This is a genomic window from Haloarcula taiwanensis (assembly GCA_002844335.1).
Taxonomy (GTDB): domain Archaea; phylum Halobacteriota; class Halobacteria; order Halobacteriales; family Haloarculaceae; genus Haloarcula; species Haloarcula taiwanensis.
In genome coordinates this window covers 1-230,686 of the sequence record CP019155.1, presented here as the reverse complement: position 1 = coordinate 230,686, position 230,686 = coordinate 1, and the positions used below count along the sequence as shown (strand labels likewise).

Below are 230,686 nucleotides of genomic sequence, written 5' to 3'. Positions count from 1 at the left end.
ACGCAGTGTATTCCGGGTACGCAGTGAATACTAGATACTCGGTGCCCTGCCGCAAGTACTCGATGAGGGTGTGCAGATTGTCGTCATCGAGACCACCCAGCCCGTCAACGAGCATGAGCGGGACAGTGTCGCTAACGTCGAACGACTGGCGGCCGGCCAGCGCTGCTACAAAGCCGATCAGTTCGAGTTCCCCCTCGCTGAGGGCATCTAAGCTCGCTTCCTGGCCGTCGCGAGCGACCACGATATCGAAGTCAGCGGTGAGGCGAGCCGTTTCGAACCCCGTCCCAAATCGGGAGAGGATGTCCTGCATCGCGGTGTCGAACGCTTCCCGTGACTCACGCTTGATTCGGTCTTTCCGGTTTCGAAGTTCCGCGAGGTCGTCCCGGAGCGATTCAAGCTCAGTCTCGAGCGTGTCGACGCGGGCCGCTCTCGTTTCGAGCTGCGCCAGTTCGTCGGCAGTGTCTTCGAGCTCAGCCTCTCGGTACTTGATCTCACTTTCGACATCCGAAAGCTCCGCCACAGCCGCATCAACGTGGTCGGAAAGCCGCTCTACGTCCTCTTGAGCCTGTTCAAGCCTGTTTCTGGCTGTATCGAGGCTCTGTTTCCGGTCGGCCAGCGTCGTTTTCAACTCAGCGATATCTTCTTCTAAATCGGCCTTTCGCCGGCGAGCCTGACTAATTTCCTCGCGCTGTGTTTCCAGTTCCTCGACAGTATCTCGGTAGGTCTCCTTCTGTGCGCGAAGCGCTGTGAGTTCGCTTCCGATTGTGTCCAGTTGGTCAGACAAATCTGCTCGTGTGGTCTCACTGCCGCAGGTCCAACAGGCGACGGTGTCCCCGGCGATATCCCGCTCCACCTCGGCCAGCAAGTCGAGCCGGTCTTCGCTGAGTACCATCTCGGTGGCCGAGTACACAGACTGGAGCACCTCAGCGTCGCGCTCCACCTCCGAGAGCCGTTCCCGCGCCTCCGAGAGCCTGTCTTCAATATCATCGTACTCCGGGATTTCGAGGGCGTCGAGGGCGTCTTTGCGGTCAGAGAGACGCTGTTCCGTCCGCTCGATACTTTGCTCCAGTCGTTCGACGCGGTTCTTGGCCTGATTCTGTTCAGTCCGTGCTTGACTGAGCTGTCGGCGCACGGACTCAGAGCTGTCGTCGCTTCCCGCCTCGTCGTCGATTGTCTCGCGTCTGGCCCGCAGGTCTTCGATTTCGTCTTCCAGTCGTGTCACTTTCTCCTGAACGCTTGGAATCCGCTTTTTCGCTTCGCGAGCCTGCGTGAGTTCCGTTTCAATCTGTTCGCGCTCCCGCTGTAACGTCTCGATCTGTGAGTCGATATTCTGGAAGTCGAGCGGCTGCAACAGCACGTCCTCCAAGTTCTCTCCTGCTCGGACGGCACGGCGGACCTCGTTTCGTTCGTCCAGGCACGCAAACAGTTCAGCGCGGATCACGTCGTACTCGTCACTGAGATACGGTTCACCCCGTCGGACCACGGTACCGTTCTCACGGCTGAGCGTCACATCGTAGGCACCGGTTGGCGTTTCGAGATGCACCGCACCGTCATCCGCCCCTTCAGTCAGTTCAGTAGAAGTGCCAAGGGCCGTCTTGATAGATTCGATGAAGCTCGATTTCCCCTGCCAGTTTGAGCCACGGACAACATTCAGTCCCGGTTCTATCGTCGCCGATCCGTCGAGTATCCCCGCGATTCGTTCGATTTCGATGGTCCAGCTCATGAGTTGTGTGCTGACAGGTTCGCGCTCCGGTGTTGCTTGCAGACGTACCCACGCTCAAGTGCGACAGCAAACGGAACACGGGTCGGACAATCCGGGCATCCGAGTTGTATCTGAGCCTCTATCTCCGCGGTGTCACCGCCGTCGATATCGCCCTTCTTCGCGAGCGAAGACAATGCTGTTTCGGCCTTCTGTTCGGCGACAGTTTTGGCCGTTGCCACACTTTCGCGCTCCCAGTTCTTTGTTGCCTCCCGGGGCTCTTTTTCCCCGTCGAGGCACTCGTTGAGATGCGTCCGCATCGTCCCCCACGAAACCATGTCATTGCGGATCGATGCACCCGGAATGCCAGTCGCCTGGAGTCGCTCTATCAGTTCGTCTCGTTGCAGATCGTCTTTGCCCCGTAATGTCTCGTAGTCACTGTCTATGCGGGTATCGAGGGCGTCACGCCCGTGTTCAGTGTAGACTTGTTTAAGAAGTCGTTTGTTGAACCACGCTGTCAACGACCGATACCCCATTTCGGTTCGGTCATCAGCACCAGTCCAGCGTGCGAGCAGCCCATCGTCGAGGGAGTCATAGACGGGGTCTGCCGACGCCAACGCGTACTTGTCGATGACCGCGTCTACTTTGCAACCGGAGTCAGCAGCCATTGTCCAGTTGTTCCGGCCTGCTCAGTAATAGTTTTTGACGGCGCGTGGCCACAGTCTGCTGTGCGTCGACGCTCCATATAAATAGATACACCCTTAGTGTGTGATTTTGACACTGAGCTACAAAAATAAAGACGGAGTTTGTCTGCCAGCCACCATCGATGTAATATATGTGTTATGTATTCGGTAATGAATTTTACCTGATGTGTTAGCGGCACTAGTACACGTCCGCAATACGCGACACCGTATTCGTTTTTCAGTCACCTTCCGCAGAAAGGCTGTATTGAAGACAGACCACCACTCACCGGAAATGGATAATGAAAGGGTACTTTGAGTCTTCCAAGATTTCCAGACAGAGACCGGTCTGAGAGGAGAGGTCAACTAGAGCCACTGGTGCGAAAGTTGTCGTATCCATACACATTCTAAACGATAAGAACTGTTCACTTGCTTGTCAGGAGCCGACTTTTCCAAGAGAGACAGCTGCTAGCAGACGTAGAATCATGGCGGCGTTGTAACCAAGTCAAACGTTTATACCCTCTGTCTCGTAATTGATGTAGTATGCGGAAGTTGGCCGGTGAAACCGGGCCGGCATCAGCGGACAGTGGGACGGTCGCTTCGAGAATCAAGGTACTGTTAGTCGATGACTACGGGGAGTTCCGGCGGACGACAGCGGAGCTGCTGGAACACGAAAACGACCGTATCGATGTCATCGAGGCCGCAAGTGTCGAGGATGCACTCAGCTACTTCGATTCCGAGTCGATCGACTGCATCGTCAGTGACTACGAGATGCCCGAGACTGACGGGATTGAGTTCGTAGAGACGGTGCGACAGTCTAACGGAGACCTCCCGTTTATTCTGTTGACAGGCCAAGGGAGCGAGAAACTCGCCAGCGAAGCGGTTTCCGCTGGCGTCACTGATTACTTCGTCAAAGGTGGCGGTCCGGAGCAATACGCAGTGCTCACGAACAGAATCGAGAACGCGGTCGAGTCATACCGGTTCCGCCGAGAAACTGCGCGGCTATCACGGATTAACTCACTGTTCCGGGAGATTAATCGGCAGGTACTACGGGCCTCTACAGCAGAGGAAATCAAAGAAGCCGTCTGTGAGATTCTTACCAGTTCGGACGCCTACCAGTTCGCCTGGATTGGCGAGAAGGACGAATCGGGTGATATCGTCCCCACTGCGGGCGGTGGGGACGCCTTCGAATACGTCGAAGCAATGCTCTCTAAATACGGCCGCTCGGCGTTCGACGACGGGCCGTTCGGCCACGCTATCGAAACCGGCGAACATCAGGTGATGTCCGACATCCGGGTCGAATCGTCGGGCCAGCCCTGGCGCGAGCTCGCATCGGAGTACGGTTTCCGATCGATGATCGTCCTCCCGATCCAGTACACGGGATCAGTGCCGAGTGTCATTTCGATATACGCGGACACACCATACGCTTTTGACGAGGCGGAGCAGACTGTGCTGTCAGAGCTTGCGGAAATCGTCGCTGACGGGCTCCATTCAACAGCCACGCGTGCCGAGCTCGAAATGCGCGAAGAGGTCCTGCGGACGATTACCGAAGTGTTCACCACGCGAGAAGGGGCGCTACGAGAACAGATAGCTGAACTCATGCAAGTGGGCCGCAGCGTACTGGGAACCGAGTATGCGACGCTGTCGCAGATCAATGGGATGGAATACGGTTTCGAAGTACTTCAGACACCTGACGAAACGATCTTTTCGGGAGGGACCATTCCGTTGTCAGAAACGCCCTGTGCGAAGGTTATTACGAGAGAAGAGACGGTCGTGATGACAGATGTCAATGCCGAATGTGGCGGCAGTGGTCGAGACCACATATGGGACGGCGAAGTCAATCGGTACCTCGGGACGCCACTCACTGTTGGCGAGAGTATCTACGGGACGCTCTGTTTCTACGGATCTGGGGGCAGCGGAACTGGGTTCTCAGACTGGGACGTGACACTCGTAGACCTGCTGAGCAAGTGGGTCGGAAACGAACTACAGACACAGCGGGCGGAGATGGGCTTTACGCAGTTGTACGAAACGGCAACGGACCTCTTGGGTGTGACATCGGAAGAGGAAGCCGCGAAGATCGTCGTCTCCCGGGCGCGCGATATCATCGGGCTCCCCGAGGTTGTGCTGTATACGTTCGACAGCGATACGAACGCTTTCCGCCCGCTTGCGGCCACGGATACCGAAGGGCACAGAGCGATTCCGGCGGACGACGATAGCCCTGTGAGTTCGGCCTTTTTCGCCGAAGAAACGATAGTACGTGACGAGGAGTCGACCGGTGATGCGAATGAACAGGCCATAGCTGACGGGAAAGCCGTGTTCGTCCCGCTGGGGGACCACGGCGTCATTCGGGCAGGTGACACCACCGGCGGCGTGTTCGATACCCAGACGCACCGGATTACAGAGCTCCTCGGGGCGACGATTCGAACGGCGTTCGATAGGCTAACCTACGAGACGGAACTCGAGGACAGGCAGCGCGATCTTGAGCAACAGACGGTTCAGCTTGAGCAGATGAATCGGTTGACGGAGCTAAGCCAGAAAATTCACGAGCGAGTGCTCAGGGCAGACAGTCGCTCCGAAATAGAGCAAGCGGTGTGTGATCAGTTGGTCGCGTCAGACATCTGTTCGTTTGCCTGGATCGGCGAATACGAATCCGATAACGATCGAGTCACACCACGGACGTGGGCAGGAACCGACCGTGGTTTTTTGCAAGAATCCCGCACGCCCTCGAATGAGACGCCGCCTCCACCAGCAGTCCAGACAGCCCGGACTAACGAACAGACGCTGAACAACAACATCGCGGACGGCCTCAGGGGCAAAGGGTGGCAACGACGGCTACTGGAACGAGGGTTCCAGTCAGTCGTCAGTATTCCACTTAGCTATCAGCAACTCTCCTACGGCATCCTGACCGTATACGCGAAAACGCCGGACACTTTCGATCTGCCGACACAGTCGGTACTCGAAGAGGTGAGTGAGACCGTCGGATACGCCATTAATAGTATTGAAACGAAGCAAGGGCTCGTCGCAGATCGGGCCGTCGAACTCCAGTTGGAAGCAACGGAGTCCGACGATATCATTCATCGGATCGCGGGCATCGCCGATGCAGAGGTCACATTCGAGGGTATCGTTCCACAGGGAGAGACCAGCTGTATCGTGTTTTTCAGCACTGACGCTTCCCCCGATGACTTACAAGCGTGTTTGGACACCCTCCCCCGACTTGAGCGATTAGAGTGTTTGACTGATACAGAAGACACGAGGTTGTTCGAGGCGGCAGTATCGGGAACACAGCTTGCACTGACAGTCGCCGAGCAGGGAGGGGCCCCGCAGTTACTCCGGTCCGACGGTGAGACGCTAGAGATACAGCTTGAGGTCCCACAGACTGTCGATATTCGCCAGCTCATAGCCGAATTACGGCGTTCGTGTCCAGATATCGAGCTCGTGAGCCGTCACAAGCGGGAACGTGGTGTCCAGACCCGCGAGTCATTCCACTCGGAGCTGACGGCACAGCTAACCACCCGACAGTTCGAGGTCCTGCTTGCAGCCTACTATAGCGGGTTCTATCAATCTCCCCGAGACAAGACCGGACAGGAGATCGCCGATACACTCGATATATCACAACCAACGTTTAGCCATCATCTTCGGGTCGCTGTCCGGAAACTACTCGAACAATTGTTTAGCGAGGGTGGAACGACCCAGCATCTAGATAGTTAGCGTCTGTAATTTCAGTTTGCTAGTCTGATAGAGTATATCCTGATACGGTAGCACGTCCATACAAGGAATAATGAGTCTGGAGTGGAACGAGACAGAAACTGTCTTCTGGGCAAACCAGTACGAATCACCGAGTGAAGCGATTGTGACCGCGATAGCAGCCAAAGAATCCGTCACAGAAACGAGCCTCCCGCCGTTATATAATCAGATCGACCCGGATGCCCTCGACGCGCTCGTCACAGGGCGGTCCAACGACGATATACAGATCAGTTTCACATACAGTGGGTACACCGTTCGGATCCGAGACAGCGAGACAATCGAGATCACGCCCACGTAGCTGGCTGGCAACTTCCTACTGTTCCTTCAGCGAGTACATAACCAGTGTCGTATATCCCCGATATATTATTAATAGGATACTACGTAATTTCTGTCTGCTCTCGGTAGAATCTGATAGTACAGTTCTAATACTTATATATGTATTAATAGAAGCAGATCCAGGGTCTGGTAGTGTGAATCAGAGGGGTGTCTCAACCGAGCACAAACTTACCGTACGGCGCTTTCGCCTTCATACTTACATGTTATCTATACTCAATTTTTGTGATTGCGGCGTGTAGTATAGCGAATACGTCCACATCACAGGTACAGAGATTATATGCTGACTGTGGCCAGTCAGTGACGGACAGAATTCTAGTACGTCATACAAGTAGCTATTTCTTACTGAGGAATTAGAGGGTAACGGGGGTGTAACAAAACGGTACCCCGGGTTTCGTGTATATATGTCGCTCTCGCGGCCTGAACATAAACCAATGCAGCAAGAGAGGTCATGAGTGCACCGATGGCAGAAGAAGAACAAGAGCTCTCGCGCGACCAAATGTTCGATATCCTCAGCAGTTCTAGGCGTCGATACACACTTTATTATCTGCGCCAACAGATGGAACCAGTACAGCTGACCGATTTAGCTGAGGAATTGGCCGCGTGGGAAAACGATACAACCGTTGAAGAACTCTCCTCGCAGGCCCGAAAGCGGGTGTACGTTTCGCTGTATCAGACCCATGCTCCGAAGCTGCAAGAGGCAGGGCTAATAACTTATGACGCCGATACGGGTGAGATAGCTCTTCGAGAGGATGCGCCGGAAGTTGAACCGTTCATCAGCAATGGCGATGACGAGTCAAAGTGGTATCAGTACTATGGCGCTGTAGCTTTCTTGAATGCCGTTTTGGTTATAGCAGCGATCGTCGGTGTGCCTCTGCTCAGTGCCGTTAATCCGTTAGTCATCGGACTAGTCGTCATCAGTTCATTTCTCGTGCTTTCTATTGCTCACGCGGTCTCCATGCGCCGAAGAAAAAAGGATAAAACCTTCGACATCGGTGAGCCGTGAACGGAACTGTAGGCTGATCAAAAAGACACCCCCCAAGGGTGTGTTATTCTTCGTCGTCGGCCGCACTGTCCGGCAGTAACTGATCAGGCGACCGTTTGTACATCGGAGTGCTCGCGAATTCCGAGATCCGTTCCATTTCGCTGTCGGAGATATGTTCCGGCATACACCGCTACCTGTAACTGTTACAGTTTAGTAATTGAGTTCATATTTGAGGTAGTCAGCTTCTTCTAGACGGTTGTCAGTTGTCGATGTCCAGAGCATATTTGCATCGGGCTTTCGGGATTTCGTTATAAGTGTCTGAATTTTGTGATACTGTGAGCGCTTGTCCAGACGTTGGCTGGGGGAGTGGTCATACATATATTAGTAAGGCTATAATATCTGTTCGTCAGTTACGATTTCGGGTGTCAGCCGCGCCTGGTCTGGTAGATATCAGTGACTTTCTCATGACTTGATTTTAATTTGAAGAGGACGGTAGTGACTCAACAATTCTTCGTGGGGTCGGCGAAGCCATAGCAAAGTGTCTGACGCCAGTAGGCATAGCTAAGGAGCTAAGACCGGAGTGAGCCGGAAAGGCGGTGTGAACGAAGCCGCTCCAGCTCACTGTCAAAGTGGAGAGAGCGATCCGAGTCGACAGCGACTATACAGGGCACGAGCGTCCCTGAGGGGGGTGGTAAGGATTGGGCCGGTGTTGTGGATGTCGGGTAGCTGCCCTCTCCGTTAGACTCTTACACGCAAGGATGTATTGTTATAGTTGTGTTATTCTGGCATAGCTGAGCTTACCACCACGACGTACTAGAGCGACAGTAGCTGCTCAGATTGATTAAGTGCCAAAGCCAACGAAGGCACCCACTGACAGTATTTGAGAGGACGTTGTTGGTTTGGAGATTCAGGCGTAACGATTACAGTTAAAATAGCCCGCATGAGATTGTCAATTAGGACCCGTAGATACAGAACTATTGGTATGGATGTACAGAGAAGTTTGAGTGATCCTGTGGCTAAGTTCAGTATCCACATACGTCACAGAACAGTGTCATCCACAGTCCAAACCTAGCGAATAGCGAAGTAATTTGATCTTACTTCCTGGGATTATGAGTTTTGTTGAGTGCGAAGTCGCAGGATAGGCTGGTAAGTAACTGGGTTGTAATTTACATAAGAATGCCGTGTATAGAGACGCAATCTTTAATATAGTAATTACACCTTTCCGAGATATGCTCGATGTCAGCGCGGTAGAGAGAGAGTATAAATATCGTCTTAATATGAGATCAGGACTACTGGACCGGAGTCAGGATTCGCGGTTGACACACAAGTGTTTGAGTTTGTCAATATCAGGACATTTGAATGGAGTAGCGACTGAATGATGACCTCAGAGGAGTGGGAGGACGTAGCAACAGACCCGGACTGGGAATCGGACCTAGGTTACGAGATGGAAGAACTCACTGTTGTCAAATCTTCCACAGATTCACAGTTGATATTTTTGCCAGAGCACGAGTCACAACTTGGTGAAGAAGAGTTCATTGTTATTCATTCGGACTCACTTCGAGATCTACGCCGATAGCTGAACGGCGCTGGTGACCGAAAGGATGTGCGGTTTGCTTACATGTGATAAGCTCTGATTAGTAGCAGCATTACAATGTGGCACCTGGGAAAGCGTGTGAGTGATGAAAGCAGTAGTCCTCGCAGCTGGGAGGGGAACACGACTCCAGCCACTGACTGATAACCTTCCAAAAGCGTTAGTCAAGGTAAACGGAGAGCCGCTTTTGACACACTGTCTTGACGAACTCGTTTCACTTGATGCGGACGAGTTTGTTATCGTCGTCGGATATCGCCAAGAGCAGATTATCGACTACTACGGGAACTCGTACGATGGTGTCCCGATAACGTATGTTCATCAGGAGGAGCCTGCTGGGCTAGCACACGCTTTATTACAGGCCGAACAGGAAATTGAGAAGGATTTTATGCTGATGCTGGGAGACAATGTGTTTCGAGGAAACCTCGACACAGTCGTGCAACGACAACGAGAGCAACGCGTCGACTGCGCATTTCTGGTAGAAGAGGTCCCGGAGGGCGAGGCATCTCGGTATGGCGTTTGCGTGACGAATAAATACGGTGAGATAACCGATGTGGTAGAAAAGCCGGACGACCCTCCATCTAATCTGGTCATGACCGGCTTTTACACGTTTTCTCCAGCAATATTCAAAGCATGTCGCCTGGTTCAGCCCTCTGATCGGGGCGAGTACGAACTCAGCGATGCCATTGATTTACTGATGGACAGCGGAAGAACCATCGACGCCGTTCGTCTTAACGGATGGCGTATCGACGTTGGATATCCTGAAGACAGAGATGCTGCAGAACAGCGTCTTTCAAAGGAAGCAGCCGCGCCGCCCACTAGCGGCGGGAATATCCAACAATAGTCCGCCTCTAAAGCGCTCCCAAATCACCGTTGTGTTGGTCCCGGTGAGCCGATGGCGAATTATATGTGATTCGACTCATTGTTTTCGGGCGCCAAATTCAATGATCCAATTTCTGTGGCTTCTCAGTAGTGCCCAAGCTAGAACATCGTACACCACAGCTATTCATACGGGAACTGCTACTGGAAGCACCGTTCAGATTATCGGCCAACAGCACGCGCTAGCAGTAGTATAACAAAACAGGAGGGGTATATTAGCGTAGCTATGTGCGCTAGCTGGGTCCGACAGTTTGTGGGTGTGTTCGTCGTCTGGCTATCGACGACGCTGGGAGGTATGATGTTTATTGGTCGGTGGAACCCGTTATTGTATTACTTGCTCAGCTATGCGGGGTTTCTCTTTGCAGTTGAGCTCAGTAAACCAGACGGCCCTAGGCCGAAGAATCACAGGCGACTGCGCTGGGTTTCCATGAGTGGGTTTGTGGTGTTTGTTTACGGGGTTGTATCGTGGGTACAGGCAGTTATTGCAACCATGCCGGCGTAGGCCAAACTCACGAATGTTGTGCCTAATAGTGACAGGTAGGCTATACTAATATATTGAAGGCGATATCAACTTCATAGAAGGATTACATGGTATCGGTCAGCGTTGTCATCGCGACACTGAAGCCGCGGGATGAGATTGAAGCAATTCAGTGCCTCGAGCAACAGGCATTCGACGACTTCGAGGTTATCGTCTGCGATGAGAGCCCAGTAACCAGAGCACGGAATGAAGGGATCAGACGTGCCTCAAGCGACAAAATCGTGTTTCTCGATGATGATTCACGAGTTCGACCGGGATATCTTCGAAAAGCCAACGAAGTCCTCGAAACAGAGGCGGCCTACGCCGGTCGAACCGTTCACCCAGCAGATGACGTATTTGCCCGACATTTCACCGGTCATTACGATTGGGGAGACGATGCGTGCTACGTCAGACACTTCTGGGGGTGTAACATGGGCGTTCACAGGGACGTATTCAGGACCGTCGGTGGATGGGACGAGCAGATGGGGTGGGGTCACGAAGAAAAAGAACTTGCCAGGCGAGTCAGCAGCAAGTTTGATATTCTCTACGATCCCGAACTCATTGTCGATCATCCGTACGCGTCTTCTATTACCGAATACTGGCGGAAGCAGTATAAACTCGAAACGAAGAGTCCATACTACTGGTCAAAGTGTAACATCTCGCGAGCTGATCAACTAAAGAACATTTCCTGTGAAGCATTTGACCCACTGAATTACATCAGAATAACGCCAACAGCTACCGTGGTAGAGGCGGGGAGTACCGTTGCGAAGACAGCCGGGCGTCTTCGAGGGTTCCTTAGTCACCCCCAGCAAGAAGCGGATAGGGGCGAGGTACCAGAGATTGATCGGCCTTCCCAGTCCGCAGACCCGTCAGAATAATCTTAGACTGATTCCGTCAGTGCTGGATTGGGGCAACCTGACAGCTACTGCAGCGATTCTATCCGTGGACAAAGTCGGAGGAGATTCTGTGTTAGTCACTCGCCGAAGCCATGTTCACCATATCCATCCTCACCGTATCCACGATAGAATAGCTCTCGCTTCACAAGCACTGCAGCGATAAACGAGAGACCAGTCGCGACGAGGGCAAGAACGGTCCGCCGGGTGGCCTGCTCCGACTCCATGGTCTTGGTCTCATCATCTGAAGGCATCAGTACCGTGGAATAGTCCTTCTTGCTCCTGTAGCTACGCTATGTCGGCGGCTATTTTGATCCATCGCTATCAGGAATCCAATGACGGGGCGCGTTTTAGTAAACAGGCCATACTGTCAGTCATGCTGTAGCATATCCTGCTGTTGATCGCCATGTGGTTTGGACATGGGCCTAGCTACCACGTATATAGAGGGCACAGAAAGTAAACGCCGACTTGTGGCTGTCGTCGTATGTGTACTCGAGAAGGGAGAATCAAGTCACGACCGAACATCTACGTAGTTGCTGATATGAGTGTTCTGATTGGGAGTCCGACAAGTCCGAGTTAGTAGTCATATAACCACACCGTGCGTGTTCCAAAACCCCATGAGATGGGTGCGTACTGATACAGAGTTTCAGATATGGACCCAGTCGTATTAAGAGAGCGGCCGGTTGTTGCAGACTGCCAGAGTTAGCAGTACGAGGTTACTACTATTGGGGCTACTGTCCCACTCTCAACCGATGACGTACACTGTCGCAGTCATTGGGACTGGCGCAGATCCGGACGACCCGGATACCGACGGGTTCGCAATGGCATACAGACATGCAGGCGCGTACAGGCGGCTAGGTTCGTGTGAAATTACCGCATGTGCCGACGTCGTCCCGGAAAATGCCAAGAACTTCGGTGAACGATGGAATCTCCCAGACGGAAACATCTACACAGATACTGAAAAGATGCTCGCTGCTGTCGAACCCGACATCGTCAGTGTCTGTGTTCCGCCCCATATCCATGCACCTGTCGTGATGACGTGTGCTGATAGCGGGGTAATGGACGCGATCCACTGCGAAAAGCCGATGGCAACGAGATGGGAGGACTGTCAGACAATGGTGTCGGCCTGTAAGCGGGCCGGCATCCAACTCACGTTCAATCATCAACGGCGATTCGGGAAGCCCTTCCGGAAGGCCAAGTCGCTGCTTGAAAACGGAAAGATAGGCTCATTAGAGCGAATTGAACTTGGTGGAAAAAATCTGTTCGACTACGGGTCACACCTGTTTGACCTCTGTGGGTATTTCACTGATCAAGCAATGTCGAAGTGGGTGATGGCTGGGATCGAATACAGCGAGGAAAACGTACAGTTCGGGGCCCACAACGAGAATCAGGCCATCGCGCAATGGCGGTATACAAACGGTGTCAACGGGCTTGCATCGACAGGGGACGGTGGCATTGTCGACTGTCATATGCGACTGCTTGGTACAGACGGAGTAATAGAAATCGGCGGCGAGGTTCCCCTACGGCTCCGGACCGGGAAAAGCTGGGCAACAATCGACACTGATGGAGAGGATGTGCATGGGCCCAACGAAACAATATTCGACGCTGCAAAACAGAAGCTCAGCGCTCGAATACCGGGAGTCACTGTAGAGAACACAAGACCCGAAACCTATATCGACCGTGCCATTGCGGACACCGTCGACGCACTTGCCACAGGCCGTGAACCCGAGCTTTCAGCAGACAATGCACTGCAGGCAACAGAGCTGATATTCGGGTGCTGGGAATCCGCTCGCCGGTGTGGGCGAGTCGATTTCCCGCTGGAAATCGACGATAACCCGCTGGAGTCGATGGTTGAAAGTGGACAAGTCCTCACCGCTGACAATCAGTAAACCCCAGTACACTCGACCAGTTGCAACCAAGAGGGGGTCGTCAGGAGACGCCCTGATAGTTCAGCGGTGTCGCAGTTATCCCGTTCATAACAAACAGAGGGTATCCAAAGTGTGTAGCAACGGAGAGTCTATGCAGGCACAGCAATATAGAGTATTACGTCGGCAGAACACATTTCAGTTTAGCAGAGTGGCTCGACACAGACGTGACGAGGAGTTTGGACGACGATGCTAGATAAACTAAAACGGCTGATAAAGCGACTGCTCCCTGCCAGTGACGATGTCATGGAACAGGCTGTCAAAAGTGGCGTTTGGGTCGGCGTCATGAACGTCACTGAACGGGGGTTAGAGTTGCTGTTGCTAGTCATCGTCGCTTCACTGTTGTCCCCACGTGCATTCGGGTTGATGGGAATCGCGCTGTTGACGCTATCCTCACTCAAGAAATTCTCGGAGTTGGGCATCAAGTCTGCTCTGATACAGGCCGAGGAGGACAATGTCGACGACGAACTCAACACGGCTTGGACAATTGAGACAGCGAGAGGGACGGTAATTGGCGTAATCCTGTTCCTTGGGGCACCGTTTATAGCTTCGTTATTTAACCAACCTGCGGCGACCGACCTATTTCGGGTCATCGCCCTTTCGCCGTTTATTGTTGGGTTACAAAACCCTGCTGTCGTCTATTTTCAGAAGAGTCTAGATTTCCACAAAGAGTTCGTCTACAGAGTCAGCGGTGCGGTGGCATACTTCGTCGTCACCGTGGGTATAGCTCTGTATGATCCAACCGTCTATGCACTGGCAATCGGATTCATCGCCGGCGATGCCGCCCGGTTTCTCGTCTCGTATATCGCAGACGGATACCGGCCATGGCCGTCGTTTGACCTCGGTGTTGCGAAAAAGCGGTACAGTTTCGGGAAGTGGGTTACAGCCAACTCGATCCTCTATTTCCTGTACAGTAGAGGGGATGATGCATTTGTCGGCTGGGCGCTCATGGCGAGTGCACTAGGGTTTTATCAGCTTGCCTACCGGCTCTCGAACGCACCGGCGACCGAAATCACACAGACAATTTCCAGTGTGACGTTTTCGGCATATTCGAAGGTCCAGAACGATGTCGATAAGCTCCGATCCGGATATCTCCAGACGCTCAGGATGACCACTCTGGCCTCGTTCCCAGCAGCTATGGGTATCGCGGCGGTCGCACCCGCATTCGTCGAAGCATTCTTCACTCCAGAGTGGCGGCCGATGGTCCCCGTAATGCAGTTGCTAGCTATCTATGGGCTACTGCGTTCGATGGGTGCGACGATGGGGCCAGTCTGGAAAGCGGTCGGACGGCCAGACTATATTGCTAAACTCTCCGCTGTACGTGTGACTCTCATTGCGATATTCATCTATCCAGCCACGATGATGTACGGAATCGAGGGGACCGCGGCCCTCATTACGGGCATCTACATCTTCCCGATGATGCCGATAGACACCTATCTTATTTCCCGGACAATTGAGGCGTCTCCGGTTCGAGTGCTCAGGGAGGTCTCGTATCCACTGGCAGCAAGTCTCGGGATGGCAGCTGCGGTGACCTACGTCTATCAGACAGTGACTCTCAACGCGCCGGTATTGGAGTTTATTCTGATGGTTCTGGTCGGTATCGGAGTCTATGTGGCCCTGGCTCTGGCTCTCATGTTTAGTTTCAATTGGGAAGTCAAGCAGAACCTCGAATCCATATTCGATACGTTGGCGTGATCAAAATGAAACAGGTAATCCAGATCAATTGGCTCGGCGAACGGAAAGGTAAAGCGCGATGAAGCGTCGAACAGTACTTGCTGGTGTCCTCCCGTTCTTACAGGGTGGGCGCTGGTTAGATCAGCTGTTGCTCGTTAATCAAGGTGAGATCGTTCAAAAGCGGTTCGTCGGCATTGCAGAGGGGGAGACGACTGAAATCGCCTCCATTGACAATGACGAGACAACCGTTTCGTCAAAGCACGAGGGCCAACTTGGGCAATCACCCGGGGAGATCTCGACAGCGGTCGCAACTTCGCTGCGGGAAACATACGACTCTGTACAATTCCAAGTCACAGTCGACCACGCTGACGGTACTATCAACATGTTCAGCCGGACCGGATCGGTAGAGTACCGGGCGTCAAGAACGCTGTACAACGGAGTTACAGTGGGCGACCACATTTCGTTTCAAACATCTCTCCTGAACAGAGACACCATCATCTCGTTGTCGTGTCTGGCAAAGGAAGAAGAGTCGCTACAGCGTCGGTGCCGGGTTGACATCGAAGACCCGACCGGGTAATCACAGGAGCGTTCGGCGTCACCCCCGGGTCGTGGACACTGCACAGCGAGGACGAGTCGGGGGCGGCCTATCGCATTCGGATTGGGAGCGGGCCCGGGATTACAGTAGCAAAGTGGGCCGGTTTTAGACGGTATAACAATACGTCCGACAGCGGTCCCACCAGTCAGGGATGTACACGCTGGAGTCTTTGAAACATGGCCTCGATGAACCACACAAGATTTTCCAGGAGGTCAACCGCCTCTACTATCGCCGACTCCGGACGTGGCCGTACAACCGCGACGGCATCGACGTCTTTGCTAGGGACTGGGACCACCTCCTCATTCTGGATGCGTGTCGCTACGACATGTTCAAGCAGCAGAGCTCGCTTCCCGGGACACTGGAGTCAGTAGAATCGAGGGCCTCCGACACAAAGGAATTCCTCAAAGCGAACTTTCACGGGCGCAAGTTCCTCGATACGGTGTACGTAACGGGAAGCCCGATGTTGCACAGGCATCGAGACAGGGTAGAGACGCGGTTTCACGACATCGTCGACGTGTGGAGGGAGGACGGCTGGGACGAGGAGTACCGGACGGTCCTCCCAGAAACGATGACCGAAGCCGCGATACAGGCGAAAGAGCGGTACCCCAACAAGCGACTGCTGGTCCACTACCTCCAGCCACACTACCCGTTCCTCGGGCCGACTGGACAGGAAAATTTCGACCTAGACAGGCTTAATTTCGAGTGGCACAAGCTCCTCAGCGGGGAAATAGACGTCTCCGACGAGGTCGTCGAGCGTGCGTTCAGGGAGAACCTCGACGTGGTGTTGCCCGAGGTCGAGCGGCTCTTCGACGAGTTTTCGGGGAAGACGGTCGTCACCGCGGACCACGGGCAGGTCATCGGTGAGCGGAGTTTTCCGGTGCCGATAAGGGAGTATGGACACCCGGGTGGGGTGTACGCCGACGGGCTGGTCACGGTCCCGTGGCTGACATACGAGCGCGGCGATCGCCCAGAAATCACTTCTGAGAATCTCGCCGGTTCCGACACGTCCGAACAGGACGAAGAGACCGCCCGCGAGCGACTCGGGCATCTCGGCTACGTGAACTGACTCGAGACCCAGGTCGCGTCGTCGCCGGACCGGAACCACGCGACTGAGGCCCGGTAAGCGAGTCGGGAACTGAGGTCGCCAGCGTTACACTCTGCCGCATCTTGCTGTTAATACCTTCTTACTTCTGGTCCTGCTCGGCAATATCGGCTGGCGTTCGATAGTTTTACTGTCATTTTCGTTTGTAATTTTCTTTTAATAATGATATGCAAGATAGATTGCATGGGTGGCAAGTACTTCAAAAGCCACCTAACCCGCAACAACGAATAAAATAGTAAATAGGGATTACCGGAGTGTGACCAACGAAGAACAGAATCGCTCGCACGACAGTGAGGAGGTGTCGCGGGAGGACAGGATTCCGACAGACGCGACCGTCGTAGACCGCCGCACGTGCCTGAAATTAGCAGGTGTTGCCACCGCGGCCCTGGCGGGATGTACCGGTAAAGGTGGTCCTACCACGGGCAGTTCGGCGGCACAGTTCGGCTACGGCGGCGAGCCCGCAGTGACGTCCCAGCTCGCCGCGGTCGACGTTTCGGAGGTGGCCGGGGACGCCAGCGTGGCGAAGTCGGTCAGCAGCCTCGACGTGGGTTCTCGGCTCTCGACGACGCTGTCTCCGGGCTCGTCCGATCTCTTCGCGTTTCGGCCCGACACCGAGGACGTGACTGTCACGTTCACGCCCGGCCCCGACACGGGGCCCGCGGCCCTCGGGGTGTTCAACCCCGACGGTGAACTGGTGTCACAGGCGTACGCGAGTTCGGCGGCCCCGGTGTATCTCCCGGAATCACTCTCTACCAGCGCGACACATTATCTGCAAGTCATGGACGTCGGTCGGGGCGGTGGCGATTACTCGCTGGCCCTCTCGACCGGCACCACGACGCAGTCCCAGTCCCCGTACGAGGGGACGGTCCGGTCGATTCCGGGCCGTATCCAGGCCCAGAACTTCGACATCGGCGGCGAAGGCGAGGCGTATCACGACACGTCCGCCGGGAACATCTACGGGTCCGCCAGCCGGGACACCGACGTGGACATCCGACCGACCGGGGACGAGTCCGGGACGTACAACGTCGGCTACTTCCAGGCCGGGGAGTGGCTCGAATACACGACCGACGTCTCGCCGGGGACGTACGACATCAGCCTGCGAGTGGCGTCGGCGCTCTCGGACGGCCAACTCGAACTGTCCCTCGGCGACCGGACCCTCGCGACCGTCACCGTGCCCAACACGGGCGACTGGACCTCGTGGGAGACCGTCACGGTCGAGGACGTCGAGATAACGGCCGAACAGCAATCGACGCTGCGGGTCGAGGCGCTGGATTCCGGCGTGGAGTTCAACTGGGTCGAATTCGAGAAAGTCGACGTACAAGACCCGTACAACGGGACGGCCGCGACGATTCCCGGCCGTATCCAGGCCCAGAACTACGACACTGGTGGGGAGGGCGTCGCCTACTCCGATACGACGGCCGGCAACGAGTACGACACCGGGTACCGCGACACCGACGTCGACATCCGGGAGACCCAGGACAGCACCGGGGAGTACAACGTCGGCTACTTCGAGGACGGCGAGTGGCTCGAATACTCCGCCGACGTCTCGCCGGGCCAGTACGACATCAGGGTCCGCGTGGCGACGACCCGGGACGACAGACAGCTCCGGTTCACGCTCGGCGAGCGGACGCTCGGTACAGTCGACGTCCCCAACACGGGCGACTGGACGGCGTGGACGACCGCGACCCTGGAGGACGTGACCATCGACGCCGACGGACAGCAGGTCCTCCGGGTCGAGGCCGTCGGCTCCGGCATCGACTTCAACTGGGCCGAGTTCGTCGTCGCCGGCAACCAGCCGTACGACGGCGTCCCGGTTCTGCCGGGCCGAGTGCAGGCCCAGAACTACGACCTCGGCGGCGAGGGCGTGGCGTACCACGACACCACCGCCGGGAGCGAGTACGACCTCGACTACCGCGACTCCGACGTGGACATCCGGCAGACACAGGACGTCTCCGGCGAGTACAACGTCGGCTACTTCGAGGACGGCGAGTGGCTCGAATACACCGTGGAGGTGCCGGCCGGAACCTACGACGTCGACGTCCGCGTGGCGACGACCCGCGACGACAGGCAACTGCGGGTGTCGCTCGACGGCGAACGGGTTGGCACGGTGGCCGTCCCGAACACGGGCGACTGGACCGCCTGGGAGACGGCGACGCTGCCGGACGTGACGGTCGATTCCGGTGGCGAACACGTCATCCAGGTCAAGGCGGTCGGGTCCGGTATCGACTTCAACTGGTTCGAGTTCCGGGAGGCGACCGAAACGGAGACCGAGACCGCGACGCCGACGGAGACCGAGACGGCCACACCGACTGAAACGGCCACGCCGACAGAGACGGAAACGGCGACGCCGACACCGACGGAGACCGAGACCGCGACCGACGACTTCGGCAGCGAAGGCTACGGGATGGGTGGGTACGGGGGTACCCAATAAGACAATGGCAGAACGATACAACACGCCCGCGGAGGGCACGCTAGATTGGCACGTACCGCTCAACGAGAACTTCAAGAAGCTCGACAACCACGTCGAACTCCGGGACGCCGAATCCAACATGGACCAGTATTCGCCCAGCGCCGGTGCGAAGTTCCTGGCGACGGATACGGGGACAGTGTATCTCGGAGACGGCGACACGTGGAACCCCATCGGGGACATCACACCCTCGTCTACGGGGTCGAAGACCGCCGACGACGGGACGATAATTGCCCCGCCCGGCGACCTCCAGTCCGCAATCGACGACGCGTCGAACGGCGCCGAATGGGGCAAGCGGCCGACCCAGACCGTCCGGTTGGTCTCGGGCGAGAACTACACCGTGTCGGACACGATTAAGCTCCGGCGCGGCGTCCGACTGGAGTGCAACGGCGCCAGAATCGTCCCCTCCGGCGACTTCGACGTCATCGAGATGTACCGGGAGAGCCAGCTCATAGAGCCACATATCGACTCCCGGAACCAGGGCTGGAGTTCGACCCAAATCGTCGTCGGTGCCGACGACGCTGCGAAACTCGAAGCCGCGAACCGGGCCTGGGTCCGGGATGCCTACCTCATGGGCGACAAGGGAGAAGGAACGGGTCTCCAGTTCCGCGGCGGAAGCGGTGGCCCCTGCTCGATGCAGTGGGCGACCGGGACTATCAACGGGTTCAAGCGTGCGATAGACCTGTACGCGGCGGGTGGCGACACCAGTGGTCAGGGCGACTGGTCGAACGGCAACCACTTCGAGGGGCTCATCCGGAACTACGAAATCGGGGTCTCGATGCGGTCGGAAGGTGCAGCCGTCACAGGCAACTCCTTCCGCCTGCAGGCCCAGCCGAACCCGCGAGTCAGTAAATGGCTCTGGTACATGGAAGACGACCCCCGCTCCAGCTCTCAGCGCGGCGACTCCTCCTACGTGAAGAAGGGCAACGCCATGCTGGTGAAGTCCTGGGACAACATCAATTACGAAAAGAACCCGTACTACGACAGCAGTGACCGCAAGCCCCCGGTGTGGTACATCGGGAAGGGCAAGCAGTACGCGAACTCGCTGTACGACTTCGGTGGCCTGATGGGCAACCAGTACATCGTCAACAACGCCGACACCCCCGACAGAAACGGTATTCTCACCGGTCACGGCGGGCACGTAACGGGGACGACGGAGTGGAGCCAGCCGCCGAACTACCAGCGCAACGACAGCCGGAACTGGCACCACGAGTCACGGAACGCGTAACGCGTAACTCGTAATTCGTACCGACCGCTGTCCAGAAGCCCCCGGTTTCAGCTGTTCTCGGACTCCGGGTGCCATCTGCGACTATCGTTTCGGTCGTATGCGGGGTTGAACCGGAGCTGTGTCGTTCCAGTGACCTCGCCGCCGTGTGCGGTGAAGATTCCGTTTCGGTCGGGATTGTCGGAGTTGTTCACGATGAACTCGTTGCCTAGCAGGCCGCTGAAATCGTAGATGGAGTTCCCGTAGCGGGTCCCTCGACCGAGATACCATATCGGCGCCCGTCGGTCCGAATCAGAGCTATAGGGGTTATTCGCGTTGTAGTTGTTCACGTCCCACGGGTACACGAAGAGGGTGTTGCCCTTCATCAGGTAGTTCTCGCTGTCTCGGTCGCTTCGGGGGTCGTCAGCCATCCACAGGAGCCATTCGCTCCGCTTGCTGTTTGCCTGTACTTGCGCCCTGACCGTGTTCCCGCTGACCGCCGCACCGTCCGACCGCATGCTAATCGCGACACGGTAGTTCCGAATAGTGCCCTCGAAATGGTTGCCGTTCGACCAGTCGCCCTGACCGCTGGTGTCGCCGCCCGCCGCGTAGAACTCCAGTGCGGTGTCGAATCCGTTGAGTATCCCGCTGGCTGCCTGCATCGAACACGGTCCGTCCTGTCCGCGAAACTGCAAGCCGGTGCCCCGTCCCGGCTCACCGAGCAGATAGGCGTCCTGTACCCAGGCTCGGTTCGACGGTTCTAGCTTGTCGGACTCCCTGGTTCCGACAAGGACTTGAATCGACTGCCAGTCCATGTTCCGCGTGTCGATGTGGGGACGGACTAGCTGTGTCTCACGGTGGAGTTCGAAAACGTTGAAATCGCCGGAGGGGACGATTCTGGCGCCGTTGCAATCCAGCCGGACACCGGATTTGAGGGTGATTGTATCGGATATTTCGTACGTTCGCCCGGAAACGAGACTGATAGTCTGTGTGGGTTGCTGACCGAAGTTGGAGTTCGTCGCGGTCGCATCGATTGCCGCCTGAAGCTCGCCCGGCGGAGCAATCACCGTTCCGTCGGCCGTCCGAGTGAAACCGTTCCGAACGACGTTGACCGATGCGCGTCGCTGCCACTCGTTCCCGTCGCCGATGTACACCTGTCCGGTGTCTGTCGCGAGGTACTTCGCACCGGTCTTCGGCGTGTACTGACTGCGGTTCTCCTCTGTGTCCCGGATTTCGACGTCGCCGTCTATCCGCGAAAAGTTCTCGTTGAGCAGTACGTCCCAATCCTGTGCACCCCGGGGCGGTCGGTTGTACGCGTGGTTCGCTGTGTTATCGGCCACAATATCTGCGTGCAGGACTCCCCGGGTGAAAATTATAATACGGCTACCGAAACGCTGTCCCCGCTATAGATATCCCATCTCTTCGAGATGCTCCGCAGTGGCTGCATCTATGTCGTGTTCGCTGCCGGCTGTCTCGCCCTCGAGAATCGAGTCGATTTTCGACCGGGCCTCGGACGTGTCGAATCCGGGGAGCCCGTACGACGCGTGTCCGGGCGTGAACATCTTGTACGATTCGAAGACACGATTGCCGTGTCGGACCTGTTTCCCGAACGGCTTCTGTAGCAACAGGACGAGGTAGATGAGCGAGGCAGTGACCTGTGACCCCTCCACGAATACGTGACCACCGTTCGCATCCCAGAGACTCTGGATGGTCCGCTCAAATCCGCCGGTCAGCTGGAGCAGCCGTTCGAGCGGGTCGGCAAGGGTCCCGTACCGGATGTGCCGGAGGTGATTGTATCCAGTTTCGCGGTCAGCGCCATCGATAACCCCGTCCGTCTGTCCGATGTCGACGGGGCATGCCATCGCGTCGGCGACGGTCGGCACCAAGTCGACGTGGTGGAAGAGCCCATCGGCCCGTCCGGGTTCGAGGTCGGGATGGATGAACGTCGTCGGGACGTAGACGACTTCGGGCGTGGCAGCGTGTGTGTGGCCGAAGAACCCGTACTCGCCGAGGAGTTCACCGTGATCGCTCGTGTAGACCACTAACGTGTCGTCGGCGAGCCCGCGCTCTTTCAGGACACCGAGGACACGCTGGAATTCCTCGAACGAGCGTTCCACGCCCTGCTCGTAATCGATTCGTGCCTGTTCGGGTTGATTCGAAATCCTGTCGAAGTATTCGGCGGCAGTCTCGTCCGCGTACTCGTACTGGTCCCACTCGAACCCGTTGTACGGCGCATGTCCGCCGGGACGGCGGACGACGTGGACGAACGGCGGCTTCGCTTCCTCGATAGTCGTCCGCGCCGGAGAGCCGAAGATATCTGCGATGCCGTCGTTCATCCCTCCCTCGGACCCCATCGACGTCTCGTGTGTCTCGATGTCGAAGACGGACCGTACGTCAGGGGGTACTGTGTGTTTGAAACTGTGGATTCCGCTCCGCGGCGGTAACAATCCGGTCAGTAGGCTCCCGAACGACGTCGGGGTATGAGTCGACGCTGCGATGGTCTTGTGCGTCGGCCCGAAATCAGACAGCGTGTCCGCAATCGAATCGTATCTAACAGCGTCGTCGACGTAAATGAGGACGTTTTCGACATCCAAGTCCATTCTATCTGTCCCCAAGACTATCGGGAGCAAAGTAAGAGAGGTGTTAATCAACTGTACGGACGGCGCGCGCGAGGGTTCGAGTTCAAGCCACGATTGCAACTGTAGCGAGCCGACCGGCAGTATTACTAGTCAGTTCCTACTTGTGGATGGTATCCGTCCTGACCCGGTGGAGCAGACTGGCTAGCGTGTGTGCCGCCCTGTAGGTGTACTTCCCGCCGTATGCGACGAGAGCGTACACGAGCCGCGATCTATCAAGTGGATGGTATCGGAGCGCTTTGAGGAGGTATTTTTTTGCATCAGCGTAGTAGCCGTTTTTCAGCGCCTCCTGCCCGAGTGATTCGGTCGTCGCGGCCATGAACGCCCGCTCACATCGCCACCCGTACTCCGCGGCGAGGTCCCTATGTTTTTCAATGAACAGCGGGTACGAGATGTCGCGTTTCTCCTCGAAGTTGTCGCTGATGCTGTCTTCTCCGGTCTTGCGGCGCCGAGTGGTGAGCGCCTCGGGGACGGTTTTGAACTCGCAGTGACGGGACAGGCGCAGCAGCCAGTCGCGGTCCTGCCAGCTCGGGAAGTCTGTATCGGGGAGCCCGGCGGCCCGAGCGACGTCCCGACGTACCATTAGGGTGGTAAATTCACCGAGGGAGCGACCGCGGAGCATCGCTTCGGTGACGTCCCCTTCCAGCGAGAAGACGACCGTACGCACGTAATCGTCGTACACGTACTCGGACCCCGTGTAGACGACACCGACCTCCGGGCCGGCCTCGCGGAACGCCGCCACTTGCTTTTCGATTTTTGACGGGGCCCAGTCGTCATCGTCGTCGAGGAAAGCGATGTACTCGCCCGTCGATTCGCGTATCCCCGTGTTTCGGGCCTCGTTTGCGCCCCTGTTTTCCTCGTGTCTGATTATCTCGACGGTCAGTTCGTCGAACGAGAGGGAACTGAGCGTGTCCGCCGCCGGCGTCGGTGAGTGGTCGTCGACGACGACGAGTTCGATGTGGCTGTACGTCTGCTCCTGAACGCTCTGGACGGCGTTCCGGAGGTTTTCCGGACGGTCGTACGTCGGGAGGACGACACTGACGAGTGGGTCGTTCATACCTGTTGGATGTGTTCTGATGTATCGGGAGAGTCGGTCGAGTGTGTCGTCCGGTGCCACGTCGTGGTCCGGCGTAGCTGTGGTTCTCGTAGCATCTGGACGGCGCAGTGGGCGAGTGTCACTGGAGGTACCCCAGGTCTTCGAGGCGCTCCTTTTTGTTCGCGCTGATGGTGGTTTCGTCCGACGTGCCGCGAGCGAGGCGACCGAGTTCGTCTCGGAGGTCTGTCCCGAGGCGCTCACAGATGTCCGGGTGCATCGACGCGATGTCAATCCGTTCGGTAGGGTCCTCATCGCGGTCGTACAGTTCGGTGTCGCCCGGTGCCTCGATGAATTTCCAGTCAGTGGTTTTAATCGCTCGAAGCGGGCGGTCGAACCGCGTCGCGGTCTCATCGAACGACTCCACGGCCTCCCGGAGCGCATCCATCGACGGCTGCGGGACGAGATACTCGGCGATTGCGCTGTCCCGTACGGGGACGGTTCCGTCTCGGGGAACCAAACTGTGCGTCGAAACGTCCGTATCGGCCGGCGGCTCAGCGCCCGCGAGGTCTGTAACGGTTGGATACAGGTCCCGGAGTTCGACGGGTCCCGAAACTTCTTTATCGTTGAATAGTTCCGGGTATCGGATGATGAGCGGGACGTGAATCAGCGTCTCGTAGAGGCAGTACTGGTGGTCCATCAGCCCGTGTTCGCCGATGTTCTCCCCGTGGTCCCCGACCAGAATGATGGCGGTCTCGTCGAGAATACCCTGTTCGGCGAGTGTATCGTACAGCCGTCCGAGTTGCGTGTCAAGATACGCCAGTTCTGCCTCGTACAGGCTTTTGAATAGTTCTATATCCGCGTCAGTTAGCTCCCGGTCGCCGGCGACGTACTGCCAGGGGTCCTGGTCGAGGTTCGAGACGCGTGACGGGTCGGCACCGTCAGGCAGGTACTCGTCGAGAAAGGGTTCGGGCGGCTCGTAAGGAAGGTGGGGTTCGACGTAGTTCAGGAAGTAGAAGAACGGGTCGTCCGCCGTGCCGTTCTGCTCCAGCCATTTGACCGTCCGTGAGGTAGTGTGGCGTGCCCCATCGTCGTGGCGCTCCGCGAGGAACTTCGCGTAGCCGGTAGTAAGCGCGCCTTTGAGGAGGTCGACCGGGCCTTGCCCCCGAAACACGTCCAGAATGGTGTCGCCGGTCGCCGTCGTGTTCCGGTTGCTGATAACGCTCGAAAGCTCGGGGGCGTCCCAGAACAGGTCCCACTTCATCGAGAACTCGTCGAAGCCGGCATCGAAGCCGAACTCCGGACTTATCCAGACGTTGCCCGAGATGCCCGCCGTTCGGTAGCCTGCGTCGGAGAGTCGGGACGCGAGCGGCGCGGAGTCCGGGTCGAAGATGTGGTTCCCGGCGTGGACGCCGTGTGATGACGCGTACTTTCCAGTGAACATCCCGGCATGGGAAGGGAGCGTCCACGGTGCAGTGGCCGTCGCGTCAGTGAACGTCGTTCCGTCATTCGCAATACGCGACAGCGTCGGCATCAGTCCGGATTCGAGACCCGGAAGCACCGTGCGCGCACGTGCTGTATCGAGAACTATCAACAGCACGTTCGGCCGTTGCTTCGGTGACATTGGCACCCAGTTTTTCACCGACGGGTATAGTTATACGAGGTAAAACCGACCAATCTCCTGCTACTTCGCGTACAGTGTTTCAGCGACCGATAGAGTCTGCCGGCCACCGGCGGGAGAATCGCTGGACTTCACAGACGTGCGATGCACAGTCGGTGTACGTAGTCATTAACAATCAGCCAACGCCGAATCTAACGCAGTAATGAGCGCGTCAACTGCTCCGCCTAATATCATCTGGATTACTCTCGACAGTATTCGCTACGACCGCACCACGTTGGACGGGCACACGCGAGCGACGACGCCGAACATGGAACGTATCGCCAATCAGCCGGACGGAGTCAGTTTCAGTAGTTGCATTGCCGCCGCGAACTGGTCGCTGCCGTCGGCAGCATCGATACTCACCGGAACCTTTCCCGAACACCACCGGACGGGCTACGGTACGAACAAGCTTCCAGAGGGCGTCAGCACCGTCGCCGAGCGACTTCGGGAGGTCGGGTATCAGACGGTCGGTGTCTCTGCGAACCATTACTTCAGCGAATCGACCGGCCTTTCCCGTGGGTTCGAGACGTTCAAACACATCAATCCGAGCGACCTGTTCAGAGAGGTCAGCCCGCTTACGCTGCTCCGGTTCCTCGGCAACGTGCGGTCCCATTCGGGCGGTCTCAGTACGGAGAAGACGAAACACCGACCCGACTTCTTCGTCAACGAAGTCGTAAAGAAGCAGGTCTCGTCCCGAGCCGGGACGGATGACCCGTTCTTCATATCCGCACACTACCACGGCGCACACCTCCCGTACTATCCGCCGCCGGCGTGGCAGGACCAGTTCGCGTCGGACCTCATCGAATCGCCACGAGCAGCGAGCGAGCGGGCCTTCGAACACACCGCCGACCTGCACCGAGGAATCGCCAACGTCAGCGAGTTCGGCGACGCGGACTGGAGCGCTTTGAACGTGATGTACGACACGCTCGTCGCGTACTCTGATTCGCTGATTGGAGAGCTCTTCGACCATCTGAAGGCGCTTGACTTCGAAAACACCGTGTTCGTCGTGACCGCCGACCACGGTGACCTCCTCGGGGAGTGTGGCCTGCTCGGTCACAAATTCGTCCTTCACGACGGGTTGGTTCACGTCCCGGCCGTCGTACACGGGCTCGATTCAGTGGCCGGTAAACAGGACGAACTCGTCCAGCATGTCGACATCGTCCGGACGCTCGTCGAGTGTGCTGGCGGCGATACGACCGGTTTCGACGGCATCGACCTCCGGAACGAGCGACGGACAGCCGCACTCAGCCAGCGTGCCGCCGACATCCAGGGCCCACTCTCGGCGATACAGGAGCACGACCCGTCGTTCGATACCGAGTACTTCCACGACGCGGCGCTCAGTTCGCTCCGGACCCACGAGTTCAAATATCAGCAGAGTTCGGAAGGTGACGTGCTGTTCGAACTCCCCGATGAACAGTCAGACGTCTCTATGTCGTACCCCGACCGCAGGGACGAACTCAAGGCGGACCTCCAGCGGCGACTGAGCGAAATCGACAGTCAGAAAGTCGACGGGGAAGCGGCCGAGTTCAGCGACGACATCAGAGACCAACTGTCCGACCTGGGATACTTAGTCGAGTAAGACCGCTCCGAGAGCAGCGTGCCGAGCCGGATTATTCGGCGGTCCCCTCATCTACTTGTGGCGATACTCTCCAAGCTGTGTACCCGCCGTTCACGTATATTTTGTTCGCCGTCGAGTCCCGTTCTAACTCATTCAGATGGGACTCGCCATACCGGAAGAGGAACTCCTGCTGTTCCGGGGTGTAGTGGGAAGCAGTGTGTCGTTTGCGGTCGTACGTCTTCGTCACGAGATACGCACTGCCGTACGTATCCGCCGCCCTCACATCCGGTCCGGTGTATCCCAACGCATCCGGAACGTCGTTTTCCGTAGTGATGCCTCTCGGCCACAGGCGGTCGTGATTGCTCGACAGCACGAACTCCTTCATTTTGTGTGACGTATCCATCGAGTATACGGGCTCTCCGAGGTCGTAGTTCGTCGACAGATACTGCGTCCCGTCGTACTCAGCGTGGGTGAGATGCCGGTTCGGCTCGTATGCCGCCTGGGCACCTAATCCAGCCGCAAGAAGCACGACGAGTGCGGACAAGACTATCAGAGATGACCGCTGTCGCTCGAAGAGATGGAGAATGAACATCCCGATAGCCACTGCGGCAAAGAGGATGGCGTAGCGTGACAGACGGATGTGGCCCTTGACGACGAGGTCACGGAGCAAGAAGAGCACTGCCAGCGTTACACCGGCCATGAAATGGGTCGCGCCGAGGCCCCAGTCGTAGCGGTTGTTTCTGCGGAGGAAGGCCACGAGAACGAGTAGGAGAAAGAGGCCCGCGATCAGGAAGTAGAGGAACACGCTGCCGTAGAGGTCGACGAACTTCCAAGCTAACTGCACCGGAGTGAACGAAACCGACGTGGCTTTCGCCAGTTCCTGGGCCGCCGGGCTCGGACCTTTGTCCGGTCCGAACATGTTGTACATGGACACCTTCGTTTGTCGGAAGCCCTGTAACCAGATGAACTGAAGCGGCAGGAAGAGGGCACCCAGACGGAGACTGAGCGTCTCGATTGAGCTATCGAAGAGGCCTCGGTACAGAATTGAATACGCCGCCGTCACCGTAATCATCCCAATCATGAACAGCGTCGTCATCGGGTGCATGTAGATGACCGCGAGACCCAGCGTAACGAGAAGTATGAGGTACGTCTTCTCGTTCGTCTGGCGGTACCGTTCGAGTACGAACAAAACGACCGGGAGTAGCATGAAGGACAAGATGGCAGGATGTGCCGAGAGGTGGAACGTGGTGTACAGGAGCGGCGCACCGACTGCTAGTCCGACTGCGATGCTCTCCCGCCGCTGACTGAACAGACGGATGACAGCCCCGATAGCCACGATATGTAGTAGAGTAAACGCGAAATTGATGCCGTACTGGGTGCTCGTCAGCGGAAGGCCCAGCATGTTTAGTTCCGCCATCAGAACGTGTTCGCCGGGATACCAGATGCCGGGGAGGCTCCCGGTTTCGACGATACCCTGGACGTCCCCGAGATGCCGAAGTTTGTCAGCCTCACCGCGTCCATAGAGCTTGTACCCTCGGGCAACTGGCAGGAACGTGTATATGAGGTAATTCGCCAGCAAGAGGGCCAGTCCGTGTCGCCAGAACGTGGTGCCAGTCGTAGCGGCGACAAACAGCAGTACGATGCTGCCGGCTAGTATCGCATAGAAGAGGAGCCAGTACGCCGACGGGAGCGACTCGACAATTGACGTTTCGTATCCCGTCGCCAGTTGGGTGCGAAGAAACAGCGCACCCTCTGCGAGGAGGAGGCCCGAGAGAACGACGGCGAGAGTCGCTTGCAGATGGCTATCGGTAAACCCGACCCAGTTGTCGAGACGGCGTTCGAGATTATTTACGATACTCATCGCTGGTGGAGAGAGATGAAGTCACTACCAGTGACACGGTTCACGTCCGCTTGTTCGGGTTTGTAACAATAAGTAAACGCAGCATAACGGGCCGTCGGCGCGGGTCGGCCAGGGTCGGCAGTACCGCGGACGACAGTGTCGTGCATATCGGTGTCAGGCATCGTTTTCGTATTCTCCGGCGTTGTTCTCCCGTCCCTGTCGGCCGTCGAGAGAGCGATACAGCCGAGTGTAGCGGGAGACCATCTGTTCGACGGTGAACACGTTTCGGACACGGTCGCACCCCTGCTCCCCGTAGCGCTCCCGGGTCGCGTGGTCCGCGAGCTCTCGCATCGCCGCTGCCATCTGTGTTGGCTCATCAGGAGGAACCAACCGTCCGGTCTCACCGTCGAGGACGACTTCCCTCACGCCGTCGATGTCCGTGGCGACCACTGGGCACTCCGCGGTCATGGCTTCGAGGATAGTCACCGGCAGTCCCTCGAAGGCCGATGCAGAGACAAAGGCATCGGCAGCCGCGTAATACCCGTGAATCTCCGGGACGCGTCCGGTGACCGTCACAGCCTCGGACAAGCCCGCGCTCTGGACCTTCTCTCGGAGCGATGCTTCGAGCGACCCCCACCCGACGATGAGAAGGTGTGCCGACGGCACGCTGTCGATGACCTCCCCCATCGCCTCGATGAGCGTCGGCTGTCGCTTCTGGGGCTCGTATCGGGCCACGTTGAGATAGAGCGGGTCAGAGTCCGAAAGGCCCCACTCTTGGCGGACGGCACGTCCGTCAGCGGCGTCCACGGAGCCAGCGAAGGCATCCACGTCAATCCCGTTGGGAATCGTGCTCCACTGGCCACCAGCATCGTGGTGAAAGACTTCGCTCTCACCGGTGAAGGCCGTCTGAACGCCCTCCGAGACGGCAACGGTCCGTGAGTCGAGCGGTCGGGTGAGACGTTCCGCCACCCGCTCGATGGGATGGTAGTTCGCCGGGACGTTGTGCTGTGTGCTCACGATGTGGTCGACGTCGGCCACGGAGCCGACGAGTCGTCCGAGCGATTGTGAGTACGGCAAGTGGCAGTGGAGGATATCGAACGATGTCCGGCGGAAGAACCGGAGCATACGCGGGAGCGAGCGTGGGTCGAACTGCGGGAACTCCCCGACCGCTCCGAAGTCGACCACGCGCGCGCCTGCGTCTTCGAAGTCCGTCCGGAGCGTGTCGTCACCGCCGAAGAAACAGACCGTGAAATCGAACGGTTGGTCTCGCGCTTGCTCGACGAGGTTCAGGACGATAGTCGGTGCGCCGTCAGGCGCGAGTTTGTTGATGAGAAAGCAGACGCGAACAGTCTCGTCCGGGGATTGGTGGGAGGCGTCGTCGTAGCTGTCGGTGCCCGCGGTGGGAGCTTCGTGTGTCGTGTCCGAGCGGCTCATTGCTCGTGCTCCGTGTTCGAGCCGGCGGGTATCACCTGCTCTTCGGCCTGGTCGCTGTCGACCTGCTGTTGGGAGGGCGTCGACGTGGAAATAGTACCGAGGGCCTGTGTCGTCTGCTCGACCGTTTCGGACCAGTCGTATTCTCGCATCACAATCTCCCTGCCGGCCTGGCCGAGCTTTCGTAGCGCATCTCTATCGTCGAGCATCGAAGACATGGCCTCGGCTAGTGCCGTCGTGTCCCCAACCGGTACCGTCTGGCCAGCCTGCTCGATTACCTGTTCCGTCTGTTCCAGTCGGGTGCTGAGAACGGGCGTGGCACACGCCATAGATTCCATGACGCTTCGCGGGAATCCTTCTGTTCTACTGGCAAGTACAAACAGATCCGCGGCGCGGTAGACCGCCGGCATCTCCTGATACGGAACCCGCTCCAGAAACCGTATCGACTCGCGCATATTCTCTCGCTCGACAATCTGTTCTAGCTTGTCCCGAAGCGGTCCGTCACCGCACAAAAACAGTTTGGCCTCGGGGATGTTGTCTTGGACTATCTGAAACGCTTTCAGAACGTCCCGAGGCCGTTTCCCTTCGACCAGACGACCGACGAAAACGACTGCCGGACCAGTCGCATCGGTTATCCGGTCGTACGTTTTGCCGACTGGCGTGAATCGGTCGACGTCAATCCCGTTGTGGATGACGCGGATATCGGACGAGACGCCGAGGTCCCGGAGGCGCTCGCGTTCGAGTGCAGTGTAAGAGAAGAGTACGTCCGCCGCGTTGTATGTGAACCGTCCGACAGTGTTGAGGTGGAACCGCGAAAACCATTCGGGGACTCGTTGCGACATGAGTCCGTGACACGTGACGGCGAGCGGGATGTCGGTCACCCGGCTGTAAGCCGCCGTGAGGTTGCTCGAAGAAAACAGGTGTGAGTGAGCGTGTACCACGTCGTACTCCCGAGCGTTGCGGAGGTACTTCACCGTCCCGGCGAACAGCGCGTTACCGAACAGTTCGATACGCGGCGACAGACGGACGAGGGTGTACCCGGCTCTCTGTTCGGTCTGTGGCAGAGACTGGTCGTTCGAGACGGTCAGGACCGTCACATCGTGGCCCATCTCGGCCTGGTCGCGGCTTAGAGCGTGTATGTGATAAGGTGCTCCCCCAACTTTGTCCGGAAAGATATCTTGGGCGACACGTAGGATGCGCATTCTGTGCAGGACGCTTGCTGTCCGATACTTATTGTTAAGCCTGTGCTTTCCAGGGTATCACAGTCCTAACCGCGTAACTGCTCCGGAGCGGAATTCGCGCGTTGACGAGTTTGTCGCCAAATTCCGTCGTAGTCTCCCGACCAGTTTGCGGACCATCCCACAGCGTGCGGTACGGCAAAGATACGAGAGATGCCTCGGGGTAGGAAGATAGTAAAAAAGCCTACTGACCGAGACGATGTCGATATGACAGGGCAGAGGCCGCTGGCGTTCTACGTTCCGTCCCTGACGGTTGGGGGGGCTGAACGGGTGACGGTGACAATCGCAAACGGGTTGGCCGAGCAAGGGTACGACGTCGATCTCCTCGTCTCGTTTTGTGAAGGCGAGTTCAAGAAAGAAGTGCGAAGCGACGTTCGCCTCATCGACCTAGAGACTCCGTCTATCCCGGGAATCGGTATCGGTGCCGCTGTCCCGGCACTCCGCAGGTATCTCAGGACCGAATCGCCGAGCATGATTTTCTCGCAGATGACATACGCCAACGATGTCTGTCTCGTCGCACACGGATTGGCCGGCTCCGATGCGGTCGCGGTTCCGACGGTCCACAATACCCTCGGCGTGCAGGACTCGCCGAAAGAGAAGTTCGTCGAGTGGCTCGCGGGCCGACTTGCCGACCGAGCGGACCAGTTCGTCGCCGTTTCCGAAGGTGCCGCCGAAAGCATCGTCGAACACGTGGGGGTCAGTCGTGAGGACGTGACCGTACTGCACAACCCGATTCCCGTCGAGGAGGTCCGCATGCGGTCCCGGGACCCGGCCGACCACGAATGGGTCGGCGTTCCGGAGTACGAGGTCGTACTCGGCGTCGGCCGCCTCGAGCCACAGAAGAACTTCGGCTCATTCCTCAAAGCGTTCAAACGGGTACACAAAGCGCGCCCACAAACGCGAGCAATCATCGTCGGTCGAGGGTCTGAGCGTGGCGAACTCGGGCAGTTGGCCCGGGATCTCGGAATCAGCGAGAAAGTCTCGTTTCCGGGCTACGTCGACAACCCCTACGGCTACATGGCCGGTGCATCCGTGCTAGCAATGTCGTCGGTACACGAGGGGCTCCCGACAGTGCTCATCGAAGCGCTAGCGTGTGGCTGCCCGGTCGTCTCGACTGACTGTCCTAGCGGTCCCTACGAAATTTTAGAAGGTGGCGAAATCGGACCACTAGTCCCGGTCGGGGACGATAGCGCCCTCGCAGATGGGATACGTACCACTCTGGCCGACCCACCGGACAAAGAGAGATTAGTCGAGCGGGCGCGCGATTTCGCCCCCGAAGCCGTGCTTCGGGATTACGAGGCGTTCATTCGAGCGCACCTGCCTACCGCAGCCCCGGCTCACAGAACGGCCTGACTCAAGCGGTATAGCGCCTCACCAGAGCTTCGTTACGACACGTCGAGCCAGACGTGGAGTTCCCGGTAGCTGTTCTGGGCCGTGGGCTGTTCGGGGACAGGCCCGTCGTAAAGCAGATACGTCAGTCGTAACCGCTCACCGCTCAGCAGGGGTTCGACCGTGTGTTCCTGCCGCCACGTCTCTTCGGCAGCGACTTCGTTTCTGAACGAATCCAGTTGCGCACGCTGGATTGCCTCTCCGTCCTCGTTCGTAGCGACGAGCGTAATCACGACGGTGTACTGTTTGGGTTGCATCTCACGGTTCGTGACCGTGAAATACAGTGTCTCCTGGTCGCCAACCGACATCTCGGACGGATAGTTGTCAGCGACGAGCGTCCCGTTGTCCGCCTCGGTGAGGAGCCCGAACTCCGTGTACCGCTCACCGCGGGGCGGGTCCAGTGCGACAGCACCGACGCTGAGTACCGCGACGAGCACAGCGACGGCAACAACGACTGAGCTGAGCTGTATCGAGTCGCCGATATTCGGGGTCTTGGCCCGGTACGAGGAGCCACCAAACGTAGTAGGGGAGGTCTCGTTGAGAGTCGATAGTCGGCGATACATCCCGATACTGGCCGCCAAAAGCGCTATCGACGACAGGGCGACCATCACTGGGGCCGCGGCGATATCCCAGACCGTGTACTCGAGATTCACCCCGACGATAATCGCGAGGGCGATGCTGGTAGCGATTCCCAACAGAAGCGCCTCGGAGCCGAACAACTGCTCGCCGTCGAGTGACGAGCGCCGGTGTGGGAACATCGCCACCACCACCGAGTACCCCGGTGCGAAGAACAGAAACGGTATCGTCACCACGGTTCGGAGCAGTGACTCTGACAGGAAAGTTGCCGCGAGCGCCAGCACGGTAAGCAGAATGACGGCCACCAGATCAGCCACTCGCAACAGAGATGCGGACCATCTACTCATGCGATACGGTCACCACTGGTCCGATATAAGTAGGAACTACATAATCGGACGACGTATCATCTGAAGAACTTCTTACCGATTCGCCAGAAGAATCCTCGCAGGAGCAGCATAGACAGCTTCGGAACGAACGAACTGTATCTGATCCCACTTGATTCGTCGCCGTAAAACGCCTCCATCGGTACGTCCCGTACAGTCAGTCCATTGGCGTCTAACTGAATGAGCATATCGTTCAGGAACCCGTAGTCGTCAAACAAATCGTTCAGCGAGAGTTGTTCGAGCGCCGTTGCGGAAATCGCAGTGTATCCGTTCTGTGGGTCGCGCATCTTCCAGTGTCCGCTCGCGACCTTTGTCAATATCGTGAGGAGTGCGTTTCCGAAAAACCGCCAGTTGGACATCTGGGCACAGTGGCGTCGTGATATCAAGCGGTTGCCCTTCGCATAATCCGCTTCTCCTTTAACGACTGGGTCGAGAATCTCATCAAGGATGTTCGGATCCATTTGACCGTCGCCATCGAGGACTGCAATCGCATCCATGCCGCTCATAAGCGCGAGCTCGTAGCCAGTTTGTATAGCGGCTCCGCGACCGCCGTTTGTCTGATGACGGACCGGGACGATCCGCTTGTCGAGAAACGTCTGGCTTTCAGATATCGTTGTTCCTGCCCCGTCGGCAACAACTATTTGTTCGGCAGAATCACCGGTCACACCTGCCTGTGTCACTTCGGTATCCACGTATTCCTTGATCTCGGTCCACGTGCCATCTGTCGAGCAGTCGTCGATAACGAACACTTGGTCAACGTACTCCGGAAGTGAGTCGATGACATCACTAATAAATCCCTCCTCATTGTATGCGGGAACAACAACACCGATTGTCGAACCGTTATACACGCCATGTCCCCCCCGAGTATGAGCCGTGTCGCTTCGCTTCTGTCAGTTGCACAGCACAGTCGCATTGCTGGAGGGACTCCGCTACGGTTGACACAGAGTTATCGACAGGTGAACTACTCATCTGGGGTCGGCGTGCATGCCAGACCCACGCGCCAACAGCAACCTCTGGTTCAGTGGTAATCATGGTAGGTCGTAGGGCCGGTCACCGGCCACCAATGGGGCCCTCTCTGACGCCATGTTGGAGAAATCGATCTATTGTTATTCCTTACTTTCCAGGGTTAGCAGTCATATACAGTGACGCATCAAATCGATAAATATCTCATTAGGTCAATCCAAAAAGTGCCTGTGTACGTCGATTACTCGGTAACAGCGAGAGGGAGTTATTCGAATTGATCCTGATACGTCGTTCTGATGTCCGCCTGGCGACTAGCGGTCAGGTTCTCGTACGACGCTCCGTAGGTGTCGTTTGCCAGTTCGTCCCACGACTCGATTCGGTCACCGGAATCAGTCTGGAACTGTGAATCGAAGTCCGCTTCGACCTTCTGTTGTGTTTCAATATCCAATCCAGTGAAATTAAACTTATCGCCAGCTTTCACATCAGCTCCATACTCTTGCCGGGCGATCTCCTCACGCGTCCGCACCTCTGCAGCCGCAAGACCGTCCGCGAACGGCTGCCGTTCATGAATCTCTTCGATCTGGCGCTTCGTTTCGCCGCTAACCTCGTTATAGTAGAGTCCGTACTTATCCTGGGTTATTTCGTCAAGCGAGGCGCGATCGCCCTCAGAGACACTGGTACTGCTGCCGGAACTGCTGGACCCGCTACCGTCCTTTGCCCACGACGGTTTGACCGACATGGCAGTTGACGCACGCGCGTCCTCTGAGTAGATACCATAAACGTACGTCTGCAGACTTAATGGTTCTACTGGATAATCTGTCGAGTCAGTTACTGTGTATTCAATCTCGAAGCGAACACGGGTCGACTCACCAGGTGCAAGCGTAACGTTTCTATTGACTCCATAGGTCTCTGGTCGGTCGTCGTCATCGCTGTCGATGCGATGCTGGATCGATTGGGTCGCAGTTACGTTGCCAGTGTTCGTTACGCTCGCGGAGAACACAGCCGTATCACCGACGTACAGGACGTTCGGTCCGTCCAGATCCGACACCTCGAAATGGCTGTCCTCCACCGTCATCGAAACGGTCTCCTTGTCAGCAGCAGTCCCGAGCGAATGGTTGTGTATCCCGCGGCTCAAATTCGCCGTGTGCACCCCAATAGACACCGACGCCGACTCATTAGCAGCGAGTGAAACGGAGCGTGAGTAGGTGGTGTTCGTGGAATCACTGCGGAGCGTGACGTTGTCGGTACCACCCACATCGCCGACGTTCTCGACGACTACAGAGACATTGGCAGTTTCACCTTTCGTTACGTTAGCCGGTGCGGTCATGTTCTGTAGCCGGAACGTCGCCGGTTGCTGGACACTGAGGGTCCCGGTCGTTGTTGCGTTCTCCGTGGCGATCTTGTATTGATACTCATCTGGGGCCAAATCAGCAGTGTTGACCGTGGCAGTGCTCACCTGACTCTGGCCGCCCGCAAGCGAGTATACGCTCTCGTTCAAGATTTCGGTATCGGAGTATTGGCCGTTTCGGTCAGTATCGACAGCGAATCGGACGGTCTGGACGCCGCGATATGCACCGACATTGGTCAGGTTTGCCCGGATAGAGGCGTTCGTGCCGCGGACGATAGTAGCGTTTGCAGTGGTGTCGGCGAGTACAAATGTGGGGGGAGTGAGTACAACCACATTTCCAGTTGTCTCCGGGGACGACGAGTCACCGACAGCAACGGCGTACGTGTACTCTCCGGAACTGAGTTGCTCAGGCTCGACAGCCAGGGTCACTTCTGTCGGTTCAGCTGCCGAAAGCTCGACTTGTTTTGTTGTTACTGTTTCGGGAGACTGTTGCTCCCCGTCGCCGCTCAGCCGTAGCGCTACCTGTTTCGTTGTCGTTTCCGACCCTGCGTTCGTAATTCGAAGGCGTACACGCAACGGCTCGTCCGGCCGAATCTCGGCTGAAGACTGCACAGCGGTGATCTCCAGTTCGTCCTCGCCGGCAGTGGTCTCCGGATCTGCGGGCATATCAGCGAAGCCACCGATTCCGAGCCCTAACGTAGCACCTCCAAGGACCACCAGTCCAGCAACGCATCCAATCAGTAATTTTCCATAGCCTATTGACAACATGCGTACACAGGTATGTTACAAATCATTATTGTTACGGCTGTTATACCCGCTGGTAGACACTCTTTGTATTCAACATCGAAGAGCGGATTCCCGCAGTATAGACCTCAGAACAGGTAGCGTTCGTTTACCACCAGACACGTCCGTCAAAGTGACAGCGTCCAGCATAGTCGTAGTGAGTTGATACCGATCGTTGCTGTCTCAATTAAACGACTGCCGCATCTGGCTCCGCGGAAAACACACCACTCGTGATACAATCCCAGATCTATTGTAACAAAGTATCACATACGCAAGAGCGTTATATTTGTTGTACATTCCTTCGATGGAAGAGAAGCACGGAGAAAGTTCTAAGCTGATGCGCTCGCACATCCTTGCTGACGCAAGTCCAAGACGTGACGGTTATGCCATGTTCTTCCGTTCGATTGTTTCCCAAATATCGACACCTTTCTCCGTGATATCGTACACGCGCCCTTTTTTTCTATCTTCCGAGACTAGTAAATCAACAAGTTCCGACTCACGGAGCTCTTGTAACGCACGTGAGACATGTGCAATACTCATGTCTCGATCGTCCGCGATCAACGACGGTGTCGCGGGGCCTTCTGACAATCGACGGAGAGTCTCGACTCGATACCGTGAACTGATCACGTAGCTCACTTCATCCCACTGATCAAAGTCTGCCATCGTATCTATTCGTATGCACGAGTGTCCCAGCTACCGTCTTTGGATACAGACTCGTGTACAGGGATATTCCATGTGCCTGTGGTTAATTGTTTCGCTCGTGTCGCTTGGTGTCGCTTCGTAACCATACACCATTCCGGTTGATTACCCTGCATACTGAGTATATGGTGAGTAATACCGTTCTTCAATCTAATTTGCGGATGGTGCGTTTCAACCACTCATTCGACCGTCGGAAGGTTCCTGATCAAATATGGTTACTTCAAAACCGGTAAGGTTGCAATTCCTGAGGACTTTCCCTAGAAGGAGTTCGCCAGAGGCTTCGTATATCGAGGAGGATTTCAGCGATATACCTCGCCGCTCAATTGGGGGTCATAAGATTCCGTTACTTGTACAGCCCACAGGAACACTAGATATACGCTACGATTTATCTCAGACAATGTGAGGAAGAGAATTGCGGATAACCGCGATGTTATCGCGTTTCAGCGATTGTTACGGTCGTCCTGTTTATTCATCACGTCTCACCGCCCACCGAAGCTCTAGCTTACCGAGGATCGTCAAAAATTGACTCAGAGAGCACCGTTACCCCTAGGATACCAATGCAACTACTGACTACCCTTATCGGTAACCAGCAAAAAATTATCTAATATATTACATAACAAAGTATTAAGTGGCAAGGTGATGTTGATTTGAAATGCTGGCTGACAGCGTAACGATCCGTCGATACAGCCGGGGGGCTGTGTGAGCGCGATTCCAGACGGGTGGACGATGTCGCAGCACACAGGAAGTGGGTAAATATGGGAGTCAAAGACACCGCACAAACGGAAGCAGAACCGGAGAGTAAACTAAGCGACGAGTCCGTCCCAGCGCCGAAGGGGAAGGAAAGCAGTGCCGACCAAGCGGCGACGCAGGAGCAGGACGATCCCGATATATCTCTGGATGTCATCTTTGAAATACTGAAAAACAGTCGGCGCAGAGAGGTCCTCCACTTTCTTCGGGAACGAGACGAACAGGTCTCTCTTGGGGAGCTTGCAGAACACGTCGCGGCTATCGAGAACGAGACCACGACTGATGCGTTGACGTCAAGTGAGCGCAAGCGCGTGTATGTCGGTCTTTACCAGTGCCATCTCCCAAAAATGGACGATATCGGCGTCGTTGATTTTAACCAAGACCGTGGGCATATCACCCTTACGCAAAAGGCCGACGACTTCGAAACGTACCTCGACCGCTCTGAGGATGGCGAGAGCGATCGACAGTGGCATCAGTATTACGCAGCCGTTTCGATGCTGGGCGCAATGGTCCTGGCTGCCTCTGTCGCCTTCTCACTCCCCGGGAACATGGTATTGGGACTGTTCTCCATAGTCGTAGGTGTTGCAGGCGCGTGTTCCGTGTATCACTGGTCCGTAGAGCGGGAAATGCCGGAAAGCGAGTAGCCGGATCAGAAGCGTTTGGTTCCGCGGCGAATTTTTACGCAGTACGCGTGGTGAGTCGGCTATGCAGAACGGTACACCTCATCGCCGGCAACATACGTTCGTACTATGGATGGTTCCGGGTTAGGATCAACAATAATAATATCTGCTCTTGCCCCACACTCCAGCCGCCCACGGTCGTATAACCCGGCAGCAGCAGCTGGTGCAGTAGAAACACGTAACATCCGGTCTATCAGAGAGTCATTGTTTTCAATGAAAACAGAGCTAAGCAATGATTGCGGCCGAAAGTCGCTGCAAAGGATGTCTACGACGCCGTCTTTGATCGCCTGAGACGCGTCGGGTCCGTCCCACAGACTCCCACCGCGAACCACATTCGGCGCGCCCATCGCCACGGTCAGGTTTAGCTTGGTCGCACGCTGTGCAACACGGTGAGAGAGCGGATACTCGCTGATGTCCACCCCGATGGCAGCAGCGTTATTTACACTCGCAACAGTTTCATCGTCGTGTGAGGCAACCGGTATATTTCTACTGCTCGCTAAATCTGTGATCTCTCGTGCGCGCGCCACTATTTCTGTGTCTGAAACATTGCTGCGGCGTGTCTCGAGGGTCTGAATGCCTGCCTCAAATTCCTTATCGGGGCAGTCATAGCGTTGTGCGATTGTATTTTCGCCAGCGAACTGACCCTGTCCGGGGATGTGTGAGACAAGAGAGACGAGGTCCCCCCCTGATCGGATTCCCTGCGAGACAGCGTCGACTGCCGCTTCATTTGTTAGCTCACACCGCATATGTAGCCTGTTGTCGACACGAGCACCGGTTTTGCGGTCAAAATCCCGTATCTGTTCGGCGAGGCGACGGGCTAATTCGATACTCCGGTTATCATCTGGAACATCTTCGAACGAGATAGCATGATATTTTGTCGTAATACCTGCACTAGCGTTGGCAATATCACAGCGATCCAGAGCGATAGTCGTGTCGACACGCTCCCCGGCTCTCGGAAAGAGATGCCGTTCAATGTCATCACCGTGAAGGTCAATCAGTCCAGGCAGGACATAGTTACCCGTCGCATCAATATCGGGGGTGTCGTGAGGTTCTGCGTCCACTGAGACAATTTTACCGTCAGAAAACGTCACCGTCCCGTTCTCTATTTTCGCCGTAGGCGTAACAACAGTTCCTCCTGATATCAATGTCTGATTTGCATTATTACTCATGTTCTATGACTCCCTGTATGATAATCAATGTGGTAACACTTCACTGTCTAAAAGCATGAATATATGCTCACTACGGCTACGCTCTGGCCAGATATAGAGTCTATATTTATATAGAATAGGTCGCTGTAGCTGTAGTTTTACCAGATGGGATACTCGGAGACAAGCCAGTCAGTTGCACTCTTGAATCGTAAAAACGAGGCAGACCACTCCAGCAATCGATCATGACTTGAGTTGAGACCCCGCCCGCAAGATTCGAGACCAAATGGTATTCTGGACAGTTGCCCACATGTCAAGAGTTTATAGTTTGCAAGTCAGATTTATATAATATCATAATAGAGTTCACAAAATGCACGTAATTCTGTCGAATTCATATCCATTAGGTTACACCTACTCGCATAATACCGTATTAACTGGCCGGAAAAGAGCATTTGACCGGTGATTTCTCACTATTTTTCCGATGATAGGAGAGAGTATAATAACACCTATGTAAAGAACAAGGTCGGTTGTACCAATATCGCGGTTCCACAATGACCGATTCCGGCGATCCACCCACTCGCCACGATATCAGACGCTATCAAGCAACGTCGTCGAGGACTCATCGAAGTTATTGTGAGGTCCCCTGTGTTGCTACCACTGACATGGCGGTTGCATGTTCAGAACCCGAAGGTTTTAGCGAACAGCGTTTGGAATAAGTTCCTATGAAAGACTGGATTGATACATACAACGAGCGTGACTGGCAAACCACCACAGATGGGACCATTCGGTATGCACTACTCGGCCTCGGCTGGTGGACAATCGACTTGGCGCTCCCCGCGATTCAGGACTCTGAGTTAGGTGAGGCCACAACATTCGTCAGTAGCTCGGCGGAAAAAGCTGAACGGCTCGCCGATGAGAACGGCGTCAACCACGGGATTAGTTACGAAGAGTTCCACAACGGGGCAGCTGCCAACGCATTTGATGCGGTCTACATTGGAACACCGAACGCCCTACATCTGGAATACGCCGAGACAGCCGCAGAGTTAGACAAAGCGATCCTGTGTGAGAAACCAATGGAAGCGACGGTCGGACGGGCAGAGGAAATGGTCGAGGTCTGTGAAGACGCCGCTGTGCCGCTGATGATTGCCTATCGGATGCAGACTGACCCCGCTGTCAGGCGCGCAAAGGAGCTCATCGAAGACGGATTTATCGGGGAACCAGTATCCGTATACGGAAACAACAGCCAGCCACTGCTTGAGATGAATCCGGACAAAGACCAGTGGCGTCTCGATCCGGATCTGTCAGGATATGGCACCTCAGTGATGGACTTGGGGATTTACTCGATTAACACGACTCGGTTCTTGCTTGACCGGGAACCACTGGCGGTGCAATCGCAGATGGATTCGTATGAGGAGGCGTTTGAAGACGTGCCCGATGAACGCTCTGGGGCCTTGCTTGCGCTGGAGGACGGTGTCAAGATGGTCACGACCGACAGCCAGAACGCCCACAGTGATACACAGCTGAAAATAACTGGCACCGACGGACAAATCGACATCCGTCCAGCGTTCCACGGGAAGGCAAAACTCCATCTGTCTCGAAACGAGACCACAATAACTGTCGAACACGAGAGTTTTGACGCGGAGGACGAAATGCGTGAAGAGTTCGATTACTTCGCTGACCGCGTTCTGACCGAAGCCGACATTGGTCCGGACGGCCGCCATGGTCTCCAAGATATGCGAGTCATCCGGGCAATTCACGAAGCTGCAGAGAGCGGTGACGTTGTCGAGTTGTAACTAAGTCGTTCGAGTTTTCTACTCCTACCGCTTGTTCATTGGCTCGTGACCCGTTCCCGTGTCAATAACGGCTCGTCTAATTCCAGTCCGGAGTAGATATAGCGCTATCGCAGTATGGTATTTCGAATAAACTTCCGGCTGAGAGGTTTTATACTACCCACTGATCCGGAATTGAATATCAATTTTTGGAGACCCAGTCAACTGAAAGCTGTAGCGAAGGTTGACAAGATATCGGACTCCCCGTCGGGTAAAAAGCTATCACCTAGTGATGGGATAATAATATAATAACATCTGTACAGGCGTTATATTTCGCCAGCGACCCGACACGCTATCGGCGGATAGTGGTCTGGGGAAGTTTTGCTCTTGGTGATAGCCTACTGAATGGACAGGGCAGCTTCTATACAGATTTAAAATTGGTTATATTTTCAGCTGCAGATATCTCGTTTGAATCTGATAATATATGGAAGTATAAGCACGATATTTCATCATTGAAACCGAATCTACAGATTAAACTGGGCCGATTTACCCCACATTCTCCAGATACATATATGAACAACGTGTTTGTAATTTTAACACAGGGAATATTGACTTATACTCATTGCAGTGATGGCACGATCAGTCGCTTGCACTGCAAGCAAGTCAGAAGCCATTCTTGGTTAGGCCATTACCTTTCGTGAACTAACTGGCACTGACAGTCCGAACTGACTGTCCGGGAGTCATTGGGAACTTCTCTGGTGGGACCGTTCAGTGACTAACTGCGTTATTGAGAGGAGTTGCTCAGAGGACTGCTGTGACAAGCACTAATCAAGAGTTGCAATCGGATCTGCTATTACATCTCCGCCATAGACAGCTATGTAATGCGAAAGTCATATAGGGAGTATTAGGCCAACCTAAATCATGGGCGAAACAGGAGATACTGGGAGCTTCACCCGGCGCCACTACCTCTCCGGCAGTGGGTTGCTCCTCGGCACTTCGATCGTTGCTGGCTGTTCCGGCAACGGTGCTGAATCAGCGAGGACAGCTACATCAAGCAATACCGGCACGGACGGAGCAGCGCCATCAGATAGCGGCTCATACACTGCGTCGGTTTCCCCTGTCGGAGAAGTCGAGTTCGACTCCGTTCCGGAGAATGTCTTCACGATGTACAATCAGTACGCAGACATGCTAGTGGCACTTGATTGCGATGACGCGATCAATTCGATGTTCGTTCCAGATATGGCCGGTCCATCGATGAACCACTACTACGAGCGACTTTCGGGTGTCTCTTTTGACTGGGAAGACCTTCCAGATCCTTACGATAATTTCAGTAAGGAGTTTTTTTACAGCCTCGATAGCGACATTCACTTCCTTGACCCCGCATGGGCGATTACCCAGGAGAACTGGGATATGGGCGATATCGAAGAGGTTATCCACAACATCGGACCCCTTTTCGGAAATTTCTATAGCGGAACACACGGTGATCCGCAGGAACCATACAGTGAGGACTACCAGTATTACACGCTGTGGGAGATCTTCGGTCGTGTCGCCACCGTGTTTCGAGAGCGAGAGCGTTACGAACAGCTCAGATCCGTTCACGAAGGACTCATACAAACCATCCAGACGAACCTTCCACCGCAGGAAGAACGGCCGACAGCAGTTCGGGTTACACTTGGCGACGGCCAGTTTTGGACGTATCACCTCAACCATCCGGGATTCTGGCTCGCCGACACGCGTCCGCTCGCAGCCAACGACGCTTTCGAGGATGAGACGTGGGACGGTCTCTGGGGTTCGGTTGGCTACGAAACGATGCTGGAGGCAGACCCTGACGTAATCCTCCATCTCTGGGGAATGACACCGCGCTACGACATGGACGACGTCCGGAGGAGACTTGCCACACACAGCGTTGGCAAAGAGCTCACGGCAGTCAAAGACAACCGCGTGTACGCGCACGGGATGAGATACCAGGGTCCGATCATGAATCTCTTCCAGATCGAAATGACTGCCAAACAACTGTATCCGGATGTCTTTGGCGAGTGGCCTACCTACGAAAATGAGGACCACTATCCGGAGATTCCACCGGATGAACAGCTTTTCAGCCGCGACCGCGTTGCTATGATCATTACAGACGAATAATGAAGTCGAGGCGCCTCTGAAAGCTATGGCGCATTCCAATCGTATCGCATGACGAGGTCGTCCTCGTCGATTTCGCTGGCGAGTTTGTCCACGAGCTCGTCCTGTTCGAGATCGCCGAACTGCTCCAGTTCGTAGGGCTTGACCGTCACTGGCGAGGACTCACCCTCGGCGATGCGCTCCTGTAGCTTGGCGACGCCGTAGATGAGTGCCTCGGGGCGTGGTGGGCAGCCCGGGACATGGATATCGACCGGAATGACTTGCTCTGCACCCTTGATCACGTTGTATCCCTCCTGGAACGGGCCACCGGATATGGTACACGACCCCATCGAGACGACGAACTTCGGTTCGGGCATCTGGTCATAGACGCGCTTCATCCGCGGTGCGAACTTCGAAACGATGGTCCCCGGGACGATAATCAGGTCTGCCTGTCTCGGCGATGCCCGGGGGACTCCAGCAGCAAATCGGTCGAGGTCGTGTTTTGTAGCGAGAGTGCCCATCATTTCGATGGTGCAACAGGCAATTCCGAACTGCAGCACAAACATCGAAGAGCCTCGAACCCAGTTCATGAACGCGTCGAATTTCGTGAGAATGAACGGAGACGAGCCAAGGACCTCCCGAAGTGTAGAATTAAATCGGTTCTTCGTGGTTCTGCCGCGGGATATTCGCTGGTCAGACTGTGCGTCGTCCATATTTCGCCGATCACTGCTCATGAACAGAGAGAAATAGCCACTGAGAATGAATACGCAAACTGTCGTATGCACTAGTGTGTTTATACGGGAGCCGTCTCAGAACTCGCCTATGAGATATCTCCGCTTGGAGATCAAGTATGCATCGGAGTATCAGCGTCCGATGCACCGTTTCATGACTGAAAGCGAGGCAATCAAGCGCGAATGGCTCGTTACATGGAAAGTGGGCGTCGAGGACAAGATCGCCTATACATTGTTCTATGTCGTTGGGGACCAGGAGGCCTACGAATCGGCGCTTTCTACGGTTGAAACCATGGAAAGCTACGATATTACACCCGTTCGGGACGAGGCGTTCTACGCGTTCGTCCGTGGCAGAGAGACTGACCAATCACGGCAGTTCTACACGGCGTTCGAGCAACCGACGCTAATGGTCGTTCCACCGGTTGCCTACCGACCGAACGGGACTGTGTTGTTTGATGTCGTTGGGGAACCTGCTGTTCTCGAAGACGTCCGGAGCGAACTCCCCAACGGAATTACCGTAAATGTCCGAAAAGTCGGTGAATACGATGCCAGTCCCGGAACATTCGAAACCGACCTTACTGCACGCCAGCGCGAGGCTCTCGCTACAGCACGGGAAGCCGGTTACTACGATGTCCCACGAAATGGGAGCGTTGAGGACGTCGCCGAGGAGCTCGGTTGTGCGCCCAGTACCGCGTCGAACCATCTCAGGAAAGCGGAGGCACAGCTTGTCGAACGTGTGTTCCGATGACGACTGTAACAGAGACAGGAAGATATCGGTACTCCAACTTGTAACTGAATTGTTCGACTGTGGAGGCAGCAGAATCCATCAGTTGGGTATCGTGATGACGGGCAAACAGTCTATTACCGAACGGTAAAGCAAGGTAGTATTCAGTGACGATTTGGGTCCAGTAGTGGGCAGGGTGGATGTTCGAGAGCGCTGCACCGGCCACTACGAGTTGCCAAGCAAACAGCAGGACACAGAGTACACCACAGTGTCTGCAGTAATGCTGTGTTAGAAGTTCTATACCACCACATTACTGCGGACATTGTGGTGTAATTCCGGTGTAGCCACACCACGATGTCCGCTGTTCTGGCGGCCGGACGGGAGAACAGCGGACACAATGGTGTGTCCCAGAACTACGTTACCGCTATGAGGTGTGCAGAGAGGGGCTAACAAGTATGAATTCGACAAATGGCCGGAGCGAAGACTCCCACCCCACTTTGTCCGCTGTTCTTCGAAAAGAACGGGGAGGGGGAAGCAGAGACGGCAATTTTTGAGTTGGAATGTAGTTTGTCTAGTCTAGACAGCCTACCACATAACACTGTAGTGGTTTGTAATACGACTGTAAAATTGCAGTACGGTCTAGCTCTACGCAAGAGGATATAAACTTTTCCTCTAGTTATGGTCAGGTTCTACCCCCTCTCCCCTTCTCTCCTAGTTACTGCGGACATAGTGGGGTGGGAGGGTACCCCGGATTACTTATAAAGAAAAGAACAGCGGACACTCCGGACACTCCGGACAGGGGTGGTTTTATATGACTTCCTTACAATACATCAAGCAACGACTATGGGGATGTTCGAACGCGACACCGAAATTTACCTAGATCGGGATGCCCTTCGAGAGGACTATCAGCCTGAGAACCTTGTTGGGCGTGACACTGAACTAAACCGGTATCGAGCGGCTCTCCAGCCCGTAATCAACGGTGAACAGCCAAACAACATCTTTTTGTACGGTAAAACGGGGGTTGGAAAGACCGCTGGCACGCGGTATCTAATCGACCATCTCGAAGAGGACGCGGCGAAATACGAGGATATCGACCTCACGGTGAAGATGCTAAACTGTGATGGCCTTTCCAGCAGCTATCAGATCGCTACCCGACTCGTCAACGAATTCAGGGACGAAACGAGTCAGATCAGTACGACTGGATATCCTCGTGCGACGGTGTATGATATGCTGTGGACCGAACTCGACTCCTGTGGCGGTACTATCTACATCGTTCTCGACGAAGTCGATCACATTGAAGATGATAGTATTCTCTATCAACTCCCGCGTGCGCGAGCGAATGATAATCTAAGCTCTGCGAAGATCGGTATCATCGGTATCTCGAACGACTTTTCTTTTCGCGATGATCTCTCCCCAAAAGTCAAGAGTTCGCTCTGTGAAGAGGAGATCCAGTTTCCCGCATACGACGCAAAGGAGTTGATCCAGATCCTGCGACAACGCGCTGACGTAGCGTTTCACGATGGCGTTCTCGAAGATGGTGTCATCGAACTGTGTGCTGCATACGGCGCGAAAGATGCGGGTGACGCGCGACAGTCACTCGACTTGTTGATGAAAACGGGTGATCTGGCCCGCGACAAAGCCACCGACACGATCTCGGAAGACCTTGTTCGAGAGGCACGCGACGTTCTGGAACGCGGTCGGATCCAGGAAGGGATCTCGGGACTGACCCAACACGGTCATCTGGTCGTGTACGCAATGGTTACGCTCGACCAGGAGGGGAAGACGCCGGCCCGGACACGGGACATCAGACCTCGATACACGAACTTCGCCGAAAAGGCGGGAATCGACCCACTCGTTCCACGCCGAATGCGTGACCATCTCGGTGAACTGTCGATGTTAGGCATTATCTCAGCAATCGAGCGAAACGAGGGACGACGTGGGGGAACGTATCGCGAGTACTCTCTCGAGATGGACCCGGAAATGATCCTCGCAGCACTTGAGAAGACCGTCGACGACGTTGGAATTCACAAATCCGTCACTAACCTCGTCGACAGTGAAGCGACGCTCTCGGATTTCCAGTCCACTTAGGAACGGCGGACATTGTGGTGTCGAACCCAATCGATACGGGGCCATTTTCAGGATATAGAACAGCGGACAGAGTGGTGTTGTCACCGACGACCGGGAGTTTCTATACTTTAACATATAAGTCGTAGAACTCCGGACACGGTGGTGTCTATTAGGGACACCACTGCTTTTGCTGCGATAACTCCTCATGTGTAGCCTATCGGTACTACATTTGAGAATTACACGTGAGTAATATGTATAACCAAACTATCTTTCACTATGGACTGGCCGAACGTTGTTTTCGCGTCAAATGATTGTTTATTTGAAGGAACTAGAGATAATTTCGTCTATCTCTTGGCTCGTCACTCACACCTGCCAGGGGCTTTTGACACACCCCAACTCATACGTCTTGTCAGGTCCTCCGATTCCTCCTAATGTGACAGCCTCCGCGTCGTGAACGACGCGGCTTCCCTGCATGGGAATACCAGCTAATCGCTGGTAGTGGGTTCCGACCCGAACTCACCGAGCGTCATCTACTCTGATTGGCTCTGTTCGGTGTGGATCGTGGTGCTGTCACAGCCACTCCCGTCCTGTGGCGAGTCATTGTTTGCCGGTTTCAGTAGCACACTCTCTCCCCACGGGTCTGCCCGTTGTGCGATATTGATAGCGCCGTTTATATCGCCTTCAAACGTTGTGACGCGACGGTTGATGCGAAGTGGTATCCAGAAATTCGGCCCGTGTCCGGGTTGGGGTACTTCCCCCACGTAGCTGTGGTTCCGGTCCGCCGAATAGTCGAACCGGGCGGCACGGTTGACCATCCGTGTCGGGTGGTCGTCGTCCAGCTCCGAAGCGTTGTACGTGTCCCGCAGTTTCGGCACGTAGCTCTTGAGCGCGTCTTTGACCTGATACGGCAGGTCGTAGGACGTCACAATGTCGTTGACTGCCGACTTCGTATCAGCGCCAGCGCCGAACGCCTCGTGTAGCCCCTTGTGATACAGGTCGTGGATTTGTTGTAGCTTTCGCTCTTTGTGGGCTGTCGGTGGTGCGAGTGATGCTTCGAGCGTCTTAGTCGGCATCAGCTGCCTCTAATCCCTTTTCGATTAGCTCGCGGTATGCTCGTGGGTGACGGACACCGTTCTCACGGACATACTCTTTGACCCGTTCGTGGAGGTTGCCGTCCCGCTCCATGTCTACATCTGTTCGCACAGAGCTGTGTAAGTGACTGTGTAACTAAACGCTGACATCTGGTATTCAGTCAGGCGACAGTCCCGGCGGTTGTCGCCCGGAGCTTACGCGATTCCCACCCGCCCTGTTCGCTCCTCGGTTCCGACCAATCGGAACACTCGTCACTCACGGGAAGGGCGGGATTCTCTCGCTGTATCAAGATGTTGTTTCCTACCGAGTGGCCGTCCGACGTTTGGTCCGCAGTTCTGGTGTCGATCAACCGGTTTAAATATCTATCGAGGTACACAAGCGACAATCTACTGAGCCGGACGGACCCGTATCATTGCGATTAGTCCTGCTTTCCGCTGCTGTTGTCAGCGGCTGACAGCTGTATCAGTCCGTCAGCGCGAACTGTCACCAGAACACCCTGATATTGAAAACTGATGGTCTGCGTTGCTGGCCCGGTCGACCGGTTCGGTGGTGAACCAAATAGTAGTGTCTCAATGGCTCCGATATCGATGTAGTCGTGCAACGGCGACTCATGATACGTGTCTATTTCTCGCCCCGTCAGATCAGCGATAGCCTGAACAATGACCCAAGCAAGCTCCTGCTCGCTGGTTGGGTCGTACCGAACCTCAGTTAGAGTGCCCCCTGGTGGTTCAAATAGGCCCGTATCCCTCCCAGCCTCGTCGGTTTGGCTCTCGTCAGTCATTTATCTAGTAAACAACTGGAACGTACATATAATACGTGTATGAATATTCGGGCATAGCGAGCAGTTTATTGCTCCACTATTTCCTGACAGAATAGTCAGACTGTTTGACTATTCTATATAGCTATACTCAATTCTGCCGTCTGAGTCTACACACAACACGTGAATCTACTGGCGAATATATCGAAATACTTGATAACAATAGTCATGCACTGTCGGGTAGAATCAGACTGTTAAGGTGTCCGTCTCCATGCACCAACTATCCAGACGCCAGTTACTCGGAGGCGTGTGCTCGGGAGTAATTGCACTTGCCGGTTGTAGCGGCGACCAGAACAGCGGCTCAGACGCGACAGAGAGTGGCGGTGGTGCCGAATCAACGCCAGAACCCGCTGCGACAACCGCTACGGATAAATCGACCGTCAGCGGAACCGACGACAGACCGACACAATTCGGTCAGATCGCACGGTTCCCGGAATCGTATGCGATGACAGCCACGATGCAGTCTGCGGGACGGACTGTTGAGATGACTGGTCGGTTCTATCAGGGGGATATGTACTGGTCGTTCGACCAGCAAGGTCAACAGATGGAGCTGTATCACATTGGAAACAGCACGTATACCGTTGCTGGCGGGCAGTGTTTCCGAGGAACGATGCAACAGGGGATGGACCGTGACGAGGTTGATCCAAGCCGGTTCTCCAACCGGCCAGAGGAAAATCCAGACGTCACGCCGGCCGGCCGTGACACCATCGATGGTGAAGCGGTGTTGGTGTACGAAATCTCTCAGAGTCGCTCCCGACGGCCGGTTACATACTATATCCTCGCGGACTCCGGATATCCACGCCGTATTGAAGCTGGGTCAATGCAGTGGGACTTCCACTCCTGGGGGTCAGTCGAACCGATCCAGAAACCCGAAGGAAACTGCCAGTCGATGCCCGGTGGCGGCACGATGGCTGACGGTGGCAGTTAATCGTTCAGTTAGACGTGACTTGATGGAGCTATTCGGAGAGCAAATGCTCTTAACAAACTCTTTAGGATTCTTACTGGGAGTCGGCCCCGACTGTCGACCTGTGCCAGTGTACAGGAACTTCCTTTGATAATATACGAAGGTCGGCAACGGAAAGCGACGCGACTGAGTATCACCGTCTGTCCGCTCGATGTGCTACAGTCAGTAGCCGAGGTGATCCCGGATGAGGACCACGGTCGTACGGCCCTCTTCGAGTTCTTGACGGAGGATGAGTTGCTTGGCGATTGCGGAGTCGACGCCGTACGCCTCCTTCGCACGCTCGTTTTCAAGTGGGTACGCGACGCTCTCCAGTCGGTCGAGCGCGTCTTCGAGCGTCGGCACGATTTTGTTCACGCCACTGACGATGACGACGTTACTGGCCGCGAACGGATACGCTCCGATGCGGCTCCCCGAACGGTCCGCCGCGACGAGTTCGCCGGTCTTGGAAATACCGTTGATGCCACCGAGGAAGTAATCGGCCGTCTGTGACTCTCGGCGGGCAGCCTGGCGCTTCGCGTCGTCATCGATACTCCAGATCTGGTCCGGCAGACTTTCCCACTCGTGGTCCCCCTCGGTCAGGTAGTCGACAAAGCCAATCTCTTCGAGCGTCGTTGAGTGGCCGTTCATTACAGACGCCTCTGCCGGGATGAGCGACTGCAGTTCCGTGAGCGCCTCGTCGGCTGAGTCAACAACGATGACATCGAACCCGTTTGCCTCTAGGTTCTCGACAGTCTCTTCGATGGTCTCTTCGGAGGCCAGCTCGTCCAGCGATTCGTCGATGTCCGCATCGTCCGCGTAATCAGATTTCTGTTGAGACATATTGTGTTATGTGAGTGTAGCAGCATCAACATGGAAGTGTAGCTACCACAAAAGTGCTCGCGGACACCGGTGTCAGGTAGTTACATTGGTGATACTCCATTCTCAGGTATGATGTACTGCGTCGATAGACTCTCCGTGAACACCACTGTCTAAGGTGCAGATTTTCAATCCCAGCGTGATCAGACGCGCCTCTGTCCGAAAACAGCAGGAGGTCTCTGATTGCCCACTCCGATATCAACTGCTGAAAACCGGGGGGTAGCATATATTGCCCCGCATTCCTCATGTTGTGCTATCAATGCAAATGGCTCGTAAGGAACCTACAGACACTTTCGGGACACCATCGAAGATGGTACTGTTCTGCCCGGACTGTGACTTTGAGAGCGGGATGGTCGGGGGAGACTGGAACGTTTCGAGCACCGGATATACGACTACTTATCACTGCCCGCAATGTCGGCACTCGTTCAGCGTTGGCAACCGCCGGTGACACACAGGCAGAGTCTGTCGGACGCAGAGAGATAGTGGTCATGCAACACCGAAAACCGGGTAGCTCCGACAATCGAGTACGGCGGAAACCCGTGGTTTAGTCGTCGCTCGGCACAGCTGAAGGGGAATTCTGATTCTCGGCCTGCCAGCTAAAGAAACTCGCCAGCGCCGGTCCCGTGATGTTGTGCCAGACGCTGAACAGCGCGGGGATGAGCGCGGCTGCAGGCTCGAACAGGGTCGTCGCCAGCGCAACCGCCAGTCCGCTGTTCTGTAGGCCCACCTCAAACGCACAGGTCCGAACCCGGTCTTTTGACATCCCAGTTGCCCGACCGACACCGTATCCCGAGCCAAGCCCGATAGCGTTGTGAGCAACGACTGCCACCAGCACGAGCAGACCAGCCGTGAGAATGTTGTCCACGTTCGCCCCGACGACGCCGGCGACAATCGCGACGATGGCAGCGACACTGATAACGGGGAACACGTCGGTCCCGATTTCAGCGGCTTTCGGCGAATAGCGGTCCAGCAGATATCGGAGCGTGAACCCGAGCAGCACTGGAATAATGACGATCTGGATGATACTCTGGAACATCTCTGCAAAGGTAACGCTGATCTGCTCACCGAGAGTGAACACTACCCAGGCCGGCATCACGATCGGTGCTGCAATAGTCGTGAGGGTCGTGATGGCGACAGACAGGGCCACGTCGCCTCGACCGAGATACGTCATCACGTTCGATGCGGTCCCACCGGGGGCGGCACCAACTAGAATGAGACCGATACCGACAGCATCTGGAAGATTGAGCAGAACGTAGAGCCCGTACGCAGCGGCAGGCATCACCAACCACTGCGTGACCGCGCCGATGCCAATGTCCACCGGGTCCTCGATCAACCGCCGAAAGTCTGCCGGCTGAAGCGTCAACCCCATTCCAAGCATGATTAGCCCGAGCAGCGGGGTCACGTAATTCAAAACTGGGACGAACGGATCTGGCCTGATGAGAGCAAAGCCTGCCAGAATAATAACCCAGACGACAAAGTATTTGCTCGCAGCACGACTCACCGCTCGAAGCGTCGATATCGAAGTCACATATCTGGATGATGAACAACGTAAAAAAAGTTTACTCCGGATCGTCGTAACGCCGACTTACGAACTCGCGGCTGGAGGCGAGTACTGCTCCGTCGGCATCCCGGCTGATGGCTAATTTCAAAACTAATCCGGATATTTGATACAACGCTTGAGAGTGAAACCACTCCTGTGGCTGAACTGCTAAACTCTGATTCTCTTTTTAGAGATACTCTAATTCACCCACCTCTGGCTGTCTAAAGACTTCTACTAGCTGAATAGACTGGAAGGCACCGAACCAATCAGCAACGTACAGCTGATGTGATATACTGCTAACAGATACGATATAATCGACTGGTTCGGCCATGCTCTACACTGTTACTTATCACCGATTGATGAGTCACTGCTGTCCAAGCGTAACCAACTAGAAACTACAATTAGTAGTATATACCAACCAGGCTGGGGCATGACCAATCAACCCTCGCTACTGCTACACTGGGAGCGGCACCAGTACAGTGCCACAGTTACAGCGGAGGTGAGCCGCCGGTGAGCACCCTTGCACGCAATATCAGCTCCTGGCTCCTCATCGCCACTGTGGTTGCCACCAGCGGGATAGTCGGAACAACAGTTGCACTCCAGGATTCTGCACAGGACGTACAGTCAACGAACGAAGCCCTTCGCGCTGAAAACGAGGAACTGCGCGAACAGTTGAACGAGACCCGTGAAGACCGACAGGCCGCGCAAGCCCGTGCTGAAGAACTCAACAATCAGTTAGAAACACGCAACCAGGACGTAGAAAGACTCGTTTCGGAACTAGAGAGGAAAGAAAAAATACTCAATGCCAGCCAGGCCCGGCTTGCGGAGTCCCGAGAAAGTCAAACGGGTATGTCGCGATCTGAAATGGAAAAACGGCTTGATTACCTCTGTGCCCAACCAGAGAACAGGGAGAGATTCGGCTGTCAAGAGTTCGGTCACGATGAGTGACAACTACGGGCCGGCTTCAAAACTGGTGAGCGTTGTTCCACGCTGTTGCGGAACGTGCTGGCTATCAAACTCTCGCGCCAGCAGCACGTTATCGACGTCGACGCGTCTTTCAGCTGAATCAAGCACATCTTCGACGATTTCCAGTCGTGCCTCGCCTTTCCGTACCGGGCGGGCATCGAGGCCGAGTGGAACAGCGTTACCGACCAGTTGGACTGTCGGCCACTGGCACGCGTACTCGTCTGTCTTCTCTTTCGTCCCGATTATCTCATCCTCGTGGCTGGTGTGGTCACTGGTGAAGGGGTCCGTTTGCGAGGCATTGCGGCAGTTGGTAATCGAAGCAGGTTCGAACGGTGTCGACGTTCGGGGCGGCTGGCCGGCCGAGAGAAGCGATGCCGAGCCTGCGTGGGAACTCGAGAGTACGGAGATTTCAAGACAATCTATTGTAACGACAGAAAACTCGGAGTGCCCCGCATCAGCGCTCCGCAACGCAGGTGCGGCGAACCGCGAAGGCGATTCAGGAGGAAGCGGCGACCAAGGCCGTCGATGTGCTTGCGCCGAACGCGAGTCAGTACGGTGAACGAACGCTCGGTGCCGTGTTTCGGGATGTTGATGGGATTCCGTCAGAGGTGCTTCGAGAGCTGGCGCTCACTAGGGTGGCGTTACAGCCGACGCTGTCGCAAGCTGACTATCAGCATGTTGCGGCGACGGGTAGAGCGCTACCAAACAATCGCTGGCCAGGCCTCACGACTGTTGGGTCGCCAACGACCGATTGGTTTCTGGCCATCGTTTGTTGCCCAAGTAGTTCCTGAAACCACCGCTCAGTAGGCGTGCAAAGGGACACTGCTCTGGAGAAGGGCGAGTAACAGGGACTCAGCGCGGGTAGTGGTAACTCACTACAAGAACGAGCCCAAACACGAGGTGCGTGAGCAGGCCCATCGCTCCGAGGTTCGGCAGCGGCGGAGGGCTGGGGAAGCCGACGGCCGACAGCCACAACGGCATAACGACGCCGGCGGCGACGATCCAGAGGACCGCGGCGCACCCGAGACCAAAACCGACAACGCCGCCGACCGACTCCCCGACGGCTGCCAGTCGCGGCTGCGGTAGCGCCGCCGCGAAGACGACGCCGAACACTGCGCTGATCCTCGCCGGTTCACGTCCGGAGATCGCCTCCAACAGCTCCGGATTTTTGGCCTGAGGAGACGACTGCATTCTGCGCACGAGCCAGCGTTCAGCACTGGCTGGCCCCCGTCGAGGCCTGCACCTTTTCGTGCGGCCTTGATTCGGTTATGAGTGTGCGAGGTGCTTGCTAACACACCCTGACTGCTCTCACTATCTTTTTTAGCCCGACCAGGTAATTACTGCTGGGACTCACCGCCGTCTACCGGTATCGCCTGTCCGGTAATGAACGACGCCTCGTCCGAGCAGAGCCAGAGGATAGCGTTTGCCACTTCTTCTGGCTGTGCAGGTCGCTGCATCGGTACTTTCGATATGATCTGGTCCTGCTCTGATTCAGACAGTGACCGTAAGGCCGGCGTGTCGACGATTGTTGGGCAGACTGCGTTCACACGAACGTCCTGATCTGCAAATTCAAGTGCAGCCGATTTCGTCAACCCCACGATACCGTGCTTACTTGCACCGTACGGTGTTCGGCCAGGGCTGCCACGTATTCCGGCCAGTGAGGCGACATTGACTATTGCACCGCCACCAGAGTCCTGCAGCGCTGGAATCTGGTGTTTCATCCCTCCCCAGACTCCCTTCTGATTGACTGTATTGATGCGATCCCATTCATCCTCCTCAATGTCAGTTATGGGGGCAGGCTCGTTCCCCGTCGCTGCGTTGTTTACGACGTAATCGAGCTGTCCGTACCGGTCGATAGTTACCTCAACTGTCGACTGAATTGACTCTAAGCGGCCAACATTTGTTTCGAGAAAGGTTGCGGTCCCGCCCCGGTCCTCGATCTGTGTGACTGTTTCAGAACCCCCGTTCGTATCGATGTCAGCGACAACGACAGACGCCCCCTCTTCAGCGAAACGCGTTGCCGTTTCTCGACCGATACCGGATGCAGCGCCGGTAACAAGTGCGACAGCCTCTTCCATCTCGTACATACTTTTATATATTGAATATTTTGTCAAAAAGGTTCTGATCGATCCCAGCAACAGACAATCTGGGCGCTTAGAGCGAACGCAGCGACTCTAACGGAAATACAGATACTGCACGCCGGTATCGCAACCGAACTCAGTTGCTGGCGGTATCTCAAAAACTGATGTACCTATTCCGGCGAAGAACAACGTATCCAGAGTTAGTTCGAATCCGTCGTGATTCGCTCAATCTGCGTATTAATTGCAGTCCGCAATTCAGCGATGGATTGCTCGGGCTTGTATACGGTGAGACGGCGGGTACGAGTGCCTGTCAAGATGGACAAGAACAGCTCTGCTTCAACAGCTGGATCAATGTCGGTAAACTTGCCAGAGTCGACGCCACGCTGAAAAATCGACTCAAGCGTGTCCTTGATCTCTCTATCGACCTGTAGATACTGCTCACGTGCCGCTTCGTTGTGTGGTCCGTTTACGCGAAGTTCAAACATGGCTAGTTGGACTTGATACACGTCTTCATCCAGTGTTGGCGGGAGAAGCGTCTCGACAAGTGTTTCAAGCTCTTTTTGTGCTGACCCTTCGCCATCCGGTAGTTGCTCAAGAAAGTCATGGAGGACGTACTCAAGGAAGTCAACCAGTAGATCATCACGACCGTCGTAGTGATAGTAGAGCAGTGTCCGACTCCGTTCAAACTCGTCGGCGATATCCTGAATAGTGAGGTTGTCGTACCCGTGCTCACTCAGCGCTTGATACGTCGCCTGCATGATTGCTGTCTTGGTCGACCCGAGTTCATCAGGACCAGTGTACTGAGTCACTACCCGAGTAATACTCTCACTATGAAGTGGTCTTTTCGGAGTCTCGGTCAATCACACTGAGTTAGAGAAGTGCTTGGTTTGAGAGTGTGTGCAGCCTGCTGAATTGATTGCAACGAATGCAGAAACACTGTATTCGTCGCAGGCACAAGGCGGAACAACAGTACTGGAGTGAGTATGCCACAGCGGGATATCTCGAAGACGCGATAGGATTTGACCTACCCGCCGAACGGACGGCACTTCCCGACGTGCGGTCTGGTGCTGGTGGCTTCGACGAAGCTCGGCAGAATCCAGACTAACTGACACCAAGTTCACGATGTTTCTCCCTCTACTACTCACATGCTCACTGATACATCCGGAATCCACCACATCATAGGCATCGTTCGTGACGCCCAGAAGAACGTTAACTTCTACAGCGACGTGCTCGGTCTCCGACTCGTCAAGTAAACGGTGAACTTCAACGACAAGTTCACACGCCATCTCTTCCACGGTGACGAAACTGGCTCACCGGGCACTGCTCTTACCTTCTTTCCGTATCCCACCGAAGACGATGGTCGTCCCGGCAAGCCACAAATCAGCACCGCTGCGCTGACCATCCCGTCGAACTCGGTGTCCTACTGGCAGGACAGACTAGCCGAACATGATGTCATCGTCGAGGGACCACTCGATCGGTTCGATGAGACAGTCCTTCGGTTTTCCGACCCGGACGGCACGCAACTCGAACTCGTCACTGGCGAGTCGGCTGTAGAACCGTGGGCGAAGGGTCCGGTTCCAAATCAGCACGCGATTCGTGGCATCCACGGCGTAACGCTACTATCGACGAGCATCTTTGTCACTGCGAGTGTACTGGAGACACTGGGATTCGAACTTCGCGATCAGGCGGGCGACCGAGTTCGATATCAGACACAGGGAGAGCGTGCGTCCGTCGTCGGTCTCCTCGACCGGGACGCCGAGTCTGGGCGAGAGGGTGCTGGATCTATTCATCACGTTGCTGTGCGGATCGCTGAAAAAGCCCAACTCTACGAGTGGCACGTCGCTCCTCGAACGTGAGCCGATGGTAGAACTCGTCAACGAGTGGCAACTGTGGTAGCGCCCCAATATGTTCCATCGAGACGTTACACCCAGCCATCCGGCAATCGTTCTCCATGGCGCTGGACTAACTCGAGGAACGGTTCGATCTCAGCGAACCGAGGCCCTTGACTAATCTCATAGGTCTGCTCATCCAACACGATGTAGCCAGCGTCGGCCAATTTTGGGAGGTGGAGATGGATATATTCGGCGTGGATCGGCGTCCCAGTGTTTGACTCATCGGTTCGGACTTCTGTGAAGTGGACTGTCTCCGTCGGTTCCGTGGCAGCTAAGCCTGTCAAGACCCGCCGACGAGGTTTCGCTTTGAGACACTCACAGAGTGTGTCCCAGGGATTGTGTCCAGTCATAGCCACGCCTCCTCCAGCGTCGCGGCCACGATTATAGTGACAACCTGTCTTGCGAGAACCGTGGCTGACAGCCACGAGAAGCCAGCTAGTGCGGACAGATGATGCTGCATCTTAACTGCCGCTGTCGCCAGTGGGCTGGCGGGGATGACCGCAACGAACGCCCCGAGTCCGTATTTCTCATCAATCTGCCCGCGCTGCCGGTTCTGGTTAGTATACGATACCCTCTCCATCGGTGTACAGCGGTCCGCACTATTTTCGGTCGCTTCCATCGACACCTTTGCCGACGATGGTAGGGGACAAAAACCGGGACGACCGTTTTAGATCTTCTACCGGGGGTTTATGGCTATCAAGAGGCCCCTGTATCAGCGTCAACCCATACTTCTTGCCTTTATTACCCAGGTTGTCTAACCAAACCGTATGGCTCGAGTCCCGTCGGCGTTCGCTGATGAATTCGACGCCAAAGGAGACCGGTTTTTCGCGATTGCCGAGCTGTTGTACGCCAACCCCGACCGGCAATACACCCAGCAGGAACTCGCCGAGCGATTCGACTGCTCAACGACGACGATCAGTAATCACACCGGCGAGATGAGTGAGTGGCTCGACCGTCGCGACAGCCAGACCACCTACGCCTGGGACGTCGACGTCCACGATCCAGGCCACACGGAGACCACTATGGCTGTCCAACGGTTCTATGCCGACCTCTGGAATCTCCTGAAAAAACACTCTCGGACTGGCCCGGGGGCGTTCGCCCTTTTTGGGTTCATAATGCTTCTCACCGGGAGCGTCGTGTTCTCGTTCTACGTGGGGTTCACGTTCAATCTTTTTGCCGAGTCAGCACTCCCGGTCAGTGTCTATCTGGGTATTGCCATTGGGTGTGTACTCACTGGCATCATTGTGACACTCTGCTCACCGTATATGGCCTGGGTGAGCGGATTCCTGTGGCCACGGCTGCCTGAGGGCCCGTTTGGCAAGGACAAATGACGATGGTCATTACGGACTGTCAAAACCCAGTCACTCTGTTTGATTAGTCCTGGCCGGGCTCGTCGGTATCAGACTCTCATACGAATGGAAAAGCAGTATATAAGACTTCAGTGACATCCTCTATTACGTCGTCGAGTTCAGAGAGAGTATCCAAGACTGACAACGATATACTCAACCTGTTTCTTTCCCGTCGTATATAATCGGTTCAACGCAGACTACCCTTTAGGACGGTGTGAGAAGATCATCCATCTTTGCGAGATTCCATAGCGACCAGTGCTCGTCGAGTTGATCTTCGAGTCCTTCAACGAACCCACTCTTTGAGAACAGTGCGAAGCACTCTTCCCGATCATCTGGCCCCCATCTAACTGTCCCTGCTTTTGCCTGCAGGTCATTGACGAGCTCCGTCCCGACTGGCTCCGATGCCCACTTGCACTCGGCGAACAGGATTCGGTTATCGTTCGGTGCGAGCCCCACAATATCGACCTCGTCTTCCCCGTACCACCACCGCCCGACCTCCGAGTACGGTTCGAACTCACCGCGTCGAATCCCCTCCCACACGGCTTCCTGACATATGTCCTCGAATGCGGTGGCGACGTGCATTGGAAGATCAGGGGCGATCGTACCGTCGTAGACGATATCCGGTGCTTCTTCGATACTGGAGCGGTTCGGCTCAACGTACCGGAACCAGAACCGAAGGAACTCGTCAGCGACGCGGTACCGCGACCGCTTCGACTTCTTTCCGGATGCTGTCACAGGGATTTCCCGATCGATCAGTCGGAGTTGCCACAACGTCTGTAGATACTTCGATAACGGACCGGCATCGATTCCCGTCGCTCCTGAGATCTCGTTCGGCGTCGTGTGCCCTAGCGCCACCGCTTCGAGAATACTCATGTACCGCGCGGGATTCCGGAGCTCCGTCCGAAGCAAAAACTCCGGCTCGTTGTACAGTACTGCTGACGGCGATAGCACCTGTGACCGGACGTTCTCCGCGAGCGATCGTCCGTAATCGAACAGCGTGAGATACATCGGCGTCCCACCGGTAATCGCGTACGATCGAATCGCGTCCGCGATCTCGTAGTCGATGACCTCACGAGCCTGCTGAAATGAGAACGGTTGCACGTCGAGTTGTCCCGTACGACGACCATACAATGGGCTCTCGTGGCCGAGTACCTCAGATTCCATCGTACTCACACTAGACCCACAGAGAATCAGCATCGAATCGGTCTCTTGGAGTTGTTCGTCGACAAATCCCTGTACGTAGGATGGGACTGAGTCGTTCTCCGAGACAAGATACGGGAACTCGTCGATCACAACCACTACCTCCTCAGAACGGAGTTTCTCCCCGAGGTAGTCGAAGGCCTCGTCCCACCCGTCGATCCGTGGAGTACGATCGTCGAAGAACGCTGCAACTTGGTCGATGAACTTCTCGCGCTGCCGATGCTCGGCTTCCTGCGCCGCGAGAAAGTAAATATGCGGCCGATCAGTACAGAACTCCTTCAGCAACTCCGTCTTGCCGACACGCCGACGCCCGTAGACGACGAATACGTCCGAGCCAGGCGACTCAAACGCAGTTGAAAGCGCATCAATCTCTTCTCTCCGGTCATAAAAAGTCATACTTTGAATAATGATTACTACGATAATGACTTATGCATTTTGGCGTGATCCTCCAACGCGTTGTGCAGTGCTTCAAGACCCTGCTCAAGCTCTTGGGCAACGTCGGATTGGTCCACTTCTTCCTTCGCAAGTGAAATCTGTTTCAGTGCTTCTTGTAGCTTGTTTTTCACTTCCATCAGTGAACCGCTCACTCTCTTACCATGAGTAGTACGGGGTGAATTCACACGGGTTCTGGTCAATCGATTATTCCAGAGTAGCTGACGTAGTAAAACGCTTGTCAGTATTTTTCACGACGGCAGCAAGCACGGCCTGGCCCATGTTGGGGGACGCACTCAGTCTAGTGATCGGAGGAGGAGTTTGAGTGCCTGGTGAGGGTGCCCCGAGTCATGTAGTTTCTCAACCTCCTCAGCGATTTCGGGTGGTATTTCGTCTGTGGAGATGAACTCTTCAACAAGTTTGGCAATCTCTTGTTCATCTGAAGTCCATCCAGATCGGGCTTCTTCATCATCTGAATACTGGTCGTCCCCTCCCATGCTACTGATTCACATGAAACTGTCACCCAGATCTTCATAAATCTATGCCATAATATGAGTGGTTGTATCACATGTGTAGGCCCAGTGGAGAAGAGAGTACCTGCTACGTTCAAATAGCAAAATAGCGTATAACATGTTTTTAATATACATCTAGCAAATAACCAACAAATATATGAGATTACAATAAAACACAGGAATGTGCCCTCAGAAAACGTCGAAACTGAAACCGACAACCCCGTAGAAAAGCACATTCGGCACGCTCACCAGCAGACGGATGATGACGAAGTGCGCTATCACCTCCGTGAAGCCCTGCAGCTCGTCTACGCCAACGAAGAATAGATCCGAGACAGCTCACTCGTAGGAACTACCCCGTGCAACAATCTCAGCGAAGGCGACGTTTTCTCTAACATCAGTAATCTCTACAGTAACACGCTCCCCAATCTCGGTGTCGGGCACAATCACTACGAACCCTCGCTCAACACGCGCGAGTCCGTCGCCCTGGTCGCCGAGATCTTCGATGTCGACGGTGCGTTGTTCACCTTCCACGACCGGCGGGGTCTGTGGCCTGCGGTCTCTCTGTAGCTCTGTCTCACTCTGTGTGGGTTCACTATCTGTCGGAGGCGAAAGCAGTGCAACGCGGTACATTGCACCGGCCTGCAGAGACCCAGTCTGTAGTTCCTGTTTGGGCACTTCAATCACATAGGAGTCGTTGCGTTCTTCGACAGTACCAGCAAACAAACAGCGTAGTTGAGGCGGAATATCCATCGTCATATCGTACGCAGTGTACGTCTTCAGCAGCATTTGAGTCTATGGTCTATGACTACGCTGGTCCAGCGATTTCGTTGGATCCTCCGGGCGATGGTCTCCGTATCGGTTGCTCCGTTCCATCAGTCCTGCTTCCACTTCGCGCTTTCGCGACTGTCGTCGTCGCGCTACAGTCACCGAACTGCCTCTCCCAGAACGGCCCACTGCCTCTGAGAGGGGTTACAAGAGCCACAATAGCGACACACAAACTCACCAGCAACTGACTGTCCCGCAGCTGGGCTCATAGGGGCAGGTGTGGTACATAGTATTCCATAGGGCTATACACTAATGTCTCGATTAGTGGGTTTATACGCCTTGAGAACGGTGTTCTAGATATGATTCAGCGGGTGTGGGAAACGGTCAAACAGTACCTTGAGTCGGGTGCAGACAACCACGCCGCAGTTGATGCGTGCATAGAATGTGGGGACCCATCGTTCCCGGGCGCTGGCCGGTGTGCTGATTGTTTGGACAACTAACGAGACCAGTCCTGAGGGGCACTGTTCCTCACTTGTGACAGCAGCGCCAGCACCCAAGAGATGCAGTGAGACGTCCGGTTCCAGTATACATTCATGCTGCAGTCTGGCAAACACTTATCCTCGACGCCGGTCGAGTTCTGCACGGAAAGAACACTGTCACACGCTTCTTCCTCCCCGTTCCATGCCTGATGACACGCGAAGTCTCGGCCGCTGCCCTAACTGTGACGAGCGTATCACGAGTCCGTGGATTCTGGTCGAATATGAGCGAGACGATGGTACGGAGGACATCTGGGCGGAGTGTCTGACGTGTGAAGATGTCGTTGCGCCGGAGTAATCACAAGTTCAGTCTGCGTACTCTCCGGGAGAAGTGGCCGATAATGGTGTTTCAGCTATCCGCGTTGAGGATTCGACGCAGCGGTCTTCGTACCGAGTTTTTCGTATCTCCGATTTGGTCAGTACAACTCAAGCAGTAAATGAGCTTGAAAATTGGTCGGACTGGACGACTCAATATGGGTGGGAAATCTACTGTATTTACGGGAATATTTTTTATTCTTTCCCACACTAAGGCTGAATACGTCATGTCGAAGACGACAGACGAACGAGGACGGATCTACCTCCCGAAGGATGTCCGCGACCGGTTCGGTGACCAGTATCGTATCGTTGAACTCCCGAGCCACGTTGCACTCTTCCCAGTTGACGAGGACCCGCTAGAGGGCCTCCGAGCGGCCGTTGGCGATGCCTTTGCAGAGACAGAGGCCGACAAGCTGAAAACTGAATCGCGGAAGGCGATCTCACGAGAGATTCAAGAGGAAGCGAAAGACCGGCCACAAGATGGCGAGGCGTAAGTCGTGTACGTTGACACTGACTTTCTCACCGCACTGTTGAAGGACGACGATTGGCTTCAGGACGCCGCAATCCGCGCCCTCGAAGAGCATGATGACATACATACCTCGATACTCGCGTACGCCGAGGTTCTGGTGCTGTTCTACGACCGTGAGGCGGCCGAGTACGAGATCGATGCGCCGCGGGCAATTACCAACCTGCTCGAACTGGTTCCAATCGTGCCGGAAGAGCACGAGGACGCGGTTCTGGCCGCCGCAGCGTTCCTCGACGAGTACGATCTCTCCCCGTTCGATGCACTCCACGCTGGACTCGTCACAACCGGCGAAGAGCGAGTCCTTTCGACCGAGCAGGACTACGACACTGTCGGCCTCGACCGCACATCGTTGGAACCTGCGCCCTCTGAGTGAAGATGGTAGATACGCACATCTACTGACTGGGTATTTCTGGTGAGTTTGTGAGAAACAAATGGCAGGCGGAAATCACTCGGTTCTTGGCTAACCAACAGTCGTGGGAGGTCTCCTTTTTGTTGGTTAGCGACCTTCACTATACTGTCGCGGCCACATGCTGATACTCGGCCTAGGACGGCGTCGGCTGCAACGTCAACCAAGCCAACGCTAACTCCCTAAGCACTTCTGGCGGCACATCCTTCGCGTCCCGAAGCACGGCGTCGAGCGTCCATGCACCATACTAACTCGCGCTCGGCGCAAGCATGTCCACGGACTCAGTAGCCACCTCCTCACGAATCGCCCGTGCAGCACGCCGCACCCGCCGCCGTTCCTCGACGGTGCAGCTCATGCCTCAACACCTCGCACGAGATCGCCGATAAGCGATCCACCGACGTGCGGCCCAGCGTCCCAGCCGCGCTCACCACGCGCGTGTTCACACCACTCTCCGAGCGTCTCGAATGGCGTCTCTGCCAGCACAACCTTCTCTGCTTCACCATCGACCGAAACAACAGCCACAGCGAACTCGTAGCTGTCCAATGGGCCGCACCCTCGCCGTCGACCCCAAGGAAGAGCGGGGCCTTGGGCGAGTGGCTCGTGTACGTGATAGGCAGTACAAATTACGTATCTATCGATAGGAAGTGGGAAGACAACAGGACTCCAGAAAAGTTAGAACAGCCACAGTCCGATGTCAGTACGTGACTACCAATGGCCCTCCTCCCCAGTGGACAAATCCAGAATACGTCGCAACTGTCATCGGCGTCCTTGCAACTGGTGCTCTCGTGTTCTACAGTTCACTAACTCAGTCTGGCCCGACTGTCGATGAAATCATATTCGTAGTGCTCGCTATCACGATCCCTGTTACCATCGCTTACGAACTTACTCGTCGGTTCGGATGATAGGCACACTTCCTGAACGGTTCGTCCAGGGGATCGAGGAGAGAAACAAATGACGGTTAGAAATCCGAGTGGGGTAGCTAACCAACAGCTGTGGGTTCTGCCCGGGTCTTGTTGGTTAGCACTTTTCGCGACACCGTGTCCTGCCACGTACTGATACTCAGCGTGTGCCGGCGACGGCCGTAACGTCGACCTGCCGGACCCTGACGCGGTGCTTGATAGATACGTCAGATGAGATGCTCTATGGATTCGCCGCCCCGGGCTAACTCGGACTGCTCAGGCGGGGCGTGCGTATCACGCTCGGAGAACGACTCCGGTGAGACGGCCTGTTGTATTGCTGTGAGCTTCGACCGCAGTTGGCCGCTCGTCGAGCGCACCAGCTCATCGTCTGGCCAAGAATGGACATCGAGCCCGTCGAAGCGCGTTGCAACTTGCTGGACCGTGTTCAGTTGGTTGAGGGCGTACTCGACCCAGTACTGGTGGCTGTCCTGCATCTGCTGGAGTTCCTCGACCACGTCGTCGTAGCCGGCTTGCTCGGCGGCGGTGAGACACTGCTGGAAATTCGCGCCACGGAGGTTGATTGGTTCGTGGAAGACGACGACCTGCCCCGAGTGCTCTGAAGTAGCTGAGTAGTTCGTGAAAGTCGTCTTCGCCCATCGTCGGGTATGTAGGTGACATCGAGACGAACACCGACACACCGGCCTGCTGGAGCTCGTCTACCGCCTGCCAGCGACCATCGAGGTGACCGGTGCGAGCGGAACCACAGTTTCGAAAGACCTCGCTATCGGGACCGTCGGCACCGTTCAGACGACGGTCAACGTCTCCACGCTCGCTCACGGCCCCGCGAACATCAGCCTCTCAGCTGACGGCGTCAACATGCGAGCGGAGGTCGTCCCACGCGAGACCTTCGACAGCGACGGCGATGGCATCCGTGACTCTGTAGAGAACCAGAACTGGACGCTGCCGACCGCCGCCGCAAGCACGTTCTCGACGGACCCGTACGACGCTGATACTGACGGAGACGGCATCCCCGACGGGGGGAGGTCATCTACAAGACCAACGCTGAAAACGGCACGCTCACGACGACCATCGCGGTCGCCAACTCCGATCCGACCGAGGTCAACAGCGACGGGGACGAACTCACCGACCTCGAGGAAAACCGCGGGTGGAACACCTACCTCGCGCGCTCGCCCTCGACGGCTGAACAGTTCGTCAGCGCCCGCCAGAACGGTGGGGACGCCCTCGGCGTGCTCTGGAAGCAAAACGTCAGCTCCGACCCACTGTCGACCGACACCGACGGCGACCTGCTGGACGACCACGAGGAGCGTCGCCTCGGGACCAGCCCGACTGTCGCCGACTCCGACAACGACGGCAGTGACGACTACTACGAGGTTTCGAACGACTACGACCCGACCATCCACGACCACAAAGCGCCACTGGTCGAACCGCTCGAGGTCAGCGCCGACAACACTGCCCGAACCAGCTACACAGCTCGCGTCAGCGTCTCGGACCAGAGCGGCATCTCCCGAATCCAGTTCCACAAGGCCGGGAGCAAGCAGTGGTCGAGCCTTGGCGATGGCGCGACCGCTCGAAACTTCGACGCCAGCATCGAGGTCGAGCGTGACGCGCTAGACGCCATATACACCGGCGCAACCGGCTTCTTCACGCCGGTGACCGTCGACGCCAGCGCCACGGATATCCACGACAACCGCAAACGCACGGAGCTCAGCGGGCCGGACACGTTCGGACAGGCGGCCGACAAATACGCCAGCTTCCCGGCCAGTCTTGGCAAAGGCGGCTTCGTCGCCTGGATGGGCCTCTCCTCGGGCGCGTCGACGGTGGTCGGCGAGAGCGTCGCTGGCGTCGCCCAAATGGTCTCCGACCCTGGCGGCTACGCGAGCCAGATGGCCCAGCTGGCGACGACCATCGCCAACAACCCCGCGATAATCACGAAACTGCCCCAGATGATGGCGAGCCAGCTCCGCCAGCAACACGAGACCCGCAATCCCTTCGACTCCCGCGAGCAGTACTACCAAGAGTTTGGCGGCGGCTGGTCGCTGGGCTACTCGACTGGGACAGTGGCGCCCGCGTTTGCCTCTGGCGGGTCGAGTGTCCTCCAGAAGGGACTGAGTAGTTCATCGAAGCTCAGACGGCTGGTCGACGCCGCCGGCGCGCTCCTGCAGATGGACGACGCTGCTACCCAGCGCCGGTTTGTGAAGACCCACAAGCAAGGTGAAGTTTCGACAAACGAACTATCGACGGCCGTCAAGCACTACGACAACCTCGATCCGAGCGGCAAAGGCGCTGCCGACGATGTCCTTGCTGCAACCGGCGACGACGACGCCGAGAAACAGCGGGCGGCTCTGGGTGAGTAGCTCGCGTGCGGTATGATCAGTACAGGTCACACACCTATCACGCCCGGCGAACACTCCCCAGAAGTCTATCGGAAACGCCATGCAAGATATAGAGGATCAATGCAGCGATTGGCGTCCGTTGGTGATACGACAATATCGGTAGATCGATCGGTCAGAGACGTTCACCTACTACACACCATTCCTTGAGATGACAACCGTCACTGTCTGGCCGTCCCGTCCCATTGCTTGGACAGTCCAGCCGTACTCTTCAACAGCCGCGCGGAGGTCATCAGGAACGAGATCTGGATTGCCTGCGTCACAGTAGACACGCGGGAGAAAACGCCGCAGCCCTTCTGGGGGTTCTCGGCGATGTTTTTCAGGGAGTGCGACTTGTCCGCTTGCTTCGTCTGAAAACCCTTCAGCCCGATCAATGGCGTCATATCCGAGGTCATAGACAGCATCAAGAATGGTGTCGAGCGAGACCTGCTCCCCGCACATCTGTAGCTCTCCTCACCTCTGACTTATGAGGAGGACGATGATAAAGCTGCGCAGTGACTCGTCACGTAGCATAATCAAAGCTGTCGTATTCACAACTGACCGATGCTTTCGGTTTCGAATAGACTGCACCGTCGTGCAAGACTCGCGCTCTGTATCTTGCACGGCTATCAGAACACCTCTCAGAACTGGTAAAAACCTGACTATTAATACGCACACCCGCTGAGCGGATAGTTCCCTCAGCAGTCGTGAAACGACCCTGTTGAACTACTGCTGGTGGACTGAGTTTTTAGTGGCTTGCGTATCTGTACTGACCGTCCCGCACGCGAATTACTTACTCAGACCGACCGCTTTTTTCAGCGTTGACGGCGACGGCGCGAATAGATTACAGATGAGTCAAATAGCGGTGGCCACCGGCGGCTACTAGCCCGAGTCCAAGGAGCCACTGGAGTACGCTGGCGACGAACTGTATCACTGGCTTGCCTGGGGAGTAACTGGTGGTTACGACGGCGAAGCCGTCATCGGTCTCGACGATCATCCCACCGTCGTCGTACTCGTCTGCGGAGACAGACGGTAGATCGGTGTCTATCTCTGCACCGTGGACATAGTGGTCAGTCGTAAACGAGTCCCGCTGAATCACGCGGGCCAGTTCCGGTGGTGCTCTCTCGATGGGAACGGCGATAGCGTCGAGCGTCTGCATGGCTGAATGAGGGGTCAGCGTAACTCTGACCTGCCCTTCTGGCACCGTCTCCGAGGCACGATGCGTCGTCTGGGTCCGTTCGTAGAACTGCCCACCGTGGACGGCGTATGGCTGGCCTGCGGTCCAGTACTTGTCCGTTCGGTCGATGGTCACCGTCCGCGGTTGGCCACTCTCATTTGCCAGCCACGTCTCCAGCACACAGAGTTGTGCGCTGCTGGTGTCGGTCCAGCCATCACATCCGATGCCAGCGATGCTTTCCGGTCGATTTGCCCACTCGCCGTCGACAGAAAAGCGCATACTGTCGTCGGTGGCGGTCACGGATACGCGCTGGTACTCGTAGCGCTCGCCGCCGGGTGAGATAATGTGGAAGTGACCCACATTTAACAGGAGAACGGAACCGATGAGCAAAAAGATCAATCCTCTACGGGCGGGTGCGTCCAAAGCCACGAATTACCGATCCTGTATCGAATAAATATATGTTTGCTTCGGACAGTCCGGACTCTAGGGTACGTGTACCTCTCAGACACGTTGCTACCAATTAGTATATATATATTTGCCACCACGGCACTGTCTAGTTTTGTATCTCCTCAGCTGGCGTTTTTCCGTCAAGAGCTTGGATCGGTCGCTCGTGGTTGTAGTGGTGTCTGAACCGTCTGAGCCACTGTTTCGCGCTGGATTGACTGCCCCTCCAAAACGTGTGGAAGCGGTCGATTCGCATGGTCACAGCTTGGAACCATTTTTCGGTGTGGTTCCGGAGTCGATAGTCGAGCCGACCGCTCAAATCGTGGCGTGAGAGGGCAGTCAGATAGCCGCCAGCATCGACGAGAAACACTGTATCGGCAACATCGTGTTTCTGAGTGAGGCGATGCAGGAACGCCGACGCGGGGTCAGTCCCGCGGCGGCTGAACACGTCAACTTCGAGAAGCAGCTTTGATTCGGTATCGACAGCGGCGTACAACCACTTCTTTTCGCCGTCAATCTCGATTTGTTTCTCATCGACTGCGACCCGCAACGGCTGCGCCGTCGGCGGGTCGCCCTGTGCTTCAGACAGTGTATGAACCCAATTCCAGACAGCACCGTGAGAGCGATCGACACCCAGCAAGTCTAAGATCGCAACCGTCTCCCTGATTGACAGCCCCGCAGTATGGAGACGCACCCCAACTTGCCGGACGGATGTCGGGGTGCGCTCATTCTCCCAAATGTCTTGGCTGTCCTCATCTAACGTTTCTCTGAGGAGGTCTGCGAGTTGCATAGGCACTTCTCGCTACGACCTCCTCGCTTCTCAAACTCGCTCAACTAGACAGTGCCCACTGGGCTGTATTATCAAACATCGTATGATCTCAGTATTGGCGTAACAATTACCCGGGCTGTAATGGATGATGTCGGCCTGTACGTCGGCTACAACTGGGGAGTACTTGCTGTGGGTCTTATGCTCATCGCCGGGCTCGGCCTGATACTGATACTTGTCCTACGTATGTTAATAATCTACGTGACATACGCGTTGCTCCCACTCTTACTCGCATTCAAGCTTGTGAATGTCGGGCCATGGAAGCGTGTCAATGTTATGGGTGAGAAATTCATCAAAGTGAGCGCGAAATTAATGCTGTTTGGAGTATTGGTAACAGCGTTAATCTGGTCAAGTACACTGCTGACTGATTTCAGCACGTACGATAGTGCCTCCAGCGGAACGTTTGCCGGCGGGGCCGCGGTTGATGACTCTCTGCCTGATGGTAGATTTTCGACGCACGGACAACTTGCACAGTATATTCAGGACTTCTTTTTGCTCATCACACCTTTGCTGATGATCGACTTCGTTGGGTTCAAACTAATCATGGATCTGTTATGACGGGACCCTGTCCAGCCGACGCGTATCGACAATTCTGCAACGGAGGGAACCAATGAGTCTCGCGTTTCGGATCCAGTCTGTGCGAGAACACACGCAATTGCCTCTCACTGTCGGCTCCGACGCTACCGGACGGTCGGTCCCACTCGCTCTCGTCGGTCTCAGGGATCCCTTTCGAGACCTCGCCAATAGCGTATTCGCTGCCGTATTCGATCTCATCGTGAAGTTATTTGCAGATATCATAGATGAGTTCCTCCGCATCAGTCCTGCGCACCTCCAGCAGTTGGAATCCATATATCAGATCAGCGTTACTATACATTTCGCACTGCTTTTAGTGTATGCAGTATCCGTCTTTGGGTCGTTCCAGCTGTTCCCCAGCACAGAGAAGACGGATCCCTATCGGTTCGGTGTTCGCTCTCTCGCCGCAACGACATCAATCTGGATTGTAAATCCACCGGGAGGGGGCACGAATCTCTTTGGGAAGGGTGCATTTGCGTGGGCCTTTGTGGTCACGAATAATCTCTCCACATGGTATCTCAGTCAAGTTGGTACGTCTATCTCCTTCCAGAGTAGCACAATCGCTGGTGCGCTGAGCGGGCCATTTATGTTGCTTGCAGTAGGCATCCTCATCGGCAAGGTCATACTTCTCGCTGAGATCATTTTGCTGGTCCTGCTCGTGGCACGGCAGGTGTTAGTTCTAGTCACATATGGGTTGTATCCGGTCCTCATCCTCCTCTGGGTTGTCGACCACGGGCCACTGAAATACGGGAATAACCTCGCGTCGAAGATGTTCAAGACTGCAGTAATGCTGTTGGCTGGTGGTGTCCTCATAGCGGCCGTATTTACCGTCGGACTCGGTCTCATCGGTGGCAGTAGTCAGATATTCGCCGGTGGGACGCCAGCGACCCAACCAACAGCGCAGGGGCCACCAGTCCAGGGCGGTGTGTTCGCTAGCTCAGGTGGTGGTGATGTACTGCTGAATTTCCTCATTAAGGCCGTCATCATCATCGGGATTCTCGTCCTCCCGACCCTGATGCTGACACAGATGTTGGGCGCCGTCGGAACTGCTGTTACAGGCATTGCACAGGCTGGTGCCGCGGTTGCAACAAGTGGTGCAAGTGCTGCCGCATCAGTCGCTGGACAGGGCGGGAAAATGGTGGCAAAGAAAGGTGTCAAGAAGGGCGTCAAAGCGACTGCAAAGAAGAGCATGAAACAGGCCAAAAAGGGCGTCAAAAAGCGTGCAAAAAACGGCTTCAAGCCGGGTGGAAAAGCTGGAAAGTCAGGCACGGGTCGGTCTTCCAGTACGATGTCGCCTAACGCACAATCGCTGACGGATGTCTCGACAGCACAATCCACGCAACAGGCTGAACCGGATGATTCCGAGGCAGATAGTGAAACGGGCTCACGACCACAGCGAGGGCCGTCCGATTGACTGTATTATTTCACATCCAGATAGGAAATATTAATATGGGAAAGAGAAAAGGTGAATTAGATGGCGGAGTCGGGGCCCGAGCGTCTGGAGGTGGAGTCAACGTACGGCCAGGTGCTGGCTGTACCATTCGTAGCTCCGCTGCTGGTCGTTGACGTCGGGCTTGAGAGCCTCATCCAGTGGATTAATGAGCAACTGTTCAACGCAGTGTTCGAACTCATCGAGATCCTGTTTTCAAGCGTTCTCTCCGAGATGCTGAAGCTAGAGCCGTCGATGCTTGATCAGTTCCAGAGTATGTGGGACCTCTCGATGGTGATCTACTTCTCGTTGTTGACTATTTTCGGCCTGTCCTATCTGGGACTGTTCCAGTTGTTCCCGGACAACGAGAAGATGGACCCGCACCGGTTCATGTCACGCGCGCTGGCAGCGACGCTCTCGCTGTTCATCGTCAATCCGCCTGGAACTGGCACACTGTTCAGTCGCGGGGCCTTCGCGTGGGCGTTCTCGATATCCAACGCGAGCATCGATCTGTTCCTCAAAGGCGTCAATCTGAACGCTAGCTTGCCGAGCAATCCCGTCGCACAGACCTCCGTAGGGTCGTTCGTGATGTTGCTGTACGGAATCGGGATTTTGCTCGTCGTGGTGCTCTCTCAGATTGTGCTGTTCGTCGTTCTGGTCGCCCGGCAGGTCCTGGTGTATCTCACCTACGGCCTCTTTCCGCTGTTGATCATCTTCTGGGTGGCTGACGTCGGGCCGCTCAAGTACGCCAAAGAACTCGCTGAGCAACTGTTCAAGGCCACGGGAATGTTGATTCCGGGCGGGATACTCGTTGCCGGGATCTTCGCTGTCGGCACGAAGTTCACCACCAGAACGCTCTCGACGTTCAGTGGCGGTGGCACGGGCGGAACGACGACGGCTGTCTTCGCCAGCGGGCCGAACCCACTGATTCAGATGGCAATGCCGGCCATGGCAATCGCTGCGATGTGCCTGCTAAGCAACGTGCAGCTCTTCATGATGTTTGCCGGCTCCCTCGGCGGTGCTGCAGGGGCCGCTGCCGGTAAAGTGTCAAAAGGCCTGTCCGCAGGCAAAAACAAAGTTACCGGTGCAGTCGGCATCGGCGGCACCGGCGGCACCGGCGGCACCGGCGGCACCGGCGGTTCAGGCCCGACGCCACCGTCTCAAACGGGCGTTGTCGCATCGACTGTCCCGATGGAGGGCGGTGCTACCGACTCCCAGTCAGGGTCATCCGTGACCGACAACACGGCTCAGGACCTCTCAGCCACGTCGGTGGCGGAATCAGGACAAGCCTCTCTGGAGCAATACGAAGACGGAACGACGCCAGATGCACCGGCAAATCCGACTTCAGACAGCGACAGGTACCAAGAGCCAACGGAGCCCTCGCTCAGTGAACTCGACGACCGCGAGGAGTTTGAGGCCGCAGTCTCCGACGACTGGTCGGACGAGCAAGTCGACGACCTCTGGGAACTCAAGGGCAAACACGAGGACGGCTCTGTGGGCCAGAGTCTGGCGGCTGAAGTGCTCAAATCTGGTGCGGCAAAGACAGTCGGCACAGTCGTTGGCGGCGCCGTTGGCGGGCTTCTAGGCGCGCTCGTTGGCGGCGATTCCTCTGTTCAGCTTCGGCGGCCGCACGACCCTGCTGACGGTATGTCGCCGCCGGGACGAGCTCTACATTGTCGATACTCTCTCCCTCTATCTCTGACGACAACGCGCTCGCACGCTCGCTCACACACTCGATGGCTGCTTTGCGTTCGATACCGCGGAGTGCTCGTAGCCGCTCAGTAACGAGCCAAACGTCTGCAAGCGTGGCTATCATCTCCTCGTCGTCAAGATCATCGAAAGCGAGGTCGAACTGCCGGTCGGGGTAGTCAGCGAGGAGGTCAAAATCTGTCATACCGGCCCGAATTCGTTCGCGGATCTGCTGTTGGTCTCGTCGACGCTGGTGTTCGTCCTGCTCGGCAAACGCCATGCAAATCCGGGACCGCTGTGTCTTCGTCAGGAGCGAGGCGGGTTTGGCGACGGCGCTATCGTCATCGACCACGGGTGGACTGGGGACGCCACATAGCTGTGTCACTGTTGGACTGGAATGCCGTCACGGGTGTTTCCAGTTATTCGACCGGTGGTGTGGTAGACACGATTAGCATCGTTAATTTGTGTCGTCTCAACAGGCAAAAACGACTGCGGGTCGCTCCGGACACGCCATCTTCTGATGAATAGTGTGTGACGGATTCATAATCCGATTAGTCACGCCATTCGTTGATGAATGTTGGGGCGATGACGCCAACGCCGATGAGCACGGCGAAGTGAACCCATTGCTTATCAGTTACAGCTGTTGTGCCGTACACCGATACGAGGCCGAGTATGACGAAGACTGCTGTAATCTTGGTTTCTGTGCTGACCAAGTTATTCGACTTTGTGGAGGGCTGTTCTGACACGTTCAATCGTTCAGTTGCATCGCACATATACTCTTTCTACAATTTCAGAGCCAGCAACTACCGCTGACCGAGCCCGATACAGGAAGCATAACCGTCTACTGAGCAACTGCGAATGATTCTGTGACATGCTCTTGGCGTGCAACAAATTACCCCGAATCCCGGGACAACTGTTAGATTGAGGATCGGGTATACGTGCGATAGACATCACTCTCATACTGTTGGATTGCCATACTCCTGACCGAAATGAAACTCCCCGTGGGAATCACGACCCTCCACCTCTCACGAAAGAGCGTGTACCTGCTGGTCTTGGCGGTCGCCCTCACTGGGGGCGGTGGGTACAGCTACGTCCAGCAGGGACAGGCGGTTAGCGGCGCAGTCACGGTCCAAGCAACGGTCGACAGCGCACAAGTGGAGCGGATAGATAGTCGGCGAAGCATCGATTACGAACCGGAGGTCAAGTACACGTACGAATATCAGGGCGAGACGTACACGAGCGAGCAGGTGTTCCCGGGGCCGACCATTCGAACCTACTCGGATCGGTCGAAAGCGCAGTCCGTCGTTCGGTCGTACGAGCCGGGGACGACAGTCCAAGCGTACGTCCGGCCATCGGCTCCGAGCAACGCGTTCCTGATCAGGGAGCGGACCCCGTGGCCGACGCGAGCGCTCGCCGTCGGGAGCGTCCTGCTCGGCCTCGTCGTGCTCGCCGGACTGGGGGAGAAACGTCCGGGGCGACACGAGCCCCGCCCGGAGCGCGAGGTGCGGTCGCCGCCGTCCCGAACGTGGGTCGAACGCAACGACGAGAGGCTCCGTCGGCTGTCGAAATGGACACTCCTCGTCTGCTTCGTGGCGTTCTGGCTCTCGATGGTCGGGTTGGCGTTCGGCATCCTGAGCCTGAGCGAGGGGTCGGCACAGACGGTCGAGGCCGACCTGCTCGGACCGGTCGGTATCCCGCTGCTCGCGGCGGCCGGCTTCTGGGTCGGCATGATCCTCTCGCTGTGTCTGTACGGTCTCCAGTCGTTCAGTCGGTACCGACGGCTCCGGCGGCGGCTCTCCGAGCCGAGGCCGCCGAGTCCGTTCAAGCACCCGAGTCGGCTCGTCACGATACTCGGGACCGACAGAAACGAGTTATCCGAGTACGGCCAGCGCGTCCGCATAACCGGCTGGGCGTTTGTAATCGCTGCAGGGATGATAGCCATAATCGTACGGCTCCTCTATAGAGCTGTCTGAGGCCTATCTGGAGCCGTCGTGGGACCTGCCGATAGCAGGTCCTAGCACGGGGTCGCGGTCCGTCAGCGGATCAAGTCAGGAGCAACCGCAACCCATGCCGAACAGCCCTGCAAGTCGTAAAAAAGATAGAGGTATCGCTGTCACACTCTGGCTGTCGCCACGACGAGTTGATAGCCGTTCTGGGTGGGCGTCGGCTGCAACGTCAGTCCAACCAGTCCGAACTCCCGGAGCACTCCGGGTGGGACGCCGTCGGTATCTCATAGTTTGGCGTGAGAAACAGCGGGCACTGACTCAATCGCTCGTGGTAGTCTGGTCAGTACGGTTGGCTTGGTCCAAGTCGGCAATAGCTCCTGCCATGCCGAGAAGCATGAGCCCGTACCCAGCAAGCCCCGCCGGGACTGATGTTTGGAGAAGTAGTGACCCAGTGAATGCTCCAAGGCCACCAATAATGGCCCCCAGTTTCCTTGTTGACCGAGTGGGGTTCCGACGAGAAAGAGACACCCACTGCTGCTTATGTGCCAAAATCATTGACCTTACCGCCCCATAGAGTGGGAGGAGCGAGAGCATGATCAGGTGGTCCGCTGTGGCGAACTGTACTGCAAGAGCCGTCACTGCGAGTCCAACGCCTACTGAGATGGTGTATCGGAGGAAAGGGCGCATAGACGAAATTACAGCTACCAGAAACAAGTACGATACGGAATTTGAATACAGGCTTTCCGATCTTACTGAGTTGTTGTTTCATTCCATGCTGATGCCTCAAGAACACACTCGGTCAGCAGCAGTGAGTTCGAATCGATCACCGCTCTTAGTTGATAAGGAGGTTGGGTGTGACAAACAAAATTACGAGCATGCTCACCAGCACGACGAGTGCTGTGACCCGCAAGATGCCAGCTGCCCGTCGTCGAGGTTTCGGCAGGGACTCGGCAATGCCGGAGAGGGCCATCCCAGCGCTCAGACACAGTCCAGCATAGAACGGTGCCGCCCCTTCGACGATGACGTAGTAACCTTGCTGCCCGGCCAGCAAAAGTGCGCCACAGAGGTACACCACTGCAAGCCCTCTGGAGGGCTCGCCGAACACGGTTTCATCGATAATGGAGGGCATCGAGCGTGTCATCTCCCGCGACGGTCAAATGTTGCGGGGATTCGCGTACCCGCCACTAGGCTGAGTCTGGATTTAGCGTGACCTGCTGATAGGGTGCTGGTTCACGTCGGTATCTCTCACGGCTACTCAATCTTTCCTTGAGTCAGGAAGAACACGACTACGCTCAGTCGGAAGCACACAGCATCCTGAACGGCTAACAACCAGCCAGGGCTCTACGAAATCTTCTCCCGCTTGAATGATTCGTCAATACGTTATATATGGATGAACCAAAGCATCCATATCGTCGATTTCAGAAATAAGCAGTCAGGGAGGAGAACGCTACAATGAGCGGTCACCAGTTCCAATAATTCAATATATACTGTGCTGAATTTACCTCTGGTTGCTGATATCACCCTTCTTTACAACGGCACTACCGAAAACGCCGTCGAGCAAGTGTGCTAAGTGAGAGACACATCAAACACATCATCGCAAGATAATGCAACAGCTGTTCCCTCCACGTACATCGCTACCTGATGCAAAGTTATTCTCGGTATTCGTGGCTAACGCCGTGCCTGTAGCCGGGTTACTTCTGTTCGAGACATCAGCGGCAGCACTGTTAGTGTTCTATTGGCTCGAACTCGGCGTGACTATGGTCTGGGCCATTGTACGAGCCATGTTTGCTGGGAAGCTTCCCAGCGAGGAGACTGACCGCGAGCCGTTCAGCGGGTCTCAGTGGGCGACGTTACGGGTTATCTTATCAAGCAGGTTCTTTGACGATAGTGATGCAGACTCAACATCTACCGGCTCCAGTTGGCGAGCGCGCCAGATTCCAATCCCAAGAACCGAGGTTGGTATCTATCTCGGGACCATTCCTGGGCTCATTATCGTTATTTTCTTACTCAGCGTAGTGTGGGCTGGATTCGGTGGGATAGTCGCTGGGCCAGTTGTTGCCGCGGCGAACATGACCGAAACTCCGGCATGGCCACTTACTGGTGCCGGTGTCGTCTTTCTGAGTGAAGGGTGGCAAACAGTTTCAGACTATTTTTACCGCGGCGGCTACCGTGAAAAATCAGTCTGGACAGCAGTCAAGGGGGTGTTTTACAGAGGACTCGTGATCGTTGGTGTTGGATTACTCGTGTTGCTGACTGTCCGTGAATCTATAGAGGGTACGCCAGTCAGTCTTGAGCGTGCGGCCAGTGTCCCACTATTGTTCACTGTTCTCGCCTCCAAGTTCCTGATCGATCTTGTCGCATACTATGTCAACGGGCTTGAGCAGTCATTTCAGGAGCTGCTGTTTCCTGATTGAGCTCGCCCTGTACTGCCCTAACTGGTTTGTTTCTCCCTGTATTGGCCGAACCACAACTTGTAGGGCAAGTCGTTATTCAACTCTCAGAGTTATCTTCTCTGTTGATGAGATGAATAGACTGCTCAGTAGACTCCGAGTTGATCGGTCGGCCAAGGCCAATACTGAGTCCTGAAATCAACGAATTTTTCATTTATATCTTGTATGTTGTTATTGATGTTGGGGCTCACTTTGGCTAGTTATGTGCCTATTTCGCCTCTTAAAATAGGGGCAAGCGACCCCATTGGAATAGTCCTGACTGTTGCTCTCGTGGTGGTTGTAAATCTCATTATTTATGTCCTGAAAAAAGCGTTGAAAACAGTATTATAAAACGACTTTCAGACAAGTGTAGAAAGCCCGAAACCGACGATGGTTCATGTCGAAAACTTCCGGCTCGACAAGCAACGTCGCTTAATACTGCGAGTACAGAGGTGCGAAATGTGTCCCTGGACAGAACTCTTGTGGGTACAGTCCTGTTCGGAGCTCTCACACTGAGTGTTTACGGATCTCTGCCCGGAGTAGCCGGTGGGGCCATCGCGACCGCAATAGGGGTGGCCGCGACGATCCGCGGAGTCGAAAACGTGAGCGATTGGTGGAGATTATTCACCACTGAGTCGGTGCCACTTCGTGAATCTATCACGACTGACGGGTTAGTTCGAGTCCACGGGACCGTTCGCCCGCCTCGATCAGGCGACACCCTCGTATCACCGATTCGGGGAGAAGAGTGCGTAGCATACGAGTATAACATTACCCGTCAAGTGCAGGGGACTGGAGACCCTTCTATGGACGCTGGTATGGAATACAGTCCGTTCATCGTTTCTGACGGGACGGCCGAGATATATGTCAATCCCACCGATGAGAGTCTCTCACTGAACCACGAGATAAACACGGTCACAGGTTCTGAACTGCTGGAACGAGTAGATGAAGCAAGACTCGATCTGGACCCGTCGGCGCACACGGACTCCGGCTTGTTCAATAATCCAGTCGAGTTAGTGGAGGGAACACTCGGTGTCGGCGAGAAAGTACACATCGTCGGGAAAGCACGCACAGCGCCGGAACAAAGGGCCGCAGGTGCAGATGCAGTCATGACACCGAAGGAGGGACACCTGATAGTAGCAAACGATGAGCCACAAAGTGCCGCGTTGAGAACGGGTGCTCGAGGACTCTTTCTGCTAGTTCTCGGCATCTTACTCAGTGGTTTCGGCTTAGTCGCTTTCATGACCAATGTCGGCAGTCTAATTGAGATATTGCAGGTTATCGGTAGTGTTTGAGTTGTGGTATCCTCGGCCCCTTGTGCTGGGTGCAAATGAACGCGTGTTGATCATCAACAGTCACGTCCACGTCGCGACTGTGGCAGTCTTTCTGGTTTTATCAGATCTTCTGAACGTCGTGTAAACTGGAAGGCGTAGGTCGATAAGAATGAGTCCGATTGGATGTGGCTGAGAAAAACACTTGGATGGCTGCGAAGACAGGGCACTTCTCAGCACATACAACAATTAATTAGCCCTCTCGCCCTATATGTCGAGACAGAATGCCAATCTCCAAGGAAGAATTCGAGTCGGGAACAGTAGAAGTGAGTGGTGACGAACCGATTGCCAACGACGAAGAGGGACCAATCGAAACTGAAAAAGACCTCATAACATCGTTCTTAAGCGAGCGCCCGGACAAAGCATTCACTGAACGGGAAATTGCTCTCGGCGTTGATTTTAGCCCTGTATTTATGGATCGGACGCAGAATCCACTTGGGGCGTTCGCTGACGGTCTGATCGACTTCGCCGGTGATGTTGCCGCCACGACAATCGTCGTCAATGATATTGACGAAGCACTCACCGAACTTGTTGAAGAAGGAATCGTGACGACCAAACAAATGGAGACGGAAAGCGGAACTTCAGTCTATTACAAACTGGCATAGCTCACAGTAAGGGCTCACTTGTTGCTGTCGGCCTATATACATCGCATCCACCCGAGCGAGAGTTCTGAGCACTCTCTATATTTGCACAGCATCGAGAAACTGCGGGCATTGAGGCGGTTGTTTGTGGTAATCTGGTCAGTACAGAGGTTGTATATGTCACTCTGTGAAGCTGTATGACGATCTGGATATTGAACCAGCCCGGGAGCGGGTGAAGGAGACAGACGACTTCCCGCCGCTGTCGCGGGTGGCCCAACCTCCCCGTGGATTAGTGCATTGCGCAGTGAGAACACACCGAAATCGGTATTTAGTATTCCTAAATAATTACAGATGTGTCAAAGCTGTCTCTGATAAGTATAACACTGGGGGTTATGCTGCTCGGAGCTGCTGGATATATCGCATACTCCCAACAGCAAAGCCTCTCATCCGGAGTACAGATTGAAGCCACCGTAGAGAGCAAAGATATCACCTATTCCTCAGACAATGGAGGTAGGTACACACCCCACGTTACGTACAGCTACACGTACAACGGAACCCAGTACACTTCTGAGAACATCAGACCGGGGATAGGAACAAAAACGTCCAACACAAGGACTGCCGCCGAAAACAGAATCGACCAGTATAATGTCGGGGAGACAACCACGGCCTATGTTGTGCGAGGCTCGCCCTCGAAATCGTATCTCAAAAAGAAGAGTAACCCGCTTCCACTTATGACTAACCCTCTGCCCGCTATAATCGGCGTTTTAGGCTTGGCCTTTGTCGGATTACCAGTCTACAAATCCGCGGCTTCTTAATTGCGAACTGCTCTGTCGAGGCGACACCCATCCACTCGGATACTGAATCTATGCTCTGTGCTCTGCTCTACGTCTCAAATGCCATTCGGAACGAGGTTATCACATCTTGAGGTCGGGCTCACATATGAGTGGCACGTATCGACCCATTTGAGCGGCACTGACTCCCACACCTTGCGATGGCTGATGCGCGCTCTGTATCCAGCAAGTTATGATGAACATCAATGCAATCTGTCAGAAATGTCAGCTGTCATTCGCAGGCCTACTGACCAGCCAATCCACGATCAATAGTTCTGCAATCAGCACCCTGTTGAGCGGTCCTACGCCCCCTTTCGACTAACCAACACTGGACCACTTCTGCCACCAAGTGTTGGTTAGCGGACCACCACCCCGGAAGTACAAGCTATCTTTATTACACCCTATCACAGGCCGCCAGAGTATCGCCTCCACAGCCACTCAAGTGCCCGAACTGCAAATCACACCCATCTCGATCCTCCAGAGCAAGCCCACTCAAACACGCATATTCTCGCACTACTCGTCCCCTCCCGGAAGTACAAGGGGGCTTTACATACAACTCGCCCGTCAGCCACAGATACGTACTCGCGCCGTTGTGGGGCCTGCCTCACCAGGCCCCGGCGCGGGGTCGCGAGCTGTCAGGAGTCGTCTCGGAAGCCATCGCAACCCATGCCAAATAGCTACGCAAGTCGTCAAAAAGACAGAGGTATCGCTGTCGCGCTCAGGCCGTCGCCACGACGTGTTGATGCTCGTTCTGGGCGGGTGTCGGTTGGAGCGTCAGCCCAGCCAGCGCCAGCTCCCGAAGCACCTCGGGCGGGACACCCTCAGTCTCGGGAAGCACGGCATCGAGCGTCCAGGCGTTGTGTTCCGAACGCACCGGCGGCGTCGTCTCGACCAGCACGGTCGGCACGGTCTCCCGCAGCGCCCGGGCAGCACGCTGGATACGCTTCCGGTTCTCGACCGTACAGCGGACCGAACTCATGCTTCCACCGCCCGGACGAGATCGTCGACAGACCTCGGACCCTCGTCGATGGACGACGTCGACGACGGCCCGGTCCCGATCCTCGAGGCCGCCGACGTCGACTCACGTCTCGATGTCCGGCCCGAAGAGTTCAGTGAGCTCAAGACCAACCAACAATCGGCGCTGCTTCGGTATCTGCGCCGTCTTACTCCTGAGGCTACAGTGGGTTTAGCGGGTCTGTGATGGGTGGTTTCGGGCGAATTTTCGAGGCGAAGCTGCTTCGGATCTACTCTCGATAGTCTTTTTATGTCGTACTACTAACCAGACCGGTGAATTTCTAAGATCCCCGGCAGCGTTGCCACTCAGGAATCCGTATTGCCCCGGACAGAGTATCTCTCTATCCGATTCCGGTCTCCTTCTTCAGCAGCGTGAGCGTATTGTCACCCGTCAACTCGACATAGAGAGCAAATCGACCGCTCGCCAAATCGAGTACAGGAGGCACGCGAACGCGAAGTCGAAGAACCGTAGCCCGAAATCATCTGAGGTGGTGGCAGCCATGAACCGTTTGATCGACCTGTACCCACTCTTGATCTCCCAGCGATAGCCGTACTCCGTGAGGTGACCACTCCCGCAATTCGTCATGAACACCGAGTACTGCCGGTGATCGTCGTGTTCGAAGTCTTCTTTTCGACGATAGATCAGTGTCGTCTTGTGCCACTCACTCTTCTCGAGATGGAGTTTGCGGTCAGTCTCGTACCGGTCCTGGTCACGCTGGAGCAATCGCTTCGCCTGAGCCTTCTCGCTGGTCTGCATTCGCTTGGGAACGACGTAGGAAAGGCCGCGCTGGCCGATCATCTCTAAGACGTGCTGGCTATCGAACTCCCGGTCCGTCAGCACGTTATCGACGTGAACGAGACCCTCAGCCGAATCGAGCAAGTCATCGACGATCTCCAGTCGTGTCTCCCCCTTTTGCACCGGCCGCGCGTCCAGCACAATCGGGACGGCATTGCCGACCAACTGCACCGTCGCCCGCTGGTAAGCGATTCGTCGGTCTTCTCCTTCGTCCCGATGATCTCGTCTTCGTAGCCCGTTCTATCGCCCGTGAATGGGTCAGCTTCGGTAATGTCGAGTGCGACGATCCCTGCTCGAAAGAACTGCTCTGTCTCGGCAACTTCGTTCAGGAGCCGAGTGATGGCCTGTCGGTACATCTCTCGCACTTGGTCAATCGAGCGGTCCCGAATCTGCTCCCGATGGGTGTGGCCCAGCGGCGTCCGATCCCGAGTCGACTCGTAGACGAAACTGCGAGCTCCCTCGTTCGCAGCCAGCCGTTCGCGAAGTCCGAGACATGTCTGCAGGCCCCAGTAGGCGTTCTCGTGGATCTCACACCCTCGCCACGGTCCAGCGAGAATGCTGGGAAGACGACGCGGCTGATGTGACCGCTGATCTTCGCTGCTTCTTCTAAAACAGTCTGGTCGTCTGGATCGGTCGCCCCAGACTCGTCGTTATGATACTGGAGGTTCCGTTCCGGGTCACGAGGAGCCGCAATACGGCATTCTGTGCGTTGATGAGGAGCGTCCGAGCCGTTCTCTCAACTGTCTCACGGAGGTCGGCACTGAAGCGCTTGTTCCAGCTGCGCCAGAGTGTCGACTGATCGGGCACGGAGTCGAACTCGAGCGAGCGACGGGTACCTGAGTGCTGCCGAAGACACTCGACGAGCGCTGTTTCGTGGTCCCAGCCGTACACCTCTTTCAGCAGGAACGCTCTGAAGAGCTGTGGCATCTCATATCGGGTCGGACCGGAGTACTGGTTGTGGGGATTGAAATCCACGTAGGAAAGTGGATACTGACAGACGAACGCCTTGACCGAGTCGTGGGCGTTTTGCTCGAACCAGATTCCAGAGACGGTCCGGAAATCCTCATGAGCGCCGTCAGTGAACGCTGGTCGTACAGTGGTGTCGAGTCGTAGGCCGGCCAGTCGAGATACTGTGTTGTCGCTATGGAACGGAAGATCTCCCGCCGAGAGACGGCAATCGGTGCCATCCGGGACATGTCTGCCGGTCTGGGCTTATTATCTGAGGTTCTCTCCGACGCTCACGAGCGGGACTCAGGTCTCCTCAGCTTCGGGATCGTTCACAGACAGCAATCCCGTCGCCATCAGCCGTCGCGTGATTGCGACCAGCCCGTTGTCGAATCCGCGGCCGAAGACGCCTTGTTCGTGCTCACGGCCGTCTGCCCCCGTTTCGGTGAACGAACTCACCAGAATCGCCTCGCGGTCGGCCAGTAACAGGCGACTGATTTCGGTATCGTCGCCTGGAAGCGGTGATCGGCTCAACCAATCCAATTCCGAGACGAACACTTTGACACTAGAGAGGGCATCTTGAACCGTGGCCTGGAGCTCTTCATCGACCGTCCCGATGATGACGTTCACACCTCGTTCCTGAGCCGACTGTAGTTGTTCGGCCAGCTGGTCGGTGAAAATACTCTTGTGGCCGACCACGAGGAGCAACTCCTCTGTCGCTCCCTCGACCAACTGCCGTGTCCGGCTCGTAATGCCCCGATTCCCTGAGATAGACCACACCTCGTGGGTAGCCTCTGTCGAGTCTCCCTCGTCAGCTGGGTCGAGTCCGCTCAGGGCGCTCCGGAGTGACTCGGTCCGCTCGGCGTACTTCGACTGGAGAGTGTTGACAGCCTCGTCGATGGAGACCGCTCGAAACACCTGCGGGTTCGAGTGCTGGGTCTCGACTAGTCCCTTCGATTCCAGGACGCGAATCGCGTCGTAGACGCGGGTCCGGGGCACCTCGGAGGTCTCGCTGATGTCCTTGGCCGTCCCACGCCTGCGACGTGCGAGCGCCACGAACGACTTGGCCTCGTACTCTTTGAGCCCGAGTTGCTGGAGCAATTCGATCGCTTGGTCTTGGTTTGAAACATCGTCCATTGGTCCCAACCTCGATTGCTACCTTCTGGTTCGTGCCCTGGGTGTTTAGTACGTCGCACGAGAGATACCAATGTCACTCAGATCCTCACAGAGTACCCTCGTCTTTGAATGTTTTGAGCGTCTCAGAACCGGTACTATTCAGACATTCACTCAGTTAATCACAGTACTTCTTTGTGCGGGTAGCACGAGAGGTAGAGTGGCGTGTAGGCACAGATTTGGTCCCAACCTCTCTGTCGCTACACGTCAGAAACCACCATACCCGGTGGTTTTCACGTGATTGGTGACGAGCTAATGTCCGGCGACCCATCCGACCACGCACGATCCACGGCCGTCAAGCAGCTCAAAGCGCTTGGCCTCAGTACCTACGCCGCCCGGACATTCGTCGCCCTGGTCAGTCTGGGCGAAGGGACTGCACAGGACGTGAGCGACGTCGCTGACGTCCCCCGAACACGTGTCTACGACGCAGCTGACGAGCTTCATGACCGCGGTCTCGTCGACGTGAAACAGTCGAGTCCCAAGCGATATTGGGCCATTTCGACGGAGACGGCCGGCCGTCACTTCGAACAGGAATACGACCATCGAGTGATGGTCCTGACAGACGCGCTCGACCAGCTTGCATCAGCGAATCACAGCACTGAACAGCAGGGTGTCTGGACGGTAACCGGCCGGGATACCGTGACCGAACGCATCCTGGATTTCATCTCGTCCGCTGATGATGAGGTCGTGTATATGACTGCCGAGGAGCTACTGACCGACGAAATCACTGAGTGCCTCTCGACCGCCAGCGACCGTGAGGTCTCGATTCGGCTCGCAGAGATGTCACAATCCGTCGAATCCCGACTCGAAGGGAACGTACCTGACGCGCAACTGTTCGAATCGGTGTGGAACTGGTCGGATACGCCTGCTGGTCGCCTCCTCATGGTGGACCAGGAAAAGACGCTCGTGAGTGTGCTCGTCGACGGTAACGGTGAACACCCACCCGAACCGCGTGACGAAACTGCTATCTGGGGCGCAGGTCAGACGAATAGCCTCGTCATCGTGCTGAAGGCACTGTTCACCTGGCAACTCGACGACGACCGCGGGGCGGCCAATAGATAGTCACTCAGATTCTCACACCAATGTTATACGGACCCAGATAGTAGGGATGTAAACGGACGCCATAGCGGTTTCTCCGCTAATACTTCGTCCGACGACGACCGGTGACGGAAAATGCACGACAATACAGACGAGGGAGGTGTCTCGGATCCGACCAACCACCCCGAAAGCACAGATACAAGCCCCACTACGGTTCGTCATAACTGGAGGAAATCGGGCTGCCCCAGTGTGGCGATTGTTGAAGCAGTTGCGGCGGCCACCAACCAGGAAACGACTGACCTGCCACCGTTACAGGAGACGATCGAAGCCGATGCACTCGATACGCTGCTCGATGGCCGGTCGTCGTCGGTCGCAACCTCATTCCAGTACGCCGATACTGACGTCTCTGTGACCGGGGACGGCACATCGAAGTCCGAGTTGATGGACTCTCTCGGGAATCGGAGTGATACCCACAACTACCGAGTGATCGATTGGTGTGGGAATTTTGTAGAAACTACATTACATTAACTCGGCTATGATATCAAAACACCCACAACCCTATTCCTCTGGGGACCCTATCCATAGTACGGAACACAACATACACTGTGCGTTTAGCCCACTGTGAGGGCTACTTGAAACGGGAGTACCCGTCCACAGTTATCCATTTCTCTTCGCGCATCGGTTGCGCGGAACGCATCACCAAGTGAGGCGTTTCGCAACGAGAGCTATCAGTAAAAGTCGAGCAAAAAAAGAAGAGTCTGGCGGCACACTGAATGAACTGTTCGAAATACTCAGCCACGAGTACCGGCGTCGCATTCTCCTGGCCGTTGCCCAACAGAACCCGCGGGACGAGGACGACATCACATCGGAGACAGTCGCGGGAGAGCACGATGGCGACGCGCTCGAACATGTAAAGACGGGACTTCGATGGTCCCGACCAGCAACTCAAGAACACTCGAAATGGGGGGTGACACCTCGTCACCGAGGGCACTGACGAGCGACTGGAGGGCTTCGATGTCTGTTCTTGGCCGATGTCCATGCCGAGTTCGTCGATGAAGGCTATGTCGGTGCTGTGCTGTCGGTCTCGCTGTCGTCGGTGGGGTTCTCGTGGCATCGTGACTATAGCGTCTGTCCCCGGAATCGAGCCGGGCAGTGCTGACCACAGCACGGGCTATCGGCGACGTAATGAGAGCTATCTGGACGCGGTAGGTGGCTCGTGGCAACTCCGGGCCGTCCGGTGGCTTTGCCCCGTGGCAACAGACTGGATGGGACCATCAGCACTCTTCGGACACTGCTCCCGGGACCAGCGTGGTCAGGCTCTCACGGAGGCATCCTGTCCCAACCGACTGTCAGCTTCGCAGTCCTCCGGATTGACGCCGTAGGGGGTGCGTGGCCGGTCATCCTTTGACCACCGCTCGACGTTCGATGACAACGTCATGTGCGTAGTCACCGCGGCGGTACTGGTCGTAGTAGCTCTCGATGGTGGGGAACTCTGCCGTCCACTCGGTGTAATTCGTGGCAGTGAGAGACCAGCAACAGCGATTCGCTGTCGGTGGTCGTGATGGCGACGATCTCGCCGACTGCCGGGTGGGTAGTCATTGGTCCGCCTCCCTGCCAAACGGGCAATCGATGGAATGTTGATATCTACTTGGTAGTGTATCACCAGATAAATGACGGCCAAAACGACTTTTACGGATACTTACCAATGGCTGTGATGAGTTCCAGAGGCCGGAGTGACTATCAGTGAGCCTACTCAGGGGCAGTAGTTGATCCGGACCCGGAACTCGATTTGAGATTGACGATATCGGATGGTGGCGGAAGCGCTAACTGCAGCACGGCTGTCCCCCGGCTGGCCACCATTCTGTTGCCGGGCCGCCTGTGGCTGTGTCGTACCCGATGAGAGAACAAACCATGAGTCTAAGTCACAACTGTTTTTGATACTAAGTGTATACCGTTCGGTTGGGTTCTGGTCCCCGCTCCATCTCCCCCCAATCCACTCCGGATTCATCGATTGGTCTGGGTCCAGAACCCGTCGTCGTGGATGACGACTTCGGGTGGTGCGTTGCACACCACTTCCTACACCCCCAGCAGCCCACCACCTTTATACACCGACTCACACCCCCGGCGAGTCGGCTGTCTACGTGGCACTGAGACCGGTCGCTGTTGTTCTTGGGACTGGTCGAAGCACGATTCCAGCGCTTGCTTGCGGTTCGACGGAAACCGCAACCGATTTTATTCAGACTCCTGCTATCTTCAGCCGGGTTCTGGTCCCCGCTCAGCACCCCCATAGGACCGATCTGATTCAGCGAGTAGTCCGGGTCCAGAACCCGTCGTCGATTCAGTCGACGCTGGATTGGCTATGATACGTCGTTTCTCCGAGACCGTCCCTCATCTGTTCTCTGCGCTGACTGGGGTCTGTGTGTCGTCTGGGTCTCATCTGCAGAACTACGTCTGTGAGTGCGGTCATCGCTGGCGTCTGAGCGGGCAGCGAACCCGGTCGCTGGAGGCCTGAAACTGGATGACAGGGGCGAATGAAAATTAATTAGAGGGAATGCATAGCGTAGCCACGGGTTCTGATCCCCGCTACAGACTGGCGTCTAGGATGGTTTCGGTTGAGCCGTGCCGTGTGCGGGGTTCAGAACCCGCCCGTGCCTCTGACAGAGGAGTGGCAAGTTCTGTGCCCGTTGCCACCGACCTCCGCTTTCTGGCAAGCGGTCAAAAACCGCGTGGTATCTTGCTGACTTTGGGTGTCTGTAACGGCTGTCAGTGCCGTTGCCCTCCAGCAACGCGACGGTGGATTACACAGGCATGGGTCTGGCACCTTTCCCCAGCCTCTCCGTTGTTTCAGTCCTAGAGTCCGTTTTCTGAGGCACTTCGTGATATATTCTGCTTCTAACGTGAGTCGCAAATTACATTTACAATTACTGCATACAGAGTGAACGCCAGCACGAAGCAAACCGCTTTGTACTGGATACTTGTCAGAGGCACGAGAACTGGTCCGTCGTCGCATCCGGCGACGGGCCGTCTCGCGGCTCGGATGCCGGAATACCCTCGAACAGTAATGATTATTTATTGGGTCTACATATATTCCGATAGGGTACCAGTCGGTCATCACCTGCCCAGTGATCACGTGCCTCTGACTACACCGGCCGACTGGGTCCCCACTTCTGACCGCTGTTCGCCGTCGCTATGTGGGTTATAGGGGCATTATTGTGGACCCCCATCAGCACAGGTTGCGGTAGATCACACAGGCCTCTGAGCGTTCGGCCTGCCGTTGGAGGAGGTGTCTACCGGCGTCAGTTAGTGTATGCACGTTAATACGGGCGTCGATGGCTCGCTTGACGACATCTGTATATCCCAGGTTCGGGAGTCGCCGTTGACGACGAGGACGTCACCCACCTCGATGCGCTGAACCGTGTCGACAAGCGGTGGGTCAACGCCAGTGTCGACAGTCATCACAGCATTTCAGGGTGATATAACCAGCGCCACCAACGTTGCGCACCGGGCTGACCCGTGGGGAGAGAGCATGCCACTGAAACCGGCAGGCAATGACTCGCCCGGGATGGGAGAGCCTGTGACAGCACCACGACCTCGTGTGAGATGGCGGAGCCGTCTCGTGATCACGAGAGACGCGGCGCGTCTTTCGAACGACACCGTGAGACGAGCGAGAAACACTCGCAAATGACTCTTTCGGCGTTCCACGGGTCGGAACCCTCTACCAGCGATAGCCGCACTTAGCTGGTATTCCCCATGCGTGGGAAGCCGCGCCGTTCACGGCGCGGAGCATATCACTCGAGCGAAAGGTCCTTTGCCTGCCACCCTTCGACACAGGTGAAATCGTCCGTTATCTCGCCAGCAGGGAGTGCCAGCAACTCGTCCTGTGTGAACTGTACCGCTTCGGCGACGGCACCGGTAACCTCGAGTCGCCATCTCTCTGGACCAACGGTGTTTGGAACCGCATGCGATTCGAGTATGTCCATTGTTAGTAAGTCCCCGCTAGTACTTACTTAGCGGAGGGGAGACACGCCCAGCACTAAGCTTCTGTTGGGAACAGATTCGGCTCGGTAGCCCAAGTTCCCCGAACGCCTTCGACATAAGTCCCATCCGTCCAGTCAGGGACCATCAAGTATGGTGACGGAAACGGAACTCGACTTGCGGGCTTTGGCCGAAGACAGACTCCATGAGCACCTATTTGAGGCCCTAAACGATGCAGCGACCGGTGACAAACTCGGTATCGTTGCGGATCGAGATATCGATCCCGAGTTAGTTCGCTACCAGATTGCACAGGAACGGGTGATCGATTGGGAGTACGCGGATCCCGATGCAGTCCCCCGAGAGTTGACCCTGACTGTTGGTGGCCGATTCGACGATGAGGACTCCGCGACCATTGATGTACGTGATCTGAAACCACAGCGCCGTCACGAGGTACTACTAACGATCTTCGAGGAATTGGACGCGGATGAAGGGTTCGTACTCGTAAACGACCACGATCCAAAGCCGCTGTATCACGAGCTACGATCGATGCACGGCGACATAATCGAATGGGAGTACGTGAGTCGCGGCGACGACGGGTGGCGCGTCGAGATTTACAAGACTGCGGACTCCGAGACCGTCGACGATGCCATCGTTACCCGGTACGATGTTCGCGAAATCCCGAAACAGGAACGCCACCATACCATCCACCACCGCTACGGAATGATTCCCGACGGGGGAACGATGGAAATCATTGCTCCCCACGAGCCTCAGCCGCTGCACCAGGAGTTCCGCCAGGAATATCGTGACTCCTTCGAATGGGAGGTTGTTGAATCAGCACCCGGGCGCTGTCGCGTGCACATTACGAAAGGCGGTAGCCACGACGGTGCAAAAGACGTGGGCCAGTCTGACGATGTGCAGGAGAATGCGACGTCGACGACAGTTGCTGAAGACAGAGAGATTACGCGAGAACTCGACGTTCGAGATTTGCCTCCTGCCCAGCGCCACGAGCAAATCTTCGAAGCCTACGCCAAACTCGACACTGGGGAAGCATTCATGTTCGTGAACGACCACGACCCCAAGCCGCTGTACCACCAGTTCGACGCTGAGGCGGGATCGGAGTTCCGCTGGGAGTACCGCCAGAAGTAGCCCGGCGAGTTCCGGGTACTGATCGGTAAGTCCGAGGCTGGCGACCCCAGCTTGGCTGTCGGACAGGGAGCCACCGATGAGACGCCCGACGCGCCGTTCTGACTGACCCAGAGAGGCCATCGACTCCAACGTATGACTGACACTGATCCCGACCGAACACTTGCATCGCTCGTTGAGGAGGTGCCCACCTACGCCCGGGTGTTCGAGTCCCTCGGGCTGGACTACTGTTGTGACGGCGACCGGACGCTGGCGACGACTACGACTGGAGTGGACTCGCGGACCTAGCTGACCACGTCGTCGAGACCCACCACGACTATCTCCGTGAGGAACTGCCCGCGCTTGAGACCCTCGTGGCGAAGGTGAACCGGGTCCACGGGGAGACCCACCCCGAGCTGGCGGCGGTCGAATCGACGTTCCCCGACCTCGCGGCGGAGATGCACGAGCACACCGAAGAAGAGAAAGACGAGTTGTTCCCTGTCATTGGGAAACTTGATCGCTCGGAGTCGCTTTCCGACGACGAAGCAGCCCGGCTCCGCGAAGCGATCCGGGGCTTCGAGGACGACCTCGCCGGAACGGCCGTCCGCCTCGACCGGATCGCCGAGCTGACCGGCGGCTACGCCGTTCCCGAAGACGCCTGTGCGAGCTACCGGAGCATCAAGCGATTCATAGCAGCGACAACATCGAAGAATTTGCTCCTTCGGTTCTTTTAGTTCGCATTCGCCCGTCTGCTGTACTCGATTTGGCGGGTCGATCTCTTAGTCTAGGTCGAGTTGACGGGTAAGTACGGGCATTCCCCGATCGTGACTGCGGATACTACGCTCACATTGTTGAAGAAGGAGACTGGGATCGGGTAGTCACGGTCCAAGACGACAGAGGTAGAGTGGTGGTGAGCGGCAGCACTGGCCTGATTTCTTTAAATACACAAATCGAGTTGGGTTCCTAACTTGAAGCGGTGTCCTGACCCGAGTGTGTCGAGTTCGGTGGTTCAGCTGATATCGTGCATCCTGGCGGTGCTATAGTCCTGTAGTTCATCTTCTGGGGACAAATTTAGTATAGCTATATGCAGTTTATATTATTTCCGTCTCCAGATCCCGGTATCTGTCTTGTTATGGGTTTCTCATGCAGAAAACAACACAAGACAAATTATTAGTACTGCGACTGAAATACGATACATACGAAATTCCGGCGGCTCAGAGTACCCAGTAGGGACAGCACACTGCCCACCCACTCAGACCAATGACCGAAGTTCGCTATTCAACGATGGACTTGGCCGATTGCAAATCATTCTATCGTGAGGCCGTTGTGCCGGCGATGAAAGAGGATGGCTTCAATCCAACAGCTGAAACCCCCACATACGCATGGCTAAACCGACAGTTTCCGGGATTCGTCAAGCACCTCCAGCGCCGGTTTGACCTATCTCCGGGGCAGTTCTACGATGAAATTGGGGTGCCGGAAGCACCGATTGAATCGGGGTCATTCGAGTTCCTGGCTGACAATACACAGCGAGCCGTCGAGGAATACCTCGCTGAACTTTCGACTCGACGAGGGCGCGCTGATGCGACGATCGAGACACGTCGGTCGATTTTGCGACGCTACATGAAAGTATATACCAATATCCACGATACAAAAGATCTGCTCGCACCGCTGGAGAATCCCGATGAACGTGTTGCAGAAATGGATAGGGTTGCAGCGACGTTTGACGCACTTGACCAACTGGATGAGGCTCTGACGACGCTCGCATCACGCCGTAAATACGTTCAGGACACACGGCAGTTCTACAAGCACCTGGTGATGTTCGGCACTGCCGCGTACAACCCGCTCGCTGACCTCGAAATCCGGTTTGGGTGGGATACGACTCCATCATGGGATAACCAAGCACTCGATAGAGACGCTGTCCAGCGCCTATATACAGCGGCGTCTGAGTTACGCGACCGATTCATTGTGGTTGCATGTTGCGGATGGGGGCTGCGGCCGAGTGAAGTCGCATCGCTCCACATCCGACAGCTCAACCTCGATCCGGATGATGACTCCCATCCGTACATAGAGTTCGGTGATGGCGAGCGGAAAAACGGCCCCGGGACGGTGGCTCTGCTGGCCGGTCTGGAGACCGTAGAGCGACGTATAGAGGCGCTTGCTGATTCAGAGTGGTCTGGATATCTTCTGCCCTCTCCATCCGCGGCTAGTGGTCATTTAACTGCTGAAACCGTCCGTCGTCGGTTCAAGTCAGTGGCTGAGGCCGCAGACATCACCGTTGATGGCGCCACGCCGACGCCGAAAACGGGTCGTCGATTCTGGTATACCACATACGGTGCTGCTGTCAGACGAGTTGCGGATCGGTTCGAAGATGTTGCGGCTGAGCAGGGTTCGGCATCCGCACAGGTCGTCCTTGATAACTATCTTTCCGAGTCTGAGGCCCGATCTCACCGGCGGGCAGAGATGCACGAGACACTCGCAGGGTTATTCACTGAGTAACCGCTCGCGGGAACGGAACAGTTGTGTGGAAGCAGAAAGGTACCTTCCGTAGCTATACCATATAGCTATACCGTCTGACTAATCTTTATATCTGTGCGGCGAATCCGATATAGTATGCTGACCTACACCGTGTACAGCGAGGCCGGCGGTGTCGGCAAGACAACGATGGCGGCGAACCTCGCTGTCGCCGACGCTCGCGCTGGTCACGACGTACTGGCAATAGATATGGATCCACAGGAGGGGAGCCTTTCATTCCTGTTCGATGTCGCGGACCGCCGAACGGACTCAGAGGCCGACAGTTTAGTTCGACACCTCGTCGAACGGCCACGGGGGCCGTTCGCTGATCTCATTGAAAGTTCCGAGGGCGTCGACGTCCTCCCTGCACACAACTCCCTGGAGGTCCTCTCAAAACATCTGCGGCGGCGCGAAGAAGAGGCAGCGGATTTCGGCGAAAACTGGAACCCGAACGTCCAACTGCTTCGTGTGCTAAAAGACGCGGGCGTTCCGTCCGAGTATGATACTGTTATTATCGACCCGCCTGCGACTGCGGATGTGAAACTGTACAACGCGTTGCACGCCACGCGGAATCTGGTCATCCCGTTCGAACCGAGCGGGAAGGGCCAGCAGTCTGTCGAGGGCCTTGCAGACCTCGTTACTGGACTCGAAGACACGTTAGATATCAACGTGGGCGTGCTAGCTGCTGTGCCGAATCGATTCAAAGGTACGAACGATCAGGAAGAGATGCTCAAACGGCTCCGGGCTGAGTCGTATGACATTCCGGTCGTGTTCCGCGAGCGGACGTCCCTGCTTGAGGGATGTTGGCGAAAACAGTGTTCGGCGTTCAAATACATCGAAGAACACCGGAGCCGGGAACGTGACTATGAAATCGAAACGCTAGAGCAGTTCGAAAAGCTGGCTGCACGCCTCCGACAGACCCGAGAGCAGGAGGCAACAGCATGAAATCCGGCTCAGGTGACGATCCGTTCGCAGAGGCGGACACAGATACAGAGCCGGAAGCGGATGACCAGCAGGATGAGGTGCCAGCTACCGAAACCGAATCTCCTGCCGTCGAAACTACGACCCAGCCAGACATCCCATACAAATTCCGGCGTGATTCAGTCAAGCAAGACCGCAAGCAACGGCCGATTTTTATTCGGCCTGAGGTCGAGGAGCGGGAGTCCACCTTCCTCCGGAATCTAGAAGATGCAGTCGGCGAGGATGTATACAAGACTGACGCGCTGGAGGCTGCCCTTGTCGTCGCTATGGACAATCCGGACCTTGTCGCGGAAAAGCTCCGCGAGTGGGGGTACGACTGGGAGCAGTCAGCCCCCTCTCGCTAATGTCTTATCGGTTCTTCTATACTGAGTAGAACTACGACCGCTCTTTGCCCTCTACAGGTGACCTGTTTGCTGTACTTGACTCTATCTCTGCGTGGGCAAACTATCGCACAGGGCCAGCATTAGTAGCTGCATCTACTGGCTATTCTTCCCCGCTGACTTATCCGAACTTCTTTGCTAGCTACAATTTCTAGCTATACTACTTAGATATGCTGTATAGCTGTTCCAACTGGATACATTGCTTGACTATAAAAGGTAGCTATATTTAATAGATATGGTGTCGGATTAGCCTTCATAGCTGGTGTGGCGAGCTGGGACGGACTATCTCTATCTGTGCTACGCTGACTGCTCAGGCAGTCGCCGCTGATTAGTCGTGAGACAGATTATCACTCCTCAGACAGACAAGAGCAGAGTATCGGTAGCGAATAAGACTTACCTATAAATTAAGCGACACTATGTACCAAGTCTCTACGCCTCCCGACCGAACACCGCTCTCTGGCCGACTGCGTGTCTAACAGTGATTGGTGGCTCTATATGAAGGTTCGAACAGCGCCCAGAATATCTGCTGGCTGCTGCGGTTCAAAGCTCTCCTGATACTCGATGTCCGACTTTGCCAACCGAGCTATTCCGTCTAACCCGATGGTGTGATGGATGGGTGAAGCCACACCAGTAACTGCTTTCGTCCAGAAGTTCTGGCACAACAACCTGCGTTTATACGAATTCCCTTGCACGAAGGACCGCACAGCAGCTCGGCCGGACTGTGCCGCATGTATCATTCCGAAGCCCGTCAGGCGGTTTGCCAATCCGATGGCGTCACCCGCGATATGCACTGTGCAGTCGTTGAGCTCGTACGAACAGTGTGAGAGACTCCGCAACCCGTTTGAGACATCAGTGCCGCCGTACAGGGCCTCACGCTCTGGGGGCTCGATTTCGATTTCTGCAAGCAACTGTCGCATATCTTCGTACAGCTCGGCAGGGGGCTTGTCCTCTCGACAGCCGAGGCCGACAGTTGCCTCCTCCGGTGACTGTGGCACGATCCAGAGGAAGTAATTCTCGTACGCAAGTGCTCTTGGCTCAGGATACAGATGGGAGAAGTCAGCCTCTATCCTCCCGCTCAGCGTCGGACACGCTACGTCATACGACAGGGACGTAAACCGGCGTGAGATCGGGAACTGACCAGTGGCATCAATCAGTAAATCCGACTCCGCAGATAGCCTCCGAAACTCTGCTTCGTCGACTTCTGCGTTCTCTACAATCTCTGTCCGTTCGAGCGTGCCTGCCCAGTGTTTCTCTAACTCTCCTCTGTTCAAAATAACGCCATCAGGAACAGTTACAGCTGTTTTCCCACTGGAACCGACAAATATCCCGGTATTAGCCTCTCTAACGTACCCTGGCACATGTCGATCTAGAGGGAGCCGCGAGTAGTCCCAGACCATCTCCCCCCAAGCCCCTCTTCGATCACCGCTGTATGCGCCCTTATCGTAGAGCTGTACGTCCGACGTAACCCCTTCAGCCAGTTGCGCTGCTGCCAGCCCTGCGAATCCCCCTCCGACGATAGAAATCCTCATACCGTACCCTTTGACGGTAACCATTTCAAATATACCCTATTGCTCGCCTGTGTTTGACGCGGCTCTGCGGTGGCTGTTCCAACCGAAGGAAAGTACCCATGTCACTGCTCTGTGGCTGGCAGGCAGACACCTGTAGCGCGTTCTCTGAGGAAAAGCGTATGAGATAGATCGAAAGAACATTCGAGCGGGCGAAACTGGTCGTAGCTTTTGCAGCCCCGCTCACAAACGTTACAGGTCACTGACTCAGTTGCCGCTGCCACCGATCAGACCACGACAACACGGTCGGTTTGCCAGCACCCTCGGAACTCACCGACGGACTGCACTGACAGACCGAACTCGTAGGTGGTTGTCCGTCCATCCGGTCCCGTAATCGTCACCCGCTGCTCAGCGTAGTTCTCGTCTTGCTCGATGGGGCCTCGCACGGCCTCCTCGAAGTCGATCATCGGGCGGTACTGCGGTGACTGGACCATGGCTATGAACCGGTCGAGGGGACCAGTCGAGCGGCGGTTAGCCGGGGAGGCGAAATTGTACGCCGTCATGATCCCCGCGTTGTCACATGGCTCGTCGTTCGTTGCCAGCGCATCGAGTTGGAGGGCAACAGCATCGCTGGGGCCGTATGTCTCGCTGGGTGTCGGGAGGCCGACCACCGGGTACTCGCGTTCAGACATTGTAGAGGCAAGCGCGTATCTGTAACAGGTGCTGCATCAGCATGAATGGCAGGTCCGAGCAGCCATTGGCAGGATACCGACGGGAGTTTGTGCCCCCGAAAGCTAGAACTGGCAACTGCGAACATGGCCCCACTCAGGGACGCACTTATCGAAACCATGCTGCTCGACGAGGAGCAGTTTCGCCGGCGGCTTCCGGACCTTGTCGAAACACACCAGCTCCGGACTGTCGGTCCGGACCACGCCGAGGACTCGCCGGCAGACATCATTCGGTCCCTCGATGGGTTCGAGACTAGCTCTGTGACGTCTTTCGAGCGAGAATACATCGCGAAAATGGTTCGACTCGGGACGGGTCCTCTTGGGCTGACGCTCACTGGCCCGGCGTATCAGGACAATCCAGTCCGATATGCGACACAGACGTTCCAGGAGATGACCGGGTACTCGCTGGCAACGCTTCGCGGCGAGAACCTTCGATTGCTGCAGGGACCAGCGACGGATCCCGAGGCGGTCGCAACGCTTCAGGAGGGGGTCGACATCTGGGAACGGCGAACCGTCGAACTATGGAACTATCGCGCGGACGGCACACGCTTCAGAAACCGGGTGACGATAGTGCCACTCAGTGGTCCCGACGGCTCTATCACGAACTGGCTCGGTGTGCAGAAAGCCATTGACACAGCAGATGGCTCATTGCTGGTGGCACAATCGGCCGATACGTCCTAGGCCGGGACTCGGTTAGCTTGCAGTAAAGAGTATATATGCCAGTGTCGCCGCCATCCCGACAGCAACCAGCACTGCCCATCCAGTCAGCCGGATACGCTGTCCGTACTCGCTCAAACCGCCGTCTTCGGTTCCGAGTATCGTGACGAGCCGACTCGGATGCCTGAACGGACGTGGCGGCTTCGGGTTCGGGAGTCGCCGCCGGAGCTGCTGGTACTCGGTGAACGACCAGACGGCGTACAGACACAGTGAGAGGATCATTCCGATCCAGAAGCAGACCCCTGCGATCATCGGGAGGCCGACCGGACCCAGAAGGTCCACCTGCACCTCCTGTGGCGGCCCTCCAAATTCACCGGGGGTGTTGAGAAGGCCGAACACCAGCGTGACCATCGAGAGCCAGAACCCGACGAAGCAGGCCCCGAGAAGCTGTTTCGATAGCCGGTGGAGAGCCTTGCCGTGGCGGACAACCCATGACTCGCGAGGCGCTGGCTGGCTCTCACTCGCCGGACGTAGCTCCTGTTGACCCGGGTTCTTGGCTCCCAGTCCGGACAGCACGCCGATGGCAGCGAGAACGCCGCCTGCAGCGATGGCTCGCAGTGGGAACGGCGTCCGCTCTCGAATGAGGAACGCGCCGTCTGGATCGGCCGGTGACACGTACGCGCGGGTGGTTGTACCCGGCTCGTATGAGTCGACCACCGACTCCGCCCTCGATCGGTCGGAGTACGTCCGTACGCCCGTACTCGGGAACACCTGCTCGCTGGTGTATGTCTCGCCCTGATACTGGTACGTGTAGTGAATCTCCGGCTCGTAGTCGATTCCTCGTCCGCCGTCCATTCGATCGACACGAGCGTCGGTGATGGTCGCCTGGACGGCTACAGCGTTGCCGACCGCCTGTGACTGCTGGACGTAGTCGTACCCGCCGAACCCGAGAAGGCCGGTGGCAAGGAGCAACAGAAGCGCACTCCTCTGTGAGAGGTGGAGGGTCGTGATTCCGACCGGGACCTTCATTTCAGTACACAGTATCGTGTTGCCCTCGTATGAGAGTCACGCTCGAAACAAAACGCTTCGTGGCTCGGTCGCACTTTATCTGGGACAACTGAACCCGCACGTCACCGGTCGGCTACCTTTCCATCGCGTCGGTCACGTTCCCTGGCTTCCGGGTCACGCTCTGCTGGGTTGCCGTGTCCGCCGCCGCCGGGTGTTCTGACGGAGATGGTCGACCCGGCCTCGACATCAACGGACGCCTTCGCGGGCACTGGCTCGCCGTCGACAAGATTCTCTCCTGTCGCGCCGTCTTTGCCGCCGTCGATTCCATCGGGGGCCGTTCGTCGGCGCTCAGTCAGCAGTGACACGGTTGCGTCGGTCTCGACGGTGACCGTGCGTTCGAGGCCCAGTCCGCCACGGTATCGGCCGTCGCCGCCACTCGACGGACGCAGCGCGTACCGCTCGACCCGGAGCGGATACTCGGTCTCCATCGCTTCGACAGGCGTGTTGAGCGTGTTCGTCATACCGACCTGCACGCCGTCCATCCCGTCCTTTTCGGGCCGGGCACCGAACCCGCCGCCGATCGTCTCGTAATACGTGAAATCGCCGGTTCGGTCGCCGATGATGAGGTTGTTCATCGTCCCCTGTCCACCGGCGGGAACCCTGTCGGGGACGGCCGTGGCGAGCGCCGCCAGCGTGACATCCATGACGCGCTGGCTCGTCTCGACGTTGCCGCCGACGACCGCTGCTGGCGCGTCCGGGTTGAGCACTGACCCTTCTGGTGCGGACACGGACACCGGCTCGTAACAGCCGTGGTTCGGGGGAATCTCCGGGTCGGTTATGGCCCGGACGACGAAGTAGACCGCACTCTTTGCGACCGAGAGTGGCGCGTTCAGGTTGCCCGCCACCTGCTCGGCAGTCCCGGCGAAGTCGACGGAAATCGAGGCCTCATCGATCGTGACGGCCACCTCGACCGGGATGTCATCGTCGGTCACGCCGTCGCCTTCGAGGATATCCTGCGCTCGATACGTCCCGTCCGGGAGCGCGTCGAGTTCCGCCTCGACCCGCTCTCGGGAGTACTCGATGACGGCATCGAACGCATCAAGCAGGATCGACCCGTGTTCTTCGAGAAGTTCACCGATGCGCTCCTCGGCTCGTTCGTTCGCAGCGCGCTGAGCACGGAGGTCCGCCTCGCGCTCGTCAGGCGTTCGGACGTTGGCACGGATGAGGTCGTGAACCGCCGCGTTGGGTTCGCCGCCGTCGACGAGTCGGACGGCAGGCAGGCGGAGCCCTTCCTCGTAAATCTCCTGTGCGCCCGGCGGCATGCTCCCCGGCGAACTCCCGCCAACGTCGGCGTGATGGGCTCGCGAGACGGCATACCCAATCACTTCGTCGTTGGGTGCTATCGTCGAGACGAGCGTGATATCCGGCAGGTGTGTCCCGCCGGCGAACGGGTCGTTAACGATGAACACGTCACCCGGCTTCGGGTCCTTCTGGAGGACAACATCCACCGCATCGGGCATTGCGCCGAGATGTACCGGGATGTGTTCCGCCTGTGCGACCATCCGACCCGACGCGTCGAAAAGCGCCGTCGAGCAGTCCTGGCGCTCCTTGATGTTCGGCGAGTACGCACCGCGGATGAGCACGTGACCCATCTCGGTTGCAACACTCTCAAGCTGGTTCCTGAGTATTTCCAGCGTTACAGGGTCGATTGCTTCCTGTTCGTCACTCGGTGTTGTGGCTTCGTCGTTCATGTGTCGCTCACCGCCGCAATCAGCGTCCCGTCATCGCGGACCCGGACGTTCCAGGCCGGCGGGACGACAATTGTACTCTCATCGCCCTCGATAATCGCGGGACCGTCGATTCTATCCTGAGGTGGCAGTTGCGCCCGCCCGTAGACCGGCGTTTCGCGGACCTCGTCGGCGAACACCGCCTCTCGGGACCCCTTCTGTGGGTCGCCCTCGGCGGCGTACTCGACCGGCGGCGCGCTTCGTTCGACGGTCGTCGTCACGCGACAGTTCACCAGTTCGACCGACTCGTCCGCTCGATACCCGTACGCGGACTCGTGGGCTGTGCCGAACCGCTCGCGTGCGTCCGCGGTGTCGAACGGCCGGTCGACATCCACGGTCAGTTCGAAACTCTGGCCGGCGTACCGGAGGTCGGCGGAGTAACGCACTGTCGCCGCCTCGCGGTCGCTGACCTCGGCTAACAGTTCTTCGGCCAGCGCCTCGTAGACTGCATCGACATCGTCGGGGTCGACAGCGTCGAGCGAGCGCTGATACGTCCGTACGGCGTCGCGCTTCTCGTCGGCGGCGAGCAGGCCGTACGCTGATAGCACGCCGGAGGCGCGTGGAATCACCACCCGATCCATATCGAGGCTAGCTGCGATGGAGGCCGCGTGCATCGGCCCAGCACCTCCGAACGCAGCCAGCCCGAACTTCCGCGGGTCGTACCCGCGCTCGACGGTCACGGAGCGAATGGCTCTGGTCATGTTCGCATTGGCAACGCGATAGACGCCACGAGCGGCGTCGAGGGGACCGTCGAGGCCCGCTTCGTCGGCGAGGTCCGCAAGCGCGTCGTATGCCGCGTCCTCGTCGAGCGATAGTTCCCCGCCCAGGCTGGTGCTTGCACCGATGTAGCCCAGCACGAGGTTCGCGTCGGTGACGGTCGGCTCAGTCCCGCCTTTCCCATAGCAGGCGGGGCCGGGGTTCGCTCCGGCGGAGCGCGGCCCAATGCGGAGTGCGCCCCCGGCGTCGATCCAGGCGATGGACCCGCCACCCGCCCCGACTGTTTCCACATCGACCATCGGCGTTTTTATCGGCCGCTCGTTGATGACGCCCTCCGTGGTCCGTTCGGCCTCGCCATCACGGACGAGACTCACGTCGCTAGAGGTCCCACCCATATCGAACGTGACCAGCCCGTCCTGTTCGTCGGCCGCCATCGAACCTGCCCCTACGACGCCGGCGGCAGGGCCCGAGAGAACAGTCGTCACAGCGTTCCGCCGGACGGTATCAGCGTCGGTGATGCCGCCGTTGGCCTGCATGATCCGTGGCTGTGGGACCCCGAGGTCCCGAGCACGGTCGGTGAGGTGACTGACGTAGTGGTCAATCGCCGGTCGTACGTACGCGTCGACGGCCGTCGTCGAGGTTCGTTCGTACTCGCGGAACTCGGCGAGGACTTCGTGTGAGGCTGAGACGGGCACGTCGAGCTCATCCCGCAGGATGTCTGCGACGCGCGTTTCGTTTTCGGGATGCGCGTACGCGTGCAGCAGTGAGACGGCAACGGACTCGACAGCCATCTCGCGCAACTGCTCGGCGATTGCCCGCACTTCGCTCTCGTCGACGGGCTGTTCGATACCGTCGGTGGTCGTTCGTTCGGCCACTTCGAAGCGTCGGCGTCTGGGAACCAGCGGTGTCGGCTTTTCGGCGGACAGGTCGTACAGCGACGGGCGATCCTGGCGGCCGATTTCCAGAACGTCTCGGAACCCGTCGGTCGTGACGAGCGCGGTCTTTGCGCCGTCCTCTTCGAGCAGCGCGTTGACCGAGACGGTCATCGCATGAGAGAACTCGCTTACGGTCTCAGGGTCGATTGCAGCCGCTTCGCAGGCCTTCTCGATCCCGGCGATGACGCCCTCGCTCTGGTCTTCGGTACTCGGGACTTTTGCGGTCACGAGTTCGCCGTCGAGCGACAGCGTCACGTCAGTGAAAGTGCCACCGACGTCGACACCGATCCGCCGGCCGCCCATCTACAGCACCCCCGCGACGCTGAGCAGCGTCCGAACCCCGAGCCACACGACGATGAGCGTCACAATCGCGCCGAGGGCGTTCGCTATCGACCCGTTCGTGTACTCGCCGAGGAGGTCCCGCTGGTTCATCGCGTATATCAAGAACACCGCGACAATGGGCAATAAAATCCCGTTAACAACCTGTGCGAACACGATAATCTGGACGGGACTGCCACCCAGCAACACCGAAAGCACCCCAACACTGAGGATGGTCCCCCAGACGGCGCGGAACTGTGTGCTCTGCATGTCTGAATCCCAGCCGAGTGCACCTGTGGTCGCCCACGCACCCGCAAGCGGCGCTGTCGTCGCGCTCGTGAATCCGGCGGCGAAGATGCCGATGCTGAAGAACAGTTCGGCGTACGGTCCCGCGATGGGTCGCAGTTGTTCGGCCATCTGACCGATATCGCTGATCTGGGTGCCGGGCTCGAATGCTGCGGCCGCGGTCACCATGATCGTAATCGTGATCACGCCGCCCGCAACGATTGACAGCACTGTGTCGATGCGCGAGTGACCGATATCGTCGGGACCGCTCCACCGCTCCTGGACGTTACTCGCGTGCAGGAACAGGTTGTACCCGACGATGGTTGTTCCGATGAGGCCGGTGATGAGATACAGCGACCCCGAGGGGATACCGGGGACGAACCCCATCGCAATCGCACCCGGGTCAGGACCAATAAGGATGGCCGATGCTACGAACGAGAACGCCATCACGGCGACCAGCCCGATGAGCGCTCGCTCGATCAGTTTGTAGCGCCCAGTGTAGAGCAGGAGTCCGGCCACGAGTCCCATCACGACTCCCCACACTGTCGAGTCGATACCTGTGATCGTCGCGAGCCCTGCGGCACCGCCGAGGATATTCCCGGCCTCGTAGGCGGCGGTTCCGACGCCGATGGCGCCGACAACGAGGAATATACTCACGTACTCGACGATTTGATTGTCGAACCGCTCTCGAAGTGCTTCGCCGAGCCCCTCCCCCGAGACAAGGCCCAGCCGCGCGCTCATTTCCTGGAGAACAATCGTTGCAGCGATTGAGAAGACCATTGTCCACAGGAGCGCGTAGCCAAACTCTGCCCCGGTGACGCTCGCAGTCGTGACCGTGCCTGGGCCGATGAACGCGGCGGCGACCATCGCTCCCGGGCCGACGGCTTTGAGTCGTTTTGTAATGCTCATGATTGTTAGTTTTGATAGCCACTGTCACGGTCCCGGCAGGTAAGCAAAAACATTGTTAAGACCTGTGTGTGTCCGGAACATCGGTCGTATGAACTCTGTAGCACCCGGTGAGAAACTAGTACGAAACATTCACTCCCCGGATACGAGTCTATCCGGGTCCAGAGCGGGGGTACTCACGGCTTCCGTTCTCTTAACAGTACTTTGGAAACACTCTCTTCGATTTCAATTTCGAACGGGAGGGCAGTAATGCTACCACGGATGAACCGGATTATCAACCACCGCACCGACTCAGATGGGAACACCACGTGGAAACTTCCCTTTTCGTCGCGGCGAACGGTCAGGAACCCACACAGTGAGAGCCATTCCAGAACGTCTTCGAGCGAATCGAACCGCTCGGCGTACTCCTGTGCGTGGTACTGCGCCACCTGATCGACCATGTCCAGAATCTCCTCATCACGTTCGTCCGGGTCGGTAAACTGACTCAGGAGTGCGTGCAGCAAGTCGATGTCCAGCAGGACGTGCTCGCCCGTCGAAAGCATCTCGTAGTACGTCTGAAGGTGGTCGCTGTCACTCGCATGGGCTGAGTCGAAGTTTGCCGCGTAGAACGCGATCGACTCGCGGATCAGTTGGCTCTGGCTCTCCCCAGTTCGGTCGGCGAGACTTTCTAACGTCTCTTTGGTCTCCTCGTCGAGAGAGACTGTGACCCGGTCGGTTGGCATAGTTGCCTTCGTCACTGGATGGCCTTAATATCGTGTCGTTTGGTGACAGAGCGCTCCCAAATACAGTAACGGGCGCGGCGGCCAGATGTGGTCCGGAACCCGTTACGGCCAGGTTCCGTTCTGCTCGCTGGCGTTCATGACCCGTTGGAGTGCGACGACGTATGCGCCGGTTCGGAGGGACGGGAGGTTTCGCTCCTCGTAGGCATCGACGAGGTTCTCGAACTGCTCGACGATAATCGAATCTAGTTCTTCGTTCACGCGCTCTTCGGACCAGTAGAAGCGCTGCCTGTTCTGGACCCACTCGAAGTACGAGACGATGACGCCGCCCGCGTTCGCGAGGATATCTGGAATGACCAGCGTCTCGCGGTCGCTGAGAACGTCGTCCGCTGCGGGGGTAATCGGACCGTTCGCGGCCTCAGAGATAACGTCCGCGGATATCTCACGTGCCAGAGACTCGTCGATGGCGTTCCCAAGGGCGGCCGGGATCAACAGATCGACATCGAGTGTGAGCAATTCATCGTTCGTTAATTCCGCTGCTGCGTCCGGATAGCCGATGACACTCCCGGTTTCACGTTTGTAGTCCTTGACTGCGACGGGGTCGAACGACGATTCGCTGTAGATCGCCCCGCTCGAATCGGACACGGCGACGACATTGGCCCCCATCTCGTAGATGAGTTTCGCCGCGATCCAGCCGGCGTTCCCGTAGCCCTGAACCGCCACCGTCGCGCCTTTGAGGTCCTTGCCGAGATACTCGAAGGCTTCACGCGCCGCGACGACTGTCGACCGTCCGGTCGCTTCGACGCGGCCTTCGCTGCCGCCGCTTGCGAGGTCCTTTCCGGTGATGACGCCGGGCTCGGTCGTGTGTTCCAGTGTCTCGTAGGTGTCCTTGATCCAGTTCATCTCGCGCTGGCCCGTGTTAACGTCAGGGGCAGGCACGTCGCGGTCGGCTCCAATCAGTGGCGTCAGCTCCTTCGCGAACGAGCGCGTGACCCGTTCGAGTTCGCTCTCGGAATAGTTGCTCGGATCGATGACGATGCCGCCTTTCCCACCGCCGAGCGGGATGTCGCTCGTCGCCGTCTTGTACACCATCCACCCCGAAAGCGCCTTGACCTCGTCGCGGTCTACTTGCGGGTGATAGCGGATTCCGCCCTTGTACGGGCCACGGTCACCATTGAACTGCGACCGATACGCACGGAACACCTCGACTGACCCGTCGTCCATCTCGACAGAGAGGTTCGTTTCCAGTATACGCTCGGGTGCTTTCAGCCGTTCCAGTTGTCCCTCTGAGATGTCCACGTATTGTGCTGCTGCATCGATCTGCGTCCGCAGGCTCTGGTACGGATTTACATCAGACATGTGTCCATGAGACCCATCGAGATACCAAAAGCTATCCATTTTTACCAGAAAATAATCATATGTATGGTTACAGATAAAGCTAACAGAGCGGCTTACGTCGGCGCTTTAGCTCAGGAAATATTATCCTATATTCAAATTACTATCAAATTTTGTTACTACTAGATTGCCTGTTCTATCTGCTATCCGAACAGTGGTGTCCGTATCGAGTGCCACAGCATCCGCAACCTGTTCCGTTCCGCGCACTGGAACATCGACCCGGTCGACATCCGGAATCAGGCAGTCACGATGCCCGGTACGTTCGAGCAGAGCGTCTCCGCTGGGGAAGTGCCAGATCCGGGTCACGGATTGGAACACTGGTACCGACATCGGTGCCTCGATGTGCCTGATAGCTCTCTTTTCCATCAAGCGACGTTGTACGTCCATCATAGCTGATCTGGGACGGGAGCCGCTGGACCTCTGGACGACGAGCGAGGACCGCCTGTGTTAGTCCATGTGCTGTCCGTCATGTCTCTCCGTGCGGTCCGGTCGTTGACCCATGGCACTCTATCGGAACGACCGCAGGAATGAGGAAATAATAAATTGTTTAGCAACGAAGTATATCGGACATCAGGTGTTTATTATTGAACCCCACATCCACATTCCGGCGACTGAACCCCTTCGTTTCCGACAGGTGGCGGCATCACGAACGAGTGTCCACTCACCGCGACAGTGGTCTCAGTGATAGCTCCGTGCCCGGGAGAGGCAGATGAGTGACGCCGGGAATCCGCTCGACACGGCACAGGTACTCGTGGTCGGTTCTACGAACTGGTGCGAGCAGTTCTCGGATGCGCTTGCATCGAGTACTGGGGCCACTATCCTCACCGCCGGGACAACACCGGCCGCTCTGGACATAGCGCGTCAGCGCTCAGTCGACTGCATGGTCACGGCAGCGACACTTAGCGACGGGAGTGGCACTGATTTGGTCCGACAGCTCCGGGACTCGGCTCCGGACCCTCCAGTCGTTCTCGGGGCAACGGACGGCAGTGAGGCCCTGGCGAGTGAGGCAATCGAGGCCGGCGTTTCCGACTACGTACCCCTTGCGGAGACAGACGGCCTGCAAATAGACGACTTGGTCGAACGAACCGAGAAGGTGCTCCGATCCACGCGGCGAGCGACCATGCAGCGCGAACGGGCACGGCAGTTCGACGCCGTCTTTCACGACACACAGACGGCCACGTGGGTCCTTGACCCGGATGGCTCGCTCGCCCGTGTGAATCAGACGGGACGGGCGATGATTGACGAGGACGTGGACGCGGTCATCGGTGACCCGTTCTGGACGCTGCCGTGGTGGTCCAGATCCGAGGCAACTGAACGCGACATCCGGCAACTCGTAGAAGCCGCACGCGACGGGCAGTTCGGGAACGTGGTCGTCCACCAGCCGACCACAGCCACAGACCGCGTTATCGAGCTCTCAGTTCGGCCGGTCGAGAACGACTTCGGCGACGTAACCTCGATTGTGATCGAAGGAATCGACATCACGGAGCAGGTCACCCTCGACCGCGACCTCCGCCAGTCCGAGGAGCTCCACCGAGTTACGCTCAGCAATATGACCGACACCGTTCTCATGACGAACGAGGACGGAGAGTACACCTACGTCTGCCCGAACGTCCACTTCATCTTCGGCTACACCGACGACGAGATCCGCGAGCAGGAAACGATCGATACGCTCCTCGGTGAGGACCTGTTCGACCGAGCGGAACTCGCCGAGAAGGGCGTTCTCAAGAACATCGAGTGTACCGTCACCGACAAAGCGGGTCACGAGCACACGCTGCTGGTCAACGTCCGCGAAGTCTCGATTCAGGACGGAACGCTACTGTATAGCTGCCGGGACATCACGAAACGGAAACAGCGCGAGGAAGCACTGACGACGCTGCAGGAGACCGCACGGAAGTTCCTCTACACAGAGACCAATCAGGAAATCGCCCAGCATATCGTCGATGACGTGCTCAGTGTGTTCGATGTCTCTGCGAGTGCAATCTATCTGCACGACGCCGAGACGAACGAACTCCAGCCAGTGGCACAGTCCCAGGCGATGACCGAACACCACGGGCCGCTGCCGGCCGTCCGCACGAACGACGACACGCTCCCGAGCCACAGCTTCGTCAACGACGAGACACTCGTGTTCGACGACGTCCATACGTCGGATCGGCTGGAAAACCGGGCGACCGACCTCCGGAGCGTGATGTTCATTCCGCTCGGCAATCACGGCGTGTTCGTCACCGGGTCGACTGCGGTCGGGGTGTTCGACGACGTGACACAGGAACTCACCGACCTGCTCGCAGCGACCGCCGAAGCCGCCCTTGACCGGGTCGTCCGGGAATCCCAGCTCCGGGAACAGGACCGCGAACTCCAGCGGCAAAACGAGCAACTAACCGCCCTGAATCACATCAACAACACGATTCGGGAGATAGACCAGACAATCGTCAGCGCCGAAACGCAGGACGAGATCAACCACACTGTCTGTGAACGGCTGACTGACACGGACCGATTCAAGTTTGCGTGGATCGGGAGTGTCGACCCGGGCGGTAGTACCGTCGAACCGCGAGCGTGGGCCGGCACCGAACAGGGGTATCTCGACAGTCAGCAAGTCACCGTCGCGCCCTCTGAGACCGAGCCCGCAGGCCAGACGGCTGCGACCGGCGACGTGACGATGATTCCCAACGTCGCCGCCGACCTCCGAAACGCGCCGTGGCGGTCGGACGCACTCACGCGCGATTTCCTCTCTGTGTTGAGTATCCCACTCGTGTACAACGACCTCAGGCACGGGATTCTCACCATCTATGCGGACACGAAAGACGCGTTCGACGAGACAACGCGCACTGTGTTGCACGAACTCGGCGAAACGATTGCCTCGGCACTCAGCGCCATCGAACGGAAACACGCGCTGCTCACGACCTCGGTGACCCGCGTCGAGTTCGCCATCGATGACGAGCGGTTCCTCCTGTCGCGACTGGCCCGGTCTGTGGGGTGTACGCTTTCCTACGAGGGTGGCATCCAACACGCGCCGGCCGGCAACAGCGTGTTCGTTACAGTCGAAGATGCTGACGTGCAAACAGTCGCGGCAGCCGCGGCCGATATGACGACGATTGACGACGTGACAGAGATAAGCGACGATGACACTGACACCGGCGTCCTGCGACTGGAGCTGTCACAGCCGTTCCTCGCCATAGAACTCGCCGACCACGGCGCTATCTTCCGGGAAGCGACCGCAGACTCGGCGGGAACGACACTCGTCGTTGATGTGCCACAGAGCGTCGACGTTCGAAATATCGCGCAACTGGTCGATAGTACCTTCTCTGGCGTTGAACTCAAGCGCAAGGAGACGCTCGAACGGGGTGTCGAGCAGGACCGGGGTTCGGAGTTCCTCACGGACCTCACGGAGCGGCAACTCGAAGTGATCCAGACCGCCTACTACAGCGGCTACTTCGAGTCACCGCGCACGAAGTCCGGCGAAGACATCGCGACGATGCTCGAAATCTCCCCACCGGCGTTCTACCAGCATGTCCGGACTGCCCAGCGGAAACTGTTCACCACACTGTTCGAAGAGCGGAGCGTCTCGGGTCTTGAGTCGTGAAGGGGGTTCAATAATAAATAAGCCAATCTCACCCTACTTCTTTGTTTAACCTCTGAATATTCCTTTGATGTCCTTCTATTCCTTAGTCGAGTGCTGGCGGTCGGACACCGTCACTCGTGAATACACATGAGAGATGTAGAGCAAGACCACGACGAGAAGACACCGTACGAGTGCTTTGCGTGTGGCACAGTCATCACTGCAGAGAGCCAACCGGAGAACTGTCGGGACTGCGGCGGCGAAATGCGCAACCGACTGACACCGCTGGAATAACGATGGGACCGGAACTGACCTCCGCCTCTCCGTCGGGTGAGTCGTCGTCAGGGTCGGAAACGGCGCTCGAAACAGCCCGGCTGCAGCTCCACAGAGCCGCGGACCACCTCGATATCGACCCGAACATCGTCGAACGGCTGAACCACCCGAAAAACGTCCACGAGGTCACCGTCCCCATCGAGCGGGACGATGGCACGGTGGAAGTGTTCACCGGGTTTCGAGCACAGCACGATAGCGTCAGAGGGCCGTACAAAGGTGGCCTCCGGTATCATCCCGACGTGACGAGGGATGAGTGCGTCGGACTCGGGATCTGGATGACCTGGAAGTGCGCGGTGATGGACCTCCCCTTCGGCGGCGCGAAAGGCGGTATCGCGGTCAATCCGAAAACGCTGAGCCGAGACGAGAAAGAACGGCTCACCCGCCGGTTCGCACAGGAACTCCGCGAGGTCATCGGTCCGAACCGAGACATACCAGCCCCGGACATGGGAACGGACCCACAGACGATGGCCTGGCTAATGGACGCTTACTCCATGCAAGAGGGCGAGACGATACCGGGCGTCGTCACCGGCAAGCCGCCTATCGTCGGTGGGAGCAAGGGGCGTGAAGACGCGCCCGGCCGGAGCGTCGCGATTATCACACAGCAGGTCTGTGAGTACTACGACCAGCCACTGTCGGACACCACTGTTGCGGTACAGGGTTACGGCAGCGTCGGTGCGAACGCAGCACGGTTACTCGACGAACAGGGTGCGACTGTCGTCGCGATCAGCGACGTGAACGGGGCGATGTACGACCCCGGCGGAATCGATACCGCGACAGTCCCGTCACACGACGAGGAACCGGAAGCGGTCACCGAGTACGCCGACACCGTGATTTCGAACGACGAACTGCTGACGCTGGACGTCGACGTTCTCATTCCGGCAGCACTCGGCAACGTCATCACCGAGGCGAACGCGGACGACATCGCCGCGGATTTCGTCGTTGAGGGGGCGAACGGGCCGACTACGTCCACTGCTGACTCAATTCTCGCTGACCGCGATGTCGTCGTGATTCCGGATATTCTGGCGAACGCCGGCGGCGTCACGGTGAGCTACTTCGAGTGGCTACAGGACATCAACCGTCGGTCATGGTCGCTTGAGCGCGTAAACGATGAACTCGACGAAGAGATGCGAGCGGCCTGGGACGCCGTTCGGACGGAGTTCGAAAAGCGCGACATCACGTGGCGTGATGCGGCATACATCGTCGCCCTTTCGCGCATTGCTGAGGCCCACGAAGCGCGCGGGCTCTGGCCGTAGTTCTGTTTCTGCCGGTCCCGGAACGGGTTCCACGCCTGCGTCCCAGCGCCGAGAAGTCGCTACTGTGCTTCTCTCAGTAGCAGAACTCGAACCGCGCCCCGCCAGCAGCGCCGTCTGTCACACGGACGCTCCAGCCGTGCGCATTGGCGATGTCTTCGACGATTGAGAGTCCGAAGCCAGTACCCCCTTTGGTAGACGTGACGCCGTGTTCTAGCACCTCCTCACGCTTCCCCGTGGGAATCCCGTCACCGTCGTCTTCGACGTAGAACCCGTCGCCGCCGTCTAACTGCCCGACAGTGACGGTGACGGTGTCCCCGCCGTGCTCGATAGCGTTTCTGAAGAGGTTCTCGAATAGCTGCGTCAACCGCCCGGCGTCACCAGCCACTGTCGGGACCGTGTCAGCAACCGTCAGCGTCGCTTCAGCGGTGTCGACGTATCCCCAGGCCTCCGTCGTCACAGCCTTGAGGTCGATCTGTTTCGCATCCGTAACTGTGGTCTCACCGCGCGATAGCGTCAGGAGGTCGTCGATCAGCCGCTCCATGCGATCATGTGCCGCCTCGATCCGGTCTACGTGACTGAGGTCGCCTGTCTCCTCGACGATGTCGAGAAACCCGATGGCGATGGATAGCGGATTCCGGAGGTCGTGGGCGACGACACTGGCGAACTCATCGAGCCGTTCGTTCTGCCGCTGGAGTTCGGCCTCGCGGCTTGCACGGGTGAATGCCGCCTCGACAGTCGCACCCAGTATCTGGAACAGATCCACGTCTGTATCAGAGAACGTCTGTTCCTGTGTCGTTCCGACGCCGATAAGCCCAAACTCGCCCAGCGGAACGAACAGACCGCTTCTGAGAGCCGTGCCGGTTTCGCCGAACGATGTCACGGACTGGATGTCATCGTATCGACGCACTTCTGAGGCCTGGAACGCCTCCCAGACAAACGCCGAATCGGACTGCACACGTGGCAGCTCACCGAACCGATCCCTCGTGGCTGCACTCGCCGACAGCGGAACAAGCTCGTCGGTCCGGTCGGCGTACTCCCAGATACCGGTGAGTTCGAACCCGAGAATCTCGACGGCAGCCTCGATCGCGATGTCTCCGATCTCGTCATTCGACCGTGCGCCACTGAGCCGCTGTGCTGTTTCCTGCAGCGACCGGAGTTTCGCCTCTAACTGTTTCTGCTCAGTGATGTCCTCTAACACGGCCAGTATGCTCACTATCTCTCCGTCAGGAGCAGTGATTGGGACAGCCGACAGGAGCAGATCTAGTTCCTCACCGGCTTTCGTCTTCCGTCGTACCTCCTTGCCCCGAATCGGCTCGCCGCTCAATACGCGCTCCCGGTGAGAGGCGAACTCAGCCTGGTGCTCGTCTGGGACCATCGGATTGAATTCGCCAAGCACCTCTTCGCTCGACCAGCCGAACATATTCTCGGCTCCATCATTCCAGCGGATGACCGTCCCGTCCGTGTCGATTTCCATGACAGTGAGCGGCGTCGCCTCGATGAGTGACTCCAGTCGCTGGTTCGTCGCTTCGAGTTTGCGTTCCCGCTCGACCTGCTCAGTCACGTTGCGGGCGATGCCGACGATCCGGACGATCTCGTCACCCACAATAACCGGCGCGAGGCTCGTGTCCCAGAACCGTGCGTCGTCAGCGATGTTCAGCTCCTCACGATACGAGATTGGCGCACGCTGTTCGACACAGCGAGTGTAGTTCGCTGCGAGCTCAGCACCGCGTTCGGCACCGAAGACCTGCCGCGGTGTTTGCCCTCGAACGTCCTCGGTCGTGAGTCCCGTCTGCGACTCGTAGCCGGGGCTGAGTCGCGCAAACTCGAACGCTGGCTCGTCACCGGCTGTCTCGACATCGAGCATGAATATGGCGTCACCGGAGGTGTTGAGCAGTGCCTCGTATTCCTCTGCAAGCTCTCGGTGCGCGCGCTCCTCGGCTCGTCGCTCGGTGATATCCTGGAAAACCCCCCGAAGCACGGGCTCGTTGTCCTGCGAACCGTCGACGCGCTCCCCCCATGCCCGAACATCGCGTACCTCACCGTCTGTCCGAACGATTCGGAGATCGAGATCGTACGACTCCCGGGCCTCGATTGCCCGCTCGACGGCCTTCGTAATCGTCCCCCTGTCCTCAGGATGGTAGAACTCGATAGCGTCGTCGATAATCGGTTCGTAATCGTCGTCGACCCCGTGAATCCGACGCACTCCAGCGGACCAGTCGAGGTCGCCTGTAGACGGGTAGTACTCCCAGACACCGATATCAGCGATGGCTTGCACTCGTTCGAACAGGAACTCCTGTCGCTGGAGCTCCGCCCGGTCTTGTCTACGCGATATTTCGGCGCTCACGAGCTCTGAGAGTAGCTTCACGAACGTCCGCTCGAGCGCTCCAAAGGGAGCGACCCGCGTTGTGGGACTCGAAAAATTGACTGTCCCGTACCGACTCCCGTCAACGACCAATGGGACGCCGATGTACGATTCTAACTCGAACTCACGATATGCTGGGTGGGTTTCTCTCCCGTCGGCCACCGCATCGGTAAACGAACAGAGGGAATCTGTGCCCACGACTTCTTCGCAGTACGTCGATCCGATATCGAACTGATCCCCGGATTCGATTTCGGCAGTCGGCGCGTGCACTGCCGTGACCGTGTACTCATCCCCCTGAATGTGTGAGACGATGCCGATGTCGAGACCGAGCGTTTGACACCCCAGTTCGAGAAGTTCGTGAAGGCGTGTTTCGGCCGAGACATCGCTGCTTGCCATGATATTCTGGAGTTCCCGGAGCGCGTCGCGCTCTCGCTCCAACTGTCGCTTGGCTTCGCTCTGTTCCGTGATGTCCCGAGCAACGACAAGCGCTTGACTGCTCTTGTTGCTCTGGAACGGTGTCACTCGGACATCAAGTGTGCGTTTATTGCCACCGGTCGTGATATCAAGCTGTAAGTCCGCGTCGTACAACCCCGTGACGCCACCGTCGCCCTCTATGTCATTGAGCGTCGAGCGGACCGCAGATGTAAACTGCTCCGCATCAGACGTGGAAACGCGGTCACCCACGACTGTCTCTAACTGCTGCCCCGCGACCTGCGTTGCCCGTTCCCCGGCAATCAGCCGTTTCGACGCCGCGTTCGCGAATTCGATCGTCCCCTCATCGTTCAGGACGAACACGGCGTCGTGGATGGTTTCGAGGATCGCTTCACTGCGCTCCAGTTCCAGTTCGCGCTCCCGCTCGGCCGTCGTTTCATGTGAAAAGACGGTGAGCCCGTCATCGTCCGGGAATACCCGCACTTCGACCCAGTACTCAAAGGGTTCGCCAAGGTACTGTTCGAACGACACCGGGTCACCGGTTTCCATTGCCGTTCGGTATTTGTCTTCGAGTTCCGTCCCAACTACCGAGGGGAACTCTTCCCAGATGACCGTACCGACGATAGCCTTGGGGTCGCGGCCGACCCGGTTAGCCATCTTCTCGTTTACGTATTCGATTCGCCATTGGCTGTCGACGGCATAAATCCCGTCAGTCGCCCGCTCTAAGGTTCGTTGGAAGCGGTCGGATAGCCGCTCGGCGGCCGCCTGTTTGCGAGCGGCATCGGTGAGCGTCTGGATGCGGCCCGCGAGCACCTCGAAACTGTTCTGGCCCGCGCGGATCGGAATGTAGTCGGAAACACCCGCCTGTGTCGCTTCGCTCGCAATTCGCTCGCTCCCGCGGCCGGTAAATAGAATCGTCGGTAGTTCGTACTCGCCAGCCTGGAGCCGATTCAGGAGGTCGATTCCCGTCCCGTCCGGCAGTGAATACGAGGTGACCACACAATCGATAGTCGATGTTTCGAGCGAGTCGAGAGCAGCCTCCACAGTCCCGACAGCTGTCATGTCAAAATCCGATGAGAGATGTGCGAGTTTCGTCTGTGTTAGCTCAGCAAACTCACCATCGTTGTTTACATACAGAACCTGAATTGAATCGGGAGTCCTGTCACCTGTGTAGGCCATTGGAACTACTACGTAGTGGGCTTTTATCAGTCGAGTGGCCCGGTTTTTATCTGTGATACTATTGCGACCCGCCGAAATCAGAAATCACGGGTGTCAGGTGATTCGGTGCTGAAAATTTCCGCTATTGACACATACCACGTCCAAGATTAGAGTATAGGTTCTGATACTCGGGTCAGCAACTTTATCCTCCGAAGTTCGGTACAGTCGGTATCGTGTCAGAGATGTCGAGTATCGCTGTGCTTCATATCGATGATGAACCGGACTTTTTAGATGTGGCATCAGAAATACTCACACAGCAATCAGATAAACTCACTGTCGTCCCTGCGACGAGTGCTGCTGAAGGGCTCGACAGACTCGCGACGCGGTCTATTGACTGTATTGTCAGCGATTACCGGATGCCCGAGACAGATGGCATCGAACTCCTCGAAACTGTCCGTACGGAGTACCCTGATCTCCCGTTTATTCTTTTTACCGGAGAGGGGAGCGAAGCGGTCGCCAGCGATGCTATTGCCGCCGGTGCAACCGACTATCTGCGGAAAGGGCACGGCACGGAACGATACGAACTCCTCGCAAATCGTATCGAAAACGCCGTCGACCAGTACCGCACCAATCAGCGCGCTGCTGAACTTGAACGGGTTCGCGCTCTCGTAAGCAGTATCGACCAGGCTCTCATCCGGGCGAGTTCGCTCTCGGAGATCAAAACGCGTGTCTGTGAGATTATTAGCGACTCTGAACCCTACCGTTTTGCTTGGATCGGCGAGCCCAATCCTGAGACAGACCGAATCGAGCCACAGGCCTGGGCCGGCGTCGAAGACGAGTATCTCGATACGATTGTTGTCACGGCGGACGACTCTCCGACCGGACAGGGCCCCGCGGGCAGGGCCGTCCAGCACCGACGCATTGCTACGTCGCAGAACATTCAGGCTGACCCGGCGTTCGAGGTCTGGCGAGAGGAAGCACTCGACCGCGACTATCGGAGCAGTGCTGCGGTTCCGCTAGAATACAATGACACGCTTTATGGCCTTCTGTGCGTCTATTCGTCCCGTCCGTTCGCTTTCGCAGAGGACGAACAGGAGCTACTCACCGAACTCGGGAACAGCATCTCGCACGCCATACACTCGCTAAAGATCCGAAACGAACTCCGGACAGAACGGACTTTTATCGATCAGGCGCTCGATTCACTTGCCGATATATTCTACGTGCTTGATTCCGAAGGCAACGTCCAGCGCTGTAACGAACACTTCGAAAAGCTGGCCGGGTGCACCGACGAAGAGATGACGGATCTTGACGTACGCAGTCTTTTTCCGGAAGAGGAACGGGAGGCAGTCTCTAAGGCGATTGAGGAGGCGCTCACAACGGGGCACTCGACCATCGAAGCGGATTTCCGTACCGCAGAGGGGAACCGCGTTCCCTACGAGTTCACTGCTGACCGACTAACTGACGCCGACGGTACCATGATAGGGCTTGTCGGCACCGGTCGAAACATAGCCGAACGTACGAGGCGTGAACGGGAACTGCAGGATCAAAAAGAACAGCTGGAGCAGTTTGCCGCAACTGTCAGCCACGACCTGCGGAACCCGCTCAACGTCATACAGGGTCGGCTTGGACTCGTTCAAGCCGAACAGTCGAGCGATCATCTCGATGTGATCGAGACCGCGACTGATCGGATGGAACGCATTGTCGAGGACCTCCTCTGGCTCGCGCGGGAGCAACAAGAGATCGGGTCGCTGGAACCTGTCGCAATCGACGCAGTCGCTGCGGCTGCGTGGAAGCTTGTCTCTGACCCTGCAGACGAGGCCGAGCTGTACTGTGATTGTGGGGCCGATGCACAGCCAGTGATAAAAGCTGACCCCGACCAACTCCGGCACCTGCTCGAAAACCTGTTCCGGAACACGATTGATCACGCAGGTCTAGACGTTACTGTGGTAGTCGGCGAGATTTTCGGAGACGCCAACGGATTCTACATCGAAGACGACGGTCCAGGCATCCCCGACGAGGACCGGGAAAAAGTGTTCGAGGCCGGCTACTCGACTTCCGAATCGGGGACTGGTCTGGGTCTCAACATCGTCAAACGAGTCGTTGACGCTCATGGCTGGGAGATTCACGCAACTGAGAGTTCGATGGGTGGGACACGATTCGAGATTACGGGCCTCGAAGCCGTGGAATAATCCCGGCTGACAAGCGGGTGCGCGCTCATCGCGACTGCCCATGCTGCGATTGCGGACGCTCAGTAACCACAGAGCCAATAAAATGAACTAAAACGTCACAGTCGTTATTCCCAAGTAACCCTATTATCTCTAATAGGGTTCTGGTTCCCGCGCCACCTCTCCCCCACTGAATCCGGGCACCCTCAGCAAACGGCCCGGGTCCAGAACCCGTCGTCGTGGATGACGACCGTGAATGGTGCGGTGCACACTCCCCCCGGCTGCCCACCATTCCGTCGCTGGTAGCATTCGGGTGTATTGCTGACGCGACCGGACGGGAGTAACGCCCGTGAGAACTGTGCGACTTGCGGTCAAACCAACAGACAGCGAACGGATCCCGCAAGCATTTTATATATACTGGTAGCGGAGCTAGATGGGTTCTGAGCCTGTCCAATCGCGCTGGCTTTTCCCACACGATTGCCCGGGCCGGACCCCATCGTCAGTTTCGACGACTTCCGATGGTGCGTTGCACCCACCTCTCCCACCCCACAGCAACGTACCATTCGTTCGTGTGATCGGCAGAGCTGCGCGTTCCGGTGCTGACTGGATTGTGCAGACCTGCCACTGTGTTAAGGCTTACCACAAAAGATATGACCAACGGCGGCTTACGTAAACACGGGTTCTGGCTCCCGCTCTGGGCTTCTTCATACTTTGAGCCCACGCGTTTCACCCCATGCCTCGGATTCAGAACCCGGTCGTGCCTCTGACTGCAGTGGGTGGCACACACGGTGCCCACCGCCACCCGTCATCCGCTTCCTTGCTGGAGCGCAACCTCTGTTTCGGCCACTCACGTTTCCGGGGGAACTCTCCAATCCGACCTACTTTTGTTCTAGGCGGTACACTAGCAGCGGGGCATGAACGAGTTACGTACTGGATTGAGTTATGGCGACGTTCTTCTCGTCCCGAAACGATCACCGGTCGACAGTCGGAGCGACATCGACCTCTCGACGCCCCTTACTCCAACCGTTGAACTAGACACGCCGCTCGTCTCGGCCGCGATGGACACTGTCACAGAGGCAGCACTGGCAATCGAGCTTTCGCGTTCAGGCGGGTTTGGGGTGTTGCATCGCTTCTTGACGCCGGACGAACAGGCCGAACAGGTCACGCAAGTGAAGACCGCGGACGAACGGGTCGGTGCTGCCGTCGGTATAAATGAGGATTACGTGGCGCGGAGCGCGGCCGTCATTGCGGCCGGCGTTGATGCGCTCGTCGTCGACGTAGCCCATGGTCATCTTGAGCGGGCGCTTGATGCCGTCGAGACGCTCGCTGACGAGTTTCCCGACACTGACCTCATCGCCGGCAACGTTGCGACGCCCGCAGGTGTTGAAGACCTTGCCGCCGCCGGAGCCGACTGTGTCAAAGTCGGCATCGGACCGGGGTCACACTGTACCACCCGGAAGGTCGCGGGTGCCGGCGTCCCACAGCTGACCGCTGTCGATGACTGCGCCACAGCCGCTGCGGATCTTGACATCACCCTCTGTGCGGATGGCGGGATTCGCACGTCTGGTGATGCGGTGAAAGCCCTCATGGCCGGTGCCGATACCGTGATGCTCGGCAGCCTCTTTGCCGGCACGGAGGAGGCTCCCGGTGCGATCGTCGAAGTCGACGGGACGCAGTACAAGCGGTCGCGGGGGATGGCGACCACCGCCGCGGCCGAAGACCGTGACGACAAACAGAACAACGTCAGCGCTGACGAGGGAGTCGAAGCACTGACTCCGTACAAAGGCTCGGTCGCTGCTGTGGCTGAGGAATTCTGTGCCGGCATTCGCTCCGGACTCTCCTACTGTGGCGGACAGACCATCGCTACGGCCCGTGATAAGGCGGAGTTCATCCGTGTCGCCCAGAGCGCGAAAGAACGCGAGGGGTACCACACGGACCACGACTGGGAAGGCGTTAACGTGGAGAGTGAAGCCACACAGGTCCGTACCGCCGGCACCGAGGCGACAGTCGACAGCGACGACTGAGCCGGCTTCAGTGTGTTCGAGAAAGGTGCCCGCGTGATGAACTTCAACCCCACCGGTCCGCGCCACTCTCGCTGATGAAGGAGTTGGGAGACTGGAGTTCCGGCGATGTTGTTGCCTTCGCTATTCGCCGTCCCCGTCAGCCGCGGGCAGGTCGTCGTCTGTCTCTCCAGCGCTCTGCAACAGGAGATCCGTACCGGCTGCGGCAACCATACCAACGCCGACTGCGCGCAACTGCCGGCGATACGCTGGCTTCACCTGCAACTCCGACGCATTGTCGAAGTTCTTTCCGATCATGGATTTGATGAACTTGACACTTATCTGCGGGAAGAGCGCAGTCACGACCCCCTGGAAGAGGACGACTGCTGCACTGAGCTTACGACTTTTTCGACTATCCAACATACATTCATCTACGCGTCCGACAGGAATTACTATTGCGACTAATCCACTGCAGTGAGAACCGTAGAAACTGTTTTATTGGTGACTGGAGCGCGTCGCCCAGGCCTCGCACGCCGTTCGAATCGGCCGCCTGTACGCCCAGTCCCCCGCCGGCTCTGCTACCCTGCCTTCCGTACCGTCACCGCCGAATGCTTGTACTCGGGAATCTCGGCGACCGGGTCGAGCGAGTCACCGGTTAGGGCGTTTGCGAGCGGGTCCAGATAGTGGAACGTGCAGAATACGACACCGGGCCGAATGGCCGCCGTCACAGCCGCCGACACTGTCACGCTGCCCCGGCCGTTCTCCACGACGACAGCATCGCCGTCCTCGATACCGCGAGCGGCAGCGTCGTCTGGATGGATTTCGAGCACGTCCTCTCCGCGCATTCGCATGAGCGTCTCCGACCGGCGAGTGAGCGCGCCGCTGTTGAAGTGCTGGAGCGCGCGTCCCGTCGTGAGCACGAGCTGGTCCCCGGAGACGGCATCGGCTGGCGGTGTCGGCGAGACTGGGCGTAGCGGCGCCGTTTGTTCGCCCGAGGCGAACGTCTCCGTGTGGAGCACGTCGGTTCCGGAATCGGCCTCTGCCGGGAACGGCCAGCGCTGGTAGCCCTCACCGATGCCGTCGTAACTCATACCGGCGTACAGCGGAGTGACCCGCGTTAGCTCCTCGAACACCGCTTCAGGCCCGTCGTAGTCGAACGCGTCTGGCTGGTCGACCAACCGATGACCGAGGTCTGTGAGGATATCGAGGTCCCGACGGGCGTTTCCGGGCAGATCGGCGTTCGGCCGCATCCGCATCACCCGCCGGTCCGTGTTGGTCACGGTCCCCGCTTTCTCCGCCCAGCTGCTTCCCGGCAGCACGACATCGGCGTGGTCGACGGTCGCTGTCTCGAAAAGGTCGATGACGACGCAGAAATCGAGGTCGTCAAAGCCGGCCCTGACAGAACTGGCGTTCGGTTCCGTGACGGCCGGGTTCTCGCCGAACACCACCGCAGCCTTGACCGCGTCGCCGAACTGATGTGTCGCAGTCGTCTCCGTCAGGCCGGGTTCGCTCGGCGGCTCGACACCCCACTCGTCGGCGACACGCTGTCGAGCATCCGGGTCCGTAACGGGTTCGTAGCCGGGGAGCACGCTGGGAAGCGCGCCAACGTCGCCGGCCCCCTGGACGTTGTTCTGGCCACGGAGGGGGTTCACACCCGTGCCCGGGCGACCGACGTTGCCGGTCAACAGCGCGAGGTTCAACAGCGCGTGGACGTTGTCGGTCCCGCACGTGTGCTGGCTCATTCCCATCCCGGTGACGATTGCCGCTGTATCGGCCTCGGCGTATGCTCGGGCTGCCTCCCGAACGGTTTCCGGGTCGACGCCGGCTACGTCGGCACCCGATCCGACGTCGACGTTGTCGAGATGTGCCGTCAAGTCTGAATAGCCGGTTGTACGTTCCTCGACAAAGGACTCGTCGACGAGGTCCTCGTCGAGAAAGACTTTCGCCATCGAATTGAGGAGTTCGATATCGTATCCGGGGCGAACATCGAGGTGGATGTCGGCGGCATCGGTCGTGTCCGTCTCGCGCGGGTCGATATGGATGAGCGTGGCCCCGTTCCGAATCGCCGGCAGGAAATACGACCGGAAAATGACGGGGTGCTGTTCGGCCGGATTCGCGCCGGTGACGAGCAGACAGTCGGTTTCCGCGAGGTCATCGAGCGTGTTCGTCATCGCTCCGGCACCGAACCGCTCGCTCATCGCGGCGACCGTCGACGAATGACAGAGGCGAGCGCAGTTGTCGACGTTGTTGGTGCCGAGCATCCGCGCAATCTTCTGAAAGACGTAGTTTTCCTCGTTCGTGCAGTTCGAGGACGCGAAGAACTCGACGGCGTCCGGCCCGTGCTGGTCGACGATGTCATTGAGCCGGTCGGCCACGCGAGCCATGGCGGTTTCCCAGGGCGCAGTGGCGAACTGCCCGTTCTCACGGACGAGTGGCTCGGTCAGTCGGTCCCCGTGTTCGACCACGTCGTACGCGGCTCCACCCTTCGGACAGATCTCTCCTTTCGTGTTCACTGGCCCCGCTGTGCCGGTCGCCTTTCCGTTGTCCGCGTACTGTATCGTACAGCCGACGCCGCAGTACGGACAGACTGTCTGCTCGGCCCGGGGATTTCGGTTCTGGTCGGTGCCCATTTCTACGCTGAGTAATGGGAGTGCAGCTACAAGTAGCCGACCGGTAAAACGTAGGCGATTTTATCAGGGTAGCAAAACGACGCCACTTGAACGCCCTAGAACTGTGCTCCGGTCTGGTGTGGGTGACCGTGTGCGGGTGCGCTGCCAGTTTCGAGAGCCACACCACATACTGTAATGGGGCCTCACTCGTAGTACCGGCAGATGCGACTAGCCCTGTCGACTGTGCAACTCGTCGCGCTCCTTGCGGTAGTTCTTGGCACACTGATCGTTGCGATGTCGTTTGCCGTCGATACAACCAGCGCCCGTCCTGAACCAGTCCCGTTTGATAACACTGTCCAGCGTGGGATCACGATGGCCGACGAACAGATCGCCCGGAATCGGAGCATCAGCGTTCCGCGGGCGCAAGTCTTCTACTCACAGTACCGCTACGTTGTCGGCTACGTCGGCATCGATCAGGCTGTGACCGCGCTCACGGAACCGGGGCACGAGCAGCAGTTCGGCTATCCACTTGCGGTGTACGTTTCTGACTACAGTGACCGGCCAGTCAGGTGCGGTGACGACGGCTCGCTCCGGACCGCAACGCCGCCGGACTGGGTCGAAGCTAATCAGGCCTACTACGTCGTCGACGGGTCGGCGCGGGTCCCGTCCGGGTCGGCAGTTGTGCCGTTCGCCGACCGGGACGACGCCGAAGCGTTCACCGATAGCTGTGGCGGTCGAATCGTCGACTGGGAGGCCCTCAAGACACACTCGTTCGACCTCCAGCAGGCGGCGGCAGTCCGAAAACAGGTCGGTCCGCGGCGAAATGATGCGAACGCAATCGTACAGGCAACACGACAGCGTCGAGACCGACCTGTCTCTGTCGAAGTCGGAACCGATGCCCCAACGGTGCAGGCGGCCGTCGATGCGGCCCCGCCGAACACGACGGTCGTTGTCCCGACCGGGACGTACAACGAGCAGGTGACGATAGACAAACCACTCACACTCCGCGGTTCCGGAGCGACGCTCGACGGTGGTGGGAACGGTACTGTCGTGACAGTGACCGCCGACCGGGTCGGCGTCACCGGGTTCGAAATCGTCGGCGTCGGCAACAGGACAGTCGGCGACCCAGCGACGGCCAACGACAGCGCCTGGGACGCGACCGTCACGACCGCCTACGGCAACAGCGACGCCGCCGTGACCGGTCGCAACGTTTCAGGACTGTACGTCGCGAATCTCACCGCCGAGACGCCCGCAAGCGGCGTCGTTCTGCGACAGGCATCCGGCTCGGTCGTCGAGAACGTCACGGTCAACGGGACGGCAGACTGGCAGGATGGGTTTATGGGCGTTATCGGGATGCATGGGCCGATTGTCGTGCAGGACTCGGTGTTCAACGGCGGGCGTGACGGCGTGTATCTCCACCGGGCCGACGGGACCGTCATCCGGAACAACACCTTCCGGGACAACCGCTTCGGCGTCCACCTGATGTACACCTCCCGGTCGCTCGTTGCCGACAACGTCGCCCGGGGACAGGAGTACGCTGGTGTCGTCGTCATGACGAACCCCGTGGCGAACGCCATCGTCGGGAACGACGTGCGCCACTCCGGGAGTGGCGTCATGTTAGCCGGCTCCCGGAGCTATATTGCGCACAACGTGGTGGTCGACACTACGCAGGCGATGTCGACCAACGCCGACCAGTCCCTGTACGAGCACAACGTCCTGTACGGGAACGACATCGGTGTGAGAGCGTCGACAGTCGTCCCGTCGAACATCGTCACCGAGAACGATTTCATCGCAAACGACCGCCACGCCGTCTCCGGGCCGGGGCCGCTACGCGTGTACACACACGACGGCAGAGGGAACTACTGGAGCGGCGCGTACGACCTCACTGGCAAAACTGGCCCGGTGCTGGCCCAGTCCTACTCACCCACCGATTCCGTCGACCGTCGGCTCCATCAGACTGACGCCGCCATCGCCCTCAGGTCGGCCCCGAGCGTCCGGGGTCTCCGAGCGCTTCGCGGCACCACACCCGGCTTTCGCCGGGGAAGCATCGTCGACAGGGCACCTCTGTCGGACCCTGCGAATCCCGAGACCGTCAGGCGACTTCGAAACGAGACAGCCATGGAGGACCCAGCATGACCGGCGAGACGTACCTCACGGCGTCGGATGTCACGAAATCGTACGGTGATGTGACGGCCGTCTCAGAAGTATCACTCGACATCCCGTCCAACGCCGTCACCGGATTCATCGGTCCGAACGGGTCCGGGAAAACGACGCTCCTGCGCATGCTTCTGGGCGTCGAGCGACCCACAAGCGGCACCGTCTCGTACAGCGGGCCTGACGCCGAACGGCAACTGGGCTACCTGCCACAGCGGCCGACCTTCCGGCCGGGGTTCAGCGTCCGGGAGACGGCCGGATTCTACGCGGACCTCGTCGACGACGATCCGGACCGACTGCTTGAACGTGTCGGCCTCGAAGAAGTGGCCAGCCGCCCCGTCTCAGGACTCTCCGGGGGAATGACGCGCCTGCTGGGAATCGCGCAGGCACTGGCCGGCGACCCGCCGATTGTGATGCTCGACGAGCCAGCGAGCGGGCTCGACCCGGCGATGAGCCGTCTGATATTCGACATCGTCGAATCGATTGCCGACGCCGGTCGCGCCGTGGTTCTGTGCTCGCACGAACTGCCACTCGTCGAGGAAACGGCTGACCGACTGGTTGTGCTCGAGTCCGGTCGCCTTGTCCGAACCGGGTCGGTTGCATCTCTGCGGGAACAGACCGGCGGGCCGCTCCACGAGACGTTTACAGCGCTTCTCGAACAGGACAGAACCACTATCGCTGCGCCGGGGGGAGAGAAGCCATGACAGCGGGCGGTCGCTTCTGGACGGTCTTCGTCCGAGAGGTCCGGAGCGCAGTCAGGACACGCACATATATCGCCCTCGGTGTGGTCACGGGGGTTGTTCTGTTCGGCCTCGCCCACGCCGGCGGTGGCCCAGCCGGCGGCTACGTTCCAACCGTCGTTGATACGCTCGTCGCCGTCGAAGTACTCGTGCCGACGCTTGCCTTTGCCGTCGGCTATCGCGCGATTGCTGACCCCGCCGTCCGGGGCGAACTCGACATCCTCGACACCTATCCGCTGTCGACGTGGGCGTACGTCGGCGGAGTGTACGCGGGCCGCGCCCTGCTGTTGCTCACTATTGTCGTCGGTCCGTTGCTGGCGCTGGGCATCAACGTGGCGACGACTGCAGGACCGGAGACGACGGTGTTTGCGAGCCATCGCGGCGTCGACTCACCGTTCCTGTTCATCCGGTTTATCGCGCTGACCGTCCTGTATGCGCTCTCCTCGCTGACTATCGCGTTCCTGCTGTCAGCGCTCGCCGGCAGCCGGGGCCGGGCGCTTGTGCTCGCACTCGCCGGGCTGCTCGTCCTCACTGTCGGAAGTGATCTGGCGGTATTCGCAGCGCTTGACACCGGTGTTACCACGGACACCCTCGGCGGCGCGCTCGCCATGACCCCGGCGGGAGCCTACCGCGGACTCGTGTTCGATCAGGTCCTGTACGTCGCTGTTCCGGGCCGGTCGGCGTTCGTCCCGACGTGGGTCGCCTCCCTTTCGCTGCTGTTCTGGTGGGGACTCACGTTTGTGGGGGCGATGCTCGCGACGGATGCGGCCTGAGTTCAGCCGTCGTCTGCCGCGGCCGCGAGCCCTTCGTCGACCAGCCGCGTGAACCGGTCGATAAGACGATCTGTAAGCGACGGACGAACCGCCGCAAGCAGCCGCTGTGTCTCGTTCGGGTCAGTCAGGGTCACGACGACACGACCCCGGTCACCGTACGACTTCTCGAGTATCTCTGCGTCGGCCAGTGCCGAAACGTGCCAGGAAACCGTACTCCGGGCGACGCCCAGCCGGTCGGTCAGTTCGTCTGCTGACAGGGACTCCGCTTCCAGAAGATGCAAGAGAATCGTCCGCGCAGTCTCCCGCCGGGCAAAGGCGAGTACACGCCGCTCCCAGGGGTCGTACTCCCGGCTGTAATAGTGCGTTTTACCCTGAATCTCTTCGGCGACGATATCGCCGGCACGGCGCAGTTTCCGCAGGTGATACTGTGCTTGGCCAGTCGCGATATCGAGATCTGCTGCAAGCGCGTTGAAATGAACTCCCGGTTTGGACTCGACGTGGGAACGCACTTGCTCAGTAACCGTGGACATTGTCTTCAAGACAGCGTTCTATCCACCGAAACAACAGGGTATCGAACGTTCTCACCGCGTGGGAACTCGCCTACATTCCGCCGACTAGTTCCCGCGATATCTCCTCTGCGGGGAGCGTCTGACCGCCGTGTTCTTCGGCAAACGACTCGGCGTCCCCGCTGTCGCTAAACGGAACGATAGCGGTCCCCATCGCACCCTCTACCTCGGAGTTCGCGACGACAGTGAGGCGTTCCGTCGAAGCGAAGGCTTCTCGCCCCAGATGGCGAGAGATAATTGTCTTGCCCCCGTCGGTCTGGGTCTCGTAGTCGCGTGTACTGTAGTCGGTGAGGAACGTTTCCGCGGGCGTCCACCCCGATTGTTCTTTGGCGAATCGGTGGCGATACGTGCAGGTCGTACTGCAGAACCGTGCCGGCGGGTCGTGGCCCTCGGGCGAATTGTTCTGATAGTACGTTTGGCCGGCTGGCCCCGGGTGCTGGTCGATAACCATTCCACACTGGTCACAGTTCTGGCCGCTTTCGATGCTGACCGGGTCCATCTCCTCACTGGTTCCCAGACACCCCGAAAGCGAGACGACGGCCACAGTCCCAGCCCCGGCCAAGAAGCATCGCCGTGTGAACCCTGTTGTGTGTTTGGACATACGAGGTAGTACACTGAACGACACCAAATGGTTCATGGTGCGACCGTCGAAACGCCGGTCAGTCGGGGACGCTCGGCGGTGCGACCGAATAGATCGCACTCAGTACCAGCAGCGCGATCAGGAAGTCGAACCCGTGTTCAGTGAGGTGGTGTACGACCATCGGGACGACACCGAGAACGGTCCCGATACCGACCACGGACCGCACGACCAGTAACCCGATAGCGACGGTCAACAGCACGTACGGGCGTGACCGGCGCCGGCGTGTACTGACCGCTGCGACGACAAACAGCGCCACCGTTCCGAGTGTAGCGAGGCCTAGTACGGCGATCAACACTGCGGATTGACCGGGACCGATCCAGTCAGCCGTCGGTTGGAGCATCTCTCAATAGTCTGTTTCGAACAGTAGCACTGGAATCGGTTTCGGTCGCCGTCGCTGCCGCCGCTGAATCACAGACGGATGTACTCAGACACACCTCCACCGGCGAACCCCTGTTCGAACGGATCTGTCGCCCTCTCAGGTAGCCACCAGCACTGGCCGCCCCGCGTTCTGGACAACCCGGTCTGTCACACTGCCGATCTGGTTGCCTTTGCTGTGAGAATGGCCGTGGTAGCCGAGCACGACCAGATCGGCGTCGACCTCGTCTGTATAGCTGATAATTTCCAGGTACGGGTTCCCGTGACAGCATCGAGTGGTGACCTCGACGTCAACGGCGTCGCCTCTCTCGGCGACTTCTGCCAGCGCAGGCTCCCATCCTATTTCAATCTACTTACAATCCTCACTTAGTTGCACCTTATTACACGTAGCGCCCGCCAACAGCGGAATCTGCCAGCTTCTACTGGCGCAGGAGTATCGTCATTTCAGTAATGTCGTCCGGTTGTACCACGAGCAACCGACAGTCACGGTTCGATGTTCTCCCGAAAGTCGGGAGCCAGTCCGGTCTGCTTGATTCCGGTGAGATCCGTTATCTCGAATTCGTAAAGCGCGACTCCGCCGGACGTGGTGGCCGTCTGGAGCGTGTTGGGTCGCCAGGCGTTTTGTGTCATCGCCGTAATCTCTGCCCACTCGTCTTCTGGGACACTGTTGATATCCCCGGCAAGCATCACGCTCTGCCACTCAAACGCGGTGTCAATCTCGTAAACGAGAAACCGGCCGCGGCCGGCCCGCTCAGTTAGGTCCGCTTTCTGACTTGACTCGCCCAGCAGGTACGTGAAATAGAGACACGCCCCATCGTCGAAGCCGTACGAGAGCGGCAGCAGATACGGAACATCTGTTGTCGGAAGCCCGAGGACGCCGGTTGAGTGTGTGGCGAGGAACTCCTGTATCTCCTCGTCGTCCATCCGCTCAAGTCCGTACGCCTCTAATTCATCGATTGTCATAGCTCGCGTCTGATCATCCAGTTACGTATCCTGAATGTGACCCCACGGTAAAAAAAGTAGAGCGCGCTCCTCAGGGAGAGGCCGCCTGCTGTGTGGCACAGATACTGCGCCATCTCCGAACGGACCCGGTACTCGTTATATTCCCGGGACACATCCCGCCGAGAACTCGTGATAATCCCGGTAAAACAGTTGGGTGCCACACCCACCTACCGGATTTCTAATAACGTGAGAACCACGACTGCAGTTTATTGACTGACAGCAACGAGCTGTAAACGCAGCAATGTTCGATTCAATCCTGGTTCCGACCGACGGCAGCGAGCACGCAACCCGGGCCGCTGAACACGGGGCAGCGCTTGCGCGTGCGTTCAGCGGGACTCTGCACGTCATGGCTGTCATCGATACGCGAACGGCGGGCGGACCATTCAGCAGTGGTGAACTCGACGACGAGACACGCGACCGCATGAGGGCCGACGCCGACGCAGCAGTCACGGCCATCACAGACGCGGTGGACGCCGCTGGAGCGATACAGACGACTATCCGCACGGGCAATCCTGTCGACGAGATCTGTGCATACCGCGACGACCACGATATCGACCTGATTGCGATGGGAACGCACGGTCGTACCGGTGTCGGGCGATATCTCGCCGGAAGCGTGACAGAGAGCGTCGTCCGGCAGGCTGATGTCCCCGTTTTTACCGTCCGCGCAACCGAACAGAGTCGCGAGACCGACTCCTACGACGACATTCTCATCCCGACGGACGGAAGCACGTCTGCAACGGCTGCTGTCGAACCGGCATGCGAGATTGCAGCGCAGTTCGATTCTCGCGTTCACGTTCTGAACGTCGTCAACCTCGGCGACGTGGCGACCGGTTCGGAATACACGCTGCCGAAAGACTTGATCGATACTCTGGAATCACAAGGTAAGAAGGTGACCGAGCGGATTGCAGCGCAAGCACGCGAGTCCGGCGTGGACGCTGTCACGCAGGTCGTCGATGGATTCCCGGCGGCAGATATTCTCGATTACGCTGAGGAGAACGATGTCGATCTGATTGCGATGGGGACGGCCGGTCGGACAGGGCTCAATCGGTTCCTCATGGGAAGCACGACAGAACGGGTCATCAGACACGCTGACATGCCTGTGCTGGCAGTCAATGCCCGAGACCAGCATGGCGACAAAGCCTGAAAACAGCGTCACGCGTTTCTGTCTGCCAGCGTCTGACTGCGGACGGCGTCGGCCATGTCCCCAGCGAGCCAGCAGTCAGATGCGGCTCGACCGTGCACTTATTGCTGTTCCTGTTGTGACAGTAACTATGTCCGCGGACAACCCGATTACGATGACGGACGAGGAACGGGACGCGCTTCTGGGCAACGGGGGGACGGGCGTCCTCTCGCTGGCTGCCGGCGACGCACCGCCACACTCGGTTCCGGTATCATACGGGTACGACGCGCCGACTACTACCTTCTATTTCCGGCTGGCTGTCGGCGCTGAGAAGTCGAAGGGCGAACTCAGCGACCGCTCGGCGACGTTCGTGACCTATCGCGAGACAGAGACTGGGTGGCAGAGTGTGGCCGCCAGCGGTCGACTTGAAGATGTCGAACGGGAGGGAATTGAGACGGACACGCTAGCGGGACTCGAACACGTCGACATTCCGCTGGTCGACATCTTCGAACGCCCGCTCCGCGAGGTGACATTCGAATTTTACCGCCTCGTGCCGGATGACCTGACGGGACGAACCGAACTCTAACACGAGACGGCTCTCAGCAGTACCGGCGAGTGCGAGTATGGATATCATACAATTGATGCGTCCATTCCCCGTCGAAACCAGCGTCTCAAAGAAGCACTGCCGTACTACGGAGGTAAACTCATATCAACACAGCGGTAGATCTGCCGTCCATGTCCGAAGCTGCCCACACGCAACCGACTGCCGACGTTCTTTCCGGACTCGACAGCGAGTCTGCCGGGCTATCGGCGTCGGAAGCCCGCTCTCGGCGCGACAGACACGGCGAGAACGAAATCACGCAGGGCAGCAAACGGACACCACTCGATATCGCTGTTGCACAGTTCGATAGCGGCCTTATCTGGGTTCTCGTTGCGGCCGCGATACTGTCCGTGTGGGCGGGACACGCTGTCGACGCAGTCCTGATAGCCGTGATTGTAGTCGGGAACGGTCTGTTCGGCTTCGTCCAGGACTACCGTGCAGAGGGAACGCTCGAATCCTTGCGAGAACTGACCGCTCCAACCGCGACAGTCAGGCGCGACGGCAAATCTGTCGAGGTCGACGCGACCGAACTCGTCCCGGGTGACGTTATCGAACTGGAGAGCGGTGACGTCGTTCCAGCCGACGGTCGGCTGATTGACTGTCAGTCCTTGGAAGTAGACGAAGCAGCGCTCACTGGTGAGAGCACGCCGGTCGCGAAGGGAACTGAGCCGGTCGGAACCGATACACCGCTTGCGGAGCGCGAACCGATGGTGTACAAGGGGACGAACGTCACGCGCGGTTCGGCTGTCGCCGTCATCACGACAACCGGGATGAACACTGAGGTCGGGTCCATCGCCCGCAAGCTCGCGGGCACGGAGGAAACCGACACACCACTCCAGACTGAACTCGACGCACTCGGGCGGACACTTGGTATCGGTGTGATAGCTCTTGCTGCGCTCGTTGTCCCTCTTCTCGTCCTCCAGGGGACCGAACTGGTTCAGGCGGCACTCACCGCGATATCACTCGCGGTGGCTGCGGTTCCGGAAGGCCTTCCAGCGGTGGTGACGCTAACGCTGGCCCTCGGTGTCCGGAAAATGGCCGACGAGAACGCGCTCGTGCGGCGCTTGCCCGCCGTCGAGGCGCTGGGCTCCGTCGATGTCATCTGTACGGACAAGACCGGGACGCTGACCGAGGGGCGAATGTCAGTTAGTCGGATCTGGGTCAACAACGCCGTTGTCGACACTGGCGAGATAGACGGGGAATCCTTGCCGGACCGCGTTGCCAAAGTGCTGCGTGCAGGGACACTGTGTAGCGATGCGACCCTCGAAGAGGGCGACCCGACGGAGCAGGCCATCGTCATGGCGGCTGATGAGTCCGGCATCAACGTCGAACGTCTCCGTGAAGCGAACCCGAGAACAGACGAGATACCGTTCTCCTCGGAGCGCAAGTGGATGGGCACTGTGCACGATGACACGGTCTACGTCAAAGGCGCACCCGAAGTCATCCTCTCGAAGTGCGCCCGTGTCCTCACCGACACTGGACCGGCGGACCTAACGGCCGACAGCGCCGAGCAGATCAGGGGGCAAGTCAGAGCGTTCGCTGACGACGCGCTCAGGGTGCTCGCCGTGGCGTACTCAGCGGACGCCGACGTGGTCGAACGCGATGACACAACCGGGCGGGCCGACGATATCAGCGACGACCTGATCTTCGCCGGGCTGCTCGGCATGATCGACCCGGCCCGTGGAGAGGTCGCCGACGCGATTGCGGCGACTGAGCGTGCCGGCGTCGGCGTGAAGATGGTGACCGGGGACAACGTCCGGACCGCCGCGGCCATCGCCGGCAAACTCGGGATCGGCGAGCGCGTGATGGACGGCCGCGACGTCGAGGATTGCTCCGAGGCAGCGCTCCGTGACCGCGTCGAGTCTGTGGACGTGTTCGCACGCACGTCTCCGGAGCACAAAGTACGGATTCTGCAAGCGTTACAGGCGAACGGCCATACCGTCGCAATGACTGGCGACGGGGTCAACGACGCACCGGCGCTGAAAAACGCCGATATCGGCGTCGCAATGGGCGTCCGCGGAACTGACGTGGCCAAACAGGCCAGCGATGTTATCCTGCTGGACGATAACTACGCGACAATCGAGCGGGCAATCGAGCGCGGACGGGCGATCTTCGACAACGTCTGGAAGTTCGTCGGGTACCTGCTGAGTGCCAATGTGGCAGAAGTGGCTATCGTCTTTCTCGCCTCGCTCTTTGGCTACCTCGTCTTGCCGGCGGTACAATTGCTGTGGATTAATCTCCTGACTGACGGACTGCCAGCGCTCGCGCTTGGGGCCGACCCGAAAAGCGGCGACGTGATGCAGCGGCCGCCCAGAGACCCGGACCGGGGCATCATCGACCGCGAGATGCTCGCACTCATCGGGGGCACGGGAGTCATTTCGACAGCCGTAATGCTCGGGCTGCTACTGGTCACGCTTGCAGGCGCACCCACAGTCACGCCTTACGCGATGACGATGGTGTTCACCGGGTTCGTCTTCCTCGAATTCGAGAAACTGCACGTGATTCGCTGGCTCCGGGAGACACCGCAACTGTCGAACCGGTGGCTGGCCTCCGCCGTTTGTGGGTCGGTACTCCTGCAGCTCGCCGTCCTGTACACTCCTCTCAACACCTACTTCGGGACGGTCCCGCTCGGCTTCGCCGACTGGGGGTTGATCGGTGGGGCTCTCTTGCTCGCCTTGCCGCTGTACCTCGCTGTCGCCAGCGGCGTGAAGCGTCTGTAACGCTCTGAGCCGTGGCCCCTAGAGGTGTCCGTTGAGCACCTTCGCGGCGACCAGCACCGGGTCCCAGACGGGGCTGAACGGCGGCGCGTACGCCAGGTCAAGTCGTTCCAGTTCGTCGACAGTCATATCAGCCTCGATGGCCGTCGCGAGCGTGTCGATACGTATCGCCGCTCGGTCTTCGCCGACGATTGCACCGCCCAGCAGGCGACCGCTCTTCCGGTCTGCGACCAATGTCACGTCGGTGTCGTCGCCGCCGGGGTAGTACCCTGACCGGGAGCCGGCGGTGACTGTTTTCGATACCGGGTCGAACCCGGCAGCGCTGGCCTCTTCGTGGTCGAGGAGGCCGACGCGCCCGCATTCGAGGTCGAACGCCTTCACGACGGCTGTCCCGGCGATATCGCCGACGAGGGAGGGGTCACCAGCGACGGTCTGCCCGATTGCGCGACCGGCCCGGTTCGCAGTCAGTCCGAGCGGAACCCAGTCGGGCGCATCGGTCACGGCGTGGCGGTCCTCGGCGCAGTCCCCGGCGGCGTAGACGCCATCGACGTTCGTCGCCCCGTACTCGTCGACCGCTATCGCCCCGGAACCACCCAGTTCAACCGGTGTGTCTGTGACGAGTGCGGTGTTCGGCCGGATGCCGATACCGACCAGTGCGAGGCCCATATCGGTGGTGCCGCTGTCGTGAGCGACTGACGCAACACGCCCGTTTTCGTCGCCGACGAGTTCGTCTACAGCGGTGTTCAGATGCAGCGTCACGCCCTGCTCCCGGAGGTGGTCGGCAACGCGCTCGCCCACTGCTTCCCCGAACGGCGGCAGGAGGTGGCCCGACCGCTGGAAGAGGTGCGTCTCCACGTCGTGGGCGCGGAACGCCTCGGCCATCTCCACGCCGACGTAGCCGCCGCCGACGATGGCGACGCGCTCGGGTGGCTCCCAGTCGGTATACTTTTTGACGAGCGCCGTATCGACGTATTCGATACTCGTGTCGACGGCGTCGTCGTCAGGTCCGGACAGCGCGGCGCGGACTGCGGCGGCCGAGTCCAGCCCGTGCATCGTGAACGCGCCGTCGAGGTCCGCCCCTGCGATCGGTCCAGTCACGGCGTGTGCACCTGTCGCGACGAGCAGGTCGCCGTATGGCTGGTCGAACGTCTCGCCGTCGTGCGCGACGGTGACCGTCTCGGCATCGGTATCGACGCTGACGACCTCGTGGTCCCGGCGAAGGTCGATACCTCGTTCGGCCGCCTGCTCGGGCGACAGCGAGAGGAGGTCAGTCAGCCGCTCGACAGTTCCCTTCACGTAGTACGGCGTCCCGCAGTGGGCGTAGGACACCCACTCACCCTTCTCGAAGACAATCACGCCACGGTCCGGTGCCTCACGGGCGAACTTGCTCGCGGCGCTTAGCCCGGCTGCGTCGCCACCGATGACTACGAACGGGTCTGTCATACAGTCCGTTGCGTCGCTGCAGTACTTAGTGTTGAGTGAGAAATGGGTAACTGCAGAGACCACTGTGAATATTTGTGTCCGGAGCGGATTCGAATTGGCTGTCCGGTGGTTCCCGTGAAAGACACGGACGGCCTTCGATTCAGCCGCGCTGTGGGTCGATACAGCGCGATTGGACCTCTGCTGTCGGAATTAGAAGGTGATGACCTCGTAGTCGTCGTCGACGAGTGAGCGGATGCTCGGGTGGCCGTCGTGGTCGTCCAGCGTGACAAGCCCGGCGTCGTCGACGGCGTCTTCGACGCCGAACGCGCCGGAACAGTAGTCACAGACTGCAACGTCATCCTTGAGACTCTGATACAGTTCGTGGTAGTCGCTGTCCTCGTCTTCGAGTTCCGGAATCCACTGTGTTCCGGCCCCGTCGAAGATGAGTTCGAGGTCGTCTTCATCGTTCTGTGCGAACTCCGCTGCGGCTTCGAGGCCGTTTGCGAGCCGGCCGAGGTTTTCGTGTCCCTCCGTCCCTGCGAGGATGATGATGGCTGCTTTTGTCATTACGTGGCGTAATAGCGGACCCGACAATATATTACGAGTGGGTGCGTGCACCGGGGTTGAACTCGCACCAAGTATTTATAAACCAAGATCAGTCGGACAGTGAGTGAGCTGAGCCCACAGAGGGCAACCGCGTGCTGGCGGATGGCGGGCGACTCGGCTTCTCAGACTCGTCGTCGACGGTGGTCGACCTCACGTGCTCGACTCAGTCGTCGCGATACTTTCCTTATTCGACGGTGTAGAAATGCGATTCTATTCAGTGTAGGACTCGATAAGCGCTCGGAGGTCAGCTTCGCCTCTGACGCCGACGATCTCTTCGACCTGCTCACCGTCGGCGAACAGAATGAGTGTTGGGACGCCCCGGACACCATACGACTGAGCGAGTTGCTGGTTGGCGTCGACATCGACCTTGGCTACGGTCGCATCGGTTTCCGCGGCTAGCGTCTTGACTACCGGTTCGAGCATCTGGCACGGGCCACACCAGTCGGCATAAAAATCCACGAGGACGACATTGTGCTTGCCGATGACATCGTTGAGTTGGTCCGCTCCGTCAATGTGAAGCGGTTCGTTCGTCGCGGCCATCTCGGTGTCGGACGGAGTATCGGTTGTCATCGATATATCATAGGCGTTTGCGATAAATAAGTGTTTGCACAGAAAGCACAATACTATGAATTATTGAATGCCGGACAGACACCGTAAAAATATACGTCGCCACAGGTACAAATCGACGCGGCGCGGGAGCCAGGGTACGATAGAGGGGCGTCGTTAGCTTTCGACAGTAGGGGCCGTGGACTCAGCCTGTTCGTACTTGTTTTCGAACTCCTGAATCAGTTGCCCCATCTTTGCGTACCAGTCGTTGAGCATCCGCTGCATCTCGTCTGCGATCTGTGACGGGTCTGTCGGCGAGTAGACGTGGTAGTAGCCGCCTTGATCGTAGTTGATCTGGTCTTTCTCGATGAAGCCCGTCTGGAGGAGCCGCTGGACGGCGCGATACGCGGTCGAGCGCTCTCGGTCGACTGCTTCGGCGAGCTCGTCGACGGTCAGCGGTTCGTCAGCCTCGACGAGCGCTCGAAAGCACTCTTTATCGAGTTCCTTGAGGCCGTGGAAACATTCCAATAGCCCCTCGCACTGCATGTCCTGTCGGAGTTGTTCAGACATCGAATCTGGCATTGTTATCACGTCTTCGTAGCCGCTACGCGGTTAAAAGACTTGTGTACAGTTCGCACAAATGCACGCAAAAGCTGCTAGCTAACGAGTGGGTGGGAGCACAGTCATACAAGTGACACGACTTTTACCGTCAAGGCAGTCTCCCCCGTCGCGGTGTCGTGCCAGTTTCACTCCCCGGCCTCGACACACCCGGTGCTGCTTACTCAACCGCTCATGTCGTCTTTGTGGCGGAGAACGATTGAGTCGTACCCGTGGCTGAACCTTTGATACCACTGTATTTGTGGTATTGCTGCCCACTTTTCACACGACCGGTTCTTCCTGAGAGCGTTGGCGCGGGATTCCAAGGACAGACCCAGCGCGGTAGCTCGGTAGCACTCGCTCACGGCGCAGTTTCCGTGCCACTCTACATCTACATCACTCCTGAGTGGCTGGACGATACCTATATTCAGCCCACAGATGACAGTCACACCCTCAATATGTAGCGACCGATTCGTCTGATTCAAGATCTGCGAGAACGGCTCACGCCGCTGACGTGCACCCGAAGAGATTTTGTTCTGTAGCCACAATACAATACACGAATGACGCTCCCAATCGACCCGAGTCAGATCGACCCTGAAGACATCGGTGAACAACAGGCGACGCTCGAAATGAGCCACGAGGACGCTATCGAACACGTCCGGGACGTGTTTACCGACGCTGGATTCGGGGTCCCCGTCGAATTCTCGCCGTCTGAGATGCTCAACGAGAAGATTGACGCGGACCGTGACCCATACTACGTGCTGGGTGCCTGCAATCCCGAGGTCGCTGACCGTGCTCTCGACGCGACGGACAACAAACTCGGCGCACTCATGGCCTGCAACGTCGTCATCTGGGAGGAAGAACCCGAACAACAGCGCGTCTATCACGTTTCGATTATGCGTATTGCTCGCCTCGTTGGAATGGCCCCCCACAACGAGGAGATGGCAGACATCGTGGCTGACACCGGCGAAATCGTTGACGAGGCGTTCCAGAACCTCTAACATGGGGTATCACACGTTCGACGCCGACCGGGCCGACAAGCTCGAAGACGCACAGCAACGGTACCGATTTCTCTCCGCGGAAGAGCTCCGCTGGGCGTTGTCGGCCAATCGGGACGACACGGTCGCGGACCTCGGGAGTGGGACTGGTTTCTACACCGACGATGTTGCATCGGCCGTTGACCACGTGTACGCCGTGGATATCCAGGAGGCGATGCACGACTACTACCGGGAGAAAGGTGTCCCCGACAACGTCGATCTTGTGACGAGCGCGGTCGATGACCTCCCGTTCGATACTGCCGGCCTTGATGGGGCGTTCTCGACGATGACGTACCACGAGTTCGCTAGCGACGGGGCGCTAAACGAGGTTGCACGAGTGCTCAAATCTGGCGGAACGTTCGCTGTCGCCGATTGGGCGGCTTCCGGCAGTGGTCACAGTGGGCCGCCCGTCGATGAACGATTTTCCGCTGACGAGGCGACGGACGCGCTCCGACAGCACGAGTTCACGGTTGAGTTCGCAGCTGTGCGGCCGGAGACATTTCTGCTCGTCGCGAGTGCTGAATAACGGGCCAGCCCTGACACCCGAACTCCCCCGGTTTCTTCTTTCCTCTGAGAGCCTGTCCGGGAACAGTACTGGCCGACCTGTTGCGCTCGAACGTCTGGCCGTCAACTGGCGAACAGCCGGCGCTCTGCCCGTTCGTGGTCGGCGGCCAGTACGTCTACGAGGGGGGCAAACGGAGCCATCTCGTCCAGCCCCCGGTCAGCGCTCTCCACGACTGCGGCCGTCATCACCGGCTGCAGGTCGTCCAGAATCCGCTGGGCGTCCGTGTGGCCAAGCGAGAGGAGCCGCTGAGCCGCGCCGAGCAGTCCAGTAACGAAGCCGTGACAGCACAGCAGGCAGGCCTCGCGGACGGCGACGCCGGCCAGTCCCGTCGCAACGCCGAGCACGACGGCGTAGTTCCCGGGCGCGTCGTCGGCGTCGACGCGCTCCGCGTAGCGGTCCAGCATGGCCTCGTCGCGCAGTTCCGTCTGGAGTGAGAGCAGTCGGTCGCCGGACTGCTGGGCGCTCTCGCGGAACTCCGCGGCCAGCGTCACGGCCGAAAGCCGCCGGTCGGCCCGGCAGACCTCATCGAGGTCACCGCCGCTGGCGGCAGCGTGTGCGGCCCGTAACGCGACGAGTTCGGCGGGGCCGACCTGCCGGCGGAGGTACGTCGACAGGAGCGCTTCGAGGTCGGTCGCGTCCTCGACCCGGTCGTCTTGAATGAACTGTTCCAGCCCGTAGGAGACAGTGTAGGTCCCGACCGGCAAGAACGAATCCGCCAGCCGGAACGATTCGAGCGTTGCAGCGTCGCTCACTGCTCTTCTCCGTCGATAGTGCGGACGCCGTGGTCGTGGGCGCGGCCGCCGTGACTGTGGCCTCCGTGACCCCCGTCACCGTGGGTGTGGTCGACCTCGTCATCGTCAAAGGTGGTCGGCGGCACGTGCTCGTACCGCGTCGGCACGTCCGCAGGGAGCAGGTCGGCCACCGTGGCCTCCATCCTCGATTTCGACTCAGTGACCGGGAACAGGGCCTCTTCGCCGCGGACCGCGAGGTTCCAGTGCCTGTTCCCGACCGCGTGACCGACCTCCAGCGCCGCGGTCGATGACACGTCGCTGGCGGCGAAATCGAGCACCAGGGCCTCGACCGCGGCGAGTTCGACGACGACGAGGGTGCCGCCGTCGGCTTCCAACACGTCGCCGTCCGCGAGGTCGCGGGCGACCACGATACCGAGGTCCCGGCCGGCCGTCGTCTCGGTGCGCACCCGCGAGCGCCGCCGTTCGGTGTCCGAGAGCACGACCGTCGCGTGGTCCGACCCGTCGACCGCCTCGGCGACGGCCTCGTCGTCGCGGTGGCCGAGGTAGGTGTCCGCGACCAGCATCAGTACTTCCTCCCGGACGGCGCGGGCACGTCCAGCAACTCCCGTCGGGCGTGGTCCCAGGCCGCGTGCAGCGTCGACTGCACGGTCTCGGCCCGGTCGCCGAGGGCACGGACCGCGACGCCGGCACCGTTCGGGAGCGCCGTCGCGCCGGCCCGGGCCTCGCCGTCGGCGACGACCGCGTGCAAGGCGTCGCTCAGTTCGCCCTCGTCGCGGTCGGGCGCGAGGACAAACGCCGTCCCGTAGACGGTGAACTCGCCGAGGACGCCGGGGGCCGTGGGGTCGCCGTCGGCCGGCGTCAGGTGCGTCGCGTCCTCGAACAGGAGGCCGTCCGGCCCGTCTGCACGCACGCGGGAGAGGTACCGCTCGAACTCGAAGCGCTCGCCGCGGGCGAGTCGTCCGGGGACGACCACGTCGCTGACGACGGCGGTCGCGCCGGGGGCCAACTCGACCGACAGCTCCTGCAGGTACCGCGAGTCGGCGTGGAGAATCGTCGGCTCGGGCACGTAGTCCAGGTGGGCGTCGGCACCGACGCTGAGGGTCGTCTCGGCGGCGGCGTAGTTACACGTCATCGTCTGGACCTTCGTCGAACTCTGGGTCGAGACGTGGGCGACGGCGTCCTCGCCGACCTCGACGGTCACGTCGTGGCGGTCGCCCTGTGCGACGCCGCCGGTCGGCGACTGGACGAAGACGGTGTCGGCCTCGGGGAGGGGGTCGTGGCCCAGCGTCCCCGAGATGTGGAACGGGACCGTCGCGTAGTCGTGGACCAGGGTCGTCCCGTCGCCGGTCCGCTCGAAGGTCAGTTCGAGCACCCCGTCCTTGCCCGGCGACCCCACGGCGGCCTGCGGGACGGCCTCGGTCGCGTACCCCTCGAACGCCGGATGGGGCGCGTCGGCGGCCATCAGGCGAACAGCACCCCCTCCCGGACGTGTGACAGCACCTCGTCGACGTTTGTCTCGTCCTTGCAGTTGGTGAAGACGACGGGGCCGTCCCGGACCTCGTCGGCGTCCCGCTCCATCACGTCGAGGTCGACGCCGACGTGGGGCGCGAGGTCGGTCTTGTTGACGACGAGCAGGTCACAGTCGACGACCCCCGGCCCGCGCTTGCGGGGGATGTCCTCGCCCTCGGCGACGGAGATGACGTACAGCGAGTAGTCGGCGAGTTCGGGGTTGAACGTCGCCGCGAGGTTGTCGCCGCCGCTCTCGACCAACACGAGGTCCAGTTCCGGGTGCTCGGCGAGGAAGGCGTCTATCTGCTGGAGGTTCATCGACGGGTCCTCGCGGATGCCCGTGTGCGGGCACGCGCCGGTCTCGACGCCGGCGACGAGGTCCTCGGGGACGACCCCGGCGAACCGCTCGCGGAGCACGTCGGCGTCCTCCTGGGTCAGGATGTCGTTGGCGATGACGCCCACGTCCAGGCCCTGCTCACGCAGTTTCGGGACGAGCGCGGTCAACAGCGACGTCTTCCCGGAGCCGACCGGGCCGCCGATGCCGACCGTCGCCACGTCGCGGTGCGTGAGGCTCACTCCTCGGCCTCCGTCGCGGCGTCGCCGCCGTCGGCCGCCGCGTCCTCGCTCTCGCTGTCGGCCGCCCCGACACTGTCGGAGCGAATCGGGTCGTGAACCGTGACGAGTTTCGTCCCGTCGGGGAACACCGGTTCGACCTGAATCATGTCGATCATCTCCGGGACGCCGTCCATCACGTCCTCGCGGCCGAGCAGTTTCGACGCGCCCGACCGGATTTCGGCGACGGACTGACCGTCGCGGCCGCGCTCGATGCACCAGTCGCTGATGTAGGCGACGGCTTCGGGGTGGTTCAGCGGGACGCCGCGTTCCTTGCGGCGTCGCGCGACCTCTGCGGCGGTAAAGACCGTGAGTCGCTCCTGTTCTTTGGCTGTGAGTTTCATAGCAGGTACCGCTGTGCGAGTGGTAGTTCGGAGGACGGTTCGCAGGTGACGTGTTCGCCGTCGACCCGGACCTCGAACGTCTCGGGGTCGACCTCGATGTCGTCGGGGCAGTAGTCGTTGTACACCATGTCGTCCTTGCCGGGCGTTCGCGCGCCCTCTATCGGCACGACGCGGGAGTCGAGCCCGTACTCCTCGCCGACGCCGGCCTCGGCGGCCGCCGGGGAGACGAACGACAGCGAGAGGGCGTGTCTGGCCTTGCCGACCGCGCCGGCCCGCTCGCGCTGGATGATGGGCTCGCAGGTCATCAGCGAGCCGTTGGCCTCGCCCATCTCGGAGTGGACCGGGAAGCCGCCCTTGAACGTCATCGCCGGCTTGACGCCGAAGAAGGCGGGGTCCCAGAGGCAGATGTCGGCCAGTTTCCCCGGTTCCAGCGTCCCGACGTACTCGTCGATGCCCGCAGAGATGGCGGGGTTGATGGTGTACTTCGAGATGTAGCGCTTGATGCGGTGGTTGTCCGCGCCGGTCCCCTCGTCCTCGGGGAGCGGCCCGCGCTGGGACTTCATCTTCGAGGCGGTCTGCCAGGTGCGCGGGATGACCTCGGCCATCCGCCCCATCGCCTGTGAGTCGGAGGTCATCATCGAGATGGCCCCCATGTCGTGCAAGACGTCCTCGGCGGCGATGGTCTCCGCCCGCACCCGCGACTCTGCGAAGGCCACGTCCTCTGGCACGTCGGGGTTGAGGTGGTGACACACCATCACCATGTCGAGGTGCTCGTCGAACGTGTTGTCGGTGTAGGGCATCGACGGATTGGTCGACGACGGGAGCATGTTCGGCTCGCCGACCATCTCCATGATGTCCGGCGCGTGGCCGCCGCCCGCACCCTCGATGTGGAACAGGTGCATGGTCCGGCCGTCGACGGCCCCGAAGGTGTTCTCCAAGAAGCCCGCCTCGTTCAGCGTGTCCGTGTGCATACAGACCTGCACGTCCTCGTCCTCGGCGACTTCGAGGCAGGTATCGATGGTCTCGGGCGTCGACCCCCAGTCCTCGTGGAGTTTCAGCCCGCAAGCCCCGGCCGCGACCTGCTCGCGGAGCGGTCCCGGTTCCGAAGCGTTGCCCTTCCCGTAGAAGCCGACGTTGACCGGCCACGCCTCGGCTGCCTGCAGGAAGCGCTTGATGTTCTCCGGGCCGGTCGTGGTCGTCGTCGCGCCGCCCCCGTACCCGCCGCCGAGCATCGTCGTGATACCGCCCGACAGCGCGTTTTCGTGGAGCTGTGCGGAGTTAAAGTGGATGTGGATGTCCAGGCCCCCGGCGGTCGCGATCTTCCCCTCGGCCGGGTACACGTCCGTCGACGGGCCGACGACCATGTCGACGCCGTCCATCGTGTCGGGGTTGCCGGCCTTCCCGATGCCGGCGATTTCGCCGTTTCGGATGCCGATGTCGGCGGCGACGATGCCCAGCACGGGGTCGATAATCGTCGCGTTCGTCAGCACCCAGTCGAGCGCGCCCTCCGCCTGCGTGACGCCGGGTGCCATGCCCAGCCCGTCACGGAGGGTCTTGCCGCCGCCGAACACCGCCTCGTCGCCGTGGGTCCGCAGGTCCTTCTCGACCTCGGCGAACAGCTCCGTGTCGCCGAGCCGAACTTTGTCGCCTTCCGTCGGCCCGTACAGTTCGGCGTAGTTCTCGCGGTCGATGTCGCGTGTCACTCCGCTCCCTCCTCGTCGTCGGCCCCGCTGTCTCCGAATCCGGCCGCGCGCATGCGCTCGACCGCGTCGCTCGTGTCGCCGTCGACGCTCCCGTTCACGAGGCCGTTCATCCCGTGGGCGCGGCGCTTCCCGCCGATTTCGACAAGCTCGACGGTCTGTTCGTCGCCTGGCTCGAACCGGACGGCCGTCCCGGCGGGGATGTTCAGCCGCATCCCCATGGCCGCTTCGCGGTCGAACTCCAGGGCTGCATTAGCCTCGAAGAAGTGGAAGTGGGACCCGACCTGCGAGGGTCTGTCGCCCGTGTTCCCGACGGTCACCTCGGTCGTTTCCCGGCCCTCGTTCAGCGTCACTGTCCCTTCGTCCGGGATGACCTCGCCGGGAACGAGTCCGTCACTCATCGCGCCACCGCCCCGCGCATTTCTGACTGTTTGTCTATCATCTGCCCCTTTCTTTGAATACGCATACTAAAATGATTGCTCTCTGCGCAAGTGACGCCCCTATGTCGAGAACTGGATTAAATAATAAAGTTCCGGACCCAGATAAAGGGGTTCGACTATCGAACTGTCCTACTTCCGGGAGTCAACACGACTCACGTCCAGTCTGTCGTCTGTACCGACAGCGATGGCTCCAGTGACGCGGGCGAGGATATGACGGGTGATCTGCGGACTGAGAGCGCAAAACTGCCTGACAGCGGCGAGATAATTCGCTGTGAAAAAATAACGCTTTGACTTCTACTTTTTCCGCATCGAATAATTGGGAGATGAAATTATGAAACAATCCAAACTTAAACTCTAATATTGATGGGTACGGCGACTATTCGTCATATCCTTTGACGACCTTATACTATCAAGAGTGTGTGGTGGACAATATAAGATAAGAGTGGTAAACCTTATTTGCTACCTCCCAGACGGCAACACTGTGAACGATATCATGGACGAACGTTCGGATATCCTGAGTAAAGAACGAGAGATGACCAAAGATAATGGAAGTAACAATCCTAACAAAAACCTAGTCTCGGATGTGAAAGCATGAGCCGGTCCCCTCTCAGTCGCCGCCAGTTCCTCGGCGCGAGCGGGGCCGCACTCGTCACCGGCCTCGCCGGCTGTTCCGCCGGTGAAGGTGGGACTTCTACGGACACCGCAAGCAGTACTGATACGCTCAAAATCGGCGTGCTGGAGGACCAGTCCGGGAACTTCGCCCTCGTCGGCGACCCGAAGGCCAAGGCGTCGATGCTCGCCATCGAGGAAATCAACGCCAACGGCGGCATCGACGGCAAGCAGATAGAGACGTTCCAGCGCGACCCTCAGTCGGACAACCAGCGCTACCAGGAACTGACTCGCACGGCGATAAACGAGGAGAACGTCGACGCGCTGTGGGCCGGCTACTCTTCGGCGACTCGGGAGGCCATCCGCCCGATTATCGACCGCAACGAACAGCTGTACTTCTACACCACCCAGTACGAGGGCGGCGTCTGCGACGAGTTCACCTTCGCGGTCGGCCCGACCGCCCGCCAGCAACTCGGCATCGTCCTCCCGTACCTGGTCGAGGAGTTCGGCCCGGACATCTACACCATCGCGGCCGACTACAACTTCGGCCAGCTCTCTGCGGACTGGGTAAAGGTGCTGGCGAACGAAAACGACGCGAACGTCCTCGGCGAGGAGTTCATCCCGCTGAGCGAGTCCTCCTTCGGGTCGACCATCAACCGGATTCAGGAGGCGGACCCGGATTTCGTCATGTCGATGCTTGTCGGGGCGAACCACACGTCGTTCTACGAACAGAAGGCCTCGGCCGGCCTCGACATTCCTATCGGCACGTCAACGGCGATGGCACAGGGGTACGAGCACCGTCGGCTCGACCCGCCCGCGATGGCAAACATCTACGCCGGCGTCAACTACATGGAGGAGGTGCCGACCGAGAGCAATACTGGTGACGGCGGCTTCGTCGACCGGTACTTCGAGATGTACCCCGACGCACCCTACCTCAACGAAGAGGCCGAGACCAACTACTTCTCGACGTACATGTACAAGAAGGCCGTCGAGCAGGCCGGGACCACCGAACAGCCGGAAGTCATCGACGCCCTGGAATCGGGCATCGAACTCGGCACCGAGGAGGCCCCCGAAGCGCCCGAGGGCGAGACTATCAGGCTCGACGGCGCGACCCACCACGTCGACCACCACATGTGGATTATGCGCGCCGACGAGGAGCACAACATCGAGGCCGTCGAGAACCGCCAGATTCCCGAGACGTTCCTCTCGGAGACGGCCGGCTGTAACCTCCCCGAGAACCCGGAGCAGACCCAGTACACCCCGGTCGACTACTACGAGGAGGCCGAGTAGGGATGGTAAACGGGATCAACCTCGCGTTACAGTTCCTCGATAGCTTCGCGTTCATCGTACTCGCCGCGGCGGGGTTGGCCATCATCTTCGGCATCATGGGCGTCATCAACCTGGCACACGGGGAGTTCATTCTTATCGGGGCCTACACTGCGACGCTGGCCGTGACGCAACTCGGACTCCCGCTCGTCGTGGCGATGCTTGTCGGCGGTCTGGTCACCGGCCTCTTCGGGATTCTGACTGAGCGGGTGATAATCTCCGGAGCGTGGCCCAACTATGTCAGCCAGCGGACGCTCGGCCGTGACATCATCGAGCCGCTGTACGACCGACTGGCCGATTCCATGGTCGCCACCTTCGGGCTTAGCCTGATACTGACACAAGGCGCTCGGATACGCTTCGGGAACTCCATCGACCAGATTGCCACGCCGTTCGGTGCGATATCGTACGGGGAGTTCTCGTACTCGTCGTACCGAATCGTCCTGGCCGGCGTCAGCATCGGGCTGCTCTTGGTCACCTACTACCTGTTCACTCGGACGGACTTCGGGATGCGTGCCCGGGCGACGATACAGGACAAGCAAACGGCACAGGCCATGGGCGTCAACACCGACCGGATGTACATGCTGACGTTCGGAATCGGCTCCTCGCTGGCGGGACTGACCGGCGCGCTGTTCGCGCCGGTCATCTCGATGCAGCCGACGCTGGGCGACCAGTTTCTGGTTGAGGCGTTCGTCGCCGTCGTCGTCGGGGGGCCGAGCGTCGTCCTCGGGACCGCGCTGTCGGGGGGTGTCCTCGGGGCGATTCTGGCCACGTTCTCGAATCTCTACGGGACGTTCATCGGCCGTATCGCGCTGCTCGTTGCTGCGCTGATCGCCCTACGGTTCCTCCCTAACGGCATCACCGGCTTCATCGACCAACTGCGGAAACGGAGACAGGAGAGCGACTAGATGGCGAGAAACAGTGCAAACGGCGAGGCGAACAGGTCGCTTCCGGGTCGGCTCCGCAGTCGGTTCGAGGGGCCAAACACCATCGGGGAATCCCGCGGGTTCTGGGGTGGCTTCGCCGCCGCTGTAGCGGCGCTCGCCGTCTACCCAGCCTTCGGTGACAGCTCCCAGCTGTCGCTGTTCATGGTGCTGGCTCTTTTGGGGCTTTCCCTGTCAGTCGTCTGGGGCTACTCTGGCGTGCTGAGCTTCGGGCAGGTCGTCTTCTTCGGCATCGGAGCCTACACGTTCGGCGTCGTCTCGATCAACTTTGCGACCCCGGGTGGGATTACGGCCGCCGTCGTCGCCGGTATCGTCGGCGGTGGCCTCAGCGCAGCGATACTGGGCTACTTCATGTTCTACGGCGGGGTGCGTGACGTCTACGTGACTATCATCACGCTCGTCTCGACCATCGTGCTCCACACGTTCATGGCCCAGACCGCCGGCTCCGAGTGGGCCATCGGCGAGGCGGCGCTCGGCGGGTTCAACGGGATGCCGGACATCCCGCTGTTGACTCTCGGTGTCGGTGGGCTGTCGTACCAGTTCATTTACAACCCGTTCCCGATGCGGGTAATCGGCATCGGAGCGTTTGAGATCAGTCCGTTCTACTACCTCGTCCTAGTGTTGTTGGTCGGGACGTACCTCGCATTGCGAGCCCTCGTCAATTCTGACTACGGTCGCGTGATGGTCGCCGTCCGCGAGGACGAGGACCGAACCGAAATGTTCGGCTACAACGTGACCCGCGTCAAGTTCGTCGTGTTCACGCTCGGCGGCGCACTGGCGGGCCTGTCCGGCGTGCTGTACGCCGCACGAAACGTCTACATCGACCCGACCGTGTTCTCGCTGCTGTTCGCGACGCTGCCGGTCATCTGGGTGAGTATCGGCGGCCGAAAGAGCTTGCTCGGGGCCGTTGTCGCAACGCTTGCCATCGAATACCTCCGCATCTCGATGGCGGGTGAGCTGGCGCTGGTCCTGCTTGGCACTCTGTTGCTAGTGACGATTCTGGTTCTTCCGAGCGGTCTCGTTCCGTGGCTCCACGAGCAGATCGTCGCAACTCGACTCGGACCGGGCGAAGCCGGTGGAGCCGACACACCCGATGCGCCGAGTGAGGTGAGTGACTAATGAGTGATACTGAAACCGAATCCGACATCGACCCGCTTGGACCGAACGTCCGGCAGACCGCTGCGGAACTGGCAACGGGCGACAGAACCGAGACACTGCTGCAGACCGACGGGCTCGTCAAACAGTTCGGCGGGTTCACCGCTACTGACGACGTGGACTTCTCGGTCGCCGAAGGGGAGCTACGGTGTCTCATCGGTCCAAACGGCGCTGGCAAATCAACATTACTGAACCTGATTACCGGTACCTACGAGGCGAGTGACGGCAGTATCTACTACAACGGCCACGATATCACCGACCTCGAACCACACGAGCGGGTGTCACGCGGCATCAGTATGAAGTTCCAGGTCCCGTCCGTGTACGGTGACCTGAGCGTTAGAGAGAACGTCAGACTCCCCGTCCAGCAGTTCGCCGACGGGGAGGAACGACGGCGGCTTGTCGCCGAGGCCATCGGGGCTGCTGGTCTCACCGGCTACGAGGACGTCGAAGCCGGCCAGCTCTCACACGGCCAGCAACAGCAACTCGAAATCGGGATGGCTGCCGCGCTCGAACCCGACCTCCTCCTCTTGGACGAGCCGGTCGCCGGCCTCGACGTGGGCGAGCGCGAAGCTATCGCCGAGCGGATCAGACGGCTCAACGAGGAGAAAGGGATTGCCTTCATCGTCATCGAACACGACACCGACTTCGTCGCGAGCATCGCCGAGGAAGTGACCGTCCTGCACAACGGCGAGGTGTTCCGCGAGGGAGCGATTGCGGAAATCGAATCCGACCCGGAGGTCCAGCGGATCTATCTGGGTGGTGAGTCGTGATGCTCGAACTCGACGACGTTTCCGCTGCCTACGACACGACGCCGATACTGCGGGACGTGGACCTCTCTGTCGAGGAGGGGGAAATCGTCGGCGTGATGGGAAAAAACGGCGTCGGCAAGACGACGCTCCTGAAGACGGTGATGGGTTTACTGGAGTCCAGCGAGGGGACCATCCGCTACGACGGCGTGGATGTGACCCACGCGAGCGCCGACGAGCGCGCCCGGGCCGGAATCGGCTATATCCCGCAGGGCCGGGACGTGTTCCCAAAGCTAACCGTCGAACAGAACATCAAAATGGGTGAGACCATTCGGTCTGACAGCGATGAAACGCTGTACGACCAGATATACGACTACTTCCCCGTACTCGAAGAGCGGGCCAGCCAGGAGGCCGGCACGCTCTCGGGCGGGCAACAGCAGATGCTCGCCATCGGCCGCGCACTGGTCTCGAACCCCGACCTGCTCCTGCTCGACGAGCCCAGCGAGGGCATCCAGCCCTCTATTGTCGATCAGATCAGCCAGGATATGCAGACCATCAACGCCGACCTCGGGACGACGATTCTGTTCGTCGAGCAAAACCTCGGCGTCATCCGTGAGATGGCCGACCGCTGTTACGCGATGGAGCGTGGGACGGTCGTCGACGAACTCGGCCCGTCGACGATTGCCGACGAGGACGCGATTGCGGAGTACCTCGCGGTCTGAGACGGGCTGTTGGCGCTGGTCTGGACCGCTGGCACCGACCTTCTGGCGGTCGCCTACGGAGCGACCCATGGCGGTTCGGACGCGCTGTCATATTGCGTTTCTAACTACTTCCTGATTACACGCAAGCAACCGAATCAACAGGAACTTGAGTACCCATCGTACAGACGTGTACACGAATGTCCGATCGTGATTCTTGGATCTCGAACCTCGGTTTCGTGCTTGCCGCTGTCGGCGGTGCAGCGGGCCTCGGGAACATCTGGCGGTTCCCGTGGCTGACCGCCGGGAACGGCGGCAGCGCGTTCCTCATCGTCTATCTGCTCGTCGTCGTCGGCATCGGCGTTCCGGGACTGCTCGCTGAGTTCGTCCTCGGACGCTGTGGGCGGCAGACGCCAACCGCGGCGTTGCGCTCACTCACCGGCTCCCGCTGGGGGTCATGGCTGGGCGCGTTCAACGTCCTCACAACGCTCGTTATCCTCTCGTTCTACTCTGTCGTCGGCGGGTGGATCCTCCGCTACACGCTCGTCTCGCCGGTCGGAGCCTACTTCGGGCAGCCCCAGCAGTACTTCGGGGCGATGAGCTTCGGGCTCGACGCGGTCGCCTTTCACCTGCTGTTCCTCGGTATCGTCGCTGCTATCGTCTTTTTCGGCGTGAGCCACGGTATCGAACGCGTCTCGAAGGTGATGCTCCCCGGCGTCGTGATTATTCTCCTCGGCCTCGCAGTGTGGACGGCCACCCAGCCGGGTACGGCCGCCGGCTACGCGTTCTATCTCAGCTTCGACGCTGAATACCTCGCCGCGAACTTCCTGAGCGTCATCGGGCCGGCGGCGGGCCAGGCGCTGTTCACCCTCTCGCTCGGCGCTGGAGTCATGCTGACCTACGCCTCGTATCTCGACGATAACGCATCGCTTCCACGGGATACGCTCGTTATCGCAGTCTCAAACACGTTCATCGGAGTCCTCGCCGGACTGGTCGTCATCCCGCTGCTTTTCTCACAGGGCGTCGACCCCGGACAGGGCGGTCCCGGTGCGCTGTTCGTGGCGCTCGCGACGGCGTTTGCGACGCTTCCGGGCGGCGAACTCGTTGCAACCGCGTTCTTTGCGACTGTGCTGATGGCCGCGGTGACCAGCGGCATCAGCCTGCTTGAGACGCCGGTGGCAACGCTCGTCGACAGCTTCGGCGTCCCGCGACGCCGGGCGACGGTGCTGGTATCGGTCCTGCTCGCCGCCACCGGGAGCGGACTGTCGCTCACAAGCTCGGTGTTCCAGTTCGTCTCCGGCACGCTCGCCGACCTCCTCTTGACTGTCGGGCTGTTCGCGTTCACTGTCATCGTCGGCTGGCTGCTGCGCGTGGAAGCGCTGGCCGAGTTCCGCGCCGGAACCGACCGTTTCGAATGGGTAGCCAAGCCGTGGCTTCTAACCGTTAGCTGGGTGCTCCCCGTTGTCGTGCTGTTCCTGTTGACGAACACCCTCGCGTCGCTCGCTGGGATGTCGCTGGGACTCGGCGGCCGAGCACTCATTGCTGTCGTCGGTACCGTCGCCCTGGCTATCGTCGTTCGAAACGGAAGCCGAAGCGACCTGTTGAGTTCGCAGTAAGACGGCTGTTTTGACTTGTCCCGGCTCTGGAATCCGGCGCTAACACTCCTCACAACCGCAGTAGCGCTCGCAGACTGGGTTCGCACAGTCGGGAGTACGCGCCGAGCAGAACTCTCGGCCGTGGGTAATAAGCAGGACGTGCAGCGGGTAGGTCAGCTCGTCAGGAATGAGGGCGTCTAGCTCGTCGTGGGCGCGCTTGTTAGTCGCCGACTCGGGCACTAGCCCGAACCGCTTGGAGACCCGCTCGACGTGGGTATCGACAGCCATTGTTGGCTTCCCGAAGTGGAAGTTCAGGACGACGCTGGCGGTCTTTGGACCGACGCCCTTGATATCGGTGAGCCAGCCTTTCGCCTCGTCGGTGGGCATGGCGTCGAGGAAGGCAAGAGAGTAGGCACCGCCGGTTTCCTCGCGGATGGCCCCAAGCGCCCGCTGAATACGGGCCGCCTTCTGGTCGGGGAGCCCTGCGACGCGGATGGTGTCGGCCAGCGTATCGTGGTCTGCCCCTTCAATGGCTGCGAAGTCGTCGTACGCCGCAAACAGCGCCTCGGAGGCTCGGCGCGTGTTCTCGTCGGCCACGTTCTGTGAGAGAATCGTCGTCACCAGCTGTCGAACCCCTTCGCCAGGGTCGGCGTCGGCACCGTGGTTGCTCGCACGTTCGACGGGGCCATGCAGCGAGACGAGATCCTCGTGGAGGGCACGAACAGCGGTGGCATCCCACTTCTCAATCGTCGACATATTCCGAGACACGGACTGAACGGACTTCAACACACTGACCCGCTGTTCGGTTTCGATCCACAACGCCCCTAAACCATGGCAGAAGCGACTTTCGACAGAGCCATACCACTCACCGCGTGACTGCCAGCAGGCAGCAGCAAGATCGGAGTCGGGGCAGTCTACCGGGGCAAGTCCCTCTCAGTATCAGCCATGGTGTTTTGCGATGGGGGAGATTAATCACAGACGGCCTCGCCCGGGTATGACGAGACATAGTTGTCACTGATTGTGAATACCTTCTTAGCTATGCAAAGTAAATAGCCGTGCATGGGGATGCGCTGTGAACTATTCGGACACGATTTCGGAGCCTCGAAGATAGAGGAGTCGTACGATGAAGGCGAGCGCGGCACTGTTCTAACCGTTCGTGAATACCGGTCTTGCCAGCGATGTGGCTATATCCGCAATATCTCTGAGAACCACGGTTTGATATCCACTATCGAAGAATCTGACGCAAATGACGGCCTGCCGGACAAGGCCGAATACAGCGCCGAGACTCGGCAGCCAGTGGAACGGCAAGAGAACGCAGCAGACGAGACCGAAGCGACAGACAGGGCGCAGGCGGCGGAACCGGACCCGACCGAGTCGCCCGAATCAGCGTCGACTGCGCCGGACACGGTCGGGGACCAACCCTCGGATACGGAAGTGAGTGATGCGTCTACGACGGAGACTCCACCGACACCACCAGAACGGACTGACGATGCTGTGATCCTGTCTGATTCAGAACCACAGGAGCCAGCCGACGCCGGCACCACGCCGCTGAACAGCGACGATGCAGTCATCATCGATGCTGCTACAGATACTCCACACTCACCGTCTGAAACATCCGAAGGGCCAGATAGTAGAAACGACCGGGACCGGAGCACGCCCACAGTGGACGACGGAGAGAATACTACAACCGACTCGGATCCCACATATACGTGCCCAAGGTGTGCGTTCGAACTCCCTGTGAGTGAGTCGTCGTTCTTTGCCGGTGATGTCTGTCCGCAGTGTCGAGTCGGCTACCTCGAGGACACAGTAGACAGCGAGTCGTGAGCCGTCGACGTGGCCCCATCAGAGCGCGTTGGGGAGATGGTCGTTTCCCGGTGCGTGTCCGATCAGTAGTTTTGGAACAGCAGTTTTCGCACGTCGTCTTTTGTCCGCGCGCTCACTGTCGACCCATCGGGGAGTGTGACTTCGTATGGTTCGTCGTTTTCGTCCGACCGAGTCCACTTTTCATCATGTTCGGTCAGTAAACGGTTCGCGACCGAAAGGGCATCTCCCGGACTGTTGTTGGCTGCCTCGGTTGGTTCGGCTGCGTCATCGGTTTCGACGGCAGCGGATGCTGGACCAGTCTGGGCACCGCCGTGTGCTCCACCGTGCCCGTCGCTCGACGTCTCTCCAGGTCTATCTGTACCAGTTTCCCCCTCTTCAGTACCTTTGCTCGCGCTCGTGTCGGCTTCGATGTCTGCAAGGCGCGTCGCGAGTTCACTCGTCCCAAGCGCCGAGAGCAGTTTCCCTCGCATCTCGTCGGCTTCAATACCACTTCCGGGAACCTCTGGCACATCGGATGCGATGCGCTGGAGTTCCGGATACTCAGCTTCGGCGATTCGCTCGTAGTCGGGACGACTCAGGCCTTGCTCGTCTTCGAGCCGGTCCGGCGGTGTGTACGTATCGAGGAGGTAGGCAACAACATCCTGCGTACGAATATGACCGTACGTCTTGATGAACGCGTCTTCGAGATCCTCCTGCACCGATGTTAAATCCGCCTGTTGTGTGTCCGTAATCTCGATCTCCGGCATCGCCTCTAACATTGGCCGCCCATCTCATAACTCGTTCCCTGGACGGCGAAAACTGACGGAACCATTGTATAGCAGAGACACGCATACTCTGGTATGTGGTGTCCCCGCTGCGATTCAGACCTCAGCACATATACGCTTGCGACCGCTGATCAAACAGCTATCGTCTGTGAATCGTGCGGCTTCGCAGGCATCTCTGCGTCACATCACACCGAGGCCACCCCTCCAGAGTCCTGGGAATTCGCATTTACCCGGTTCAACCAACATCCCGACTCTAACCTCGGCAAGCCGGAAAATACTGACAGAATACCCAGCGTCCCGATTCCGGAACGTGACGAGCCCACAGACCAACCAGAGCTCTCGCTTGAACAGGCTGGTGTTTCAGTCGGCATCTCTCTGGGATCTGATGCGAACACGTTCCAACAGGACGCTGCTGACGAATTGAACCGCGTTATTGACGAGAGTGAACGCGAACTGAGTGGCGAACCCACAGCCAAATATGATGAGAGCGATGGGAACAATCAAAACACAGACACTGATGCCGTCGAAAACGGGGAGGAAACTGAGTAACGCCCACTGTCGGGTGTATCGCCTGGAGCGGGGAGCAGGTCCCAACTGACGCAGGCGAGCAGTAGTGCGATCGGTGAATACCCGCTACTCGGCGGTGGTGTCCGGCTCTTCGGCCTGCTCGGCTTGCTCGGCTTGCCCTTCCCGCTCTTCTTCCGACCGCGCTGCGACGAGCGCTCCCTGTGCAACGCTATACAGTGGGTTCTCAGCCTGACGGACATCGCTAATCGAGAACGGAATCTCAGAGTCGTTGATCCGTTCGGCGAACAGCTCTTCAAAGCCGTCAGGACTCGATGTCCCGCCAGTTACGACAACCGGGACATCCAGTCCCTCCTCGACATCCTCTTCATCAACCTCACTGATGATGTTCTCGATGACGTAGTCGAGGAGATTATCGTAATAAATGCTCAGCGCACCCTCAATCCCACCGACATCCGTCTCGAAGTTTAGCGCGAAGTCTTCCTCTTTTACCGAGGTAACCTTATCGACGGGCGTGCCAGTCGCCTGTGCAGCTTGCTCGTCAATCCAGTCACCACCGCGTGCGATAGAGAACTTCATGACGGGGACTGCATAGTACGACAGACAGACGTTGGTCATCCCTGCGCCGAAGCTGATACCGAGGCCGGTGAACTCACGATTTGCTAGCTCGGAGTAGATAACAGCCATCCCCTCATTGATCGGCTCCGGGCTGTATCCCATATCAGTAAGCAATGACTCAATGGTCTTTTGATGATACAGCGTCGAGACATCGGCGTCGATAGGGTCCGCAGGAACCGAGAAAAACAGCCGCTCGTTCGGATACTCCGGTTGTCCGACTACCTGTTCAGTAATGAGCTTAATCATCGGAATGGCTGATTGCTCGTCGCTTGAGAGAATCCCAGCCTGCATCGGTCGCCGTGTCTCCTCACTGAAGATGTTCGCGAAATTCAGGGCGTCATCACCAACGATATAGACCCGATCATCTTTGCGGATGTGGAGAACGTCACTTCGCGACAGCATTTGTTCGGCCATGTCGCTGTAGTCAATTTCAACAAAGGAGTTCCGCTGCTGCACGAACACTGTCTCGTTACCGTCTTGACGTGCAGACAGGAGGTTCATCGTACCAACATCGAGACCTTGGGGCATACAGTTGTATTCCTCCCACCAAGTTGAAAAAACTAGCCTATAATATAGAACCAATTACAACTTACGTACCAACACTACAGCGACGGTGCGTAGGAGTCTACTAACACGGTAAAACCTACGCTCCCAGACTGACGCCGTAGATGTCATGTGGCTCAGTCAGACGGATTAATCGAATAATAATGACCGAAGACGTCTCATAAGTCCCTTCTGCTCCTCGACACCAGTTTCCACATCATCGCCTTCACTCTGTTCATTCCGGAACTCGGTAAGCGCGTTGACCTGCTCTTCGGTTCCAGTACCTCGGTCCGTCTTTGATTGGCCTCCCTGCAGTTGCCTGAGTCCGTCTACTGCGTCGTCAACGTCGTTGCTGTCGGCCCGTGTCGTGGTCGCCTCGGAGTTCTCGATGGCCGTCCGGTCGAGGTCCGAGTCTGTGTCCGGCATATCCAGATTCAGCCGCTTCGTCTTTGGCTGTTGTTCGACGCCACCCCACGATAGCTCCGCCCCCTCCAGAGCCTGCTGTATGTCGTTGTCGACATCGGCTTTGCTGACCGACTCTGATTCACTCTCGGCTGACTCAAGCGATTCGGTCGATTCGCTTGGGGCTGTCGCCTGCTCAAGATAATGCGCGACCAGTGCCGCTCCTGTCGAAGCTGCAAGCGTAACTAGGCCAGTAGCGTAGACGCTAATCGTCCAGACGCTCCCATTGATACCCTCACTGGTTGTCCATCCGTACGGGAAGACATCAACCAGAATTACAGTTGCAGCGAGACAGAAGACCGCGCCAGCGGCACTAACAAACCGGGTCTTGAAACCCACCGGGAGGAGCACGACGACGCTCAATAGCACGGAGGGAAGCCCGATGAACCCGACGACGAGTGCGACCTCTCGGATCTGCCAGTAAAGTGTACTCCCGGATTCAAGCACGTTACTGTACAAAAAGAGGCAGAATCCGACAACGGCAAGCGTGACCCCAGCGAAGAAGAGGCCAAACCCGACATAGATGTCTCGCTCTTTCGCCGGTTCGCCGATATAATCGTGATAGGCCGACCTGAGCGTGTCGCGATAGCCCGACACAGGATCGGAAGATTCGGGGGACCTGTTCGATGTAGATGCAGGGCTCATTCAATTTGTCATTTTGTTCGGATGGGTGTTAAAGATGAGCTTACTCAATTCTCCCGGCGATAATTCGAGATCATAATCCCACGATTCACGTCGTAAATAGTGCTGATAAGCGGGGTTTCACTTCATTCCTGTACCACCGCTGGCTGATGGTCGGTGCCACGGTCGAACTTGGCCCTGTACTGCCGGGAGACGTACCAGACGGCAGTGGTACCGACGGCGACGAGAGTCAACCATATTACCGGCAGGAGACCAACCGAGACGTCTCTCACATTTGTCGAAATGAACGCGGTGATAGTCGCGATATACGCTCCACCCATGCGCTGGATGTGCTCGAAAAACCACGTGCGGGGTTCGAGGTCAGTGGCGCGAAACTGGCGGATATCGCTCACAGTCGCGGTGAGCGCGATACCACAGAAGACGAGCATGATGATTCCGAACTGGTTCCCGTCGCTGAGGAACCACGTACCCATGGCGGCAAGGCGACGCCAGACACACCGAAGAGTCCGGTGGCCACCCAGTCGACGATGCTATGGGTGTCGATAGTTCGTTTCCGGGAGAGGACACGATAGCCGGAGAACGCGACGTAGAAGCTGAACACGGCGACGAAGCCAAGGAACACCCGGAGCATCGTTTGGCCGACCACGAGCAGTCCGAGTACCGTGACCGAGACGACTGCCATCGCGTACACGTACGTGCGGCCGAGCCGTCGCTGCCAGGAGCACCTTTTTTCGTGAGGAGCGCGCCAGCACCGGCCGTGAGTGCGACGAAGCCAAAGAGGACGTGAACGCCGAGGGTGGTGTGTTCAAGGAATGCCATGATACCGATACTTCTGAAAATCATATAAACAGGCCTGTGACACGGTGAAGCGGTCATTTCCATCGGTGGACAAATACGTCAGTATCACTGACTGTGCCCGACTCGTGCCCTGTATTCAGCACAGCCACTGCAGACTCCCAGTGAGCAGGGGTTTCAACAGAGTCAGCTGATCTAGCTCCGGACACCTGTCGGGACTACTTCCGACGCTCGATCGAAGACCTATACAACTCGTTGTAGCCGCTGTAGAGCGAGTTATTTCCTCATAGCAGCGATTGAAAAAACCCAGCGAGGATGCGAATTGACTGCGGTGAATTCAGTTGCTCAGGGAGAAGGTGTGAGTATCGTCCGAGAAATAGGGTGGCTAATCGGTGCAGCGTGTGGCGAAAACGTGACGATTACAGGGGCGTCTCCGTCGGCGCAGCCAATAGATATGCCAGCTATCCACAGCGTGACTTTATGTGTCGCCTACAGCTACAGTCTGCCACTTGACGAACGATGAGTGCTGACCAATCGCTCGAAATTCTTGTCGTGGCCATTCTCTACATGTACATATTTGTGATGGTCATCGGACCGGCTCTTGAGTCGGTTACCGGCCTGCAAGCGCTCTCAGCGGACGGTGTGAGAGGCATTGAACGCACATGGGCGTTAGTCTCAAACCCACAGGGCTGGTTACTCTGTCTCGGCTACGTCCCCGTCCATTACACGTACCTGTTCGTCCGCGCACGACTCGCTGGTGAACCGATTGATGTCTACTGGGAGTAGTCCAGTGCTCGCAGAACGGTATACAGGTGAATACAATGGGACTCTGTGTTGTCTTGCAGTGGTGATTTCACGGCTGCGCTCGAAGCGCGGGAGAGTGCGATGCTGTCCAACACGATGTCGTGTCCAACCGAGACACCGACACCGGGAACCATATCATCCAGGGCATTCCCGAACCACGCCCCCTCTATGACTACCACCATCCCGGTTAACCCTGAGCGAGCGCACGGCATCGACACCACCGGTGCCGATTCGGCGATGAGCAGTAACCGCCGCGGTCACTGGTTGACCTTGCAACGCACCCGGAGGACTGAGAAGGTCAAATGGCCGTCTACCGGCGGTGTACTTGTCCCAAATACCGCTCACGTCATGCGTGAGTGTCCGAGTGATCGCCTCCACGGAAAGACAGGGTGAGCAATTTCATGGGAGGTTGTGAATTCATCGACGCTCTTGCTCCCACTCACGGAGGTGCGGGTTCTCCGGTGTGAACCAGCCTGCAAGCCCGTCCGCATCGGTTCGGATGCCGACGGCCCGCCGTGACCAGTCGACCACGGCTTTCCCCGCTGAGAAAACGACCACAGGAGCGAAAACCGATAGATCGAGTCCGGACGCACCACCCGCAGCGTCAGGAATAACGAGCCCACCGAAAACCAGATCGAGTATGAGTCCGAGCACCAACAGGCCGATAATAGTCACAGGAACCACGACAATCGCCAGCATAATATAAAAGGCAACGACCCGCTGTGCCGCCTCAACTGTCATATATGCCGACCAGTCTTCGTACGTCCTCGGTACGAAATACTCCCGTCGGAGTTCAGCGAGTTGCGACGTACAGACTAGCAGTGATCCGAGTATGACAGTCGGTGACCGAAGGGCAGTCACCGGATTCGACAGGGTGTTAGTTAGATAGCCCCACAGTATGGCGAGAAACAGCACGACGGCCAGCGACCGTCCGACAACAGGGAAGTTCCGCCGATACATCGGGGGGAGGCGCGACTCGACTGCATCCGGAAACACGCTTTTGAGCCTGTCCATCGGTTCGGGCTCGCCGCTCCAGTTGTCCTCGTTGATCTCCTCGCGTCTCCCGTAGCCAACGATATAGAATTCGCGGTCTTTTAGGACGACTGGCTGTTTCGCGAACAGTGCTGCCACGCTGTAGGCAGCCACCATTACGACGACCTCGATCCAGTAGAGGACCAGTATTTCGGCTGCACGCCATCCCAGAACCACGACTCCTGCTACCGGAAGTGAATTCGAGACAAGAACAAGAGTCAGTGTGAGCCACTGCCGGTCAGCAGGTGGCTGGAGGGCCGCTGAAGACATCCAGAAGGGGTGTCAGTGCGGCTGAGATAATTGTGTTTCTATTTTGACGGTCTCGTCCACCATCGAAGCAAGTAGACGATTGCGGACATCCAGAATGCAGCAAGGAAGACATACATCGCATCGCCTTGCGGGTATATGGACTGTGTGAACTCCAGTGAAACTGCATAGCCGATAGCAGCGACAAGGATAGGAATGCCGACGTGTGCGAGAAGGTATGGCTGCTGAGTGGTCTCTCGGAGCCAATCTCCCCGGCTATGAAGATACATTGCGACCCCTGTTAGCGGGGTCAAAACCAGTATCAGTCCGACAAGTCCGAAAGCAGAAAGAATCGACACGAGATCAGTTGTTGAAGCAAAGAAAACGGCCCAGATGACGAGTGGTGACAGGACGACATACCCGAATATAACAAGCGGCCATCCTCCGGGGAGATCGATACGTGATTCGAGCTGCTCAACGAGAGCTAACGAAAACGGATACCGCCATGCTGTCCCGAAGATGGCTTTTACCATCGCAATGAGTCCGACGGCGAATGTCCAAACCGTGACACCGAACCAAAGGGCAAAAAGTCCGGAGATAGCGATACCGGCAATCGTCGACACGGACGACGGAAGAACAGAAACATCGGTGATGCCCTGTCCAGTAAGTTCGGCATAAGTGAGGAAAGAGCCGAGCGTGATGGCTGTTATCAGCAACACGGTGAGGTGCCAGTCAAGTGCATTACGGGCGTTTCGCTTTGTGAATTCGTCAGTGGCGAGGAGGTACAGGAGTCCAGCTCCGACGACACCGGTTGGAATCGCGAAGAAATGGATGAGGATTCCACTGAGTGAGCGGTCATCGAGCAGTTTGGGTCCGGGCGTGGGTGGTGTGGAGGACATGGGTTGCGTGGCAGGCTTTGAACTGTGGTACTGATCTCTGATTCACTTTGCTTAGGTCGACGGCAGGACGTTCAGTGGGCCGTATCTGTCACGAACCCACCGAACAGTCCGTTCGGTGACGAGCAACAGTATGCTCACGAATACTAGATCAAACGCGGTGCCCCAGAGAACGATGTCACTTTGGGTCCCGCGCACGTCAGTCCCAGCGACCGTGAGGACGCCACCGAGTGCGAACATGACAAGGCTCAACTGGAACCCAGCGAGCACAAGTGTGCGGATTCCGGCCGTGTCCGAGAAGGTAAGGAATCCGCGAGTGGAGAGCCGATCCAGCGGGGTGTTTGCGTTCAGCGCATGTTTGCCCTCGGGCGATACCGGCCAGTCCGACTCTGGATGGTTGATGTAGTACAGGCTGATCGAGTCAGGATACGTCTCAGTTGCGACAACGTCGATCTCCTGTAGTTCCTGAAGCCGGTTCCGAACCGTGGCCCGACTAACCTCAGGCTTGATGCGCGCATGCAGCTGACGGATCGAAAAGAACGGTCGATCGGACGCAAGCATCGTCTCGACGACGTGTTCCTGTGTGAGTGTGTTGTCGAGGTTCCGGTCAATCCGTTCATCGATCCAGGTTGGAATCGCGGACACGGTACCGTCGGATAGTTGACGGGGATAATTAAAATCAGACGAGGATTTCATCCCCTTGAACTGCAATTTGACGGCCGTGAAACGGAGAGCGCCTATCTTCAGTAGCTGAGAAACCACCATACGACACCGAGTTGGGATGCAGCCTCTGAAAAAACAAACTGACGGAGGTTCGGAGCCGCGGACTCCCAACAGGATGTGGAACCACGAATAGTGAGCGCTCTCAACGGGAGCGGCTGTGTTGAGACGACTACCAAAGCCGAGAGCAGTTCGTGCTGGTCTGGATCGCCAACAAAGCGACGAAACGGTTCCCCCCTGTCGATGACACACCTTTCGCGTTGGAGACAGACCGACATCCTCCCCGCGCTAAAGCACGGGGCTTTCTCCTCGACTCTCGGTAATCGTAGACTTCGAGTATTGCTTCAGGAATCGGCCTTAGAGTTCGTACTCGATTGCCCAGTGGTGGAGGTGCGCAAACACGGGAAACAGCGATTCCGCCTTTTCAGTCGGTGTGTACTCCACGCGGGGCGGAACTTCGTTGTAGGCTTCACGGTCGAGTAACCCTGCTTCGTTCAACTCTTTCAGCCGCGTCGAGAGCGTGTTCGGCGCGACATCGAGGTTGGTCTCAAGATCGCTAAACCGGAGCGGCTCCTCGGCGAACGCGAACGCGCTAAGAACCGCCAGTGTGTGGGCCTTCCCGATGAGGTATACTTTCCGCGATGAACGACCACGGCGTCACGCGACTCGTGACGTTGATTGGTGCAGGTGTCCGCGAGGACGGTGAATCCGTCACCCATATCAACTGCATCGTTTACTCACTACTCTCTGTCGTATCGAGACTGCAAGATGTGAGCGATAGGTAGGCTGAATGTGACCAGCAGCTTGAACATACTTGACAGTATTTCGGTGTGTGCGGGATGTTACTCGATTTCCAACTGACTACTTCCGCCGCCGTCCTCAGCATCGCTCTCGTCCCACTCGAGTTCGAACTCGACACTCAGCTCGGTCATGTTACCTGCCGGCCCTTCACGTTCAGCTTTGACTTCGAAGGTCGGTCGAGCAGGGGGAGACAGTGTTACGGTCTCAGAGCCTGCTTTCAGAGTGATATCAGCCCCGCTGTCGAGATTGTCCGCGACTGTCCGGAGGTACGATGCAATCTCTTCTCGACTCTGGTCACGTTCCGATTTGAACAGCACTTCTTCTGGCATACGGGAAGTAGTACACAGGCTGTCCAAATAAACCCGCCCTCCAGACGACTACATCACGAACAGGCTTCGGTCTCTTCTCTCGAAAAAATCTTGTTCTATTCCCAGCGCGGGACAGTTATCGTATCGCTGGGTGTACTAAATCCGATATGCAAACGATGACAGACCACCATTCTGTGGACGTAGCATCGTTCGAAGCGAGCGATGATCACATCGCCACTCTCGAAGAGTGGAGAAACAGGCGGTAGATCGGTCTGTTTTCCATAACGGTTCAGCGCCGATAAAGTATGTCAGCAATCCAGTCTTCGAGGAATGGATTAGCTGGTGGCTATATCCGGAATTATTACTTTGTTGATGTTTGCCTCGAACAGCACTGTACCGATTAACGGGCTGTCGATAATATGTTCACACGGTCGATGACGACTGACTCTCTTCCCGGAGCGCAGTGATGCTGCTGTAGACGACAGCACCGCTGACCAGCAGTGCGGAACCAAGGATGAGCGCCAGACTGACCGTATTCAGGGCGTCGATACTGTAGACGTTGCCGATTTCACGGACTGCGACGGCGAGAGCCCCACCGAGCAACATGAGCCCGAAGTACACCTTGATCTCATCCTCGTCGACGATGCTCGTCGCAGCGGACCCTACGCGGGCCCCAAAGGCGCTTCCCGCCAGCAGTGGGAGCACGATACCGAGGTCGACACCGCCGTCCAGCGCGTACAGGAAGCTCCCGAGTCCGCCGGAGAAGACAATCTCGAAGAGGTCAGTCCCGACAGCGATGGGGACGGGAACTCCGATGAGATAGAACAGCGCGGGCATACGGATGAATCCGCCGCCGACACCGAGGAAGCCCGAAAGCAAGCCGGTGACGAACGCGACACCAAGTATCATCCAGAGGGAGACGCTGACGCCGCCACGGAGCGATATCATCGGCGGGATGCGGTACGATTGAATCGTTTTAGCTATCTCCGGGATGTCGTCGGCGTCGATGTCGCCCGCCGCGGCATCGTGGTCAATCCCCTCGCCGCTATCGCCACCTCGAAGTGCCTCGTAGGTGACGAACGCGCCGATACCGCCCAGGAGGACGACGTACGTGACGCTGATGATACTGCCAGCCAGCCCGAGCGCCTCCAGATGGAGGACAATCTCTTTCCCGGCTTCGATGCCGGCAGTCGTCCCGGCGATCATCAGCACTCCCAGTTTGTAATCGACCTGTCCCATGTCTCTGTGCTTCAGTGTGGCAATGACCGATGTACCGAACACAAACGCGAGCCCACTTCCGACGGCGACTCGGGTGGGATACCCCATCACTAGGAGCGCCGGGGTGACAAGGAACGATCCACCCATCCCGAAGAAGCCAAAGAGAACGCCGATGAGCAGGCCGAACCCGACAAACAACACCACCATCGCCAGGCTGAGTCCAAGTATCTCCATCGGTCACTCCCCTCGCAACCGCTCGACGACACGCTGTCCGAATACCTCTTCCACTGCTCCGTACCCGACGTAGAGGATGGCCGCCTCCAGGAGTACCGCGCCGATGAGCATCGCCGCGTCGATGCCGCCTGCGCCCATCGATGTGAAGGCCGCGAGGTCTACCATGGAAGTTCGCCTCCGAAGTTGTGCTGTCGTGCATATATCATACTTTTCTACTCGACCTATCCTAGACGAAGGGTACTGATAACGGTTTTGGGACTGGCGGACAATATTATTGACAAGTATCACACCGCTATCCCACGGGGATATCTGTATACGTTATGTGGATATTGACCACGTCCGGCCCCGCTTCAAAAGCCTATATTTTGCCCGTAATAAAGTTGAGCGCGCTCCTCCGTTGCGTTGCTCGAAGTGCAGACCAGTGCGGCGTAGTTCCCGAAACCGACCGGATGTCAGGTGAGACTGCAGCCCTGATTCCCAACACGCACTCAGATGTATTGTGCAATCAAAACAATATTAGCAACCGGTCGCGTATCGTCAAGTATGAGAGCCATCTATGCGACAGACCTCTCGGCGGCGAGTGAAGCGGCGATACAGAACGAGACGTGTCTCGAGTGCCTCGGACGCATCGGTGTCGATACGATCCACCTTGTCACCGTCATCCCATCGAACGTCCACGCAGGGATGCCGGGGATGAACTTCAGCAAGCGGCGCGAGCAAGGACTCACGCGGTACCAGAACGTGATGGAAGACGCTGGGTTCGAGACCGAGACCCACGTCGTGCGTGGGACACCCCATCGCCGTATCAATGGTATCGCAGAGGCAGAGAAAGCCGACATGACAATAATCGGGTCCAGAGGGCAGAGTCCACTGGACAACCGCGTCATCGGCTCCACGGCCCGGAACCTCGCGCGAACCACGGTGGTGCCGCTGCTGGTCAACCGCATCGAACGCAGTACCGACGAGCCGGACGTACTCAGGGAGCACCTGTTCCAGCGGGTGCTCTATGCAACTGACTTCTCCGAGAACGCGGCGCGTGCCTTTGACGCGTTTCAGTATCTCCGTCACGCGACGCAGGAAGCGACGCTCGTCCACGTCGAATCACCGAAAGATCCGCCAACCGAAGAAGAGCCGTCCGAGCGTCTTGACTCACTCGCGGACACACTGGCGCAGTGGGACATCGAAACGACCGTCGAGATCCGCCGTGGCGACCCCGCCGAGGCGATTCTCGATGTCGAAGCGTCCGTGACGCCAACGACGACGCTCGTCGGCTCTCGTGGCCGGAGCCGGATGCGTCGGCTCTTGCTCGGTAGCGTCTCCGAAGATATTGTCGCGCGGGCGAACGGAAACGTCTACCTCGTCCCGCCCCCGCGAACCGCCTGAAACCGGCGTTCAAAACGCATTCATTGCGGTCATAGACCCGAAGCCGACGGCCAGCGCAAGCGTGAACGACCCGGCCCACGCACCCACGGTGACCAGAATCTTCCGTGGGTCAACCGCCTCGCTGCCGCCGACTGCGGCACCGCTTCCGATGATCGCACTGACGATAATCTCGTTGAACGACACCGGCACACCGAGGAAGACGGCGAGTTGCGCGATGAGGAACGAGGGGATGAGCGCGGCGATAGAGCGCCGTGGGCCCAGCGAAGAATAGTCCTGTGCGAGCGATTTTATCATCCGTGGTGCACCGGTCCACGATCCGACCAGAATTCCGAGGCCGCCCCCCAGCAGGACGGCCGCTGGCGAGAGTACACCGACATCGTCCAGCAGTGGGAGCAACGGACCGACCGCCAGACCGACCTGACTCCCCCCGGCTGAAAAGGCGACCAGTGACCCGAGCGCCAGCAGGACGCGTCTGAGTCCGCCCGCCTCGTCGTGGCGGATGTCTCGGTACACCGCGGCCCACACCACGGCGGCAACAGTGCCGGAGAGGGCGACTGTTGCCACGACGCCGTCGATGTCGAGCAGTCGCGGGCCGAGGCTCGTCAGCGAGCCGGGACCGCCGTCGGGCCCGAGAAACGCGAACTCGACGTTGGCCAGTACGACGCCGACCAGCGCCGCGAGCGTTGGAATCGTGGCCGACTCCGGGACATCAGGCCGCGGCAGCACACTCGCGATGGCGTAGGCGAACCCGCCGCCGACAACCGGTGTCAGGACCCAGACGGCACCGATTTGCTGGTACTTCCCCCAGACAGGGGTGCCACCGAGAGCCATCCCGACACCGATGATTGCGCCGGTCACAGTAAACGCCGTTGCAATGGGGTAGCCGGTGTAGATGCCGACGGCCATCAGCCCAGCGCCGGCCAGCAGCGCAACGATGACCCCCGTAGCGGGGAGGGTGACGCCGCCGACGAGGCCGCGTCCGACCGCTTCAGAGACGTTCGCCCCTTGTGTCACCGCACCCGCGAGCCCGAAGATGCCGACGACAAACGCCGCCCGCATCGTCGAGATGGCGTTGGCACCGACAGCGGGCGCGAAGGGTGTTGCGCCGCTGGAGCCGGCTCCGATGACCCACGACATGAACAGGCTCGCGAGACCGGCAATCAAGAAGAGCGCGAGAAGCTGGAGTTCCATTCTAAAACCCGTAGGTGAAAGTCAGTCCGCTCCCGTGGGTGACGGGTCGACGCCATCGGTCGCCCGGCTTCGCCACCAGCCCTGCAGGTACGCACCGATAAACATCCCCGCGAGCGCCCACAGGATGGTCACGTTGCCGATGCCGAGGCTGGCGTATGCGGCACCCGGACAGATTCCGGAGAGCCCCCAGCCGACGCCGAATATTGCGCCACCGATAAGCACGTTCCGGTCGAAAGACTTCAGCCGCCGTTCGAACGGGTCGCCGGTCAGCGGTGCCCGGTCCAGCACGCGCGGCATGACGAAGAACACGATTCCCGTCACGGCCGCGCCACCGAACATCACGAACAACAGACCGAAGTCCTCGAACTGGAGGAAGTTCAGCACAACCTCGGGGCGGGCCATGTGGCTGTAGCCGAGGCCGAAGCCGAAGATGAGCCCGCCGACCAGCACGAGCGGGATGAACAACGGGTGTCGGTCCGTCGATGTCGCCATTACGGCGTCACCCCCAGCGCGGCGACCACCTGTGCAGTCAGTATCGCGACCAGCAGGAAGGCGAGGACGCCCGCCAGTGACGTTTTCGAGGCCGACCCCACGCCACAGACGCCGTGGCCCGAAGTGCAGCCTTTCCCGACGCGGGTTCCGACACCGACGAAGAGCCCACCAAGCAACAGCCGCCACCAGGCGACATCTGTCGTCCACGCGCCGCCCTGATAGACGACCGCGTACACGGCCGCGCCGAGGATGATGCCGAGCGTGAACACGAGTCGCCAGTCCCGAGAGGCGACGTACTGCTGGAAGCGCGACTGACTGGAGACGTACGACAGCGTCGATTCGAGGAACGTGCTTGCGCCGGCGCTGATGCCGGTGCCCACGTAAATAACCGCCGCGCCGAGACCAACGAAGAGGCCGCCGATGGCGTACCGGCTGATACCGTTGGGGAACAGCTCGGCGGCCAGTTGCAGCGGGACAGGATCAGCTACCATCGACGGTTAGTCACCCGCGAGCGATTCCTGGCTCGCCGCGCAGTTGTTCGGTCCGAGTTCTAGCGTGAACGCCTCCTCGTCGTCGACGGTGTTCTGCCCGAGGTTTGTTGCGATGATGTCCTCGTAGTTCGCCGGTCGCGGTGGCATGTCGGCCAGAATCGTCTCGACGAAGTCGTCCTCGTCCATACTGAGTGCGTCCATCTCTTCGACGAGCTGGCCGATGGGTGCGGTGTAGGAGCCGTCGGAGGCCGGCTCGGCCGCGTCGCTGAAGTGCGCGCCACCGATGAGCGTATCATCAGGCAGTGTCAGCACGCGCTCCTGCAGTGACTCATAGAGCATTCGGGCCGCGTCGGGCGCACCCTCGTCGCCCTCTTCGAGGTCCGGCCGGGCGACACTCTCGATGAAGAGCCCGTCACCGGTGGCGAGCAGGCTCTCGTCGATGAGATACGAAGTCATCCCGGTCGTGTGGCCGGGCGTCGCGACAGTCTCGATGGTGACGTTGCCGACCTCGAAGGTGTCGCCGTCCTCGGAAGTCGTCAGGTCGTCGGCGTAGGTGACCCCGCGGTCCACAGCAGCTGCGGGGATGACGCCTTCAACACCCGCCGCATCGAGTTCCCGGACCCCCGAAATGTGGTCTGCGTGGATGTGCGTGTCGAGCGCATACTTCAGGTCGACGCCCAGCTCGTCAGCATCGTCGAAGTATCGGTCGGCAAAGGCCCGCAGCGGGTCGATGACGGCGGCTTCGCCGCCGTCGTAGACCAGATACCCGAGACAGCCAGAGGACGGGCGCTGGTACTGCAACAGTGTGCCAGCCCCGTCGTAGTCGGTGACTTCGACGGTCTCGTAGATGCGCGCCCAGCCGTTCATTCCGTCTTCGAGGTGGTGCACGTCGTAGCCGCGTTCCGCAAGCGTGCCAGCGACGTACTCGCTGGCCCCGCCTTTCGCACAGAGAACCGTGACCTCGCGGTCATCCGGAACGTCCGCGATGATGTCCGCATCCAGCTCGTCTTCCAGGAAGTGGAAGTACGGAACGTTGATGGATTCGACGTTTTCTCCGTCGATGTGCCACTCCTCGTAGTCCCCAGACATACGCGCGTCGAGGATTGTGACCGACTCTCCGTCGTCGATGCGCGATTTCAGCGTCTCAGGCGTGACCGATTCGACGTCTGCGTCCGGCGTCGGGAAGTCTTCAGCGTTCATGTAGTACACTCATTGCTACAGGGTTGAGGCATAAAAGGGTTTGTATAGAAATCCCCAATTTACACAATACTAATAGAGCAATAACTCGGAGATGTATAGAAAATAATGGTCTGGGGCCGCACAGATTGGTTTTTCGCATCGTTCGGCTAATACTTGTCGTGCCAGAATTGTGCAATAATCGAAAACACTTTAACTGTCGAACTGATATTGTGCAGTAGCTCCAATACAGTAGATGGAGTCCTTCCAACAATGAGTGAAGCATTCGATATCGCGGAGACGCTCGACGTGAAAGGTGCATCGTGCCCAATGCCGGTCGTCAAGACGAAACAGGCGATAGACGACCTTGCAGAGGGCTCAGTACTGGAGGTCATCGCGACCGACAGCGGCAGTATGAGTGACATCAAAGGATGGGCCGACGGAACGAACGGCGTGGCGCTGCTCGAACAGGTCGACGAGGGCGACGTGTACAAACACTACGTCGAGAAGACGGCCTAAAATGAGCACGGACACACCATCGGCGGGTGACGACGATTCGATGACCGAGGCGGAGCTACAGGCTCGCATCGAAGAACTCGAAGAGACCGTCGCCGACCTGGAAGCCGACGACGAGCAAAAGAAGATGACCATCATCGCGACGCAGGGGACCTTCGATATGGCGTATCCGCCCCTTATCCTTGCCAGCACCGCGGCCGCGTTCGGCTGGGACGTCGTCGTGTTCCACACGTTCTGGGGACTGGATATCCTCCACGAGGAGAAATCCGGGGACCTCCAGCTGTCGGCTGTCGGTAACCCGAACATGCCGATGCCGAACGCGCTCGCGGCGTTGCCTGGCATGGACCGCATGGCGACGCGGATGATGGAAAAGCGCATCGACGACAACGGGACGGCGACGATCGACGAACTCATCGAGCTGTCGCTGGACCAGGGCGTCGAACTGCAGGCGTGTCAGATGACTATCGAGCTGATGGACTACGACGAGGACGACTTCCACGATGACGTCACTGTCGGCGTCGGCGCGGCCACCGCGCTCCAGCACATGGCCGAGTCCGACATCCAACTGCTCGTCTGAGCGACGAAAGCCACTGAGCGGCTTCTGACGGACCCTACTAATGAACCAGACACTCGCAATCGTTGATGCATCAGTCGGTGAGACACCCGCAGAACGAAACCTGACCCGGTCGCTCAACGCCGACACGGCGGTGTACAAAATCAGCGATGGTCATCTCCCACCGGTGCCCGCGGGCGGCGACTGGCGGTACGACGGCGTAGTCATCAGCGGGTCACAGACATCGGTGTACGACGACCGCGGCTGGATTCACGACCTCACGTCGTGGGTCCGGGCTGTACACCGCGCGGACGTCCCGGCTCTGGGGATCTGCTGGGGCCACCAGTTCCTCGCTCAGTCTCTCGGCGGGCGCGTGGTCGACATGGGCGAACACGAACTCGGTTACCGAACAGTCAATCGTCGAGGCGAGGACCCGTTGTTTGCAGACATGTCGTCGTCGTTCACCGCGTTCCAGACACACTCCGACCGGGTCGCCGAACTGCCTGCGGGCGCGGTGGAACTGGCACGAAACGAGTACGGCATACAGGCGTTTCGACTCGGCACGCGCTACGGCGTCCAGTTCCACCCCGAGTACGACCGCGAGACAGCCGAGTGGGTCATCGGCAACAAGGACCTCACCGACGACCGGCGAGCGGCAGTTACGTCAACGATTACCGATGAGTCGGTCGCGGCCGCTCAGGAGGCGAGGACGGTGTTCGAGAACTTCCTCGGACTGGTCGCCACCCACCAGCGGCGGTCGGGTCGGTTCGACTGACTCGGTACGTCAGAATTCCGCCGTCAGTGCCGTCGCGTCGCCGATCTTCTTGTAGTCGACGTAATCGGCCCCACGAAAATCCTCAAGCAGGTCCATCGCTGCCCGAGCGCCCTCTCCGACTGACGTGGAAATTTGTTGCTGACCACCGGTCACGTCGCTGGCCGCGTATACTCGGTCGGCTGCCGTCGACTGGTCGGGTTCGGTCTTGATCTCCCCACCCTCGACCGTGATACCGAGCGTCTCCGCGATGTCGGTGCCACCAGCAGTGCCCAGCGCGACGAGCAGGCCATCGACGGCGATTCGCTCGCCTGCCCCGGTGCGGATAGCTTCCAGTCCATCGGTACCGACCAGCCTGTCGAGTCGGTCAGTGCGGACCGAGATATCGGCCTCCTCGATCCGGGCTTGCAGTTCGGAGTTGGCCTCAAACGGAGAGCCGTTAGTCAGCAACCGGACATCGTCGGTGTAGTCCAGCAACATCAGCGCCTCCTTTGCAGCGTAGTTCCCAGTGCCGACCACGGCGACAGGGCTATTCTGGTAGAAAAACGCGTCACACTCGACACAGTAGGAGACGCCATTCCCTTCGTACGCTTCCACGTCAGCGATAGCGGGTCGTTCATAGTCGGCGCCGGTTGCCAGTATCACGCCCTCCACCTCGTACGCATCGACGGTGGTTTCGACGCGGTAGCTGTCGCCGGCACGCCCGACGTGGACGACTTCCTCCTCGACGATCTCCGCGCCGAACTTCGTCGCGTGCTCGCGCCCGAGTTCGACCAGTTCCGGACCGGTCACGCCGTCGGGAAAGCCGTAGACGTTCTCCATCGTATCGACGTCCCGGGTCGTCCCACCACCACTGTCGAAGACGAGTGTCCGCCGGTCGGCCCGTGCCGTTTAGATGGCTGCGCTCAATCCGCTCGGTCCGCCACCGATAATCGCGACACCAGCCATGTGTATTTGTTACAATACTCCGAATGCACTTAGGCCCTGCGACGGTGGGCCGGTACTGCTGGCCGTTTAGACCCGTTACGGTCCGGTACTCACCGGGAATCTAGTTGTCTGCTGTCCCGGCCGGGCCTGATCACGCCGCCGCTACAGCTCAAGAGCAGCGGCGGACCCGCTTCCCAGTAACGGAGCATCGTCCGCCTGTCCAGTGCTGGGATGGTCCGTTGTCGTGTGCCAACCACAGGTATATGCTGGTTTCGCGTGTCGGTTCTGACATGACAGACACACGGTCGCAGTCGGCCGGTGGACGAGTCGCCTCGCTGGCTGCACTCGAACGAGCAGTCGTCGTTCTCGTAGTTATTACTGCGATAACGCACATCTACCCTGGCATCGTGGAGGGCGCACCGCCGCTTGTGCTCGCCGGCCTGGGCTTTCTCGGCGGCGCGATGCTGTACGTCCGCGGTATCCGCAGGCGCACGCTTGTCATCGCGGCGATACCGTACACAGCCGTCCAGATACCGCTGTGGCTGGTGATAAAAGCAGGCAACTACACGCTCGTCGGCTACGTTGATAAGGCCGTTCAGGTGGTACTGCTCGTGGCGCTGCTGGTCCTCGTCTTCACTCAGTACCGCGACTGACATCCTCCCCGCTCCGAAGGTTGATGCTTTCGTCCCGAACTTTTCATAAACTGGTGTGTGCTCGCCCGGGCGTATTTGTGCATGGTCAAGCGGTGCTTTCCCATAGTCTTGGAATCACCATACATTATTAAAAGCATAGCTTGCCTACGTACAGACGAGAAGGTATGACCACCAAGCAAACTGAGGCTGACACGACCGTCGACGCTCGGGGCGCGACCTGTCCGGGTCCGCTGATGGACCTCATCTCGGAGATTCGGGCCGTTGACACCGACACCGTTATCGCCCTGTTGAGCGACGCCGAGAAGTCGCCGACAGAGGTTCAGGAGTGGGCCGACGAGTCCGGCAACGAAGTCCTCGACATTGCCGATGAAGGCGACCACTACAGGATTCACGTGAAGAAACTATGACCGAACACATCGCAATCGTCGGCGGCGGCACCGGTGGTACCGTACTGGCGAACACCCTCGCGGAGAAACTCGACGCAGAGCTAGCCGCCGGCGAGGTCGAAATCACGCTGTTCAACGACAGTGAAGACCACGTCTACAAACCGGTGTGGCTCTACGTCGCGTTCGGACAGCGCGAACCCGCGGACGGCCGGCGGCCTCTTCGAGAGGTCGTCGACGACCGCGTTACCATCCGGCAGGACTACGTCGTCGATGTGGACTACGAGCGAAAAGAACTCGAACTTGTTGACGCCATCGACCCCGCGCCGTACGACAAACTCGTCGTCGCGACGGGGGCACAGCTCGAACCGGAGCGGGTTCCGGGCCTCGCTGAAGCCGGGCACCACTTCTACGGGGAGGAGGGTGCGCAAGCTCTCCGTGACGAACTCTTGGAAATGGACGGCGGCCACATCGTCCTGAGCGTTGTCGGGACGCCACATATGTGTCCGGCCGCGCCGCTTGAGTTCACGTTCATGGTCGACGACTGGCTCCGAGAACGCGGCCGTCGAGAGGCGTTCAATATCACGTACACCTACCCCATCATGCGGGTCCACGGGAACGAACACATCGCGGAATGGGCCGACCCACGCCTCCGGGAGCGCGACATCGGCATCGAGACGATGTTCAACGCCGAGGCGGTCGATCCCGAGGCACAGACGATCACGTCGATGGAAGGGACAGAGCTGGACTATGACCTCCTCGTCGCTATCCCGCCACACACCGGTAGCGATTTCGTTGAGTCGGCTGGGCTCGGCGAGGGAGGGTGGGTGGATGTCGACAAGCACACGCTCGAGGCGACCGGCTTCGACGACGTGTACGCAATCGGCGATGCCGCCCAGACCGGGGTCCCAAAGGCCGGGAGCGCGGCGCACTATCAGGCTAATGTCGTCGCTCAACGGCTTGCAAGCGATCTTCGAGGCCAGCCAGCGACGGCGGTCTACGGCGGTAAGACCATCTGCTTCATCGAGACCGGGATGGACGACGCCACGTTCGTCGAGTTCGACTACGAACGCCCGCCGGAACCGAGTGAGCCGACCCGGGCCATGCACTGGTCGAAGCTTGCCTACAACGAGTCGTACTGGCTCACAGCGCGGGGGCTGCTCTGAGGTGACCACTTATGAGTGAACAACAACCATCAGCCGACGACTTGACCGAGGAACTGACCACCGCCATCGAAGAGAACCCTGAGGCGTTCGCCACGTTCGTCCGCAACCTGGATACTGTCAACGAAATGGTCGAAGTAGCCGAACTCGGGACTGCTGCGATGGACGACGAGATGATCACATCCCTCGCCGGGACCGGGGCCTCGCTTGGTGAACTTGCGGATACGGCCGCCAGCGACGACACACGGGGCGCGCTACAGACCGTCCTCGGCGCACTCGGCGACGCGAACTCCAGCGGACCAGTTGACCTGCACGACGTCTGGGATGGGATTCGAAGCGGCGAGTTTCTCACCGGCGTCCGATACTTGCTCGCGGTCGTTCGGTCTCTCGGACGCGCCGCGCAAAACCAGTGAAAGCGGATTTTTTGTCGTCACGCGCGCGAACAAGCGGAAACCGGCTCCCATCTACCTTCTGAAGAATCAGTTGTCGGTTACTGTGAAACCGGTAGGTCCAGACTGTTCACCGTGTGTCGACAGAACAGGTGTCGATACCCAAGAGTCCGTACAGCCCGCAAAAGCCGGTGACCCCAGTGGCGAGCAGCAACACCGAGGCAAACCCGAGCACAGGCGCGAGTATCGCCGGCAGCGGAACGGCGGTGGCGAGGATACCGAGCGATAGCAACCCTGCGAGGGCACCGATGAGAATTCTGGCAGTCTTGTCTGTCGAACCGACGTTGCGCTCCATGCTACACACTAGATCCTCCGAGGATAATAGCGTTTCGATTGTGCAATATAAACAATAGCGGCCCCCGAACTCACGGGTACCAGCGTTCACCAGCCATACTGTCTCACCGCCGAACCGATTTCGGTCTCTTGCTGGCGATTGCGGCGTGGACCTATCAGCCCACGCGATGTGGTTCCACTGCGATATCGAACGCGGATAACACGGCCGAAGAATCAGGCGTAGCTCTCGATCAGCGAGCGGAGCCGTGGCTCCTGTTGCATTCCCACCATGCGCTCGACCGGCTCCCCATCGGTGAACAGCAACAGCGTTGGCACGCTACGGACGCCGTATTTTGCTGCTAACTGCTGGTTTGCGTCGATATCGACTTTCGCCACGGTCGCGACAGTGTCAGCGGCGATGCGTCCGACGACGGGTTCGAGTTGCTTGCACGGTCCACACCAGTCAGCGTAGAAGTCTACGAGGACGACCCCATCACCGATGGTGTCCTGTAGTTCTCCCGCGCCGTGGACGTGGACGGGGTCGGCCGGCGACTCGTTGTTCCGGTTCTCAGCGGCGGTCCCTCGCTCTCCGTTTCGGAGTTCTTCGAGCTTCTTCTGTCGAATTTCTGCTAGCTCGTCGGCCATCACCGTCCAGTATGTGCTCGGTGCGTTTATTTGTTTTGCAGTTTTCATACAATACTATCTCCTGTGGCGGGCGGCCCGCCCCCTCCAAGCCGGTCACGACACACTTGCTTATCAGGACAGCGTCTTGCTGAGGAGTCATGTCTCTGGGCGCTGCCCTGAATCTCACGCCGCCCATGGCCCCGAGCGTCGTGCCAGCGTCATCAAGACCGCACTGCTCAGATCGCGGTGGCCCTCATTTCCCGGTTCCCTCTGTCGCTCAGTCCACAACGAGACGAAGCAGTCTGTAACTTGACCCGTGTTCAGACCGGGAACGGCGGTGCCGCGGGATTCAGCGCGCCGTCAGCCACCATCGAGTAGATAGGGAATCCGTAAGCGATGACAACGAGCACGACAGCGATGACGAACCAGAGCTTGACGTTGTCGAGGACCCGCGGACTGTCGGACGGCCCGGAGATAGGTTCGGGGAGGTGGCTGTCGACGCGCAACCGACCGCGACCCCGCTCAGCCAGCCAGGTCCCGACCATCACGAGGACGAACATGAGCGCCCCGAGCGTCAGTAGCGTCCCGCCAATAGCAATCTGGAGACGCATCTCCGCCATTGACCCCAGTACCGGCGCAAAGTCGAACTGCTGGTACTGGGGTTCTGCGGTCCGCCGGGGGACACCGGCGAGTCCCGCGCGGTGCATCGCGTTCGACATCAGCCCCATCCCGATGAACCAGATGTAGGGCTGGACCTGCGCGATGCCGTAGAACTGGAGCCGTTTCCCGGTAATCTGCGGGTAGAGCCAGTAGCTTATCGCCATCATCGTCAGGGCGCTGGCCGTCCCGACGGTGAGGTGGAAGTGGCCGGGAACCCACAGTGTGTTGTGGATGAGGGAGTTGATGTTCATTCCGGCGTTGATAATGCCGGAAAAGCCGCCGGCGGCGAACATCATGCCTGCGAGCGCACAGCCGGCAAAGGCCGGCTTCCCCCACGGAAGCGCCCTCAGCCAGCCCAGATAGCCGGTCCCGCCACGCTGGCGAGCGCCGTACTCCATGCTCGCGACGACGGTGAACGCGGTGAGGAAGCTCGGCAGCAACAGGAACATCGTGTTGGTCATGGCGATAAATTTGAATCCTTCCGGCACGCCGGGGTCAGCATACTGGTGGTGGAAGCCGACCGGCGTCGAGAGGATAAGAAAGAGGATGAACACAACGCGTGCGAGCGGGTCACTGAACAGCCGTCCGCCGGAGAGCTTCGGGAGGACGGTGTACCACGCGAAGTACGCCGGCATCAGCCAGAAGTAGACGACAGGGTGGCCGAAAAACCAGAACAGCGTCCGGGTCAACAGCGGGTCCACGCTCTCAATGAGGCCAAGTGAGAGCGGGAGGAGGAAGAACAACACTTCGACGGCGACGCCGAGCGTGGCAATGTACCACATTAGCATCGTCGTCACGATCATGAACATCTGGAGTGGAATACGCTCACCGGGGTTGTCTTGCCGCCAGTGGTAGTAGGTACGTATCCAGTCGGCCCCGGCAAGCCACGTCCCGACAAGCCAGGCTGCCAACCCAGCATAAAACAGCGGATGGGCTTGCAGCGGCGCGTAGAACGTGTACAATACGTCCGCAGAAAACGGGATTTGGCCGACCAGCCCGCCGAAGATGGCTGTTGCTGTCATCACCGCACCGGAGAACATGAGCAGGAACCACGCCAGAGAAAACCGCGGCGAGGGGAGCTCCCTGCCGAGGCTTCGGCTCGTGCCCCACGTGAAGATGCCTGTCAGGAAGAAGATGGTGAAAAACAGCGCGAGCAAGACGCCGTGGCCTGTCAACACGGAGTAGTAATCGGCAGAACTGATCACGCCCCGGAAGACATTTGTTCGGTGGAGGGCCTGGACGATACCTAGGAGCGCACCGATTGTCAGTGCGGTAAACGAAACCCCCATCGAGAGACGAGTGATGCGCGCAGCGCTGGGGAACTTGTCGACAAAGGCGAGGCGGTCCGACAGTTGTGCCGTGTCGCTTTCGTAGGCTTGTGGCTGTTCTGACTTGTGTGGGTGTGCCATCTCAGTTCACCTCGGTCTGAGTAAACTGCGCGGCCGGAACGACGTGCAACGAGCCTTCCATCGTGTGATGGCCGCTCCCGCAGTACTCGTTGCAGACGAGTCCGTACTCGTCCGGTTCATCGAATTCGACAGTGACCGTCGCTACCTGTCCAGGGACGGCCATCGTGTTGATGTTCGTGCCGACGACCTCGAAGCCGTGGATCACGTCCGTGCTTGTCACGTGGAACGTGACGGTGCTGTTAGCCGGGACACGGACTGGCTCGCTTGTCCCGGGGACGAACAGGAACTGCTTCGCTTCGATATACACGTCGTAGTGGCCCGGTTCACTGCCGTTGTACACACCTGGCTCTCGGAAGTTCTCGCTGGCCGTCGCATCTGTGGGGTCGACCTGGCCGCCAGTGTCATCGACCATCCCGTAGCCAGCGCCGACAGCGCCGTATGTCACAGTGCCAATGAACAGGACAATCATCGCGAGCGCGGCCACCAGCCACAGCCGTTCGAATCTGTGGACGTGCATTTTATCCCACCACCGACGGCCCGTTCCCGAGAAATTCGACGAAGTACATGAACAGCCACATCAGCGAGATGACCACGAAGTACAGCACGAGCAGTAGTCCGGTCCCGACCGGGTCGAACGCGTCGTGGTCGACCGACTCCGTCTCGCGTTGTGGGACTTCGGACTCGAACATCTGTCCACTGTGTGGAGTGGCGACTCGTTCAGTGGTGGTCGTCGCGGGAGAAAACGACGGCTCCGGTCTATCTCGCCAACTCAGTAGATATACCGCACCGATACTGAGTCCAGTAAGCCCCAGTGCCACTACCGTGACGACGAGCCCGGACCCGCTACCCCCGCTCGCGGTGCCAGCGCCTGCTTCCTGTGCACTTGCAGCGCCGACGGACACGAGTGCAGCCACTGACGACGCCGCTCGGAAGACCACTCTACGGATGCGTCGACAGCTATGCAGTCGGTCGCGGCCGGCTTGCGGCCTCACGGTGCCTGATCGGTCCTCTGTAGTACCCATACTGTTTCGTCTTCTGCGACCCGATGGAATTGTAACCTCCCTTGTCGCAGGACAAGTCCGCAACACCTGACGGCTCCCCTCGACGCTGGGCTATCGTCGGAACGACGGTGCTAGTGCACTGATCGCGGCGATCAACTCCTTCGGCGGGTTAGCCCAGTGGCTGGTAGATGGGAACCGATGGATGTGGAACCGTCAGACCGAAAATCATCAGTCCATGCGACAGCGGAAGATACCCCAGAACGAGGAACACTACTCCGAGCGCGCGATGCAGTCGGGACTGAAACCGCGGTGAAACCGAGTTGAACGCGACACCGTACCCGAACACTGCAGGGACGGTTCCGAGTCCAAGCACGGACAGTGCAAGCGCGCCATAGGCCGGTGACCCGATAGCGAATGCGTACAGAAACGCCGGATAAAGGAGCGGGCACGGGAGAATACCGTGCACCGCACCTAGCGCGATGATACGCGGACCGCCGACCCACTGGTCGACGTGCTTGTGTAATCGCGTGCTAAAACGCCACAGCAGTGACCCAGACCCGACCCCAGCAATAGCGCTCGTCGCCGTCCCTGTCCGGAGGTACAGCCCCCCGGTCACCATGATGAATCCCCCAACAGCGATTCCGGCGACTGCCCGAAAGCTATCTGCCAGCGCAACGACGGCTGCCGTGTCATAGACGATGGTTCCGAGCAGCCCCATGAGCGCGCCGAGAAGCGCGTAGCTCACCGTTCGTCCGAAGTTGAACAGGAGGTGCTGGCGGATCTCTGCCCAGGCGACCGGGCCGTCGTCGCCTAACCGGTCGGCGTACAGGGTAACGAGCGGTCCACACATTCCCAGGCAGTGTGCACCGCCGAGGAGCCCAATCAAGGCGAAGACTACGAGGCCGATATCGCCGCTCACCACCCCTGTGCCGTGGCCACCGGTCATCATCGCCGTCGGCTCACCGCACGCTTGATAGTGGTGATATCATCCGCGCCGAACATGACCCGAACGGCGACGACGATGAGGGCCGTATTGATGACTGCCAGGAACGCAACTGGTTCGAGTGCGACTACGAACGCGACTACGAACGGAATTGCGAACAGTCCGATGAGGGGCAACCGCGAGACAGGTATCGAAAGCATACCAGGCAGTCCCACCTTCCGTGAGTTAGTCTTCCGTTTGGCCTGTGACAACTCCGGGTAGCAACAGGGGGTAAAGCGCACTCTCGCTACGTCCGGTCAGTTGTCACGGGAACAGCAACGAGGTTCCCCCACTCAGTCCACGCCCCGTCGTAGTTTCTGACCGAGGAATAACCAAGAAGTTCAGACAGCACAAACCACGTTAACGACGATCGTTCGCCGATCCGGCAGTAGACAATTATGTCGCGGTCGCTGTCGATATCATACTCGCAGTAGAGCCGACGGAGTGCTTCGAGAGATTTGAATCGACCGTCAGAGCGGAGATTCTCGGACCAGACGATGTTCACTGCGCCGGGAATATGCCCGCCTCGCTGCGCGGATTCCGTCATCCCCGGCGGTGCGAGGATAGTCCCGTCGTACTCTTCGGGAAGCCGGACATCGACAAGCGCGGTCGGCTTGGACAGTGCTCGGTGCACGTCGTGTCGATACGCTCTCACATGCTCGTACGGGCCACCCGGCCGATACGACCGTGGCGTGTACGACGGGACGCTCTCGCTCGTCGGTCGCCCCGACTCAAGCCAGTGTCTCCGGCCCCCATCGAGGAGATAGATGTCTTCGTGGCCGTAGTAGGTGAGCATCCAGTACAGGTGCGCCGCAAACCAGTTCGAGCTGTCTCCGTAGAGAACAAGCGTCGATTGGTCCGTGATGCCACGTGTGCCAAGGAGGTCTGCGAGCGCCGCTTTCGATGGGATATCGCGTCGCGTTTCGTGCTGGAGGTGTCGTCGCCAGTCGATCGAAACCGCACCGGGGATGTGCGCTTCAGCATAGAAATCGGTGTTAAGGTCGACTTCGACGAGTCGCAGGTCCGGCGAATCAGACGCGACAGTCTCGAGCCGATGCTCAAGCCATTCTGGCGTGACCAGCGCGTTCTTGATCCGCTGTGGCTGATTCCGGTGGGCACTCATTGTCCAGTTCGGTCGGTCGTAGTGCTGTCGTGTCTGCTGATACTTAAAATAAATACATAGTTCTACGTTCGCCGACTGACAACTGTGCGAAAATTCCAGTGGCCGGCGAGACGGTTTCAGACCGGAACCGACAGATACCGCTACCAAGCTGCGGCGAACGTTAGCAGATCGATACCGATTATAAAGAGGATTATCAACAGCGCTATCGCAATAACAACTTTGACGAACCACGGAAGGGAGTCATCAGCGGCAGTGTTGCTCATATAGCTGTGTTGTGTCCCTGAACGCCTGTATCTTGTCTTGTCCTGCGACAAGCGCGCGAGGGGATGCTGTCAGCAGAGACGCGATCTGGTTGCCGCTCAAAAAACGAACAACCAGAACCGAAATTGACTGTACTGTCCACACGCAAAACAGAACAGATGCGGGAGTTTGTCTTCGAGATCCGGTACAACGACGGCGTCGACGAGCTAATGGATCTGTTCATCGAGACACCGGAAGCCCGTTCGACGACGTTCCTCTGTTCGATGGGGAACGCGCAACTCTGGCGGCTGGACCGAATAACGGGCCCCACTTCTGTCGTGGAAGACGCGACGGCGCTGTTGACGGGGTCGGCGTACAATCAACTGAGTATCAGTGACCGCCCCTGCGGCGGCCGCCACTACAGTGACGTGCTCGAAAACGGCTCCCAGCGCAGTCTCGTCTACAGCTACTTCGAGGATCTCGTCCACTGCGACTCGGTGCCAACGATCACGAACCGGTATATCAACGGCGCACTCCTCTTCGAGATAACCCGGCAGGAGAACACCGAGCGCTGGCGCATCCTCATGGAGGACGATAAGAAAGTCGGGATGCTGTACGATACACTGAGGGGCGTCCTTCAGGACGGACTCTCTTTTCACTTCGACCACGTAGGCGACGCGGCCGGCCCGTTGCTTACCCTGTTTGACTCAGTTTCTGTTCGGCCGGAACAGAGCCGGGTGCTCGAACTGGCTGCCGAGAAGGGCTACTACGAGACGCCACGCGAGACGACCCTCGACGATATCGCGGCGGAACTCGATTGGCCGCGCTCGACGGTCTCGTACAGGCTGCGTCAGGCCGAGGCGGCACTCGTCGAAGCGTACATCTCGACGATGTGACGGCGTGAGTGATACGCCGGTGCCGCTTCTATTCCGACCTGCATACCGCGAGGTAGCTTGGCGATATTTATGTTCGCCGGACAGTTCGGGCACGCACAGACCAACTTCCACTACGCACACTCCTGTCGTCTGACCCAGACGGCCTCGTATTCCTTTACCGATTCTCACACGCAAGCGCCGAGGACTTCGAGTCCAGCGTTGAGCATATACGAGACGACCCTGTCGGGAGCCAGCTAACCGCTGTCGACGCGAACCGGCTCTACCGCGGCGGCACCGAGTACCAAGGCCCGGTCATCAACCTCTTTCAGACGGAGGCCGCCGCAAAGCAACTGTACCCCGGCCAGTTCGGTGCGTGGAATGGTCTCGGAGATCCCGTATCCGAAGCGGAGCGCCTGTTCAATTACCAGCGCGTTGCGGATGTTATCAACGATCAGATCTGTGACGAGTGCTCGTCCTGTGTCGGGACCCGAGCCGCTTCCCGAGACAGCGATACTAGGAGCAGCATCTCTGTGCGCTTGTTTCCGACGGACTGTGTTCACTCTCGGTCTGTCGGGTCTTCTACGCTAGCCATCATGTAATCGACGATGACTCTGATAGTTCTCTGTCTAACAGCGGAACCGGTGGGGTGGCTAACAGCGGAACCAGTGGGGTGGGGGTGTGGAGCAATTCCACCTGCAGATGTTGGGACCACGCTTTACTATCTCACTTTACTCAGATCGTGACCGGGGCATGTGAACCGGGACAACAATGGCTCCACGACGGTAGATATTTGCCACTGGGACAAGAGGTTGCTAAGAACATCAACAATCCAACTGAGGGCAGGTAATGTCGAGCCACTACATCACGTCAGCGGACCATCTTCCAGAGGAAGAACAGACCGAAACCACACTGCAGATTACGGATGCCCAGACGAAACGCATTTTCGAAGCGCGCGTTCGGATTGCCAGGGACCCTGCTGAACTCACTGACCCGGACCCTCTAACAATCGTCGCCGGACCACACGAGAGTGTCAGTGAGACCAGATACGTCGAATTGCTCGACGAGACTGACGAGACCGGTATTGATCACGAGCTAGTCGCTCATCTGGCGGCTGAACAGGAGACGGCGTCGAATATCCTCAATACTCGCTCTGACGACCTGAAAGTACTCTTGCAGTATCTCGTCGAGACCGGCGAGTACGAGTCAACGTCCGATGCGCTTCGGGAAATCGCGTTCGACCACCTCGCCACGGAACGACCGGCACTCCTTGACGCTTACGCGGAAGTCCGTCGCGAATTTGATGACGACCCACTCAGGCGGGTCCTCGAAGAACAGGAGTGATAGATGGCGGTCAATTCCCTCCGTGAGTACCTCGATTTGCTCGACACGACCGGCTGGCTCTGTCCGTTCGACCAGCCAGTGTCGTGGGACCTTGAAGCGAGTGCAGCCACGATGCTTGCCAATATCCGTGACGGACCGATTCCTGTTTTCGAGTCCGTCACAGGGATTGAGACGGAGTCGAAACTGGTTGGGGACCCGTACCGCGGCCCGCAGACTCGCCCCTGGAATCACTTCGCACAAGCGCTGGGGCACCCAGACGGTCTTTCGGGCCGTACGTACTACGACCGAGTGATTGAGCGCCTCAACGCGCCGAAAGCGCCTCGAACTGTCGCAAATCACCAAGCCCCTTGTAAAGAAACAGTGCGGACAGGGAACGAGGTTGACCTCCTGTCGTTCCCGTGGCCGTACATCCACGAGGGTGACGGGGGACGGTACTCGAATCACCACACCATCGTCGCACCGGACCCCGACACGGAGTGGGGGACTTGGTCGAGCCATCGCATGATGATCCACGACAGCTCCCGGGCCAGTCTGCTGTTACTGGCCGGTGAACAGGTTCCTAACCGCTACTACTACGACTACGAGCCGCGTGGCGAACCGATGCCAGTCGCGGTCGTCATCGGTTCGGAACCCACCGTCGAGAGTACTGCAGATATGTGGATCCCGACTGGACGGAGTGAAGCGGCCTTCGCGGGCGGCCTGAAAGACGCGCCTGTCGACCTCGTCCAGTGCGAAACCAATGACCTGTACGTCCCGGCGACGGCCGAGCTAGTTCTCGAAGGGCACGTTCGACCCGACGACCGACTCGACGAGGGCCCGTTCGGAGACTATTTCGGCTACATGAACGGTCCGCGTCGCTCTATGCCGGTGTTCGAGGTCGATGCAATCACCCACCGGGACGAACCGCACATCCCGTTTTGCGTCGAGGGGAGCGGCGTCGGATACGGGCAGAACTCGACCAGCACGCTGCGACTCGTCGCAGCCGGACCCGACGCGACTGTCGGGCTCCGAGCCGCCGGATTCGATGTTTCGATGGCGGTCCCGTGGCGATTCACGTCCCGCACCGTCTGGGTCATCGCGACGGACCGACCGTATCCGGGGTATCTCCACGAACTGGCGAACTTTATTTTCACGACGTGGGGGATGCTTCACATCGACTTTTTCGTCTTTGTCGACGCTGCTGTCGACCCACTTGACCCACGGGCAGTCTTGACAGCTATCGCACTTGAGGCAGACCCCGATGCCGACTTCCACCAGTTCGGCGTCGAGCGGATGCCGAAAGTCCCGCTCAACATCTACCAGACGCCCGACGAGAAGGGCAGTGCGGATGTGGGGACTTCGAAGGCGAAGACGGCCAAAGCCTACATCGACGCGACGACTGACGGTGACGCGACGGACACGACGGCGACCACAGAAACTCGTAAGCGAGCCCAGGTACGGCTGGTCGAAGCGGGACTGGACGCTGCGCGGTTCGACCGACTTGATGAACGGGAGGAGCAATCACAGTGATACCGTTCACACAGTACGTTCGTGGACTGGCTGGCGACGACGACCTCGTCCGACTCGACGGCCCATTCGAAATCCCGGTTGACGCGCTTGCGGCGGAGGCGCTCCGAGCGAGTGGGCCGGCGCTTCGGTTCCAGCGGTCTACGGGTATCGACTTGGTTAGCGGTGTGTTCAGCGGTCCGGACCAGACACAGCACCGCGAGGCGCGGCCGTGGTCGCGGCTGTCGCTCGGCCTCGGACTTGACCCGGAGGCCCCGCTCGTTGACCTGCTAGAGACTATCGGCGATCTCGGCCCGGCCGGGGAAAATCCGGAGCCGACATACACAGGTCAGGCGGCCTCGGGGACAGATATCGACGGACAGGACCTGCAATTCCCGCAGGGAGAAACTGAGACGTGGCCAACAGTGACGCTCGGTGTCGCATCGATCTCGACCGCTGACGGCACACACTGGGCACCGGTCCACGGCTCGGTTGTGAGTGGGGATACGCTCAGAGTGCGCGTTCCGGACGCGCTGTCGTCGCTTGTTGCTGACGGGGCGACGATGACGATAGCGCTTGGCGTGCCGCCAGCGGCGATCACGACGGCATACCTGCTTGCTGTCACCGAGCAAACTGCCACGCCAATCCAGTCCTGTGGGGTAACCGGAACTGTCCCGCTCGTCCCGACCAACGGCGGACTCGTCCCGAGTGCGACGGAGGTCGTCATCGAGACGACGGTTGCGGACCGCCAGCCTGACTTCCGCTCTGACCGTCGAGAAGGCTGGGAGTACGTCGTTGCGAGCGGGCCGCTCTCGTTGGCGGTCGAGAGCGTCCGCGCTACTGAAAACCCTGTCATTCCTATCTCTCCGGTCGGTTGCCCGCTCGCGGATGATAGCCAGCTCACAGGGCTTGTGACCGCCGCAACGCTCTATCACCGGGTCAACAACTACTGGGGTATCTCGCCAGTGGAATGGGTTATGTTACCGGCAGAGGCCGAACTCGGCATCTGCTTCGTGGCCAGTGACATACTGTACGGCGGGTTCGAGTGGCAACTCGCGAACATCCTCTTTTCGTTCTCGTCGCTTTTCGACACGGTGGTTATCGTCGACGAAGACGTTCCGCCACAGGACTTCGGCCGCGTTCTGGCCGATGTCTGGCTGAAATCTCATCCGGCTCGCGACTGGACGTTCAGCGAGTCGGATGCGCCGGCGGCGACACGGCCGCACTATCGACAGAACAACGAAACCGGTTCGCGTCTGTACGTGAATGCGGCGTGGGACCCACGCTGGAAAGAAACGTACATCGCGCCGCGAGTCACGTTCGAGAACTCGTTCCCAAGCAGCGTCCGCGACATGGCTCGTGTCCTGTGGGACGACTCAGATATCGCTTCCGGAGTGAGGACTGAAAACGAATCGTCCCACTGAACGTGTTTCCCGAGTGTGTATACATTTAAATATGTAGTAATCAGTTCTGTTTACGCAATACAGCAAGCGTATACTTCCTTTGTGGGAGTGAAAGTAAAATATATTCAATATATTATCTGTAAAAACTAACCGGTACAGTTATACCAGATACCGGTATCCCGAGCGGTGTATGGCGACCAGCCACAACCTCCCCGACTACGACACAGCACGGCAAGAGTTCACGTGGGACGATATCTACGCAGAAGCGGACTGGGACGCACCGGATAGCTTGAACATCGGGCACGAAGTCGCTGACCGACACGCGACAGACCGAGGCCAGGTCGCACTCTATCAGGTCGGGACCGACGGAGAGCTGTCGACAATGACGTTCTGGGAGCTTGCTGACCGCTCAAGCCAGTTTGCCAACGTCCTCGACGACCTCGGGGTTGCGCAGGGTGACCGGGTCTTCTCGTACATGCCCCGGATCCCGGAGCACTACGTGGCGCTGGTCGGCACGCTCAAACACGGCGCTGTCTGGGGAAGCGTCAACGAGCGGTTCGGTCCCGAGGGTATCTCGTACCGTCTGGACGACTGTGACGCGACGGTCGTCGTCACCACGACTGACAACCGGGACACGGTTGAAGACGCACTGGACGATGCGCCCGCAGTCGAACACGTCATTACCGTTGACCGCGGGAGTGGGGCACCTGCTGATGACGTGGTTTTCAATACTGCGCTGGACGGCGCGAGTACGGCCTACGAGGTCGCAGAGACCAGCGGGGAGGACGACGCACTGCTGTACTACACCTCAGGGACGACCGGGCTGGCCAAGGGTGTCCTCCACAAACAGCGCTGGATCGCCGGTGTCGCGGCGACACAGAAGTACGCCGTAGACCTCCAGGACGGTGACCTGTACTGGTCGACCGGCGACCTCGGCTGGCTAACGGGCGCGATCAACACGCTCGGTGCCTGGTTCTGGGGTGCGTCGCTGTTCACGTACGAGGGCGAGTTCGACACCGACGAGTGGGCAGACCTACTCGACGAATATCCGATCAGCGTTCTGTTCTCGGTCCCGACGGCGTACCGAATGCTCCGGGAGAACGAGGAAGCCCTCGCTGACGCCGACCTCGATTTACGTCACGCGCTCTCTATCGGCGAACCACTCAGTGCCGGCGTCGTCGAGTGGGGGGAAGACGAACTCGGCGTCACGATCCTGGATACGTACGGCCAGACCGAGACCGGGAACATGATTATCAACAACTACCCGACGATGGAACTCCGGCCCGGGTCGATGGGAAAACCACTCCCCGGAATCGAAGCCGATATCGTCGACCCGCAGAGCGGTGAAGTTCTGGCCCCCGGCGAGACGGGTGAGATAGCACAGCGGGGCGATTACCCGTGTTTCTTCGCCGAGTTCTGGAACAAGCCCGAGAAGACCCAGCGGGCGTTCATCGACGGTCCAGACGGGACGTGGTATCTCTCGGGCGATCTGGCGCACAAAGACGAGGACGGCTACTTCTGGTTCGAGGGGCGTGCAGACGACGTGATCCTTTCCTCCGGTTACCGGATCGGGCCATTCGAAGTCGAAAGTTCGCTGGGCGAACACGAAGCGGTCGCTGAGGCGGCTGTCGTCCCCAAACCACACGAAGCGCGGGGGAACATCGTCAAGGCCTACGTCGTGCCAAGCGAGGACGCTGAGCCGTCCGACCCCCTCAAAGAAGACATTCAGAGCTACGTGAAAGAAGAGCTCTCAGCACACGAATACCCGCGCGAAATCGAGTTTCGCGAGGAACTGCCCAAGACCGTGACCGGAAAGATTCGCCGAACCGAACTTCACGACGACGCTGAAGCAGAAGCCGAAGTCGAATCCTGACATAGGGTATCAAGCAGTACGAGTGCCAACACAGACACGACTACCAATGAATTTCGAATCTACAGAGGAGCGTTCGATGATTCGGTCGACTGCGGCGGACGTAGCGGCCGAGTACGGACCGGAGTACTGGCGCGAGAAAGAGGAGACAGGCGAGTTCGGACAGGAATTCTGGGACGAACTGGCTGCGGCCGGCTTCCACGGCCTACTGGTCCCACAGGAGTACGAAGGGGCCGGGATGGGGATACAGGAGATGGGACTGGTCATGGAGACGCTCTGTGCCGAAGGCTGTGGCATGGCGGGTACGTGGTATCTCGTACTTACCGCCGGCATGGCCGCTGTCGGTATCAGTGAGAACGGGACAGAAGCGCAGAAACAGACCTATCTACCCGACATCGCCAACGGGAAGCGAAACTTCTCTATCGGGATTACAGAGCCCGAAGCCGGAACGAACACGCTGAACGTCGCGACCCGCGCCGAGAAAGACGGCGACGAGTACGTGCTGAACGGGAACAAGGCGTGGATTACCTTCGCGGACCGGGCCGACAATATGATTCTCGTCACGCGAACGACTCCGCGTGACGAGGTCGACCGCGGGACTGACGGCATAAGCCTCTTCATCGTCGATATGGACGACCCCGGCATCGACGTGTCGCCGATCCCCAAACACGGTATCAACTACTCGAAGTCCTGTGAGGTCTTCATCGAGGATGTTCGGGTCCCCGAGGAGAACTTGCTGGGCGAGGAAGACGACGGCTGGTGGACTCTCGTCGATATGCTGAACCCGGAACGAATCGGCTTCGCGGCCGCCGGGACCGGCATCGGCAAGCTAGCCGCCGACACTGCTATTGAGTACGCGAGCGACCGGGAGGTGTTCGATGCGCCTATCGGGACCCATCAGGCGGTCTCGTTCCCCATCACCAAGGCGTATGCCCGCATGGAAACGGCCGCGCTCATGCGTGAGAAGGCGTCCTGGTTGTACGACCAGGGCGAGGAGTGTGGGTACGAGACAAACGTTGCGAAGGCGACAGCTGTCAGTGCTGGCATCGAAGCGGTCAAACAATCGATGCAGGCGTTCGGCGGCTGGGGCTACGCGAAGGAGTACGACATCGAGCGGTGGTGGCGCGAAATCAACCTGACGCGGCTGGCCCCGGTCTCTCAGCAGATGGCGTACAACCACATCGGGCAACACCTCGGCTTCCCACGATCCTACTAATGTTCGAGAAAGTCCTTGTCGCAAACCGCGGCGAAATCGCGGTTCGTGTGATGGCTGCGTGTGAAGAGCTGGGTATCGAGACGGTCGCCGTCTACAGCGACGCCGACCGCAACGCCGGCCACGTCGAGTACGCTGACGACGCATACAACGTCGGCCCGGCACCTGCAAGCGAGTCGTATCTCGACCAGACAGCGATACTCGATGTCGCTGAGCGGGCTGGAGCCGATGCAATCCATCCCGGCTACGGTTTCCTCGCGGAAAACGCCGAGTTCGCTAGCCGCGTCGAGGCTACCGACGGTCTCACGTGGGTCGGCCCGCCAAGTGACGCGATGGAGACACTGGGCGAAAAGACGAAAGCCCGAACAGTGATGCAGGAGGCTGGCGTCCCAGTCGTTCCCGGCACGACGGATCTGGTCGACGACCCAGACGAAGTACGGGCGCTGGGCGCAGAGTACGGCTACCCCATCGCGATCAAGGCTGAAGGCGGTGGCGGCGGTCGCGGCATGAAAATCGTCCGGAGCGAGGCCGAGGTTGCGGAGGCGCTCAAAAGCGCACAGCGCGAGGGCGAAGCCTACTTCGGCAATGACTCGGTGTACGTCGAAAAGTACCTCGAAGCCCCAAAACACGTCGAGGTGCAGGTGCTTGCGGACGAACACGGCAACGTCCGCCATCTGGGCGAGCGCGACTGCTCGCTGCAACGCCGCCACCAGAAGGTCATCGAGGAAGCACCGAGTCCGGCTCTCGATGCCGAACTCCGTACGGAGATCGGTGCGGCTGCCAGACGCGGTGTCAGCGAAGCCGGGTACACGAACGCCGGCACGGTGGAGTTCCTCGTCGAGGACGGGGAGTTCTACTTCATGGAGGTGAACACCCGCATTCAGGTCGAACACACCGTCACCGAAGCGGTGACTGGTATCGACATCGTTCGCTGGCAGCTCCGGGTCGCTGCGGGCGAGCAACTGGACTTTACACAGGAGGACGTGTCGATAGACGGCCACGCCGTTGAGTACCGAATCAACGCGGAGAACCCGGCCGAGGACTTCGCTCCGACGCCGGGGCCGCTGACGACGTACGCGCCGCCAAGCAGTATCGGTGTGCGGCTCGACCACGCGGTCTCGCAGGGCGACGATATCGGGGGCGATTACGACTCGATGATTGCAAAGCTCATCGTCGCTGGTGAGGACCGGGACCACTGTCTGGACCGGTCGAGGCGTGCCCTCGACCATTTCACCGTTGAGGGGGTCCACACGACTATCCCGTTCCATCGATTGATGCTGGACGACGACACGTTCCGTGCCGGGACGCACACGACGAAATACCTCGACCAGGAACTCGCCGACGATGCCCTTGACGCGGCCGTCGCGCGGTGGGGGACAGACGAGGTCGGTGGCGACGCCCAGTCGGCGTCGACGGATGAAATCGCTGTCGAAGTCGATGGGAAGCGCTTCGATGTCGTTGTTACGGACGGACTGCCCCGCGTAGCCCGTGATGGCAACGCCAGTGCCGGCTCCGACACTGGCGCTTCGGGCGGCAATTCATCCGGTGGCGGCACGGTGGACGTGACCACGTCGGGTGCGATTACGGCCGAGATGCAGGGCACTATCCTCTCGACCGAAGTCGCGCCCGGTGACGATATCGCAGCGGGCGATGTCGTCTGCGTACTCGAGGCGATGAAAATGGAAAACGACGTGGTGGCATCCACGGGCGGAACTGTCGCGTCCGTCCCGATCACGGAGGGCGATTCCGTGGACATGGGTGACACCCTGGTTGTACTGGAGGAGTAAGTATGCAAGTCAGAATTTCAGACGACGCGACCGAATCGGAAGCACAGGCCATTGCAGAGGCGTTGGCGACACACTTCGAGGACGACATTACACTCGTCATTGACAGCGGCGAAACGGCCGCCAGTGCCACGTACGACGGCACTCGGGGGGACGAAGCCGCGGAACAGGTCGACGACGACCTCGGGCCGACCGAACGCGAGGAGAATCTGCGCAAGGAGATCGAAGAGATCCACGAAGGCGGGCCGGAAAAGTACAAGGAGCAGTTGCCTGAGGAGGGCAAGCTGTTCGTTCGTGACCGTATCGACCTGTGGTTCGGCGACGATTTCCTCTTCGAGGACGGGACGTTTGCGGAGTTTGACGCCGACGACCAGCTCCCGGCTGACGGACTCATCACGGGGGCCGCGGAGTTCGAGGGCCGTGACCTGCATTTCATGGCCAACGATTACACGGTCAAACGTGGAAGCATGGCCGCAAAAGGTGTCGAGAAGTTCCTCCGGATGCAACAACGGGCACTGAAAACCGGGCGACCGGTGCTGTATCTGATGGACTCCTCGGGCGGCCGTATAGACCAGCAGACGGGCTTTTTCGCCAACCGCGAGGGAATCGGGAAGTTCTACTACAACCACTCGATGCTCTCGGGGCGGGTCCCCCAGATCTGTGTGCTGTACGGTCCCTGTATCGCCGGTGCGGCCTACACGCCAGTCTTCGCAGACTTCACCGTCATGGTTCGGGACATGAGCGCAATGGCCATTGCCAGCCCCCGGATGGTCGAAATGGTCACTGGCGAGGAAATCAGCCTCGAAGACCTCGGCGGCCCCGACGTACACGCACAGCACTCCGGAAGCGCAGATCTCATCGCCGACGACGAGGAACACGCCCGCGAACTCGTCGCGCAACTCATCGGTTATCTGCCAGACAACGCCGACGAAGACCCACCACAGACCAGTGGGACGGCCCCGAAGCGCTCGCCAGAGGGTATCGACGCCGTCGTCCCGGACAAGCCCAACAAAGGCTACGATATGTTCGACGTGATCGAGCGGGTCGTCGACGCCGGGTCGCCCCTCGAACTCCGGCCCGAGTACGGGAAAGAGATTATCACGTCGTTTGCTCGGATCGATGGTCGGCCAGTCGGAGTCATCGCCAATCAGCCAGCCCAGCGTGCGGGAGCCATCTTCCCGGACGCAGCGGAGAAAGCCGCCCAGTTCATCTGGACCTGCGACGCTTACAATATTCCGCTATTGTACCTCTGTGATACGCCGGGGTTCATGGCTGGGTCAGGCGTCGAGAAGGAGGGCATCCTCGAACAGGGCAAGAAGATGATCTACGCCACGTCTTCGGCGACAGTGCCCAAGCAGTCCGTCGTGGTGCGGAAAGCATACGGTGCGGGCATCTACGCGATGTCCGGCCCCGCGTACGACCCCGAGTCGACAATCGGCCTTCCAAGCGGCGAAATCGCGATTATGGGGCCGGAAGCGGCTATCAATGCCGTCTACGCCCGGAAGCTCTCCGAGATCGAGGACGAGGACGAACGACAGCAAAAGGAGCAGGAACTCCGCGAGGCCTACCGCGAGGATATCGACATTCATCGAATGGCTAGCGAAGTTGTCGTCGACGACATCGTCCCACCCAGCGATCTCAGAACGGAACTGACGAACCGGTTTGCGTTCTACGAGACCGTCGAGAAAGACCTCCCGGACAAGAAACACGGGACCATCCTCTGAGCTATGACAGGACGCTACTACGAAGAGTTCGAGGTCGGCGAGACCATCGAACACGAGAAGCGCCGTACCGTCAGCGAGCGCGACAATCAGCAGTTCTGCGATATGACGATGAACCAGCAGCCGCTCCATCTCGACGCCGAGTTCGCGGCCGAGACGGAGTTCGGCGAGCGACTGGTCAACGGCCTCTACACGATGAGCCTAGCGGTCGGACTGACCATTCCAGAGACGACTGACGGCACCATCGTCGCGAACCTGTCCTACGACAGCGTCGAGCATCCGAACCCCGTGTTTCACGGCGACACGATCCGCGTGCAATCGACTGTGACCGACAAACGCGAGACCAGCGACGGTGACCGCGGCGTCGTCACGATGCACGTCGAGGTGTTCAAACTCACAGATTCGGACGATGTCCTCGTCTGTGAGTTCGACCGCACCGTGCTGTCGCTGAAGCGGGACCACGCCGAGTGACGCTGTGACTGCCCGACTGACGAACCGCAGATTCAAGTCACCTATTCGGGCACGCCGATGACCCACCGCCATCGTTGCTCGAACGTCCCGTCCAGAGCGCCGAGGAGTTCGTGGGCCTGTCGTACCCGCTGTTCTGTGTCGAGTTTCGGATAGAGCCGTGCGGCCATCGCGGGAATCGCGTGGAACAGCCGGATGTTTTCGGCAGTCGTCGAAAACCGCCATGTGCCTGTCGTCGTCGAGAAGTCACTCGCCAGGGCGTCTTGGAGGGTTGATGTGTCGGACGGGGAGCGTGACTCGCGCTCGAACTGTTCGAACACGTCCGTGCCGTCGGGACAGAACCACCCCAGCGGTGCGACAGCGCCAACCACGCCGTCCGGGCGGAGGACTCTGGCGGCTTCCCGTACTGCAGTCGCTGGGTCAGGGACCAGAAAGAGTGAGGCGGTAAAAGCCACGCCGTCGACCGACTGGTCACTGAGCGGAAGGTGGTCGAAATCGGCCTGCAACCGGGCAGCGGAGTCGATTTCGCGTAGCATCTCGCGACTGATATCGAGCGCAATAGTATCCGCTGCCGTCTCGGCGAACACGCGCGTGCTTACGCCTGTTCCAGCGCCCGCATCGAGCACTGTCCCGAGTCGCCCGTCAGGACGAGTGCTCATCTCGGCGGCGAGCAGCCGAGCGAGCGACGTGAAACGATTGGTCCGCCGCTCGTAGGTCGTGTAGGCGTCGACGCTGGCATCGAAATTTCGCCGGACGACGTTTTTCATACACGACAGCACAGTAAGGTCTCGGATAGGTGTTGCCGTTGGTTACCGCTGCCCGGCCTCGCGAGCGCGTTCGAGGACGCGCTCTGCTTGCGCGATAAGCGGTGCGTCAATCATCTCTCCGTCGACCTCGAAAACCCCGGCATCTGTCTCGTCGTCGGCTGCAACAACGCGTTCAGCCCATGCTATTTCCTCGTCATCGGGGGAGAACGCGTCGTTGATGACCGCGACCTGATCCGGATGGATCGCCATCTTCCCATCGTATCCGAGCTGGGCCGCGAACTCCGTCGCTTCGCGGAGGCCATCTAGATCGCCGTAGTCGGGGTATATCGTATCTATCGCATCGATTCCAGCGGCGCTGGCCGCAACGACGACTCGCTGGCGTGCATAGAGCACCTCTCGTCCGTCGCTGGTCCGACTCGCACCGATGTCGGCCGCGAGGTCTTCGGCTCCGAACAGGAGGGCATCTGTTGGGTCGGCGGCTGCGATCTCCGCCGCGTTGAGGACGCCAGCGGCCGATTCGACCAGCGAAAGCACTGGGAGGTCCACACTGTGCTCCCCGAGGAGCCGTTCCAGGACCGATATGTCGTCGGCAGAACTGGCCTTCGGGAGCATCACACTGTCGGGACTGGTATCCGTCAGTATTGCCGCAAGGTCGGCTGTAGCGCTGACTCCCACGGGATTGATGCGAACGCAGATGTGGCTATCTGAACTGACAGTTGATAGGACCGATTGAACAGATTCACGGGCCTGTTCTTTGTCAGCCGGTGCAACCGCATCTTCGAGGTCGAAAACGACCACGTCAGCGTCGCCACCGGCCGCCTTTCGCATCAACTCTGTGTTGTCACCCGGTGCAAACAGGACACTGCGACGAACCATGGCCGCCCCTTCACCTCCCAGCAGTAAGATGGTAGGGGATAGACACCCGGCTATGCACGGGGTGACCGTGCGCTGTGGACTCGTCGCCTGCCGCAGGTATGACCACCGCCGCTCGAATTAGCTACCGGTGGCACGACTGCCGTGACACTTCAGCGTGGCCGCTGGACAGCAGAAACAGCATGGATTTTTATGACACTGGGTAAAATCTCTCTCTGTGACAACCGACCTCCCTGGTGTCGACGACAGGCAACTGTTCGACACGCACGCCCACCAACCGACCAGTGAGTTCCTCCACGACGCCGGCGGCGAAATGATGCAAGACGCCGCCGACCGCTTTGGCACTGATCTGGAGACGTGGGACTACGACGAAATGCTCGCGGAGTACCACGAGGCGGGTGTCGGTGGCGCTGTCCTGCTTGGCTGGGACGCGGAGACGAACACCGGAAACCCACCCGTCCCCAACGACTATGTCGCCGAAGTCCGGGACGAGTACCCCGACTTCTTCGTTGGGTTCGGAAGCGTCGATCCACTGAAAGATGACTGCGTACAGGAGGCGATCCGGTGCGTCGAGGATCTGGACCTCTCGGGGTTCAAGTTCCAGCAGATCGCACAGGGCTTTGACCCCTCGGACGAACGCCACGACCACCTGTGGAGTACCATCGAAGACCTCGGGGTCCCCGTTGTCTTCCACGGCGGGAACTCGACACTGGGGGCCTGTAGCGCCGGCGGTCGCGGCCTGAAAATCAAGTACGGTAACCCGATGCTTATCGACGACGTGGCTGCTGCACATCCGGATCTCGACATCCTCATCGCTCACCCCGCCTTCCCGTGGGAGAAAGAGCAACTGGCGATATGCCAGCAAAAAGGCAACGTGTACATGGATCTCTCCGGCTGGGTGCCGAAGTACATCGACGAGCAGGTGCTCCATTACGCCGGGACAGTGCTCAAAGACAAGGTGATGTTCGGCACTGATTATCCGATGATCGACCCCGAAACGTGGCTCGAATCGTTCGCCCGTGACACGGACTTTGACACGGATGTCCAGCGGAAGATTCTGTTCGAAAACGCCCGGGAATTTTTCGACCGCTAGTCGAAATCCGGGGTCCGCCCGTCCAGAAACGCCTCGACTCCGCGTGAGTGTGCCGGCGTATCGTACGCCAGCGACTGGATGCGTGCTTCCCGACGCAGCCCGGTTCGCAGAGACTGGCCGAGATTATCGTGGATCGCCTCCTTCGCCAGCCCGAGGTTCGCTGTCGGCTGTGCCTGAAGTGTTTCGAGCAGGTCGGCCGTCCGCGCATCAAGCTTGGCTGGTTCGACAGCCTCGTTGATCAGATCCATGTCGGCGGCGCTTTCGGCGTCGATTAGTTTCCCGGTGAACGCGAGTTCTTTAGTTTTCCTGAGCCCGATAAGCCGAGGTAGTATGGCGGTTGCGCCCATGTCTGGGACGAGGCCGACGCTGATGAACGACGCACCGAACCGCGCGGACGTGGCGGCGTAGGCGAAATCGGCGACGGCCACGAGCGACAGTCCGGCACCGACCGCGTCCCCGTTGACCTTTGCGACGACAGGCACCGGCGCTTCGAGGATATTGCTGGCCACCCGACCCAGCGTTTTCCGGACTCGTTCGTAGGCTTCCGTTGCCGATTCCTCACGCTCGCTCATCGCCTCAATATCCCCGCCGGCACTGAACGAATCACCGTCACCGGTGAGGAGAACGGCGTCGTGCGTCGCCGGGTCGAGATCAGCGAGCGCATCAGCGAGCTCAGTCGCGACCGCCCCGGTCATCGCGTTTTTGACACCGGGACGGTCGAATACGATTCGTCGAACAGCACCGTCTTCAACGCGCATGGTCGTATTCAGGTGCCCGGGCACTTTACTGTCCGTCGTCGCCCGGATGGCCGCCGTCGGTGTCACCGAACAGCTGCGTGAACAACGAGTGCTGTGCGCGGTGGAGTCGTTCGAGGAACGCGGACTTGCTGATACCGAGTTCGGCAGCGACTTCACTAGCTGTCGTCTGTCGTGGGACGAGAAAATACCCCATCTCAACTGCGTACCGGAGACTCTCAGTCTGTGCCGGGGTCAGGTCCCACTGCTGTGCGATAGACGCGTCCTCTGTTGCACGCAGTGCGTACACCCGCTGTAGTTTCACGCCGACAGTTTCACCGGCCGTCTCCATGACGGTTTGGAGAATCTCGTGGCCCACCACAGCGCCAGTTAAAATCGCGTTGCCGTTCCGATACGTCAGCGATTCAACCATGAAGCCCGCACTGATGAGTTTATGTACAACACATTGCTGGAGCGATAGACATCGGTAATTATACCGACCATCGGTAACTGACTGGTAGAGATAGCGGATCCGGTCGTCCTCATCGAGATAGTCGATAAGCTTGTCACTCGCCTGCGCACTGAACCGCAGCAATACGTTACGGTCATCCCGGAGGAGCGGCGGGGCCGCTTCAATGGATGTCCCCGTGGCACTGCTTGCATCTGCCAGCGGGCAGTCGTCGCCCTCAATGCGAAACTCGACCATGAGACACTCCTCTATCATCACCTCATACATGTGCGGAATTACATATAAAACCCGTCTATATAGGGGCAAATTAGTAAGAATATTCCTCACGATTTTTGGGATAGATATGAACGTTGACGAAGTCAAAGACCGCGCTGGACCCCGAGAATTCAGCCCGAAAGACGACCTTCCCGAAGAGTATCGGAAGGCAGCCACGCGGATGCTCGAGTTCCACGCAAACAGCGAGATTATGGGGGCGTACCTCGAACGGCCCTTCATCAGAAAAGCACCGAGTATTGAGCGAAAGATGGCCTTCAGCGCGAAGGTGCAGGACGAAATCGGCCACGGCCAGATGCTCTACCGAGCGGCGGAGTCACTCGGTGTCAAGACCCGCGACGAGATGCTTGCAGACCTGGCGAACGGGGACGGGAAGTTCCTGAACTGCTTCCATTATCCGATGGAGAGCTACGTCGAGACGCCGATGATCGCATTCTTCGTCGACGGGGCCGCGATGCGCCGCCAAGCGACCCTGAAAAAGTCCAGTTGGGAACCGTACGCCCACGCGATGGACAAGATCTGCTTCGAGGAGGGGATGCACGTCAAACACGGCGAGTCGATCCTCCGCGAACTGATGAACGGCTCCCGGAAGGAACAGCGCATGGTGCAGGAAGCCTTCGAAGAGTGGTGGCCGCGAATCTTGCAGTTCTTCGGCCCGACCGACGACCAGAGCACCCATCACGACTTCGCCGCGGAAGTCGGGCTGAAGACGTGTACGAACGACGAACTTCGAAACGCGTTCCTCAATACGTACATCCCGAAAGCCAAGAAATACGGGCTGGAGATGCCCGATGAGCCACGCATCCGGGATAACGGTGACGGGACATACGAGGTCGTCGAGGACGACCTCGACTGGGACGAGTTCTTCACTGTCTCACAGAACGATTACGACGGCAGTATCGAGCAGATCACGGGTCGCCGACAGGCTCAGGAAGCGGTTCAGTGGGTCCGTGACATGATGGACGACCAGACGACGACGAACAGCGGCCCGCAGTCACAGGCGGCTGACTGAGAACAATGATCTGGGAAGTATTCCGACAACAGAGTCCGGACGCGGCGTTCGTTCACTGCCGAGATGTCCACGCACCCGACCGAGAGATGGCAAAGCAGTTCGCCGTCATCCAGCACGGACGCCGGAAACCAACCCACGCGCTCTGGGTTGCCCCGCAGGAGAAAATCACGCAGGTCGACTCTGGGGCGGAGAGCCATGGCGAGACCGAGGACAGCGCCGAGAAACCGTGGGCCGTCTTCCGGCAGGACAAGCCTGGTGGGTATCACACGCACTGTGGTGATGTCGAAGCTGCCAGCGCCGCCGACGCAGAACAGGCGGCGATTGCGGCGTTCACTGACGACGACCCGAACAGTCTCTGGGTCGTCCAGCACCAGTACATCGGCGAAGTCACCGAGGACGACGTGAGCTTCGGCGGGACGACCAACAAGTCCTACCGGTTCGCACAGACGTACAACGTCGATCCGGCCGCTGAGGAGGTCGAAGCCTCCGAGACTGAGCAGATAGAAGCGGAGAAACAGCGAGGTGAGATCTAATGGCAACAACGGAATCCGACCTCGGCGGTCCAGCTGACCTGTCCGAGGACGAACAGCGTGCAGTCGAGGCACAGCTACTCCGGCTTGCTGACGACGAGCTGATTCAGGCCGAACGCTACACGTTCTGGCAGGTGCGTGCGCCGACACTGGAATCGGACCTCTCGATTTCGAACAACGCGCAGGACGAACTGGGTCACGCACGACTGTGGTATGATGCAGTGCAGCAACTCGGCTACTCCGAGGAATCGCTCATTTACGAGAGCGACCCCAGCGACTTCCAGCACAGTACGCTCGTCGAGCTGCCGTTTGCGGAAGGCGACTGGGCCGGCGCCATCGTCAGAGCGTACCTCTACGATGCGGCCGAGGATATCCGCCTCTCTGCGCTTGAGGACTCATCGTACGAGACAATCCGGAACCGAACGAGCCGCATTCAGGGCGAGGAAGGCTATCATCTCGAACACGCCGAAAGCTGGCTGAACCGGATGGCACTGGACGAGGAAGCCAGCGAACGCGTTCAGGCGGCTATCGATGACCTCTATCCGTACGCCCTCACGCTGTTCGAACCCGTCGGTGACGTGGAAGCCGACATCGAACGGCTGGGCATCCGAACGATGACTCTCGACGAGATGCGCACCGAGTGGGAGACCCGCGTCGAACCGTTCCTGACCGAACTCGGGTTCGACGTGCCGACCGATGCCGACCCCGCAACGCCGACGGGCCGGGACAACGAACACACTGACCACTGGCACGACCTGCACGAACAGATGACGTCCAGCTACCGGAATCTGGGACGCGACAAAGCGACGCTGATAATGGCGGCCGACGATGAGTAGCGACTACGACCGGCCACGCGCGGACGCTGACGCCACCGCGTGTTCGTACACCGACTACGAGACCAAAGACCACGCAGCGGACGACGTGCCGGCCACAGGCGAGGACGCCGACGGCATCGAACGCGACGTGTGGGCGGCCCTGTATCAGGTCGAGGACCCGGAGATGCCGGTCAGCATCGTCGATCTGGGCCTCATATATGGGCTTGACGTGTCCGATGGTGCTGTCACGGTCGACATGACACTCACATACAGCGGCTGTCCGGCACGCGAGATCATCCTTGATGAGGTCGAAGAAGCCGCCGAGAGTGTCGACGGAATCGAGACCGCGTCGGTCCGACTGGTCTGGGCCCCGGACTGGTCGATTGACTTGGTCACCGAACAGGGCAAAGAAGCGCTTCGGGACTTCGGAATGAGTTTCGACGGATGAGCGAGCCCGACCCCAGCGTCACGACCAGCGGCGAACAGACGGGCGCTGAGTGCCCGTACTGCAGCTCAACTGACACTGAGCGAAAACATCCACGCGGACCGTCTCGCTGTCAGTCGATTCATTACTGTAACGAGTGCCTCCAGCAGTTCAAGAAGTTCGAGTAAGCCGCTATTACTTGCGAGTATTACCTTCGTAGTTTGATACTGCGAAACAGAACGGTGGTGCCAATGATGACGGTGGCTGGAGTCTGCCGCCGACTTGACCCTCAGCCGAGGTTGATGTGGACGTTTTTCACCTCGGTGTAGGCCTCGATGGCCTGCTCGCCCTGTGCGCGGCCGTGGCCACTCTGTTTCGTGCCGCCGAAGGGCGTCTGTGGCCACGTGTTGGGCGTCTCGTTGACCATCACCATCCCGTAGTCTAGTCTGTCTGTGACGGTGTGAGCGCGAGTCAGGTCGTTCGTCCAGACACAGGCGGTGAGGCCAAACGGTGAGTCGTTTGCGACCGCAATCGCTTCTTCCTCGTCGCTCACTTCGATTGCGGTAAGCACGGGACCGAAGATTTCCTCCCGTGCAATCGTCATCTCGTTGTCCACGTCGGCAAAGACTGTCGGCTCGACGAAGTGACCGGTGTCTCTGTCAGCAGGGACGCCACCGCCGGCCGCGACAGTCGCCCCCTCTTCTTTCCCGGTCTCGATATAGTCGAGGATCTCCTGTTGCTGGCCCGCGCTGACGACTGGTCCCATCTGTCCATCGTCGTCGATACCGCCGCCGAGCGGGATGTTTTCGGCGATCTCAGCCATCCGGGAGACCATCTCGTCGTAGACGTCTTCGTGGACGACAATACGTGAGTTCGCCCAGCACATCTGTCCGGCGTTCATGAAGATTCCGTACTGGATGCCGCGGGCGGCGGTATCGAGGTCAGCGTCGGGGAACACGACTGCCGGACCCTTTCCGCCGAGTTCGAGCGTCACATCGGCGACCGCATCCGCAGCAGTACGCTGGACCGTCTTTCCGACGCCAGTACTCCCGGTGAATGTAACGTGATCGACGCCCTCGTGCCCGGTGAGGGCGTCGCCGGCCTCTGACCCCTTCCCTGGAACGACGTTGACGACGCCGTCAGGCAGGCCCGCTTTTTCGGCGGCTTTCGCATAGTACAGCGCCGAAAGCGGCGTCATAGCAGATGGCTTGAGGATAACGCTGTTTCCCGCCGCCAGCGCCGGTGCTAGTCCGCGGCCGGCGAGCTGGAAGGGATAGTTCCACGGCGCGATGTGTGCCGTCACGCCGACTGGTTCACGGGTAGTGTAGTTGAGCCGGCCGTTCTCGACGGGAATCTCGTCGCCGCGTATCTTGTCCGTCCACCCAGCGTAATGGCGGAACGTATCGACGACCATGTCGATTTCCAGCCCGGCTTCGAAGGGGGTTTTCCCGTTGTCGTGGGATTCAACCATCGACAGTTCGTCTTTCATCGCCTCGATGGCGTCGGCCATCGCATGGAGCTTCTCCCGACGCGTTCCCGGGTCCATCGTCGCCCACTCGGAACCGTCTGCGACGGCTGCCCGTGCCGCCTGTACTGCATCGTCGATATCGGCCGCCTCGGCCTGCTGTACCGATGCGTAGGTCTGTTCAGTTGCTGGGTCCTCCGTCTCAATCTTGTCGCCGTTGGTCGCTTCTCGCCATTCGCCACCGATATACAGGTCTGTCGGACCGGTGTACTCCATTGCAATAAGAGTGGGAGTGCGCGGCGTCTTAGTTGTTATTATTGATTATTAATGTCTGGCTGACGAGAGCGCGGTCTGCGACTTTCAAGCCGCAACATTGCGGTGCTATCCGCTACAGCTGCAGCTTTCGGACGCGTCAGTGGATTTACTCGCGTTTCTTTATCAGGAACTTCATATCGCCCTCGAAGACGACGGTCCCGTCCTGATTTTCCATTTCGGTGTCGAGAACGACTAACCCGGCGTCGTCGCGCCCGACCTCCTTGGTGTTGTCAACGACAATCTCCAGTTGGAGTGTATCGCCGATATGGACCGGGTTCGGGAGGTCCATGTAGTTCATTCCGAGAAACGCGAACGCGGTCCGTTCGACGATGCCCGTCCGGTAGACGAAGCCAGTCGCCTGCACGAACGTCATCGGACCGTGTGCGATCCGCTCACCGAACTCCTGTTGTTCCGCGTATTCCTTGTTCGTATGCAGTTCAGTCCAGTCTCCTGACAGGGCAGAGTGCATGACGAAATCGGACTCGGTAACCGTCCGGCCGACACTGATAAACTCCTGCCCCTCTTCGAAGTCCTCGAAGTGGTGTGGCTCGTAGCTGTACGCCATAGTTTGTCATCTGATAGCAGCCATTTATATTTTTACGCTCCGCTGACAGCACCAGCAGTGACCGGTATATATTTGTTATTCCTGATGGAACCACAGGCTGTATGTCCGGCGTCGCTGACGAAGTCAGAGAGCGTATCGAATCGGACGCGTACTGTGAAACCCTTGGCATCGACCTGGTCGAACTCGATTCAGGGTTCGCCCGGACTGAGTTGACGATTACCGAGGACTTGCTGAACTTTCATGGGACACCCCACGGCGGGGCGATTTACTCACTCGCCGATGCAGCGTTCGCTGCGGCGTCGAACTCTCACGGCGAGGTTGCGGTTGCCCTGGAGACGAACATCTCGTATTTAGACGCCATCGACACCGGTGAGACGCTGTCTGCGGTCGCTGAAGAGACACATCTTGCGGACAGCACCGCGGAGTACGAGGTGACGGTGACCGCACAGGATGGCGAGCGTATCGCGACGTTTCGCGGCCGAGTCTACCGGCCCTGACAGTCAGTCACGGTGGTCGTAAACGCGTTTCACCTTCCCGACCTGCGTTCGTTCGATGCTACCGGGCGCGACAAGTTCGAGTTCGTCCGGGGTGAACGCGAGCACGTTTTCCAGACGTTCGATGATTTCATCTTCCAGCGCTTTGTCGCCCGGCCCCTGCTCCGCAGTCCGTTCGATGGTGAGTTCAAGCACGTCGAGGTTGTCCTCCTCGTAGAGGTCGATTCGGTAGTGCGGGGCGACGCCGTCGATATCTAGTACTGCGTGTTCGATTTCGCTAGGGTAGAGGTTGACGCCACGGATGATGAGGAGGTCATCGGTCCGGCCAGTGACGTTGTCCATCCGTACCATCGTCCGGCCGCACGCACACTCGTCGTAGTTCAGCGTCGTGAGGTCACCGGTCCGGTACCGGAAGACCGGCAACGCCTCCTTGGTGAGCGTTGTGAGAACGAGTTCCCCCTCTTCGCCTTCCTCGACCGGCTCTTTCGTGTGTGGGTCGATGACCTCCGGGTAGAAATGGTCCTCCCAGATGTGAAGCCCGTCCTGCGCTTCGTGGCATTCACACGAGACGCCGGGACCGATGATCTCGGACAGTCCATAAATATCGATGCCATCGACACCCAGCCGCGCCTCGATTTCCTCCCGCATCGGGTCTGTACACGGTTCCGCTCCGAAGATAATCGTCGAGATCGGTAGCTCTCTGGGGTCGTGACCCATCTCTTCGGCCGTCTCGGCGAGATAGAGGGCATACGACGGGGTGCAGGCGAACACATCGCTCTCCAAGTCGGTCATCAACTCGACCTGTCGCTGTGTCTGGCCGCTCCCGATCGGAATAACCGAGGCCCCCAGTTCCTCAGTTCCGTAGTGGAGCCCCAGTCCGCCGGTGAACAATCCGTAGCCGTAGGCGTTCTGGACGGTGTCCCCTGCTTCGGTCCCGCTCGCAGCCAACGACCGTGCGACGACTTCGCTCCAGGTGTCGAGGTCGTCGTCCGTGTACGAGACGATTTTGGGTTTGCCGGTCGTCCCGGACGACGCGTGGATACGTGCAACGTCCGCGTCGTCTACGGCGAAGAGCCCGTCGGGGTACTCGTCGCGGAAATCCTCTTTCGTCGTCATCGGCAACTTCGTGATGTCGTCGATACTCTGGATGTCTTCGGGCGAGACGCCCGCCTCATCGAGCTTTTCCCGGTAAAACGGGACGTTTTCATAGGCGTGTGTGACAGTCTCTTTCAATCGGTCAGTTTGCAACGCACGCAGCTCTGTACGGCCAGACGCCTCCAGTGGCTTGTACACCATCTTCAGTGACAGAATGGGGTAAGAGTGATAAAATGGTTTGGGATTGGTCACTCCGCTGCCAATAGCGTGCGTGGTGTGTGACTCTCGACGAGTGATGCAAAGCTATTTTTCAGTACCCTCAGAGTTCCATGTATGCGGGACGCGTATCTCATCGGCGCAGGGCAAACGCCGTTTGGCTCGATGCCCGAAGAGAGCTACAGATCACTGTTCGACCACGCAGTCAGCGAAGCCATCGACAGTGTCGACCACGGTATCGACACGGATGCAATAGACGAAGCGGTCGTCGGCTCACTCGGCGTGGGCGGTCGACAACTCGGTCTCTCTGGCCCGGCAGCAACCGAACACGCTGGGCTGCACGGCGTCCCCAGCGTACGCGTTGAAAACGCCTGTGCCGCGTCGGGCTATGCCGTCCGACAGGCAATTCAGGCGGTCAAAAGTGGGATGGCCGACGTGGCGCTGGCTGGCGGCGTCGAAGTCATGACGGATATGAGTAGCGACGTGACGAAGTACTGGCTCGGCGTTTCCGGCGAAACAGAGTGGGAACGGCTGACCGGGACGACGTTCTCCGGCGTCTACGCACAGATGGCAAGCGCGTATCTACGAGAGTACGGGGCCAGCGAGGAACACCTTTCAATGGTGGCAGTCAAGAATCACCGGAACGGCGCGAAGAACCCGAAGGCCCACCTTGGCTTCGAGTGTTCCCTCGAAGACGCCGTCGACGCCCCGGTTGTTGCAGACCCGCTGAACCTCTATCACTGCTGTCCGACCTCTGACGGCGCAGCGGTCGCGCTCGTCGCCAGTGAGGATGTCGTCGAGCAGTACACTGACAAGCCGGTCCGGGTCGCTGGAGTCGGGGCGGCCAGCGACCGGGTCGGTCTCTTCCAGCGAGACAGCTACACCGGCATTTCCGCGTCGAAGAAGGCCGCGGACACAGCATACAACCGTGCCGGAGTCAGCCCTGCGGACCTCGATTTCGCGGAGGTCCACGACTGCTTTACAATCGCAGAACTGCTTGCATACGAGGACCTCGGGTTCTGTGACCGTGGCGAGGCACCGCAGTTGCTCGACGCGGGAACGACCGACGCTGACGGAGCGATACCGGTCAATCTCTCCGGCGGTCTGAAATCGAAGGGCCACCCTATCGGCGCAACCGGTGCCGGACAGGTCGTCGAGGCGTTCAAACAGCTCACCGGCAGCGCCGCAGACCGGCAGCTAGCTGCCCCGAAGTACGGGCTGACTCATAACGTGGGTGGAAGCGGGGGCAGCGCAGTTGTCCATATCCTCGAACGGGAGGCTGCACGATGACTGTCTCAGGGCTCGCGGCCATCGGCGCGTACGCACCTCGGCTACGGATCGACGCCGCGGAGTTCGAAGCCGCCTGGGGCCGATTCGATGCAGCGGGGATCGACGAGAAGGCGGTTCCCGACGCCGACGAGGATGCGGTCACGATGGGTGTCGAAGCAGCCCGCCGTGCGCTCACTGCCGCCGACGCGTCCGGCACGGACGTCGCGCACTTGGCCTTCGCGACAACGACACCGCCGATGGCGGAAGAGGACCTCGCGGCGCGACTCTGCAGTATTCTCACCGTCCCAGACAGCGCAAAGACGCAGACCATGACCGGCTCCACGCACGCCGGTGCGCAGGCGCTGGACGCAACCATGGACGGCGGGCCGTTCGGGGACGGTATCGGCCTCGTCATCATCAGCGACTGTCCGCAGGGCGACCCTGACAGCGAGGTCGAACACGCCGCCGGTGCCGGCAGTGTTGCGCTCGTTGTTGACGAGGACGGTCCCGGAAGCGTCATTGAGCGAGCGTCACATACGGCGGCTTATCCCGGAACGCGCTTCAGAACGGGCGGCGACGACCGGACGACCGGTCTGGGCGTTACGCAGTACGACCGCGACGCGTTCACGACCACGCTTTCCAGTGCGGCAGAGAGACTGGACGTGTCGATGGAGACAGTTGATGCAGCAGCGGTCCAGTCTCCGGACGGCAAACTCCCCTATCGGGCGACTGGTGCGCTCGGGGTTGACGCAGAGACAATCGCCGCCGCGGACACAGTCAGTACGCTCGGGGACACCGGCGCGGCAAGTGCGTTTCTCGGGGCCGCAACAGCATTTGCGGACGACGCCGAGCGCGTGCTGATTGCCGCGTACGGAAGCGGCGCGAGCGCGACGCTGTTCGCCGTTGCTGGTCCCGTTCCGGTCGAAACTGCACTGGATGGGACTGCCTCCCTGTCCTACGCCGAGTACCTCCGGCGGCGCGGCGAGATTACACGCGACGAACCAAAGGGCGGCGGAGCCTACGTTAGCGTCCCGTCCTGGCAACGGACGATCCCACAACGCCACCGACTCGTCGCCGGCCGGTGTTCTGCGTGTGGTGCGTTGAACTTCCCGCCGACCGGGGCCTGTACGGACTGTCACGAGCGCACCGGTGATTTCGAGGCTGTCGAACTGCCCGGAACAGGGACAGTCGAGGCAGTAACGACCATCGAACAGGGCGGTGCCCCGCCGGAGTTCGTCGCTCAGCAGTCCAAGAGCGGCCAGTTCGATAGCGCTATCGTCGCGCTCGACAGCCCGTCGGGTGCACAGACCGTGAGTGTCCCTGCACAGGTGCTTCAGGCGGGGGCGGAAGTCACAATCGGCACCCCTGTCGTGCTGACGACGCGGCGCATCTACACCCAGGAAGGCGTCATCAGATACGGCTTCAAGGCACAGGTCGCCAGTCAGCGCCGATAGCCGCCAGTATCAGGGACGCTCGAACACAACCGCGACACCCTGACCAAACCCGACACACATCGTCGCCAGTCCGTGCGTCGCGTCTTGCCGTTGCATCTCATGCAGTAACGTCGTCGTGATTCGTGCCCCCGAACAGCCAAGCGGATGCCCTAACGCGATAGCCCCGCCGTTGACGTTGAGCCGTTCGGTCGGAATCCCCAGTTCGCGTTTGCAGTGGAGGCTCTGGGCTGCAAACGCCTCGTTGAGTTCCACAAGGTCGATATCGTCGATTGTCAGGTCGGCGTCGTCCAGTGCAGCATGGGTCGCCGGAATCGGCCCCCGTCCCATGACTAGCGGGTCGACACCGGCGACGGCCCGCGTCTCGACCCGGGCGAGGACATCGAGATCGTGCTGGTCTGCGTACGCTGCCGAGGTGACGAGCATCCCAGCGGCCCCGTCGGTCAGCGGTGACGCGTTCCCCGGCGTAACCGTCGCCGCCTCGTCGTCGCGAAACACAGTCGGGAGTTCGCTCAACTGCTCGACTGACGTGTCTGCCCGTGGTGTCTTGTCGGCCTCTATCGCTGTCTCGTCGGTGTGGACGGGCACGGTCTCTGCATCGAATCGGCCGCCGTTCATCGCAGCGATCGCCCGCTCGTGTGACCGCAGCGCAAACTCGTCCTGAGATTTTCGGCTGATATCGTGGTTTCGTGCGATGGTTTCGGCCGTCTGTCCCATCGGCAGCCTGTCGGGGTCGTACCGCCGCTCGATAGCGGGATGCAGCCAGTCAGAGAAGGGGACGGTGCTCATGTGTTCCACGCCGGCGACTGGATACACCGCACCGTCGCCCGCCTCGATGGCACGAGCGGCGTCGACGAGCGTTGTCAGTGACGAGCCACACAGGCGGGTCGTTGTCGCTCCGGGCACTGTTTCCGGAAACCCGCCGGCGAGTATCGACTGCCGGGCGAGGTTTCGTCCCTGCTCTCCCTCCTGATTTGCACACCCGAGTCGGAAGTCGTCCCACTCGACAGCCGGAACACCGGTCCGGTCGACGAGTGCAGCAAGCACGGTGGTGACGAGGTCTTCGGGGTGTGTCCCGGCCAGCGCGCCATCCTTCGGCACCTGTGGCGTTCGTACAGCATCGACAACGACGGCTTGCGAGTCGGAACCAGTCATCCTCACCGACTCTTACCGTGGCCGCTGTATTAAATGCAGGCCACACTGCGGCGGGACGCAGGCAACGTTTTTACCCCTCGCTACTGTGCTGAGAAATGATGCACGTAGCTATTCTAGGCGCCGGTACCATGGGCCACGGTATCGCTCAAGTGTCGGCAATGGCTAGTCACGACGTCTTTCTCCGCGATATCGAGGCAGATATCGTTGATGACGGCCTGGCCGCCATCGAGTCGAATCTCGAAGAGGGTATCGCCCGGGAGAAAGTGTCAGAGCCGACGGCCGAAGCAGCACTGGACCGTCTCACGGGGACAACATCGCTCGAGGAGGCTGTGACCGGCGCAGACCTCGTCGTGGAAGCAGTCCCCGAAGACATGGATATCAAACACGAGACGCTCACCGAGGTCGAATCCCACGTCGACCCGGCGACGCTTATCGCGTCAAACACCTCCTCGCTGTCACTGACTGAGATAGCGAGTGTCCTCGACTATCCGGAACGAGCTATCGGCCTCCACTTCTTCAATCCTGTACATATCATGGCACTCGTCGAGATCGTCGTCGCGGAACAGACGAGCGCCGAGACCGTTTCGCGTGCCCGGGAGTTCGTGAACGGGATCGACAAGACACCGGTGGAGGTGGCTGACGCACCGGGCTTTGCCTCCTCTCGGCTTGGTGTCTCTCTGGGCGTCGAAGCGATGCGGATGGTGCAGGAGGGCGTTGCAACACCGCGGGACATCGACACCGCGATGGAACTCGGCTACAATCACCCGATGGGACCGATCGAACTCGGCGATGTCGTCGGTCTCGACGTCCGACTCGACATCCTCGAATACCTGCGTGCGGAACTCGGCGAACGGTTCCGCCCGCCACAGATCCTGAAACGGAAGGTCCGGGCCGGAAAACTCGGCAAGAAATCCGGCGAGGGGTTCTACGTCTGGGAGGACGGTGACGTCGTCGGTACCAGCGGCGACTGGGGGGACGCATGACGGACCTCGCTGACGCCGCGGCGGACTGTGAAACGGTTTCGGTGAGCGTCGGTGACCGCGTCGAGAATGTCGCCACCGTCGAGTTACACCGGCCGGAGGCTCGAAACGCGCTCAATACCCAGTTGCGGTCGGAGTTCAAACAGGTCTTCGACGCAATCCCGGACAGCGATGTCCGTGCTGTCGTGTTGACTGGCGCGGCAGACACCGGCGCATTCGTTGCGGGTGCGGACGTGACGGAACTCCGCGAGCGGGATATGCTAGAGCAACGGGAGGCGAGCAAGCGACCCCGGGTCTACGAATACGTCGACGAATGCCCGATGCCGGTCATCGCCCGCATCAACGGGCACGCGCTCGGCGGCGGCTGTGAGCTGATTCAGGCTGCTGATATCCGGATTGCGCATACGGACGCGAAGTTCGGCCAGCCGGAAATCAACCTCGGCATCATGCCCGGCGGCGGCGGGACACAGCGACTGCCGCGTCTGGTTGGCGAAGGCCACGCTATGCGGCTTATCCTTACCGGCGACCTCATCGACGCAACAGAGGCCGCCGACATCGGCCTCGTCGACGAGGTCCACGACGACGACGTCTTCGATGAGCGGGTCTACGAGATAGCGGCGTCGATTGCAGAGAAAAGCCCCGCGGCGCTCGAACTGGCGAAGAAAGCCGTCCGTGCCAGTTCCCGAATGGATCTCGAAGCCGGCATCGAGTACGAAGCCGAACTGTTCGCACAGCTGTTCGCAACTGGCGACAAGGACGAGGGGATCGACGCGTTCCTCGAAGACAGAGAGCCGGAGTGGGCCAGCGAGTGAGCCCGCGCTGTCCCGGGAACGGGGACGCCCGCACAGTCACAGCCATACCCAGCGACACACAATGCCAACCCCTCCCGTTGCTCCGTTCGAACCCTGCTGCTGACCTCACGGATGGGCCATATTGATCCCGATCTCGTTGACGACGCCCAGTAGCAGCGTCGGCAGTTCGTCCCGGAGAATGGCCCCCTCAAGCCGGCTTGCCGGGCCGGAAACACTGATTGCTCCGATGGCAATGTCGTTTTCATCCGTAATCGGGGCCCCGACCGCGTGCAGTCCCTCCACCGATTCCTGAAAGTTGAACGCGTATCCGCGGTCACGGATGGTCTCGATTTCCGCCCAGAGTTCGTCCCGGTCGGTGATGGTCTGTGGCGTCCGGCCGGGCAACCCATGCCTGTCGATGGTCTCTGTGATCTGGCTATCCGGAAGGTGTGCCAGTATGGCTTTCCCCGCAGCGTGCTGGTGGAGATAGTTCCGATGGCCAACCCGGGCGTACGTCTGTACCGAGTGTTTGCCCTGAGCGCCGTAGATGTGGACGCTGCGGCCGTGCTCTTCGACTGCACACCAGATTTTCTCCTCGGTCTCCTCCGCGAGTTCGTCGACTCTCGGCTTTGCCTCGTCGTAGAGACGGTACTTGTTCCGTGCCACTTCGCCGTAGTCCAGAAAGCGGATGCCGAGCTGATACTCGTTGTCGTCCTCGACGAGGAGGCTATTGGCCGCGAGTGTCTTCATGTATCTGTGCGTCGTACTCTTCGCACAGCCGAGGTGCTCTGTCATCTCCGACACCGTGGCCGTGTCGTGTCTCTTGAGATACTCCATAATCTCGATTGCTCGCTCGATTGTTCCGACCGGCCTGTTGACAGCGGGTGGGATTGCCATACGTACACACATGTCTAATTGGCTTACAAGTGTTGTGTTCGAGTAGCTTGAACTAATACAGCCAGATCGGATCGGTAGCTAAAAGCCAATCCCTGACGACTTGGCGCACGCATGACAAAAATTGTCGACTTACTCGTCCGGAGAGATGGGTACACTCACGAGGAGTTCGCCGACCGATGGCAAGGGGACCACTCGGAGTTAGCAAAGGACCTGCCAGGGCTGCAACGCTACGTGACGTCTGTCCCAACGGACCCAGAGCGTGCAGCCTACGACGGCGTGCTGGAGCTGTATTTCGAGGACATGGACGCACTCAGCGCTGCGTTCGATTCAGACCTTGCCGAGACGGTTCAGGCTGACGCGGCCGAGTTTATCGATCTGGACGCAGGCCCACGGCTTATCGTCGAGGAAACGGTCCAGCTCGACGAAAGAGACGACTGATAGCGTCGCTCCTGCTGTTCCCGCTTGACTCAGCTTCCCGAGAGCGAACCGTCGCAGATGTCAGCCATCGAGTCGGCTCCCATCGACGTAGAGCTTCTCGGCAGGTGGCCGGTCAGCGTCGTAACTATCGTGATACTCGAACAGCTGAACGAGCGCTCCGGTCGGGTTCGATGGTGGCACAAACGCCTCGGTCCAGTCCTGATATTCATGGTATTCGACGACACTGTATCCGTTGCGCTCCAGTACTGCTTTCACCGCGTCAACAGCAGCCACTTCGAGCGTGATGTGGTGCAATCCCGGCCCGTAGTCGTCGAGGTACGACGTGAGGAACGTGTCCGGTGCCTCGGGTGCGATAAGTTCGAGCCGCGACGCGTCTTGATTGAAGTCGTACTGCGCCCAGCGAAACCGCCCTTCGACGGACTCTTCGACGAGTTTCCGGCAGCCGAGTGCGAACAGGAACGGCTCAGCGTCGGCGATATGCTCGACAGCGATCCCGATGTGGTCGACACGGATCGGCGGGTCCACAGACATGGCGAGAACTGCGGCAGGCTCCCAATTATATGCTTGGGCCGTGAGTGCGGGCGGCCGTTGAACTCAGTGCGGGTGCTGGGCGAATTGGCCGGGACAGACCGACCCTGATACCGCATCTGGAAAGGCATCTCATTGACACGCCCAGAAATGTCCCCAAATATTTATTAAATATCCGGACTGTCGACTACGGGATGCCAGCACAGCACCAGCACTCGTGGCAGCACCTCTCGCGACGAACGCTTCTGAAGACAGGCGCTGCGGTTACCGGCATGGCTGGAATCGGTGCCATCGAGACGGAGTTAGCCTACGCGCAAGAAGACGATGCCACGGTCACGATACGACGAGACGACTATGGCGTCCCACATGTTTACGCCCGCGACGCCGACAGCCGCGCACCGGCGTTCTACGGATTCGGATACGCAACGGCGGCAGACCGGCTTTATCAGCTCGAACTGTACCGGCGGTACTATCACGGGACTGTCGCGGCGGTCCTCGGTGCGGGCGACGAGGACACCGACTGGGTCCAGTTCGATATCGAGGCGCGGCGCAACACCGCCGGCGAGCCGTCACTGGACGAGCAGGCCGCTGAACAGTTGACGGCGGACCAGCGAGCGGTCCTGCAGGCGTTTACAGATGGTATCAACCGATACATTACCGAAGTCCGTGAAAGCGAGGAACTGCAATTCCATCAGGCCTTTCAGGAGCACGGGTTCGAGCCCGAGGAGTTTACCACGACGGACGCTGCCGGGATGTTCGTCGCCAGTATGGCGTATTTCAGCGGCTTCCAGCTCGAAACACTCGGTGCGACAGTTCTCGACACGCTCACGCAGGAAACTGGTAGCGAACAGCGTGCGATGGAGCTATTCGAGGACCTGCAATGGGGCGACGACCCCGGTTGCCCGACCTCGACGGTCCAGCCATCGGATATCTACTCTCCTCCCTATACCGACGTGGGTGCGGAGCCAACACCCAACGTGACTGAGGGACAGGAGACAGACAGGGTGACACGTGGGGCAAGCGGTTCGTCTGTGCTGCCGAGCAATCTGGTGACTGGTGGGGAGTACACGCCGCCAGCTGACCCCGAAGGGATGCACGAAGGCGAAATGGAGCGGATGCGAACGATTGCGTCCGGACTCGACAGGCTTGGCCTCCCGATCAAGTACGGCAGCAACGCTCTCGCTGTCCAGGGTGACATCACGGCCAGCGGCGATGCGCTACTGATGGGCGGGCCACAGATGGGGTTCAACACGCCCTCGATAATGTACGAGGCGAGCCTGCACGGCCCGGACTTCGACATCGCCGGTGTCACTGTTGCGGGGTATCCCTTCATCATGTTCGGACACAACCGCAACGGGGCACTGACCTCGACTGCCGGAATCGATAACTGCATCCAGATGTTCACGGAGTCGATCACGACCAACTCGTCGGGGCCGGACACGTACTCCTTTCAGGGCGAGGAGTACGAGGTCGAAACGGCCGAACAGACAATCACCGTCGCTGACGGCGAGGACGTGACGTATACTGAACGGTTCACTCGCCACGGTGTCGTGACCCAGTGGGACCCTGACAACGGGGAAGCACTGGCACAGACGAAGTCATACGCCGGCCGGCATATGAACTGCTGGCGGGCCTTCTATGAGTGTCAGTTCGCGACGGACGCCGAGGAGTTCCGGGAATCAGCCCAGCGGTGTGACTATGCGTTGAACTTCATGTGGGCCGACAAAGACGGTGACATCGCGTATGTCCATCTCGGTCGGTACCCGGACAGCGAAGCGGTCGACTGGGACACTCGGTTGCCAGCAGATGGAACACAGTACGAACTCACGGCGTCGGACTACCTGCGCGCGGCTGACGGTGACGTGCCCTACGCAATCAACCCCGAGCCGGGGTACTCGGCACAGTGGAACAACAAACCCGCGCCTGCGTGGAACAACGGCGACCTGAGCTACTCGTGGTCGACCGACCACCGTGTGCAACGGATCATCAATCTAGTTGAGCAGCGGTTAGCACAGGAGGGAACAGTTGATTACGACTTCCTGAAGACTGTCGTCTACGATATCTCCTTCACCGACCTGCGTTCGATTCGGTATAGAGACCATTTGCTGGATGCGCTTGCGGACGTAGACCTCTCCGACACCGAACAGCAAGCACGCGACGAACTGGCCTCGTGGGACCACTTCGCACAGGCCGACGGCGAAGACAACGAGGGACGCCACTCTCCCGGGTACACCATCTGGGATGCGACGTTCCCGTACATTCTGGACGAGGTTTTCAGCGAGACGTTCGGGAGTGCCTACGGCCCGGCATCGTTCTTCCTCGGCTACGACTACGGTCGCGGCACCCTGATGCGGGTCCTCAACCCGGCGGAGACAGCACTGACGACGCAGGCAGAGTACGCGGATGGAGATATTACCGACGCGCTGGTCAGCGCGTTCCGGACGGCCGTGGGCGAACTCGCCGAGCAATACGACGGGGCCCCAAAGACCTGGCGTCGTGAGGCAGCACTCCATGAGTTCGACAATCTCGCGCTGTTCGGGATGCCTATCGGTGCCACATCCGCGGGGAACACGGCGCTGATGAACCGCGGAACTGAGAACCACGTCGTCCGGCTCAGTGACGACCCGGAGGCAGAGAACATCCTCCCGCCCGGGAACGACGGCTACGTCGCACCAGACGGCACCACTGGCGAGCATTATGCCGACCAGCTGGCGATGTTCGAGAATTTCGAGTACAAACAGCTGTTGTTCGCCGACGCAGCTATTGAGTCCGCCACAACCGAGTCCCGAACGCTGGCGCTGCCGGCAAACTCAACTGGCGCTGCTATCGGTAACACGCCGACGCCGGACGGCACCGAGACAGACGAGGGTACTGCGGCGAGCGGCGCAACGACTACCGATGAGACGGAGAGCGCGGACACAGCAACGGGGACGCCTCCTGTGACGGACGCCAGTGGACCCGGCTTCACGACACTGACTGGGGCGACAGCGGTACTCGGGACGGCGCTGGCGTGGCTGTACAGACAAACCGACACCACCAGATAGTCACCACCGCAGTGGGAAGCAGGAGTCACGAGCCGGGACACCACAGCTACTGACCCGCTTGAACGGCGCGATACGCGCTGACAGGGGCAAGGCTTTAATACGATTTGCTTAACAATAGATAATGAACCTATGTCGAGCGAAGGTACTTCACCAGACCGTACTGTAGGAATCGCCCGGTCACGGAGACAGTTCCTCGCCGCCGCCGGCGCGGTCGGCGCGCTTGGCCTCGCCGGTTGTCAGGGTGGCTCAACAGGTGGTGACGCGGCAGTGACCGTTGCGAGCCTGAACCCGATGACTGGCCCGTTCAGCTCTCTCGGACCGGGCCAGCGCACTGGGGCTGAACTCGCTGTAACGGAGATAAACAACAACGACGATTACGACTTCGAGTTCGAGTTGGTGACGGGCGATACAGAAACCGAGGCCGGGGCTGCACAGTCCGAGGCACAGCGCGTCGTTCAAGAAGAGGGAGCAGAGTTTGTGTTCGGTGCGATATCAAGCTCCGTTGCACTCGGGCTGAACGACTTTGCCGCTCAGTCGGAGCATATCTACTTCCCCGGCGGCGCAGCCGTCCCGATCACCGGGTCTGCCTGCAACGAATGGGTGTTCCGATTCGAAACGAACACCGCACAGATTGCCGAGGCGATATCGGCGTACTCAGTCAACAATCTGGGGACCAACGTTTGGTTCCACTACGCGGACTACGCGTACGGCGACTCGGTGTACAACCGTACCAGCAGGCGCATGGCGGCCGCCAGCGACGACTACACCGAGGTCGGGACATCAACGTCCGAGCTGGGTGCTAGCAACTACGGCTCGTTCATCACGCAGATCAGCAACTCTGACGCCGACGTGGTCGTTCTAGGGATGACCGGTGGTGATCTGGTGAACTTCACCAACCAGGCCGCGGATCAGGGCCTCACTGACCAGATCGCTGTTGTCGGTCCGACCCAGACGTTCCAGAGTGTCCGTGCCGGGACCGGGTCGAACAGCGTCGGCACATTCGGCGGCGCTCGGTACGACCCTTCGCTCGACACCGGTGACAATCAGGCGTTCGTTGAGGCCTACGCCAGCGAGAACGACCGTGAGCCAGGCAACTTCGCCCGCGTTGGCTACGACTCGCTGCGGTTGATGGCCAAAGGAATGGCCGAGGCCGGAAGCACTGAACCGGCGGATGTCCGAGACGCCCTCGAAGGTGGCACGTTCACGACAGTACTGGGAGACATTACCCTTCGAGAGAGCGACCATCAGGCCACGAACCCGACGTGGATGGCGAAACTCACCGAGGGCGACGGTGACACAGCGGATGTTGAACTCCTCGACCAGGTCCCAGGGTCGGAGACGCTGCCACCAGCCAGTGACCTCGGCTGTGAGATGTAGGTAGTACAATGGTCGCTGCCGACTTCATCGAACAACTGCTGAATGGCCTCACCCTTGGGATGGTTTACGTCCTGCTAGCCGCCGGACTGTCAGTCATTTTCGGCGTGATGGACGTGATCAACTTCTCCCATGGCGAACTGTTCGCACTCGGTGCGTATTTCGCGCTGACCATCATTGCGCCGTTCGGAGCGGGGACTGGATTCTGGGTCGCGATAGTGGTTGCCCCGGTCGTCGTCGGTCTCATCGGTGCCGCTATCGAGCGAACGACTGTCCGGCCGTTATACGGTCGGGACCCGCTGTATCACATTCTCCTGACGTTCGGGCTGGTGCTCGTGATCAACGACGGCATCCGTCTTATCTGGGGGACACAGCAACGACAGCTAGCTGTCCCGGCGTACCTGAGTCGCCCGGTGTCTATACTGGGCGTTCAGGTGTCCGTGTATAACTATTTCATGATTGTCTTTGCGGCGTTGCTCGCGGTTGTGACGTGGTATCTGCTGAACCGGACAAAGTACGGGATGATTATCCGTGCCGGGTCACAGGACCGTGAGATGGTTCGTAACGTCGGGATTGATATCGACCAGTACTACACGCTGGTCTTTGGCGTCGGTGCGGCGCTCGCTGCCGTCGCCGGGATTGTCCTTGGCGGCTACCAGAACGTAAACACCGGCATGGGCAACAGCGTCATCATTCCGGCGTTCGTTGTTGTCGTCCTCGGTGGCCTCGGTAGTTTCAGAGGGGCTGTCTTCGGCGGATTGCTCGTCGGGGTCGTCCAGACACTGATGCGGGCCTACAGCGGGACTGTCCTCGCCACGTTCGGTGAGACCACGCTGAGCGTTCCCAATCTCGAAGGGCTGACCGTGTACCTGCTTATGATCGCGGTGTTGCTCGTCAAACCGCAAGGACTGTTCGGAACTCGGGGTGAAGAGTCAAAAAGCGAAGGCGAACTTCTCGTCGGCGGGTATGGCGGGGTACTGGCAGACAGTACTCGGGTCCGACTCGGCGGTATCGCCGTCGCCGCACTCGCAGTCGCGCCAGTGGCGATTCTGCTCATGGGCGATCAGTACTACCTTGTCGTCCTCAACGAGATCCTCATCTGGGCTATCTTCGCACTGAGTCTCGATATCGTGATGGGCTATGCTGGACTGGTGCCGCTCGGCCACACGATGTTCTACGGCGTCGGCGCTTACACCGCCGCGCTCGTGATGTTGCACTACTCGCAGTCGGTTTTTGTCGTGTTACTCGGGGCGATCCTCCTCTGTGCCCTCTTGGCCTGGATCGTTGGCAGCCTCTCTATTCGAGTTTCCGGCGTGTATTTCGCGATGATTACGCTGGCGTTTGCGGAGTTACTCTACAGCGCTGTGTTCAAGTTCGACTTCACCGGTGGGAGCGACGGTCTGCTCGGTTTTGAGGCCTTCCTCGGACTCGGTAGTGTCGGGGCGTCGCTCTCGAACATTGAGTTCGGGCTCCTCGGGTACGAAGTCGGACAGCAGGTCGTGTTCTACTATCTCGCCCTGCTACTTGCTGTGCTCTCGTTCCTGTTCGCTCGGCGAATGATGAACGCACCGTTTGGCAGTGTTCTGCAGTCGATCCGGGAAAGCGAAGAGCGGGCGGAGTTCATCGGGTACGACGTCAACAGATACAAGCGCCGAGCGTTTGTCATCAGCGGCGGTATGGCTGGACTGGCCGGCGGGCTCCTCGCCGTCAGTCCGTCAACTGTCATCATCTCACCGGACCAGACACTCAACTGGATCCACTCAGGGGAGGTCATCGTTATTGCGCTGTTTGGCGGAATGGGGACACTGTACGGTCCCATGATCGGCTCCGGTGTCTTCTTCGGTGCCGAGGAGTTCCTCTCGTCGTACACCGACCAGTGGCGGCTTATCATCGGGACGATGTTTATCCTGTTCGTGCTGTTCGTCCCACGCGGTATCGTATCGATTCCGTCTCTCGTCGCACAACGGCTGGAGACGGCCAACAACGCGGACGGTCCTGTCGACATGGATGAGCCGGAAGTGAGAAGCGATGACTGAGACTGTACTCGAAACGGACGGACTGACGAAGCGGTTCGGCAAGCTCACCGCCGTTGACGACGTGTCGCTGTCGGTTGCCGACGGTGAGTTCAGGAGCGTTATCGGGCCAAACGGGGCCGGGAAGACAACGACGTTTAATCTCATCACTGGGGCGCTATCGCCGTCAGCGGGCGTCGTGCGGTTCAAAGGTGAGGACATCACTGACGTCGCGCCACACGAACGGGTTGGCCGCGGACTGGGCCGGTCGTTCCAGATTACGAACGTTTTCGGCGGCCTCACCGTGCGAGAAAACGTGCGGCTGGCAGCACAGTCCGTCCACAGTGACGAGATCAATCCCAGCGAAGCGCTGTTCCGTGACAAGAACGGCTTCGACGAGATTACGGAGCAAACCGGGACGGTGCTGGAACAGATCGGGCTCCAAGACAGGGCTGACGAGCACGCTGAGGCTCTGGCGTACGGCGACCAGCGTCGCCTCGAACTGGGTCTCGTACTGGCGACAGACCCGGATCTTGTCATGCTTGACGAACCAACTGCTGGCATGAGTAGCGAGGAAACACAGGCCACAATGAATCTTATCGATGAAGTCCTTTCAGACCGGTCGCTGATGCTCATCGAACACGATATCGACCTTGTGATGCGTGTCTCGGACCGGATTACTGTTCTGACGCGCGGCGAAGAACTCGCAAGCGGGACGCCCGAAGAGATCGCAAACAACGACGACGTCCGCGATGCGTACCTCGGTGGTGTTCGCGAATGACCGACCCGCTACTCTCCCTCGAAGACGTCCGGGCTGGATACGGGATGACTGAGGTACTACAGGGCGTCTCGATGGATGTCGAACGCGGAAGCGTCGTGTCGCTGGTCGGGCGCAACGGCGTCGGCAAGACAACGACGCTACGGTCGATTGTCGGTAACATCACCCCGACTGGTGGGTCAATAACGTTCAACGGCGAGGACATCACGACACGCAACTCCGAGGCGACGATCCGGAGCGGCATCGGGTTCGTTCCCGAAGAGCGACGGATCTTCCCCGAGTTGACCGTCCGAGAGAACATCAGAATGGGTGAAATCGGTGCCGAGTCGCCTGACGGGCCGTCAGTCGACGACGTACTGGATATGTTCGAGAACCTCGCGGAGCGAGAACACAAGGACGGATCGGTCCTTTCCGGTGGCGAACAGCAGATGCTTGCGGTCGGCCGCGCTCTGACTGCCGACCCGGATCTGTTGTTGCTTGACGAACCGACGGAAGGGCTCGCACCCTATGTCGTCCGGCAGATAGAGGACCTTATCCTCGAACTGAACGAACAGGGTATCACGGTGCTGGTCGTCGAGCAGAACATCCCGGTCGCATTGGCGGTCTCGGAGTACACGTACATTCTCGAAAAGGGCGAGATCGTCCACGAGGGAACTGCGGCGGAGATCCAGAACAACGAGGACGTACTCGACAGACACCTCGGCGTCGGTGTCACTGACTGACTATGGCGACAATCGCCGGGCACGACCCGATCCCCGGTCACTAGCCGTATAGCGCAGGGCCCCGTTCGAGACGGGGCTTACCGACCATAGTTCGAGCCCCATGCACCGAGCGGTAACGACCACTAGAGTGTCAACACATCACACAGTCAGTTCTATTCTATTGAATCGGCTTCTATTGTGCTATAGCGTTGTTCCGAAGGGATTCGAACGGTCTCACAGGTGTCTTGCCCAGATCAGTGGTGTTCGAGTCAATAGAACTACTGATACGAGAGATTCACCTGTAGCTCGCCGGAGATCCCACGGATAAGGTCGGTCAGTTCGTTTTCGATGCGTTCCGAGTCCAGCCGGTTTGCCGGTCCTGAGACACTGATGGCACCGTACGTGTTACCGGCGTTGTCTACCAGCGGGGCACCGACGCCGGCTACGCCTTCGAGGAACTGGTCGATTCCGTAGGCGACGCCGCGGTCCTGAATCTCGTCGAGTTCTGCTTCGAGTTCCTGCCGATCCCGACCGTCGGGGAGGGGGTAGTCGTAGCTTTCGAGGATTGTCTCCCGCCGGTGTTTCGGCAACACTGAGAGGATTGCCATGCCTCCAGCGAGCCTGTACAGTTCGGTGTACTGGCCGATCTGTGAGTTTGTCTGAATCGCCCGACTGCCGAGCGCTTTGGCCAGGAAGACCGCCTTTCCGTTCTCTTCGACGATCCACCACGCTTTCTCGTCGGTTTCGTCGGCTATCTCGTTCAGTTTCGGGGCGACCTCCTGGTACATTTCCTGTCGCTCGCGGACTTTCATCCCGATATCCAGAAACCGCAAGCTCAGCCGATACGCCTTGTTCTGGTCCTGGACGACGTAGCCTCGGCTCTGGAGTGTCGAGAGATGAACGTGGACTGTGCTCTTGGGCATCTCTACCCGCTCTGCCAGCTCAGTGACGCCGAGTGCCTGTTCCGTTTTCAGTGCTTCAACAATGTCCAGCACCCTTCCGGCGGACTCGATCGGGTCTTGTCCTGTCATACCAGTATATTTGGCTAAATGATTATAAAATCATTCAATCAGTTTGAACTCTATGTCCGGAGACTGTGTTATCAGGTGTATTCCCAGTGGCATCGCGACGACTGCAGCATGATATACTACCCAAAACTCGGCAATCCAGTGACTCTCCTAAATTCCGTCCGTCCGTTTACGTACCTACTGACCACTGTATTGCCACTGAGAAACGGAGTAAGGCGGCGTCGTCCCGGTGCTCTAATGCCGGCCGATGCAGATGTCGGACGGTGGCACTTGCTGTACATCAGGATGTTCAATTAGCTTGAACTCGGCCGCAGCATACGAAATACAAATGAGAACATAGCGAGGATAGCAGCGTTACCGGGACTAGTCCCGTCACGGTCTCCCAGTCCGTTTCGATTCGCCCTGTTCGTGCTCAGCACTCTCCTTGCACCACCGCAATCACTTCTCGTATCGCCTCGGTACTGGTCTGCACTCCAACGCCGACACTATCACCTACGGCCGGTAACTCTCAGGCTGATTCTGAAATAGATAATAGATGTACGCCTGTTATCCTATGGCTGTATCTCTGAGGTGTGCGCGCTCCAGAGCGCAGTGCAACCATCCGGCCTACAGTGAGGGTTGTTCACATGTGTTGAATCTCAGTCAGGGTTGCATCTGTCTCTCCCCTGCTCCCGACGCCTAATGAGACGTGTAGAGCAGTCGACTACTCCGATAATATTTGTACGCCTGTTATCTGATGGCCATGTGGATGTCGTATTACGAAACACAGTGCCGTTGCGGTACTGACCCTCTACAACGACAACAGTTCATATAGCAAGTGACTGCGCCTCGCTGGTGACTGCGTGAATGAATTTCACATTACGAAACTAACTCCCACACCCGCTCGCAGAGCGGAAATATTGAATACTGAGCAAGCACGTCTCAGACCATCTCGTCAGCAAGCCCTGCTCACAGAGCCGTCAAAATAGGTCGGTTCCGCGCTGGTCCTCCCAGTGGCTCCTTTGGTATTCTTCCGGCTGTCACTGCCACTGGTACCCTTCTCGGGTATTCTCAAGCCACGTTCTATCGAGCGTCGCGGAATGAGAAAATCAGGCTGCAACCGGACTCTCTTCGTCGATTTCCGTTTCACTGTTCTTGATCGCAGTGCCGGAGTCCGCATCAAACAGATGGATGACCTCCTCTGGGAACCGCAATCCGACCGTGACGCCATTCCCGAGGTTTGCTCCATCCTCGACGGTGACCGTATACTGCTGCCCGTCGATCGTCACGTATACATGAAACAGGTCCCCAAGTGGCTCGACGACGTCGACGGTCGCGGTAACGGTCTGCTCCGGGCCAGTCGCGGGGCTGAGCTGAATATCTTCAGGCCGGACACCGAGGATGACTTCCTCGTACCCGTCGAGCTGGGCGGCGGTCTCAGCGGACAGCTCGTAGGTAAACTCCTGGTGCACTAGCGACCCGTCCTCGACAGCGGCAGGAATGAAGTTCATCGAGGGCGACCCGATGAACCCGGCGACAAACCGATTGGCTGGACGGTGATAACACTCCAGTGGCGTTCCAACCTGCTGTAACACGCCATCGTCCAGAATAGCGATACGGTCGCCCATCGTCATTGCTTCCGTCTGGTCGTGAGTAACGTAGATCGTTGTCACGTCGAGTCGGTTCTTCGAGAACAACGAGCCCGATATGGCTCCACTAGGTGAGTATGTCGAACGGGGGATTGCGGGGGCGCACGGCTACATGGCCGAGTACTTCACCACACCCGCATCGTTTCTCGTCCCGGTCCCGGAATCGCTTGCGGATGTCGGATTTCTGGTCGAACCGATCAGCAATGTCGAAAAGGCACTTGAGCTGGCACAGCGTTCCAGGTCGACCTTCGAGTGGCAGAATGCTGCCGGACTCGTCCTCGGAAACGGACCGCTAGGACTGCTCACATTGGCGATGCTTGTAGACCGGTGTGAGCGGACGTACTGTCTCGGCCGTCGTGAACGGCCGGACCCGACCATCGACATTATCGAGGAACTGGGGGCTACCTACGTTAATTCTCAACAGACGGCCGTCGACGAGATACCCGATGTCCACGAGCCGATGGATCTGGTGTTCGAGGCGACAGGGCATGCAAAACACGCGTTTTCGACGGTCGAGGCACTCGGTGCGAACGGAGTCGGCGTCCTCCTCGGCATCCCTGAGGACTGGGAATTTACTGTCAACGGTGGGGCGCTTCACAGGCAGTTGGTCCTCCAGAACAAAGCGTTGCTCGGGAGCGTGAACTCCAACGTCCGGCATTACAAACGCGCTCGTAACACACTCGCGGAATACCCGGACTGGTTCCTTGCGTCTATCATGACGACCCAGTGCTCGGTGTCGGGGTTTGCAGACGCATTCGAAAAGTCGCCGGATACCATCAAATCGTACATCGAATTCAGCGCATAAGCCCCAGAATACTCTCGATATGTGTATATACACTCGAAAGAGTGGTATTTCTCCGCGCTTCCTCATGGATAATTGTTTCAATCATCTTTTGACGAGGATTTTCGAAATAAGGCTCCTCTAGGGATATTTATGGCAAGAAATTATTGATATATGGGGCATCTTCGGTATACTTAGACGTAAATGCTGGTTGGAGACGTAGAAATCCATTGAAAATTAAAAATGAAAGCCCCCGTAGGGACTAGTTTCGTCGGTCGACGCTGTGGCAGAGTGCTATCGTTCGCGCCAGTGGCTACGTCTGGGAATACTCATCGACCCACTCCTGCAGCGTGATGCCCATCGTTGACTGCGTAATCGCGTTCGAGGATGCGGAGTTCGCACTCTTGACGAGTTCGGCTTCCAGTGTCCGCGTCGGGATCTCGCCGATAAAGTGCGGAATCGCTCGTTGGACCGCCAGCGGACAGCCGACCTCGTGTGCGAGTGCATAGCCCGACAGGGAGTGTGGGACCTCTTCGGTTGCGTATTTCGGGTCCGGGTCGAGTAGCTTCTCGTCCTCGACGAAGTCGACGTACTCGTAGCACTTTCCGACGTCGTGGAGTAGTGTGGCTGCCACGATGACGTCCATATCGGGGTCGGCACCGTGGAACTCCTGCTGCTCGATAGCGGATTCCCGTGCGATTCTGGTGACACCGCGGACGTGCCTGACGTTGGTTACTTCGTGGATGTTCCAGGCGTAGGGGATATCCGTAATGTCGCGCCAACCACCTCGGTCGAGCGCGAGTGCCCACGCCTCGATGACGTTGCTGCGGAGGCTGTCCGACGAGATGTAGTCGAGTTCCGGGAACGCCTCCGTGACTTGCTCCTCGTAGTCGGGCATACTACCCCTCGTCCTTGACGAGCTGTTCCTGGCCGATAAACCGGGGCCGCTCGTCGATAGCCAAGAAGTTATCCACGTCCTCGCGGGCCGCTTTCGCTTTCCCTCTGTCAGGCGCGTAATCCCGCGACCCTTCGCTGCCGAGCGCGTCGTATAGCTTCTCGAGGTCGTCAAAGTAGAGTTCGGCGACGCCGTCGAACTCGGCGTTCTCGGGGTCAGTGGGGATGACCGTATTGTACCTGACGACGCCCTCTATTTCGCGCGCGATCGGCGTATGGTTGGTCTGCCAGTAGTCGACGAACTCATCGTGTGTCATGTCGTCCTGCCGGACGAGAAACGCCGAGTGCTTGTAGAGGCCGTCGGTGTCGCCGTCGACCTCGTCTTTCTGGACGATCTCTTCGCCGATAATACGCGGCCGCTCCTCGACAGCGAGGAAGTTATTCACGTCCTCACGGGCCTTCGCGGCGATTTCCTTTGTTGGGTCGTAATCTCGGGACCCAGGACTGCCCAGCGCCTCGTGCAGGTCGTCGAGCGTCTCAAAGTACAGTTCCGCTACGCCGTCAAACTCGGCGTGTGCTGGTTCTGTTGGAAGAACTTGCTGGTAGCGAACCACGCCTTCGATGTCTTTCGCGATTGGCGTGTGGTTGGTCTGCCAGTAGTCGACGAACTCCTTGTGAGACATGCCCTCCTGTCTGACTAGCAGGGCTACATGCTTGTACATCATCAGCACATTTCTGACCTATGAGTATAAAAACTACCGCTGTCACCTGTCAGGAAATTTGGGTCAGTAAAGATTAATGTATCCGTGACGCCGAACACTGAACCAATATGGAGGCAGTCAACCCCGCTACGGGCGAGCGCCTAGACGTGTACGACCCTGATGATGACGACACAGTCGAGCGAAAGCTAGACCACGCCACGTCGACGTTCGAGGACTGGCGTGAGGTCCCGCTGCGCGAACGGGAGGAGTTGCTTGAAAACGCCAGCGATGTTCTACGGGAGAACAAACAGCGGTACGCTGAACTGATGACCCGGGAGATGGGAAAACCAATCACGCAGGCCATCGCTGAAGTTGAAAAGTGTGCGTGGGCGTGTGACCATTACGCCGAATACGCACACAAGTATCTCTCCGATGAACACCACCCCAGTCCGCCGGGAACGGAGGTAAAGACGGTCCATGATCCGCTCGGGCCCGTGCTAGCAGTGATGCCCTGGAACTATCCGTTCTGGCAGGTCATTCGCTTTGCCGCGCCCTATCTCACTGCCGGTAACGTGGGCCTCCTCAAACACGCCTCAAACGTCCCCGGGTGTGCGCTCGCGCTCGAAGAAGTGTTTGCCGAAGCCGGTTATCCTGACGGCGCTTTTCAAACGCTGTTGGTTGGATCCAGTAACGTCGACAGCATTCTCGCAGACGACCGTGTCCGCGCGGCGACGCTGACCGGAAGTGGTCCCGCCGGGCGTGCCGTCGCCGAAACCGCCGGCAAGCATCTGAAAAAGACTGTGCTGGAACTCGGCGGGTCTGACCCGTTTATCGTCCTCGACGATGCAGACCTCGATGCGGCCCTCAAGACTGGAGTGCAGGCACGGACACTAAACGGCGGCCAGTCCTGCATCGCCGCCAAGCGATTTATCGTTCACACAGATGTCTATGACGAATACGTTGATCGGCTCGTCGCTGCCTTCGAAGACCTCACTGTCGGCGATCCGATGTCCGAAGAAACCGATATCGGCCCGCAGGCCGACCCTGACCTCATGGCCGAACTGCACGACCAGGTACAGGAAAGCGTCGACGCTGGTGCGACGCTGTTGACCGGGGGCGAGCCGCTTGCCCGGACCGGAGCGTTCTACCCGCCGACAGTACTGACTGCTGTCCCGTCTGGGTGCCCCGCCGACACAGAGGAGATGTTCGGACCAGTGGCGACCGTGTATGAGGTTGCCGATGCGGATGAAGCGATTACGGTCGCAAACGACACCCGTTTCGGGCTGGGTGCAAGTCTCTGGACTTCGGACCGAGAACGCGGCCAGCGTCTGGCACGAGATATTTCCGCGGGCTGCGTCTACATCAACGAGATGACTAAATCGGACCCGCGGGTCCCGTTCGGCGGCATCAAAGACGCCGGCTACGGCCGTGAACTCTCGGAGATGGGTATCAAAGAGTTCGTCAACAAAAAGACGGTCTGGGTCGAATAACTGCCGGGGTTTGCGACTGGGTCATACTTCTCTTGCTGGCGTGCCCGGTTTTTACGGCTGTAGTAGCCATTGACAGTCAATGTACACCCGAGTGCACGGCTGCAGTGTGCTCGGTATTAATTGTTTCGATTGTTACTGCAGTATCAGGGACGGTCGTCAGCGATTTGTGTGACAGGACAAAGCTTCTTGTTTCAAGGGGCGTTATGCGGGCGCATGGAGTTAGCCATACTTGGCGGTACTGGTGATATCGGTGAGGGACTTGCGATGCGCTTTGCCTCCGACACAGACCACACGATTACCGTCGGCTCGCGGGACGCTGCAAAAGCCAGCGAGCGAGCCAGAGCGTACGAAAAGCGATTGTCCGCTCACGATGTTGAGACTGAAATCAGCGGAACTGACAACAGCAGTGCCGCGGCTAGCGCAGACGTGGTTATCCTGGCCATTCCGCCACATCACGTCGGCGATACAGTCGAAGAACTAACTGAAGATAACGTGCTTTCGGATCAACTACTCATCAGCCCTGCTGTCGGGATGAGCGGCGACGGAGATGGACTTCACTACCGACCGCCGTCGACGGGAAGCGTTACCGAATTTGTCGCACAGCGGGCCCCTGAATCGGTTCCAGTGGCGGGCGCATTCCACAATCTTGCGGCGGACCGGCTGGCGGATCTAGAGGCCACGCTCGATGTGGATACGCTGGTCGTCGCGGACGATCCGGCGGTCAGTGACCGCGTCGTGACGCTAACTGCTGACCTCGCGGGCGTCCGACCGATCCCTGCTGGCCCGCTTTCGAACGCCGCGGAAGTCGAGAGTCTGACGCCGCTGCTCATCAACATCGCTCGATACAACGAGGGGATGCACGATGTCGGTGTGACTTTCAATTAGACGCCGGCAACGTTCTGTCCTCCGCCACGGCTCAGATAGTAGCGCCGCGCGGTCGATTGCACTCTTGCTTTCGACGTCTCTGCAAACCGCCACACTCAGACATGGGCCTGTTCACTTGCCGCAGCTGAGCTTAGCCTGTCTTGTAGACGCCGCGTGCAGTCGCGACCTGTGCACCGTCTTCGGCGTACACCTCGACACTGACGACGCCAACGTCACCACCGTGCCGAATCACGTCCGCCTCCGCTCGGAGGTTCCCTGTCCCGGCTTCGAGGTAATCGATGCGCATATCGATGGTGGGCACCGGCTGTTCGACGAGGGACACGAGAGCGGCCCCACCAACAGTGTCGGCGAGGGTGAATGTAACACCGCCGTGGGCCATTATTTGGTCCTCGTTCCACGACAGTTCCTCGCGCATCTCGATGTGGCCTTCGGCGTGCCCGTTATCGACGGTGGTTATCTCGATATCGAGCAGGTCGGCAAACGGCATGTTCTCGAAGAATGCTTCGATGTCCATACTCATCAATTAGGTTCTTTACCTAGGGAAATAAGTATTGGTGTTCACCGGGTCCGAAATCCACGGGCGACACGCAGATAACTGCTGGCGCGCGCTGTCACAACCCTCTCCGCCGGACTGTGTCTGTCGTCTCAGCAGCTACCGACACGGTCTGGCAGTCTCTAGCTGACCTTCGGTCGCACCTCTTCACCCAGCCGCCGGATGCACTCGGCCATTTCCTGCGTTCCGGTTCCGGGGTGGTACGTCCGGAAAATGAAGTGGATGTCATCGCCCAGCGCCTCCCGGTACGTTTCCAGTTCGGCCGCGACTTGGTCGGGTGTCCCGAAGAGAGCCTGTTCTTTGAGTTCCTGTTTGCGGTCGTCGTCCAGTTCCGGAACCGTCTCGCCCGAGAATATCTCCTCGTACCGGCGCTGGATGTAGAGGTAGCCGTCGCGCATCTGCTCCCATGCGTCTTCGCGGGAGTCACCGACGAACCCGTGCTGGAGGACATACACTTGAAAATCGCCCTCGATTTCCTCGTCGTCACGGACGTGCCTGATATCCTCGACACGCTTCCGGACGCCATCGACTGACAGCGACGACGGGGCACACCATGCGTCAGCGGTCCGGGCGGCCCGCCGGACGGCAGGTCGCGACGCCCCACCGAGCATGAGAGGAACATCGTGTGCTGGCTTCGGTGTCACAGTGACATCCGATGAGATGTCGTGGAACTCCGGCTCGTAGTCGAGCGGTCCGTCAGACCAAGCACCGCGAAGCGTATCGACCGTATCGGCCAGCCGGTCAGCCCGCTCGTCGTCGGGAATCCCGAAGGCATCAAACTCGGAGACGTTTGACCCGATTGCCAGCCCGAGGGTAGTTCGGCCACCGGAGATCTGATCCACCGTTGCGATATCCTCGGCGAGCCGGATTGAGTCATACAGCGGCGCGAGTGCGATACAAGAGCCGATTTCGATATTATCGGTGACTGCAGCTAACGCCCCGAGTGCCGGTGTGACGCCCGACAGATAGTCGTCGTCGAGGAAGTGATGCTCTGAGACCCAGGCGCTATCGAGACCTGCGGTGTCGATAACTGCCCCCAGTTCGAGCATTTCGTCGTAAATGTCACTGGTTTCGCGGTCGTCGTCCGGGCGCTGCTGACAGGTAAACAGGCCTGTTCCCAGTTGCATACCTCTCAATTACGACGCGACCGACTTAATGGTAGTGACGCGCTGGCAATCGGACAGTGCGTGAGACCGGCTGGATACTGCCAGTCAGTAGTCGATTCGAGTAATCTCCGAAACGGGCCACTCACTGAGGATCTCAACGCCGTTCTCGCGGACAACAACCATCTCTTCGACGCGGACGCCCTGCCGTTCCGCGGGTTGCATCGTCTCGACAGCCATCGTCATGCCCTCCTCGATTTCAATCGGATGGTCCGGTGAGAGCCCGCGCCAGATGAGCGGCGTCTCGTAGAGCTGTAGCCCCAGCCCATGCGCCCAGTGGTTGGTCGTCATCTGCCAGAACTCGTCGGCGTCGTACCAGTCCATATGCTCGCCGTCTCTGTCGGGGAAGCCCTTGCAAATCTCGTCGGTCGTGGCCCCCGGCTCGATCCGTTCGAGGACGTCATAGAGGTCGTCACGGGCCTTCTCGTAGGCGTCTTTCTGTGCCTGCGTCGGTTCGCCCATGCTGAACGTGCGGTAGTAACAGGAGCGGTAGCCCAGATAGCCGATGTTGTAGAAATCAGCGTACACGAGGTCGTTCGGTCGAATCACCCGGTCGGTCGTGTTCGCCTGATGTTTCGGCCAGGTGTTCGGGCCAGAGGTCACGTAGCCACCCTGGGCCATTGCGCCGTGCCGCCAGAGTTCGCCGACTGCATCACCCCAGACTTCAGATTCCCGCTTGCCCGGTTTTGCACTCTCAGTAATCCTCTGGAAGCCTGCCTCACAGATGGCAGCGACCTGTCGCAGACACTCGACCTCGTCGCGGGTTTTGGTCTTCCGCGCGTCGAGCATAATGTCAGTCGCCGCGCTGGTGTCGACATCGACGCCACGGTCCTCGAACTTCTCGATGAGCGCCCCGTTGCCCACGTCGATGCCCATCGGCTCCCTGTCGACACCGTACTCTTCCATGGCGGTGTACACCGTCTCGGCCATCTTGTCTTTGAGCCAGTCGCGCGCGGCAGCGCTGCCCGACGCCCGAGGAACGTTGCCGAGTCCCGGACAGGCATATCGGATGTCGTCGAGCCAGGGACAGTTGAACCGCTGGTTCGATGCGTGGTCCGCAGTGTCCCAGTGGACGATATCGCCGTCTTCGGTCAGGAGCGTGTAGTGGTCCGCCCCGCTCCCGCCGGTCATCGCCAGCCCGGTGACGTACCGGACGTTCGGGTCGTTGATCAGCAGCATCGACCCGAGTTCGGAATCCCGCAGTCGGTCGAGAGCTCGTTCTTTGCGTTCGCGTCGCATCCGCTTGACGTCGATCCGTTCTTCCCAGTCGACGGCCATGGTGCCACGCGTTCCTTCCATGAAGTCGCGCTCGTACATCACGTAGGCGTACAGGCAGGTCCCTAATCAAACACTGGGGTCACTCTGGAGCACTGAGCGAAACGCGGGCGAACCCACGGGGTGCAGTACGCTTCGACGGCGGGACTGGCGTTTCAGAGCGGTTCGAGGCCGTTCTCCTCCCGGAGCGTGTTGATGTACGACCGGAACCCGGATTCGAGGCCGTACTCGACCTCGTAGCTGAAGTCTTGCTGCGCAGCGGTCATATCGAGATTCTGGGTCCAGGGGAGTTCGCCCTCATCAGAGACCGACAGGTCGGCATCCGGGACGATTTCCCGGACCGTGTTGGCGGCTTCGCGGATCGTCGCGAGGACGCCGCGGACGTTGTAGATGCGCTGGCTGAGATTGTCCTCGTCGACGAACGTCGCTTTCCGGAACGCCTGTGCGATATCGCGGGCGTGTTGCCAGTCGATCACCTGATCACCGTACTCGACGCTGAACGGTTCGCCCAGTGCCGGCTTCTCGATGATGTTTGCGAGGAACGCCGAGCCTCCGGTTTCGCGGTAGGGGCCGTACGCCACAGTCGGGCGGAGTCCAACGTGGTCAACATCGTAATCCTCGTGGTAGACACGGGCCTGATGTTCGTTGTACTCTTTTGTCGCGCCGTAGAGCGTATCAGGATAGACGAGTTCGTTCTCATCGACGTAGTCGGCGGCGTAATTATGTGGCGGCGCGTACACCGCCGCGCTGGAAGCCCATGTGACGCGCTCGATCTGGTCGTCGAGGGTGCGTGCAGCCTCGAAGATGTTGTTGGTCCCCTTGATGTTGACATCGAGGCCAGCCCGCGGGTTGTCCCGTGCCGTGTTCGTCAGCAGTGCCGCGAGGTGCACAATATGCGTCGTCTCCGTCTCTTTGACGGCACGAATCACGTCCGTCGCCTCGGAGACATCACCGCGCCGGATGGTCACATCGTCGGCGACACCCAGCTTCGAGAGGATGTGGTCGTCCGTCGAGAGGTCGTAGGCGACGACGTCGTGACCGTGTTCGATGAGGTCCTCGACGACATACGAGCCGAGGAAGCCGGTTCCGCCGGTGACGAGTACTGTTGTATCTGTCATTGTTGTATCAATGTGTGTTCCGTAGTTGATTTATATTCTTTGCTAAACCATGCTCGGGACTTCATTCGTGCAGCCCGCCGACTTCCTTGTAGAACGACGACTGGAGGGACTCGACCATCTCTTCGTCGCGGTCGATGCGAACGTCGATGACGAACGGGACATCGGCGCTGGTTCCTTCTTCGAGTGCAGCCGACAGTTCAGCGGGCGTTACTGCCCGCGTCGCATCAGCGCCGAACGCCTCGGCTGCCTTCACGAAGTCAGTGTCGTGGAACTCGACACCAGCGATGTCGCCCGCCTCGTGTTGCATCTGACGGACCATGCCCAGGCTGGTGTCGTTGAGGACGACGAACGTGGGCGCGACGCCGTTCTCGACGGCTGTCTCCACGCTGGTCATCGTCATCGTGAAGCCACCGTCTCCCGCGACGGCGATGACATCTTTCCCCGTTGTGATGGCGGCGGACACCGCGGCCGGCGTTGCCCATCCCATCGCGCCGACGCCACCGCTGCCGTAGTAGGTCCCGGTGTCCGGTGTCTGAAGATAATTGAGCAACCAGAATCGGTTGTTGCCCGAGTCCGCGGTCACGATGGTCTCCGAATCAACCACTGCCTCGATCTCCTTGACCGCCCGCTGTGGCTTGATCGGCGACGCGTCCGACTCACATCTGGGGGCGTAAAACGACTCCTGCGCCGCGGCCGCACGGTCGTGCGCCCAGTCGTTTCCAGCGCTCTCGGGAAGGTTCGCCGCCAGGTCGTCGAGACTGTGTGCCGCATCACCGATGAGTGCGACATCTGCGGGGTAGACCCAGCCAGCGTTGCGCGTGTCGATGTCTGCGTGAATAATAGTTTGCTCGTCAGGCCGGATGAACTCCGGGGACTGCCAGTTCGTGTCCATCGGGTTCATGCGACAACCCACGACGAGGAGGACGTCTGCCTCGCTGACGACCTGATTTGCGCCCTCGTGCCCGAAGGAGCCGATAACGCCCGCAGCCAGGTCGTGGGTTTCGGGGAACGTCGACTTGCCCAGATAGGAGGTAGTGACGACGGCATCAGTCGCCTCTGCGACAGTTTCGAGCTGGTCGTAGGCGTCGGCGGCGTGAACGCCGTTGCCGGAAATGATGACCGGGCGGTCAGCTTCGCTCAGGGCTGTTATCGCTGTCTGGACGTCCTTGTGGGCCGGTCGCGAGTCCCAGTTTTGCACCTGATCGTGGCCGTCCCAGACCGGCGGAATCGGGTCGTCGGGCATTTCCTCGGTGAAGGCGTCGCCGTCGAGGATTATTGCCGTTGGCCCGGGCCGGCCGGCAGTCGCGTGTTTGAACGCGAGCTGGAGGCTTCGTACCGTCTCTGTCGGTGAGCGCGGGAACCAGTTTTCCTTGGTGTAGGCATCGAGCGCTGACGGGAGGTCCAGCCCACCGTAGTCACCGCGAGCCTGCTGATACGGCGCGAGCGTCGAATAGTCGCCCCGCTCGCTGGCCTCGGTAATGACGACCATCGGTGACGAAGCCAGTTTTCCTTCCATCTGGCCGATTGCGCCGAGGCTCCCGATCCAGGGACCTTGTCCCGCGAGGACCCCGGGGTCTCCGGTGAGTCGTCCGTGCATCTCGGCCATGACGCTGGCTTCCCGCTCATCGCGTGGCCGGACCATCTCCACATCGGCATCCGGGACGTGGTCAAGAATCTCGATGGCGCGACCACCGGGATATCCGAAGACGTACTCGACGCCTTGCTCGTCCAGTTCTTCGACAAGGCGCTTTCCTGTGTCAGTCATACGTAGTAAATTTGGCTGTCATTATCGATCGTTGCGTTACGTCTCACTGTGGGTCACTCCCAAGATATAGAGTTTGGGGTGCAAAGGTACAGCAGCTATGGCTGCATGGGGGGCTCGGGTCCCTGCGAAACCAACTGACTTGCTGTGCTGTTCAAGTAATTCGATCATGAGACAGCACTGGAATCTGGGAGCATCACTCACTTTGGATGCCTGTAACCTCTGTTTTTCTCAATAGAACTGTTCTACTGATTCGAATAGGACTGCTCCCATCATATGAATAGTAGAATATCCAGGAAAAACAAGAGAAATTGGACGAATTGTCGGGGACCCCCTCTCTATTCGCCTGTACCTCTTGTGTAGACCACCTGTACTCCATAGCGCTGGATACGGCCGCTGACTGATTACAGTGGTACTGCTGTAACAGTTTCTGCGCCACAATCGGAGCTGCTGTTACAAACGTATGAATGTAATAGCAATGCGAACGTAGGCCCGTTTTATACCATTCAGCTAGTTTAGGTATATCCCTCAATGAATTGGCTTTCGGCGGCGTAGACACACCC

General features: G+C 58.8%; 202 protein-coding genes and 15 pseudogenes (1 of these 217 cut by a window edge). 103 read left to right on the top strand and 114 right to left on the bottom strand.

Annotated features, from left to right (window positions below; translation table 11 throughout):
- Positions 1 to 1,723, bottom strand: partial view of an ATPase gene (locus BVU17_16190; GenBank protein ID AUG49118.1) — the 5' portion only. It extends 68 nt beyond the left edge of the window; 1,723 of the gene's 1,791 nt are visible here — the first part of the coding sequence; it begins with the start codon at positions 1,721 to 1,723; its stop codon lies beyond the left edge, outside the window.
- The gene (locus BVU17_16185) at positions 1,720 to 2,367 is read right to left on the bottom strand and encodes a hypothetical protein (GenBank protein AUG49117.1); all 648 of its coding nucleotides are present in this window, start codon (positions 2,365 to 2,367) and stop codon (positions 1,720 to 1,722) included. Before BVU17_16185 ends, BVU17_16190 begins: the two co-directional genes overlap by 4 nt.
- A gap of 555 nt (positions 2,368 to 2,922) precedes the next feature.
- Between BVU17_16185 and BVU17_16180 the strand changes: the two genes are divergently transcribed.
- The 13 genes from BVU17_16180 to BVU17_16120 all read left to right on the top strand — a co-directional run bounded on the left by BVU17_16180 (position 2,923) and on the right by BVU17_16120 (position 20,309).
- Positions 2,923 to 6,087, top strand: coding sequence for a bacterio-opsin activator (locus BVU17_16180; GenBank protein AUG49116.1), 3,165 nt, complete (start codon positions 2,923 to 2,925; stop codon positions 6,085 to 6,087).
- Between the two features lie 70 nt (positions 6,088 to 6,157).
- Entirely contained in the window at positions 6,158 to 6,421 is a 264-nt protein-coding gene (locus BVU17_16175) for a hypothetical protein (protein AUG49115.1), read from the top strand.
- Positions 6,422 to 6,919: 498 nt separating this feature from the next.
- Positions 6,920 to 7,462: a hypothetical protein gene (locus BVU17_16170; GenBank protein ID AUG49114.1), complete on the top strand. Its 543-nt coding sequence runs from the start codon at positions 6,920 to 6,922 to the stop codon at positions 7,460 to 7,462.
- Between the two features lie 1,357 nt (positions 7,463 to 8,819).
- Positions 8,820 to 9,017 carry a hypothetical protein gene (locus tag BVU17_16165; GenBank protein AUG49366.1) on the top strand — a complete coding sequence of 66 codons (198 nt, stop codon included), beginning with the start codon at positions 8,820 to 8,822 and terminating at the stop codon, positions 9,015 to 9,017.
- A gap of 103 nt (positions 9,018 to 9,120) precedes the next feature.
- Positions 9,121 to 9,873, top strand: a complete 753-nt coding sequence (locus BVU17_16160; protein ID AUG49113.1) for a UTP--glucose-1-phosphate uridylyltransferase — start codon at positions 9,121 to 9,123, stop codon at positions 9,871 to 9,873.
- 261 nt (positions 9,874 to 10,134) lie between these two features.
- The gene (locus BVU17_16155) at positions 10,135 to 10,410 is read left to right on the top strand and encodes a hypothetical protein (protein ID AUG49112.1); all 276 of its coding nucleotides are present in this window, start codon (positions 10,135 to 10,137) and stop codon (positions 10,408 to 10,410) included.
- Positions 10,411 to 10,496: 86 nt separating this feature from the next.
- Entirely contained in the window at positions 10,497 to 11,303 is an 807-nt protein-coding gene (locus BVU17_16150) for a family 2 glycosyl transferase (protein AUG49111.1), read from the top strand.
- 767 nt (positions 11,304 to 12,070) lie between these two features.
- Positions 12,071 to 13,207: a glucose-fructose oxidoreductase gene (locus BVU17_16145; GenBank protein ID AUG49110.1), complete on the top strand. Its 1,137-nt coding sequence runs from the start codon at positions 12,071 to 12,073 to the stop codon at positions 13,205 to 13,207.
- A 225-nt stretch (positions 13,208 to 13,432) separates the two neighbouring features.
- The gene (locus BVU17_16140; GenBank protein ID AUG49109.1) at positions 13,433 to 14,938 is read left to right on the top strand and encodes a lipopolysaccharide biosynthesis protein; all 1,506 of its coding nucleotides are present in this window, start codon (positions 13,433 to 13,435) and stop codon (positions 14,936 to 14,938) included.
- A gap of 58 nt (positions 14,939 to 14,996) precedes the next feature.
- Entirely contained in the window at positions 14,997 to 15,494 is a 498-nt protein-coding gene (locus tag BVU17_16135) for a hypothetical protein (protein ID AUG49108.1), read from the top strand.
- 169 nt (positions 15,495 to 15,663) lie between these two features.
- Entirely contained in the window at positions 15,664 to 16,578 is a 915-nt protein-coding gene (locus BVU17_16130) for a hypothetical protein (GenBank protein ID AUG49107.1), read from the top strand.
- A 292-nt stretch (positions 16,579 to 16,870) separates the two neighbouring features.
- The gene (locus tag BVU17_16125; protein ID AUG49106.1) at positions 16,871 to 19,045 is read left to right on the top strand and encodes a carbohydrate-binding protein; all 2,175 of its coding nucleotides are present in this window, start codon (positions 16,871 to 16,873) and stop codon (positions 19,043 to 19,045) included.
- Positions 19,046 to 19,049: 4 nt separating this feature from the next.
- Positions 19,050 to 20,309 carry a hypothetical protein gene (locus BVU17_16120; protein ID AUG49105.1) on the top strand — a complete coding sequence of 420 codons (1,260 nt, stop codon included), beginning with the start codon at positions 19,050 to 19,052 and terminating at the stop codon, positions 20,307 to 20,309.
- A 47-nt stretch (positions 20,310 to 20,356) separates the two neighbouring features.
- Here BVU17_16120 and BVU17_16115 read toward each other — a convergent pair whose 3' ends face one another.
- The 4 genes from BVU17_16115 to BVU17_16100 all read right to left on the bottom strand — a co-directional run bounded on the left by BVU17_16115 (position 20,357) and on the right by BVU17_16100 (position 25,578).
- A complete protein-coding gene (locus tag BVU17_16115; GenBank protein ID AUG49104.1) occupies positions 20,357 to 21,625 on the bottom strand; it encodes a hypothetical protein in 1,269 nt (422 codons plus the stop codon).
- Positions 21,626 to 21,688: 63 nt separating this feature from the next.
- Positions 21,689 to 22,885 carry a n-acetylgalactosamine-4-sulfatase gene (locus BVU17_16110; protein AUG49103.1) on the bottom strand — a complete coding sequence of 399 codons (1,197 nt, stop codon included), beginning with the start codon at positions 22,883 to 22,885 and terminating at the stop codon, positions 21,689 to 21,691.
- A gap of 136 nt (positions 22,886 to 23,021) precedes the next feature.
- Positions 23,022 to 23,978, bottom strand: coding sequence for a glycosyl transferase (locus BVU17_16105; protein ID AUG49102.1), 957 nt, complete (start codon positions 23,976 to 23,978; stop codon positions 23,022 to 23,024).
- Between the two features lie 118 nt (positions 23,979 to 24,096).
- Entirely contained in the window at positions 24,097 to 25,578 is a 1,482-nt protein-coding gene (locus BVU17_16100) for a sulfatase (protein AUG49101.1), read from the bottom strand.
- Positions 25,579 to 25,777: 199 nt separating this feature from the next.
- On the opposite strand from BVU17_16100, the gene BVU17_16095 reads away from it, so the two are divergent.
- Entirely contained in the window at positions 25,778 to 27,193 is a 1,416-nt protein-coding gene (locus BVU17_16095) for a hypothetical protein (GenBank protein ID AUG49100.1), read from the top strand.
- A 31-nt stretch (positions 27,194 to 27,224) separates the two neighbouring features.
- Here BVU17_16095 and BVU17_16090 read toward each other — a convergent pair whose 3' ends face one another.
- From BVU17_16090 to BVU17_16080, 3 genes are all read right to left on the bottom strand, one after another.
- Positions 27,225 to 29,033: a hypothetical protein gene (locus BVU17_16090; protein AUG49099.1), complete on the bottom strand. Its 1,809-nt coding sequence runs from the start codon at positions 29,031 to 29,033 to the stop codon at positions 27,225 to 27,227.
- Positions 29,034 to 29,186: 153 nt separating this feature from the next.
- Positions 29,187 to 30,446 carry a glycosyltransferase gene (locus tag BVU17_16085; protein ID AUG49098.1) on the bottom strand — a complete coding sequence of 420 codons (1,260 nt, stop codon included), beginning with the start codon at positions 30,444 to 30,446 and terminating at the stop codon, positions 29,187 to 29,189.
- A complete protein-coding gene (locus tag BVU17_16080; GenBank protein AUG49097.1) occupies positions 30,443 to 31,645 on the bottom strand; it encodes a glycosyl transferase family 1 in 1,203 nt (400 codons plus the stop codon). Before BVU17_16080 ends, BVU17_16085 begins: the two co-directional genes overlap by 4 nt.
- Positions 31,646 to 31,888: 243 nt before the next feature.
- Here BVU17_16080 and BVU17_16075 point away from each other — a divergent pair, with 243 nt between their 5' ends.
- Positions 31,889 to 33,034, top strand: a complete 1,146-nt coding sequence (locus BVU17_16075; GenBank protein ID AUG49096.1) for a glycosyl transferase — start codon at positions 31,889 to 31,891, stop codon at positions 33,032 to 33,034.
- Between the two features lie 32 nt (positions 33,035 to 33,066).
- Here BVU17_16075 and BVU17_16070 read toward each other — a convergent pair whose 3' ends face one another.
- The 4 genes from BVU17_16070 to BVU17_16055 all read right to left on the bottom strand — a co-directional run bounded on the left by BVU17_16070 (position 33,067) and on the right by BVU17_16055 (position 37,786).
- Positions 33,067 to 33,993, bottom strand: coding sequence for a hypothetical protein (locus BVU17_16070; protein AUG49095.1), 927 nt, complete (start codon positions 33,991 to 33,993; stop codon positions 33,067 to 33,069).
- 56 nt (positions 33,994 to 34,049) lie between these two features.
- Positions 34,050 to 34,877: a glycosyl transferase family 2 gene (locus tag BVU17_16065; GenBank protein ID AUG49094.1), complete on the bottom strand. Its 828-nt coding sequence runs from the start codon at positions 34,875 to 34,877 to the stop codon at positions 34,050 to 34,052.
- Between the two features lie 380 nt (positions 34,878 to 35,257).
- The gene (locus BVU17_16060; GenBank protein ID AUG49093.1) at positions 35,258 to 37,006 is read right to left on the bottom strand and encodes a hypothetical protein; all 1,749 of its coding nucleotides are present in this window, start codon (positions 37,004 to 37,006) and stop codon (positions 35,258 to 35,260) included.
- A gap of 498 nt (positions 37,007 to 37,504) precedes the next feature.
- The gene (locus BVU17_16055; GenBank protein ID AUG49092.1) at positions 37,505 to 37,786 is read right to left on the bottom strand and encodes a transcriptional regulator; all 282 of its coding nucleotides are present in this window, start codon (positions 37,784 to 37,786) and stop codon (positions 37,505 to 37,507) included.
- Between the two features lie 791 nt (positions 37,787 to 38,577).
- Here BVU17_16055 and BVU17_16050 point away from each other — a divergent pair.
- The gene (locus tag BVU17_16050) at positions 38,578 to 39,213 is read left to right on the top strand and encodes a hypothetical protein (protein ID AUG49091.1); all 636 of its coding nucleotides are present in this window, start codon (positions 38,578 to 38,580) and stop codon (positions 39,211 to 39,213) included.
- A 59-nt stretch (positions 39,214 to 39,272) separates the two neighbouring features.
- Here BVU17_16050 and BVU17_16045 read toward each other — a convergent pair whose 3' ends face one another.
- Positions 39,273 to 40,418: an alpha-D-ribose 1-methylphosphonate 5-triphosphate diphosphatase gene (locus BVU17_16045; protein AUG49090.1), complete on the bottom strand. Its 1,146-nt coding sequence runs from the start codon at positions 40,416 to 40,418 to the stop codon at positions 39,273 to 39,275.
- A 698-nt stretch (positions 40,419 to 41,116) separates the two neighbouring features.
- On the opposite strand from BVU17_16045, the gene BVU17_16040 reads away from it, so the two are divergent.
- Positions 41,117 to 42,187, top strand: a complete 1,071-nt coding sequence (locus BVU17_16040; protein AUG49089.1) for a glucose-fructose oxidoreductase — start codon at positions 41,117 to 41,119, stop codon at positions 42,185 to 42,187.
- A gap of 897 nt (positions 42,188 to 43,084) precedes the next feature.
- Positions 43,085 to 44,299, top strand: a complete 1,215-nt coding sequence (locus tag BVU17_16035; protein ID AUG49088.1) for an ABC transporter substrate-binding protein — start codon at positions 43,085 to 43,087, stop codon at positions 44,297 to 44,299.
- A 23-nt stretch (positions 44,300 to 44,322) separates the two neighbouring features.
- Here the strand turns inward: BVU17_16035 and BVU17_16030 are convergent, their stop codons facing one another.
- Positions 44,323 to 45,009: an NADH dehydrogenase gene (locus tag BVU17_16030; GenBank protein ID AUG49087.1), complete on the bottom strand. Its 687-nt coding sequence runs from the start codon at positions 45,007 to 45,009 to the stop codon at positions 44,323 to 44,325.
- 88 nt (positions 45,010 to 45,097) lie between these two features.
- Between BVU17_16030 and BVU17_16025 the strand changes: the two genes are divergently transcribed.
- The gene (locus tag BVU17_16025) at positions 45,098 to 45,754 is read left to right on the top strand and encodes a transcriptional regulator (GenBank protein AUG49086.1); all 657 of its coding nucleotides are present in this window, start codon (positions 45,098 to 45,100) and stop codon (positions 45,752 to 45,754) included.
- A gap of 819 nt (positions 45,755 to 46,573) precedes the next feature.
- Entirely contained in the window at positions 46,574 to 47,818 is a 1,245-nt protein-coding gene (locus tag BVU17_16020; GenBank protein AUG49085.1) for a cell division control protein Cdc6, read from the top strand.
- A 509-nt stretch (positions 47,819 to 48,327) separates the two neighbouring features.
- On the opposite strand, the gene BVU17_16015 is transcribed toward BVU17_16020, so the two are convergent.
- Both BVU17_16015 and BVU17_16010 read right to left on the bottom strand, forming a co-directional pair.
- Positions 48,328 to 48,870 (bottom strand): hypothetical protein, encoded by a 543-nt coding sequence (locus BVU17_16015; protein ID AUG49084.1) that lies wholly within the window; start codon positions 48,868 to 48,870, stop codon positions 48,328 to 48,330.
- A gap of 437 nt (positions 48,871 to 49,307) precedes the next feature.
- Complete coding sequence (locus tag BVU17_16010) at positions 49,308 to 49,670, bottom strand: hypothetical protein (protein ID AUG49083.1); 363 nt, start codon at positions 49,668 to 49,670, stop codon at positions 49,308 to 49,310.
- Between the two features lie 481 nt (positions 49,671 to 50,151).
- On the opposite strand from BVU17_16010, the gene BVU17_16005 reads away from it, so the two are divergent.
- Positions 50,152 to 50,634: a hypothetical protein gene (locus tag BVU17_16005; protein AUG49365.1), complete on the top strand. Its 483-nt coding sequence runs from the start codon at positions 50,152 to 50,154 to the stop codon at positions 50,632 to 50,634.
- Between the two features lie 198 nt (positions 50,635 to 50,832).
- On the opposite strand, the gene BVU17_16000 is transcribed toward BVU17_16005, so the two are convergent.
- Both BVU17_16000 and BVU17_15995 read right to left on the bottom strand, forming a co-directional pair.
- Positions 50,833 to 51,489 (bottom strand): lactate utilization protein, encoded by a 657-nt coding sequence (locus BVU17_16000; GenBank protein AUG49082.1) that lies wholly within the window; start codon positions 51,487 to 51,489, stop codon positions 50,833 to 50,835.
- A gap of 580 nt (positions 51,490 to 52,069) precedes the next feature.
- On the bottom strand, positions 52,070 to 53,026 hold the full coding sequence (locus BVU17_15995; protein AUG49364.1) for a sodium transporter: 957 nt from the start codon (positions 53,024 to 53,026) through the stop codon (positions 52,070 to 52,072).
- A 597-nt stretch (positions 53,027 to 53,623) separates the two neighbouring features.
- Here BVU17_15995 and BVU17_15990 point away from each other — a divergent pair.
- Complete coding sequence (locus BVU17_15990; GenBank protein AUG49363.1) at positions 53,624 to 54,013, top strand: hypothetical protein; 390 nt, start codon at positions 53,624 to 53,626, stop codon at positions 54,011 to 54,013.
- A 3-nt stretch (positions 54,014 to 54,016) separates the two neighbouring features.
- On the opposite strand, the gene BVU17_15985 is transcribed toward BVU17_15990, so the two are convergent.
- A complete protein-coding gene (locus BVU17_15985) occupies positions 54,017 to 54,499 on the bottom strand; it encodes a hypothetical protein (protein ID AUG49081.1) in 483 nt (160 codons plus the stop codon).
- 5 nt (positions 54,500 to 54,504) lie between these two features.
- On the opposite strand from BVU17_15985, the pseudogene BVU17_15980 reads away from it, so the two are divergent.
- Positions 54,505 to 54,720 (top strand): annotated as a pseudogene (locus BVU17_15980) (hypothetical protein).
- A 163-nt stretch (positions 54,721 to 54,883) separates the two neighbouring features.
- On the opposite strand, the gene BVU17_15975 reads toward BVU17_15980, so the two are convergent.
- The 3 genes from BVU17_15975 to BVU17_15965 all read right to left on the bottom strand — a co-directional run bounded on the left by BVU17_15975 (position 54,884) and on the right by BVU17_15965 (position 56,870).
- Complete coding sequence (locus tag BVU17_15975; protein AUG49080.1) at positions 54,884 to 55,186, bottom strand: hypothetical protein; 303 nt, start codon at positions 55,184 to 55,186, stop codon at positions 54,884 to 54,886.
- 182 nt (positions 55,187 to 55,368) lie between these two features.
- Positions 55,369 to 56,118, bottom strand: coding sequence for a short chain dehydrogenase (locus tag BVU17_15970; GenBank protein ID AUG49079.1), 750 nt, complete (start codon positions 56,116 to 56,118; stop codon positions 55,369 to 55,371).
- A 194-nt stretch (positions 56,119 to 56,312) separates the two neighbouring features.
- On the bottom strand, positions 56,313 to 56,870 hold the full coding sequence (locus BVU17_15965) for a TetR family transcriptional regulator (protein ID AUG49078.1): 558 nt from the start codon (positions 56,868 to 56,870) through the stop codon (positions 56,313 to 56,315).
- 387 nt (positions 56,871 to 57,257) lie between these two features.
- Here BVU17_15965 and BVU17_15960 point away from each other — a divergent pair.
- Positions 57,258 to 57,950 (top strand): annotated as a pseudogene (locus BVU17_15960) (ring-cleaving dioxygenase).
- An 83-nt stretch (positions 57,951 to 58,033) separates the two neighbouring features.
- On the opposite strand, the gene BVU17_15955 reads toward BVU17_15960, so the two are convergent.
- Together BVU17_15955 and BVU17_15950 are read right to left on the bottom strand one after the other, a co-directional pair.
- Entirely contained in the window at positions 58,034 to 58,354 is a 321-nt protein-coding gene (locus BVU17_15955; protein AUG49077.1) for a hypothetical protein, read from the bottom strand.
- Entirely contained in the window at positions 58,351 to 58,623 is a 273-nt protein-coding gene (locus BVU17_15950; protein AUG49076.1) for a hypothetical protein, read from the bottom strand. Before BVU17_15950 ends, BVU17_15955 begins: the two co-directional genes overlap by 4 nt.
- A gap of 148 nt (positions 58,624 to 58,771) precedes the next feature.
- On the opposite strand from BVU17_15950, the gene BVU17_15945 reads away from it, so the two are divergent.
- A complete protein-coding gene (locus BVU17_15945) occupies positions 58,772 to 59,335 on the top strand; it encodes a hypothetical protein (GenBank protein ID AUG49075.1) in 564 nt (187 codons plus the stop codon).
- A 222-nt stretch (positions 59,336 to 59,557) separates the two neighbouring features.
- On the opposite strand, the gene BVU17_15940 is transcribed toward BVU17_15945, so the two are convergent.
- Both BVU17_15940 and BVU17_15935 read right to left on the bottom strand, forming a co-directional pair.
- Positions 59,558 to 60,949, bottom strand: coding sequence for an ATPase (locus BVU17_15940; GenBank protein AUG49074.1), 1,392 nt, complete (start codon positions 60,947 to 60,949; stop codon positions 59,558 to 59,560).
- Positions 60,950 to 61,833: 884 nt separating this feature from the next.
- Positions 61,834 to 62,247, bottom strand: coding sequence for a deoxyribonuclease (locus BVU17_15935; protein ID AUG49362.1), 414 nt, complete (start codon positions 62,245 to 62,247; stop codon positions 61,834 to 61,836).
- A 1,093-nt stretch (positions 62,248 to 63,340) separates the two neighbouring features.
- Here BVU17_15935 and BVU17_15930 point away from each other — a divergent pair.
- A complete protein-coding gene (locus BVU17_15930) occupies positions 63,341 to 63,607 on the top strand; it encodes a hypothetical protein (protein AUG49073.1) in 267 nt (88 codons plus the stop codon).
- A gap of 3 nt (positions 63,608 to 63,610) precedes the next feature.
- On the top strand, positions 63,611 to 64,012 hold the full coding sequence (locus BVU17_15925) for a twitching motility protein PilT (GenBank protein ID AUG49072.1): 402 nt from the start codon (positions 63,611 to 63,613) through the stop codon (positions 64,010 to 64,012).
- Positions 64,013 to 64,181: 169 nt separating this feature from the next.
- Here the strand turns inward: BVU17_15925 and BVU17_15920 are convergent.
- A pseudogene (locus BVU17_15920) lies at positions 64,182 to 64,400 on the bottom strand (hypothetical protein).
- Positions 64,397 to 64,588, bottom strand: a complete 192-nt coding sequence (locus BVU17_15915; protein AUG49071.1) for a hypothetical protein — start codon at positions 64,586 to 64,588, stop codon at positions 64,397 to 64,399. The pseudogene BVU17_15920 and the gene BVU17_15915 overlap by 4 nt, the downstream one beginning before the upstream one ends.
- 158 nt (positions 64,589 to 64,746) lie before the next feature.
- Here BVU17_15915 and BVU17_15910 point away from each other — a divergent pair, with 158 nt between their 5' ends.
- The gene (locus tag BVU17_15910; protein ID AUG49070.1) at positions 64,747 to 64,947 is read left to right on the top strand and encodes a hypothetical protein; all 201 of its coding nucleotides are present in this window, start codon (positions 64,747 to 64,749) and stop codon (positions 64,945 to 64,947) included.
- 224 nt (positions 64,948 to 65,171) lie between these two features.
- Here the strand turns inward: BVU17_15910 and BVU17_15905 are convergent.
- Positions 65,172 to 65,622 (bottom strand): annotated as a pseudogene (locus BVU17_15905) (radical SAM domain-containing protein).
- Positions 65,623 to 65,673: 51 nt separating this feature from the next.
- On the opposite strand from BVU17_15905, the pseudogene BVU17_15900 reads away from it, so the two are divergent.
- Positions 65,674 to 67,283: pseudogene (locus tag BVU17_15900) on the top strand (hypothetical protein).
- A gap of 204 nt (positions 67,284 to 67,487) precedes the next feature.
- Here the strand turns inward: BVU17_15900 and BVU17_15895 are convergent.
- The 3 genes from BVU17_15895 to BVU17_15885 all read right to left on the bottom strand — a co-directional run bounded on the left by BVU17_15895 (position 67,488) and on the right by BVU17_15885 (position 69,745).
- Positions 67,488 to 67,796, bottom strand: a complete 309-nt coding sequence (locus BVU17_15895; GenBank protein ID AUG49069.1) for a hypothetical protein — start codon at positions 67,794 to 67,796, stop codon at positions 67,488 to 67,490.
- Between the two features lie 382 nt (positions 67,797 to 68,178).
- On the bottom strand, positions 68,179 to 68,871 hold the full coding sequence (locus BVU17_15890) for a hypothetical protein (protein AUG49068.1): 693 nt from the start codon (positions 68,869 to 68,871) through the stop codon (positions 68,179 to 68,181).
- A gap of 193 nt (positions 68,872 to 69,064) precedes the next feature.
- Entirely contained in the window at positions 69,065 to 69,745 is a 681-nt protein-coding gene (locus BVU17_15885) for an IS6 family transposase (protein AUG49067.1), read from the bottom strand.
- Between the two features lie 27 nt (positions 69,746 to 69,772).
- Here BVU17_15885 and BVU17_15880 point away from each other — a divergent pair.
- The 3 genes and pseudogenes from BVU17_15880 (at position 69,773) to BVU17_15870 (ending at position 73,568) form a co-directional block, all read left to right on the top strand.
- Positions 69,773 to 70,339 (top strand): annotated as a pseudogene (locus BVU17_15880) (hypothetical protein).
- A gap of 52 nt (positions 70,340 to 70,391) precedes the next feature.
- Positions 70,392 to 71,768, top strand: coding sequence for a hypothetical protein (locus tag BVU17_15875; protein ID AUG49066.1), 1,377 nt, complete (start codon positions 70,392 to 70,394; stop codon positions 71,766 to 71,768).
- Between the two features lie 60 nt (positions 71,769 to 71,828).
- Entirely contained in the window at positions 71,829 to 73,568 is a 1,740-nt protein-coding gene (locus BVU17_15870; GenBank protein AUG49065.1) for a hypothetical protein, read from the top strand.
- Between the two features lie 455 nt (positions 73,569 to 74,023).
- Here BVU17_15870 and BVU17_15865 read toward each other — a convergent pair whose 3' ends face one another.
- The gene (locus BVU17_15865; GenBank protein ID AUG49064.1) at positions 74,024 to 74,218 is read right to left on the bottom strand and encodes a hypothetical protein; all 195 of its coding nucleotides are present in this window, start codon (positions 74,216 to 74,218) and stop codon (positions 74,024 to 74,026) included.
- Positions 74,219 to 74,461: 243 nt separating this feature from the next.
- On the opposite strand from BVU17_15865, the gene BVU17_15860 reads away from it, so the two are divergent.
- On the top strand, positions 74,462 to 75,445 hold the full coding sequence (locus tag BVU17_15860; protein AUG49063.1) for a hypothetical protein: 984 nt from the start codon (positions 74,462 to 74,464) through the stop codon (positions 75,443 to 75,445).
- Between the two features lie 291 nt (positions 75,446 to 75,736).
- Here the strand turns inward: BVU17_15860 and BVU17_15855 are convergent, their stop codons facing one another.
- Positions 75,737 to 76,105, bottom strand: a complete 369-nt coding sequence (locus BVU17_15855) for a hypothetical protein (protein AUG49062.1) — start codon at positions 76,103 to 76,105, stop codon at positions 75,737 to 75,739.
- A 145-nt stretch (positions 76,106 to 76,250) separates the two neighbouring features.
- Positions 76,251 to 76,547, bottom strand: a complete 297-nt coding sequence (locus BVU17_15850) for a hypothetical protein (GenBank protein AUG49061.1) — start codon at positions 76,545 to 76,547, stop codon at positions 76,251 to 76,253.
- Positions 76,548 to 77,022: 475 nt separating this feature from the next.
- Here BVU17_15850 and BVU17_15845 point away from each other — a divergent pair, with 475 nt between their 5' ends.
- From BVU17_15845 to BVU17_15830, 4 genes are all read left to right on the top strand, one after another.
- Positions 77,023 to 77,832, top strand: coding sequence for a hypothetical protein (locus tag BVU17_15845; GenBank protein ID AUG49060.1), 810 nt, complete (start codon positions 77,023 to 77,025; stop codon positions 77,830 to 77,832).
- Between the two features lie 818 nt (positions 77,833 to 78,650).
- Complete coding sequence (locus BVU17_15840) at positions 78,651 to 79,139, top strand: hypothetical protein (GenBank protein AUG49059.1); 489 nt, start codon at positions 78,651 to 78,653, stop codon at positions 79,137 to 79,139.
- 260 nt (positions 79,140 to 79,399) lie between these two features.
- Positions 79,400 to 79,780: a hypothetical protein gene (locus BVU17_15835; protein ID AUG49058.1), complete on the top strand. Its 381-nt coding sequence runs from the start codon at positions 79,400 to 79,402 to the stop codon at positions 79,778 to 79,780.
- A gap of 329 nt (positions 79,781 to 80,109) precedes the next feature.
- Positions 80,110 to 80,571, top strand: coding sequence for a hypothetical protein (locus BVU17_15830; protein AUG49057.1), 462 nt, complete (start codon positions 80,110 to 80,112; stop codon positions 80,569 to 80,571).
- Positions 80,572 to 81,304: 733 nt separating this feature from the next.
- On the opposite strand, the gene BVU17_15825 is transcribed toward BVU17_15830, so the two are convergent.
- The 3 genes and pseudogenes from BVU17_15825 to BVU17_15815 all read right to left on the bottom strand — a co-directional run bounded on the left by BVU17_15825 (position 81,305) and on the right by BVU17_15815 (position 84,442).
- Positions 81,305 to 81,565 (bottom strand): hypothetical protein, encoded by a 261-nt coding sequence (locus BVU17_15825; protein ID AUG49056.1) that lies wholly within the window; start codon positions 81,563 to 81,565, stop codon positions 81,305 to 81,307.
- A 376-nt stretch (positions 81,566 to 81,941) separates the two neighbouring features.
- A pseudogene (locus BVU17_15820) lies at positions 81,942 to 83,437 on the bottom strand (transposase).
- Between the two features lie 210 nt (positions 83,438 to 83,647).
- Positions 83,648 to 84,442 carry a transcriptional regulator gene (locus BVU17_15815; protein ID AUG49361.1) on the bottom strand — a complete coding sequence of 265 codons (795 nt, stop codon included), beginning with the start codon at positions 84,440 to 84,442 and terminating at the stop codon, positions 83,648 to 83,650.
- A 327-nt stretch (positions 84,443 to 84,769) separates the two neighbouring features.
- Here BVU17_15815 and BVU17_15810 point away from each other — a divergent pair, with 327 nt between their 5' ends.
- Together BVU17_15810 and BVU17_15805 are read left to right on the top strand one after the other, a co-directional pair.
- Complete coding sequence (locus BVU17_15810; protein ID AUG49055.1) at positions 84,770 to 85,576, top strand: TrmB family transcriptional regulator; 807 nt, start codon at positions 84,770 to 84,772, stop codon at positions 85,574 to 85,576.
- A 111-nt stretch (positions 85,577 to 85,687) separates the two neighbouring features.
- Positions 85,688 to 86,019 (top strand): annotated as a pseudogene (locus BVU17_15805) (hypothetical protein).
- A gap of 161 nt (positions 86,020 to 86,180) precedes the next feature.
- On the opposite strand, the gene BVU17_15800 reads toward BVU17_15805, so the two are convergent.
- Positions 86,181 to 86,462 (bottom strand): hypothetical protein, encoded by a 282-nt coding sequence (locus tag BVU17_15800; protein ID AUG49054.1) that lies wholly within the window; start codon positions 86,460 to 86,462, stop codon positions 86,181 to 86,183.
- A 2,878-nt stretch (positions 86,463 to 89,340) separates the two neighbouring features.
- Positions 89,341 to 89,532: a hypothetical protein gene (locus BVU17_15795; protein AUG49053.1), complete on the bottom strand. Its 192-nt coding sequence runs from the start codon at positions 89,530 to 89,532 to the stop codon at positions 89,341 to 89,343.
- Positions 89,533 to 89,680: 148 nt separating this feature from the next.
- Here BVU17_15795 and BVU17_15790 point away from each other — a divergent pair.
- The 6 genes and pseudogenes from BVU17_15790 to BVU17_15765 all read left to right on the top strand — a co-directional run bounded on the left by BVU17_15790 (position 89,681) and on the right by BVU17_15765 (position 94,485).
- Positions 89,681 to 90,775: pseudogene (locus BVU17_15790) on the top strand (hypothetical protein).
- Between the two features lie 78 nt (positions 90,776 to 90,853).
- Positions 90,854 to 90,931 (top strand): annotated as a pseudogene (locus BVU17_15785) (hypothetical protein).
- Between the two features lie 92 nt (positions 90,932 to 91,023).
- Positions 91,024 to 91,383: a hypothetical protein gene (locus BVU17_15780; protein AUG49052.1), complete on the top strand. Its 360-nt coding sequence runs from the start codon at positions 91,024 to 91,026 to the stop codon at positions 91,381 to 91,383.
- A gap of 526 nt (positions 91,384 to 91,909) precedes the next feature.
- On the top strand, positions 91,910 to 93,145 hold the full coding sequence (locus tag BVU17_15775) for an integrase (GenBank protein AUG49051.1): 1,236 nt from the start codon (positions 91,910 to 91,912) through the stop codon (positions 93,143 to 93,145).
- Between the two features lie 114 nt (positions 93,146 to 93,259).
- Positions 93,260 to 94,105, top strand: a complete 846-nt coding sequence (locus BVU17_15770; GenBank protein ID AUG49050.1) for a chromosome partitioning protein ParA — start codon at positions 93,260 to 93,262, stop codon at positions 94,103 to 94,105.
- Entirely contained in the window at positions 94,102 to 94,485 is a 384-nt protein-coding gene (locus BVU17_15765; protein AUG49049.1) for a hypothetical protein, read from the top strand. The genes BVU17_15770 and BVU17_15765 overlap by 4 nt, the downstream gene beginning before the upstream one ends.
- A 527-nt stretch (positions 94,486 to 95,012) precedes the next feature.
- On the opposite strand, the gene BVU17_15760 is transcribed toward BVU17_15765, so the two are convergent.
- Positions 95,013 to 96,083, bottom strand: coding sequence for a hypothetical protein (locus BVU17_15760; protein AUG49048.1), 1,071 nt, complete (start codon positions 96,081 to 96,083; stop codon positions 95,013 to 95,015).
- Positions 96,084 to 96,313: 230 nt separating this feature from the next.
- Entirely contained in the window at positions 96,314 to 96,718 is a 405-nt protein-coding gene (locus BVU17_15755; GenBank protein AUG49047.1) for a DUF4864 domain-containing protein, read from the bottom strand.
- A gap of 123 nt (positions 96,719 to 96,841) precedes the next feature.
- Between BVU17_15755 and BVU17_15750 the strand changes: the two genes are divergently transcribed.
- Positions 96,842 to 97,435, top strand: coding sequence for a histidine kinase (locus tag BVU17_15750; protein ID AUG49046.1), 594 nt, complete (start codon positions 96,842 to 96,844; stop codon positions 97,433 to 97,435).
- 12 nt (positions 97,436 to 97,447) lie between these two features.
- On the opposite strand, the gene BVU17_15745 is transcribed toward BVU17_15750, so the two are convergent.
- The 7 genes from BVU17_15745 to BVU17_15715 all read right to left on the bottom strand — a co-directional run bounded on the left by BVU17_15745 (position 97,448) and on the right by BVU17_15715 (position 105,871).
- Positions 97,448 to 98,440: a hypothetical protein gene (locus BVU17_15745; protein ID AUG49045.1), complete on the bottom strand. Its 993-nt coding sequence runs from the start codon at positions 98,438 to 98,440 to the stop codon at positions 97,448 to 97,450.
- Between the two features lie 101 nt (positions 98,441 to 98,541).
- Positions 98,542 to 100,170, bottom strand: coding sequence for a 5-oxoprolinase (locus tag BVU17_15740; protein AUG49044.1), 1,629 nt, complete (start codon positions 100,168 to 100,170; stop codon positions 98,542 to 98,544).
- A complete protein-coding gene (locus BVU17_15735) occupies positions 100,167 to 102,161 on the bottom strand; it encodes a 5-oxoprolinase (GenBank protein AUG49043.1) in 1,995 nt (664 codons plus the stop codon). Before BVU17_15735 ends, BVU17_15740 begins: the two co-directional genes overlap by 4 nt.
- Positions 102,162 to 103,370, bottom strand: a complete 1,209-nt coding sequence (locus BVU17_15730) for a manganese transporter (protein AUG49042.1) — start codon at positions 103,368 to 103,370, stop codon at positions 102,162 to 102,164.
- Between the two features lie 173 nt (positions 103,371 to 103,543).
- Positions 103,544 to 104,089 (bottom strand): CopG family transcriptional regulator, encoded by a 546-nt coding sequence (locus BVU17_15725; protein ID AUG49041.1) that lies wholly within the window; start codon positions 104,087 to 104,089, stop codon positions 103,544 to 103,546.
- Positions 104,090 to 104,191: 102 nt separating this feature from the next.
- The gene (locus BVU17_15720; protein ID AUG49040.1) at positions 104,192 to 105,445 is read right to left on the bottom strand and encodes a glutamate dehydrogenase; all 1,254 of its coding nucleotides are present in this window, start codon (positions 105,443 to 105,445) and stop codon (positions 104,192 to 104,194) included.
- 120 nt (positions 105,446 to 105,565) lie between these two features.
- Positions 105,566 to 105,871 (bottom strand): hypothetical protein, encoded by a 306-nt coding sequence (locus BVU17_15715; GenBank protein AUG49039.1) that lies wholly within the window; start codon positions 105,869 to 105,871, stop codon positions 105,566 to 105,568.
- A 319-nt stretch (positions 105,872 to 106,190) separates the two neighbouring features.
- Between BVU17_15715 and BVU17_15710 the strand changes: the two genes are divergently transcribed.
- Both BVU17_15710 and BVU17_15705 read left to right on the top strand, forming a co-directional pair.
- Positions 106,191 to 109,058: a bacterio-opsin activator gene (locus BVU17_15710; protein ID AUG49038.1), complete on the top strand. Its 2,868-nt coding sequence runs from the start codon at positions 106,191 to 106,193 to the stop codon at positions 109,056 to 109,058.
- A 272-nt stretch (positions 109,059 to 109,330) separates the two neighbouring features.
- Complete coding sequence (locus BVU17_15705; GenBank protein ID AUG49037.1) at positions 109,331 to 110,620, top strand: amino acid dehydrogenase; 1,290 nt, start codon at positions 109,331 to 109,333, stop codon at positions 110,618 to 110,620.
- A 73-nt stretch (positions 110,621 to 110,693) separates the two neighbouring features.
- Here the strand turns inward: BVU17_15705 and BVU17_15700 are convergent, their stop codons facing one another.
- The gene (locus BVU17_15700; protein AUG49036.1) at positions 110,694 to 114,593 is read right to left on the bottom strand and encodes a histidine kinase; all 3,900 of its coding nucleotides are present in this window, start codon (positions 114,591 to 114,593) and stop codon (positions 110,694 to 110,696) included.
- A 221-nt stretch (positions 114,594 to 114,814) separates the two neighbouring features.
- Between BVU17_15700 and BVU17_15695 the strand changes: the two genes are divergently transcribed.
- A complete protein-coding gene (locus tag BVU17_15695) occupies positions 114,815 to 116,761 on the top strand; it encodes a PAS domain S-box protein (GenBank protein ID AUG49360.1) in 1,947 nt (648 codons plus the stop codon).
- Between the two features lie 890 nt (positions 116,762 to 117,651).
- A complete protein-coding gene (locus BVU17_15690; GenBank protein AUG49035.1) occupies positions 117,652 to 118,761 on the top strand; it encodes a guanosine monophosphate reductase in 1,110 nt (369 codons plus the stop codon).
- A 120-nt stretch (positions 118,762 to 118,881) separates the two neighbouring features.
- Here the strand turns inward: BVU17_15690 and BVU17_15685 are convergent, their stop codons facing one another.
- Both BVU17_15685 and BVU17_15680 read right to left on the bottom strand, forming a co-directional pair.
- Positions 118,882 to 119,160 carry a hypothetical protein gene (locus tag BVU17_15685; protein AUG49034.1) on the bottom strand — a complete coding sequence of 93 codons (279 nt, stop codon included), beginning with the start codon at positions 119,158 to 119,160 and terminating at the stop codon, positions 118,882 to 118,884.
- Between the two features lie 155 nt (positions 119,161 to 119,315).
- Positions 119,316 to 121,367 (bottom strand): formate dehydrogenase subunit alpha, encoded by a 2,052-nt coding sequence (locus tag BVU17_15680; GenBank protein ID AUG49033.1) that lies wholly within the window; start codon positions 121,365 to 121,367, stop codon positions 119,316 to 119,318.
- A 201-nt stretch (positions 121,368 to 121,568) separates the two neighbouring features.
- Here BVU17_15680 and BVU17_15675 point away from each other — a divergent pair, with 201 nt between their 5' ends.
- Genes BVU17_15675 through BVU17_15665 form a run of 3 tightly spaced genes read left to right on the top strand, consistent with a single transcriptional unit; the run spans position 121,569 to position 125,013 of the window.
- Positions 121,569 to 123,482 (top strand): copper-binding protein, encoded by a 1,914-nt coding sequence (locus BVU17_15675; GenBank protein AUG49032.1) that lies wholly within the window; start codon positions 121,569 to 121,571, stop codon positions 123,480 to 123,482.
- Positions 123,479 to 124,204, top strand: a complete 726-nt coding sequence (locus BVU17_15670; GenBank protein ID AUG49031.1) for an ABC transporter ATP-binding protein — start codon at positions 123,479 to 123,481, stop codon at positions 124,202 to 124,204. Before BVU17_15675 ends, BVU17_15670 begins: the two co-directional genes overlap by 4 nt.
- Complete coding sequence (locus BVU17_15665) at positions 124,201 to 125,013, top strand: hypothetical protein (GenBank protein ID AUG49030.1); 813 nt, start codon at positions 124,201 to 124,203, stop codon at positions 125,011 to 125,013. Before BVU17_15670 ends, BVU17_15665 begins: the two co-directional genes overlap by 4 nt.
- A 2-nt stretch (positions 125,014 to 125,015) precedes the next feature.
- Here the strand turns inward: BVU17_15665 and BVU17_15660 are convergent, their stop codons facing one another.
- The 5 genes and pseudogenes from BVU17_15660 to BVU17_15640 all read right to left on the bottom strand — a co-directional run bounded on the left by BVU17_15660 (position 125,016) and on the right by BVU17_15640 (position 127,557).
- A complete protein-coding gene (locus tag BVU17_15660; GenBank protein ID AUG49029.1) occupies positions 125,016 to 125,543 on the bottom strand; it encodes an ArsR family transcriptional regulator in 528 nt (175 codons plus the stop codon).
- A 70-nt stretch (positions 125,544 to 125,613) separates the two neighbouring features.
- Positions 125,614 to 126,180 (bottom strand): nitrous oxide reductase accessory protein NosL, encoded by a 567-nt coding sequence (locus BVU17_15655; GenBank protein ID AUG49028.1) that lies wholly within the window; start codon positions 126,178 to 126,180, stop codon positions 125,614 to 125,616.
- A gap of 58 nt (positions 126,181 to 126,238) precedes the next feature.
- Entirely contained in the window at positions 126,239 to 126,559 is a 321-nt protein-coding gene (locus BVU17_15650) for a hypothetical protein (protein AUG49027.1), read from the bottom strand.
- A 135-nt stretch (positions 126,560 to 126,694) separates the two neighbouring features.
- Positions 126,695 to 126,919, bottom strand: a pseudogene (locus tag BVU17_15645) (universal stress protein).
- A 158-nt stretch (positions 126,920 to 127,077) separates the two neighbouring features.
- Positions 127,078 to 127,557 (bottom strand): pyridoxamine 5'-phosphate oxidase, encoded by a 480-nt coding sequence (locus BVU17_15640; protein AUG49026.1) that lies wholly within the window; start codon positions 127,555 to 127,557, stop codon positions 127,078 to 127,080.
- A gap of 280 nt (positions 127,558 to 127,837) precedes the next feature.
- On the opposite strand from BVU17_15640, the gene BVU17_15635 reads away from it, so the two are divergent.
- From BVU17_15635 to BVU17_15625, 3 genes are all read left to right on the top strand, one after another.
- On the top strand, positions 127,838 to 128,740 hold the full coding sequence (locus tag BVU17_15635) for a universal stress protein (GenBank protein ID AUG49025.1): 903 nt from the start codon (positions 127,838 to 127,840) through the stop codon (positions 128,738 to 128,740).
- 127 nt (positions 128,741 to 128,867) lie between these two features.
- The gene (locus tag BVU17_15630) at positions 128,868 to 129,302 is read left to right on the top strand and encodes a flavin-nucleotide-binding protein (protein ID AUG49024.1); all 435 of its coding nucleotides are present in this window, start codon (positions 128,868 to 128,870) and stop codon (positions 129,300 to 129,302) included.
- A 149-nt stretch (positions 129,303 to 129,451) separates the two neighbouring features.
- Positions 129,452 to 132,037: a calcium-translocating P-type ATPase, PMCA-type gene (locus BVU17_15625; GenBank protein AUG49023.1), complete on the top strand. Its 2,586-nt coding sequence runs from the start codon at positions 129,452 to 129,454 to the stop codon at positions 132,035 to 132,037.
- An 18-nt stretch (positions 132,038 to 132,055) separates the two neighbouring features.
- Here the strand turns inward: BVU17_15625 and BVU17_15620 are convergent, their stop codons facing one another.
- From BVU17_15620 to BVU17_15605, 4 genes are all read right to left on the bottom strand, one after another.
- The gene (locus BVU17_15620; GenBank protein AUG49022.1) at positions 132,056 to 133,477 is read right to left on the bottom strand and encodes a pyridine nucleotide-disulfide oxidoreductase; all 1,422 of its coding nucleotides are present in this window, start codon (positions 133,475 to 133,477) and stop codon (positions 132,056 to 132,058) included.
- 189 nt (positions 133,478 to 133,666) lie between these two features.
- Positions 133,667 to 134,023, bottom strand: coding sequence for a hypothetical protein (locus tag BVU17_15615; protein AUG49021.1), 357 nt, complete (start codon positions 134,021 to 134,023; stop codon positions 133,667 to 133,669).
- A 249-nt stretch (positions 134,024 to 134,272) separates the two neighbouring features.
- Positions 134,273 to 134,632, bottom strand: coding sequence for a thioredoxin (locus BVU17_15610; protein AUG49020.1), 360 nt, complete (start codon positions 134,630 to 134,632; stop codon positions 134,273 to 134,275).
- 153 nt (positions 134,633 to 134,785) lie between these two features.
- Positions 134,786 to 135,190, bottom strand: a complete 405-nt coding sequence (locus tag BVU17_15605; protein ID AUG49019.1) for a transcriptional regulator — start codon at positions 135,188 to 135,190, stop codon at positions 134,786 to 134,788.
- A 575-nt stretch (positions 135,191 to 135,765) separates the two neighbouring features.
- Here BVU17_15605 and BVU17_15600 point away from each other — a divergent pair.
- On the top strand, positions 135,766 to 136,206 hold the full coding sequence (locus BVU17_15600; GenBank protein AUG49018.1) for a hypothetical protein: 441 nt from the start codon (positions 135,766 to 135,768) through the stop codon (positions 136,204 to 136,206).
- A gap of 1 nt (position 136,207) precedes the next feature.
- Positions 136,208 to 136,768 (top strand): SAM-dependent methyltransferase, encoded by a 561-nt coding sequence (locus BVU17_15595; protein ID AUG49017.1) that lies wholly within the window; start codon positions 136,208 to 136,210, stop codon positions 136,766 to 136,768.
- A gap of 101 nt (positions 136,769 to 136,869) precedes the next feature.
- Here the strand turns inward: BVU17_15595 and BVU17_15590 are convergent, their stop codons facing one another.
- From BVU17_15590 to BVU17_15560, 7 genes are read right to left on the bottom strand one after another with little or no spacing between them, the layout of a single operon-like run.
- The gene (locus tag BVU17_15590; GenBank protein AUG49016.1) at positions 136,870 to 137,559 is read right to left on the bottom strand and encodes an urease accessory protein UreF; all 690 of its coding nucleotides are present in this window, start codon (positions 137,557 to 137,559) and stop codon (positions 136,870 to 136,872) included.
- Positions 137,556 to 138,122, bottom strand: coding sequence for an urease accessory protein UreE (locus BVU17_15585; GenBank protein AUG49015.1), 567 nt, complete (start codon positions 138,120 to 138,122; stop codon positions 137,556 to 137,558). The genes BVU17_15590 and BVU17_15585 overlap by 4 nt, the downstream gene beginning before the upstream one ends.
- On the bottom strand, positions 138,122 to 139,021 hold the full coding sequence (locus BVU17_15580) for an urease accessory protein UreD (GenBank protein AUG49014.1): 900 nt from the start codon (positions 139,019 to 139,021) through the stop codon (positions 138,122 to 138,124). The genes BVU17_15585 and BVU17_15580 overlap by 1 nt, the downstream gene beginning before the upstream one ends.
- Positions 139,021 to 139,644, bottom strand: coding sequence for an urease accessory protein UreG (locus tag BVU17_15575; GenBank protein ID AUG49013.1), 624 nt, complete (start codon positions 139,642 to 139,644; stop codon positions 139,021 to 139,023). Before BVU17_15575 ends, BVU17_15580 begins: the two co-directional genes overlap by 1 nt.
- The gene (locus tag BVU17_15570) at positions 139,641 to 140,024 is read right to left on the bottom strand and encodes an urease subunit gamma (GenBank protein ID AUG49012.1); all 384 of its coding nucleotides are present in this window, start codon (positions 140,022 to 140,024) and stop codon (positions 139,641 to 139,643) included. The genes BVU17_15575 and BVU17_15570 overlap by 4 nt, the downstream gene beginning before the upstream one ends.
- On the bottom strand, positions 140,021 to 141,727 hold the full coding sequence (locus tag BVU17_15565; GenBank protein AUG49011.1) for an urease subunit alpha: 1,707 nt from the start codon (positions 141,725 to 141,727) through the stop codon (positions 140,021 to 140,023). Before BVU17_15565 ends, BVU17_15570 begins: the two co-directional genes overlap by 4 nt.
- Complete coding sequence (locus tag BVU17_15560) at positions 141,724 to 142,125, bottom strand: urease subunit beta (protein AUG49010.1); 402 nt, start codon at positions 142,123 to 142,125, stop codon at positions 141,724 to 141,726. The genes BVU17_15565 and BVU17_15560 overlap by 4 nt, the downstream gene beginning before the upstream one ends.
- 630 nt (positions 142,126 to 142,755) lie before the next feature.
- Between BVU17_15560 and BVU17_15555 the strand changes: the two genes are divergently transcribed.
- The 6 genes from BVU17_15555 (at position 142,756) to BVU17_15530 (ending at position 149,255) form a co-directional block, all read left to right on the top strand.
- Entirely contained in the window at positions 142,756 to 144,063 is a 1,308-nt protein-coding gene (locus BVU17_15555; protein AUG49009.1) for an urea ABC transporter substrate-binding protein, read from the top strand.
- A 2-nt stretch (positions 144,064 to 144,065) separates the two neighbouring features.
- Positions 144,066 to 145,004 carry an urea ABC transporter, permease protein UrtB gene (locus BVU17_15550; protein ID AUG49008.1) on the top strand — a complete coding sequence of 313 codons (939 nt, stop codon included), beginning with the start codon at positions 144,066 to 144,068 and terminating at the stop codon, positions 145,002 to 145,004.
- Positions 145,005 to 146,159, top strand: a complete 1,155-nt coding sequence (locus tag BVU17_15545) for an urea ABC transporter, permease protein UrtC (protein AUG49007.1) — start codon at positions 145,005 to 145,007, stop codon at positions 146,157 to 146,159.
- The gene (locus BVU17_15540; protein AUG49006.1) at positions 146,159 to 146,965 is read left to right on the top strand and encodes an ABC transporter ATP-binding protein; all 807 of its coding nucleotides are present in this window, start codon (positions 146,159 to 146,161) and stop codon (positions 146,963 to 146,965) included. The genes BVU17_15545 and BVU17_15540 overlap by 1 nt, the downstream gene beginning before the upstream one ends.
- Complete coding sequence (locus BVU17_15535) at positions 146,965 to 147,663, top strand: ABC transporter ATP-binding protein (GenBank protein ID AUG49005.1); 699 nt, start codon at positions 146,965 to 146,967, stop codon at positions 147,661 to 147,663. Before BVU17_15540 ends, BVU17_15535 begins: the two co-directional genes overlap by 1 nt.
- Positions 147,664 to 147,839: 176 nt before the next feature.
- Positions 147,840 to 149,255, top strand: a complete 1,416-nt coding sequence (locus tag BVU17_15530; protein ID AUG49004.1) for a daunorubicin ABC transporter ATP-binding protein — start codon at positions 147,840 to 147,842, stop codon at positions 149,253 to 149,255.
- 39 nt (positions 149,256 to 149,294) lie between these two features.
- Here the strand turns inward: BVU17_15530 and BVU17_15525 are convergent, their stop codons facing one another.
- Complete coding sequence (locus BVU17_15525) at positions 149,295 to 149,990, bottom strand: DNA lyase (GenBank protein AUG49003.1); 696 nt, start codon at positions 149,988 to 149,990, stop codon at positions 149,295 to 149,297.
- A 303-nt stretch (positions 149,991 to 150,293) separates the two neighbouring features.
- Between BVU17_15525 and BVU17_15520 the strand changes: the two genes are divergently transcribed.
- Entirely contained in the window at positions 150,294 to 151,058 is a 765-nt protein-coding gene (locus BVU17_15520; protein AUG49002.1) for a hypothetical protein, read from the top strand.
- Between the two features lie 62 nt (positions 151,059 to 151,120).
- Here the strand turns inward: BVU17_15520 and BVU17_15515 are convergent, their stop codons facing one another.
- Positions 151,121 to 151,816, bottom strand: a complete 696-nt coding sequence (locus BVU17_15515; GenBank protein AUG49001.1) for a hypothetical protein — start codon at positions 151,814 to 151,816, stop codon at positions 151,121 to 151,123.
- A gap of 81 nt (positions 151,817 to 151,897) precedes the next feature.
- Here BVU17_15515 and BVU17_15510 point away from each other — a divergent pair, with 81 nt between their 5' ends.
- A complete protein-coding gene (locus BVU17_15510; GenBank protein AUG49000.1) occupies positions 151,898 to 152,371 on the top strand; it encodes a hypothetical protein in 474 nt (157 codons plus the stop codon).
- A gap of 84 nt (positions 152,372 to 152,455) precedes the next feature.
- Here the strand turns inward: BVU17_15510 and BVU17_15505 are convergent, their stop codons facing one another.
- The 3 genes and pseudogenes from BVU17_15505 to BVU17_15495 form a co-directional block, all read right to left on the bottom strand.
- Positions 152,456 to 153,493: a hypothetical protein gene (locus BVU17_15505; GenBank protein ID AUG48999.1), complete on the bottom strand. Its 1,038-nt coding sequence runs from the start codon at positions 153,491 to 153,493 to the stop codon at positions 152,456 to 152,458.
- Positions 153,494 to 153,658: 165 nt separating this feature from the next.
- Complete coding sequence (locus BVU17_15500; GenBank protein AUG48998.1) at positions 153,659 to 154,567, bottom strand: permease; 909 nt, start codon at positions 154,565 to 154,567, stop codon at positions 153,659 to 153,661.
- A 170-nt stretch (positions 154,568 to 154,737) separates the two neighbouring features.
- A pseudogene (locus tag BVU17_15495) lies at positions 154,738 to 155,431 on the bottom strand (hypothetical protein).
- A gap of 495 nt (positions 155,432 to 155,926) precedes the next feature.
- On the opposite strand from BVU17_15495, the gene BVU17_15490 reads away from it, so the two are divergent.
- The gene (locus tag BVU17_15490) at positions 155,927 to 156,193 is read left to right on the top strand and encodes a hypothetical protein (GenBank protein ID AUG48997.1); all 267 of its coding nucleotides are present in this window, start codon (positions 155,927 to 155,929) and stop codon (positions 156,191 to 156,193) included.
- Here the strand turns inward: BVU17_15490 and BVU17_15485 are convergent.
- From BVU17_15485 to BVU17_15455, 7 genes are all read right to left on the bottom strand, one after another.
- Positions 156,181 to 156,393, bottom strand: a complete 213-nt coding sequence (locus BVU17_15485; protein AUG48996.1) for a hypothetical protein — start codon at positions 156,391 to 156,393, stop codon at positions 156,181 to 156,183. The two genes, BVU17_15490 and BVU17_15485, sit on opposite strands and share 13 nt — an antisense overlap.
- A gap of 235 nt (positions 156,394 to 156,628) precedes the next feature.
- Entirely contained in the window at positions 156,629 to 157,513 is an 885-nt protein-coding gene (locus BVU17_15480) for a hypothetical protein (protein ID AUG48995.1), read from the bottom strand.
- A gap of 38 nt (positions 157,514 to 157,551) precedes the next feature.
- Positions 157,552 to 158,388: an acyltransferase gene (locus BVU17_15475; GenBank protein AUG48994.1), complete on the bottom strand. Its 837-nt coding sequence runs from the start codon at positions 158,386 to 158,388 to the stop codon at positions 157,552 to 157,554.
- A gap of 51 nt (positions 158,389 to 158,439) precedes the next feature.
- Positions 158,440 to 159,030: a hypothetical protein gene (locus BVU17_15470; GenBank protein AUG48993.1), complete on the bottom strand. Its 591-nt coding sequence runs from the start codon at positions 159,028 to 159,030 to the stop codon at positions 158,440 to 158,442.
- 432 nt (positions 159,031 to 159,462) lie between these two features.
- Positions 159,463 to 159,729, bottom strand: coding sequence for a hypothetical protein (locus BVU17_15465; protein ID AUG48992.1), 267 nt, complete (start codon positions 159,727 to 159,729; stop codon positions 159,463 to 159,465).
- A gap of 218 nt (positions 159,730 to 159,947) precedes the next feature.
- A complete protein-coding gene (locus tag BVU17_15460; protein AUG48991.1) occupies positions 159,948 to 160,235 on the bottom strand; it encodes an amphi-Trp domain-containing protein in 288 nt (95 codons plus the stop codon).
- A 402-nt stretch (positions 160,236 to 160,637) separates the two neighbouring features.
- Positions 160,638 to 161,666 (bottom strand): permease, encoded by a 1,029-nt coding sequence (locus tag BVU17_15455; GenBank protein ID AUG48990.1) that lies wholly within the window; start codon positions 161,664 to 161,666, stop codon positions 160,638 to 160,640.
- Positions 161,667 to 162,209: 543 nt separating this feature from the next.
- Here BVU17_15455 and BVU17_15450 point away from each other — a divergent pair.
- A complete protein-coding gene (locus BVU17_15450; GenBank protein ID AUG48989.1) occupies positions 162,210 to 163,049 on the top strand; it encodes a universal stress protein in 840 nt (279 codons plus the stop codon).
- A gap of 9 nt (positions 163,050 to 163,058) precedes the next feature.
- Here BVU17_15450 and BVU17_15445 read toward each other — a convergent pair whose 3' ends face one another.
- The 4 genes from BVU17_15445 to BVU17_15430 are packed head-to-tail and all read right to left on the bottom strand — an operon-like array spanning position 163,059 to position 166,423.
- Positions 163,059 to 164,240 (bottom strand): anion permease, encoded by a 1,182-nt coding sequence (locus BVU17_15445; protein AUG48988.1) that lies wholly within the window; start codon positions 164,238 to 164,240, stop codon positions 163,059 to 163,061.
- A gap of 21 nt (positions 164,241 to 164,261) precedes the next feature.
- Complete coding sequence (locus BVU17_15440) at positions 164,262 to 164,732, bottom strand: transporter protein (protein AUG48987.1); 471 nt, start codon at positions 164,730 to 164,732, stop codon at positions 164,262 to 164,264.
- Positions 164,732 to 165,223, bottom strand: coding sequence for a transporter component (locus BVU17_15435; GenBank protein AUG48986.1), 492 nt, complete (start codon positions 165,221 to 165,223; stop codon positions 164,732 to 164,734). The genes BVU17_15440 and BVU17_15435 overlap by 1 nt, the downstream gene beginning before the upstream one ends.
- 6 nt (positions 165,224 to 165,229) lie before the next feature.
- Positions 165,230 to 166,423 carry an MBL fold metallo-hydrolase gene (locus BVU17_15430; protein ID AUG48985.1) on the bottom strand — a complete coding sequence of 398 codons (1,194 nt, stop codon included), beginning with the start codon at positions 166,421 to 166,423 and terminating at the stop codon, positions 165,230 to 165,232.
- Between the two features lie 249 nt (positions 166,424 to 166,672).
- Here BVU17_15430 and BVU17_15425 point away from each other — a divergent pair, with 249 nt between their 5' ends.
- From BVU17_15425 to BVU17_15415, 3 genes are read left to right on the top strand one after another with little or no spacing between them, the layout of a single operon-like run.
- A complete protein-coding gene (locus tag BVU17_15425) occupies positions 166,673 to 166,918 on the top strand; it encodes a hypothetical protein (protein AUG48984.1) in 246 nt (81 codons plus the stop codon).
- A gap of 1 nt (position 166,919) precedes the next feature.
- A complete protein-coding gene (locus tag BVU17_15420) occupies positions 166,920 to 167,492 on the top strand; it encodes a hypothetical protein (protein ID AUG48983.1) in 573 nt (190 codons plus the stop codon).
- Positions 167,493 to 167,532: 40 nt separating this feature from the next.
- A complete protein-coding gene (locus tag BVU17_15415) occupies positions 167,533 to 168,243 on the top strand; it encodes a hypothetical protein (GenBank protein ID AUG48982.1) in 711 nt (236 codons plus the stop codon).
- Between the two features lie 9 nt (positions 168,244 to 168,252).
- Here the strand turns inward: BVU17_15415 and BVU17_15410 are convergent.
- Positions 168,253 to 169,188 (bottom strand): annotated as a pseudogene (locus BVU17_15410) (thioredoxin-disulfide reductase).
- Between the two features lie 269 nt (positions 169,189 to 169,457).
- Between BVU17_15410 and BVU17_15405 the strand changes: the two are divergent.
- The 4 genes from BVU17_15405 (at position 169,458) to BVU17_15390 (ending at position 171,779) form a co-directional block, all read left to right on the top strand.
- Complete coding sequence (locus BVU17_15405) at positions 169,458 to 169,820, top strand: hypothetical protein (GenBank protein AUG48981.1); 363 nt, start codon at positions 169,458 to 169,460, stop codon at positions 169,818 to 169,820.
- Positions 169,821 to 169,984: 164 nt separating this feature from the next.
- The gene (locus BVU17_15400; GenBank protein ID AUG48980.1) at positions 169,985 to 170,227 is read left to right on the top strand and encodes a SirA family protein; all 243 of its coding nucleotides are present in this window, start codon (positions 169,985 to 169,987) and stop codon (positions 170,225 to 170,227) included.
- Positions 170,224 to 171,369 carry a pyridine nucleotide-disulfide oxidoreductase gene (locus tag BVU17_15395; protein AUG48979.1) on the top strand — a complete coding sequence of 382 codons (1,146 nt, stop codon included), beginning with the start codon at positions 170,224 to 170,226 and terminating at the stop codon, positions 171,367 to 171,369. Before BVU17_15400 ends, BVU17_15395 begins: the two co-directional genes overlap by 4 nt.
- Positions 171,370 to 171,380: 11 nt before the next feature.
- Positions 171,381 to 171,779, top strand: a complete 399-nt coding sequence (locus BVU17_15390; protein ID AUG48978.1) for a hypothetical protein — start codon at positions 171,381 to 171,383, stop codon at positions 171,777 to 171,779.
- Between the two features lie 106 nt (positions 171,780 to 171,885).
- On the opposite strand, the gene BVU17_15385 is transcribed toward BVU17_15390, so the two are convergent.
- The 8 genes from BVU17_15385 to BVU17_15350 form a co-directional block, all read right to left on the bottom strand.
- Positions 171,886 to 172,110, bottom strand: a complete 225-nt coding sequence (locus tag BVU17_15385; protein AUG48977.1) for a hypothetical protein — start codon at positions 172,108 to 172,110, stop codon at positions 171,886 to 171,888.
- 212 nt (positions 172,111 to 172,322) lie between these two features.
- Positions 172,323 to 172,733 (bottom strand): thioredoxin, encoded by a 411-nt coding sequence (locus BVU17_15380; protein ID AUG48976.1) that lies wholly within the window; start codon positions 172,731 to 172,733, stop codon positions 172,323 to 172,325.
- Between the two features lie 299 nt (positions 172,734 to 173,032).
- Positions 173,033 to 174,724, bottom strand: a complete 1,692-nt coding sequence (locus BVU17_15375) for a cytochrome C oxidase subunit I (protein ID AUG49359.1) — start codon at positions 174,722 to 174,724, stop codon at positions 173,033 to 173,035.
- Between the two features lie 58 nt (positions 174,725 to 174,782).
- The gene (locus BVU17_15370) at positions 174,783 to 175,298 is read right to left on the bottom strand and encodes a cytochrome C oxidase subunit II (protein AUG48975.1); all 516 of its coding nucleotides are present in this window, start codon (positions 175,296 to 175,298) and stop codon (positions 174,783 to 174,785) included.
- 1 nt (position 175,299) lies between these two features.
- A complete protein-coding gene (locus BVU17_15365; protein ID AUG48974.1) occupies positions 175,300 to 175,470 on the bottom strand; it encodes a cytochrome oxidase in 171 nt (56 codons plus the stop codon).
- 481 nt (positions 175,471 to 175,951) lie between these two features.
- Positions 175,952 to 176,728 (bottom strand): hypothetical protein, encoded by a 777-nt coding sequence (locus tag BVU17_15360; GenBank protein ID AUG49358.1) that lies wholly within the window; start codon positions 176,726 to 176,728, stop codon positions 175,952 to 175,954.
- Complete coding sequence (locus tag BVU17_15355) at positions 176,728 to 176,925, bottom strand: hypothetical protein (protein ID AUG48973.1); 198 nt, start codon at positions 176,923 to 176,925, stop codon at positions 176,728 to 176,730. The genes BVU17_15360 and BVU17_15355 overlap by 1 nt, the downstream gene beginning before the upstream one ends.
- 86 nt (positions 176,926 to 177,011) lie before the next feature.
- Complete coding sequence (locus BVU17_15350; GenBank protein ID AUG48972.1) at positions 177,012 to 177,887, bottom strand: sulfurtransferase; 876 nt, start codon at positions 177,885 to 177,887, stop codon at positions 177,012 to 177,014.
- A gap of 419 nt (positions 177,888 to 178,306) precedes the next feature.
- Between BVU17_15350 and BVU17_15345 the strand changes: the two genes are divergently transcribed.
- Entirely contained in the window at positions 178,307 to 179,023 is a 717-nt protein-coding gene (locus BVU17_15345; protein AUG48971.1) for a bacterio-opsin activator, read from the top strand.
- A 233-nt stretch (positions 179,024 to 179,256) separates the two neighbouring features.
- Here the strand turns inward: BVU17_15345 and BVU17_15340 are convergent, their stop codons facing one another.
- Entirely contained in the window at positions 179,257 to 179,562 is a 306-nt protein-coding gene (locus tag BVU17_15340; protein ID AUG48970.1) for a hypothetical protein, read from the bottom strand.
- 286 nt (positions 179,563 to 179,848) lie between these two features.
- On the opposite strand from BVU17_15340, the gene BVU17_15335 reads away from it, so the two are divergent.
- The 8 genes from BVU17_15335 (at position 179,849) to BVU17_15300 (ending at position 190,290) form a co-directional block, all read left to right on the top strand.
- The gene (locus BVU17_15335; protein ID AUG48969.1) at positions 179,849 to 180,343 is read left to right on the top strand and encodes a ubiD operon protein; all 495 of its coding nucleotides are present in this window, start codon (positions 179,849 to 179,851) and stop codon (positions 180,341 to 180,343) included.
- A 3-nt stretch (positions 180,344 to 180,346) separates the two neighbouring features.
- Positions 180,347 to 181,852 (top strand): 3-octaprenyl-4-hydroxybenzoate carboxy-lyase, encoded by a 1,506-nt coding sequence (locus BVU17_15330; GenBank protein AUG48968.1) that lies wholly within the window; start codon positions 180,347 to 180,349, stop codon positions 181,850 to 181,852.
- Positions 181,849 to 183,252, top strand: coding sequence for a prenyl carboxy-lyase (locus BVU17_15325; protein ID AUG48967.1), 1,404 nt, complete (start codon positions 181,849 to 181,851; stop codon positions 183,250 to 183,252). Before BVU17_15330 ends, BVU17_15325 begins: the two co-directional genes overlap by 4 nt.
- Before the next feature lie 169 nt (positions 183,253 to 183,421).
- Complete coding sequence (locus tag BVU17_15320; protein ID AUG48966.1) at positions 183,422 to 185,104, top strand: acyl-CoA synthetase; 1,683 nt, start codon at positions 183,422 to 183,424, stop codon at positions 185,102 to 185,104.
- A gap of 46 nt (positions 185,105 to 185,150) precedes the next feature.
- The gene (locus tag BVU17_15315) at positions 185,151 to 186,317 is read left to right on the top strand and encodes an acyl-CoA dehydrogenase (protein AUG48965.1); all 1,167 of its coding nucleotides are present in this window, start codon (positions 185,151 to 185,153) and stop codon (positions 186,315 to 186,317) included.
- The gene (locus BVU17_15310; protein AUG48964.1) at positions 186,317 to 188,101 is read left to right on the top strand and encodes a carbamoyl phosphate synthase; all 1,785 of its coding nucleotides are present in this window, start codon (positions 186,317 to 186,319) and stop codon (positions 188,099 to 188,101) included. Before BVU17_15315 ends, BVU17_15310 begins: the two co-directional genes overlap by 1 nt.
- A gap of 2 nt (positions 188,102 to 188,103) precedes the next feature.
- The gene (locus BVU17_15305) at positions 188,104 to 189,822 is read left to right on the top strand and encodes a propionyl-CoA carboxylase (protein AUG48963.1); all 1,719 of its coding nucleotides are present in this window, start codon (positions 188,104 to 188,106) and stop codon (positions 189,820 to 189,822) included.
- 3 nt (positions 189,823 to 189,825) lie between these two features.
- Complete coding sequence (locus tag BVU17_15300; GenBank protein ID AUG48962.1) at positions 189,826 to 190,290, top strand: molybdenum cofactor biosynthesis protein; 465 nt, start codon at positions 189,826 to 189,828, stop codon at positions 190,288 to 190,290.
- A 41-nt stretch (positions 190,291 to 190,331) separates the two neighbouring features.
- On the opposite strand, the gene BVU17_15295 is transcribed toward BVU17_15300, so the two are convergent.
- Both BVU17_15295 and BVU17_15290 read right to left on the bottom strand, forming a co-directional pair.
- A complete protein-coding gene (locus BVU17_15295; protein AUG48961.1) occupies positions 190,332 to 191,054 on the bottom strand; it encodes a cyclopropane-fatty-acyl-phospholipid synthase in 723 nt (240 codons plus the stop codon).
- Positions 191,055 to 191,096: 42 nt separating this feature from the next.
- A complete protein-coding gene (locus tag BVU17_15290) occupies positions 191,097 to 191,930 on the bottom strand; it encodes a CoA ester lyase (GenBank protein AUG48960.1) in 834 nt (277 codons plus the stop codon).
- Positions 191,931 to 192,144: 214 nt separating this feature from the next.
- Here BVU17_15290 and BVU17_15285 point away from each other — a divergent pair, with 214 nt between their 5' ends.
- Positions 192,145 to 193,020: an amidohydrolase gene (locus BVU17_15285; protein ID AUG48959.1), complete on the top strand. Its 876-nt coding sequence runs from the start codon at positions 192,145 to 192,147 to the stop codon at positions 193,018 to 193,020.
- On the opposite strand, the gene BVU17_15280 is transcribed toward BVU17_15285, so the two are convergent.
- Both BVU17_15280 and BVU17_15275 read right to left on the bottom strand, forming a co-directional pair.
- Positions 193,017 to 193,778 carry an enoyl-CoA hydratase gene (locus BVU17_15280; protein AUG49357.1) on the bottom strand — a complete coding sequence of 254 codons (762 nt, stop codon included), beginning with the start codon at positions 193,776 to 193,778 and terminating at the stop codon, positions 193,017 to 193,019. The two genes, BVU17_15285 and BVU17_15280, sit on opposite strands and share 4 nt — an antisense overlap.
- A 25-nt stretch (positions 193,779 to 193,803) precedes the next feature.
- The gene (locus tag BVU17_15275; protein AUG48958.1) at positions 193,804 to 194,478 is read right to left on the bottom strand and encodes a transcriptional regulator; all 675 of its coding nucleotides are present in this window, start codon (positions 194,476 to 194,478) and stop codon (positions 193,804 to 193,806) included.
- Between the two features lie 88 nt (positions 194,479 to 194,566).
- Between BVU17_15275 and BVU17_15270 the strand changes: the two genes are divergently transcribed.
- Genes BVU17_15270 through BVU17_15255 form a run of 4 tightly spaced genes read left to right on the top strand, consistent with a single transcriptional unit; the run spans position 194,567 to position 197,301 of the window.
- The gene (locus BVU17_15270) at positions 194,567 to 195,508 is read left to right on the top strand and encodes a 1,2-phenylacetyl-CoA epoxidase subunit A (protein ID AUG48957.1); all 942 of its coding nucleotides are present in this window, start codon (positions 194,567 to 194,569) and stop codon (positions 195,506 to 195,508) included.
- A gap of 5 nt (positions 195,509 to 195,513) precedes the next feature.
- Positions 195,514 to 196,041, top strand: a complete 528-nt coding sequence (locus BVU17_15265) for a PacF protein (GenBank protein ID AUG48956.1) — start codon at positions 195,514 to 195,516, stop codon at positions 196,039 to 196,041.
- Positions 196,041 to 196,874, top strand: coding sequence for a phenylacetate-CoA oxygenase subunit PaaI (locus tag BVU17_15260; GenBank protein ID AUG48955.1), 834 nt, complete (start codon positions 196,041 to 196,043; stop codon positions 196,872 to 196,874). Before BVU17_15265 ends, BVU17_15260 begins: the two co-directional genes overlap by 1 nt.
- Positions 196,867 to 197,301: a metal-sulfur cluster biosynthetic enzyme gene (locus tag BVU17_15255; GenBank protein ID AUG48954.1), complete on the top strand. Its 435-nt coding sequence runs from the start codon at positions 196,867 to 196,869 to the stop codon at positions 197,299 to 197,301. Before BVU17_15260 ends, BVU17_15255 begins: the two co-directional genes overlap by 8 nt.
- Positions 197,302 to 197,566: 265 nt before the next feature.
- On the opposite strand, the gene BVU17_15250 is transcribed toward BVU17_15255, so the two are convergent.
- Both BVU17_15250 and BVU17_15245 read right to left on the bottom strand, forming a co-directional pair.
- Positions 197,567 to 199,018: an aldehyde dehydrogenase gene (locus tag BVU17_15250; GenBank protein ID AUG48953.1), complete on the bottom strand. Its 1,452-nt coding sequence runs from the start codon at positions 199,016 to 199,018 to the stop codon at positions 197,567 to 197,569.
- Positions 199,019 to 199,163: 145 nt separating this feature from the next.
- Positions 199,164 to 199,622 carry a monoamine oxidase gene (locus BVU17_15245; protein AUG48952.1) on the bottom strand — a complete coding sequence of 153 codons (459 nt, stop codon included), beginning with the start codon at positions 199,620 to 199,622 and terminating at the stop codon, positions 199,164 to 199,166.
- 101 nt (positions 199,623 to 199,723) lie between these two features.
- Here BVU17_15245 and BVU17_15240 point away from each other — a divergent pair, with 101 nt between their 5' ends.
- Positions 199,724 to 200,119 (top strand): phenylacetic acid degradation protein PaaD, encoded by a 396-nt coding sequence (locus BVU17_15240; GenBank protein ID AUG48951.1) that lies wholly within the window; start codon positions 199,724 to 199,726, stop codon positions 200,117 to 200,119.
- Positions 200,120 to 200,122: 3 nt separating this feature from the next.
- Here BVU17_15240 and BVU17_15235 read toward each other — a convergent pair whose 3' ends face one another.
- Positions 200,123 to 201,412, bottom strand: a complete 1,290-nt coding sequence (locus BVU17_15235; protein ID AUG48950.1) for a phenylacetate--CoA ligase — start codon at positions 201,410 to 201,412, stop codon at positions 200,123 to 200,125.
- A 132-nt stretch (positions 201,413 to 201,544) separates the two neighbouring features.
- Between BVU17_15235 and BVU17_15230 the strand changes: the two genes are divergently transcribed.
- Together BVU17_15230 and BVU17_15225 are read left to right on the top strand one after the other, a co-directional pair.
- Entirely contained in the window at positions 201,545 to 202,717 is a 1,173-nt protein-coding gene (locus tag BVU17_15230) for a 3-ketoacyl-CoA thiolase (GenBank protein AUG48949.1), read from the top strand.
- Positions 202,714 to 204,150, top strand: a complete 1,437-nt coding sequence (locus BVU17_15225) for an ACP synthase (protein ID AUG48948.1) — start codon at positions 202,714 to 202,716, stop codon at positions 204,148 to 204,150. The genes BVU17_15230 and BVU17_15225 overlap by 4 nt, the downstream gene beginning before the upstream one ends.
- Positions 204,151 to 204,159: 9 nt before the next feature.
- On the opposite strand, the gene BVU17_15220 is transcribed toward BVU17_15225, so the two are convergent.
- Positions 204,160 to 205,302 carry an acetyl-CoA acetyltransferase gene (locus BVU17_15220; protein ID AUG48947.1) on the bottom strand — a complete coding sequence of 381 codons (1,143 nt, stop codon included), beginning with the start codon at positions 205,300 to 205,302 and terminating at the stop codon, positions 204,160 to 204,162.
- Positions 205,303 to 205,400: 98 nt separating this feature from the next.
- Here BVU17_15220 and BVU17_15215 point away from each other — a divergent pair, with 98 nt between their 5' ends.
- Entirely contained in the window at positions 205,401 to 206,285 is an 885-nt protein-coding gene (locus BVU17_15215) for a 3-hydroxybutyryl-CoA dehydrogenase (GenBank protein AUG49356.1), read from the top strand.
- The gene (locus BVU17_15210; protein ID AUG48946.1) at positions 206,282 to 207,094 is read left to right on the top strand and encodes a 3-hydroxybutyryl-CoA dehydratase; all 813 of its coding nucleotides are present in this window, start codon (positions 206,282 to 206,284) and stop codon (positions 207,092 to 207,094) included. Before BVU17_15215 ends, BVU17_15210 begins: the two co-directional genes overlap by 4 nt.
- 105 nt (positions 207,095 to 207,199) lie before the next feature.
- On the opposite strand, the gene BVU17_15205 is transcribed toward BVU17_15210, so the two are convergent.
- Positions 207,200 to 207,970 carry a transcriptional regulator gene (locus BVU17_15205; protein ID AUG48945.1) on the bottom strand — a complete coding sequence of 257 codons (771 nt, stop codon included), beginning with the start codon at positions 207,968 to 207,970 and terminating at the stop codon, positions 207,200 to 207,202.
- A gap of 111 nt (positions 207,971 to 208,081) precedes the next feature.
- Between BVU17_15205 and BVU17_15200 the strand changes: the two genes are divergently transcribed.
- Positions 208,082 to 208,408 (top strand): ethyl tert-butyl ether degradation protein EthD, encoded by a 327-nt coding sequence (locus BVU17_15200; protein ID AUG48944.1) that lies wholly within the window; start codon positions 208,082 to 208,084, stop codon positions 208,406 to 208,408.
- 60 nt (positions 208,409 to 208,468) lie between these two features.
- Here BVU17_15200 and BVU17_15195 read toward each other — a convergent pair whose 3' ends face one another.
- Positions 208,469 to 208,939 (bottom strand): glyoxalase, encoded by a 471-nt coding sequence (locus BVU17_15195; GenBank protein ID AUG48943.1) that lies wholly within the window; start codon positions 208,937 to 208,939, stop codon positions 208,469 to 208,471.
- A 191-nt stretch (positions 208,940 to 209,130) separates the two neighbouring features.
- Between BVU17_15195 and BVU17_15190 the strand changes: the two genes are divergently transcribed.
- The 5 genes from BVU17_15190 to BVU17_15170 all read left to right on the top strand — a co-directional run bounded on the left by BVU17_15190 (position 209,131) and on the right by BVU17_15170 (position 216,866).
- Complete coding sequence (locus BVU17_15190) at positions 209,131 to 211,980, top strand: penicillin amidase (protein ID AUG48942.1); 2,850 nt, start codon at positions 209,131 to 209,133, stop codon at positions 211,978 to 211,980.
- Between the two features lie 129 nt (positions 211,981 to 212,109).
- Positions 212,110 to 213,357, top strand: coding sequence for a branched-chain amino acid ABC transporter substrate-binding protein (locus BVU17_15185; protein ID AUG48941.1), 1,248 nt, complete (start codon positions 212,110 to 212,112; stop codon positions 213,355 to 213,357).
- An 8-nt stretch (positions 213,358 to 213,365) separates the two neighbouring features.
- Positions 213,366 to 215,390: a branched-chain amino acid ABC transporter permease gene (locus BVU17_15180; GenBank protein AUG48940.1), complete on the top strand. Its 2,025-nt coding sequence runs from the start codon at positions 213,366 to 213,368 to the stop codon at positions 215,388 to 215,390.
- Complete coding sequence (locus BVU17_15175) at positions 215,383 to 216,147, top strand: ABC transporter ATP-binding protein (protein AUG48939.1); 765 nt, start codon at positions 215,383 to 215,385, stop codon at positions 216,145 to 216,147. The genes BVU17_15180 and BVU17_15175 overlap by 8 nt, the downstream gene beginning before the upstream one ends.
- The gene (locus BVU17_15170) at positions 216,144 to 216,866 is read left to right on the top strand and encodes an ABC transporter ATP-binding protein (protein ID AUG48938.1); all 723 of its coding nucleotides are present in this window, start codon (positions 216,144 to 216,146) and stop codon (positions 216,864 to 216,866) included. The genes BVU17_15175 and BVU17_15170 overlap by 4 nt, the downstream gene beginning before the upstream one ends.
- A 257-nt stretch (positions 216,867 to 217,123) precedes the next feature.
- On the opposite strand, the gene BVU17_15165 is transcribed toward BVU17_15170, so the two are convergent.
- Together BVU17_15165 and BVU17_15160 are read right to left on the bottom strand one after the other, a co-directional pair.
- On the bottom strand, positions 217,124 to 217,876 hold the full coding sequence (locus tag BVU17_15165) for a transcriptional regulator (protein ID AUG48937.1): 753 nt from the start codon (positions 217,874 to 217,876) through the stop codon (positions 217,124 to 217,126).
- A 1,085-nt stretch (positions 217,877 to 218,961) separates the two neighbouring features.
- Positions 218,962 to 219,549, bottom strand: a pseudogene (locus BVU17_15160) (sugar ABC transporter ATP-binding protein).
- Here BVU17_15160 and BVU17_15155 point away from each other — a divergent pair.
- Positions 219,524 to 220,306, top strand: a pseudogene (locus BVU17_15155) (glucose dehydrogenase). The pseudogenes BVU17_15160 and BVU17_15155 sit on opposite strands and share 26 nt — an antisense overlap.
- A 289-nt stretch (positions 220,307 to 220,595) precedes the next feature.
- Here BVU17_15155 and BVU17_15150 read toward each other — a convergent pair.
- Positions 220,596 to 221,180, bottom strand: a complete 585-nt coding sequence (locus BVU17_15150) for a phosphohydrolase (GenBank protein AUG48936.1) — start codon at positions 221,178 to 221,180, stop codon at positions 220,596 to 220,598.
- A gap of 1 nt (position 221,181) precedes the next feature.
- Positions 221,182 to 221,898 (bottom strand): ethyl tert-butyl ether degradation protein EthD, encoded by a 717-nt coding sequence (locus tag BVU17_15145; protein ID AUG49355.1) that lies wholly within the window; start codon positions 221,896 to 221,898, stop codon positions 221,182 to 221,184.
- A gap of 107 nt (positions 221,899 to 222,005) precedes the next feature.
- Here BVU17_15145 and BVU17_15140 point away from each other — a divergent pair, with 107 nt between their 5' ends.
- Both BVU17_15140 and BVU17_15135 read left to right on the top strand, forming a co-directional pair.
- Positions 222,006 to 223,367: an NADP-dependent succinic semialdehyde dehydrogenase gene (locus BVU17_15140; GenBank protein AUG48935.1), complete on the top strand. Its 1,362-nt coding sequence runs from the start codon at positions 222,006 to 222,008 to the stop codon at positions 223,365 to 223,367.
- A 213-nt stretch (positions 223,368 to 223,580) separates the two neighbouring features.
- Positions 223,581 to 224,252 carry an NADPH-dependent F420 reductase gene (locus tag BVU17_15135; protein AUG48934.1) on the top strand — a complete coding sequence of 224 codons (672 nt, stop codon included), beginning with the start codon at positions 223,581 to 223,583 and terminating at the stop codon, positions 224,250 to 224,252.
- 130 nt (positions 224,253 to 224,382) lie between these two features.
- Here the strand turns inward: BVU17_15135 and BVU17_15130 are convergent, their stop codons facing one another.
- The 5 genes from BVU17_15130 to BVU17_15110 all read right to left on the bottom strand — a co-directional run bounded on the left by BVU17_15130 (position 224,383) and on the right by BVU17_15110 (position 230,126).
- Positions 224,383 to 224,766, bottom strand: coding sequence for a thioesterase (locus BVU17_15130; GenBank protein ID AUG48933.1), 384 nt, complete (start codon positions 224,764 to 224,766; stop codon positions 224,383 to 224,385).
- A 161-nt stretch (positions 224,767 to 224,927) separates the two neighbouring features.
- Positions 224,928 to 225,932: a luciferase gene (locus BVU17_15125; protein AUG48932.1), complete on the bottom strand. Its 1,005-nt coding sequence runs from the start codon at positions 225,930 to 225,932 to the stop codon at positions 224,928 to 224,930.
- 84 nt (positions 225,933 to 226,016) lie between these two features.
- Positions 226,017 to 227,285: an aminopeptidase gene (locus tag BVU17_15120; protein AUG48931.1), complete on the bottom strand. Its 1,269-nt coding sequence runs from the start codon at positions 227,283 to 227,285 to the stop codon at positions 226,017 to 226,019.
- Between the two features lie 113 nt (positions 227,286 to 227,398).
- A complete protein-coding gene (locus BVU17_15115; GenBank protein AUG48930.1) occupies positions 227,399 to 228,361 on the bottom strand; it encodes a UDP-glucose 4-epimerase in 963 nt (320 codons plus the stop codon).
- A 61-nt stretch (positions 228,362 to 228,422) separates the two neighbouring features.
- A complete protein-coding gene (locus BVU17_15110; GenBank protein ID AUG48929.1) occupies positions 228,423 to 230,126 on the bottom strand; it encodes an acetolactate synthase in 1,704 nt (567 codons plus the stop codon).
- Positions 230,127 to 230,686 lie beyond the last annotated feature (560 nt).

Excerpts from the sequence above, each read along its gene's own strand:
- BVU17_15800 (AUG49054.1), bottom strand. The coding sequence starts at position 86,462 with ATGTTCGAGCGCGTCGCCATCGTGCTCTCCCGCGACTGTCTCCGATGT.
- BVU17_16050 (AUG49091.1), top strand. The coding sequence starts at position 38,578 with ATGGGAGTCAAAGACACCGCACAAACGGAAGCAGAACCGGAGAGTAAA.
- BVU17_15605 (AUG49019.1), bottom strand. The coding sequence starts at position 135,190 with ATGCCAGATTCGATGTCTGAACAACTCCGACAGGACATGCAGTGCGAG.
- BVU17_15145 (AUG49355.1), bottom strand. The coding sequence starts at position 221,898 with ATGTACAAGCATGTAGCCCTGCTAGTCAGACAGGAGGGCATGTCTCAC.
- BVU17_15360 (AUG49358.1), bottom strand. The coding sequence starts at position 176,728 with ATGACCGGTGGCCACGGCACAGGGGTGGTGAGCGGCGATATCGGCCTC.
- BVU17_16075 (AUG49096.1), top strand. The coding sequence starts at position 31,889 with ATGACAGGGCAGAGGCCGCTGGCGTTCTACGTTCCGTCCCTGACGGTT.
- BVU17_15230 (AUG48949.1), top strand. The coding sequence starts at position 201,545 with ATGCGGGACGCGTATCTCATCGGCGCAGGGCAAACGCCGTTTGGCTCG.
- BVU17_15390 (AUG48978.1), top strand. The coding sequence starts at position 171,381 with ATGAGTGAACAACAACCATCAGCCGACGACTTGACCGAGGAACTGACC.
- BVU17_15955 (AUG49077.1), bottom strand. The coding sequence starts at position 58,354 with ATGACTGGACACAATCCCTGGGACACACTCTGTGAGTGTCTCAAAGCG.
- BVU17_15175 (AUG48939.1), top strand. The coding sequence starts at position 215,383 with ATGACTGAGACTGTACTCGAAACGGACGGACTGACGAAGCGGTTCGGC.
- BVU17_15675 (AUG49032.1), top strand. The coding sequence starts at position 121,569 with ATGCGACTAGCCCTGTCGACTGTGCAACTCGTCGCGCTCCTTGCGGTA.
- BVU17_16100 (AUG49101.1), bottom strand. The coding sequence starts at position 25,578 with ATGTCACCGAAGCAACGGCCGAACGTGCTGTTGATAGTTCTCGATACA.
- BVU17_15380 (AUG48976.1), bottom strand. The coding sequence starts at position 172,733 with ATGGCCGACGAGCTAGCAGAAATTCGACAGAAGAAGCTCGAAGAACTC.
- BVU17_16165 (AUG49366.1), top strand. The coding sequence starts at position 8,820 with ATGACCTCAGAGGAGTGGGAGGACGTAGCAACAGACCCGGACTGGGAA.
- BVU17_15705 (AUG49037.1), top strand. The coding sequence starts at position 109,331 with ATGGGACCGGAACTGACCTCCGCCTCTCCGTCGGGTGAGTCGTCGTCA.
- BVU17_16040 (AUG49089.1), top strand. The coding sequence starts at position 41,117 with ATGAAAGACTGGATTGATACATACAACGAGCGTGACTGGCAAACCACC.
- BVU17_15755 (AUG49047.1), bottom strand. The coding sequence starts at position 96,718 with ATGTCTGAACGCGAGTACCCGGTGGTCGGCCTCCCGACACCCAGCGAG.
- BVU17_15415 (AUG48982.1), top strand. The coding sequence starts at position 167,533 with ATGAACCAGACACTCGCAATCGTTGATGCATCAGTCGGTGAGACACCC.
- BVU17_15265 (AUG48956.1), top strand. The coding sequence starts at position 195,514 with ATGATCTGGGAAGTATTCCGACAACAGAGTCCGGACGCGGCGTTCGTT.
- BVU17_15455 (AUG48990.1), bottom strand. The coding sequence starts at position 161,666 with ATGGAGATACTTGGACTCAGCCTGGCGATGGTGGTGTTGTTTGTCGGG.
- BVU17_15490 (AUG48997.1), top strand. The coding sequence starts at position 155,927 with ATGAGTGCTGACCAATCGCTCGAAATTCTTGTCGTGGCCATTCTCTAC.
- BVU17_16130 (AUG49107.1), top strand. The coding sequence starts at position 15,664 with ATGTACACGCTGGAGTCTTTGAAACATGGCCTCGATGAACCACACAAG.
- BVU17_16175 (AUG49115.1), top strand. The coding sequence starts at position 6,158 with ATGAGTCTGGAGTGGAACGAGACAGAAACTGTCTTCTGGGCAAACCAG.
- BVU17_15950 (AUG49076.1), bottom strand. The coding sequence starts at position 58,623 with ATGGAAGCGACCGAAAATAGTGCGGACCGCTGTACACCGATGGAGAGG.
- BVU17_15220 (AUG48947.1), bottom strand. The coding sequence starts at position 205,302 with ATGACTGGTTCCGACTCGCAAGCCGTCGTTGTCGATGCTGTACGAACG.
- BVU17_16180 (AUG49116.1), top strand. The coding sequence starts at position 2,923 with ATGCGGAAGTTGGCCGGTGAAACCGGGCCGGCATCAGCGGACAGTGGG.
- BVU17_15870 (AUG49065.1), top strand. The coding sequence starts at position 71,829 with ATGGCGGAGTCGGGGCCCGAGCGTCTGGAGGTGGAGTCAACGTACGGC.
- BVU17_15885 (AUG49067.1), bottom strand. The coding sequence starts at position 69,745 with ATGCAACTCGCAGACCTCCTCAGAGAAACGTTAGATGAGGACAGCCAA.
- BVU17_15235 (AUG48950.1), bottom strand. The coding sequence starts at position 201,412 with ATGGTGTACAAGCCACTGGAGGCGTCTGGCCGTACAGAGCTGCGTGCG.
- BVU17_16045 (AUG49090.1), bottom strand. The coding sequence starts at position 40,418 with ATGAGTAATAATGCAAATCAGACATTGATATCAGGAGGAACTGTTGTT.
- BVU17_15275 (AUG48958.1), bottom strand. The coding sequence starts at position 194,478 with ATGATAGAGGAGTGTCTCATGGTCGAGTTTCGCATTGAGGGCGACGAC.
- BVU17_15555 (AUG49009.1), top strand. The coding sequence starts at position 142,756 with ATGAGCCGGTCCCCTCTCAGTCGCCGCCAGTTCCTCGGCGCGAGCGGG.
- BVU17_15370 (AUG48975.1), bottom strand. The coding sequence starts at position 175,298 with ATGCACGTCCACAGATTCGAACGGCTGTGGCTGGTGGCCGCGCTCGCG.
- BVU17_16105 (AUG49102.1), bottom strand. The coding sequence starts at position 23,978 with ATGAACGACCCACTCGTCAGTGTCGTCCTCCCGACGTACGACCGTCCG.
- BVU17_15115 (AUG48930.1), bottom strand. The coding sequence starts at position 228,361 with ATGACAGATACAACAGTACTCGTCACCGGCGGAACCGGCTTCCTCGGC.
- BVU17_15585 (AUG49015.1), bottom strand. The coding sequence starts at position 138,122 with ATGCTGGTCGCGGACACCTACCTCGGCCACCGCGACGACGAGGCCGTC.
- BVU17_15600 (AUG49018.1), top strand. The coding sequence starts at position 135,766 with ATGACGCTCCCAATCGACCCGAGTCAGATCGACCCTGAAGACATCGGT.
- BVU17_15120 (AUG48931.1), bottom strand. The coding sequence starts at position 227,285 with ATGTACGAGCGCGACTTCATGGAAGGAACGCGTGGCACCATGGCCGTC.
- BVU17_15570 (AUG49012.1), bottom strand. The coding sequence starts at position 140,024 with ATGAAACTCACAGCCAAAGAACAGGAGCGACTCACGGTCTTTACCGCC.
- BVU17_15255 (AUG48954.1), top strand. The coding sequence starts at position 196,867 with ATGAGTAGCGACTACGACCGGCCACGCGCGGACGCTGACGCCACCGCG.
- BVU17_15710 (AUG49038.1), top strand. The coding sequence starts at position 106,191 with ATGAGTGACGCCGGGAATCCGCTCGACACGGCACAGGTACTCGTGGTC.
- BVU17_15540 (AUG49006.1), top strand. The coding sequence starts at position 146,159 with ATGAGTGATACTGAAACCGAATCCGACATCGACCCGCTTGGACCGAAC.
- BVU17_15580 (AUG49014.1), bottom strand. The coding sequence starts at position 139,021 with ATGGCCGCCGACGCGCCCCATCCGGCGTTCGAGGGGTACGCGACCGAG.
- BVU17_15290 (AUG48960.1), bottom strand. The coding sequence starts at position 191,930 with ATGGTTCGTCGCAGTGTCCTGTTTGCACCGGGTGACAACACAGAGTTG.
- BVU17_15475 (AUG48994.1), bottom strand. The coding sequence starts at position 158,388 with ATGTCCTCCACACCACCCACGCCCGGACCCAAACTGCTCGATGACCGC.
- BVU17_15180 (AUG48940.1), top strand. The coding sequence starts at position 213,366 with ATGGTCGCTGCCGACTTCATCGAACAACTGCTGAATGGCCTCACCCTT.
- BVU17_15305 (AUG48963.1), top strand. The coding sequence starts at position 188,104 with ATGCAAGTCAGAATTTCAGACGACGCGACCGAATCGGAAGCACAGGCC.
- BVU17_15690 (AUG49035.1), top strand. The coding sequence starts at position 117,652 with ATGAACGAGTTACGTACTGGATTGAGTTATGGCGACGTTCTTCTCGTC.
- BVU17_15535 (AUG49005.1), top strand. The coding sequence starts at position 146,965 with ATGCTCGAACTCGACGACGTTTCCGCTGCCTACGACACGACGCCGATA.
- BVU17_15695 (AUG49360.1), top strand. The coding sequence starts at position 114,815 with ATGTCGAGTATCGCTGTGCTTCATATCGATGATGAACCGGACTTTTTA.
- BVU17_15770 (AUG49050.1), top strand. The coding sequence starts at position 93,260 with ATGCTGACCTACACCGTGTACAGCGAGGCCGGCGGTGTCGGCAAGACA.
- BVU17_15110 (AUG48929.1), bottom strand. The coding sequence starts at position 230,126 with ATGACTGACACAGGAAAGCGCCTTGTCGAAGAACTGGACGAGCAAGGC.
- BVU17_16010 (AUG49083.1), bottom strand. The coding sequence starts at position 49,670 with ATGACTGACGAGAGCCAAACCGACGAGGCTGGGAGGGATACGGGCCTA.
- BVU17_15320 (AUG48966.1), top strand. The coding sequence starts at position 183,422 with ATGGCGACCAGCCACAACCTCCCCGACTACGACACAGCACGGCAAGAG.
- BVU17_15200 (AUG48944.1), top strand. The coding sequence starts at position 208,082 with ATGACAAAAATTGTCGACTTACTCGTCCGGAGAGATGGGTACACTCAC.
- BVU17_15795 (AUG49053.1), bottom strand. The coding sequence starts at position 89,532 with ATGGACATACTCGAATCGCATGCGGTTCCAAACACCGTTGGTCCAGAG.
- BVU17_16120 (AUG49105.1), top strand. The coding sequence starts at position 19,050 with ATGGCAGAACGATACAACACGCCCGCGGAGGGCACGCTAGATTGGCAC.
- BVU17_15260 (AUG48955.1), top strand. The coding sequence starts at position 196,041 with ATGGCAACAACGGAATCCGACCTCGGCGGTCCAGCTGACCTGTCCGAG.
- BVU17_15685 (AUG49034.1), bottom strand. The coding sequence starts at position 119,160 with ATGTTGGATAGTCGAAAAAGTCGTAAGCTCAGTGCAGCAGTCGTCCTC.
- BVU17_16005 (AUG49365.1), top strand. The coding sequence starts at position 50,152 with ATGACAGCCACGATGCAGTCTGCGGGACGGACTGTTGAGATGACTGGT.
- BVU17_15735 (AUG49043.1), bottom strand. The coding sequence starts at position 102,161 with ATGGGCGGCCGGCGGATCGGTGTCGACGTCGGTGGCACTTTCACTGAC.
- BVU17_15420 (AUG48983.1), top strand. The coding sequence starts at position 166,920 with ATGAGCACGGACACACCATCGGCGGGTGACGACGATTCGATGACCGAG.
- BVU17_15445 (AUG48988.1), bottom strand. The coding sequence starts at position 164,240 with ATGGAACTCCAGCTTCTCGCGCTCTTCTTGATTGCCGGTCTCGCGAGC.
- BVU17_15505 (AUG48999.1), bottom strand. The coding sequence starts at position 153,493 with ATGCCCCAAGGTCTCGATGTTGGTACGATGAACCTCCTGTCTGCACGT.
- BVU17_15855 (AUG49062.1), bottom strand. The coding sequence starts at position 76,105 with ATGCGCCCTTTCCTCCGATACACCATCTCAGTAGGCGTTGGACTCGCA.
- BVU17_15300 (AUG48962.1), top strand. The coding sequence starts at position 189,826 with ATGACAGGACGCTACTACGAAGAGTTCGAGGTCGGCGAGACCATCGAA.
- BVU17_15345 (AUG48971.1), top strand. The coding sequence starts at position 178,307 with ATGCGGGAGTTTGTCTTCGAGATCCGGTACAACGACGGCGTCGACGAG.
- BVU17_15225 (AUG48948.1), top strand. The coding sequence starts at position 202,714 with ATGACTGTCTCAGGGCTCGCGGCCATCGGCGCGTACGCACCTCGGCTA.
- BVU17_15835 (AUG49058.1), top strand. The coding sequence starts at position 79,400 with ATGCCAATCTCCAAGGAAGAATTCGAGTCGGGAACAGTAGAAGTGAGT.
- BVU17_15335 (AUG48969.1), top strand. The coding sequence starts at position 179,849 with ATGTCGAGCCACTACATCACGTCAGCGGACCATCTTCCAGAGGAAGAA.
- BVU17_15775 (AUG49051.1), top strand. The coding sequence starts at position 91,910 with ATGACCGAAGTTCGCTATTCAACGATGGACTTGGCCGATTGCAAATCA.
- BVU17_15520 (AUG49002.1), top strand. The coding sequence starts at position 150,294 with ATGGGGATGCGCTGTGAACTATTCGGACACGATTTCGGAGCCTCGAAG.
- BVU17_15515 (AUG49001.1), bottom strand. The coding sequence starts at position 151,816 with ATGTTAGAGGCGATGCCGGAGATCGAGATTACGGACACACAACAGGCG.
- BVU17_15190 (AUG48942.1), top strand. The coding sequence starts at position 209,131 with ATGCCAGCACAGCACCAGCACTCGTGGCAGCACCTCTCGCGACGAACG.
- BVU17_15810 (AUG49055.1), top strand. The coding sequence starts at position 84,770 with ATGTCCGGCGACCCATCCGACCACGCACGATCCACGGCCGTCAAGCAG.
- BVU17_15740 (AUG49044.1), bottom strand. The coding sequence starts at position 100,170 with ATGAACGACGAAGCCACAACACCGAGTGACGAACAGGAAGCAATCGAC.
- BVU17_15595 (AUG49017.1), top strand. The coding sequence starts at position 136,208 with ATGGGGTATCACACGTTCGACGCCGACCGGGCCGACAAGCTCGAAGAC.
- BVU17_15875 (AUG49066.1), top strand. The coding sequence starts at position 70,392 with ATGAGTCTCGCGTTTCGGATCCAGTCTGTGCGAGAACACACGCAATTG.
- BVU17_15640 (AUG49026.1), bottom strand. The coding sequence starts at position 127,557 with ATGACAATCGATGAATTAGAGGCGTACGGACTTGAGCGGATGGACGAC.
- BVU17_15280 (AUG49357.1), bottom strand. The coding sequence starts at position 193,778 with ATGCGCGTTGAAGACGGTGCTGTTCGACGAATCGTATTCGACCGTCCC.
- BVU17_15270 (AUG48957.1), top strand. The coding sequence starts at position 194,567 with ATGAACGTTGACGAAGTCAAAGACCGCGCTGGACCCCGAGAATTCAGC.
- BVU17_15400 (AUG48980.1), top strand. The coding sequence starts at position 169,985 with ATGACCACCAAGCAAACTGAGGCTGACACGACCGTCGACGCTCGGGGC.
- BVU17_15745 (AUG49045.1), bottom strand. The coding sequence starts at position 98,440 with ATGAAGGTCCCGGTCGGAATCACGACCCTCCACCTCTCACAGAGGAGT.
- BVU17_15750 (AUG49046.1), top strand. The coding sequence starts at position 96,842 with ATGGCCCCACTCAGGGACGCACTTATCGAAACCATGCTGCTCGACGAG.
- BVU17_16080 (AUG49097.1), bottom strand. The coding sequence starts at position 31,645 with ATGCGCATCCTACGTGTCGCCCAAGATATCTTTCCGGACAAAGTTGGG.
- BVU17_15670 (AUG49031.1), top strand. The coding sequence starts at position 123,479 with ATGACCGGCGAGACGTACCTCACGGCGTCGGATGTCACGAAATCGTAC.
- BVU17_15450 (AUG48989.1), top strand. The coding sequence starts at position 162,210 with ATGAGAGCCATCTATGCGACAGACCTCTCGGCGGCGAGTGAAGCGGCG.
- BVU17_15195 (AUG48943.1), bottom strand. The coding sequence starts at position 208,939 with ATGTCTGTGGACCCGCCGATCCGTGTCGACCACATCGGGATCGCTGTC.
- BVU17_15525 (AUG49003.1), bottom strand. The coding sequence starts at position 149,990 with ATGTCGACGATTGAGAAGTGGGATGCCACCGCTGTTCGTGCCCTCCAC.
- BVU17_16025 (AUG49086.1), top strand. The coding sequence starts at position 45,098 with ATGAGATATCTCCGCTTGGAGATCAAGTATGCATCGGAGTATCAGCGT.
- BVU17_16110 (AUG49103.1), bottom strand. The coding sequence starts at position 22,885 with ATGGACTTGGATGTCGAAAACGTCCTCATTTACGTCGACGACGCTGTT.
- BVU17_16145 (AUG49110.1), top strand. The coding sequence starts at position 12,071 with ATGACGTACACTGTCGCAGTCATTGGGACTGGCGCAGATCCGGACGAC.
- BVU17_16085 (AUG49098.1), bottom strand. The coding sequence starts at position 30,446 with ATGAGCCGCTCGGACACGACACACGAAGCTCCCACCGCGGGCACCGAC.
- BVU17_15545 (AUG49007.1), top strand. The coding sequence starts at position 145,005 with ATGGCGAGAAACAGTGCAAACGGCGAGGCGAACAGGTCGCTTCCGGGT.
- BVU17_15170 (AUG48938.1), top strand. The coding sequence starts at position 216,144 with ATGACCGACCCGCTACTCTCCCTCGAAGACGTCCGGGCTGGATACGGG.
- BVU17_15430 (AUG48985.1), bottom strand. The coding sequence starts at position 166,423 with ATGAACGCTGAAGACTTCCCGACGCCGGACGCAGACGTCGAATCGGTC.
- BVU17_16095 (AUG49100.1), top strand. The coding sequence starts at position 25,778 with ATGAGCGCGTCAACTGCTCCGCCTAATATCATCTGGATTACTCTCGAC.
- BVU17_15130 (AUG48933.1), bottom strand. The coding sequence starts at position 224,766 with ATGGACATCGAAGCATTCTTCGAGAACATGCCGTTTGCCGACCTGCTC.
- BVU17_15205 (AUG48945.1), bottom strand. The coding sequence starts at position 207,970 with ATGGCAATCCCACCCGCTGTCAACAGGCCGGTCGGAACAATCGAGCGA.
- BVU17_16055 (AUG49092.1), bottom strand. The coding sequence starts at position 37,786 with ATGGCAGACTTTGATCAGTGGGATGAAGTGAGCTACGTGATCAGTTCA.
- BVU17_15165 (AUG48937.1), bottom strand. The coding sequence starts at position 217,876 with ATGACAGGACAAGACCCGATCGAGTCCGCCGGAAGGGTGCTGGACATT.
- BVU17_16015 (AUG49084.1), bottom strand. The coding sequence starts at position 48,870 with ATGCCGACTAAGACGCTCGAAGCATCACTCGCACCACCGACAGCCCAC.
- BVU17_15945 (AUG49075.1), top strand. The coding sequence starts at position 58,772 with ATGGCTCGAGTCCCGTCGGCGTTCGCTGATGAATTCGACGCCAAAGGA.
- BVU17_15485 (AUG48996.1), bottom strand. The coding sequence starts at position 156,393 with ATGGTGGTAGTCATAGAGGGGGCGTGGTTCGGGAATGCCCTGGATGAT.
- BVU17_15425 (AUG48984.1), top strand. The coding sequence starts at position 166,673 with ATGAGTGAAGCATTCGATATCGCGGAGACGCTCGACGTGAAAGGTGCA.
- BVU17_16170 (AUG49114.1), top strand. The coding sequence starts at position 6,920 with ATGGCAGAAGAAGAACAAGAGCTCTCGCGCGACCAAATGTTCGATATC.
- BVU17_15860 (AUG49063.1), top strand. The coding sequence starts at position 74,462 with ATGAAACTCCCCGTGGGAATCACGACCCTCCACCTCTCACGAAAGAGC.
- BVU17_15385 (AUG48977.1), bottom strand. The coding sequence starts at position 172,110 with ATGGAGCGCAACGTCGGTTCGACAGACAAGACTGCCAGAATTCTCATC.
- BVU17_15185 (AUG48941.1), top strand. The coding sequence starts at position 212,110 with ATGTCGAGCGAAGGTACTTCACCAGACCGTACTGTAGGAATCGCCCGG.
- BVU17_15655 (AUG49028.1), bottom strand. The coding sequence starts at position 126,180 with ATGTCCAAACACACAACAGGGTTCACACGGCGATGCTTCTTGGCCGGG.
- BVU17_15350 (AUG48972.1), bottom strand. The coding sequence starts at position 177,887 with ATGAGTGCCCACCGGAATCAGCCACAGCGGATCAAGAACGCGCTGGTC.
- BVU17_15135 (AUG48934.1), top strand. The coding sequence starts at position 223,581 with ATGGAGTTAGCCATACTTGGCGGTACTGGTGATATCGGTGAGGGACTT.
- BVU17_16020 (AUG49085.1), top strand. The coding sequence starts at position 46,574 with ATGGGGATGTTCGAACGCGACACCGAAATTTACCTAGATCGGGATGCC.
- BVU17_16035 (AUG49088.1), top strand. The coding sequence starts at position 43,085 with ATGGGCGAAACAGGAGATACTGGGAGCTTCACCCGGCGCCACTACCTC.
- BVU17_16030 (AUG49087.1), bottom strand. The coding sequence starts at position 45,009 with ATGAGCAGTGATCGGCGAAATATGGACGACGCACAGTCTGACCAGCGA.
- BVU17_15365 (AUG48974.1), bottom strand. The coding sequence starts at position 175,470 with ATGTTCGAGTCCGAAGTCCCACAACGCGAGACGGAGTCGGTCGACCAC.
- BVU17_15660 (AUG49029.1), bottom strand. The coding sequence starts at position 125,543 with ATGTCCACGGTTACTGAGCAAGTGCGTTCCCACGTCGAGTCCAAACCG.
- BVU17_15635 (AUG49025.1), top strand. The coding sequence starts at position 127,838 with ATGTTCGATTCAATCCTGGTTCCGACCGACGGCAGCGAGCACGCAACC.
- BVU17_15940 (AUG49074.1), bottom strand. The coding sequence starts at position 60,949 with ATGACTTTTTATGACCGGAGAGAAGAGATTGATGCGCTTTCAACTGCG.
- BVU17_15395 (AUG48979.1), top strand. The coding sequence starts at position 170,224 with ATGACCGAACACATCGCAATCGTCGGCGGCGGCACCGGTGGTACCGTA.
- BVU17_16140 (AUG49109.1), top strand. The coding sequence starts at position 13,433 with ATGCTAGATAAACTAAAACGGCTGATAAAGCGACTGCTCCCTGCCAGT.
- BVU17_15650 (AUG49027.1), bottom strand. The coding sequence starts at position 126,559 with ATGCTCCAACCGACGGCTGACTGGATCGGTCCCGGTCAATCCGCAGTG.
- BVU17_15825 (AUG49056.1), bottom strand. The coding sequence starts at position 81,565 with ATGAGTTCGGTCCGCTGTACGGTCGAGAACCGGAAGCGTATCCAGCGT.
- BVU17_16160 (AUG49113.1), top strand. The coding sequence starts at position 9,121 with ATGAAAGCAGTAGTCCTCGCAGCTGGGAGGGGAACACGACTCCAGCCA.
- BVU17_15510 (AUG49000.1), top strand. The coding sequence starts at position 151,898 with ATGTGGTGTCCCCGCTGCGATTCAGACCTCAGCACATATACGCTTGCG.
- BVU17_15730 (AUG49042.1), bottom strand. The coding sequence starts at position 103,370 with ATGAGCATTACAAAACGACTCAAAGCCGTCGGCCCGGGAGCGATGGTC.
- BVU17_15295 (AUG48961.1), bottom strand. The coding sequence starts at position 191,054 with ATGAAAAACGTCGTCCGGCGAAATTTCGATGCCAGCGTCGACGCCTAC.
- BVU17_16185 (AUG49117.1), bottom strand. The coding sequence starts at position 2,367 with ATGGCTGCTGACTCCGGTTGCAAAGTAGACGCGGTCATCGACAAGTAC.
- BVU17_15895 (AUG49069.1), bottom strand. The coding sequence starts at position 67,796 with ATGTGCGGGGAGCAGGTCTCGCTCGACACCATTCTTGATGCTGTCTAT.
- BVU17_15435 (AUG48986.1), bottom strand. The coding sequence starts at position 165,223 with ATGGTAGCTGATCCTGTCCCGCTGCAACTGGCCGCCGAGCTGTTCCCC.
- BVU17_15620 (AUG49022.1), bottom strand. The coding sequence starts at position 133,477 with ATGACAGACCCGTTCGTAGTCATCGGTGGCGACGCAGCCGGGCTAAGC.
- BVU17_15355 (AUG48973.1), bottom strand. The coding sequence starts at position 176,925 with ATGCTTTCGATACCTGTCTCGCGGTTGCCCCTCATCGGACTGTTCGCA.
- BVU17_15625 (AUG49023.1), top strand. The coding sequence starts at position 129,452 with ATGTCCGAAGCTGCCCACACGCAACCGACTGCCGACGTTCTTTCCGGA.
- BVU17_15725 (AUG49041.1), bottom strand. The coding sequence starts at position 104,089 with ATGCCAACCGACCGGGTCACAGTCTCTCTCGACGAGGAGACCAAAGAG.
- BVU17_15125 (AUG48932.1), bottom strand. The coding sequence starts at position 225,932 with ATGCAACTGGGAACAGGCCTGTTTACCTGTCAGCAGCGCCCGGACGAC.
- BVU17_15850 (AUG49061.1), bottom strand. The coding sequence starts at position 76,547 with ATGCCCTCCATTATCGATGAAACCGTGTTCGGCGAGCCCTCCAGAGGG.
- BVU17_15630 (AUG49024.1), top strand. The coding sequence starts at position 128,868 with ATGTCCGCGGACAACCCGATTACGATGACGGACGAGGAACGGGACGCG.
- BVU17_15530 (AUG49004.1), top strand. The coding sequence starts at position 147,840 with ATGTCCGATCGTGATTCTTGGATCTCGAACCTCGGTTTCGTGCTTGCC.
- BVU17_15440 (AUG48987.1), bottom strand. The coding sequence starts at position 164,732 with ATGGCGACATCGACGGACCGACACCCGTTGTTCATCCCGCTCGTGCTG.
- BVU17_15150 (AUG48936.1), bottom strand. The coding sequence starts at position 221,180 with ATGCCCGACTACGAGGAGCAAGTCACGGAGGCGTTCCCGGAACTCGAC.
- BVU17_15700 (AUG49036.1), bottom strand. The coding sequence starts at position 114,593 with ATGGCCTACACAGGTGACAGGACTCCCGATTCAATTCAGGTTCTGTAT.
- BVU17_16090 (AUG49099.1), bottom strand. The coding sequence starts at position 29,033 with ATGAGTATCGTAAATAATCTCGAACGCCGTCTCGACAACTGGGTCGGG.
- BVU17_15140 (AUG48935.1), top strand. The coding sequence starts at position 222,006 with ATGGAGGCAGTCAACCCCGCTACGGGCGAGCGCCTAGACGTGTACGAC.
- BVU17_15720 (AUG49040.1), bottom strand. The coding sequence starts at position 105,445 with ATGTCTGATGTAAATCCGTACCAGAGCCTGCGGACGCAGATCGATGCA.
- BVU17_15765 (AUG49049.1), top strand. The coding sequence starts at position 94,102 with ATGAAATCCGGCTCAGGTGACGATCCGTTCGCAGAGGCGGACACAGAT.
- BVU17_15405 (AUG48981.1), top strand. The coding sequence starts at position 169,458 with ATGACAGACACACGGTCGCAGTCGGCCGGTGGACGAGTCGCCTCGCTG.
- BVU17_15930 (AUG49073.1), top strand. The coding sequence starts at position 63,341 with ATGTCGAAGACGACAGACGAACGAGGACGGATCTACCTCCCGAAGGAT.
- BVU17_15840 (AUG49059.1), top strand. The coding sequence starts at position 78,651 with ATGGACGCTGGTATGGAATACAGTCCGTTCATCGTTTCTGACGGGACG.
- BVU17_15935 (AUG49362.1), bottom strand. The coding sequence starts at position 62,247 with ATGGATATTCCGCCTCAACTACGCTGTTTGTTTGCTGGTACTGTCGAA.
- BVU17_15210 (AUG48946.1), top strand. The coding sequence starts at position 206,282 with ATGACGGACCTCGCTGACGCCGCGGCGGACTGTGAAACGGTTTCGGTG.
- BVU17_15970 (AUG49079.1), bottom strand. The coding sequence starts at position 56,118 with ATGTACGAGATGGAAGAGGCTGTCGCACTTGTTACCGGCGCTGCATCC.
- BVU17_15480 (AUG48995.1), bottom strand. The coding sequence starts at position 157,513 with ATGTCTTCAGCGGCCCTCCAGCCACCTGCTGACCGGCAGTGGCTCACA.
- BVU17_15315 (AUG48965.1), top strand. The coding sequence starts at position 185,151 with ATGAATTTCGAATCTACAGAGGAGCGTTCGATGATTCGGTCGACTGCG.
- BVU17_15965 (AUG49078.1), bottom strand. The coding sequence starts at position 56,870 with ATGCAGGCGACGTATCAAGCGCTGAGTGAGCACGGGTACGACAACCTC.
- BVU17_15245 (AUG48952.1), bottom strand. The coding sequence starts at position 199,622 with ATGGCGTACAGCTACGAGCCACACCACTTCGAGGACTTCGAAGAGGGG.
- BVU17_15250 (AUG48953.1), bottom strand. The coding sequence starts at position 199,018 with ATGGAGTACACCGGTCCGACAGACCTGTATATCGGTGGCGAATGGCGA.
- BVU17_16150 (AUG49111.1), top strand. The coding sequence starts at position 10,497 with ATGGTATCGGTCAGCGTTGTCATCGCGACACTGAAGCCGCGGGATGAG.
- BVU17_16000 (AUG49082.1), bottom strand. The coding sequence starts at position 51,489 with ATGTCTCAACAGAAATCTGATTACGCGGACGATGCGGACATCGACGAA.
- BVU17_15615 (AUG49021.1), bottom strand. The coding sequence starts at position 134,023 with ATGACAAAAGCAGCCATCATCATCCTCGCAGGGACGGAGGGACACGAA.
- BVU17_16070 (AUG49095.1), bottom strand. The coding sequence starts at position 33,993 with ATGAGTAGATGGTCCGCATCTCTGTTGCGAGTGGCTGATCTGGTGGCC.
- BVU17_16060 (AUG49093.1), bottom strand. The coding sequence starts at position 37,006 with ATGCCCGCAGATCCGGAGACCACTGCCGGCGAGGACGAACTGGAGATC.
- BVU17_15215 (AUG49356.1), top strand. The coding sequence starts at position 205,401 with ATGCACGTAGCTATTCTAGGCGCCGGTACCATGGGCCACGGTATCGCT.
- BVU17_16155 (AUG49112.1), top strand. The coding sequence starts at position 10,135 with ATGTGCGCTAGCTGGGTCCGACAGTTTGTGGGTGTGTTCGTCGTCTGG.
- BVU17_15310 (AUG48964.1), top strand. The coding sequence starts at position 186,317 with ATGTTCGAGAAAGTCCTTGTCGCAAACCGCGGCGAAATCGCGGTTCGT.
- BVU17_15460 (AUG48991.1), bottom strand. The coding sequence starts at position 160,235 with ATGCCAGAAGAAGTGCTGTTCAAATCGGAACGTGACCAGAGTCGAGAA.
- BVU17_15680 (AUG49033.1), bottom strand. The coding sequence starts at position 121,367 with ATGGGCACCGACCAGAACCGAAATCCCCGGGCCGAGCAGACAGTCTGT.
- BVU17_15665 (AUG49030.1), top strand. The coding sequence starts at position 124,201 with ATGACAGCGGGCGGTCGCTTCTGGACGGTCTTCGTCCGAGAGGTCCGG.
- BVU17_15845 (AUG49060.1), top strand. The coding sequence starts at position 77,023 with ATGCAACAGCTGTTCCCTCCACGTACATCGCTACCTGATGCAAAGTTA.
- BVU17_15240 (AUG48951.1), top strand. The coding sequence starts at position 199,724 with ATGTCCGGCGTCGCTGACGAAGTCAGAGAGCGTATCGAATCGGACGCG.
- BVU17_15610 (AUG49020.1), bottom strand. The coding sequence starts at position 134,632 with ATGACAACCGATACTCCGTCCGACACCGAGATGGCCGCGACGAACGAA.
- BVU17_16135 (AUG49108.1), top strand. The coding sequence starts at position 14,997 with ATGAAGCGTCGAACAGTACTTGCTGGTGTCCTCCCGTTCTTACAGGGT.
- BVU17_15560 (AUG49010.1), bottom strand. The coding sequence starts at position 142,125 with ATGAGTGACGGACTCGTTCCCGGCGAGGTCATCCCGGACGAAGGGACA.
- BVU17_15715 (AUG49039.1), bottom strand. The coding sequence starts at position 105,871 with ATGATGGACGTACAACGTCGCTTGATGGAAAAGAGAGCTATCAGGCAC.
- BVU17_15550 (AUG49008.1), top strand. The coding sequence starts at position 144,066 with ATGGTAAACGGGATCAACCTCGCGTTACAGTTCCTCGATAGCTTCGCG.
- BVU17_15330 (AUG48968.1), top strand. The coding sequence starts at position 180,347 with ATGGCGGTCAATTCCCTCCGTGAGTACCTCGATTTGCTCGACACGACC.